Below are 230686 nucleotides of genomic sequence, written 5' to 3'. Positions count from 1 at the left end.
GAGTGAGCGATTTCCCTACGGCCTTTTTAGGGAGAGAACCGTCGAGAGAAGCTTGTGCTTGAGAATGGGGGCCAACGCGCTCAATCGAGGATGAGTTTGGAGCCTGATCGCTCTCAAGTTTCTTATCTTTCTCATGCAATTTACTGTTTTCAATTAGGTGTTCTTCGCTATTTGTTGCGTCGTCTTGTGGTTTCTCTACGTCCTTTTTGGTTACAATGTCACTTTTGTCTTTTAATGTGGCGGTATTTCTATAAGTGCTGGCTTCTTGGTTAGAAAGTTTCGATTGTTTGTCTAGGCTTTGAGATGCTTCATGTCTTAACGGAAGGCTCTCGTCTCTGCTCTGAGTGTCTTTTTTGCTCGCAACGGTAGATTCTTCTTCCTTGCTAGGTTTCTCCGTCATTGCACGCTCGAACTGTGACTGAAGCTCAGCCTCTCGCTCCAGGGGCTTTTTTTCTGGCGTTGATTTGTACAGCGTATTCGGTGTTTCTTCTGTTGGAGTAATGCGCATAATGAACCTTTAAATAATATCGACAGTGCGAAACTCTTCTTGTTCGAGTTCTTCTTGGTATTGTCTTTCTCGCGACTGTTCCGCGAGTTCTTGTTGTTGCAACTGAACGAATTTTTCTTTGGTTTTATGGGCTTGCCGTGCCTCTTTTTGTTTTTCTTTAAGTACCGAACGTTCGTACTCAAGCGCTTTTTTTGCTTCGGCAACGCGCTGTTTAAGCTCGGCTTCTCGCTCTCTCAACAACGCGATTTCTTGTCTCAATGTTTCCAACTCTTTGAGAACGAGTGTGTGTTGCTTTGCTTTGGCAAAACGTCGTTCTTCTTCTTCCTGACGCCAAACGTGATAGTCCGCTACGGAACGTTCGGCCTTTTGAACCTGTGCTGCCGAATTTGATACTCGGTATTCTTGGCGCTTAACGGCTTTATCCGCACGTTCCGCTCGAATTTGTTTGATCTCTAGTAACCGTTCGATCATTGGTTCGCCATCCCTTTTAGTTGAGCGATAGCACCATCAAGATCACTTGGCTCATGCGTTCCTTGACGTAAAAAGGCGCGTATATCATCACTTTGTGCAATCGCCATATCCGCTCGGCTATCCGCCCCATGCTGGTACTCGCCAATTTTGAGCAGTAGCTCAACTTCTTCGTACTTGGCTAACATTTCGCGAAGGTGAGCAGCAGACGCCTGATGATCAAGTTCAACGATTTGATTCATCACGCGGCTTGCTGAACGGAGTACATCAATGGCAGGATAATGGTTCATTGCAGCAAGCTTGCGCGAGAGAATGATGTGCCCATCTAAAATGGAGCGAGTTTCATCGGCGACAGGCTCTGTCATGTCGTCGCCTTCAACCAACACGGTGTACAGCGCTGTAATTGACCCTTTGTCAGATTGACCGGCTCGTTCCATCAGCTTTGGCAAAGCGGCAAAAACGGAAGGCGGATAGCCGCGTCGTGTTGGTGGCTCACCTGCGGCTAGGCCAATTTCTCTCTGTGCGCGGGCGAAACGCGTTACAGAATCCATCAGCAGTAACACGCGTTTACCTTGGTCACGAAAATATTCCGCAATAGAAGTGGCAACAAAAGCGGCTTTGGCACGTTCCATGGCCGGGCGATCGGATGTCGCGACCACTAAAACCGATTTGGCCATTCCTTCTTCGCCCAAGTCATGCTCAATAAACTCTCGTACTTCGCGTCCGCGTTCACCAATCAAGGCGAGAACGGTCACGTCGACGTCTGCGGATCGAATCAGTTTTGCCAGTAGGGTACTTTTACCACCGCCCGCCGCTGCAAAAATGCCCATGCGCTGACCTTCACCACAGGTCAGTAGTCCATCAATGGATCGAACCCCAAGAGAGATTGGCTTTTTAATCAGTTTACGTTGCATTGGTGGCGGTGCATCGCGATAAACCGGATACCAAGCACTTGGTTCCTGACTTTGCGTACCATCGAAAGGACGCCCAAGCCCGTCAAGCGTTGTACCTAATAGGTGATCGCCAACGCCGACCTCATGCATTTTTCCCATTGGGCTAACTTCTGTATTTGAGGAAATCCCAAACATATTTCCTAACGGTGTGAGCAGAGCGTGATGCTGTTGAAAGCCAACGACTTCCGCTAATAAAGACAGAGTTTGATCAGGATTACGCAACTCACACAGCTCACCAACACGAACGCCGGGGACAACGGCCTTGATGATGGTGCCGGTTACTTGCGTAACGCGCCCGCGAATTTGGATCAGACGAGTTTGCCTGATCGCAGATTGTTGGATATCAGTGATGTATGAGAAATCGTTCAAGGTAAAAATATGCGCAATGATTGATGTTGGGAGGATAGAAAGGATGAGGGGGTATTTATAGTGAATATCAGTCGGGAGTTTTTAGAAAACTGAAAACGCACTAAAAAAACACGTCTGATTTTGACAGCTTCGAGAAAGCGCACTTCCTATAATTCGCCTGTATTGTACGGAAGGAGTGCAAGTGAATGAGTATTATCAACAATCATATCGCAACAAACTCAAAGTTTGATGCGTCTATCCAAAACGGGTTGGAATCGTCTCGTACCGACGCTTCACGAAAAGGCAATTACCGCGGTGAAACGGTCCGTGTTCACAATGCCACACAATCACTTTTTGATGCGATGGAAGAGCTCACTTCACTCGGTTCCGAAAAAGCAGAAAAAGATTTGACCAAGCGTAAAGTAAAAGACAGTGGCGTTCGAGTTAATGAAGCGCACGAACTCGTTTCTGACTATCTGCGAAAAGTCCCTGATCTTGAAAAGAACCAAAAGATCAAAGATCTGGCTGCAAAAATGGCGGGAGGAAATATCTCGACCATCGCTCAATTGCAAGCTTATTTGAATGGATTTTCAGAGGAGAAAAGCCATCAATACCTTGCGTTAAAAGCCGTTAAAAAGTTTTTGAGTGCGAGCCCAGAAAGTAAACATCTACTAGCGCTGATTGACCAAGCGATTCTGAGAATCGAGCAAAACCCAGATTCTTGGGCTCAAATTGATACGGAAATTCGCGTCTCAAACTTTGCTGATGAGTACAGCCAAGAGCAAGAGTTTAGCTCATTACATCAGCTGCGCGGTTTCTATCGCGATACCGTTCATAGCTATCAAGGGCTCGGCGCTGCTTATCAAGACGTAGTGGCGCGCTTTGGTGAACAGGAGATATCGACCGCTGTTGAGTTTATGCTGCAAGGCATGAGTGCAGATCTTAGTGTTCAAGGCAGCAGTATCGACTCGGTTAAGTTGCAGTGGTTGATGTCCGATATGCAAAAACTCAAAACTCTAAATACGTTGCAAGATCGCGTGAGTCAGTTGTTCCAAATGTTTAAACCGGAAAGGACGAGTTATGGCTTATCAAGTTTCTAATTTGATGGCTGATGTGATTGCGTTGGTAGAGCAGCGATGGGTAAGCAGTGATGAGATTTGGAAAGTCGCCAACGCAATGGAATTGACGGCGGTACAACAAAAAATCGATTTTTTTCGAGAGTTCCACAAGTTAGTTCGCGCGATCCCTATTGATGTATTCGCCGATGAAGAACAACGACAGAATTTAATACAAGCGGTACAAAAGGCGCTAGACGAAGCCATTGATATAGAAGAAGAGGAAGCGTGGGAAGATGAGTTGGATTGATGCATCCGTCAATGAATTTTGCCGAGGAATGGGGCTCGATGCCGTCGATTTCTCATCAGCTGGACGGGTGCAGCTGGATTTTGAGCAAAGCGGTACACTACATATTGAGCGACACGGAGAACAGCTATTCTTGATGTTGTCTCAAGCGTTATCTTGGCATCAAACCAGTGACATCATTCAAAGCGCCCTCAGTTTGTGTCATGCCGATCAAGGCTGGCCTTTCGAAATTAAAACTGGTTTGTTAGATGAGCAAACTTTGGTTTTTTCCGCGAGGTTAAACGGAGAAGAGGTCACACTTCCGACTTTAGAACAAGCGTTTACGCTTTTGGTTCGTCTACATAACGATGTGGCAAGCTCATGACTCGAGTAAGCACTTTAAACGTAGGCATAGAAGCCTTCACGCATGTTACGCATAGTGAGGTTAAGGCCGATTTCCCTGAGCGGTTTCAATTACTTCCTGATGGGCAGGCGGTCGCTACGCATTTAGAGAAGCTCTATGACCTCAGGCCTTCAGACCAATACCTAATCGCGTTAACCAAGCCAAAATTGTTGCACTCAGAATTGTTGCGTCCAGAAAAGTACCGCCAACAGTTCGATGAAACGTTGGCTCAGTTGCAAGTTCTTGCACAGGATTCAGGCTCCGCTTCTTTTATCAAAGCATCCGAAACGCTACAAAGTACGCAACTTGATCAGCGTTACCTCACTATGGCGCTCAATCTCCTTATCCAGGTCTAACCAACATGTTGAGATCCAAAGACATTGAACTGTTGCTTGTTCACGCTGCACTACAAGTTCAATACCAAAAGCCAGAGCATGCCATCTCTATTCTCGATGCGGTTTTAGAGATAGACCCGCAACACAAAGAGGCGATGCAAACACTCGCAGTGGCGTGTTTACAAAGTGGTCGATATGCTCGTGCTGTTGAGGTATGTGAGCACTTATTAAAATCCGACCTTAAACCTGATTCGGCAGGACTCTGGTTTTGCTTAAGCCAAGCTCGTTGGAAACAAAATGACGTCGATGGGGCACGCCAAGCGCACCGACGCTATCTGCAATCTTTAAATAGTGAATCACATGAATAAGTTGATCGATATTTTAAACAAGGTAGGGCAACGTAAAGACATTATGCTTGCTGTGATGTTGCTCGCGATCGTCTTTATGATGATATTGCCACTGCCTACCGCGCTGGTGGATGTGCTGATTGGCACCAATATGAGTATTGCGGTGGTGCTGCTTATGTTAGCGATTTACATCACTACGCCGCTTGAGTTCTCTGCGTTTCCCGCGGTGCTACTGATCACGACATTGTTTCGTTTGTCTTTATCCATCACGACAACCCGTTTGATCTTGCTGCAAGGCGATGCTGGTCAAATCGTTTATACCTTCGGTAACTTCGTTGTGGGCGGTAACTTAGTGGTCGGTATCGTTGTGTTCCTGATCATTACCATTGTTCAGTTTATGGTGATCACCAAAGGCTCGGAGAGGGTTGCAGAAGTTAGTGCGCGATTCTCACTTGATGCGATGCCTGGTAAGCAGATGAGTATTGACGGTGACATGCGCGCTGGGGTGATTGACGTACACGAAGCACGGCACCGACGATCACTGATTGAAAAAGAAAGCCAAATGTATGGCTCGATGGATGGCGCGATGAAGTTCGTTAAAGGCGACTCCATTGCTGGTTTGGTCATCATTGTGGTCAACATCTTAGGTGGCGTCACGATCGGGGTAACGCAAAAAGGCATGAGTGCTTCTGAAGCGCTTGAGTTGTTTGCGATTTTGACCGTTGGCGATGGTTTGGTGTCGCAAATTCCGGCTCTGTTTATCGCGATTACGGCCGGTATTATCGTGACGCGTGTTTCTCATGAAGACTCTTCTGATCTTGGTTCGGACATTGGTGGGCAGGTCATTGCTCAGCCACGTGCGCTTCTTATTGGCGGTGTGCTTTTGGTGCTGTTCGCACTGATTCCTGGTTTTCCAAAAATTACTTTTCTGGTCTTGGCTACAGTGGTTGGTGGTGGTGGTTTCTTCCTTTTCTATCAACAGAAAAAACAGGCTGAATCAGATAGTACCGACTTATCAAGCTTTGTTTCGCAAGGGGCGGGTTCACCAGCAGCGAAGCCAAGCAAACCAACCCCATCTAGAAACAGTAAAGGCAAATTAGGTGAGCAAGAAGAGTTCGCCATGACGGTCCCGCTCTTAATTGATCTTGACGCGAGCCTTCAGGAAAGCTTGGAAGCGGTCGCATTGAATGAAGAGCTAGCAAGGGTGAGGCGCGCACTATATCTCGACCTCGGCGTGCCTTTCCCGGGTATCCACCTGCGTTTTAACGAGGGGATGCAAAATGGCGAATATTTAATTCAGTTACAAGAAGTTCCGGTTGCACGAGGACGAATTGTAAAAGACCAACTCTTGGTGACAGAAGGGAATGAGCAGATCGACTTATTAGGCGTGCCTTATGAGCAAGATGAAGATTTTCTACCCGGTATTTCTAGCATTTGGGTGGCACAAAGTTACGAGCAAAAACTCACCACTAGCCATGTCGGCTTTCTCACACCCGACAGGATTTTAACGTACCACTTGTCTCATGTTCTCAAGGAGTACGCACAAGACTTTATTGGTATTCAGGAGACGCGTTATCTGTTGGAGCAGATGGAAGGCAGTTATTCGGAGCTAGTCAAAGAGGCTCAACGCATTGTCCCGTTACAAAAAATGACGGAAATCTTGCAACGCTTGGTTTCTGAAGACATTTCCATCCGAAACCTTCGCGTGATCTTGGAAGCCATGGTTGAGTGGGGCCAAAAAGAGAAAGATGTTGTACAGCTGACGGAGTACATTCGTTCCAGCTTAAAACGTTACATTTGCTACAAATACGCGAGTGGACAAAACATGTTGCCCGCTTACTTATTGGATCAAAGTCTCGAAGACACAATACGAAGCGGTATTCGTCAAACCTCTGCAGGAAGTTACTTGGCGTTAGACCCGTCAGTAACGCAACAATTTGTGAGTGATGTGAAACAGACCATTGGTGATTTAAGCCGCATGCCGAATAAGCCTGTGTTAGTTGTGTCTATGGATGTACGCCGATATGTGCGAAAGCTTATTGAATCGGAATACTACGATCTGCCCGTTTTGTCATTTCAAGAATTAACTCAGCAAATCAATATTCAGCCACTTGGAAGGGTGGGGATGTAATGAAAACAAAACTAATGCTCTCGCTTGCGCAAGCGGGGATCGAAGTGACGCCATACTTTTGGCAAAAAAGTGAAATTCAACTTGGTTATCGAATTGAAGTTGAAGGTTTAGAGCTCGTTTTTCGTGTGGAGGACGGTGAAATCATCATCGTTCTTTTGAAACGTGTGCATCCAAACCTAGGGTTGAGTAACCCTTTTGCAGGCTTATTTCTCTTAGCTGAGCATGCTGTTCAACTTTATCCCTCCGATTGGGTCATTCGCGGAAACGTCGATGTGTTACGTGGCAGCAATATGAGCAGTCAGCGATTAGCCCAGTTCTATCTAAAAGCATGCGGTGCAAGCCATGATGAGCTAGACGACTGGTACTGTTTACGCCTAGCAGATTATAGACCTTTGAAAAAGTTGAAAAAGTTGAAAAAGTAAAAACTCACGACTGTTACTGACAGCACCGATGAGATGACCCGCTTTAAGATAGGAATCAAGATGAAGCAACCGTTTACCGATGCGATTGAGAACGCTGAGCTTGCCATTAGAAAAGCTGAAGACAGAACCGATATTTTTAACGAGCTATTGGAAGGCCTAGGTGTTGGTCCTGTTGCGGGTGATGTTTTACTTGGCGGCATAAAAGCGCCAGTAGATACCATGAAACGTGCAGAGCAAGAGCTAATAGACGAAGTCCAGCGCCGCCGGCAACAACAAAATCAGCTACAAGGTACGTCAGGTAAACGCAGAAAGCGTCCCACAGTGATGCGCGGCATGATGATTTAGAGGTTTGGAAATGACGAATATGAAAACGACTGGCTCTACGACAGGAGCAACAGACACAGCTGCGAGTAGTGCACCATTACCCACTTTCCAACAAAACTTGATAGAGGCATTTACCCCTGTACTGGGTGAAGCAGAGACTCAGCAACTTGCCTCTCTAATCTCTTCATTGCCAACTATCTCGGGACAAACGGAATCACAAAGCATCGCGCTTTATGTTGATACACTTGAAAACCTAAAAGCGAAAAATAACGCGTTTGCTGGTATATCATTGACCGACACCGCATCTGTTTGGATAAAGTCGCTACAAAGTGCTAACTCAGATGGCGAATTGACCGCAGCCGAGTTCAATGTTCAAACAAACCAAGCGTTATCAAGTCAGTTTCAGGCTTGGCTTAGCAAGTCACTGACAGAAAACGTAGATAGCTCGTTATCTACTGAGTTTGTTAGTCAATTTAATCTGGGGACTCAGAGTAACCAAGCGGAGCAGATCGCCAACCTCTCCGAGACAGGTCTGGCTAATGCCACCAAAGAAATTTCTCTTTTTGTTGCAGAACTTGCTAATCAAATGAGCTCCCGTGAAGTGAGAGATGCTTCTATTTCTTTTCTTCGCAATGCCTTTAGTAGCTTAGGTTCCGTTAATCTCGCGCAACTGAAGAGCTCGGATTTCCTGTTGACTAAAGAGAGTTTCGCTCTTCAAGTCTCAGCTCAATTAAAAAGTAGTTTTCAAGGCATCGGTATTACTTTAAGCGCCGATGACGCAAGTGCGCTAGTTAACAGAATTACCTGGACTCCTGGTATTTCTAAACAGCAGCTTAAAGAAGCGTTAGATGAAATGGCCGCTCAAGTGAAAGGCCAATATAGCGCAGCTTATGGGGATGCGGCTGGAACAAACAACCTAAAAGCAGCACTTAACACCGTCATTGGCGGAACCGAGCCTTTGACCCTTTCTAGTCTGTTCGCCAACTTCGCGGTGAGTTTAACAAATATAGAAATCGACGACTTTTATCAGGACAGCGCGATAGCCGATGTCCAAAAGACACAAATAACGCCAGCTCAAGTTACTTTGATCAAAGAAAACACCGAACGAGACATCCGATTACAGTTTGAAAAAATAGTAAAAGGTGAATCTACCGGGGCTTCATTTACTGAGCGATACGAGGCATTGCGCAAGAACTTAGGGGCATTGAAAGAGCGTCTACTCAATATCACCGACAAAGAGAAAGCGGATCGCGAGGTGAGAGCAGAGCACTCTCTAACGGCTCGTGATTTGTTGGCTGTCGTTGAATCTAGTATTGGTGATCGCTTTGATGAGCGCGTGCTGCTTGCACTAAATGAGCGTCGTGTTAACCGTTTAGAGAAACGTAATGACCAGAAAGAGGCATTAGAGGATCTCACAATACAGCTTAAAGTTTTTGGTGTTGTGCAATCAAAAATTCACTCTACGCAAAGTGTTGATGGGGTTTATAAACCGGGATATCCAGAAAGTAACTTCAAAGCGAGTGACTTTAACTACAGTAATCAAACGGATTTTGAAGCTTCACCTGAGTACAAGTATTTGACGGATAATAAGATAACAAACCATCGAGACTTTCTTCAAAAACAAGGTATTACTATCGGTGATGGTGCGTCGTACCAAGACGAAGAGAAGTCGAAAAAACTGTCTAATTTTTCTAGTTCTGTCAGTGCTAAATCCAAGTTGCTTAACGATGAAGTGCAAATCAAAACCACTGAGCTGAACGACACCAGTTCCCAATACAACTCGACCGTTGAAGCAATGAACAAATTTGTTCAGAAGTACCACAGTATTTTACAAGAAATCCTACGAGCCATTTAAGGATAACAACCATGACTAAACAAAACGCGACCGATCCATCTCAAATGCAAGCAGAAGAACTGCTGTCTTTTTTGGAAGAGGGAGGCACGCTAAAAATGTTGCACGATGTGTCTCAGGACACCATCGAACACATTTATGCCGTAGGTTACAACTTTTTCCAGTCGGGAAAGATTGAGCAAGCAGCGAAAGTATTTCAATTACTCAGCATGCTTGATCATTATCAGGCGCGATTTTTCATTGGCCTTGGCGCGGCTCGTCAGGAGTTGGGTGAGTATCTGCAGGCAATAGACGCCTACAGCTACGCAGCGCTAGTGGACGTAAATGATCCACGCCCACCTTTTCACTCTGCTGAATGTCACCTGAAACTGGAACAACTGACAGAAGCAGAGAGTGGGTTTTACAGCGCGAAGGAGATGTCTGCCGGAAAATCACAATATGCAGATTTGCATGAGCGTGCAGGCATCATGTTAGAAGCGGTGAGAAATAAAAAGGAGTAATTAGACTATGAGTTCTATTGCACTTGACCGCATCCAGACGCAGGTTTATAGCCCTGAATCTGGCCAAACCACGTTAGATAACGTGCAGAAAACGGCGTCTACAGCGACGCCTTCTGTGACGGTAGAAAACGTGAAGAGTAAAGATGCAGATGTACTGAACACTGGAAAAGTGAAAGTTCAGTTAGATGCACCTAACGCAGCTGTTAGCGACAAAGTGAATGATTTGACGCTAAAAGCCATGGCACAGCTGCAAAAGATCGTCGATACCATTGCAAAATCTCTCCATGCAGTTGCAGATCAAACAGGTTCGATTGCAGTCAAAATCATCGCAGGTTCTGCTGATGATTTTGAAGTAGAGCTTGCTGCTATCACGGATAAACTGAAAAGTGCTCAAAACGAGCTGAAAATTCAGGAAGTGAAGGTCGCAAAAGCTAAGCACGAAAAAGAGATGGTTGAAAACCAAGACAAAATCAAAGAATCGGAAGCCGCTGCAAAAGAAGCCCAAAAATCAGGCTTAGCAGCGAAGATCTTTGGTTGGATCAGTGCGGTGGTTTCTATTGTTGTTGGTGCCGTAATGGTGGCAACGGGTGTTGGTGCAGCAGCTGGTGCTCTTATGATCGCTGGTGGCGTCATGGGAGCAGTGAGCATGGCGCTGCAAGAGCCAGCCGTTCAAGATGCGCTAAAAGAAGCGGGCGTAAATGTCGATGTGCTAAACAAAGTCGTAATGGCATTAGAAATCGCAGTCGCGGTTATCGGAGCTGTTGTGACGTTTGGTGGTGCAGCAGCTGGCGGTATCGCGAAACTTGCAGCAAAAGGTGCTGGCAAGATAGCTCAAAAGGTCACAGAAATCGCTACGAAAACAGCTGCAAATATGGCGAAAGTGGCGGACATGGGCTCAAAAGCCGCGACAACGACCGCAAAAGCGATTCGTTACGGAGCAGAAACTGTCGATATTGCCGTCAACGTAGGTAAAGGCGCTACGGACAGTGTTCATGCCGCTAACAATGCTCACGTAACTGAGATTCAGGCAGATATCACGGACCTTCGCGCCAAAATGACCTTAAGCCAGGCCGTCATCGACAAGCTTAAAGAAGAAATTGGCAAGTTGATGGAAGATTTCCAAGAGCTGATGAGCGTCATCATGCAAATGATCCAAGCGAAAAGTGAAACCATGCAAACGGTGTTAAGCCGTCCTGCAACGGTATAAGGAGTTTATTATGCTAGATAAAGTAGGCGGAACGGGACGCGGCGAACTGTATGGTTTAGGCGACACTATCAAAACAACCAAAGCAGAAAAAACACCAGAAACAAAGCTTGAAGCGGGCGCTATTAAAAGCCAAAGTGAATCAGGTGTTTCTGGTGCAGCACGCTACCAGTTAGAGGCTCCTAAAGCACCAGCAGTGAGCAACCAAGCTCAAGTTGTTGCAAACTTAATGAACGCTCTTGCACCGACGGTCAGTTCGCTAATGAGCACAACAATGAAAGCGCTTAACGGTGAAGAGGTGATCAAGTCACCATCAGATGCGGTATCACAATCGTTGACGCTACTAACATTGTTGTATCAAGTATCAAAATTGAGCCGTGAGCAGCAAGTGCTACAGCGTGAAATTGCTGTAGAAGCAAACGTTGCGAGCTTAGAAAGCCAAGCGGCAGAACTAAACAACTCAGCAAGCGCGATGATCGCGATGGCAGTTGTTTCGGGTGTATTAGCGGGTGCTACCGCAATTATTGGTGCCCTTGGTTCTTTCAAAGCAGGGAAAGAAATCAAGAATGAAATGGCGAGCAATAATGTACTGAAAACGCAAAAAGCTGGCTTCGATCAAGCAGAAGAGTTATTGAATAACAATAGCTTGTCTAAAACTCAGCAAGATCAGGTTAAGCGTGCGCACTCACTAGCGAAAGACAATATCGCAGACACGACAGCGCAGCTGACAAGTGGTGGTCGTAAGTTCGATAAGCTGATGAGTTCAAACCAAGCGAAGAACGCCATTCTTCAAGCTTTGGGCCAGATGGCAAACTCTGCATCGAATGTAGAGCAAACTAAAGCGCAAGCGCGCAGCAAAGATGATGAAGTACAAGCGACTCGCGCACAAGCAGCCAAACAGAAAGCCGATGAAAACATTGGTTTCCAAGAAGGTTTATTGAAAGAGCTACGTGACTTGTTCCGTTCTATCTCAGATAGTCAGAACCAAGCGTGGCGAGCGTCAGTCCCAACGGTGTAACCGTCCATCTCACTAACTACAAAGCGTTGTTTATACAACGCTTTTTTTGTGCAATTCAAGTATAGATATTACTTATCAGTAGGTTACGTTGATAAAAAAGTACATATCTATAATTCAACCTTCAAAGATGAGAACTCAAACGTTATCAAATTGTTAACGGTTGCTATACTTAAACGGTCATCAACACAGGTAAAAAGGATGTTCAATGTTTAAGTTTAAGCAAATCGCACTTGCTGCTTCTTTAGCGGCACTCACAACTGGCTTTTCTGCGTCTGCGGAAGAAACGTTTGTCACGATTGGTACTGGTGGCGTAACAGGGGTTTATTATCCGACTGGTGGAGCAATTTGTCGCTTGGTTAACAAATCGCGAGAAGATCACGGTATCCGTTGTTCGGTAGAAAGTACTGGGGGATCGATTTATAACATCAACACTATTCGTGCTGGTGAATTGGATCTCGGTATCGCTCAATCAGACTGGCAGTATCATGCTTACAAAGGAACCAGTAAGTTTAAGGAAAGCGGGCCTTTTAAAGAACTACGCGCCGTATTCTCCGTTCATCCAGAACCGTTCACTGTCGTTGCACGTAAAGACGCGAACATCAAAACTTTTGATGATTTGAAAGGTAAGCGCGTCAACATTGGTAACCCTGGCTCAGGTCAACGAGGCACCATGGAAGTGTTAATGAGCCAGTATGGCTGGAGTAACGATGACTTTAAGCTTGTGTCTGAGTTAAAAGCAGCAGAGCAATCAAAAGCACTTTGTGATAACAAAATTGATGCGATGATTTATACCGTTGGTCACCCAAGTGGAGCGATTAAAGAAGCCACTACGTCGTGTGATAGTAATATCGTAACGGTAGCCGGACCTAATGTAGAAAAATTGGTTGCAGACAATAGCTTCTACCGTGTCGCAAATGTACCGGGTGGTATGTATCGTGGCACAGATAGTGATGTTCAAACCTTTGGTGTGGGTGCGACGTTTGTTTCCTCTACTGCTGTACCAGAAGATGTGGTTTATAACGTGGTTAAAGCGGTATTTGAAAACTTCGATGATTTCCGCCGTCTCCACCCAGCGTTTGCGAACTTGAAGAAAGAGGAAATGGTAAAAGACGGTTTATCTGCGCCTCTTCACCCAGGTGCGCTCAAATACTACAAAGAAGTAGGGCTGATTAAGTAAGCGTTACCTTCTCTTATTATTGATGTAAAACGCCATCTTTCTCGATCAATGCCACTCGTTTAACCGCGAGTGGCATATTTCTATTTCTCGTCATCCTGTACAGCGACGAAGGAGCGTGATACAGGATCTTCTATCCGAGCACTTTGTGATCAAAATTGTTTCATTAGTCGCTCAGCGTACTGCTATTAGATTCCTAGTCACGCTAAGGCTCTCTGGCATGACACAAAAACATCGTTAAGCGATCAGCATTAATCATTCGCGATGGCGTTTTTTTATAGGAGTGTTATCTACTTGTGCAAGCTTTATTAAGCATAAACATCAATGAAAAAGTAGATAGTGATGAGAACAGAAGAAAGAGCAACAAACCCTTTAACATGATTGGGATTAAGTTGACGAGATACACGAGCTGCAAGATAACCACCCACCAACGTACCGACCAAAACAACGCTACCTGTGCGCCAGTCAATGGAACCATTCGCAACAAATATCACGATAGCAATGAGTGAAACACACGTAGATACCAGCAATTTCAAACCGTTCATTAAATTAATGTCTTGGTGACCCGCTACTACCAGATAACTCAGAACAATAACCCCTAAACCTGCGTTGAAAAAACCACCGTAAGCAGAGACACCAACAAGTAATAGACCCAAAGCGATTGCTCCGAGTATTCCTGCGTGTTTGTGCTCTTTCGCGACAGTTTTGATAAGCATTGTTAAACGAGAACCAGTCAGGAAAAGCACGGTGGCAAACAAGAGCAGCCAAGGAATTGCTTCCAAAAATAGCGATTCTGGTGTGTTGAGCAGCAGATATGCTCCGACAGCGCCACCTACTAAACTGAATGAGACTGTGAACAACAGTTCTTGCTTGTTCTTCATGATCTCTTCTCTGAAGCCAACGGCTCCGCTAATGTACCCCGCACATGAAGCATAAGTGTTTGTTGCATTGGCCATAATAGGAGGCACACCAACCGCCAATAGGGCCGGAAAAGTAATAAAGCTTCCGCCTCCCGCAATGGAGTTAATGATCCCACCAACTACGCCGGCAACGAATAAAAGCGCTAGTTCTAAAAGCATAAACAATCCTTGTTATGTTCTTTTTCATTGTTAGAGCTTTAGATGGCCCATCCCACATGCTCTAGTGTTCTGATATGAAGTTTACTTTACCCGCTCTAAAACAAAATTGTTCAGTTCTGTGACGTTTTTGATGACATGAACGGTTTTACTTTGAGAATACCCTTCGAGACGAGACATAAAGTCATCATTCCAGAATGCAGGGCATTGCTGAAGAACTTTGTAGCTTTGTAATGTCCCTTTCAATACCGAACTGCCATCAGGCCAACCTTCGGGTTTAATGAATAGTCCTTTAAGGAGACGTTTCGTCACAAACCAATAGCTTACGGAGTATGGTAGATCAATATAAACGAGAGTATCGGCTGCATCTAAACGAGCATTAAAGGAGCTGATAGGCCCCAGACCATCTATAATCCAACGATCTGAGCTAAGTATATTGCTATGTGCTTCATCAAAAACGTTACGCTCAACGGGCTCACCGTTTGGTTTATAGACTATTGAATCTAATTGATGAAGAGGGAGACCGGTAGCAGACGCGATTGCTTTACTTACCGTCGATTTTCCACTGCCGGTTTTACCAAAAACTGCTATTTTTTGCATGTGACCGTCTCCAAGAGAGTATTCCCCATACGGTAGAAACAGAAAACCCACCGCTATGGGTGGGTTCGATAAATATTGAGCGCATCAAATATCCCACCATTCCTATGGAATGATGATAATTCGTTGGTTAAGTTGTGCTAAGTGTGTATTCATGCAACTACTCTTATATATAGGCGATGACTTGTCAATATTGTTTTGCTTAATAAGTGAACGATTTGATAGGAGAAAGAAAAGCCATCGCGATGGATGGCTTTATCTAGGTTGTAAGAGACAGTTATTACTGCTCAACGCTCACTGGTTGTGCTTTAAACTTTTGAATCAGCTTTACGATTAGTGGACTTGCCAGTACCAATACGGCCAAAACAGTAAAGGTAAGGGTAATAGGGCGCTCCCATAGGAAACTCAATTCGCCGTCTGAAATCATTAATGCGCGGCGTAAGTTCTCTTCCATTAATCCCCCAAGGATGAAACCAAGCAATAAAGGCGCAAGTGGGAAGTTAGCGAGTCGAAGTGCAATGGCAGCCATAGCGACAATCAGCATCACGAACACATCCATGGTATTGAATGAGACCAAATAAACTCCGGTGATTGAGAAGAACAAAATCATCGGCAGAAGTACCGTTCTAGGCACCGCCAAAAGCTTTGAGATGTACGGAATCAACGGTAAGTTCAGGATCACGAGTACGATGTTGCCGAAGTACATGGAAATGATCACCGACCAGAACACGTCTGGGTGCTCAACAAACAGGCGAGGACCAGGTTGAATACCATAAGCGATCAGCGCACCGAGCATTATTGCTGTTGTACCAGAACCCGGAATGCCAAGCGTTAGCAGCGGTACAAATGAACCACTAGAGGCTGCGTTGTTCGCTGATTCTGGCGCGACCAAACCACGGATACTGCCTTTACCGAACTCTTCCTTTTTCTCTTTAGGTGCGAGGTTGCGCTCCATACCATAGCTTAAAAAAGCAGCAATGGTTGCTCCTGCGCCAGGAAGAACGCCAGTGAAGAAACCTAATATTGAAGAGCGAATTGAAACAGGCGCAACGTCTTTGATTTCTTCCTTCGTCACTTTCATTGAACCAATGTTACTCAGCTTTTCCTGTTCTTCATCGCTGGTGTCTTTTGATGGTTTAAGAATGCCCATCAATGTTTCACCCAGTGCGAATGTCGCCATTGCAAGCAACAAGAAGCTAAAGCCATCCATTAAATCCGTCAAACCGAAGGTAAAGCGTTCAACGCCTACGCCTTTATCGATACCAACTGTAGATAGCATCAAACCAAGAATGGTCATCATCCACGCTTTGATTACCTGACCTTTCCCCGCAAAAGCCGCGACTGCTGATAACCCAAGCAGCATCAACGCAAAATAGTCTGACGATTGGAAGCTAAGTGAAACGCTAGCCAATGCTGGTGCTGCGACAAGCAACATAATGGCAGATAGCGTACCGCCAGTGAAAGAAGAATAAGCTGCCAAAGCTAATGCTTTACCTGCTTGGCCTTTTTGAGCCATCGGGTAGCCGTCGAATGCTGTCACCACGGTTGAAGAACAACCCGGCGCGTTAATTAAAATAGACGATGTAGAACCACCAAATACCGCACCGTAATAAACACCCGCCATCAAAATAAGGCCAGAAGAGGGCTCTAGGCCATAAGTAATTGGGATCATCAAAGCAATGGCTGAGATCGGCCCAAGCCCAGGTAACATGCCGATAAATGTACCGACGAAACAACCAACGATCACCATCATGATGTTCATTGGCATTACTGCAGTGGATAAACCTTGTAGAATTCCATCTAACATAATTCAGTCCTTTCTTTGACTACCAGATGGTGAAAATCAAACCCGGTTCGAGGTAGATGTCTAAACCTTGAGTGAGTAATAAATAGAACGCGATCACGAATGGAAACGACGCGCCGAACAGAACGGGTTTACGTCTTTCCCCCAGCAGATAAAAGCCAGCCAATAAAAAGAAGCCAGTAGCTATAACAAAACCTAGGTAAGTCAGGCCCACGCCGTAAAGCGCCATCAAAACCAAGAAAGCGATCAGTAACTTCCAATTAAAGGTCAGCACCGCGCCACTTTGTTTATCTGGTTGTCCTGTTGCCAGTAACAACAGAGAAAGGCCAGCACCAACGTAAGTCAGGATGGTTGGCAAAGTACGTGCGGTGAACGGTTCGTATTCATCACCAGGGAACAATGGAATTTGCGAGGTTTGATAACCGTAGCAAAGACAGAAGAGTAGAAAGATCATTGCGCCGACACGGTCACGACAGAGCAAATATTCTTTGGTGAAAAAGTTGGTTGAACGAGGCATATTCAACTCCTAACAAAAATAAAAAAGACCGCATATGGACGTTAATGAATAAACTAAACCATTAACAATTAAGCATTTCGCTGCTAGTCGAGCTGCTTTGGGTATATAAACAAAGGAGTGTGCATGCCGATTGTCGACAATATCCATATACGGTGAAACTTAGAGTGCAAATACAGTTGGGGAAATACCAACCCCACGTTATTGGGTGAGGTTGGAATCTAAGGAACCCAGTTCGACTGTTACTTTAGGAAGCCTAACTCGCGCATTAAGTCACCCATTTGCTGCTCTTGCTCTTCAAGGAACGCGAAGAACGCTTTGTCCGCCTTGTAGTTGTCTATCCAACCATTGCGGTCACGGACGACTTGCCATTCGTCAGTGTTGTACATTTTGGTAAATGCTGCATTCCATTCATCCAGCTTTTCTTGGCTAGTACCTGGTGCAGCAAAGAATCCACGCCAGTTAGCGAAGACCGTTTCGTTACCATATTCTGTTAGCGTAGGGATGTTTGGTGCGGCTTCTAGGCGTTTTGGTGCAGTTACCGCTAGCACTTTGACTTGACCAGATTTTGACATCTCCAGTACTTCACCTAGGCCCGTAGAGAGCAGTTGAGTTTCGCCTGAAAGAAGGGCTGCCATGGCTTTACCGCCCGCATCGTAAGCGATGTAACGCACTTTACGCGCATCAAATCCTTCGCCTTTAAATGCGGCGGCAACGACGAGGTGGTCCATAGAACCACGAGCAGAGCCACCCGCGATTTTCACTTTGCGAGGGTTAGATTCAAATGCTTTTACTACGTCTTCCCAAGAATTGTATGGCGAATCAACAGAGGCTACGATGGCACCGTAATCCGCAATGGTGGCTGCAACGGGAGTGAGATCTCTAAAGGATTGAGGGAAAATACCTGTTAGAGAGCGAACGACGATCGGCGTTGAATTCACCATCAGTGTATCTTCTTGACGATCTGCCGTTTCAATCAAGTGCGCAATGGCTTTACCGCCGCCGCCACCAGAAAGGTTTTGAAAAGATACCGTCTCAACGATGTCTGATTTGAGTAGCACATCACCTGTACCTCGTGCGGTCATGTCCCAGCCGCCACCGGCACCTCCAGGGATCAAGAAATGCATTTTTTCTACATCAGCAGCAAAAGCGTTAAATGAAAATGAAGCTGCGATGATAGATGCGGCGAGCGTTGGTTTGATTACCTTTAACATGTTCACGTTCCTTATGTTGGTGACTCTATTTTTTGATGAGTCTTATTTTTGTTTCAGCCTTTAACTCGAACTGGATGCTGATGTATCAAAGGTTAATCAAGTGTTAAATCGATGTCTTTAAAACGTCGATAAAGAGAATATTGAGCATAACGGGTATTTTGTTCATAAAGTTCACGCTGAAAAATTGGTTGCACATCACGCGTGCGTGCTAACAATTGCGTCATAATGGAATGACATCAAACGAATAAGGAACAGAGAATGAAAGGGACATGTTTGTGCGGTGCTATTGAAGTGATCGCAGATGCTAAGAATGAAGTGAGTCTATGCCACTGCTCGATGTGTCGAAAATGGTCGAGTGGAGCACTCCATGCTGTGCATTGTGGTTCTAACGTAACGTTTAAGGGGGCCGAGCCAAAGCGCTATCAATCGTCTGACTGGGCGGTGAGAGGTTTTTGTGGCGAATGCGGTACAAACCTTTTCTATCATTTGTTACCGACAGGCGAGTACATTCTCTCCGCTGGTTTGTTCGACAATCCAGATTTCAAACTCACATTAGAGATCTTTACCGATGAAAAGCCCGCGTATTATGACCTCAATCCCACCTCACAAAAGATGACATCGCAGCAAGTTTTTGAGCAATTTTCATCTAAAGAATAACTTTTTGTATCCTTAATTGTTCGACAGCTTAATTGTTTTTCTTTTATATCATGATGTTAAGAGGTGTTTAGTTGTCGACAATTTGCTTTTTCCTTCGCAATTACCCCTCAATTTAGCTCGTAATAGATGATTTTCATCGATTTAAATTACGACCTTAGTCTAAATTGTCGACAATTTACTTGATTGTCGACACTTTGATCGACTACTTTATATTCAGGTTAAGAAATTGTAGACATTTTGATGTCGGTAACGTGAGTATCTGAGTATGAACTCTGAGTTGAAAACTCGTTATAAAGTACTGGGTTCTGAGAAAGAACACACCAAGTCAGAAACACTGACAGAAACACTGATTGAAGTCATTGTGAATGGCGATGTTAAGCCTGGTCATAAAATCTCGGAGCCTGAACTGGCGAAGAAATATCAAGTCAGCCGGGGCCCTTTGCGTGAAGCATTAATGCGTTTAGAGGGGCTAGGGCTCATTGAACGTATTCCTCATGTCGGGGCTAGAGTGACCACTTTTTCTCCAGAAAAGCTGATAGAACTCTATGCGGTTCGCGAAGCGCTAGAAGGTATGGCGGCAAGGTTAGCAGCGCGACATATTACGCAAGAAGAGCTCTTGAGCTTGGAAATGCTATTGTCGACACATTCTAAGCACATCGATCAAGTGGAGGGAGCCTCTTACTTCCATCAGCATGGAGATTTTGATTTTCACTATCGCATCATCCAAGCAAGCCGAAACAGCAAGCTGATTTCTCTGCTGTGCGACGAGCTTTACCACTTGTTACGCATGTACCGCTATCAGTCACCGCGCGCGCAATCTCGTCCAAATGAAGCGCTGACTGAACACAAATTCATTCTGGAAGCCATTCGCAATCGCGATGAAGAGCTTGCAGAAATGCTGATGAGAAGACACATCTCAGGAAGTCGAAAGCTCATCCAATCGCAAATTATACATACAGAAAGTTTAGACAAAGACTAGAAGGAATTCGTCATGAGCTTAACACCGGGAGCGAAGTTCAGACTCGCCATTGAACAAAACAATCCGCTGCAAATTGTCGGCACCATTAACCCTTACTGCGCCATGATGGCGAAAAACTTGGGGCATCAAGCGATTTATTTGTCTGGCGGTGGTATTGCAAACGCGTCATACGGATTGCCGGATCTCGGTATTACAACATTGAACGACGTACTGGTCGATGTTGACCGCATCACTAACGCGTGTGATTTACCGCTATTGGTCGACATCGACACCGGTTTTGGAGGCGCATTTAATATTGCTCGCACGATCAAAGCAATGGAAAAGACGGGTGCTGCTGCGGTTCATATGGAAGATCAAGTCGCACAGAAACGTTGTGGGCACCGTCCGAACAAAGCAATTGTGAGCCAGCAAGAGATGGTTGATCGCGTAAAAGCCGCGGTTGACGCACGAAATGATGAAAGCTTTGTGATTATGGCTCGTACTGACGCGCTAGCTGTTGAAGGTATGGACAGTGCAATTGAGCGTGCGATTGCCTGTGTGGAAGCTGGCGCAGATATGATCTTCCCAGAAGCAATGACCAAGCTGGATCAGTACCTTCAGTTCTCAAACGCACTTGAGCAAGCAACTGGAAAGCACGTTCCTATTCTGGCGAACATTACCGAGTTCGGCGCAACGCCACTGTACGGCTGCGATGAGCTTGCAAAAGCGAAAGTCGATATGGTGCTTTACCCATTAAGTGCGTTCCGTGCCATGAACAAAGCCGCTGAAACGGTTTACAAGCATTTGCTAGAAGTGGGCAATCAGGAAGCTTTGGTTGATTCAATGCAAACACGCAAAGAGTTGTATCAGCACCTGAACTACCACGATTACGAAGACAAACTTGACCAGCTATTCTCTGAAGGAAAATAGCGGGAAAAGAAAAGATAATCGGAATTTATCTAATTCAATAACGTGAAATTCGTCTGGCTAAAAAACGCTCCAAAGAGGGCAAAGCCAGACAGAAAAGGAGTTCAAACAATGTCTCAAACTGCAGAAAAGAAAGCAGAGTTAGGTGGTGCAGGCCTACGCGGTCAAAGCGCTGGAAGCACAGCTTTATGTACTGTCGGAAAAACGGGGACCGGTCTGACTTATCGCGGTTACGATATTACTGACCTTGCCAATAATGCTCAATTTGAAGAAGTTGCACATCTTCTGTTACGCGGTCACTTACCAACTCAGAAAGAACTGGATGCGTACAAGACACATCTCTTAAACCTTCGCGGCTTACCAACTGAGCTTAAGCAAGCGTTAGAGCTTATTCCTGCTACTGCTCATCCAATGGATGTGATGCGCACTGGTTGTTCTGTGTTAGGAAACCTAGAGCAAGAAATGAGCTTCGATGAGCAATTATATTCGACGGAACGTATGCTAGCGCTTTTCCCAGCTATCATCTGTTACTGGTATCGTTTTAGTCACGATGGCGTTCGTATCGATACAGAAGATCAAACCGAAGACTGCATCGGCGGTTACTTCTTGCGATTGCTTACAGATAAAGAGCCATCAGCGCTACACAAGCAAGTGATGCACTGTTCCTTAATCCTTTACGCTGAGCATGAATTCAACGCATCAACTTTTGCAGCGCGTGTTTGTGCATCAACGTTGTCAGACATTCATTCTTGTATCACGGCAGCAATCGGTACGCTTCGCGGGCCACTTCATGGCGGCGCAAACGAAGCAGCGATGGAAATGATTGAAGATTGGCAAACGCCAGATGAGGCGGAAGCGAACATCATGAAAATGCTGGCCAACAAAGACAAGATCATGGGCTTTGGCCATGCCATCTATCGCGAAAGTGATCCTCGCAACGCGTTGATTAAGCGCTGGTCTAAAGAGCTGTCACAGCAAGTCGGTGATACACATCTATATGCTGTTTCTGAGCGTGTGGAATCAGTGATGAAGCGCGAAAAAGGTCTGTTCTGTAATGCGGACTTCTTCCATGCATCGGCTTACCACTTCATGGACATTCCAACCAAGCTGTTCACACCAATTTTTGTGATGAGTCGTTTAACGGGCTGGGCGGCACACGTTTATGAGCAACGTGCCAATAACCGCATCATTCGCCCAAGTGCTGATTACACGGGCCCAGATCATCAAGAATGGGTACCTATCGAGAATCGCTAGCGCGAAGGTCAATTAGGGCACATACGCTTTGATTGGCCACCTCCTTCCTTTGTACCTCTCTCTGACAGAGGAAGGAGTCCCTCTCATCACGATGTTTCTGGAGCAATGGAAAAACGTTGATGAAGGCAAGATGTACAGACTGAATGGAAGCAAACCATGAACACAAATATTAATACCCAATATCGTAAGCCGCTTCCGGGAACTCAACTGGATTACTTTGATGCACGCGAAGCCGTCAATGCCATTTCTCCTGGAGCCTATGAAAAACTCCCTTATACCTCCCGCGTGCTAGCTGAGCAACTGGTCCGTCGCTGTGAACCGAACACATTGACGGATAGCCTGAAACAGTTAATTGAACGTAAACGTGATCTTGATTTTCCTTGGTATCCAGCACGCGTTGTTTGTCATGACATTCTTGGTCAGACCGCTCTAGTCGATTTAGCGGGTCTGCGCGATGCTATTTCGGATCAGGGTGGCGACCCTGCAAAAGTGAACCCTGTGGTTGAGACTCAATTGATCGTTGACCACTCTTTAGCGGTTGAGCATGCGGGCTTTGAACCTGATGCTTTCGACAAAAACCGCGCGATTGAAGAACGCCGTAATGAAGACCGATTCCACTTTATCGAGTGGTGTAAAACCGCGTTTGAAAACGTCAGTGTGATTCCTGCGGGTAACGGCATCATGCACCAAATCAACTTGGAGAAAATGTCTCCTGTGGTGCAAGCGAAGCAGGGTATTGCCTACCCAGATACCTGTGTGGGTACGGACAGTCACACTCCGCATGTTGATGCATTGGGCGTTATCGCGATCGGTGTTGGTGGTCTGGAAGCTGAAACCGTAATGCTTGGCCGGCCATCAATGATGCGTCTACCTGATATTGTTGGTGTAAAACTAACGGGTAAACGTCAACCGGGTATTACCGCAACGGATATTGTCCTCGCGATTACTGAATTCCTACGCAACGAGCGTGTCGTCTCTTCATATCTTGAATTCTTTGGTGAAGGTGCACGCGATCTAACGATCGGAGACCGCGCAACTATTTCAAATATGACACCAGAATACGGCGCGACAGCTGGCATGTTTTATATTGATGAGCAGACCATCAATTACTTAAAACTGACTGGTCGTGATGAACAGCAAGTTAACTTAGTTGAGAAATACGCAAAACAAACCGGTCTTTGGGCTGACGATCTAGATACTGCCGTTTATGAGCGAGTACTTGAGTTCGATTTATCATCAGTAAGTCGTAACATGGCCGGCCCGTCAAACCCTCACCGCCGTTTACCAACATCGGAGTTGGCGCAGCGTGGAATTTCTGGTGCGTGGGAAGAGAAAGAAGGTGAGTTGCCAGATGGCGCAGTGATCATCGCTGCTATCACATCGTGTACTAATACCAGCAACCCAAGAAACGTCGTCGCTGCTGGCCTTGTCGCGAAGAAAGCCAATGAGCTCGGCCTTGTACGTAAACCTTGGGTGAAATCGTCTTTTGCTCCGGGTTCTAAGGTAGCGCGTCTTTACCTGGAAGAAGCGGGCTTATTACCAGAGTTAGAAAAGCTTGGCTTTGGTATCGTCGGTTACGCATGTACCACTTGTAACGGCATGAGTGGCGCGTTGGATCCAAAAATCCAGCAAGAGATCATTGATCGCGATTTATATGCGACAGCCGTGCTGTCTGGTAACCGCAACTTCGATGGCCGAATCCATCCTTACGCAAAACAAGCTTTCCTTGCATCACCACCATTGGTTGTCGCTTATGCGCTAGCGGGTACGATTCGTTTCGATATCGAACGCGATGCTTTGGGTACTGACCAAAACGGTAAACCAATTTACTTAAATGATTTGTGGCCTAGCGACGAAGAGATCGATGCTGTGGTCGGCAAACACGTTAAGCCAGAGCAGTTTAATCAGGTTTATATCCAGATGTTCAAACTGGATGACGCAGAGAAAAGCTCTAACCCGCTTTACGACTGGCGTCCGATGAGTACCTACATTCGCCGTCCACCTTACTGGGAGGGAGCGCTTGCAGGTGAAAGAACACTGTCTGGCATGCGCCCTTTAGCGGTTCTTGGTGACAACATCACCACCGACCACTTATCACCATCCAACGCGATCATGGCGAGCAGTGCGGCGGGTGAATACCTTGCCAAAATGGGCGTTCCGGAAGAGGACTTCAACTCTTATGCCACTCACCGTGGCGATCACTTAACGGCGCAACGTGCGACCTTTGCTAACCCGAAACTATTTAACGAAATGGTGAAAGAGAACGGTGAAGTGGTTCAGGGTTCTCTGGCGCGAATCGAACCAGAAGGTCAGGTTGTACGCATGTGGGAAGCGATAGAAACCTACATGAATCGTAAACAACCATTGATCGTGGTGGCTGGCGCGGATTACGGTCAGGGGTCATCCCGTGACTGGGCAGCAAAAGGTGTTCGATTGGCAGGCGTAGAAGCCATTGTTGCTGAAGGCTTTGAGCGTATTCACCGTACTAACTTGGTTGGCATGGGTGTACTACCACTGCAATTTAAGCCAGGCGTTAACCGCAATACGCTAGAGCTGGATGGTACTGAACTTTACGACGTAGTTGGCGAGATTAAACCGGGTGCGGATCTGGCCTTGGTTATCACGCGTAGCAACGGCGATAAAGTTGACGTTCCGGTTACCTGCCGCCTAGACACCGCTGACGAAGTTCACGTGTACAACGCAGGTGGTGTTTTGCAGCGTTTCGCGCAAGATTTCTTGGCGCAATAAGGAGTGGGTATGGAAAGCAAAACTCCGAATCAAATGAGCCAAATCAAAGTGTCGGCGACGTACATGCGTGGCGGTACAAGTAAAGGGGTCTTTTTTAACCTCGACGATTTGCCACAAGAAGCACAAGTGGCAGGCGAAGCTCGTGACAAACTCTTGTTGCGTGTTATCGGCAGCCCAGATCCGTACGCAAAGCAAATTGATGGCATGGGTGGTGCGACGTCAAGCACCAGTAAAACAGTAATTGTTTCTCGCAGTAGCCGAGCCGATCACGATGTTGACTACTTGTTTGGACAAGTGTCGATCGACAAACCATTCGTCGATTGGAGTGGTAACTGCGGCAACTTGTCTGCCGCTGTCGGTCCTTTCGCCATTCATGCTGGGCTGATTCCACAAGATCGCATTCCAGAAAATGGCATTGTGACGGTGCGTGTTTGGCAGGTGAACATCAGCAAAACTATCTTGGTGCATGTGCCGATTGTGAACGGATTCGTCCAAGAAACCGGCGAGTTTGAGCTCGATGGCGTGACGTTTCCGGCCGCCGAGATTCAAGTCGATTTCGTTGACCCTTCTGATGGCGAAGGCAGCATGTTCCCAACAGGCAACTTAGTTGATGATTTAGTGGTACCGGACTTAGGTACGTTTAACGCCACATTTATAAATGCGGGCATTCCAACCATTTTTATTGATGCTGAATCGATTGGATATCAGGGCACCGAGCTGCAAGACGATATCAACAACGATGATGCCGCATTGGCGATGTTCGAATCTATCCGTGCATATGGCGCGTTAAAAATGGGCCTGATTTCTGATTTAGAAGAAGCTCAAACACGCCAGCACACACCGAAAATTGCGTTTGTTTCTAAACCGAAAAGTTACCTGTCTTCAAGTGGCAAAGCGGTAAATGAGTCGGAAATTGATGTGTTGGTTCGTGCGTTGTCGATGGGCAAACTTCACCATGCAATGATGGGAACAGCAGCTGTTGCTATCGCTTCAGCGGCGTGTGTACCGGGTTCGTTGGTTAACTTGGCTGCTGGTGGCGGTGAAAAAGAGTCAGTGACTTTTGGCCACCCCTCAGGAACGTTAAAAGTTGGAGCACAAGCGAAGCAAACTGAGCAGCGCTGGGTGGTGCAAAAAGCCATCATGAGCCGAAGTGCGAGAATACTAATGGAGGGATTTGTGCGTGTACCCTCTGATGTCTTTGAGTGAAAAGAACGGTCTTTGAATAGAACGAGAGCAATGTCAGGACATACTGGAGGAAGCAATATGTCTTCATACGAAAAAGAATACTTATGGGCGAAAAACGAACCGGAGAGTTTTTGGCGCGCTCAAGCGGAGAATATCGATTGGTTCGAATCTCCTAAAACCATCTTGAAACTTGATGAGAATGGCATCGAACGTTGGTTTCCAGATGGAGTAATGAATACGTGCTGGTTAGCATTGGATTACCATTGCGAGCAAGGACGCGGTGATAATACGGCACTCATTTATGACTCGCCAGTAACCGGCAATAAAACCACGTATACCTATAGTAACCTGCGTGACCAAGTGGCAAAAATTGCCGGCATGCTGTCTGCGCAAGGCGTTGAAAAAGGCGACCGAGTCGTTATTTACATGCCGATGATTCCAGAAGCCGCAATGGCGATGCTAGCCTGTGCGCGTTTGGGGGCGATTCACTCCGTTGTATTCGGTGGTTTTGCACCTAATGAACTTGCTGTACGAATTGAAGATGCAGAGCCGAAAGTCATCATGACGGCGTCGTGTGGGATTGAGATCAACAAAGTTATTCCATATAAGCCAATGGTAGACAAGGCCATTATGGACAGCCGATGGAAGCCTGAAAAAGTATTTATATTCCAGCGTCCTGAGTGCGAAGCCGATCTAAACCAAGAAAGAGATCTGGATTGGCAGCAAGAGTACAACCAAGCGTTGCCACACGGTTGTGTTCCGGTGTTGGCAACCGATCCACTCTACATTCTTTATACTTCGGGTACGACAGGTAAGCCAAAAGGCGTTGTGCGTGACAACGGTGGCCATGCCGTCGCGATGAAGTACTCCATGAGCGCAATCTACAACATTCCTCAAGATGGCGTATTTTGGGCGGCATCTGATGTTGGCTGGGTAGTAGGGCACTCTTACATTGTTTACGCGCCACTGATTCACGGTTGCACAACAATCCTATTCGAAGGCAAGCCCGTCCGAACACCTGATCCTGGTGCGTTCTGGCGAGTTTGTGACGAATACAAAGTAGATGCGTTGTTCTCTGCCCCGACAGCGTTCCGTGCGATCAAGAAAGAAGACCCAGAAGGTGAGTTTTTAAAACAGCATGATCTCTCTAAATTGAAAACCATCTTTATGGCAGGAGAACGCCTTGACCCTCCAACACTGGAATGGGTTCAGAGCAAAGCAGACAAACCCGTTATTGACCACTGGTGGCAAACGGAAACGGGTTGGGCTATCGCGGGCAACCCAACAGGTGTTGAAATGATGCCCGTTAAAGCGGGTTCTTCGACGAAGCCAATTCCGGGCTATCAGGTCGAGATTCTGAATGAACTTGGAGAGTCGGTCGGGCCTAACCAACAAGGCTTTGTCGCATTAAAACGTCCGCTGCCACCGAGTTGTCTGCCAACGGTTTGGCGTAACCATGACCGTTTTGAAACCGGTTATCTCAGCCAATTCCCTGGCTACTATGTGTCAGGTGATGGGGGCTATCTGGATGAAGACGGTTACCTGTTCATTATGGGACGTATTGATGATGTGATTAATGTCGCGGGGCATCGTTTATCGACAGGCGAAATGGAAGAAATTGTCGGTGGCCACCCAGCGATTGCGGAATGTGCAGTCGTGGGTATCCACGATGAGTTAAAAGGGCAGTTACCACTTGGTTTTGTTGTGCTTAAAGATGGTGTCAAAGTGGACGAGCTTGATCTTGAAGGTGAGCTTGTTGGCAAGGTACGTAGTGAGATCGGTGCGGTTGCCTGCTTTAAGCATGCATTGGTTGTGGATCGCTTACCGAAAACACGTTCGGGTAAAATTCTGCGCCGAACCATACGTCAAATAGCCGATGGTGAAAAATACACCGTTCCGTCAACGATTGATGACCCAAGTAGTTTGAACGAAATTGAACGAGTGTTAAGACGCTAATTAAAACTCAATTCTAACTAACCCCTGATCCTCGAACTCTGTAGGTTGGTTCTGCCTCTGTACGCTTATTAAGTGCAGGGGCTTTTTTGTTTGTAGATCGCGTAAACGTCTCGTGCAGGCAATTTTGTGACTTGCCAATACGGCATTTTCCTCACAAACTACAGCCATTCAATTTTTAGTGACCCTTTGTATGACCACGTTTGTAATTAAATCTGCGTGTTTTAGCGACCTTGAGTCGCTCAACGACCTTATGTTTGAGCTGCATGATGAGCATCATCTTCAATCTCCTGAGCTGTTCAAAACTGCAGAGGAGATAGAGCAAGAAAAAAGTATTGCTCGATACATTGATGATCCTGAATGTCTTGTTTATGTAGCAAAACAAGGAGATGAAATTATTGGTTTTATCTCTGGTCATTTCTGTGAACTTGTTTCTACCGTCAGTCAGCCGGTTATGATGGGAAGTGTGGATGAGCTCTATGTGTTACCTGAGTTTCGGAAACAAGGCACAGCTCAGGCATTGATTAACAAAATTGAGTCAACGTTCTCTGATTACGGTGCAAAACAGATGTTTGTTGAAGTATGGCACTTTAACCAGGGTGCAATCTCTTTGTATGAAAAACAAGGGTTTGCACACCATATTCACTATCTAAGAAAGCCGTTGTGCTAATGACCATGCTTAATTTTAATATTGTGATACACATTCTAGCGAATTGAAATCATTCAGTTCGTCAATAGACTTTTCTCTATAAGTTGCTCGCAATGTTAGTAAATTAATATGCGCCCACATTGGTATTGGCGTTTTTGTCTGCTTGTTTATTAGTAGCACGAGGATCGTGCTTACAAAAACAAGAGGACAATATTTTGAAACTAACAAAATCGTTACTTGCGTTGGCTGTTTTGCCAATGTTCGCAAGTGCTGATGATTTGTCACAGACACAAAATCACACTATACAACCCCAGATCGTAGGCGGCATCACTGCTGATCCTAGTGAGTGGAGATTCTACACCCAAATTGTTAGCCGTTATGGTAACCGATCATATTGTGGTGCCAGCTATATTGGGAATGGCTACGTCCTGACTGCGGCCCACTGTGTCGAGGGTGATTCACCGAATCAGATTGCGGTTAAAATCGGTGGCGTCGTTTACAATGGCACTGACGGTGTTCGAGCTAACGTGAGTGAAATCCACATGCACCCGGCATATCGCCGAGCAACGCTTTCTCATGATCTCGCAGTCTTAAAGTTAGACTCTGTACCTCAAGGTGTTACTGCGGTTGAAATTGCCGATGGCAGTCTAACGCAATACGCCAGCATCGGAGATTGGCTTACAGTCGCAGGTTTAGGGAGAACCTCTGAAGGAGGAAGCTCTCCATCTCGATTGCAAGAGGTTGACGTTCCGCTCGTGTCGGACACGACTTGTCGTCAAGCTGGTGGTAATTACACAACCGTTGGAGAGGTGTCTTTCTGCGCGGGAATTCCTCAAGGTGGGATAGATTCCTGTCAGGGAGATAGCGGTGGCCCAATCGTTATTAATCGTGGTGGCGTAATTACTCAACTTGGTGTGGTCAGTTGGGGGATAGGTTGTGCTCGTCCGGGTATGTATGGTGTTTATAGCGATATCGCCGCCATGCGTAATTTTGTTAATGGTGTCATTAGCACGACTACACCTCCGAAAGAGAATGTTTCTGTTGGGTATACCACCGAACAGACATTGGCATCATTTAATGTTGGCGAGTTGCAGCAACATAGTTTTGTTATCAAAAATTCAGGTAACACGACGTTCACTGTAGAAAACGTTCGCGCGTTTGCTTCTGGCGTTGCTGATGCTGCCGTTATTGCAAATGATCAGTGTTCTCAGGCGACGTTAGCAATGAATGCAAGTTGTCGTGTCGATGTCGAATTTGGAGCAGCTCAGGCGGGAGAAGCAAGAGTTGCTTTGAACTTCAACATTGATAAGACCAGTACACAATATCAGGCGCTAGTGTCGGCTCAAGCGAAAACAGTGACAACGCCTCCAACAGATCACTGCGCAGCAGAATGGCGAGCGAGTACGGTGTATCTCAAAGGAGATAACGTTACTTGGAATGGCAAAGTGTGGCAGGCGCAGTGGTGGACTCAAGGCGATAACCCCGCAGATTCTGGACCTTGGGGTGTTTGGCAAGAAGTTCGCGACGCACATTGCAAGTCTAACTAACCATCAAGCATTCAAAAGCTGATTCGTTGGTGACTTGAGGTAGAATTCATTCTTGGTTTCAACGAACAGCGCATAGTTATCATAAGCAGGGTTTATTGTTTTCGAATAATAAGCCCTTTTTTATTGTTCCAACTTTGAGAACCCATAAAATGTGTATGACTTTATCCTGACGCTACCTTCATATAACTGGCAGAATTGCGATCAACATTTCATGTTTTGTCTGATTTTTGTCAGGTTTGCATTAAATTACTCTCCAATGAGCTTCAAGATCATGCTTTATTCGATCAACGTTGTTTGGCATAACTCGTTACTTAATTTTTATCGAAAAAGATAAGATTAACTGCCATTATTCATTGGTTATCATAATGTTTACTTAAGGTCATATTTTTGTGTTGAGACAGCTGTTATTACTCATCCTTTGTTTTATTTTGTTACCTGTTTCACCAATCTCTACGGCTAAAGCTGCCGCGAGCGAAGTAAAAGGGGCGCTCTGCGTTGTTCGTGCTGACGACAAGTTAGTGCTAGTTCATGAAATATTGACGGATAAGATTTCTCTACCTGGTGGGACAATTATTGATGGAGAATCCCCCAAAGTTGCTGCGCAACGAGAAACGTGGGAAGAAACGGGTTTAGTGGTCACGGTTGGGGAGGAACTTGGCAGAACAGACACCGCGGTTTATTACGATTGCATATCAGACTCTGAGATTATTGCTTTTTCGATGAACAATTCCTTAGGTGGGAATGAGTTACCTATTTGGTTTGCTCCTCACTACGGAGTAGAAATCGCATCTGCAATGTTACTTGGACCATCCGAGCTGCCATCATTTTTGTACCGCTATCCCGCTCAATGGCCACAAGCCATTCAGTTTTTTGAACAAGCTACTCAGCAGTCCGCATCTTATGTGACTCAGCTGATCGAATCCGCGCCTTCATTTCGTCAGATTGAATTGAGGTGGATGAAAGACTTACAAAGCTGGGTAGGAGCTTTATCAGAAACGAGTTTCGAGGTAGCGAATCAGATCTCAAATCTTGTTATAGAACTGACAGAACCTACGATACTGCTTTTTCTATTTCCGTTAGTAATGATGCGTTTTGGCAGTCGATTCGTATTCCGACTCTTTTTCGCTATTAGCGCGACGTCCCTGATGGTACTTGTAGCTCAACAGGGCTTTGCGCTTCCTCGCCCGCATGTCTATATACCAATGATGGAGTTAACACACAGCTTTGGATTTAGTTTTCCAAGTTTACCTATTGCCGTTTGGTTTTGTGTTTTAACCTTTTTATTTCAGAGAACGCATTATTTCGGTTTGAATGGTACGACCGCTGTCATGATGCTCGTCACGCTTACTATTATGTTATGTAAGTTTTTCCTTGGTAGCGCCTTTTTCTTAGATATGTTGTTTGGTGCGCTGTTAGGAAGCTTGGTGGCCTGGCATGTTCTGCGATTGGAAACAAATCAAGACGTGAATGTTGATCAAGTGCTGAGCTCAAAAGGTGTCTGGTTCATTATGACTGCGGTAACGGCGGTCATCTCTGTTATCTGGCCATTACCTGTGTTTGGCCGCTGGTTAGCTATTTTAATTACGGCATCAGCGTTGGTTATGACGTTTAGAGAGTCAAAAGTGCATTTGGATTCTCGTCAGATGATTTTTGTAACGCTTGCGTTGGTATTCGTTGAGCAACTTTATTTGTACTCAAGCTCTGTTGTCTCGTTTAGTGGTTTGTGGTCATTGGTATTGTCGACGTTGCATTATCCATTGTTGATGTTGCTGTTTATCTTGCTTGCAAGAAAGCTGATTCATGAAAAACAACAGAGAGAAACAGTGCTAGATTGATGGTTGTATGTTTTTTTCTCAGGCATACGAGTAAAAAGAAAGCCTTGCTTTACAGCAAGGCTTTTTTGTATGTTGAGTAGCTCAACAATGTGGCTTTGCGTATCTCTGACGCCATGGCTGAGTTAAAGGTAATAACGTTGATGCCATAGCGGCGGAGAGAATTAAGCGTTAAGGACGAATTTGTCAATCGCTTTAGCTACACCGTGTTCATCATTACTTGCCGTAATGTAATCAGCGATTTGTTTGGTCTCTTCCATCGCATTTGCCATCGCGATACCAAGGCCAGCGTACTTCAGCATGTGGTGGTCATTTTCAGCATCACCCATACAGATCACTTCTTCCGGTTGAATACCTAGATACTCAGCAATTGCAGCAACACCAATACCTTTGTTGCTCGCTGGGTTAAGAAATTCCAGGAAGAACGGAGCGCTTTGAACAACCGTAAACTCTTCACGCATTTCAGACGGAAGCGCAGCGATGACCTCCGTTAACTTACTTGGCTCGGCAACCATCATTGCTTTGATGATTGGATGATCATCTTCTAGCGATTCAAAATTAATCTCTGTCACATTTAAGCCATTAATGTTGGCTTCGATGTCAGTGTATGGGTTTTTCTCATTGGTGATCAAGCCATGTACTTGGCTGAATGCGTGCACATAAGCGCCTAATTCTTTCGCTTTACGAGCGACTAATTTTGCTGCCTTACCATCAATGATTTGCTGGTGGATGATTTCATTTGTTCCTACGTTCTTAACCATAGAGCCATTGTAGAAAAGGACAAAATCTTTATCGGAATGGATATTCAGTTCGTCGAGCTTGCCTTGCATTCCTTCTAATGGGCGACCAGAAGCGAGAACGACAGTAACGCCTGCTTCTCGAGCCTTTGCGATCGCTTGTTTGTTTTCTTCAGAGATTGCTTTATCACTATTGAGCAGTGTGCCATCCATATCTAATGCGATCAGTTTATACATCATTTCTTACCTTAAAGTTTTTGGGAACTGTAAGTGAATAAGGTTTGGTATAACGCTAACCAGAAACCTACGCTCACCGCGACTATGAAACTACAAAATGGTCTATTTTAACAATTAATTTTTGGTTTAAATTGACCTAGACACGTGTGTCCATTAAGGTCTTCGCCTCGAAGTATTATGAGTTGAGTGAGTTCTACGTTGTATAAGCTAAATGAGATGTTTGAAACCATCCAAGGGGAAGGGGTTTTCACTGGAGTACCTGCTGTTTTTGTTCGCCTCCAAGAGTGTCCGGTTGGTTGCTCATGGTGCGATACCAAACAAACTTGGTATGCAGATGAAAATGACCAACGTCAAATTGGTGATATTTTGGTGAAGACGGAAGATTCTCCGACATGGTGCGTCGCATCTGCCGAGAACATCGTAGAGCAATATCAACTGCAAGGCTTTAATGCTAAACATATCGTGATTACTGGTGGGGAGCCTTGTATTTATGATCTACGCCCTTTAACAGAGGCGTTTGAGGATATGGGTTGCCAATGCCAAATCGAAACCAGTGGCACATCAGAAGTCATCACGTCAGAAAATACATGGGTGACCGTGTCACCAAAAGTGGCGATGAAGGGTAAACTGCCAGTTCTCAATAGCGCGTTAGAGCGTGCGAATGAGATTAAGCACCCAGTTGGTACGCAAAAAGACATCGACCACCTTGATGAGCTATTGGCAAATGCGAATGTCGCGGTTGAGACTGTCATTGCATTGCAGCCTATTAGCCAAAAGCCTCGTGCAACGCAATTGTGTATTGAAACGTGCATTGCTCGCAATTGGCGCTTGTCTGTTCAAACTCATAAATACCTAAGTATTGCTTAAGAGCGGAGAGAGAAATGAAAAAAGCCGTTGTTGTTTTTAGTGGTGGTCAGGATTCCACGACTTGTCTGGTTCAAGCACTTAAAGAGTTTGATGAAGTTCATGCCATTACTTTTGATTATGGTCAGCGCCACAAGTTAGAGATAGAAGTGGCACAAAAGATCGCAAAGGATCTTGGTGTCAAAGCGCATAAAGTGATGGATGTTGGCCTTTTAAACGAACTTGCGATTAGCTCTCTCACGCGCGATGACATCCCTGTCTCACACGAATTGCAAGAAAACGGTCTACCAAACTCTTTTGTTCCTGGCCGTAACATTCTATTTTTAACGCTCGCAGGAATCTACGCCTACCAAATTGGGGCTGAAACCGTAATTACTGGCGTGTGTGAAACTGACTTTAGTGGTTATCCAGATTGTCGTGACGATTTTGTGAAAGCAATGAACACGGCTTTGGTGCAAGGGATGGACCGTAACCTGACGATCAAAACACCGTTAATGTGGCTAAATAAAGCAGAAACGTGGGCGTTAGCTGATCAATATGACGCGTTGCAACTGGTTCGTGAAAATACGTTGACCTGCTACAACGGGGTCATTGGTGATGGTTGCGGTGATTGCCCATCGTGCGATTTGCGCAAGGCTGGCTTAGATGATTACCTAAACAAGAAAGAGACCGTAATGCAGTCTCTTGTGAACAAGCAGGCTGCTGACGTTTAGTCGTGCCTTGCTTTACTGGCTAACATAGTCAGAACCTAGGCTAATTGGCTCATCGTATGCGTCTATAATGATGTTTTTTCCCTGCTTTTTAGCCTGGTATAAAGCTTGGTCTAGTATCGAATAAAGTTCATCAAAGTTGGTAAGCGGCATTGATGTTGATAGATAGGCCAAGCTAGCGGTTACACTCAGATCACTATTATTTACCGTGCGTACGCGCTTCTCTGAAATCGTTTTGTGTAGGCTTTGTACGCGGAAAGGAACGTCAATTTCATCGACGTTTTTCAATAGTAAGATAAACTCTTCTCCACCCAAACGGCCGATATACTCTCCCTTATTGAGCTTAGCTTTAAGCACTTGGCAAACTTGCTGTAACACCAAGTCGCCAGTCGGATGACCGTATTGATCATTTATCGTCTTAAAGTCATCAAGGTCGATTAATGCTAAAACATAGCGGAAGTCTTCGTCTGCTTTGGAGGTTTGACCTTTGATGGTCTCTATAATTGCCGCTCTATTCAACGCACATGTTAGACTATCTATTTTGGCTTTTTGTCGTGTTTGTCGCTGAAGTATCAATGCCAGAATGAGCAAGACCAACAAACAGGAAACCACAAAATTATAAGTGCGCTTTTGATCGGTAAGCTTCTCAAATTGATGCTGATTTAAGCTTTTTTCATTATTCAACCGAGCGACTTGAAGATCATATTCGTACTCTTTCTTTGTGAGGTCTAATGCCTCTAATGCTTTAATATTGCTAGCGTCTCGGTTGGCCAATTCAATGTTTGAATAGGCTTCGTGGTGCTCTAATGCCAGTTTATAATCACCTTGGGCTTGGTACGCTTTGGAAAGGAGTAATTGAGCTTGTGCCTGTAATAATGGCCTAGAGTTATTGATCGCTAGTGTTAACGCGACTTTGCCATGTGCAATCGATTTTTCAATAGAATGGTTTTTCAAATACGCGAACCCAGCAGCTAAATGCCCTTCCGTTTCGAGGTGCGTATTTTCATACGTTTCAGCAATGTCTAAAGCTTTTCTAATGTAATCTACTGCGGTATCCAGTTGCCCACTTTCGGCTAAAACCGCAGACAGCCCTAAGTAGCTTAACCCTTGACCATATGGGTATTGGAGCTGGTTGAGTATTGTTAATGCATTTTGATAATGATTGATGGCTTTATCGAATTCTTTGGATTTCTTATACATTGCCCCAAGGCTATGTTCGACCTGGGCGACTTTGAGTGGTGTCCCTTCATCTTGACGAGCGAGTAGGGCTTGGATGAGATATTGTTCTGATTGTTCAAACTGCCCAAGCTCTGCTAGCAAATTTCCGACGTCATTGTAAATGCCAGAAGGATCGCTTTGAGCAGACATGTTGGCCAGCAGCTTTCGATAAAGGCTCAGCGCTTTTTCATAGTCACCACGATAGTTATAGTTATTCGCTACCACACGTAACGCGAGATCAATAGGGAAGTTTTCTTGGTGTTGTTGACTTAGATGGCTTTCTAACGACGAGCAATAAAAGTTTGCTTTGTGATAACGACCTTGTTGATTCAACGTATAACAGAGCTGATAGTTCATCAAAGCTTTGCCTTCAGAATCTGAAGTCTGCTTCATTTTTTGTCGCAATGAAGAAAAGCTATTTACTGAGGCGTCATAAATACCATGCTTACGTTCATTTAAGGCAAGAATGTACTCTGACTCTAACTGAGCAAAGTTATTGTTGAGAACTTGGCTGCTTCCATAGTACGGCTGCTTTATGTTCGACATATATTCATAAATCAGCCCGCTGACGTAGAGTTTTTCGCTGTGCGATTTCGCGGTGTGGTATCGATCTTGAAGCATGCTTAATGCTGAGTCAGGATTACTTCTCAATGTGGTTTGATAAACGGCGTGCCACTGCGTGATATTTTGTTCTGGCTCAATATCTTGAGTGTCACTAGCATATACCGGGGCGAGTAAGAGTGACGCAAGCAAAGGATAGAGCGTGCGCATATTTAAACGTGCCTTATGTTCTTTTGTTGCTTTGGAATTGGAGAATCATAGCGCTATTAATTGATCAGCGTTGTGATTGAGTTGGGTGTACGAAGAAAAAGAATAGGAAAACTATGCACTTGGTCGATATATCAAAAAAAGAGCATCAAAAGAAAGACCCCAACATAAAGTTGAGGTCTAGAAGTCGTTATGCAATGTAAAGCTTAGCTAGATCTTGAGGCTCCATTTCTTTGCCTTCTAGCTGATCGTTCCAGTTAGTACCAACAAGAACACCATCTTCTGCAAGAGTTAAAAGCCAATCTTCAACAAAGATATCTAGTGGGATTTCTAGTACAGTGAAGTCAGCCCATTCTTCAACATTGTGCGCTTCTGCATCTTCTTTCGAAGACCAGAAAGGCATGACTTCACTGTTTTCGAATTCAGTTGAATCGCAAGATAGCCAACCTTCTTCATTGCGTAAACCCCAAACCAGTTGGTTTTCTTTTGTTTCTGCAACAAAAAGGTCAAGGTTTGCTTGGATATCTGATGTAAGTTTGCTCATTTCAAAACTCTCGTTGTTATGACGCCGCTAGGGTAACACTAAAGTGCCGATTCCTAAAGCATAATACGGTTATTGCAATGAGTAAAAATAAAGGAGCCGAAGCTCCTTTTCTTATGTCGTCGTAGATGTATTAATGCTTGTTTGAACAAACATTAATACAGACATTTTTACCTTTCGGGGAGGGTAGTGAATATTGTCCACTCTTTTTTAATCTCGCCTTTATAACCAACGACAGAAGCAGTTACTCGGCGGTTTAAAGCGTGGCTGACTTCATCGGTACCTTGTTGCGCTAGGTGAGTATCTCCAAAGCCAATAATACGAACTCTGCTCGGTTCGATGTTGTAGCTCAATAGCGCTTCACGGACATTGCGTGCTCGTCTCTCTGATAGATCTTGGTTGTACTGAGAGCCACCAACTTTACTCGCGTAGCCGTGCAGTTCGATCGATGTAGTAGGGTATTCTTTTAAAAAATCGGACAGTTCACGTACTTGTCTTCTGAACACGGGATTGATTTCATCAGAATCATTGGCAAAAAGTATTCTCACTTGCATGTTATCTGATGCTTTAATGTATTCGCCGCAACCGTCATTGTCGACTTCTGAGCCTTCCGGTGTTCCAGGGCACATATCTCGAGCGTTGATGACGCCATCGTTATCTTCATCTTGAAGGTCAGCGATTTGCTCTGCACTTGGTACAGGTCGATAGTCATACTCGTCTTCAGCAACAACCTGTTGAGTAACGGCGAGAAGGCTTAATACAAATAGAATGTTCATTGGTTTCATGATCAGTACTCCACCTTTTCATTCCATTCTGTAGGCACATCGACTCGCAAGGCATTTAACAATTGGCCGGTCGCATTCATTACACGGTATTTCGCGTATTGCTCTGAATATCGAGCATCCAAGTAGTTTTTTCTCGCTTCAAATAACTCGTTTTCAGTATTTAACAAATCCAAAAGGGTTCGTTTACCGATGCGATACTGTTTCTCGTAGGCGATAACAGTTTCAGATGCCGAATCTACGTGATCCGCCAGAAACTCTTTTTGCTGAAGCGTTAAATCTAGCGCGCTCCATGATAGACGAAGCCCTTCTTCAACGCTGCGGTATGCGCGTTCTCGTAAATCTTTGGCTTTGTTTAGTTGATAGGCAAAGTTTTCAGCATTGGCGACATCACTACCACCATTAAAGAGGTTGTAACGCATACGCAGCATCGCTGTCGTTTCATCACTGCTTCCTTCGATACCGCTTGCATCATCACGCCACGTTTGAGCCGCTTCTACAGATATCGTTGGATAGTAAGTTCCCTTAGATTGCTTATATTGGAACTTCGCTGAGTCTACATCTGCCATCGAAATTTTGATTACTGGATGCGATTCAAATGCCAAGTCAATTGCTTCATCTATGGTGTAGGGAATAAAGTTCTGGTCCGCTCGCGGAAAAATCAATCCTTGTGGGGACTGTCCGACAAGGCGTGTAAACGTGGTGTGGCTGTCATATAAGTTGTTCTGAGCTGCCACCAAGTTACCGTGAGCTTTTGCTAAACGGGCTTCTACTTGAGTTAGGTCAGCGGTAGACCCAAGTCCTGAGTTAACTCGCTTTTTAATGTCTTCGTAGATCTTCTTATGAACCTTCAAGTTGTTTTCTGAAAGTGTAAGAATTTCATAAGCTTTTACTGAATCTAAGTAAACCTTTGCCACTTCGAGTGCCGTGTCTTGAGCATCAGCGAGCAGTTGATAACGAACTGATTCTGCGTCAGCTGCTGTTCGATCCATATCATTAAGTGTCGCAGAACCGTCCCATATCAACTGGGTTAGTGTCACGGTGGCTTCTTTTCTTGTCAGATCCGTTGAATCTCGCCCTGCTTCTGCGGGGTTAATGCCTTCATAACCGATACCGGCGTCTAAATCTACGGATGGGAGGTAAGCACCGCTAGATGCTTCATTCACATACTGCTTGCTAACGAATTCATTGAACGCACTTTTGATGTCAGGATTGGTTTTTAATGTGTTTTCAACCGCTTGCTCTAGTGTTTGCCCAAAAGCATGACTAGCTGCGAACACACCAATGCAAAAGGCGTTGGCACGAGTCCACTTCACTGTGATTCTCCTAGATAATAATAAAATTTCTCGAGGTGAGAGGGCTTATAAGTGGGATACCTATAAGGGCGTCAATAATTTAGCGCACAATAACATTAATACACGATGAAGTAACCTGTTGATTCATTGTTCATTTGTTTCATTCTTGATAAATCAATTCATTTGGTGGGTCTAAATTTTGAATAAAGATCCCGATTTTAAAGTGAAATTGATGTTTAACAAGAGTTGAGTGGCTTTTATTAAAACAAGATAAATATGCGCCTAGATTCCTATTGATGTATGACACATAATTACTTAATTGAGCATCAAATTGCTGTTATTGCACTATATAATCAGGCAATATATAGCAAATTAGTATTGTTAGTCAAAAACTTGACAGTTATTTAGGGTTAAGATTTATATGGATCGTACAGCGTTAGTGTCACTCGGTAATCAAGTCGTCGTAATAGGTTTAGATGGGGAGCTGAGAGTCCTAACAGAAGGACAACAGCCCCTACCAGGTGAAGTGGTAGTGGCAACGACAGATGCTGCACCTCTAAATTTGAGCATTCAACTAACTGAAGAGCAAGGCTCAAAAGATATTTCTGATGATGTGGCACGAATTATTGGTGCTATTGAGCAAGGTCAAGACCCTTCTATAGTTGATGAAGAACTCGCGCCAGCTGCGGGTGAAAACAGTGGTTCAAGTTTGCAAAATAGTGCCACGATTGCACGGGATGGCACTGAAGTACTGGCCTCAACAAATTTTGAAACTATTGGCTTGGAATCCCTCGGCTTATCTGAAACACAAGCGTTGACCTTAAATGACTTTTTCGCAACAAATATAGAAACCAGTGGAGATGGCTCAAATAAACCGCTTACTAATTCTCCAGTGACATTAAGCGCTATCGAAGAAGATAGCGATCCCATCACGATAACTACCGAAGAATTACTATCGAATGTCGATATTGACGATGCTGATACTCTTATCGTTACAAACGTCACTATTGAGAGTGGGAATGGCACTTTAATTGATAACAACGATGGATCTTGGACTTATATCTCAGAAGCTGATGATGATACTGAGGTGTCATTCTCCTATGACATCATTGATGACGATGGGGGTGTTATTAATGGCACTGCTAATTTAGATATTAAGCCTGTTAATGACGCGCCAATAGCGACTAACGATGCGATTCAAACTGACGAAGATTCCCAGGTTGTAATTGATGTGCTCGCTAACGACAGTGACATTGAAGGTGACGATTTATCCATTACTTCTGCTTCTGTATCAGAAGAGCAAGGTATCGTTGAGATTGTCGATGGTAAGCTTGTTTTCACTCCGGCTGAAAACTTCAATGGTAATGCAACTATTAGCTACACTATCTCAGATGGTGAGCTAGAGGATGAAGCTCAAGTCTCGGTAATAGTAAACTCAGTTAACGATGCGCCTATTGCCCTTAATGACGCAACAATTACAAAGGAAGATACCTCAGTAACGATTGATGTGTTGCCAAACGACACTGACATCGATGGTGATACGTTAAGCATTGAATCGGCGTCTGTGCCGAGTGACCAAGGTCAAGTCGAGATTATTGACGGCAAGCTTGTATTTACGCCAACTGAGAACTTCAATGGCGACGCTGAGATCACTTACACCGTCACCGATGGTGCGCTGACTGACGAAGCGACGGTCAAAGTTACGGTGAATGCTGTGAACGATACGCCTGTGGTTGAGAGTAGCATTGCAGACCAAACCTTGGCGGAAGATTTCACGCCATACACGATCGATCTGAATACGGCCTTCAGCGATGTGGATAACGTTGATGGCGAGCTGAGCTTCAGCGTTTCTGGCAACAGCAACATTCAAGTGGCGATCGTCAATGGCATTGCTACGTTCACTCCAACCGCGGACTGGAACGGCTCAGAAATCCTAACGTTTACTGCCACTGATCCAAGCGGTGAAAGCGTTAGCCAAACGGTGAACTTCACGGTTGCGCCTGTGGCGGACATCGTGGCAGACAAAGCGACGGTTGTGGAAGACACGGCGACCATCATCAAGGTCTTAGATAACGACACGTTCGAAGGCGACGACAAAGTGGTGTCGCTGGATACCAATAACGGTCCAGCTAACGGCACGGTCTCGGTCAATCCTGATGGCAGCGTAACTTACACGCCAAACGACAACTACCACGGTACAGACAGCTTCACCTACATTGTCACGTCAGGCGGGGTATCGGAATCCACCACGGTGAGCGTTGATGTGACGCCAGTGAATGATGCACCAGTGGCAAAAGATGACACGGCGATTACTGACGAAGACACGCCAGTGACGATTGATGTCCTGCCAAACGACACCGATATTGATGGCGATAAGCTGAGTATTGAATCAGCCTCTGTACCTAAAGAGCAGGGTACGGTTGAAGTGGTGGATGGAAAACTCGTCTTCACACCGGCAGAAAACTTCAATGGTGACGCTGAAATCACCTACATCGTTACGGACGGTGAATTGACCGACGAAGCGAAGGTGACCGTTACAGTAAATCCATTAAACGATGCACCAACTATCAAAGTTGATGCCGTAGAAAGCATCACTGAAGATGCAGTGAACACGGATACGGTAGTCGCAACCTTAACGGTTCGTGATACTGATACGCCAGAAGACCAATTAACCGTTTCTTTAGAAAACAACTCAAACGGTTACTTTGTGTTAGTTGACGATGAAGTCAAGCTGACTCAAGCAGGCGTCGATGCGGTTAACAACGATGAACTTAACCTTAAAGACCTGACTATCAGCGCGTCAGTATCGGATGGTGTTAATCCAACGGCTAACGACAGTGATAGTTTGATTGTGAATCGTGTAAACGATGCGCCGACTGTTGATAATGTCATCTCAGATCAAGTGCTATCGGAAGACTTCGCGACCTACACGATTGATTTAAACAACGCATTTAAAGACAGTGACTCCACACTTAACTTCTCAGTGTCCGGTAACAGCAACGTGTTGGTTTCGATTGAAAACGGCATCGCGACCATTTCACCAACTGCAGACTGGAACGGTTCAGAAACCCTAACGTTTACTGCTACCGATCCAAGTGGTGAAAGCGTCAGTCAAACGGTGAACTTCACAGTAGCCCCTGTGGCGGACATCGTGGAAGACAACGCGACGGTTGTGGAAGACACGCCAACCATCATCAAGGTCTTAGGTAACGACACGTTCGAAGGCGACGACAAAGTGGTGTCGCTTGATACCAATAACGGCCCAGCCAACGGCACGGTCTCGGTCAACCCTGACGGCAGCGTGACCTACATACCAGATGATAACTACGTCGGCAAAGATACGTTCACTTATGTCGTGACATCAGGCGGTGTGTCTGAATCCACTACCGTTGAAGTCAATGTGACTCCGGTCAACGACGCGCCAGTGGCAAAAGATGACACGGCGATTACTGACGAAGACACATCAGTGACGATCGATGTCCTGCCAAACGATACTGATGTGGATGGCGATAAGTTGTCGATCCAATCTGCGTCTGTACCTGAAGCACAAGGTAAGGTTGAAATTGTTGACGGAAAACTCGTCTTCACACCGGCAGAAAACTTCAATGGCGACGCTGAAATTACCTACATCGTAACGGATGGTCAATTGACCGACGAAGCGAAAGTAACTGTAACAGTAAATCCAGTGAACGATGCGCCAACCATCAAGGTCGATGCCGTAGAAAGTATCACTGAAGACGCGGTGAGTACCGATACGGTAGTGGCAACGTTGGACGTCGCTGATACCGATACGCCAGAAGACCAATTAACCGTTTCTTTAGAAAACAACTCAAACGGTTACTTTGTGTTAGTTGGCGATGAAGTCAAGCTGACTCAAGCGGGTGTTGACGCGGTTAACAACGACGAACTCAACCTTAAAGATCTGACTATCAGCGCGTCAGTATCGGATGGTGTTAATCCAACGGCTAGCGACAGTGATAGTTTGGTTGTGAATCGTGTTAACGATGCACCGACTTTAGAAAATGCCATTGCAGACCAAGTGTTAGCGGAAGATTTCGATGCATACACGATCGACTTTAATGAAGTATTCAAAGATACTGATTCCTCGCTAAACTTCTCAGTGTCTGGCAACAGCAACGTGTTGGTTTCGATTGAAAATGGCATCGCGACCATTTCACCAACCGCAGACTGGAACGGCTCAGAAGCGTTGACGTTTACTGCCACCGATCCAAGTGGTGAAAGCGTCAGCCAAACGGTGAACTTCACGGTTGCACCTGTGGCGGATATTGAATCTGACCGCGCGACAGTCGTGGAAGATACGCCAACCATCATTAATGTCTTAGGTAATGACACGTTCGAAGGCGACGATAAAGTGGTGTCGCTAGATACCAATAACGGCCCAGCCAACGGCACTGTCTCGGTCAATCCGGATGGCAGCGTGACTTACACGCCAAACGACAACTACCACGGGGCAGACAGTTTCACCTACATTGTTACGTCTGGTGGGGTATCGGAGTCAACCACGGTGAACGTCGATGTCACGCCAGTGAATGACGCGCCAGTGGCGACCAATGACACGGCGATTACTGACGAAGACACACCAGTGACAATTGATGTCCTGCCAAACGACACCGATATTGATGGCGATACGCTGTCGATTGAATCGGCGTCCGTACCTGAAACACAAGGTAAGGTTGAAATTGTTGACGGCAAACTGGTGTTCACTCCGGCAGAAAACTTCAATGGTGATGCTGAGATCACTTACACCATCACCGACGGTGTGCTGACTGACCAAGCGAAGGTGACCGTTACCGTTAACCCAGTAAACGATGCGCCAACTATCAAAGTTGATGCCGTAGAAAGCATCACTGAAGACGCAGTGAGCACTGATACGGTAGTGGCAACCTTAACGGTTCGCGATACTGACACGCCGGAAGATGAGCTTACGGTGTTGCTAGAAAACAACTCAAACGGTTACTTCGTGTTGGTTGGCAATGAAGTCAAGCTAACTCAAGCGGGTGTTGACGCGGTTAACAACGATGAACTCGACCTTAAAGACCTGACTATCAGCGCGTCAGTGTCGGATGGTGTTAATCCAACGGCTAGCGACAGTGATAGCTTGGTTGTGAATCGTGTTAACGATGCGCCAACAGTTGATAATGTCATTACAGATCAAGTGTTATCGGAAGATTTCGATGCATACACGATCGACTTGAATGAAGTATTCAAAGATTCCGATTCCTCGCTAGAATTCTCAGTCTCTGGCAATAACAACATCCAAATTTCTATTGTGAATGGTGTTGCTACCATCACTCCGACTGCGGATTGGAATGGCAAAGAGACAATTACGTTCACAGCTAAAGACCCAAGCGGTGAAAGCGTAAGTCAAACGCTGAACTTTACGGTAGCACCAGTAGCTGACATTGAGGCTGATAGTGCGGATGTAGTCGAAGACACACCAATCATCATTAACGTCTTAGGTAACGACACGTTCGAAGGCACTGATAAAGTGGTGTCTTTGGACGCCGATAATGGTCCTAAAAATGGCACCGTCATTGTGAATAACAACGGCACGGTGACCTACACACCAGATGACAACTACGTCGGCAAAGATACGTTCACTTATGTCGTGATATCAGGCGGAGTATCCGAATTCACTACCGTTGAAGTCAATGTGACGCCGGTCAACGACGCGCCAGTGGCGAAAGATGACATCGCTACGACACAAGAAGACACCGCAGTTACTATTGATGTTCTGCCAAACGACACTGATGTGGATGACGATAAGCTGAGTATTGAATCAGCCTCTGTACCTAAAGAGCAGGGTACGGTTGAAGTGGTGGATGGAAAACTCGTTTTCACTCCTGCAGAAAACTTCAATGGCGACGCTGAAATTACCTACATCGTAACGGATGGTCAATTGACCGACGAAGCGAAAGTGGTAGTTAGCGTTAACCCAGTAAACGATGCGCCAACTGTCAAGGTTGATGCCGTAGAAAGCATCACTGAAGATGCAGTGAGCACTGATACGGTAGTCGCAACCTTAACGGTTCGTGATACTGATACGCCAGAAGACCAATTAACCGTTTCTTTAGAGAACAACTCAAACGGCTACTTCGTGTTGGTTGGCAATGAAGTCAAGCTAACTCAAGCGGGTGTTGACGCGGTTAACAACGATGAACTCAACCTTAAAGACCTGACTATCAGCGCGTCAGTGTCGGATGGTGTTAATCCAACGGCTAGCGACAGTGATAGCTTGGTTGTGAATCGTGTTAACGATGCGCCAACAGTTGATAATGCCATTACAGATCAAGTGTTATCGGAAGATTTCGCGACCTACACGATTGATTTAAACGACGCATTTAAAGACAGCGACTCCGTGCTTAGCTTCTCAGTAGCCGGTAACAGCAACGTGTTGGTTTCGATTGAAAATGGCATCGCGACCATCTCACCAACCGCAGACTGGAACGGCTCAGAAATCCTAACGTTTACTGCTACCGATCCAAACGGCGAGAGCGTCAGTCAAACGGTGAACTTCACGGTAGCGCCTGTGGCGGACATCGTGGCAGACAAAGCGACGGTTGTGGAAGACACGCCAACCATCATTAACGTCTTAGGTAACGACACGTTTGACGGCGACGATAAAGTGGTGTCGCTTGATACCAATAAAGGCCCAGCTAACGGCACGGTCTCGGTCAACCCTGACGGCAGCGTAACCTACACGCCAAACGACAACTACCACGGTACAGACAGCTTCACCTATATCGTCACCTCTGGTGGTGTCAGTGAATCCACCATTGTTAAAGTTGATGTCACGCCAGTAAACGACAAACCTGACAGTGAAGACTTTACGCATGTGGCCGATGATCAGCTTACGCACGTTGTGTTTGATACCGATACGAAACCTCTGAGTAGCGGTGACTCTCAAGATCATATCGCGGATGTTGAAGACGACTTAAAAGGCAACGATCTACATGTCCGAATTACTGAACTGCCAACCTCAGGTACGTTGTTCTTTAAAGATAGTGATGGTGAGTTGCACGAAATTAAAGAAGTAAGCGATACGCTTTATGACAAAGACAGCCTTTACTATGAAGCTGATAATGTTGGCTTCTTATTAGGTATCAAAGATCGTCCTAATACGCCTAATAGCTCGGAATCTACAACAGATTTCAATAACTGGGGATTAAGTGAGGATGGTGGTTCATCACATTCCCGTACTGAGCATTTAGCAAATGGAGCTTCTATCACCATTTCTTCTGATAGCGGTGAGCTTGCGCAGTACAACCGCCAGGTGTCACACATCGGCAATGGTATCGCTGACAATGATGGGCAGGGTATTGAGAAAGGTGAAACGATTACGATCGATTTGTCTAATAATCCTGTGGGCAGCGTAAACCTTGGTCTAGATGGACTAGGTGGATTGTTTGATTACGGTGATGACAACGCAGCACTTATTACGGTTACATACTTAGATTCAAATAATGTCCAACAGACTCAAACGTTCGAGTTTTTGAAGCCTGAAGGCAACTTCATGCTATTCCAAGAAACAAGCGTTGGTTATGGGAAAGATCTAGCTCTTCCTGAAGGTTCGGTCATTACTCAGTTAGATTTTTCTACGAAAAATGAAGGTAACTGGGAGTTACGTTATGTAGAAGGTGTTCCTGCCGAAGACAGCTTTGGATATGTGGCCGTCGACTCTGAAAATGGCGTTAGCGATCCATCTACAGTCAATATCGTTAACGAAATGTTAGATGGTAATGTTGCGGAAAACGGGCCAAGTCTGTCTGTGGTCGGTGATAGTGTGACCGAGGGTGACAATATCACGTTCTCGGTTGTTCTAGATGAAGTCACCAGCACTGCTGTTAAGTACCAAGTTGATATGCTTGCTCAAGGTTCTTCAGTTGATAAGAATGACGTAAATCTATCAAATGCAACCTACACAAATGGTGTTGTTTTCTTAGGTGGTTACTTGATTATTCCAGCAGGTATAAGTAGCTTCGAAATATCGATTCCGACTATTGATGACTTGGTTGTGGAAAGCAGCGAAACGATCGTTCTTGAGCTCGGCGGTGAAACGGGGACGGCAACAGTTCTTGATAATGATAGTACAGAACTTAGCGTAGTAGATGTCGGCGATGTCATTGAAGGAACCGACGCAATATTTACCGTTTTACTCTCTAACCCTGTTCAAGAGGCCGTTGTCGTCAATCTGAAGTCAACAACAAATGATAGCTATACTGCGGAAGATGTTGACCTAGGCACTATGGTAGTGACCTATGTGGATACTCATGGTCAAACTCAAACATTAGATATAGCGCCTAATGGAGACGTTACTATACCTCCAGGTGTCGCTGAAATTAAAGTCGCAGTCCCGACCAAACTAGATAATGTCCATGAAGGTGATGAGAGCTTTGGTCTGACGGTTACGGAAATCGGTAGTGTCACCAGTAATGGTATTGCAACTGGTAACGCAAATATTGTGGATTCTGATCCTGCACCTTTAGTTAGTATTAGTGCCGATCAAAACAGCGTAAATGAAGGTGAAACGGCAGGCTTTACGCTGACACTTGATAAAGTTGCAGATGAGAGCGTTACGGTTCATGTCGAATATAGTGGCGTGGCCCAAGATGGAAAAGATTTTGTTGGCGTTCTTAGTGTTGAAGTTCCTGCGGGTCAATCTTCAGCTGCTCTTGACTTACTGACGCTCACCGATGGTATTTATGAGGGCGCAGAATCTTTCACAGTAACCATTAAAGAGGTGGATGGCGCTGATGCGAGCATTGCTTCAAATAACAGCGCAAGTGTTGTGATCGTTGATGCCCAAAGTGCACCGAAAGTGACTATTAGCTCAGATCAATCCTCAGTTGATGAAGGTAGTGATGCAAAATTTATCGTCAACATTGACCAAAAAGCAGATGAAGATGTACTGGTAACATTCACAATCGGCGGGAATGTTGATGACAAAGATTATATTGCTCCAAGTACGTACACAGTCGCGATTCCAGCGGGTAAAACGTCGGCGCCGATTGATATAAAAACTCTCGATGATGGTATTTACGAAGATCTTGAAAACCTAACTGTGACTCTAATTGGTACGGTTGGTGCAGATTCGACGCTTGCAAGTGACTCGAATGAAGCAACAGTCTCTATTATAGATGCTCAGCACGCTCCAGAGTTTATTTCTGGCGGCGATAGTGCTGGTGACAAACCAAATGATGATGTTTACGACTTCGGGTCAGTTAACGAAAACACGGTGAGTGGGTCCGTTATTGGTACGGTCGTTGCTGAAGATCACGATAATGACGTGCTTGTATACCGCTTTGCAGATGGCTCGACCACTAATGGTATTTTTGAGATCGACCCGACAAGCGGAGAGATTTCATTGAACGAGACAATCGATGATGTTGACTTGGGCGATTATACGCTTCAGGTTGAGGTTATCGATGGAACTGGCGGGATTGATACTGCCGAGGTCAATGTTTCTCTGGTAAATGTGAATGATGCACCTGAATCTTCGCCTTCCGCGGTTGAGATGAGTGAAGATACCCAAGTGATGCTTGATTGGTCATCATTCGGTATTAGCGATGTGGACTCTAACGTATCAGAGCTCTCTGTCCAAATCACAATGCTTCCTAGCGATGGGTCATTAGAGTATAAAGATTCTCAGGGCGATTGGCAGTCTGTCCAAATCGATCAAGTGCTTGATAAATCGCTCTTTGATGAAAACAGTGTTCGTTTTGTACCTGAATTAAATGAGTCTGGCAGTGCCAGTTTCGGCGGAAATCAAGTCGGAGACCAGGAGTCTAGTTACGCTCAAATTGGCTTTAAACCAACAGATGGACAGAGTACCGGTCAAGAGTCAACACTGACAATAGACGTAAACCCTATCGCTGATAAACCGAACTTAATCGCAGTGACGCACGAGAACTCATTACTCCAACAAGAGTTTAACGTTACAACATGGAGCAATGTTCAAGTTGGTTCTAGTAATGGCATGGGGGTCAGCGGAGAGACTCTAATTGCAGCGATCAACGCTCTTGATGCAGCAGATGGTACTCAATTGAGTTGGGCAAATGTAGAAGATTTAGGTACTAATGCGACCTTAGCAAATGAGGCCGTTCTCGTTACATCTCTTGTTTATCTGGAAGCTGGTTCGAGTTACGACTTTGTTGGCCAAGCAGATGATAGCCTTGCTATCAAGTTGGGTGGTACGTTACTTGATCAAGCTCGTTGGGGTAGCGACAGTGGTGATATTAAAGGTGCTAGCTTTACACCTTCGGTATCTGGCTTTTATCCAATTGAAATTTATCACCATAACCAAAGTGGTCCGGGTAACTTTAATGTGGATGTATCCATTAATGGACAAGCACCTGTCAATCTGAGCAACAGCAGTCTTTACGTAGTTAGTGATGAAAGTGCACTAGAAGCAACTGATATCAGAACGTCTGAACTACAAGAAGTTAATGGTGTTGCGTTTTACGAAACATATCAGCTGAACGAAGGGTTACAAGATACAGCGATACCGCTCTCTGAAATTAAAACAAGCTTAAATGATAAAGATGGCTCTGAATCACTTAAAGTCACGCTAACTGGCTTACCTGTAGGTGCGATCCTTTCAGATGGAAACAGTTCTATTACTGTAGCAACCATTGATGAAGAACTGGACGTGACAAGTTGGGCATTAGATACACTTACTGTGACTCCACCAGCTGGCTCCCATGATGACTTCACAATCAATTTGACGGCAACGAGTACAGAACGCGCGAATGGTGATTCAGCAGAGTCTAACTTAGCGATCAATGTTGTAGTACATGAGAACTTACCGACGGAAACGGAAAGTGATATTGGGAAGACCAACGAAGATAATTCGCTACAGGGTAACGTATTGCGTAATGACTCTGATGACGACAACCTTCTGATGGTTGCTCACATTACTATTAATGGCACTGACTATGCGGTAGGTGAAAACGTATCTTTGACTAGTGGCACTTTATTAGTAAACCAAGATGGTAGTTACGTATTTGAACCTACCGAGCACTGGTCAGGTGATGTTCCATTAATTAATTACACCACAAATACTGGCGCAACAAATACGCTTGATATCAACGTTGTCGCAGTTGCAGATGCCCCTGCGATCACGATTAATGTTGGAGAGTTAGTAAAGAGAGATGCTGTTGATCCTAATCACAACTTAGCCACTTCTGCGATAGATAAAACGCCTACAGAGAATGAACTCGTCGCTGCTGATCTTGGTTTGGATGATGTCGTACAAAAAAATCACTCATACGCCGGAGTGATGCTAGGAGACAACAACGACAGAAGTGATACCGATAGCTTATTCGTTGGGACTGATTACAATGACACCTTCTACGGTGGCGGCGGTGATGACGTATTTATTGGCGGTGGTAATAACGACTCTTTCTATGGTGATGATGCGTCCACTATTACAGATTATGATGGCCAAGATACGGTTTACTTAACTGGAAACTTCAGTGACTACAAAATGACCTTCAAAGACGATCATGGAGGTCAAGTCCCATATTGGATTTTGCTAGATAATCGTTCTATCGATTCGGTAAACGACCACACAGGTAGTGATGATCGTGGTGATCACTTATATGAAATTGAACGAATTGTTTTTGCAGACAAAGTCGTTGAATTGAAGCCCGACGGCACCTATGAAGTGCTTCAAGAGCGTTGGATTCCCGTTGATATTAACGTTGATTTGGTTGATGTCGATGGAAGTGAAAGTTTGGCGCAAACTGTTTTTGTGGAAGGTTTGCCGGATGGTGTAGAGCTGTATATCGATGGACATGCCGTTAATCAGGACGCAAACGGTAATTACCTTGTCACTCTGGATACTAACGGTAAGGTCTCTTTAGATATCAGAGTGCCGTTTGATTATGAAGGTAGTCTAGAGTTCCCACTAAGCGTTACCGCGACGTCGGTTGAAGAAGCAAATAATGATGCTGCTTCAACAACAGAGTCTGTTGAGCTTACAGCTCGTGACTATGTTCTAGAGTCGGGTTCACATGGGAACGATCAGATAACGGGCAGTGACGATCACGATATTATTGTTGGCGATGTCCAAGGGTTGGAGATTATTGCGGGTCAGGACTACAACATCGCCTTTGTTTTGGATACTTCAGGGAGCATGGGTAACTGGGTAGAAACTGCGAAGCAAGAAGTGCTAGATGTGTTTGATGAACTGTTAAGCGCTGCAAATCAGGGTGAGAAGCCTGGAACAGTGAATATTCACCTCAGTGAGTTTGCTTCAAGTGCGTCAGCAGTTATTTCCGTTGACTTGAGTTCTCCAACAGCAAGAGATGAGTTTGTAAAAGAACTGAATAGTGCTATAGGTGATGAGGGTGACGGCGGCACAAACTATGAGGCGGGTTTACAGTCAGCTGTTGAATGGTTTAGCAGTCAACCTAACCCTAATGGCCAAAATATCACGTACTTTGTTACTGATGGTCAACCAAATAGAGCAACGCATCTCTATCATTTAGCGCCGAATGAATTCTCGAAAGTGATTTTGGATGTCGATGATTCTGGCAAGCTTGTTACCCTGCAAGATATAGTTAGTAACAGTAGTTATTCATACGGACAGACGGTTACCTACAAAGGTGACGTCGTTATAGATAGTTACGGTCAGGTATATTCACCGCTAACAGGCAGAACCCTTGGTGATATCGACAGATATAATGGTTCTATCCGTTACTACGATGAAGGTGGTAGCTCAACACAAGCTCAACATATGTATCAAGTGTTAGCAGCATTGTCTTCAGTAGAGTCGATAGGTCTTGGTAGTGGTGTTGATGAACAAACACTTAAGCAGTATGACACTGATGGTGTGGTAGAGTCAGATATCGATGTTACTAAACTTGCTGAAACGATATTGGGTCAAGATGTGCCCCTAAAACAAGGCTCAGACACTATTCAGGGTGGAGAAGGTGACGATATCTTGCTGGGTGATTTAATTGAATTTGGCGGTAATGAGCAAGGTTTGAGTGCGATTCAATCACATGTGGCACAGCAAACGGGTCAAGATGTTTCTACCATTGATGGTGAAGACATCCATGAATACGTTAAAAATAACTTAGAAGAATTCAACCAATCTCACCAAGGTGATAAGTCGGATAACTTATCTGGTGGTGGTGGCAACGATTTACTGTTTGGTCAGGGTGGTAACGACATACTCGTTGGTGGTGAAGGTGATGATATTCAGATTGGTGGTTTGGGTAATGATATCTTAACGGGAGATGAGGGCTCTGACATCTTTAAGTGGAGTGAAGTGACCAACGAGGTTGATACGGTTACTGATTTCAACAAAGATGAGGATACTTTAGACTTCTCCGATCTGTTTGATGACTTATCAAAAGATGAAGTTGGTGAGCTTCTTACTGATCTTCAGTCCGGTGATCATACTGGTGATGTCGGAGAGTATCACGTAGAAGTGGCACCAGATGGCGGCTCGGAAGCGAACTTGAGTATTACGAAAGGCGGCTCGACATTGGACATCCATTTTGATGGTGCAAGTGTCGATGATGTGACTCAAAGTCTGATTGCAAGTTTAGAAGCGCAATACAAAGACATGTAGCATATCTAGCCACAGGTGAAATTGAAAATCAAAAAAGGTCTAGCATTTTGCTAGACCTTTTACTTTTAAACTCAGTTCATTGCGATGTTAGCTCTTAGGAAGTGTCGTGAAAACGGTCCACTCTTTCTTCACTTCACCTTTGTGGCCAATCACCGTTGCGGTGACTCGACGGTTCAACGCATGACTCACTTGGTCGGTGCCTTGTGTTGCAAGTACCGTGTCTCCATAGCCGACAATGGTGACTCTATCTCCACTAATACCATTCATCATGAGTTCTTTTCTAACGTTCTCAGCGCGGCGTTTAGACAAGTCAAGATTGTGTTCTGCAGTACCAGTACGACTGGCATAGCCCTGAATCTCTATCGATGTATTTGGATACTCCTTCAAGAAGTCGGATAGTTCTCGAATTTGCTCCGTAAAGATAGGATTGATCACATCGGAATCATTCGCGAACAGAACTCGAATTTGCATTTCTTGCGAGGAGTCGACATACGAACCGCAGCCATCGTTATCAATCTCGGCACCTAAAGGAGTCCCCGGACATAAATCGCGCTCATTAATTACTCCATCAGAATCATCATCAAGATGATCTGCCCACTGATCGGCAATTGGCGTATCAATATAATCATATTCATCGCCTTTATCGGATGAACTGCATGCCGAAATCATCAATGAGAGTGCAATAAGAGTTATGTATTTCATAATTAATACTCCACTTCTTCTAGCCATTCTTTAGGCATTTCAACCCTTAATGCACTCAACAGTTGACCTGTTGCGTTCATCACTCGATATTTGGCGTACTGCTCTGCGTATTTAGAATCTAAGTAGTCTTTACGTGCCTCAAAGAGTTCGTTTTCAGTATTCAATAGATCAAGCAGCGTTCGCTTACCAATGCGATATTGTTTTTCATACGCAATAACGGTTTCAGATGCCGAGTCTACATGATCTGACAGGAACTCTTTTTGCTGTAGGGTCAAATCCAGTGCGCTCCATGAAAGCCTTAAGCCTTCTTCAACATTGCGATAAGCACCTTCACGTAAGTCTTTCGCTTTATTTAACTGATAGGCGAAGTTTTCTGAGTTTGCAGCGTCACTGCCGCCATTAAATAGGTTGTAGCGTAGACGTAGCATGGCAAGTGTCTCATCACTGCGGCCTTTTAAGCCATCAGCGTCGTCACGCCATGTTTGTGAAGCTTCAATGGAAATGGTTGGGTAATTAACACCTTTAGATTGTTTGTATTGAAACTTAGCAGAGTCTACGTCTGCGAGCGCGACTTGAATGACAGGGTGTAGTTCAAATGCCAAACCTACCGCTTCATCAATGGTGTATGGAATGAAATTCTGATCCGCTCTTGGAAAGATCAACCCTTGCGGGGTTTGACCCACTAAACGAGTGAACATAGTGTGAGAGTCGTACAAATTATTTTGAGCAGCTGCCAAATTACCGTGCGCTTTTGCCAAACGTGCTTCTACCTGTGTTAAGTCAGCGGTAGAGCCGATACCTGAATTGACTCGTTTTTTAATGTCTTCGTAAATATCTTTGTGAACCGCCAAGTTATTTTCAGAAAGCTTGAGTATTTCGTAAGCTTTTACTGCGTCTAAATACACTTTGGTGACTTCAAGTGCTTTATCTGATGCATCGGCCAAAAGTTGAAATCTAACTGACTCTGCATCGGCAGCGGTACGATCGATATCATTTAAGGTTGCACTGCCATCCCATATGAGCTGAGTTAGTGTTACCGAAGCTTCCTTTCGAGTGTAATCTGTATCCCCACGTCCCACCTCGTCAGAAGGGTCTAATCCCTCGTAACCAATGCCCGCATCTAAATCAATAGAAGGTAAGTAGGCGCCCGAAGAGGCTTCATTTACGTATTTTCGACTGGTGAACTCGTTAAATGCGCTCTTAATGTCAGGATTGTTTTTTAACGTCAATGCCACGGCTTGCTCTAAAGTTTGACCGAAAACGGGTAAAGACACTATTAAACTACAGCAGCAAGCAATATTTAGTCGGTTCCATTTCACGGTATTTCTCCTAAAAATTCGTGTTGCTTTTTGCTATTTCATCTCATAACTGAGACGAAACATCATAAATAACAGTGCTTGAGTAAGGGATTTATCAACCTACTGTTAAAACTAGGCTTTTGTTTAAAAATTCCAGAATTTCGCCTTTTTAAACCTTAGCACATATGGCAAATGTTGCTCAGCAACACAGCATGTTTAGGCCAGAGAAAAGCTTGAATTCTTAATATCATAGCGTTTCGCAGCTAGCGTAACTCTGTACTTTATGAATAACTCCGCCCCTTGAGTTATCAAGCATCCCACGAGCTGCGCATACAACGAAAAAATGATGATTTTGACTAAACTATAGACGTAAATGTAGGGGTGACAAACTTTTGACTTGGTTTGAAGTGGGGCGAGGTAGATATGGATCGAGTAACTTTGAGCTCATTGATGGGCAACATCGTGGTTATCGGGCTGGATGGGGAAATTAGGACCCTAGAAGAGGGACAACTACCTCAACCAGGAGAGTTAATAATTGATGAGGTATCAGATACTTCTGAGCTTGTGATCGAGCAGGTGACACCACAAGGAAGTTCGATAAACGTAACTGATGATATCACAGCGTTAATTGAAGCAATTGCTAGTGGGGAAGACCCGACTGAGCTGGGTGAAGAGTTTGATCCTGCTGCAGGTGAAGGAAACGGGTCTAGCCCACAAAATACGGGGGCTATAGATCGCACAGGTGCTGAATTACTCGCCAGTACCAATTTTGAGACAGTGGGAACTGACGGAACAGGATTTTCAAGTACTCAGGTAGAGACGCTACTCGATATTTTCCAAATACAACCACCAGAACCAACAGCAATATCAGTTCCTGCAACAGTAATTGTTCAAGAGATTTCTAGCCCAACTGTCAATGAGGGCGATCTGGTTTCCTTCGACGTCACACTTAACCAACCAACAGAAGACAATATCAATATCACTTTTTCTCTGTTCGATCAGACTGCGACTGGTGGATCTACTAACGAGAGCGGAAGTGACTACGTCAACGAGAGTGTTCTCATAACATTTTCCGATGGCACAACAGAAGAAATCTCAGTCGATGACAACGGTATTTTTACTGTGTCGGTCCCGTTAGGTGAAAATGGTTTTACGGTTTCTCTCGATTCTATAAATGACTCTATATTCGAAGGTCCAGAAACATTTACGCTTTCTGGCAACACAGAAGAACAAAGTACACCTGCAACTGGGATTGCAACCATTGTTGATGATGGTAGTGGGCCTGGTTTAAGTCCTGATGATGATCGTCCAACGGTAACGATGAGCGATGCAGGGACGATTAATGAAGGTGAGTTAGCCAGCTTTAAAGTGTCTTTATCGAATCCATCAGCTACAGATGTTGAGGTCGAACTAAGTCTCAACCTAGGTGATACAGAAGCCGGCGACTTAGGCACCTTGGAATACAACACGGGAAGTGGTTGGGGCACGGTGCCAAACGATGGTGTGGTGACGGTGCCTGCCGGGCAGACTGAGTTTGATGTACGCATTGCTTCTATTGATGACGCCGTTTATGAAGGTCCTGAAGATTTCAGCGTGACGGTAACTGGCATCGGGGCGGTGCAAGGCAGTGATACGGGTACGGCAACGATTGTGGATGACAGCAGTGGCCCAGGTCCCGATCCAGACGATGACCGTCCGAGTGTGGCTATTACGGATGCTGGCACTATTAATGAAGGTGAAACAGCTAACTTCAAAGTTACGTTATCGAATGCGTCTGAAGCGGAAACGCAAGTAGAGTTGGGTTTTAATCTCGGCGACACCGAAGCTGGTGACTTAGGTATCTTAGAATACAACACGGGAAGTGGTTGGGTCGCAGTGCCAAACGATGGCGTGGTGACGGTGCCAGCCGAGCAAACCGAGTTTGATGTGCGCATTGCTTCCATTGATGACGCCGTTTACGAAGGCCCTGAAGACTTCAGTGTGACAGTAACTGGCATTGGGGCGGTGCAAGGTAGCGATACGGGTACGGCAACGATAGTGGATGACGGTAGTGGCCCGGGGCCTGATCCGGATGATGACCGTCCAACGGTTTCTATTAGCGATGCTGGCATTATTAATGAAGGTGATACGGCGAACTTCAAAGTGACGCTGTCGAATGCCTCCGAGTCCACTGTTCAAGTCGAGCTAGGCCTCAACTTGGGTGACACTGAAGCCGGTGACTTAGGTACCTTAGAATACAACACGGGAAGTGGTTGGGTTGCAGTGCCAAATGATGGCGTGGTGACCGTGCCAGCCGGGCAAACCGAATTTGATGTGCGTATCGCTTCCATTGATGATGCGGTGTACGAAGGGCCTGAAGATTTCAGTGTGACAGTGACTGGCATTGGGGCGGTACAAGGCAGCGATACGGGTACAGCAACGATTGTGGATGATGGCAGTGGCCCTGGACCTGATCCTGATGATGACCGTCCAAGTGTGACTATTACCGATGCTGGCATTATTAATGAAGGTGATACGGCGAACTTCAAAGTGACGCTGTCGAATGCCTCCGAGTCCACTGTTCAAGTCGAGCTAGGCCTCAACTTGAGTGATACCGAAGTCGGAGACTTAGGTACCTTAGAATACAACACGGGCTCTGGTTGGGTTGCGGTGTCAAACGATGGTGTGGTGACGGTGCCTGCCGGGCAGACTGAGTTTGATGTGCGTATCGCTTCCATTGATGATGCGGTGTACGAAGGTCCGGAAGATTTCAGTGTTACGGTAACGGGCATTGACGCAGTACAAGGCAGTGATACGGGCACGGCGACGATTGTGGATGACGGCAGTGGCCCGGGCCCCGATCCAGACGATGACCGCCCGAGTGTGACTATTACCGACGCTGGCACCATTAATGAAGGTGATACGGCGAACTTCAAAGTCACATTATCGAACGCGTCTGAAGCGGAAACGCAAGTGGAGTTGGGTCTTAATCTCGGTGATACCGAAGCCGGCGACTTAAGCACCTTGGAATACAACACGGGCTCAGGTTGGGTTGCGGTGCCAAACGATGGCGTGGTGACGGTGCCTGCCGGACAGACCGAATTTGATGTGCGAATTGCTTCTATTGATGACGCCGTTTATGAAGGCCCAGAGGATTTCAGCGTTACGGTAACGGGCATTGGCGCAGTACAAGGCAGTGATACGGGCACGGCAACGATTGTGGATGACGGCACTGGCCCAGGACCCGATCCAGATGATGACCGTCCAAATGTCTACATCGTTGAAGATAGCGTGGGTGTTAACGAAGGTACCGATGCTGTGTATACCGTTAGATTATCGGCGGCGGCCGATATCGATGTGACCGTCAGGTTGAACACCTCAACCGACGGCAGCAACACGGCGGAAGCGGACGATATAGGTAGCTTTGTGGTGACCCTTGCTGATGGTGTGACAGTGGTGAATGCCAACAGTGACGGTACGTATACCATTCCCGCCGGTGAGAACGCGCTGAAAGTCACTGTGCCAACCACAGATGATGGCGTCTACGAAGGGGATGAAACCTTCACTGTGGCGGTACAAGGTGACACGGGCGTCCTAGGCAGTGACAGTGCGCTGGGCATTATTTACGACGGTGGTAACGGCCCTGGTCCCGATCCAGACGATGACCGTCCAAGTGTCTATATTGTCGAAGATAGCGTGGGCGTGAATGAAGGTACTGAGGCTGTGTATACCGTCCGGTTGTCGGAGGCTGCCGATATTGACGTGACGGTAAGGTTGAGCACATCAACAGGAGGAACTAATACGGCAGAGCCTGGCGACATTGGTGCTATTAAGCTGACATTATCTGATGGAGTAACTGTCGTGACCGCCAACAGTGATGGCACGTATACTATCCCAGCAGGTGAAACCGATCTCAAACTGTTTGTCCCAACCACGGACGACGATGTGTATGAAGGAGATGAAACCTTCACGGTTGCAGTGCAAGGTGCAACTGGAGTACTTGGTACTGACACTGCGTTGGGCATTATTTACGACGGCGGTAACGGCCCTGGTCCTGACCCGGATGATGATCGCCCGACCGTATCTATCTCAGATGCGGGTATCGTAGATGAGGGTGATATCGCGACGTTTACCGTGTCATTGAGTAATGCCTCAGAAGCAGCGGTCGAGGTTCAATTAACGCTGAATCTGGATGAAACAGAAGTAGGTGACCTTGGCACTCTAGAGTACAACACCGGTTCAGGTTGGGTAAGTGTACCTGTAAGTGGCATTGTGACGGTGCCGGCAGGTATGACGGAATTTGATCTACGCATCGAATCAATTGATGACGGTGTGTACGAAGGCCCTGAAGATTTCAGCGTTACAGTAACTGGCTTGGGAGCAGTGCAAGGCAGCGATACTGGTCTGGCGACCATCGTGGATAACTCACCACCTACAGCCCGTGATTTCATCATTTCGCTCGATGTTCAAAATGGTATTTTCCCGGTTCAGGATGTTGAGTTTGATGGATTAACGACGTCTGGGGAACAGCGTGTTGAAGATCTCGAAGATGACGCAGTTACTGCAAATGATGATGATATTTTAATTCAGGTCGTTAGCCTTCCTGAACATGGTGAACTGTATTATGTGGATGGAAATGGACAGGAAGTCATTATAGACGAAACCACACAGTTCCCTGAAAACACAGAGGTTAAGTATCGTCTGACTGAAGATTTCTTTGAGGAGCAGAGCTTTGACTCAGCCGACCTTCTTGAAGAACAAGGGAAAGATATCTTGGTTGGTTCTTACACTCCTCCTAACTCGAACTTAACGTTCACTGGAGGTCAGATCACCACCATTGGCAACAGCATCATCTTTGATTCCGACGCTCAGATTTCAGTCGATTTTGCGAATCAACAGGTCGGGTTGGTTGTCGTTTCGCCAAATGAAACGGGTCAGGGTGATGAAATCAGTACTGGTGAATATATTACGTTAGAATTGGATGAGGATTTATCAGCAAACGAAGCGAAACTGAACTTAGCCAGCCTGAATGACCGCTTCAACAGTGGTGGTGCATGGTTAACGGCATACATCTTCCTAAATGGTGCACTTGTTGATGTTCAGCAGTTTTACTCAACGGATATTACTTATACCAGCAACCACGAAGGTTCTATTACCGTTGCGTTAGCAAATGGCAGCTTTGATGAAATTCGACTTACTCCAGAAACCGATAGCGCGAGTGATAAAGCGGGCTTTACCTTGGTAGGGACTGAAATCACCAGTTTTACTGACGTGAACGATGACTTTACCTACCAAGCTATTGACACTGATGGTGCGGTAAGTAACGAAGCTACGGTAGCGGTTGATTTCGAGAACGTCACGGTAGAGGCTGTTACGGCACTTGGTTATCAAACCATGGCCTTAAATTCGGATCTGAATCTGGTTATGGGGACAGATGGCGATGATATTCTGGTTGGTACTGAAGGCAATGACCTGATCATCGGTGGTTTAGGTAATGATATCTTGACTGGCGGTGAAGGTGATGACGTATTCAAATGGACAGAAATGCAATCCGCAACGGATACCGTGACAGATTTCAGTGACGGGGATCAGCTTGATTTTACCGATGTATTTGATGATATGAGTGGTACGGATATCTCCGCCTTGCTTGATGATCTTGGTTCGGGTGACTATCGCGGCAGTGTGGATGACATTTCCGTTGAAGTGACTGAAAGTGGAGGTAACTCGACGTTGACCATCAACAAAGATGGACAACAGCTAGAGGTTAACTTTGATGGTGCCTCTGCAGCCGATATTGCCAATAGTCTGATTTCTAATCTCGAGCAATTACGAGAATAGATGGCCCAAAAAAACGGAGCGTTTTTTCGCTCCGTTTTTTTATTTAATAATACGGTAAACTAACACTGTGATTACAGAACTTTACATGCAAAACCTTTCAGGTAGAAACCTTCCGGGTATGCTGTATCGGTTGGGTGGTCAGCAGCTTGTTCAAAGCGCTCCACAAACTTTACTTGGCGGTTAGCATCTACGGCTGCGTCAGCAATGATTTTCTGGAACAAAACTTGATCCATTAAGCCAGAGCACGAATAGGTCAGTAGCGTACCGCCAGGTTTTAGGATTTGCATTGCTAGCATGTTGATGTCTTTGTAACCACGACATGCGCCGTTTAGTTGGGCTTTACTGTCTGCAAACTTAGGTGGATCCATGATAACCACATCGAACTGAGTTCCTTGGTCACGATACTCGCGAAGCAGTTTAAACACGTCTGCGTTTAGGAACACGGCGCGCTTCTTCGAGATATCAAATTCATTCAGTTCTGCGTTGAACTTCGCAGTGTCTAGAGCAGCTTGTGATACGTCAGCGTTTATCACACGCCTTGCATCACCTTTCAGAGCGTAAAGTCCGAAGCCACCTGTGTAAGAGAAGCAGTTCAGAACTTCCTTGCCTTTCACATATTTCATCGCTTGCTGGCGACTATCACGTTGATCTAGGTAGAAACCTGTTTTATGACCGCCAACGATATCTACACTAATCTTTACGCCATTTTCTTCGATGACTACCGATTTAGGTGGCTCTTCGCCGTGCAGTACCCCCGTGGTTTCTTTCAAACCCTCTTTCTTACGTACCGCGACGTCAGAACGCTCGTAAACGCTACAGTCTGGGAAGCACTCAACTAGAGCATCAACAATGGCCTGTTTATTGTGTTCTGCGCCAGCACTGAGAAGTTGACACACAAAGAAGTTTTGGTAACGGTCAATCGTAACGCCTGGCATACCATCAGACTCTGCCGCGATAAGGCGGTAACCCGTAAGGCCATCACGTTCGATAATGTCTTCACGAAGAAGTTGTGCGTCTTTTAATCGTTTTACGAAAAACGCGGTGTCGATTTCTTCTTTATCAAAACTCCAAATACGAGCACGAATTTGTGAAGCTGGCGAATATGCCGCTTTAGCTAGCCATTTACCGTCGTGAGTGAATACATCAACCGTTTCGCCAAGAGCGGGTTCGCCCTCAACTTTGTTGATGCCTCGAGAGAAGATCCAAGGGTGCTTGCGCTTGACCGATTTCTCACGACCTTTTACCAAATAGATAGCAGCTGTCATTTCATTAGCTCTTGTTGAATTTTGAAAGGGGCGTATTGTCCGGGATGTGAATGGTAAAAGCAATATCCCTCGGCAATCCAGTAAATTGTAGTGACTTTTAAATACAAAAAAGGGTCACTAAAGTAACCCTTTTATTTGAACTGGTCGTAACAGATTACGTTGCTACGCTTTAAGTCCAGTAAGGAGCGACTCCATGGTGTCGCTTTGCTTACGCAGTTGATCCACGTTTTGTGAAGTCGTGCTGATCATATTGCACACGTTATCTGCTTGAACTCGAATCTCTTCAACGCTTGAGGCGATATTGTCCGCGACTACACCTTGTTCTTCAGCCGCTGTTGCAATTTGAATGCTACTGTCGGAGATAGTTTGATTTTTATCTGCCAAAGAGCCGATTTCGTGATTCACTTCCGTCATGAGGTTTTGTCCCTCATTTGCATTGTTGACAGTTACTTCCATCAGTTTAGTAAGTGATTGACTGTTACGCTGTAATGATTCGATCATCGTTTGGATTTCAACCGTCGCTTGCTGAGTGCGTCCCGCAAGAGCGCGAACCTCATCCGCAACGACCGCAAATCCACGACCTTGCTCACCAGCACGTGCTGCTTCAATGGCTGCGTTCAATGCAAGTAGGTTAGTTTGCTCGGAAATCCCATTAATGGTTGTCACGACTTCATCAATTTGTGCGGCATTGGCATCTAACTCCGCTACTGCTTGAGACGCAGATTGAATCTCATTAGAGAGGTTCGAAATCGAGTGAAGCGTATTCTCTACTTTTACTTGTCCAGACTGAGCCACGCTGCGCGCATCATCGGTTTGCGCGCTTGAATCGTGAGCTAATGTCGCGACTTCTCGAATCGTTGATGCCATCTGTTCCGTTGCACTCGCAAGAGAGTTGAGGTGCTCTTGTTGCGTCGCAGAAATATCTGAACTGTGATGAATTGATTGATTCAGGTCTGAGCTAATTTGTTGCATTAACGCCACAGACTCTTGAATCGACAGCACCATTTGTTGCTCTCGTTCTGCAACTTTGTCTATCGTAATAGCAATTTCACTAAACTCGTCGCGAACTGGGAAGAAGTTCATTCTCGCGGTTAGGTCACCATCCGCTAGGGTGTTTAATGCTTTATTCATCGTGAACATTGCGCCGCCGATAAACGTCATAATGTAGTAAACGCCAAGCGCGAGAATAAACAAGCTCACACAGATGATGCTCACTTGAGTCGTTGATAGGGCAGTCCATAAAGAAAGTTCATGGTTTGCAACCAAGCTGTACGCACCATTTAGAACAGACACGGATTGCGGACCAGAACCAAGAGAAACGGTTTCTGAACTAGCTATGAGGTTTGCTACTTGCGATTGAGAAAGGTTGCCTGCCTCTATCAGACCTTTCATAAGCATGAGCTCTTCTTGGTACATACTTGAGATCAACGTATTAGCCGCGCTATTAAGGACGAGAGTGAGAATGACTAAAGCAAGAAGAGGGAGAACGAAGAGCAAATAGAACTTTTCTTGAATCTTTAAGTGAATGAGATACTTATCAATCCAGCGGAATGGAATTTCTTTCATAATTATAATAACCGTGCAAAAACCCACTATCCTTAGTGGGGTGAATAGACGAAAAGAATATATCACTCAGTAAAAAGAAGCGGTACAAAGATGAACGTAAAGTGTGAGAGATTTATAGTAAAAGGTCACGTTCAAGGCGTCGGCTTTCGTTACCATACTTCCCATCAAGGATTGAAACTGGGTTTGACGGGTTACGCGAAGAACCTAAACGATGGTGATGTTGAAGTTATGGCGTGTGGAACAGATGCACAAATAGCTGCGTTTTCCGAGTGGTTGAAAGAAGGCCCGCGAACGGCAACAGTAGAGAGTGTGATACAGGAGTCTGCGTCATATAAGCCGTTGCGCGGTTTTAAGATTTTGTAAATTCTACAAGCATTTAGCTGGCTTTGGTAGGCCGGCTAATTTAGTCGCTTGTTTGGCTGGCCCCTTTTTAAACAGCTTGAATAGATACTTACTGTTACCTTTTTCTGGGCCGTGCGCTTTTTCCATTGCTTTGACAAGCATACGCACAGCAGGGGAAGTATTAAACTCTTCATAAAAATCTCGCACAAAGTGCACAACTTCCAAATGAGCATCCGTAAGCTCGATGTCTTCTTCTTTTGCTAAAAGCTCAATCATACCTTCTTCCCATTGAGTATGATCCAGTAAGTAGCCTTGAGCATCAGTTTCAATTTCTTTGCCGTTGTAAACGAACATAACGTTTTATCCGTTAAGTGAACATGGATGTTTATAGATTAGCGACAGGTGAGGATGTTCTCAACAAAAGAATCTCGAAGTAGTGCCGAGCGAAGCAAAAGCGTACAAAATGGTGAGTGCTTTTTGACTGAGCCAGGTGCTTTGATATAAATGCTCTTTTAATCAAATAAATAGGAAACTATTCAGTTTGTTAGAAATTTTTCGGGGTGAGTACTCGGGATTTTGCATAGATATACACAAACGTCTCAATTTATGATTGGTTTGTCAGTTAAATTGGCCGTTTTAGATAGGTCAATCACAACGAGCGTAAACAAGGTTAAAATCAAGAGAATAAATTTTAAAGAATCGTTATGTTTTTGAGGGTTTAATAATGACTGGGAGCTATTAAACTGGATATGGAATGGTCGGATTTTTTAGTTTCAATTGGATGGGCGTTGTTGCAAGCCTGCTTTACGATATTCTCTTTTCTCTGTTTGATGGGAGCTGTACAACATAAACCTTTAAAAAAGAAATATGCTTGGCTGCGTTACTTTTGCGGACCACTCCTTTTTGTGAGTTGGGGAGCCATGCTACTGACGCCAGCAATATCAGCATATAGGCTATTTAGTGTCGCTGAGGAATCACTCGTCTGGTTACCTGCGCTCAAGATGTTCAGTTACTGGTGGGTTGCGTTTGGAGTATTTTGCATTTTGTTATCAGTTGATGAGCGACTACGAGCTTAAGATCAGTTTTCCTTAAATAAAACAACTAAATACAAAATTGCCAGTTGGGCTTACTAACTGGATATAAATGGCAGAGCAATACGGCTTTATCGAAGAATTTGTTTGAATTAGGTGTCTAACAAGTGCAATTTTATATGCGAGTGAATAGCTTACGACGTTGTGTTTGCTCTTATAGACCGATATTCTCTTGGTTGATAAGCAACCTACATTCTGGTTGTAAACAATAATGATGACAAGGAGTTAGTCATGTCGAAACAACGTTACATTGAAATAAATGACAACGTAAAATCCATTTGGTCTATTGAGCGTATTTGGAAGCTCGCAGAATCCCTACCTGTAGAAGAAATTGCTATTGATGATATCAAAGGCCCTAATGAAGTGACCTGGTTTAGTGATGATGGACCACAGCCAACCTGTCGTGAGATCGCGAAGCATTGCCAACGCATCAACAATGCCGATTTGTCGTATCCCGTAATTTTAACCAATGATTACCGCGTTTTTGATGGTATGCACCGAATTGCTAAGCAGATCATGTTGGGTGAAGATACGATTAAAGTGAGACGTTTTAGAGAAAACCCTGAGGCTGATGAAGTTATCGAGTTAGCAGTCGAACAGGCGTAATGCACTTAACCACTGACAAAGAAAAAGCCCGAAGGAAAATACCTTCGGGCTTTTTAAATTCATCTTGTGTTGAACGATTAATCGTCGTTCATAATACCTAGAATGCTTAGTAGGCTGATGAAGATGTTGTAAATTGATACATACAAAGTCACTGTCGCAGAGATGTAGTTTGTTTCACCGCCACGAATAATGCTTTGTGTTGTCATCAGGATCGCCATCGTAGAGAAAATGATAAACAAGCTGCTCAACGCCAAGTGTAAAATGGTTGATTGAATAAAGAAGCTTGCAATCATACCCACAACAAGCACAACAAACAGCGATAACATCAAGCCGCCCATCATAGATAGGTCACGTTTTGTTGTTAGTGCATAAGCTGATGCCGCCATGAAAGATAGCGCCGTGCCACCTAGAGCGGTTAATACGATATCGCCCATCCCAGCACCGATGTACATGTTTAAGATTGGACCAATCGTGTAGCCTAAGAAACCAGTGAATAAGAACGTAAACACAAGGCCAAGGCTGTTGTTACGGTTTTTCTCTGTTAAGAATAACAGGCCGTAGAAACCAACCAACATTAGGATGATTCCTGGATGTGGCAGGTTAAATGCCATTGCTACGCCAGCAACGACTGCCGACCATAAAAGCGTCATTGAAAGTAGTGCGTAAGTATTACGCAACACTTTGTTTGTTTGTAGAGCACTTTCTTGTGTTGAAGTGCGGGTAAACATTGGACTGTTCATAATCTTCCTCGATAAGAGACTTTCTTTTAAATACATTTATGGGATTGAAAGTTCAAAAAATCAAGCCCTAACCATGCGTAACTTAGATAAAATAATAATAGAAATAAGATGTTATGTATTTGACAACTTGTAACACAATATTACTGCAGAGCAAAGTCATAGCAATTGTCACACAGAATTTTGAATTTAGTAACAAAAAGCACTGACTTCATTGAAATCAGTGCTTTTATTATGCCAGTTGCAAAAGATCTTAGTGATGTAAGATTTGCGCTAGGAAATTTTGAGTTCGATCTGATTGAGGGTTTTCAAAGAAATCAACAGGGTTGTTCTCTTCGATGATCTCTCCTGCGTCCATAAATATCACGCGATCGGCAACCTCTTTCGCAAACCCCATTTCATGTGTCACACAGAGCATGGTCATGCCTTCCTCGGCGAGTTCGACCATTACATCCAACACTTCGCGAACCATCTCCGGATCAAGCGCTGATGTTGGTTCATCAAAAAGCATGACTTTAGGGTTCATACACAAAGAGCGAGCAATCGCCACGCGTTGTTGCTGACCACCAGACAACTGGCCAGGATATTTCTCTGCTTGGTCCGGAATTTTAACGCGTTCCAGATATTTCATCGCGACCGCTTCTGCCTCATCTTTAGGCATCTTCTTCACCCAAATAGGCGCGAGCGTACAGTTTTCCAGTACAGTTAAATGAGGGAAGAGATTAAAGTGCTGAAAGCACATGCCCACTTCACGGCGCACAGCTTCAATATTTTTCAAATCTTCAGTTAATTCTGTACCGGAAACATAAATACTGCCAGCTTGGTGCTCTTCGAGGCGGTTAATACAGCGAATCATCGTTGATTTTCCTGACCCTGATGGGCCACAGATTACGATTTTTTCCCCGCGCTTAACATCGAGGTTAATATTTTTTAGTACGTGAAACTCACCATACCATTTATTCATGTCCTTCAATTGGATCATATAGTCTTGTTGTTGCGTCATAATACGTCCTTGAGCTTGATGAGTTATCGTTTGTGACCGGTATGAAGTTTGTTTTCAAGCCATATCGAATAACGCGACATGCCAAAACAAAATACCCAAAACACTAACGCGACAAATACATAACTTTCAGTAGCAAAGCCTAGCCAGTCAGGGTCGGTGTTTGCTGCTTGTCCTATACCTAGTACGTCAAACATACCAATGATAAGAACCAAACTGGTGTCTTTAAACAATCCGATAAACGTGTTCACGATAGAAGGGATCGTAATCTTCAGCGCTTGCGGCAAGATAATAAGCCCTGTTTTTTTCCAGTAACTTAACCCAAGTGCGTCGGCAGCCTCATATTGGCCTTTTGGAATCGCTTGTAAGCCACCCCGTACCACTTCTGCCATATAAGCCGAGGCAAACATCACTACACCAATAAGAGCGCGAATAAGTTTGTCTGTCTCTGATCCTTCGGACATAAACAAAGGCAGCATAACGGACGCCATGAACAGAACGGTAATCAGTGGCACACCACGCCAAACTTCAATATAGACGGTACAAATACTGCGAATGATGGGCATCTCTGAACGTCTACCGAGCGCGAGTACCACACCAATCGGCAATGAAACGACAATACCGACTAGCGCAATGATGAGCGTAACGAGTAATCCGCCCCATTTGTGTGTATCGACCACTTCTAGCCCAAATATCCCACCATATAACAGCCCAGCGATAATGAATGGGTAGATGTTTACGAAGAAAAGCCAAATCCAAATCCGTTTCGGTGTCTTTTCATACGCTAGCAACACAGTAAATATAGCCAATGTGATATAGAAAAGGCGAGGGCGCCACAGTTCAGACTCAGGATAGAAACCGTACATGAACTGCTCCCAGCGCACGCTGATAAATACCCAGCAAGCACCTTCTCGGTTGCAGTCGTCGCGCGTCGAACCAATCCAGTCTGCGTTGATAAACGCCCAATCAACGATATGCCAAACTGCACTAAAGACAAGATAAGCAAGAATTACGGTAACAATGGAATTGACAGGTCCATTAAATAGGTTTTTCCGCATCCAACCAACAAAGCCGACGGTATTGGCTGGTGGCGGGAGATCCGGTTGAAATTGATGAGTACTCATATTATCTCTCCACCAGCGCGACTTTACGGTTATACAAGTTCATTAATGCAGACGTAATCAAACTTAAGGTTAAGTACACGCCCATCGTCATCGCAATGATCTCAATCGCTTGCCCAGTTTGGTTCAGGGTAGTACCAGCAAAGACAGAGACAAGATCTGGATAACCAATCGCCATCGCTAACGATGAGTTTTTGGTGAGGTTGAGATATTGACTGGTTAAAGGTGGAATAATAATTCGTAACGCTTGCGGAATGACAACAAGCTTTAAAGTTTTCGCGCGTGGTAAGCCCAGCGACATCGCCGCTTCCGTTTGACCATGGCTAACCGCATTAATACCAGAACGTACAATTTCGGCAATGAAGGAGGCGGTATAAACGCTCAATGCCAAAAGTAGTGCGGCAAGTTCAGGAATAATGCTAATACCACCTTGGAAGTTAAACCCTTTCAGTTCAGGATAATTTAGTGAAATTGGCATACCAGCAAGGAAGTAGACAATCAGCGGAAGGCCAACGACTAAGCCTAAAGCTATTCTTCCCATTGGCGTTTGTTGCCCAGTTAGGCGTTGCTTGTTATTCGCCCATACATTAATCAGCAAGCTGGCGATTACCCCGAAGATTAATGCAGCAATAACAAAGCCACTGCCTGGCTCCATTTCTGGTGCTGGAAAATATAAACCACGAACATTCAAGAAGATGGCTTCGCCAAGGCTCAAGCTTTGACGAGGTGAGGGTAATGCTTGAAGAACAGCGAAATACCAGAAAAATATTTGTAGAAGAAGTGGGATATTTCGGAACGTTTCGATATAAACAGCAGCCAAGCGACTCACTAACCAGTTAGAAGAAAGGCGAGCGACCCCCATGGTAAAACCAATCACGGTAGCCAAAATAATACCTAATACGGAGACCAGCGCCGTATTTAGAAGGCCAATAATAAACGTTCTGCCGTAAGAGTACGTTTCATCGTATTCAATTAGCGTCAGCCCGATACCAAACCCGGCTTCTTGATTTAAAAAACCGAAACCCGTAGCGATCCCACGAGCATCTAAGTTGTTCAGTGCGTTATTTATAATCGTGTAAAAGAAAAATACCAGTGCAGCTATGGCAATGATCTGGAAAATAGCAGAACGAAAGGCGGGATTATAAATCAAGCTCTTGCTTCCGCTCGGTTTGGACATCGTACTTGGCGATGCATCTTTTGTCGGTTTCATACAGCGATAACCTCAAACCTTAGTTATAGATATCTGCCTGTATAAATAGTCACGTCCTTGCTGGTCGAAGCATGTTTTCACCAGAGCTAAACGGCGATATTCGAGTTGAAATAGCCTATCTAAGCGAATACTTCTTGCCATTCAATGAGCGGTCCTTACTCATACAGATGGATAAAATCAAGAAAAAGGGCGGCATGAACCGCCCTGATTAACTCGTTCTATCGGATTGGTGGCGCGTACATAAAGCCGCCTGCATTCCATAGCGCATTAACGCCACGAGAAATTTCTAACGGCGAACCAGTACCGACTGTGCGTTCGAAGCTTTCACCATAGTTACCGACTTGCTTGATAACTTGGTAGCCCCAATCATCACGAATACCCAAACCTTTGCCTTTCGGACCGTCAACACCAAGAATACGTTTGATGTTTGGATCTTTCGATTTCAGCATTTCATCCGCATTTTTCGAACTAATACCATACTCTTCGGCGTTAATCATTGCTGATAATGTCCACTTCGCAATGTTGAACCATTGGTCATCACCTTGACGAACGACGGGACCTAGTGGTTCTTTGGAAATGATTTCCGGAAGAACGGCTGCAGAAGAGGGATCTTTCAGGTTCAGACGCAATGCATAAAGACCAGATTGGTCAGTAGTTAACACATCACAACGTCCTGCATCGAAACCTTTTGACGTTTGGGCTGCCGTATCGAATACGACCGGCTTGTATGACATACCGCTGTTACGGAAGTAGTCAGCAAGGTTCAGCTCAGTTGTTGTACCGGACTGTACGCAAACTGATGCACCATCAAGCTCTTTTGCGCTTGAGATGCCAAGATCTTTCTTCACCATGAAGCCTTGGCCATCGTAGTAGTTTACCCCTACGAAGTTGAGGCCAAGTGCAGTATCACGATGCAGTGTCCAGGTGGTGTTACGAGAAAGCACATCAATCTCACCTGATTGAAGCGCAGTGAAACGTTCTTTCGCGGTTAGGGGTACATATTTAACTTTCGTTTTATCCCCAAGAACGGCTGCAGCCAGTGCTTGGCAATATTCTACGTCGATACCTTCCCATTCACCTTTTGAGTTAGGGTTAGAGAAACCAGGTAGACCGGTACTTACGCCACAAGTAAGAAAACCTTGTTTTGTGACTTTGTCCAGAGTAGTGTCTGCTGCTTGAGCTGATGTTGCCATCATCGCAGTAGAGGCCGCTACGACGGAAGCAAGAACTGTGAGTTTATTTGCCATTTGTATCCTTCCTGTATGATCCATGTTTAATCAGGAGTGACCTGAAATAACGTGTCCAATTCGTTAGAGTTATCGTCCTACGTGATTGATTTTCGAAGAAACGGTATTCGATAGATCAACCAGTTATAAGCGTAGGAAAGGATCTGTTAATTCTCAAATATATAATTTAAATGAAGTTTTGAGAGAACTTACAAAGCGCCTTGAGATTTAGAATGACGAAATGTTAATTGTTTGTAAATAGTGCAAATCATGGACAATTTGGTGCATCAGAACAATCAATAGAAGAGTGAACAATACAAGAGAATAAAAAGTTGTTATTAAAACTGTCATTAGCTGAGCTTGGTGAAGTTCAGTAAAAATTCGAACAAAAATTATTTGTGATACCGAAACAGGGTGATGAGCTTGCCCCATTTTTGGTAGCATGGTCTGCAACAGCTAATTAGAGTAATCATGGATTGAAATGCGATATTTTCCTCTGTTCTTAGATTTAATCAATAAACCCGTTCTTGTCGTGGGCGGCGGTGAAGTGGCAAGCAGAAAGGTGGAAGCTTTGCTAAAAGCAGGGGCGGATGTCACTATCGTTTCTCCAACGTTGGTCGATTTTCTGTCTAAGCTTGCTGCAGAGCATCAAGTGCGCTGGGTGCAACGTTTCTATTCAAGTGACATTGTCACTAAAAGCTTTGTTCAAGTGTGGGCCACGACAGATAATCCAGAGCTAAATCACCAAGTGTATAAAGATGCGAAAGAATTAGGCATCCTAGTGAACGTTGTGGATGATAAGCCTTATTGTGACTTCATTACGCCCTCTATGATCAATCGTGGCCGCATACAAATTGCTATTTCTAGTGGCGGTGCCTCACCAGTTTTAATTCGAAACATCCGTGAAAAGCTTGAATCGATACTGCCACAAAACATGGGGTTGATGGCGGACTTTGCTAACTCAAAGCGTAATTCGATTAAAGAAGCACTACCTAGCGTCGATTTACGTCGTAAGTTTTGGGAGCAATTCTTCTCGAATCCTGAGGTTGAAAACGCGCGGGATAATAGAGAGTTAGAAACGATTTACCAAGCGACCATGGCAACACCTTTGGATGAAAAAGGAAGTTGTACTTGGATACAGGTAGGGAAAGACGTTGAGATGTTGCCAATTAAGGCTGTGCGCTACATGCAACAAGCCGAGCTAGCACTTTACTCAACTCGATGCGAAGCGAACGTGTTAGAGCTAATACGAAGAGATGCAGAGCGAGAAGCTTTCTCCAGCGCAGCTGAACTCTCTGATATGTTGACCAAGGCTAAATCTGAAAAGCTTCGAGTTTGCGTGTTTATCCCTAAAGGGACGAGCGAGTTCTTATTGCTGCAAGGGCAGGACTTAGTGATATAACCACGTTAAAAAGTGGGCACTTGGCTTCTCGATTAAAAGGCCAACAAAAACGCCAGCGAACTATGCGCTGGCGTTTTTAAACTAAGTTACTTCTCAGACTGATTAATCACGGAAGTTGTTAAACTGGAATGGTATGCCCATCTCTGCTTCACGAATCGCTGCCATTGTCGCTTGCAGGTCATCACGTTTCTTACCAGTAACACGTACCTTGTCGCCTTGAATAGAGGCTTGTACTTTTAACTTTGCGTCTTTGATAAGTTTCACTACTTTTTTGGCTGTTGGTGTATCGATACCTTGGCGGAAAAGCAGAGTTTGGTGCCAGTTCTTACCAGTTACATCTGGGTCCTGTGCATCCATTGCGTTTGCATCAATATTACGCTTTGCCAAATGGCCACGTAAAATATCGCGCATTTGCTTAAGTTGGAAGTCACCTTCCGCAGACATTTTTACGTTTTCTTCTACTAGCTCAAAGCTCGCATTAACGTTGCGGAAATCGAAACGAGTAGACAATTCACGGTTAGCATTATCAACGGCGTTACGTAGTTCAACCGTATCGATTTCAGAAACAATATCAAACGATGGCATGAAGATTCCTTGATTATTTTGTTATAGGGACTTTCGGGATTTAACGGCGTTTGCCAGCATATCTAGCATTGTAGCAGTATCTTCCCAGCCTAGGCATGGGTCTGTAATAGATTGACCATACGTTAGGTTGTTGATGTCAGTCATTGGCTGATTGCCTTCAAGAATAAAGCTTTCAGCCATGATACCCGCAATACGAGTACTGCCTGACTTAATTTGATTACAAATGTCTTGAGCAACGTCGATTTGTTTTCTGTGCTGCTTCTGACAGTTTGCGTGGCTGAAATCCACAACCAAACGTTGTGGCAAGCCAAACTCGGCTAGAGCATCACACGCTTGTTTTACTGACGCTTCATCAAAGTTAGGGCCTTTCTCTCCGCCGCGTAAAATAATATGACCATATGGGTTACCACTTGTACGGTAAACCGTCATGCGGCCATTCTTATCTGGAGAGTAGAAGTAATGCGAGGCTTTCGATGCGCGAATTGCATCAATTGCAATTTTTACGTTGCCATTTGTGCCATTTTTGAAACCAACTGGGCAAGACAGCGCCGATGCCATTTCACGGTGAATTTGCGATTCTGTTGTACGAGCACCGATCGCGCCCCACGTGATCAAATCCGCTATGTATTGACCCGTAATCATATCAAGAAACTCAGTAGCAGTCGCAAGACCAAGCTTGTTGATATCCAGTAGTAGTTTACGTGCTTTATGGAGACCAGCTTCAAGCGCGTAAGAGCCATCTAGGTTAGGGTCGGTAATTAAACCTTTCCAACCAACTACTGTACGAGGCTTTTCAAAGTAAGTACGCATCACGATAAACAGTTCGTCTTTGTACTTGTCTTGGATTTCACTCAGGCGAGTGGCGTAATCAATGGCAGCTTCAGTGTCGTGAACAGAACACGGACCTACAATCGCAAGAAGGCGATCGTCTTCACCCGATAAAATGTTTTCAATCTGACGACGAGATTGAGCGATACGGTCTGCAACGTCATCCGTAATAGGATGTACACTACCTAGCTCTGCTGGGGTAGGCATTGGACCCAAAGGTTGGGTTCTCAATTCATCTGTTTTTATAGGCATGTTATAGCTTTATTCTCTATTGCGAAGGGGTAAAGATAACGGAATTACAGGCAGGAATAAACCGTTTCACGGGAATCTTCGCCAGGAAATACCGAATTGTATACAAAGGTGTAGGTATTCATTTAAATGACTTATGTATAAATGACAAAACTTGATCATTAAATCAATATATATACATTTGAATTTATAACCATTTCATCTATCTCACCGTTAGGCAATCAAGATAACTGCGGCAAACCTCATGTTTATCTGTGTGACAATGTCACTAAATTAGTGGCTAAATAACTCGTGAGATCGAGCTTTTGTTAACATTTCTTTGACATCTATTTCTTTCGTTGATTAACTGGTCTGACTAGATTGGTAAGGAGACCAAAATGTTATCAGCTGTACGTCGTGCAAATTTGTACCTAAATCTATTTGGCTTTTCTAAAGTGCCTCTGATTTGGCTTTGTCATCCTAAGATCATTGCGATAGATAGCGAGCACGTTGAGGTTCGAATCCCTTTGCGAAGAAGAACAAAGAACCATTTGAATAGCATGTATTTCGGCGCTTTAGCGGTTGGGGCGGATGTAGCTGGTGGTTTTCTTGCTATGAGCAAGGCGCAAGAAAAAGGAGAAGCGATCTCTTTAGCATTTAAAGGCGTCAAAGCCGAGTTTTTAAAACGTCCGGAAGCGGATGTACACTTTGTGTGTAACGATGGTCATGTCATTGATGAGATGCTCGATCATACGTTGGCAACGGGTGAACGAGTGAATCGCGATGTAAAAATCGTCGCGTTGTGTCCTAGCTTACATGGTGACGAACCTATGGCTGAATTCTCGTTGACTCTTTCGATAAAAAAAGCAGCTCAACAAAGAAAAGAGGCTGCTTAGTGGTTTGCTGTTTTTAAAGAATATCGCTTTAATTGAGTTCAATCTGCTCAATCGAGACGATTTTGGAGCGGTTTAAGACCACTTTCCAACGATAATAAACAGGCTCATCGGTGTGGTTGTCCTCTTTGACAATCACATTGAGCAAATGACGTTTCTCTACCGACTCTTTGGTCACTTGCCCTTCATTTAAACGGTAAACTCGGTTTGAGCTTTTATCCATCAAGCGGATGATAGGGCGCAAACTGATGTTCAGTGTTTCTCTTGTTTGCTCATAACCACTCAAGAATAGAGAGGTCGCCATTTCGGTTTTCTCGTGATAATGAAGTATCTGCTCTTCGCGCTGCACGACGCGCTTCTTACGTATTCTTTGAATCTTATCTGGCAAGCTACTTAACGTACGATAATCGAGCCACTCTAATTTTCTGCCGACCACTTTTTTCGTTGTTGGATCAACATACTTCTTACGCCACTTTGGCTTGCCTTTACGGATCCATCGCCACATCGCGTCGCGCAAATCATCTTTAAAGATTTCTCGTAGAGCATAAATAAATGACATCGCGATAATGAAGGACGCGGAAATTTCCCCAAGATAATCGCGAGCGAGAATCACGGTTGAGGTCACGACAACCATCACCAAGCCAGTAGCAATACCTTTGATAGCACGCTTGATGTTGTTACCCATTGATATGGTTTCTTCACGAAGCACGATAGGGTGTTCAATCAAGCGTCTTAGCAAGCGCATTTTGTTAGATAGGCGAGTCACGTCTTCAACGACTCTTGGAGAGTTGTACTTGTTGAGTTTTCGATGGGCTTGCTCTTTTTCACAGAGCGTGATCAAGCGTTTCTTAATCGTGCCATAATCGCCTTCACGGGGGAGATGAGCCACTAAAGACAAAAACTTTTGTTCGGTATACCAAGACAGGTAGTTATCGATGTTAACATAGTACCGTTTTAAGTTCTCTTCATAAGGAATAGAACGTCGCAAGCGCTTTAAAATCTCAAGCGTGAGCTCGATAACTTCGTCAACTTCATCTTCCGTTACGGAGTTGTTCTGATGCTTGTTTAAACTTGCTACCGCTTTGTCTAGCGCGATAACGTATTGGTACGCGAACAAACTCAAACTTACTCGGTATTGTTGATTCGACAGGCGTCCTCGTTTGGCAAGTCGACTGTGTACTAGCGGTAGAAGGATTTCAGTACTGTAATAAGAGCGTTGCTGTGTGATTGAAGTGTAATAAAATTCGGATTCACTGATGATATCGGCGTTTAAACCAAGCTCACCAGGTATAAAAAAGTAAATATCTAGGTCGACACTTTTGCTCTTTGCGAGTGCATGACTGATTTTTAATGTTATTGAGTCTTGTTTATCGACGGTGACCAAAGAAAGCTCCTGACTTTGTTAAAGCATTCTTAACTTATGCGTACTGTTGAGCAGGTAAGCATAAAAGTGCTAAAAGAGTGACTGGGGCATATAGCTGAACGACAACAGCATAACAGAGCACTATGCTTTTCTCTCTGATTTTCTTGTTAGTTTAGGTATAATTCCACGTAAATTTAAAAAGAGACAAAATCAATGATTAAAATTGGTCAAATTAACAGCTTAGAAGTCATTAAAAAGGCTGATTTTGGCGTATTTCTGGATGGTGATGATTACGGTTCTGTTCTACTGCCTAATAAGTATGTACCAGAAGGTACTGAAATTGGTGATCATGTAGACGTATTTTTGTACTTCGATTCAGAAAGCCAGCTTGCTGCGACCATTGAAAGACCTATTGCCCAAGTGGGTGAATGGGGCTTAATGAAGATTGAGGGCGTCAACGCGACAGGTGCTTTTGTAAATTGGGGCATCAAAGAGAAGGATTTACTTATTCCTTTTAGTGAGCAACGCACTCGCTTCTCTGCGGGACAAACTATTCTTGTCTATGTATATACTGACAAAGCGTCGGGCCGCATTGTTGGTACGACTAAGTTCAACAAATGGTTAGACAAAACTCCGGCGAATTATGAAGTTAACGAACAAGTTGATTTGATCATCGCAGAGCGCAGTCAACTTGGCTACAAAGCGATTGTTAACGGTAAGCATTGGGGCATGATTTTCCCATCAGATGTGTTTGGTAAGCTTTACATCGGTAAGAAACTGAAAGGCTTTATTAAGCAAATTCGTGAAGATGGTAAAATCGATCTCGCGTTACAAAAAGTCGGCGTGGCAAAAATGGACGATCTTTCTAGCAAGATTCTTGATCTGTTAGAGAAGAAAGGCGGCTTTTTACCTTTGAACGATAAGTCTTCTCCTGAAGCGATTTTTGATGCTTTCCGTACAAGTAAAGGTACTTACAAAAAGACCATTGGTGGATTGTACAAGCAGGGCAAGATTGTTATCGAGAAAGACGGTATTCGTCTGGCGTAGCCCAAACTCACGTATAGCGGATCGGCAGCCAAAAAAACGGCCCAAACTTTTCCTTTTTTGGGCCTAGGGGAAACGGCTCCGCAGAGCCTGCGCTAAACTTTTTCCAACAATAATCTTGTTGGTGAACATAGAGAGAAATGCCATATCAAAGCATTACTTTGATACAACTAGTTTAGTACAGCGTATCCGGATCGCTAGCGAGCCCAGTTGCTTTCATACTTACGAATTAAAAAGCCATCGCAAATACGATGGCTTTTCATTTATTTATGATTCGTTACTTCTTTAAAATAAGTTCTTATCTCGTACTAATTCGCGAGGAAGACCATTCTTTATTCTGTTGCTTACCCACTTTCCAAGGCCAATGACTGCGCCTTGATAGGTGACAAGTACTTCGCCTTTACCTGTTTTCATTCCCTCAGGAATCGTTTGTGGGCGAACATCACGTCCCATGTACCATTCGCGCGCTTCTTCAATACTGAGTTCAATGGCGTTTGCCTCAGAGCCTGTCGCTAATGCCGTTGCCACCTGATGCTGCCAACGGTAGCCATTTTTATGGGCTTCCGCGATCTTGATACCCATACGGGAGAAGCGTAATTCGCCGATCATTGGCTCTAAAGAATTAGGGAACAACCAGACATCTTTATCGCGAAGCCATACAGAACTGTCATTCGGAAGTTCAATACCTAACGCACTTTGCAGCTGTTGGGCAATTTCAACCGATTCTTTTTTCGATGCTTTGGTAAACGGGAACTTGCCCATGCGCTTTTTGACCTTTGGTGGTTCAACAGCAGCCAGTTTACGAATTCTTGCAACAAAGAACCCTTCGCAGTCGTAGACCTGTGGAAAGATATGCAAAAAACCTTCTTCAGTTAGAGCTGCATTTGCGTTTTCAAACAAGGTCTCAAGGCTTTCAAACTCAACGGCATCACCAAAGGTTTCTTTCAAGTGATGACAAACTTGTTGGTTTTCTTCGGTACTGAGTGTGCACGTTGAGTAAACCATCACACCACCGGGCTTTAGTGCATGGAAGGCGCTTTCAATAAGATCTTTCTGTGTGTCAGCGATGTCGAGCACGGAAGCTTGCGTCCAGTTTTTCATTGCATCTTCGTCTTTGCGAACGGTGCCTTCGCCGGAGCAGGGCGCGTCGAGCAGAACCGCATCAAATTGTTCTGGTAGCCAACCGCCAAAAACGCGCCCATCGAAGTTACTTAGTGCGGCGTTACGTACACCACAACGTTCCACGTTGGCATGCAGCACTTTTACACGACTTGCGGCGTATTCATTAGCCACGAGAACGCCTTCATTGTTCATTAAAGCCGCGATTTGAGTGGTCTTTGATCCTGGTGCAGCTGCTGTATCTAACACGGCATCGTAAGATTCGTCATTCATAAACAGCGCAGATACTGGCATCATTGAACTGGCTTCTTGAATGTAGAATAAGCCTGACATGTGCTCTGCAGTGTTGCCTAATGGTACAACTGACTCGTCCGCTTCAATCCAAAACCCCGTGTCACACCAAGGCACAGGAGAAAGCTTCCAGCCTTTTGCGTCTGCACGTTCTAGAAACGCTTCAACACTGATCTTCAACGTATTAACACGAATACTTTTGCGCAGTGGCTTTTGGCACGATGCGATAAAGTCTTCCATGTTGAGGTGAGCAGGAAGGATAGTTTGGATTTTTTCCAGAAACGCGTCTGGGATGTAAACATTAGGATGCAATGTGGGATCTCGTTTGCAGAATTTGTGGCAAATAATATACGAAAGCGAAGCAGAAACGAATAGTGACAAGGGCCGAGCAATAAAAAAGAGCAGCGATTGCTGCTCTTTTAAGGTAATCAAACTTCAATTGTATGTGAATTGAGCTTTATTCTACGGCTTAGGAATCGCAGTACGCCATTGAGTCCAGCCTTCTTCAGCTTGTGGATATAAAAAGAAAGATTGCCCACTTTTTGCCGCTGGTGGAATAGTCGATTGCTCTGGCGTTGAAAACGCAATTCCTCCGCGAACTAAACTATCAAATGTGCCCGCTTTGATGTTCGCACCAGTAATTCCGATGGAGACATCTACTCCTGAAACATTCCAAAACACACTGTTTTGACGAACGAGGTAAGCATATTCAGGCTGTATCTTGATGGTCGTGACGACGCGATCTGCAAACTCTCCTAGGCTCACGTCGGTTACTTGGCCGACTTCCATCTGGCGGTAAAGAATAGGCGTTCCGACTTGTACTGAGCCTCGTTGTTCACTTTGTAAAGTAAACATTATGCCCTTAACACGTTCTGAACCGTTTTCCAACTGAAAATCAAATTTAGCTTTACCTTTACCTGGCTCAACACTGATGGATTTCGACACCAATGCGCCAAGGTTTTTCACGCCCCCTAAGCCAATCTCTGGCTCAGTTAGCCAAAAATGTGAGCCTTCAACTGCAATGTTTTCTACGTATTCAGGTAGGATTCTTGCGGTAATTTCAACCATATTGCGACGAAAATTTGGTACAACCAGTGTGACTTCACCAACTTTGACGCCTTGATACTCTATCGGCATTCCTTTGGCAATTTCTTGTGAGCCGTCTGTTTCTAACGCAATAACGCGTCCAAATTTGCGTGCGGTTTTTTGATCTGTATATAACTTCCAGTTGTCTCCAATTTTGTTTTCAACGCCAGGAACAGAGTCAAAAGCGATGCCACCTTCGATTAACGATTTTAAAGGGTGAGCTTTCACACTCACACCGGCTAGCGATGCATCTATCTCGATCCCTGAACGGTTCCAAAAGACGGTTTGCGGTGTTACGAGGTAAGCAAAGCGGTTTTCGATGGTTGCTTTAATTAACACACCGCCATCAACCAATTGGAAATCGGAGACGTTACCAACAGGAAGATTACGATAGAGCAGAGGGCTGCCTTTGGAAATCGGCGGCAATTCAGAAGCAAACAGTGTGAGTGCTCTAGAGCCACTTTGGTTGTACTGTGCTAATTCTGCCAATGATTCGTTTTGGAACAGTTGATACTCTTTTTGAATATCTTGCTTGCCTTCGCTTACAAAGCTAATGGACCCAGTTAACAACTGTTTTGCCGGAGGAACGGTAACGCTGAGGCCCGATTCCGTTAATTCTGCAGAGGCACTTCCGGTTACATAAAAACGGTTGTTTGATTTGATCAGGTGTTTGTATTCATGATCAATCAATACATCCATAAATACTTCATGTTGCGATTTTTTACCTTCTTCAACTAAGCCTACGTTGATAATTGAACCGACAACGATGCCTTTGTAAAGCACGTTGGCACCGCTATCTAGGCCAAACGAGTTGTCAGACACTAAACGAATAGCGATGGACTTTTCTTGCTGTTGGTTAAAAACGTTTTTACGAATGGCAGTAAAGCGGCGAGAGCGATCACCAGCACCTGGCACAATGGTTAAGAAGTTTCCTCTCACGAGATTGGCAATGTTTTCAACACCAGAGAGGGACACTTTTGCTTCTTCTAAGACGAATCGGGTACCTGTCGTCAGCATGTCACTGAAAGCTGGTTGAATTGCCGCTGACGCTAATATCACTTCTCGCCCTTCGGATAGGCTTAAGTCTGTAACTTGGCCAATCTCGATTCCGCGATACATAATGGGTGCGCCTTCGCCACTGATTTTACTGTCATCAGGGAGGACGATTTTAACAGCGATACCTCGACCTGCGGTTTTCAAATCTTTATACAGACGGAATTCAGTGTTCTCTTCTACAGGCTCACCGTCATCCGGAGAGTCGACGGCGATCGCGCCTCCGAGTAGAGCACTCATACTTTCTAGCCTTACATCGACGCCTTCAAAACCGATGCTGGCACCGATTCCACTTACGTTCCAGAACCGACTGCGGTTGTTAATGATATGTCGGTATTGATCCTGAATATTGGCTTGAATCGTGATAGATTTTGCGTCTTCATCCAGCTGGTAGCTGTAGACTTCACCGATTGGAATTTTCTTATAAACAATTTGAGATCCAATCGACACACCACCTAAATCGCGGCTTTTGAGTTTAATGTTCAAACCTTGTGAAACGCGCAAATCTGTTGGTGCAGAGTCTAACGCATGGAACGTTGTTTCAAACTCTTGACCATCTCCAGGTTGAATCGAAATGTAATTACCCGACACGAGCGCATCGAGCCCAGAAACTCCTGTTAGGCTTGCTGTTGGTTTTACCAGCCAAAAGCGAGTTTTATCGTTCAGCAATTTTGCCGCTTCAGGGTAGATATCGGCATCAACATAAATACTGCCGAGATCTTCAGTGAGGTTAATGTCTCTCACCATACCGACTTCTAGCCCTTGGTAACGGATAGTGGTTCGCCCGGCAACCAAGCCAGCAGCGTCAGAAAAATAGATTTGCACCCGTTGTCCTGCATCGTGTATCGACTTCACCACAAGCCAGCCAGCTAAGACCATGGTCAAAATTGGCAAAAGCCAAAGAGGAGATATGCCTTTGCTCCGCTTTACATCTGGTACGTATGACGTTTGAGAACTGTTCTGATCACTCATTCATTGACTCTTTTTCTGATTGTGTTGGGCCTGTTTGGTCCCAGATTAGCCTTGGATCAATACTTTCCGCTGCAAGCATGGTCAATACCACGACAACACCAAAGGCCACGGCGCCATATCCTGGTGTGAAATCAAGTATCTGACCACGATCGACTAAGGTCATCATGATAGAAATAACAAACAAGTCCATCACAGACCATTTACCGATCCATTTAACAACAAAGTAAACCATCATTCGTTGTCTCTTAAACACCGAACGTTTGAATTGAATGCAAAGCATGATGTAGGCAAGGCCAAGTATTTTTACAACTGGCACAACAATACTGGCCACAAAAATGATCACTGCGATGCCATACATACCGCTTTTTACCAACCCAGCTACGCCTGAGAAAATAGTATCTTCCAAACGTTTGCCATTGGTCAGCAAGATGGAAATAGGAATCAAGTTGGCTGGGAAAATCGCTATCGTTGCCGCAATGAGGTAAGCCCACGTCTTCTGAATGGAGTTGGGCTTGCGATGATATAACTCGTGGTGACAACGCCGACAATGGTCACCTTCAGGTTGAGACAGGTGGCACTCATGGCAATGCACGTCTTTGTGTTCAAAGGAATAAAGGCTTTCTGGTTTCCAGGCTTCCCAGTAACGACGCACACTGATTCGAGAAACTAACAAAACGGTAAATATCTGCAAAAGAACCAGACCAATTAACCCTGGGCCTACAAAAATGTCGGAATAATCTTGGAGTTTGAAGCAGGAAATGGCGATGCTAACTAAGAACACATCCAGCATTACCCAATGTTTCAAATGTTGAATTAGCCACAGTGAAATACGAAGCCCTCGAAACCACCGTTGATGCAGCGAGATATGTGCCGTAACCACTGAAACACAAACCGTCAGAGGCGCTAGAGAGCTACAAAATAGAATAAGCAGTGAAAGAAGAACAAAGCCTTCTTCCATCAATGTGATCATCCCCGAAGGTAGGGTTGCCGGAATCATCACACCAAAAAGTCGGATACTAATAAAGTTAAAAAAGTGTGATGGAATAAATAGCAGGATACAGGTTATCGCGACGGCTAAATTACCTGAGAGGCTAGGGCTACCGCCTCGATACAACTGTGTGCCACAACGAGGACAGTGTGCATTTTTTCCATTGGGTAAGTCGACGATATCGACAGGCAATTCGCAACCTTGGCACAAGCGCACATTATTTGGCTGCATGGCGTGCTTAGACAGAGAGGTCATAACGACCTCTCTAACTTGAACGATTTAAGCGTGGGACTGTATGCCCCCATATAAGGTTTGATATAAGCCTTCTTGCTCAACTAACTCACCATGAGTACCTGTTTGCGTTACTTTTCCATCTTCAAGCACGTAGATCAAATCGGCTTGTTTTACGGCTGATAGACGGTGCGCAACGATTAATGTTGTTCTACCACGTAAGAATTCAGTCAATGCTTTGTGCAATGCCGCTTCAGTAGCGGTATCAAGCGCAGACGTGGCTTCATCTAAAATAACAAATTGAGGATCACTCAGCACCATTCTTGCGATGGCAAGGCGTTGTCGTTGACCACCTGACAAACGAATGCCGTTACGGCCGACTTGAGTATCCAAACCGTGATTCAGTTGAGAAATAACATCTTGCAGCTGAGCTACTTCAAGAGCTCGCCAAAGTGACATTTCGTCAAAATTCCCACCGAGTGTTAGATTATGCCTCAAGGTGTCGTTAAATAGTATAGGTTGCTGTAATACCACGGCAATTTTGTCACGAATTACTTCAAAACCAATATCTTCTGTTAATTCATCATTAAAGCGAATGCTACCGGAGTTTTGACGATAAACCCCAATAAGTAGTTGTATTAAGGTTGACTTACCGCCTCCGCTCGCACCAACTAACGCCACTTTCTTTCCTGCCGGTATATGTAAAGAAAGGTTATCTAGGACTTTGTTTTCATTATTATAAGAGAAGTCTACGTTTTCTACTTTAACATCGACTTCTCTGTCTTCTTTGAAAGGATTTACCTTAGGTACCGGTCTTTGTTCTTCTTCTAATACTAATAAGTCGTTGATGCGTTTTAACGCAGCTTTCGCGCTGTACCAAGAAAACTGAATGCCGAGCAGCTCTTGAACAGGAGACAACATAAACCATAGGTAACCAAAAACAGCAAAGATTTGACCAATAGTGAGGTCACTAAACATAACCATCAGCATGGCGACGGCTCTGAATAACTCAAAACCGATTAAGAAGAGTAGGAAAGAGACGCGACCTGCCGCCTCTGATTGCCACGCATACTTGTCTGCATCCACACGAACTTGGTTCGCACTGTCTTTGAGTTGCTGGAGAAATTCTCGCTCTTTATTGGCTGCGCGCAGCTGGTAAATGCCATCTAATGTTTCAACTAAACGATTTTGGAAAATTTCAAAAGAATGATTTTCCTTCCGTTTCAGATGTTTAACCATACTTCCTAGTTTACGTGAGAAGTAAATGACAATAGGGTTAACTAGCAAAATAAATAGACCAAGTCGCCAGTCGAGCCAAAGCAGAACGATGGCAGTACCAATGACCGTTAAAAAACTGATAACGAATTTTGCTAACGTAGAACCAATAAATTTATCGATGGTCTCAATGTCAGTGATAAGGTGAGCGTTGATGCCTCCGCTGCCTTTGGTTTCGTATTGGCGGATGCTGATACGACCAAGCTTGTCGATCATTTTACTGCGCATCTCAAACGTGATCGTTTTAGAAACAAGTGTAAATTGTCGGCTTTGAAGGATATTTAACCCCTGACTTGCAGCTCGCATCAGGACGACCAAGAAAAGGGTGAAAAATATATAACCCGTCGGAGTGTGCCACGCTTCAGGGAGAATGGCATTCATAGCAGCTAAGCCTTTTGCTGGTTGGTCCAATAAAACCTCATCAACCATCAACGGCATGAGAAGGGGGATTGGAACACTAATCAAGGTTGCAAGCACCGCTATCAAGTTCGCTATGATCAGCTTGGACTTGTGCTTTTTTACTTGTGTTATCAACCAAGAACGGCTAATAGTGTCATTTTTCAGAAGCATTGTAATTGAGAATAAGTCCTATTATAAAGTAGGGCTGCATTTTAGCGCCATACAGTGAGAATGGAAGCTTTTATAGTAAGTAGGAAGTTAATATGAACATAGAACAATACCATAGACTAACCAAACAAGCCGTTGCTCTAATTGAGTCTGAGCCAGACTTTATTGCTAACCTAGCAAACTTGAGCTCACTGCTTTTCATGGAATTGGACGATCTTAACTGGGCTGGCTTTTACCTAGCAAAAGGTGAAGAGCTCGTTCTTGGTCCGTTCCAAGGAAAACCAGCTTGTGTCCGCATTCCTATGGGTCGCGGTGTCTGTGGTACTGCTGCAAAAACTAACACCATACAAAGAGTATACGACGTTCATGAATTTGAGGGACATATAGCGTGCGATGCAGCGAGCAATTCAGAAATTGTGATTCCATTTTCTATTAATGGAAAGGTGGTTGGTGTCCTTGATATTGACAGCCCAAGTATTGGTCGATTCAATGAAACAGACGAAGAAGGTCTCACTCATTTCATGGCTGAAGTAGAAAAGCTGCTTAATTCACACGCGAACGACGCATAAATTAGCCTTCGAGTGTGGTTTTTCCTTGGCATGTCACTATAATACGAGAATATTTTTTCTTAATGCTCGCGGAAATCCGCTCAAATCAGGACCCCTCATGACTGAAAAGTTAAAAAACAGCAAAGAAGTTATTGCATATATTGCTGAATGTTTCCCTAAGTGCTTTACTTTAGAAGGTGAAGCAAAACCTCTGAAAATTGGTATTTTTCAAGATCTTGCGGAACGTCTAAGTGAAGACGAAAAAGTAAGCAAAACACAGCTTCGTGCAGCGTTAAGACAGTACACTTCATCATGGCGTTACCTACATGGTGTAAAACCAGGTGCAGTACGCGTAGACCTAGACGGCAACCCTTGTGGTGAGCTAGAAGAAGAGCACGTTGAACACGCGAAAGCGACACTTGCAGAAAGCAAGGCAAAAGTTCAAGCTCGTCGTAAAGAACAAGCACAAAAAGCTCGTGAAGAGGGTAAGGCGAAAGCGAAACCAGCGGCTAAAAAGCCTCAACAGCCTCGTCGTACTAACAAACCAAAAGTACAAAAACCAACTAAGCCTGTAGAAACGCGCGCTCTAAATGCTGATGAAATCACAGTAGGTAACGCAGTTAACGTGAACATGGGCAAAGGAAACATGGCAGCGACCATTGTTGAAATCAATAAGGATGATGTACGTGTTCAACTTGCTAACGGCCTACAAATGGTTGTGAAAGCGGAGCACTTGCGCGCATAAAGGAGATACTCCTACGCATGAATTGCCGTTCAAAAGTGACACTGATTGCTGCTAGCTTATGGCTAGCAGCATCAGCTCAGGCTCTCGAAGCCAAACTACATAAAGATGACTTGCCGGTTCTCGCTCCTGAAGTTCAGCACGAAACAGCTAGCAAACGAGTCACCTCTCGATTTACCCGCTCTCATTATAAGCATTTCAGCCTCAATGATGATTTCTCCAAAGCGATCTTTGAACGCTATGTAGAATTGCTTGATTATAATAGAAATATTTTTACTCAAGCGGACATCGACTCTTTTAAAGACTGGTCAATTGAGCTTGATGATCAGCTAAAGGCTGGTAACAACCAAATTGCTTTTGATGTTTATAACCTCTCAATGCAAAAGCGTTTCGAGCGCTTTGCTTATGCGTTAACGCTACTCGACGAAGAGATCAAGTTTGATACTGATGACGAGATAGAGTTAGACCGTTCTGAAGCTGCATGGCCAAAAGACGAAGCGGAGCTCAACGAGTTATGGCGTAAGCGCGTGAAATATGACGCGTTAAATCTGAAACTGACTGGCAAAGAATGGCCAGAGATTAAAGAGGTTTTAGAGAAGCGTTATAACAACGCGATGAAGCGGATCACACAGACTAATAACGAAGATGCATTCCAGTTATATATGAATGCCTTCGCCCGACAAGTCGACCCTCATACTAGCTACCTTTCTCCACGTAATGCTGAGCAATTCCAATCGGAAATGAACCTTTCTCTGGAAGGCATTGGTGCCGTTCTGCAAATGACTGACGATTACACAGTAATTCGTTCACTTGTTGTTGGTGGCCCTGCGTCGAAGAGCAAGCAGCTTGGCGAAGGGGATCGAATCATCGGTGTTGGACAAGACGGTGAAGAGATTGTCGACGTGATCGGTTGGCGTCTGGATGATGTAGTTCAATTAATCAAAGGCCCAAAAGGCACAAAGGTTAATCTACAGATCTTGCCAGAAGGTAACGATGCGAAGAGTTACATTGTCACAATTGTTCGTGACAAAGTTCGCCTAGAAGATCGCGCAGTGAAGTCGGAGATCATCGAAAAAGATGGTAAGAAGATTGGTATTTTAGAAGTGCCAAGTTTCTACGTCGGTTTGTCGAAAGATACCGATAAACTGCTTGCTGAGTTAAAAACCAAAAACGTTGACGGCGTAATCGTTGATCTACGTAACAACGGTGGTGGTGCATTAACGGAAGCGACAGCATTAACAGGGTTATTCATTAAAGAAGGTCCTGTTGTTCAAGTTCGTGACAGCTATGGTCGTATTAAGGTGAACGCCGATACTGACGGAAAAGTGAGCTACGATGGTCCACTGACGGTGTTGATTAACCGCTACAGTGCTTCAGCGTCTGAAATTTTTGCAGCAGCAATGCAAGATTATAATCGTGCAATTATTTTAGGTGAAAATTCTTTCGGTAAAGGTACGGTTCAACAGCATCGTTCACTGAATCATATCTACGATCTTTTCGATAAAGAGCTAGGCTACGTTCAGTACACGATTCAGAAGTTCTACCGTATTGACGGTGGAAGTACGCAAAATCGTGGTGTTGCACCCGATATTTCGTACCCAACACCAATTGAAGCTTCTGAAACGGGTGAAAGTGTAGAAGACAATGCACTACCTTGGGATCAGATTGATAAAGCAAAATATCAAACCTTCCCAAGCAACGAAGCACTAGTTGAAAAACTCACCGCTCTTCATAACAAGCGTATTTCTGATGAGATGGAATTCCGTTTCATCAATGAAGACATAGAGAAGTATCGTAAAGAAAAAGACGATAATATGTTGTCTTTGAACGAGAAAGTTCGTAAGGCTGAATCGGATAAAGCGGAAGCACTTCGTTTGCAACGCATCAATGAGCGTCAAGCTGCTTTAGGTAAGGAAGCATTCAAAACATTGGATGATATACCTAAAGATTATGAAGCGCCTGATGTTTATTTAGATGAGTCTGTCGCGATTATGGTTGATCTGCTCAAGCAGAAAAATCAGTCATAATAACTGGCAATTCAAAGTAAAAAGAGTGAGTCTTTCAGGCTCACTCTTTTTTTATGTCTTTTCATCTTTGTTTGTATTGAGTATCAAGTAAGATATTCGCTTATTTTTTCCCAATAATTTACGTGATCTACATCTAAAATTTCGCGAAAGTGAGGACTACTGCCTAAGCTAAAAGAAAACGATAAGGATGCCGATATGAAATGGTTCTTTATTTTACTTAGCTTTTGCTGCTTTAGTGTGTTTAGCGGAGAAAACACCAGAGAAGATGAATTAAGTCACTTTGACACGCCGTTTCTCATCGGAGACTGGTATTTAATGAACCAAAACCCCGAAGAGTCGGCTGAAAATTTTCGTGCGATAAAACTGTCACTGGGTTCCGACTACAGCTTTTCTATTGATATTCAAAAGAAAGATTATTCTGTCGATCATTGGGAAGGATTGTATAACGCCAATGAAGACACCATCGTTCTTGGCTTAAACACAGATGAGCCTCAAATTTATGCCTATCGCAATAATCACAATACGCTTGATCTTAATGGTGTGACTTTTACTAAAGGGTTGTCTAACTCGCTAGCGGGCATATGGTCTAGCTCTTATGTATCCGGAGATGGCCTTGTGGCAAACAACATCAACCATATGGATCTGATACTTCAACCTGACTTCGTGTTTATGTTTCGGGTATCCAACGAAGAAGGGGATGAGTCAATCAAGCAAGGTGTTTTCTACACAGAAGATGAATATTTAGTCTTGCTCTATGAAAATGGCGAGCACGGGACCACCTATAAGCTCAACAAAAATGAATTAACGATTGAAGATTCAAATGGCGATATGTACGCGGTACTTAATCGGGTAACGCCTTGATAGCTTATCTTGTTACGACAAATTAAGCGAGCATACGGTAAATTGTCAATGTTGTTTAAATGTTAATCAAAAAACGGAGCTAGAGCACTAAAAGCTCCGTTTTTTGATGGAAAGACTTGTATTCTGATACCACAACCCCTACAAATAGCTTATATAGTGATACCAGAACTGCATTTTTGATCATGCAGTCTGGTATTTTTGTTGTTCGACATACAAGGATTTATGCTCATGTCCCAAGCTCCCCAGGCCAAATATCGTAAAGATTATCAAGAGCCATCTCACGCGATTACCGATATCGATCTTACGTTTGATCTTTATGACAATGACACCATCGTTACGGCGATATCAAAGGTTGCTCAAAAAGGCGATACAACAACGCTAGAACTCGATGGCGAGGGGCTTGAGCTGCGCGCTGTAAAAGTAAACGGTGAGGATTGGGCTCATCACGAAGTGAAAGAATCATCGCTTGTACTGACCGATCTTCCATCCGAGTTTGAACTTGAAATCGTCACCAAAATTGATCCTGAAGCGAATACAGCACTCGAAGGTTTGTACAAATCAGGCGGCGCATTTTGTACTCAGTGTGAGGCCGAGGGCTTCCGTCGTATTACTTATTACTTAGATCGTCCTGATGTTCTGGCAAAATACACGACAAAAGTGATCGCAGATAAAGCCGCTTATCCATATTTGCTGAGCAATGGTAACCGAATTGCAGAAGGCGATGCAGAGAACGGTCGTCATTGGGTTCAATGGCAGGACCCGCATCCAAAGCCAGCTTACTTGTTTGCTCTTGTCGCAGGGGACTTTGACGTACTGCGTGACAAATACACAACGATGTCAGGTCGCAGTGTTGATTTAGAAATCTTTGTTGATAAAGGTAACTTAGATCGTGCAGGCCATGCGATGACATCGCTGATCAACTCGATGAAGTGGGATGAAGAACGCTTTGGCCTTGAATACGATCTGGATATTTACATGATCGTTGCCGTTGACTTCTTCAATATGGGCGCAATGGAAAACAAAGGCCTAAACATCTTTAACTCAAAGTATGTTTTGGCGAATGACCAAACGGCGACGGATCGTGACTACTTAGGTATCGAAGCTGTAATCGGTCATGAGTACTTCCACAACTGGACTGGCAACCGTGTCACTTGTCGTGACTGGTTCCAACTAAGTCTAAAAGAAGGCTTAACCGTATTCCGTGACCAAGAATTCTCTTCTGATTTAGGCTCTCGCGCAGATAATCGCATCGATAACGTACGTATCATCCGTGGCCCTCAGTTTGCAGAAGATGCAAGTCCAATGTCTCACCCGATTCGTCCTGACAAAGTCATTGAGATGAACAACTTCTACACGCTAACAGTGTATGAAAAGGGCAGCGAAGTTATTCGTATGTACCATACGCTACTTGGCGAAGAGGGCTTCCAAAAAGGGATGAAACTTTACTTTGAACGTCACGATGGTACTGCTGCGACATGCGAAGACTTTGTTTCTGCAATGGAAGATGCCACTGGTGTCGATTTAAAACAATTCCGTCTATGGTACAGCCAGTCTGGTACACCGACGCTGCGCGTAAATAGCGAATACAATGCCAATGCAAAAACTTACGCACTAACGGTAGAGCAATTTACGGAGCCAACGCAAGACCAGGCTGAGAAGCAAGCGCTGCACATTCCGTTTGATATCGAGCTGTACGATTCGAAAGGTCGAGTTATCCCGTTGCTGATTAACGGTGAATCTGTTCACAACGTGCTAGATATTAAACAAGATAAGCAAACGTTCGTATTCGAGAATGTCGAAGAACAACCAGTGCCATCTTTGTTGCGTGAATTTTCGGCACCAGTAAAACTAGAATACGACTACAGTGATGATGAATTAGTCTTCTTGATGAAACACGCGACGAATGACTTTGCTCGTTGGGATGCAAGCCAAATGCTATTGGCTAAGTACATTCGTCAGAACGTGAAAAACGTTCAAGCCGGACAAGAAGTATCGCTTTCTGAAGGCGTGATAGATGCGTTCCGTGGTGTGCTATTGGATGAGACGCTTGAGCCAGCTTTCATTGCTCAAGTTTTCTCTTTGCCTTCAATTAATGAGATTACTGGCTGGTACCAGCAAATTGACATCGATGCCGTAGACAAAGTTCTAAACAGCATTACAGTGTCACTTTCCCAAGAGTTAGAAGATGAGCTAAGTGCAACTTATCATACACTGAAGCAAACAGAGTACACGATCGATCATGCTGCGATTGGCAAGCGTGCATTACGTAACCGTTGTCTGCAATACCTAGCACATACGGAAAAAGGTAATGATTTAGTGAAAGCACAATACGTATCTGCAAATAACATGACAGATACGATTGCAGCGATGAGTGCGGCAAATAGTGCTCAGCTTGAGTGTCGTGAAGCTCTTATGGCAGACTATAGCGATAAATGGAAGCACGATGGTTTGGTTATGGACAAGTGGTTTGCACTTCAAGGTAGCAATCCTGCAGAGGATGCACTTGAAAAAGTAAAAGCAACCATGAACCACGAAGCATTTAGTTTGAAGAACCCGAACCGTACGCGCAGTTTGATTGGTTCGTTCTTAAGTGCCAACCCTGTACGTTTTCATGATAAATCCGGTGCAGGTTACCAATTTGCAGGAGAAATCCTTCGCCAACTTAATGATTCGAACCCACAAGTCGCATCTAGAATGATTGATCCTTTGCTTAAGTTCCGTAAATACGATGAAGGCCGCCAAGCTTTGATCAAAGCAGAACTTGAAAAGCTCAAAGCAATGGATAATCTTGCTAAAGACTTATTCGAAAAAGTGACTAAAGCACTAGACGAATAGTAAACAACACAATAGGGTGGTCATTAAGGCCACCTTATTGTTTATGTCACTTAGTTTTTACTTCATGAACTATTACTACTTCAACCTCAACATTTCATATCAAACGTTTTTATCCCATTATTCTGGCGCGGCAAGTGTTGTTCAAGTCGTCACACATAACGGTTTACGTTTGCAGTTACCCGCAGCACGATTTAGACCATTTCTTAGTCAATTAGGCATTAAAGGCCAGTTTAGACTAACAACTGACCAAAATAATAAGTTTCTTAAGTTAGAAACTCTGTGATGTATTGTATTTGCAGAGAGTTAAATAGGAATCTTAGTCACAGAATCGGACATTTCACCTCTTACCACCACGATTAGTTGTTAAACATTTGTAATTATGCTTTTACAATGGGCACATGCATTACCTATGCTTAGTTTCTAAGGTAACAACCTAGCTACTAAGTCCCCCTACAAAACAACAATTCTAATGTGGAGTGTGAATATGACCGCGCGTGAAAATGTAGTGCCGGTTCTGCTTGAAAAAGTTTACCAACTGATTCAAGACAAACTCGAGCTTTCTCACCAAACGCTTGTAACTAAACTTGCTCAACACTTATTCAGTAACATTGCTGATGATGACCTGATTCAGCGAAACGAATCCGATCTTTATGGTGCTGTCGTCAGCCTTTGGCACCATATCAATGAAAAAAAACCAGAAGAGATTTCGGTACGAGTATTTAACCCGACCGTAAGTCGTCAAGGCTGGCAATCCACACACACAATCGTAGAAATTGTTGTTCCAGATAGTCCATTCTTAGTGGACTCAGTCAAAATGGCTTTAGCGCGTTTGGACCTTGTTTGCCACCTAATGTTAAACAACCCAACACAAATACAGCGTGATAAAAAAGGCCAAGTTACCGACGTAAACGGTGAGGGTGGTGTTCTTCAATCACTGTTCCATATCGAGGTAGACCGCCTTACTAGTAAAGAAGAGATGCAAGCGCTTAAAGAAGAGCTGTTAAAAATTCTATCTGACACTCGTTTAGTCGTTGATGACTGGAAGCAAATGGTTGATAAGCTTAAGCTTGTGACTGATGAACTTGAGCAAAATAAAGATCGTGTTTCTATCCAAACGGATCGTATGGACGAAACGATCGCATTTCTTCGTTGGCTAGAAGATCATAATTTTACCTTTATGGGTTACAAAGATTATGACTTAGAAGAAGTCAATGGTGATACCGAGCTTGTTCCTGCTAAAGAGAAAGGACTTGGTCTATTTGCTGATGACAAGCGTGTACGTAGCGTCAAGCTATCTGAGCTTTCAGACTCTGCGCGGTTAGAAGCGAAAAAGCCATACGCTCTGATTATCACAAAAGGTAACAAAGCATCTCGTATTCACCGTCCAGCTTATACTGATTACATCGGTATTAAGAAGTTTGATGAAAACGGTAAAGTAATAGGTGAGCATCGCTTTACTGGTTTATATACCTCTGCCGTGTATAACCAAGCGGTACAAAGCATCCCTCTGATCCGTGAAAAAGTGGACCGTATCCTTGAAGCGAGCGGATACCGTCACGGATCGTATTCATACAAAGCATTGCACAATATCTTAGAAAACTACCCACGCGATGAACTACTCCAAGCTAATGAAGAAGAGCTGCTTGAGGTGGGAATGGGTGTTGTACAAATGCAAGATCGTGACTTACTGCGTTTGTTTGTTCGTAAAGACCCATTTGGTCGTTTCTTCAGTTGCATGGTTTATGTCACTAAAGATCGTTACAACACAGAATTGCGTCGTCAAACTCAACGCATTCTTAAGCAGTACTTTGGTTGCGAGCAAGAGGTTGAATTTACAACGTTCTTCTCAGAAAGCCCACTAGCGAGAACACATTACATTGTTCGTGTAGACAATAACAACATTGACGTAGACGTGAAAAAGATCGAGCAAAACCTAATGGAAGTTTCTACCTCTTGGGATGACAGACTAAAAGAATCCATCATTGCTAACTTTGGTGAAAGCAAAGGCCTTCCTCTTTCAAAAGAATACATGAGTGCGTTCCCTCGCTCATATAAAGAGGACATGATGCCAGGTTCTGCGGTTGCAGATATTGAACGCTTAGAAGCGTTAAGTGATGATAATAAACTTGGCATGTTGTTCTACCGACCTCAAGAAGAGGGGGCGGATTCAAAAGCTGTTCGCTTGAAATTATACCATCGCGATGAGCCAATCCATCTTTCTGACGTAATGCCAATGCTTGAAAACCTTGGCTTGCGAGTGATCGGTGAATCACCGTATGAGATCGAGAAAAACAACGGACAGACATTCTGGATCCTTGATTTCTCTATGCTGCATAAGAGCGAGAAAACAGTTGATCTTCGTGAGGCTCGTGATCGTTTCCAACAAGCATTTGCCGCAATTTGGGCGGGCAACCTTGAAAGTGATGGTTTTAACCGATTGGTACTCGGTGCGTCGCTATCTGGGCGTGAAATTTCCATTCTTCGTGCTTATGCTCGATACATGCGCCAAGTCGGTTTCCCATTCAGTCAACAATACATCGAAGACACGCTAAGCCACTACCCAGACTTAGCAACAGGTCTAGTCAAGCTGTTCACCAAGCGATTCGATCCGAAACACAAAGGCAGTGAAAAAGGCCAAAACGATCTGATTAAAAAGCTAACAGAGCAGTTGGATCGTGTAGAGAGCTTGGATGACGATCGTATTATTCGTCGTTACATCGACATGATCATGGCGACACTTCGTACTAACTACTATCAGCTAGACGAAAGTAAGCAACCTAAGCCTTGGTTATCTTTGAAAATGAAACCGAGCGATATTCCAGAGATTCCGCAGCCTGTACCCGCGTTCGAGATCTTTGTGTACGCACCAGATATTGAGGGTGTTCACCTTCGTGGCGGAAAAGTGGCTCGTGGTGGTTTACGTTGGTCAGACCGTCAAGAAGATTTCCGTACAGAGATTCTTGGTCTCGTAAAAGCTCAGCAAGTTAAGAACACCGTTATCGTACCTGTGGGTGCAAAAGGCGGCTTTGTTTGTAAACGCCAGCCATCTCTCACAACCCGTGATGAGATCTTTGCTGAAGGCCAACGTTGTTACAAACGATTTATTCGTGCGCTACTTGATGTATCAGATAACATCATTGAAGGTGAAGTCGTGCCACCACAAAACGTTGTGCGCCATGACGAAGATGACCCATACCTAGTAGTGGCTGCAGATAAAGGCACAGCAACATTCTCAGATCTAGCGAACTCTGTTTCTGCAGAGTACAACTTCTGGTTAGGTGACGCATTTGCTTCAGGTGGTTCAAATGGTTACGACCACAAAGCGATGGGTATCACTGCAAAAGGTGGTTGGGAATCTGTTAAGCGTCACTTCCGTGAAATGGGCATCAACTGCCAGACCACTGACTTTACCGCAATCGGTGTAGGTGATATGGCAGGTGACGTGTTCGGTAACGGTATGCTGTTATCGAAGCACATTCGATTGCAAGCTGCCTTTAACCACATGCACATCTTTATTGATCCAAATCCAGATTCAACCACCAGCTGGGAAGAACGTAACCGCTTGTTTAATCTGCCAAGATCAAGCTGGGAAGATTACAATAAAGACTTGATCTCTCAAGGTGGTGGTATCTTCTCTCGTCGATCAAAATCGATTCAGTTGACGCCAGAAATTCAGAAAATGTTAGGTACTAAGAAAGCATCTTTAGCGCCTAACGATCTGATTAAGATGATCTTGAAAATGAAAGTCGATCTGCTTTGGAATGGTGGTATCGGCACTTACGTTAAAGCCTCGACAGAAACTCATACGGATGTTGGTGACCGTGCTAACGACATGCTACGCATTGACGGCCGTGACTTAAGAGCAAAAGTGGTTGGCGAAGGCGGTAACTTGGGTATGACTCAGCTTGGTCGTATTGAATACGCACTGACTGGCGGCCGAGTGAACACAGACTTCGTTGATAACGTGGGTGGCGTTGACTGTTCGGATAATGAAGTCAACATCAAGATCTTCCTCAATGGACTGGTTTCAAATGGCGATCTTACGGTTAAGCAACGTAACCAAATTCTAGAGTCTATGGAAGACGAAGTGGGTGAAATTGTCTTAGATGATGCTTACCGTCAGTCGGAGTCGATCTCCGTGACTGAACAGCAAGGTGTTGGCATTGTTAAGGAACAAATTCGATTCATCCATACCATGGAAAAAGCAGGGTACTTGGATCGTGCTCTCGAATACATCCCTGATGATGAAACGCTAATCGAGCGTGAAAAACAGGGACTAGGTCTGACTCGCCCTGAGCTATCAGTGTTAGTTGCCTACGGTAAAATGGTACTTAAACAGCAACTTGTTACGGATGAAATCGCGAATGATGAATTCCATGCGAAACAGCTTGTTGAATATTTCCCAAGTGCGTTACGACGTAACTATAAAGATCAAATGGTTAATCACCCACTGCGAGCTGAAATTATCGCTACAGCATTGGCTAACCAGATGGTTAATGAAATGGGCTGTAACTTCGTCACTCGTTTGCAAGAAGAAACCGGTGCAAGTGTTGTCGATATTGCTAACGCATACAGTGCGGCTCGTGAAATTTTCGATCTAGAAGCAATTCTTAAGCAGACTCGTGAACTCGATAATATCGCCACTGCTCAAGCTCAGTACGAAATCATGTTTTATGTTCGTCGAGCACTACGTCGAATTGCACGTTGGTTGCTTCGCAACCGCAGTGGTAAATGCACAGTTGGTGAGCTGATTGCTATCTACAAGCAAGATGTCAATGTTATCACTAAAACCTTAGACACTATGCTGGTTGAGTCTGAAGTAGAAGAACACAATGAACTTGCTCAAGGGTGGATTGAGAAAGGGGTAGAAGAGAAACTTGCACATCAAGTCGCTCGTTTATCCAGCTTACAATCTGCACTGGATATCTCATCAGTGGCGAGTGAAACAGGTAAAACGGTTGAGCAAGCATCGAAGCTCTACTTTAACTTAGGTGACCGTTTGTCGTTACACTGGTTCTTGAAGCAAATTAACAGCCAAGCCGTTGATAATAACTGGCAGGCACTGGCAAGAGCTGCATTCCGAGAAGATCTGGACTGGCAACAACGTCAACTTACGGCTCAGGTATTAAATTGCGGCTGTGCAACGGAAGAGCTAGACGTGATGAAAGCGTTAGAAGATTGGATGGAAACTAACGAGCAATCACTGCACCGTTGGGAAAGCATCTTGAATGAGTTCAAAGTTGGCTCTGTCCACGAATTTGCTAAGTTTTCTGTAGCACTTCGAGAATTAGTACTCTTGAATCTCAACTGTTCGTCGAAAGAGTAGATGAGCTAGTCAAATTGTAAGTAAAAGCCTCGTTATTTAGCGAGGCTTTTTTGTTGCTCATCGTTTCTACTATAGTGCAGGTGAGTTACAGCGTAACAGCATTGGGAAGTTAAAATAGGCTGAAATCGATTGCTTTAGGGTGGTTAGTTATAAATTTTATTGTTGAAATCTTACTCTAATTGTTTGTTTTATATTTGAAAATATTAGAAAGATATAGGTTTTTACTTAATACATTCATTTTCATTGAATTACGATGAAAAACAGTAAATAATATTGTCCCGTTTATACGGGGCTTTTTTCTTTCGGAGGCACAATGCTTTACCGTCTAGCCAGAACTGGCTTTTTCCAACTCGATGCCGAGAAGGCACACGATCTTGCAATCAAGAACTTCCAACGCTTTAACGGCACACCACTTGATCTCTTTTACCGCCAACAATTACCAACTCGTCCAGTTGAGTGTATGGGACTAACATTCCGTAACCCAGTAGGTCTTGCGGCTGGCTTAGATAAAAACGGTGAATGCATTGAAGCATTTGATGCCATGGGCTTTGGCTTTGTCGAAGTTGGCACAGTAACACCTCGTCCGCAACCAGGGAATGATAAACCACGCTTATTTCGCTTAGTCGAAGCTGAAGGGATCATCAATCGCATGGGCTTTAACAACCTAGGCGTTGATAATTTGGTCGAGAATGTAAAGCAAGCAAAATTCAACTGTGTTCTCGGAATTAATATTGGTAAAAACAAAGACACACCAATTGAGAAAGGGGCAGAGGACTACCTGATTTGTATGGAGAAAGTGTATGAGTACGCAGGCTACATTGCGGTTAATATCTCATCACCGAACACTCCGGGTCTTCGTTCACTTCAATATGGTGAAGCGCTTGATGAACTACTTTCTGAATTAAAAGCGAAACAAGCGGAACTTTCAGAGAAATACAACAAATACGTCCCGCTAGCATTAAAAATTGCGCCTGATTTGAGTGACGAAGAAATCTGCCAAATCTGCGATTCTTTATTGAAAAACAATATAGATGGTGTGATCGCGACTAACACAACTCTGGATCGCACGATCGTAGAAGGAATGAAACACGCCAATGAGGCAGGTGGTTTAAGTGGTCGCCCTGTGCAATCACGCTCTACGGAAGTCGTACGTAAGCTTCATGAAGAGCTAGGAGACAAACTTCCAATTATCGGTGTTGGTGGTGTGGATTCCTATGTTGCAGCCAAAGAAAAGCTGATGGCAGGCGCTAAACTTGTTCAAGTCTACACCGGCTTTATTTACCACGGCCCAGGCCTAGTACGTGATATTGTTAAGAATCTTTAACATACACATCAAAAACCACTGAAAAATCAGTAGCTATTACATAAAAAAGAGGACTTTGTTTCCTCTTTTTTTTTATCCGTTCGTTTGTAAAATTTAAAAATCACGAGTAGGTAATTAAGCGTCTTACCTCTTTACCACTGATTTAACTAGTCAAGAGAGAACGGAATAATGCTTAAACCCAGCGACAAATGGAATTGGTATTTTGACGAGCAAAAAGCTTGCTTAATGCTGGATCTGGGGGAGGAAATGATTTTCCAAACCAATTTATCCCGAAAATTGTTGGTTAACTGTGCCTTCTCAAACAATGAATTTACCGTTGATGACGCCAGTGCATTCCAAACGTTTAATGAACGTATTCGATGCCTCGACATCAGCGAATACCGCCAAGCTGAGTTAACACTGTATTGTGTTGCAGCAAAGCGCTTTCATAAACCTGTACAGCCTAAAAGCTGGTTCTTTGACGCACAGTCCTCAGGTTACGAGCCTGAAGAAGGGGACATGGTCTTTCTAACAAACCAATATTCTGATGGCATGTTCATCGTGTTAGAACCAGGCGAGACGTCGAGCTTATGTGCTTATGTTAACCAAGAAGCGTTTGTGCTTGATGGCAATAAGGCGCTTCAGTTTGGGCAGCCGATTAAAGTAATGCATGACCGCATGGCTTGTGCAAATCACCTCTTTGCAATAACCCCTATGGCAATGGTGGGATAAACCTGTTTAATTTTTTCTTTATTTCGTTCCTTTGTTTGCATTAGTCGACCTCGTTAGGTCGATTTTTTTTGTCCTTTCCTTTGATACTAGAGCCCCATCAGCCATGAAACTGTATGTTTTCTATGCATGCAAACATGAAGCTGGTCACTTCTATTTTACTTATTTCAATCTGATGACTCCTTTAACTAGGCAACCTAGCGCTTAAAATAACCCCATTTATTCCCCTATAAGGCAAAAATGTAAGTAACTTACATCAACCATTTCGTTCTGGTATATACCAAAATTAACGTAAATAAGTATTCACTTCTTGCAAAGGGAACAAAATTTCGTTCGTGAATAAAAAACACTCAAATTGAAGATGTTGAAAGTTTCAGATCATTTTGTTGGTGATGATTTGAACTAACAGGTGGGGAAATTCCTTTAAAAACGAGGCATTGATCGTAAAGTCAGGTATAATTGAAGCCATTTTTTATCAGCGAAAGAACACTATGAATCAATATCTCGCGGTAACTTCAAATGGCATGGAAAATTTGCTTGTTGAAGAACTGACTAAACTAGGCATTGAAAATGCGAAACCAGTACAGGCAGGCGTAAAATTTAAAGCGACAAACGAACAGGTTTATCGCTGTTGTTTGTGGAGCCGTTTAGCGTCTCGATTTGTACGTGTTTTATCTGAGTTCACGTGTAACAACGACATGGACTTGTATTTATCTACATCTGCTATTAACTGGGTTAACCAATTTCATAGCTCTAAACGTTTTGTTGTGGACTTTAACGGCACAAACCGTGAGATCAGAAATAGCCAATACGGTGCGATGAAAGTCAAAGATGGCATCGTAGATTGCTTTGAAAATAAAGGTTTGCCGCGTCCCAACATCAGTAAAGAACGCCCAGATGTTCGTATTCACGTTCGTTTGCATAAAGATAAAGCGTTGCTTGGGATCGATATGGTAGGCAGTGGTTTGCATCAGCGTGGCTACCGACCAGAATCGGGTCGTGCCCCGTTACGTGAAACGCTTGCTTCTGCGATTATCATGCGTTGTGGCTGGGATGGGCATCAACCATTACTCGATCCAATGTGCGGTTCTGGTACTTTGCTTATTGAAGCTGCGATGATGGCTGCCAACATGGCTCCTGGCGTTAAGCGAAAGCAATGGGGTTTCGAAGTGTTGGAAGACTTTGAACCAGAGACTTGGGCAGAGATTAAATCAGAGGCTAATGTTCAAGCTAGACGAGGTGTCAAGAAAGTTGACGCTAAGTTTTTTGGCTTCGATAACGACCCTAAAGTATTAAAAGTTGCTCAAGAAAACGCGCGCAGAGCAGGCGTTGAAGAATTGATTGAGTTCGCACAAGGTGATGCTGCAACCATTACTCGTCCTGCAGGATTCGAACACGGTGTTATCGTTTCAAACCCACCTTACGGTGAACGTCTAGGAACTGAGCCGGGGCTAATTGCGCTCTACACCGCATTTGGTGGACAGCTAAAATCTGAGTTTGGTGGATGTAAAGCCTCTATCTTCTCGAGTTCAGACGAGCTGCTGAGCTGTCTTCGTATGCGTGCTGATAAACAATTTAAATTGAATAATGGTGCGTTACCTTGTCACCAAAAGAACTACAGTATTGCAGAGCGCAGTGCTGATGAGGTGAAGGGTGCTGATACTAATGTTCAAATCGCACCAGACTTTTCAAATCGTTTAAAGAAAAACATTGGCAAGATTGGCAAGTGGGCTCGTAAAGAGAAGCTTGATTGCTACCGAATCTATGACGCTGATCTTCCTGAATACAATGTGGCGATAGACGTATACGGCGATCAAATCGTAATTCAAGAGTATGCTGCGCCAAAAAACATTCCAGAAGAAAAAGCAAAACGTCGCCTAACGGATATCATTCGTGCAACGATTCAGGTGACAGGTGTAGAGGCGAACAAAGTAGTACTTAAAGTTCGTGAAAAGCAGAAGGGTCGCAGCCAATACCAAAAATTAGGTCAGGTATCAGAGACGCTTGAAGTAAACGAGTACGGTGTGAAGCTGATCGTAAACCTTCATGACTATCTAGACACTGGCTTGTTCTTGGATCATAAGATCACTCGTCGTCGCTTAGGTGAAATGGCGCAAGGTAAAGATTTCTTAAACTTGTTTGCATATACTGGGAGTGCGACGGTTCACGCAGCGGTTGGTGGCGCTCGTTCCACAACGACTATTGATATGTCAAATACCTACTTGAACTGGGCGAAAGACAATATGCAGCTTAACGGCTGTGTAGGACGTCAGCATCGCTATGAACAAGCAGACTGTTTGCAATGGCTAGAAAACGCGAAAGGTGAGTACGACTTGATCTTTATTGATCCACCTACGTTCTCTAACTCTAAGCGTATGGAAACATCATTCGACGTACAACGTGACCACATTAAACTGATGAAGAATCTTAAACGTTTACTAAGAAGTGAAGGCACTATCGTATTCTCGAATAACAAGCGCTACTTCAAGATGGATGAAGAGTCGCTGGCCGAACTTGGTTTGAAGGCTCAGAATATTTCTTCTCAAACGTTACCATTAGATTTTGCGCGTAATAAACAGATTCATAACTGTTGGCTAGTAACGCACGCGTAGTATAAACAAAAGGATTAATACGTGCTGATATTGTATAGCACGGAGGGATGCCATCTTTGTGAGATGGCATTTGCTCTAGTAGACCAAATTGGTTTGGCCGAGCAAACAGATATCATTGATATTGCGTTCGATGATGCACTGTTTTCTCGTTACGGCGTCACAATACCCGTATTAAAGTATCAAGATTCTGAGTTGAACTGGCCGTTTGACTTAGAACAACTCACACATTGGTTGGATAATAATGGCATTACTTACCATTCATAACGCACAACTTGCATTTGGTGACCACCCATTGCTGGACAAAGCGGAGTTCGCTCTTCAAGAAAACGAACGCGTTTGTTTAGTGGGTCGCAACGGAGCAGGTAAGTCCACGTTAATGAAAGTGCTTGCCGGCGACATTTTGTTGGACGACGGCAAGATTCAAATCACTCAAGACGTCGTTGTTTCTCGACTTGAACAAGATCCACCGCGTAATCAAGAGGGTACGGTTTACGAATACGTATCTGGCGGTTTGGCTGAAATCGGCGAACAACTGAAGATCTATCACGATCTTCTCGATCTTGTTGCTCAAGACCCGAGTGAGAAAAACATCAACCGTTTAGCCAAGGTTCAAGAGCAACTTGACCATTCTAATGCTTGGCGTTTTGATGACCGTGTTAAGAACGTACTTGGTGCTTTAAAACTAAGTCCAGAAACTAAACTGACCGATTTATCCGGTGGTTGGCAACGTAAAGCCGCTTTAGCTCGCGCGCTGGTTTGTGACCCTGATGTATTACTTCTTGATGAGCCAACAAACCATCTTGATGTAACAACTATCGAATGGTTAGAGAACTTCTTAAAAGACTTCAAAGGCTCGATCATCTTTATTTCTCACGACCGTGCGTTCATCAAATCAATGGCAACACGCATTGTTGATTTAGATCGCGGGCAATTAGCTTCTTTCCCAGGTGATTACGACAACTACCTAGAAGAAAAAGAAGAGATGCTCCGCGTTGAAGAAATGCAGAATGCTGAATTCGACAAAAAGCTTGCTCAAGAGGAAGTTTGGATTCGGCAGGGCATTAAAGCACGCCGAACTCGAAATGAAGGTCGTGTACGCGCATTGAAGAAACTTCGTGAAGAGCGTCGCGATCGCCGGGATGTCCAAGGCAAAGTTAACCTTAATATCGATGATGCTTCACGTTCAGGGAAAATTGTATTTGAAGCAGAAAACATATCTTTTGCTTACGAAGGCAAGACAATCGTCGACAACTTCAGCTTTAACATTATGCGCGGTGACCGTATTGCACTTATCGGACCAAATGGCTGCGGTAAGAGTACGGTACTTAAATTGCTATTGGGGCAATTGGAAGCGCAGTCTGGTCGTTTACACTGCGGAACAAAATTAGAAGTCGCGTACTTTGATCAGTACCGAGAGATTTTGGATCCAGAAAAGACAGTGATCGATAACTTAGCGGATGGGAAACAAGAAGTAATGGTTGGGGGACGTCAGCGTCATGCGCTGAGTTATCTTCAAGACTTCTTATTTGCACCTAAGCGCGCAAGAACCCCGGTTAAGGCGCTCTCTGGTGGTGAGAAAAACCGATTACTGCTAGCTCGTATCTTGTTGAAACCAAACAACTTACTTATTCTTGATGAACCAACCAACGATTTGGATATCGAAACGTTGGAACTTTTAGAAGAAATGCTTGCCAACTATCAGGGCACATTGCTTTTAGTTAGCCACGACCGAGAGTTTGTTGATAATACCGTTACCACAAGCTGGATCTTCGAAGGGAACGGAGTGATTGAAGAGTTTGTTGGTGGTTATCACGATGCAAGACAACAGCGTGAACAGGTATTGGCGGTTCGTCAAGCGGTTGAAAAGCCAGCGAAAAGAGAAAAAATGGTTGAGGAAACTCCCAAAACAACTCAACCTAAGAACAACTCGAAGAAGTTATCGTATAAGCTGCAAAGAGAATTAGAAGCTCTACCAGCTAAACTAGAACAATTAGAGTCGGATATCGAGGGCCTTCAGGAGCAAGTGAACGATCCAGAGTTCTTTGCTAAACCTGTAGAGCAAACTCAGCCGGTATTGGAACAGCTTGCTGCGCTAGAGCAGGAGTTGGAAAACGCATTCGAGAGATGGGAAGAACTCGAAGCAATGCAACAGGATAGTTAAGAATTCAATGAATTGTAGTAATAAATTCAAATTGACCGCCATTGCGATGATGGTTGGTACCACAATGAACGCACAAGCGGCATTGTATCAAGTGGTTGAGGTTTCACCTCAGGATCATGGTTCAAACGGTGACTACCAAACGGCTTACGGCGTTGCAATTCAGCAAGGTGATGCGGGTACAGATCCTTCAACAGGTTCCTCTTTCGCTTTGGGCTGTTTTGATGCGGCAGCAAACTGTACACCAGACCAATTTAAGCTTGCGATGGAAACTCGCACAACACCTATTTCAGCAACACAAGCTGTGGATGGAAATAGCTATCGTGAGGAAATTCCATTTGGATTGGACGCGGGCTTTTATTACATCCAAGAACTCAAAGATTTTGAACGTTACTGTTATAACCAGCTTCGCTATTCTACTTGTGACTCTTGGGCTTCTGTAAACTGGACCCCATGGAACAAAGAGCGTAGTAAAGACTTTACTTCTAATGCGTTAGCATTTGTAGAAGGCGATTCTGCTGCTTATAAAAATGAATATAACAATGTTATCAATCAGCTTACCGAAGATGGTGCAGCTGTCGGTAATCAAAGTAAAGTCAACAGTGAAAACAAGTCGACACTGGAAACAAGAAATACAGTCGTAGCACCTATTGAACCAAATTTTGTTACAGGTGATAACGACGCAAGCGTTGTGCAAAGCCACGCTTGGAAAACCGATGGCACTTTTACCGTTGGTAGTGTATCTCGAACAGCAAGCAATACCAATGGCGCTCACCACACATCGAAAGCAGCTATTTGGGATCAAAGTGGAACCGTCAGCGAGTTGGCTTGGCCAAGTGGCACATCTAAAGATGGAGAAAGACTGGCTCAAGGAAGCATGCGTGACCTTGTCACAGATGGAACAACGGTTTACGGCGTGGGTTACAACACATACAGTGATGATAACTATCTGAATGCTACTGTTTTTGTCGGAACCCTAGAGGCAGAAGGTAGCGTTGAAAACGCAACTTGGAAAAACAAAGTTGTTGTAGGAGCGAGACAGAGTGAGGGCGATGATACGGTTCATACAAACTCACGATTAACCGATGTTAACTCAAATTTTGTTGCTATTGGTGAAGCAAAACGTTCGGGCGGATATCTAATGCCAACGGGCTCTGCTCCAAATCGTCTCTTTATCGTAAATGATGTTCGTAAGGATTCTATTAACGCTTTTTACCCAACTACAGGTATTTTCTTTAGCGGTGCAGGCGGTAAGATGGGCGGTATCAACTCTTACAATGAAATCGTTGGGCAACTTGATGCGGAAACGACGCGTGAAGACGATGGCAAGCCACGTCGTAAGCGCGGTTTTATCTACCCATACAGTGTAGGTGGTGAGACTAGTGAACGTGCTTCAACACTATTTAATGGAAAAGCTTGGTTCCTAGATAGTTTGACTAATGGCGGTGACTACTCTGAACAAAACAACCAGTTCCGTATCATTGACGCAACCGATATCAACGATGCAGGTGTGATTTCTGGTACCGCGATGAAATGTGCTGGCGGTTACAGTACAACAGCAAACAATGCGACATGTAGTTCTGATGAGCAAATCGTAGCTGTAAAATTGGTGCCTATTGCAGGTGCGACTGAGAAGGACATTGTGTCTCGAAGCGTTGACTCAACGACAACAGAGCGTCAAGGTGCAGGCCTTGGTTGGTTAGCTTTGACCATGCTTGGATTGTTTGGGTTCCGTAGAAAATAGTCAAAAATCGTCAGTAATTTTTAAATCAAGCAGAGGCTCACACATTTGAGCCTCTGCTTTTTTTATGCCTTGAGAAATCACTCAACTTGATCGATTCTTATAAGTGGAGTCATAAAAACTCCATCAAAGTTTCACAATAACAGCTGTACGTTAGTAAATGGACCTGTATGAGGAATTAACTATGAAGAGACAAAAGCGTGATCGCCTAGAACGAGCTCAATCTCAAGGCTATAAAGCTGGGTTGAATGGAAGGTCTCAAGAGGCTTGCCCATATCAACAAGTTGATGCTCGGTCGTATTGGTTAGGTGGTTGGCGTGATGCCAGAGATGAAAGACAATCTGGTCTCTACAAATAAACTCTCCACATACAAAAAGAAGGATTCGAAAGGGCTCTACGGAGCCTTTTCTACATTTATAGACTAGGCAAACAAAAAGGCCCCTAAATAGGAGCCTTTATAAATCGATTAAATTCGTGATTAGAAGTTTGAAGTGTCTTGGAACAAACCAACTTTCAAATCTTTCGCAACGTAGATTTCTTTGCCATCTACGCATACACGACCGTCAGCCAAACCCATTACTAGTTTACGATTTACGACGCGTTTCATATGGATTTCGTAGGTTACTTTTTTCGCCGTCGGTAGGATTTGGCCTGTAAACTTCACTTCACCAACACCTAGAGCGCGACCTTTACCTTTACCGCCAACCCAGCCAAGGAAGAAGCCAACAAGTTGCCACATCGCGTCAAGGCCAAGGCAGCCAGGCATTACTGGATCACCAGGGAAGTGGCAATCAAAGAACCACAAATCTGGAGTAATATCCAATTCCGCCAAGATCAAACCTTTACCAAAATCGCCCTCTGTCTCAGACATTTTAGTAATACGATCCATCATTAGCATGTTTGGCGCAGGAAGCTGAGGGTAACCAGGCCCAAACAGTTCCCCTTGGCTAGAAGCAAGTAGATCGTCACGGTTATAAGAATCACGTTTGTTTTGCATTATCAATTACTCCAATTTTTGATAGCTGCATCTTAGTGAACACGTGTACGCTAAACAACTCCGATCAGTACTAGACAAACCAGTTTTTGATGCGCTGCACAATTCCTTCTGGATGCTCATGTCTTTCAAAGTTTTCAATACGTTCCGCTATTTTGCCAATAATGCTCTCGTCTTCGCCTCTAAAAGGTTTATTCATAACAATCGGAATAGCTTCATCTACCGTAGAGACGGACCAAATATGGAACTCACCATTTTTAATGCTTTCTATTACATCTTTATGTAATGCAAGGTGTTTAAGGTTTGATTTCGGCATGACAACGCCTTGATTTCCCGTAAAACCCTGATGTTTACAAACCTGATAAAAACCTTCAACTTTCTCGTTCAAGCCACCGACTGCTTGCACTCGACCAAACTGATCGACGGCTCCTGTAACCGCAACTTGTTGATTAATTGGAGATTCAGATAACGCACTCACCAAGCAACAAAGTTCTGCGAGAGATGCGCTGTCACCGTCAACTTCACTATAAGACTGTTCAAATACAATTGAGGCAGAGTAAGGCAGTGGTTCATCCAGTTTTAGAGCAGAGCTTAAGAAAGCTTGCATAATCATCATGCCTTTCGCATGTAGATTGCCTCCAAGCTCAGCTTTGCGCTCAACATCGGAAACATCGCCATCACCAAAGTGAATTACACACGATATTCTGGCAGGCTCACCATAGCTGACAGGGTGTCCAGCCATATCGATGACGGTTAGGCCATTGATTTGGCCAACTTGCTCCCCAGTTGTCTCAATGATGACTTGTCCATCTAAAATATCGTACACGGCACGCTGAGGAAGATAGGATTCGCGGTAATACTTGTCGTCAATCGCTTTATCTAATGACTCGTAATCTAATGTTTGGCCATCACTGAACTGGCTGGCAAGTGTTAGAAGTTGAGAATGCCACATTACACCTAACGGCAAATAATGTTGATCTTCAGTAAATCTCATACCAGCTAGCAATAGTCTTCTAAAGCCACATTCCGTTAAATGAGGCAGCTGATATTGAGAACATATCCAGTTCACCAAACCAAAGTAATCTGTCAAATTCTGCTCTGACAAATGAATATCTTCTTCAACTTCGGTATACATGGCAAAGCCTGAACAAAAGTCCTCGTCGATATATTCTAGCTCTGCTAACTGACTTCTTTCCCCAGTTACAATCAGTTTTACATCATAAGCTTTAGATGGCGGTACTGAAGTAGGTAAGCGAGTAGGGCTTAGGTTCAGTGGCTCGATAAGGTTTTGTTGAATTGCAGACTTTATATTCGGCCAAAGTCCCGGGTTAGCCAGAATGAGATTAGCAGGTACAATCAAATAACCGTCGTCAGCTTGTGAAATCAAGCCAGGTTGGAAGGCAATATCACCACTTACATCAACACTGTAACGGTCAAATAAACGTTTGGCATCAAGTGATTCCGACAAAACAATCGCAGCGTTAGAATGACTCTGAAGAGCTTTACTGATGAACTCTCTATAGACAGAATTATCGACGCAGTTAATGAGTAGCACGCGTGTCAATCCCGACATTTTGGAAAAGCGAGATATCGTTGCCGACATCCTCGGTTGAAGATCAGTAAAAGACTTCTTTGGTAACGAAGGTGCAGACTTTAAAAGTGCTTCGTACTGCTCAAGTGAAGGTGTTACGTCTTGCCAATTAAGTTGGTTCATTAAAATTCATCGTAATTCAATCTTGCCGACATTATAACGAAATGGACTATAACACCCTAGCACCAATTTGGTTCGCTCACGGCATTCAACACTCAATGAACAATACTTAGACAAATGAGTGATCAACATCGATACTTCTAAGAGTTTTATTTGCCCAAGTAAATTATCTGGGTTACGCTGTCACTAGGTTATGTTTATGGGTCGGAATAAATGAAATATCAGCAGCTTGAGAATCTAGAGTGTGGGTGGAAATGGAAGTATCTCATCAAGAAATGGAAAGATGGTGAAGCGATTACCCGACATATTGATACAAGTGAAGCAGATGCCGCGGTTGCAGAGCTAAAATGCCTTGAACATGAGCCTACACTTGTCTTGGCTTGGATAGAAAACCACATGTCAGAAGAGTTAGACAATAAACTCAAGCAGGCTATCCGAGCGAAACGGAAACGCCACTTTAATGCAGAGCAAGTCCATACAAAGAAAAAATCCATTGATTTAGATTACCGAGTTTGGGAAAAGCTTTCTAGTAGAGCAAACGAGCTCGGTTGTACATTATCTGACGCAATTGAATATCTACTTTCTGAAGCATCGAGAAGTGAGAAAGCGAGTCAAAAAGTTACCTCAATCAAAGAGGATTTGAGTAAATTGCTATCTAGCTAGGATAGGGAGTGCCAAATGTTATATGTAATCTTAATTGCTGCCATCGTGATCTTTTGGTTGATCGCAGTTGATAGACCAGTGCTAAAAGTAAAGTTTGATAACGGCCATATCAGTAACGTAAAAGGGCATCTACCACCTTCTTTCAAACATAACTTACAAGATATTAGTGAACATAATCCGTTTAGTGGTGAAATGAAGGTATATAGCCAACGAACCGGCATGCGCTTGAGCTTCTCCAAGGACGTTCCCAAAAAAATCCAACAGCGGATTCGCAACGTTTTTCCGCATCAAGGTTTCAAAGCGAGCAAAGGCAAGAAGCGAGCTTAATTACATATCAGTTACTTAATCGTGTTAAATGGGACGCAATATAGCGTCCCATTTTCGTATCTATAGAAAAATTATTTATCATTGATTAATCAATAAGATAAACGGGCTTAAATTATGCGATACGTTGTAACTTTAATGTTCTTACTCTTCGTAAGCACTCCAGCTTTGTCTGACGACTCGGAAACGAACCCATTGGCTAAAAAGATTAAAACTAAGATTCAAAGGAAAGCGGACAATAAATTTGATGGCTACCAAGGTTATTGCGATGTCATGATAGAGATGGAACACAAAGGTAAAAAAGCAGTAATAAAAAGAGTAACCAGTAGTGGTGACAAAAAAGTTTGTCGGTATGTGAAATCCAACTTGAGGAAAGGAAAACGCTATCGTTATAAATATCCAGAAAAGTATATTCGGCTTCATATAACCACAGGTTCGTGATTTCAATGTTGATTAGAAGCATCGGGCAGCAAGAGCGCAAAGCTTTCAGACTCGATGAACTAGATGAAAATGAAGTGGCTCTCGTGTAATTGGCTGGGAATGCAGGCTAGGTGAGATAAACCAATCAACTCGAAATGATAATCTGCAGATAAAATCAGTATGGGAAGGAATTGCAAAAAAGTATAACGGACTTGGATTATCAAGCATTTCAATGGTTTGTGCCGGATTGGCTTTAGTGATTGCAAGTCCACAGGAACCACTATTACAGTGCGCATTATATCTGCTTATGTTGAATTCGATTGCATATGCAAGTCTTATAAAATGTCTCTCTTTTGAGGGACTATTCAATGAAGTATCACGAAATGACTAAAAACTATATTTTTCGTGAATTTGAATGTGGTTTATCCGTCGAACAAGCTGCTGAACTTTGTTTAAAAACTGTGAGAACAGTCAAAGAATGGGATAAGGGGAAAACCATTCCACCGGAGTGTAAACGGTTAATGAGAATGACAAAAGGAAGGGAACTGAGCCCATCTGATCAATGGGAGCATTTTAAAATGCATTACGACAGACTGGAACTACCTACAGGACAACTGGTTACTGCCCAACAAGTTCTGACGGGTATTGCATTATTAGAAATCGGGGCTTTGACTGACTTAGAAGCAGCTGGAAAGGTATTGAAATTTGCACGAGCATTAAAAAACATGATGTAAAGAGTGGCCCCTAAAGGGGCCACTCTTTAGAATTTGATATACTGCTTTATGAACTAGAAGGCAGTTTTTCTGAAATTCTCAAACAAAACCACTGAACAAGGAACATATATAAAAAATAATACCAACAGCTATTCAAGACATACATAAATAAATCAAAATCAGAAAAATCGTTGCTTACTCCTTGTATTGTTGCGCTGAATAAAATTAATGTAAGTATTGCAACATCAAGTTTGATAAAAACCCAAAGTATTGGGGACTTGTATTCTTTGTAGGTGAATACAAATGTTAAGTGGGCTACAGAAAAAAACGTTATCAACGCTATAAAAAAATTATCCATAATATCTCTTTGATTTGGTGATTATTTGAAGTTTGTTGTGAAATTACATTTGACAATCGGTTCATAATAACACCTCAAACAAAATCGATATGCTACGATACACTCATTTTTTATGAGTGAGGAACAGAAAGTGCCTGAATTACTGATACTTATATCTTTAGCGTGTATTGTGTATCTATTCACAAAAAAGGGTAAGAAGCCTAAACGTAGGCTTAACGAGTGGGAGCAACGTGCAACGGTTAGAAGACCGAACAGCATACATTCTTTTGAACCAAAAGCTGTAGACAATAGCCCCAAGATAGTCGAAGTACCTTTGCCGAACACTGGCAATAAGACTAATTCTGTACCTCACAAGAAAAGTACATACTTGGCCACCAAGACAGAGCGCAGATTCTATAAAGTGTTGCAGGAGCTTATACCTGATGAATACGTGATTCATAGTCAAGTTTCATTGATGGCATTGGTTCAACCGACCAATTTCAAAGATAACTCTCGAACTTGGGCTAAAAGAATGGACTACGTGATAACGGATAGAGACACAAAAGTATTGGCAGTTATCGAGCTAGACGACTCATCTCATAGGCAGAAGAAGAGACAAGAACGAGATATATACGTAAATAATGCACTTAACGAACACCACCCGTTGCTTCGGTTTGAAGCTAGAAGCTCTTATGACAAAACACATATCGCAACCGTATTAGAGCGCAACACGATAATAAAGTGTAAAGAACTAGACAGTGTATTGCAGTGCAGCTAAAGCAGAGCCGAACATCAATTGTTCGGCTTTCGTTTTAAGTCAAAGTATCGTGATTCTTATCGTTACTTTTCTACCGTATTGACCTTTTCTTACCTGAACCGCTTTACTTGAAACTCAATCACCTAGTGACACTGAAACGCTTACAAAGACCGTCAATATATTCGACGTATAGCTCGTTTGAAAAGCAATAAACTTGATAGCTATCAAGAGGTAGGTCACGCCAACGTATGTAACAATGCAAGAAAATGGTGCGATGCATCTATTATTCAGTTTTCTAAATACTCAATATTGAATAAATCAATGTTGAGTTATAAAGTTTGATGACATGACGCGGCTCGGATAAAAGTATAAGAATTATGTATCAAGAAATTTTTGAAAGAATGCAAACTATCACTCAATCAGGTTGGCTAAGTGTTACTGAAGGGTTGATATCTGAAAACTACTATGTTACTGACAATGGCAAATATGTTGCTGTAGGGCTCGATGGTTATTTAGGGCTTATAAAAAACAATACGCTCATCTATGAATATGATGATATAAACCTCGTTAAAAATATAAAATTAAAAGTTGAAGAGACTGACTCAGACGTAAAACTGAGTGTGATCACTGGAGGTGGAGAGCCAAAGGTGATCCATGCAAAAAATAGAGAGATAGTCAACAATCATGTTAACTACCTATTCGAAATACAAGATGTCCCGCTACTCATCTCTTTTATTTGTCCTGAAAATAAAGAATATGCCTTATTAGATATGAAAATATCTGGAGACAATGTATCTGAACTTAGAGATCTCATCATATCTATAGGTGATACGTTTAGTAATATAAAAGGAAGTGAGGAAGACATTACTAAGGAATTAAGTAAAGAGCTAGTAACGCTAAAGAACCAAAAAGAAGAGTTAGAAGAAGAATCTAAACGATTAATAGAAACTAACCAAAGGCTCCATGACACAAAAAATGTCGAAGAAAATCAACTAAAACAGACAAAACATTATGTAGAGTCAGTAAAAGTCGAGCTATCAGACTTAAATGATGAATTGGCGAAGAATCTTAATGAGGTATCCAAGCAATCCAAAGAAATAAGGGATAACGAAAAAAAGATTAATTTATTTATAAGTGAAATATCAGATAAGGAAATTATAATTCAGGATTTAGATGATAAGATTAAAAAATTCAAAGAAGAAGAGTCTATGTTTAGTGAAGACTTTTCTTCATATAAATCAGAGGTCATAAAACAAAATAAAACCTATACCAAACTCTTGTTAGTGTTTATAGCTTTAACAACAGTCATTAGTTTTGTCATCTATCAAAGCGCCTTGTCAACTGTTGATAATTACCAATTTAACTTTGACTTATGGACACATTTAGTTAGTCGTCTTCCTATTATATTTATAAATTTGTTTTTGTTAGGAGCTTTGACATCTGTAATATACTTCCTAATAAATATAATCACTGAAAACTCAAACAATATAGCTAAAACCAAACAAGTTTCTTATTTGGTGAAGGAGTGTGTTGATGCTCAGAAAAATGGTTTAGATGAGCTGGATTCAGATGCTGTATTAAAACAAAGAGTTGAGAGCAAAATGGCTCTTATCAAAAGTCTCATAACTCATAACAAAGATTGTGTTACTCAAAAAATTGACAAATCTGGTATGCAAGAAATTATAGTTGATCTTTTAAAAAAGGAATCTAGTACTAAAAATAACTAGTCGTTCCAGAATTATTAATCAATGCATTACAAATAATACATGAGTGTTTTGTAACCAAATACAAGCCGAACAGCAATTGTTCGGCTTTTAATTTTAATCAAAGTATCGTGGTTCTTATCGTTACTTTAAGTTCTTTATCTACCGTATTGGTCTTTTCTGACCGGAATAACGCACCAAGTAACGGAACATCCATCAAGACAGGTACACCGCTTACCGAGTCGCGCTGCTCTTGGGAAATCAACCCACCTAAAGAGATCGTTTGGCGGTCTTTTACCTTGACTACAGTTTGCAGTGTTCGCGTATTGGTGATGATGTCGGATGCGATAGAGGAATCCGTCACCGAGTCGGACTTTTGCATAATCTGCAACACAACGTGATCACCAATTACATGCGGTACAACCTCAAGTGACACGCCCACATCTTTACGTTCTATTTGCTGGACTCGATTACCGCCGTCTGTTACCTCAGACGAAGTTAGGAACGGCACGTTCTGACCAACCGTGATGTAACCGCGCTCCCTGTCCATAATGAACATGTTTGGTCGCGATAAGAGCTTGGTATTCTGGTTCTTAGACACGGCTTTAATCAGCGCATTAAAATCACCGCCCTCATAAAATAGCAGGTTATCAACGGCTTTCTTGATTGCGGTCGGTTGCGAAACAAAGCCAGCCTCACTCAGTGCTAAGTCCATATTTACGCCGACTTCCTGAGAATCACCGAGCTCAGTTTCGGTAATCACCGCCTCGATAAAGACTTGCTTTTGTGGTCTATCAATCCCTTTGATGAGCACATCAATGTGCTTCAATTGATTCTCAGAGCCAGTCACGATAATGCTGTTTGTGGTCGGTAGCACTTCAACCTTGTAGTTCTTAATTGCTTTGTTGTTCAGTGTTTTATTCTGAGTTGCAGCAAGCATCGAGGAAATCAAATCAACGACCTTGGTATTTCGAACATTCTCAAAGAAGTACAGCTTCACTTGAGAGGGTTCGAACGTCTCCACTTTGTTAGCGTCAGCAATGATGGTAAAAACGCCGTGGTCATGCGTAAGCTCGTAACCATGCGCACGAAGTACCGAAAGGAAAAAGGCAGGATAGTCCTCATCTTTCAAATCCGGTGCGGTAAAGCTGACCTCACCAGTTACGCCATGACCAAGCACAACCGTGTTTCCAGTATGAACCGAGAACCACGATGCAAAGTCTCCAATCGGTGTGTTCTTTGCCTCAAAAGGCGCAGAGCTTGCGGCAAAAGAAGGCGAGCTGAGCAGGGCACACGTAAGCAGTAAAGTGGTAATGCTTGATGTGGAAAAGTTGGAACAAGCCGTTGTTTGTTTCTCAACTTTACCACAGCGCATGATAAGTAATGAGCGCGCAAACAGTGAGCCTCCGGCGCAATAAAATTCTTCTTGTATTTCTGAAAGAAAAGCTGTGAGTTTTGCGATTATCCATGACATAAAGCGCACCTTTTTCCCTAGCACATGACTTTGAATGATTGACCGTTGCCACTCACCGTAATGGAGCAAGAGCCGTTAGATTGAGCCGTAAAGCCTTTTGCGTATAGTTGCGACGACGACAGACGCACATCGTCCTTAACCAGCACAAAAGACGGGGCTACGTTTGGGGGATTCATTGAAGATTCGATTCGATAGCCATCGAGCAAGTCACTCAATGACTCGCGAAGCACCGCGGCTTGAGCCGTTTCGGGTTCCGTCGACATGTTCGGCGTGCCAACTAAGGTGAACACCGCAAACGAGACGGCGACACCTGCCGCAAACACACTGAATCGAGAGTATTTGCGGAGATAGATTTTCGTAATGCGCATGATATTTCTCAACGTATACGGGACAGTGTAACGTCCGTGGGTATAGTAGGGCGGCAATACTGAATAAACGCCGTCCTCATAGTTGTTTCTAAACATCTGCTTAGTGTCGTAAGAGCTGTATAAGTCCGTGCCCCAAAGCATCCATTTGTCGACGGTGAGCGAGTTTGCGTTGTCACCATACTTCACAATGCCAACGTGCAGTTTAGGCATTTTCAACTTGAGTTGACCGAGTGTCATAACGGATACCGCTGTCGAGATGATAGGGACTTGAAGACGGTCTAAACGACGACAAAACACGGTGTGTTCAGCCAGCGCGAGACGCGCTTGTTTATCAACAATCGAAATGTCTTGAACGATGAAAATCACATCCCATCCAAGCTTTCGAATATGCAAAAGGTGATCAATTAACTTTTGTCGATTCTTGTCGTTCCATGTGCGCGAGTTAAACCACGTTCCGCACTCATCGAGCACAATCAAACCGTCTTTTTTGGTGTCATAGCTCTTGTTTGCCGAGCCAATCACCATCAAATCCTCTACCTGAGGCTTGTCCGGTAAGCGATAAAGGCGAGTGTTGCGCTTATCGCGTCCAAGCATTTCTTTCAAGTTGATATCGAGGTTTGTCGCCACAGGCACACCGCGCATAAATGCCTCGCGAATCTTACCGACCGCCGTTAGTGTTTTGCCTGAGCCGAGCTTACCCGTGACAAAGTAGACCGATGCCATTACGCCGCCCTCACAATCGCGTAGAACTTCCACTCCCACACCCAACGCAGCAGACGCGCAGAGTAAATCGCACTCACACAAGGCACGGCGTTATTAGGGATGAACATACCCGCTGCTTGTGACCACATTGGAGGAGCAACATAAGACAGACCCGTTGCAAGGGTGTAAATCGCCAAGGTGAGGGTGACGGTCAAACCGATTAGCAGCGTTAAAATGACCAAGTTAATCGTGACGTTTCGTGCTTTCGCAATGAAGAACCAACCAAATAACGTGGTCGCTATCTGAGAGATAAAGGCAACCAGAGCAGGGAGGCGCAACGCCGTCCCAATGGTACTGACAATTGGTAATAGCTGAATCATTAGTAATATCTCCCCGAACCTGGCTTGTTACTTGGTACAGGCGTGACCTCAGTCAGCAGGATTTCAACAAGCGTCTTAATCGTGTAGATGTAAATCAGAATTGAGATGATCATTTTGAGTTTCTGCGAAAACTCACAAGAGATAGAAGCGCGACCACCGCCAAGCGTGGGCAAGGATAGATTCATGCAGGGCGTTGGCTTAGGTAACACACTCAAAAACGAATCTGATATAGCATTAATATGCCCCTCAGATTCCGCCGTCAGATTCTTCTCAATTAAGTCGTTTGCCGCATCGGTCACAGTCTTTTCGTAGGAATTCATCGCACCGGACACGGCTTTATCCGCTTGAGTCAGCACATCACCGACATAATCCGAACCTAAACCATGAGGGTTTTCACAATAGTTGTTTTCCTCGGTGGGCTCACAAGGCTTGAGTTCGTCGAGCTTATCCGATAGCTCTGCAAATCCATCAGCGTTAGTGGTTTGCAAATCATCGAGCCCCTTAACCACCTCACCAACAGAGTTGGTGTTTCGGTTGACCGCCGTTGTGATGTCACCGTTAGCTTGCTGAATCAGCGCCTTAGTGTTTTCGTAAATCTTGTTGTCGTTGATTTGCTGCTTCTGAATCGCTTGGGTGTTAGTCACCATCGACGCATTGAGCGCAATGATTTGGTTTTGAATATCAGCGCTCGATTGATTGAGGTCGACGTTGAGTGCGTTAAGTGCCTTGTTCACATCCGAGTTAAGCCCTTTAATCGCGTTGACTACGCCCTTATCGGTCGATTCATCTGTGTCAGGGTCTTCAACATCTGGCACGCCCCCCGTATCTGGAGGATTAACCGTATTGGTGGAGTCGTCAGGAAGTACGCTTGGGTCTTCGATATCGCCCGTCGGGTCGTCAGGGTCGTGAATTGGATCATCGGGAATAATAGGGGTGTCAGGACCATCTTTACCCCAAAACAGCGTACCACCCTCACACTGATTACCAGTGAATTGAAACTTACCGTGACACCGAGTGTTTTGAGTGAACTCGCCAGAGTCGACATCGGTACAAAGCGTAGTGTCATTTGGAATGCGCTCTAGTTCACAACGGGTTGCGCCAAAATCGCCATAACATGCGCCCGTGACTTGCTCACCATATACATAAGCCGACCAGTGAAGTGATTGTTTATCATCAATAGATTGCTTGAACTGGCAAGCGTCCATACAGGTGCCATCGGGATTCTTCCCATAGTCACATTTAGGCTCGCAGGCTATCGTTGAGCTATTAAATCGCTCGCCAGATGGACATCTCGCTTTCTCATATATAACGTAGGTCTCGTAGTAGCCTTTATTGTTATAACAATTTGAAGCATATCGGTTGTAACCTAAATCAGTATCGTAAAGCACAACAGAACAATCACGCACACCACCGTAAAGGTTTTCACCGTAATTCTCATACAAGCACGCATGGACAGAAGAGGGGTTATTCCAAGCTCTTTTCTCATAGCATCCCATCATTCCCGAGCTTGCATACATTTCTAAAGCACTAGAGTGACAGGCTAAAAATAAGAGAGAGAAAAAAATAAGGTAACGAAAAGTGAGACTAAAATTCATCGCAACAAACCAATAAAAAAGGGAGCATGAGCCCCCTTATCCGTTGATTAGTGAGTATTGATGCCACTCACAAAGCCGTGGGGGTGGGTGTATAGAGCAACCGTTAGAATTAGGTTGCTTTGTTTGCACCTTTCTTGAATAGCTTGATACCGATGAAGCCAACCGTCATTGGCACGGCGATGCCCCATGTCGAGGTGAGCATTTCAGTGACGTAACTTGCCAGTGTGCTAAAGGCTTGTGTTGCCACTTCTGGCAGTGCTGCATTCGCAGAAGATGCCGCCATGAGAAGTGCACCACCAAATGCCGCACGTTTTGCTGTTACTACTGCGCTAGCCTTAGCCATTGCTGCGCGTACTTTGCTTTGCTTTTCCATAGTCTTATTTCCTATGTTATGGTTTATGAAGAAGTTGAAACCTCAGCCGCTTTCTTGAATCCGAGAATGTGGAAGCCAATCGAGAAGCCAAGGATAAAGGCTGTCGCGAAACAGCCGAGCATGAACTCTGATGACAGCATTTATCTTTGTCCTCCGACCATCCAACCGAGCGCAACTAGCAAGAAACAAATGCCTAAGAACACCATTAACTGAAAGTTATCGAGTCGAGCCATTAGCTCTGCAAATTGCGTCTCGGTCATGATTTAGCCCTTACTTTTCATTAAGTTGAGGTAGGGCGTAGAGGTGGAAACCGTCGATAGAGACATGTTTACCCTCATCGTTACCAAAGCTGAATTTCTTGTGTTCCACATCAAACATCATGCGATTACCCACACAACGCTTGAGCAGTTCGCCAGCCTTGCCGTTTTCCCAAAGCTCAGGAGACACGCGCACTTCAATAGTGTCTGTTGGGTTGGTCGTGATAAGACGGAGCTTGCCGTTTTGCTTTTGTTCGCCGTTACGGTCTGTTTTGGTTTCTTGCACGATGTCCGAAGCATCTAGAATTAAACCTTCCATTCTCATAGTGTTTTGCCCTTATTTTTACGTTGTTGGTTAGTTGAAAATTGAAATGACAGTTATTGACACAAGTCCAAGGGAAATTAATGCATCATGTCGGGCGGGGCTGCGCCCACCCAACACGACGCATTAATTTCCTGAGGGTCGGTTAGCAACAGCGCTTCCATTTCGTCATAGAGCGCTAGGTGTTTTTCGTATTGCTCGTAAAGGTCGTCATACATACGCTCGTATTCTTTTTCACGTTCTAGCGCGTCGAAGTAATCGACCACATTAGACATAATCCCTTGTTGAGCACGGATGAATTGCTCTTTGTTCTCGGTCTTCCAAGTACGGAAGCGAGTCGCGATAAAAATCTTATGGAACATCAAGCCATTCAAACGCGCTTGAGCCATATCGCCGTAACGAGTCGATGAGTATTCACCGCCCGAAGCAATCAGTTTTTCGATAGAGGTTGAAACGGAATATTCCGCTTTTACTGGTTGGTCTTTGCGCTTAACGAACACGCCGCCCATTGCGTAACAAAACGCTTTCCAGTCGCCCTCATCAGCAGAGCGGCGAACCTTTTCTAATAGAAAGTGTTCGTCTTGAGATAAATCTGTAAACAAAGCATCGTCCTCTTTGAATTCATCACGAAGACGACGAAGCTCACGCCATACCGTGACAGATGGACCACCAATAAATTGAAATTGACGAATTTGATTCACACGTGCCCAAGTTACGACACGTTCTGCCGCATCTGAGCCAGACAAAGACGAGCCTTTGTCAGAATCAATGTGCTGGCCGTCGATGTTTTTGCTCAGGTACTTAGCGACATAACCAACGGCTGAACCTTGCGACCAGTCGATAACTTCCGCTTTGAAACGGGCTTTCTTTGCGCCTTTTTCGTCAGGAGAGTCAGCCATAGCAAGACGACGAAACTCAGACGTCACAAATTTGCGTGCGGATTTCTCCATGAACAGCAACAAGTGGTGATGCGGTGTGCCATCTTGGTGAGGCTCAACAATACGCATCCCGTAAACCTTGATTTTGCTTTTATCAATCGACTTACGAAGATTTGCCCAAACGCCCATTAGATAAGCGTGAGCCGCTTTCGCATCAGGCTTGCCAGCCTCAAGCCATTTCGGGTTGATGTCGCCTTTAGAAACAGAGTGAAAACGAGACGGAGCTGTTACCGTGAAGAACACCGCATCGTGATTCGATTCTTGAGCGATTTCCTCAAAGCCACGCAGACGAACGAACATTTCAGCGCGGCGAATCTCAGCGTTAGAAACCGACTTAGCGGATAGCTCACTGAGTGTGAAGTAGTTAGACGGGTCAGCCTCATCGTAAGCAATCGTGTTTTCTAGCGCGATACGGTTAGACGTATTGCGATCACGTTGACGGCTTAGAGAGAAATCCGAGCAATAAACTTGCTTACGGCGTTGAACAAGCGCTAAATCACGCGCAACACATTCAACCTCGTAAGCACATTTACGGCGCAGTTGACGAACAAGCCAATGCTCATCAAGCGCGCGGTTCACCAAAGCGAAAAGCTCACAGTTGTTTTCTGCGTATTGAATTTGCTCAGGTGAGAATGCCAAGCCTAATGAATCAAGAAGCTGACACGCTTTATCAAAACGCGCTTGTGATTCTTCAAGCGGAATCGCACTTAACACGCGAGAAAAGTCACGTGATTTACGCTTGGCTAGATTGGTAATTTGCTCATCCGACATCGCGTAGCTGTAGCCGTGCTCAGTCAAACGGTCGTGAGCCTCGTTAACTGCGCGAACGGCTTCCAACGCGTTACGTGTTTTAAGGATGTCGGTGTAAGCGCGTGTCATGTGTCGAGCGAAGTCACCGTTACGGTGTAATGATTTCGGCAAGTCCAAACAAGGGTTAGAAGTAGGGCGCTCAATAAAATCTGACAGGTCGTGTGAGTAGATTGACGCACTCATTGCCGATTTCACAGCCGACGGAATGAAATCCTCAGGCGTTGTAAATCTGTGGTCGACGTACTCAAAACGATGGTCGAATAAGTTGTCAGGAATGTGCTCACATGAAGCCCAAGAATGGACAGGAACAAAATCAATCCATTCTTGTTTACCTGATGCCAAATCAATAACAAGTTCACGCATTATTGAGCCTCAAGCTCTGAGTAGAATTTACGCTTCTCATCTTTGCCAGAGCAATGTGAAACAACCAGATACTCGTAAACGGTGACGCGACCGTCAGAGGCATAGTCGCGAGCCAACTCACCACAAAACTCATGGTCTAGATAAAAAGCAAAAGTTTCGTAGTCGTCGTATGGGATTTCAAACGAGTCGTAGATAAGGGAACCAAAGAAATAAATACCCGTGGCAATAACCGAGACAAGAAACAAACTCCAAGCGCGATTCAGATATATTTCTAGTTTTTTTGTGTTGGAGACTTCTGACATAACAACCACCTTGACTAGTTGAGAGAGCGACCGCCAAAGCCAAGCGCGAAAGCGTCAAGGGCAAACGCCCAGAGCTAAGGCGGTCTGATACTGATTGAATAACCAAATTTGGTTAGTAGCGTAATCACCAAAATTGGTTAGCGCAAGACACCAAAAATGGTGATTGATAAGCTAAACTGACGGAAACGGAGGAAGCGGTATGTATCAGAACAAACTATTAGATGCCTACAAAAAGGCTCAAAGTTACGTACAAGACAAACAAATTGCAGCGGATATGAATGTGCCGCCGCAGAGAATCAGTGATTTCCGCAAAGGAAAGCGTTATATGACTGATACACAAGCAATTTTTCTTGCAGAGCAATCAGGTTTAGACCCTGAGATTGCATTGTTGGGTTGTCACGCTGATCGCAATGATAATCCGCAGATAAAAGCAGTATGGGAAGGAATTGCAAAAAAGTTTAATGGGCTTGGATTATCAGGTATTTCAATGGCTTGTGCCGGATTGGCTTTAGTGATTGCAAGTCCACAGGAATCACTATTACAGTGCGCATTATATGTGTTATGTTAAATGAGATGTGCTCGTACGCCAAATGTTGCCAATGAGCACTCCTATTCCCCTGTGGATTTGAAATTTAAGGTCTCCATCATAACCATTAAACATAATGGCTATTTACCATAAAATACTTAATATAGATCTTAATAATCTATCGATTGTTAAGATCTATATTAATGCTTTTTCTACTTACAGAAATGGCTGTATAGCTTCAAAGATATCTTGTCTTCGAACTGGTTTGGAAATGAATCCATCCATACCTGCGTCAAGGCATTTATCTCTATCACTTTCTAGCGCATGAGCGGTTAATGCGATGATTGGAGTCTTGAAGCCTTTATCTCGGAGAAGCCTTGTTGCAGTAATCCCATCCATCACTGGCATCGAGACATCCATAAGAATCAGGTCGATTAAATCCTCATTTTCCTCTAAGAACGTTAATGCTTCTGCTCCATGACTTGCGATATGAACATTATGACCAAGCTTATTTAAAATAAGCTTTATTACAAACTGATTCGACTCGGTATCTTCGACTACGAGAAGATCCATCGCTTTTATTGGTTGGTTGTTTTCTATTTTAACTGGACGATTTTGATTGCACCGAGTTAAAACGGGAATCTTAATAGTAAATGTTGAGCCGACATGCTCGTCACTTTTAACGATAATCTTGCCGCGCATCATTTCAACTAAATGCTTGGTTATTGCTAGCCCTAGTCCTGTACCACCAAAGCGTCTCGTGATGGAACGATCACCTTGATGAAATGCCGTAAATAGATGTTCTTGCTTGGCTTTAGATATACCAATTCCGGTGTCTGATATTGAAATTACAAGCTCGGAGTCTTGCTCAGATACTGAAACTTTTACTTCTCCTTCATCAGTAAACTTTATTGCATTCCCAATAAGATTAAACAGGATTTGAGATAATCGCGTAGAGTCAATCCAAAACTGTTTGTCGGTAGTTACCATGCAATTGAGTTTAAATTGAAGGCTCTTCTTCTTAGCTATTTGTTTTTGTTGAGAAATAACAAAAGTGACAGTGTCTCTTAAATTAACCCACTGCTCATTGAGTTGAAAGCGACCTGATTCAATTTTTGAGAGGTCAAGGATGTCGCTGATAATCGCGAGAAGCAACTCCGCTGAGCATTCCATTTGGCTCAGGGCATCGATTTGCTCTTCTGATAAGGTGGATTGTTTCAGAATATCGAGCATTCCAAGGACGGAATTTAGAGGGGTTCTAATTTCATGACTCATCATCGCTAAGAATTCTGACTTTGAGCGATTTGCAAGCTCTGCTTCTTCTCTTGCTTTAGCAAGCTGAGTTGTTCGCACTTCAACAATACGTTGTAACTTCTCTTTGGTTTCAATATCGATGACAGCCCTCTCAATTAAAGGCCGAAAGCGTCTTAAGGTTTCCTTATTTTCTATGCTAAAGTGCCCTTTCTTAGCACCAATAAGTAAGATGACCGTTTGTGTTACTTCTGAACGTATGCCCGTTAGGACTACCGAGTTTACATGGCTTTTTATAAAGCTGTTCAGGTTAATAAACTCCGCAAGCCTATCTGGTTCGAACAGCAGAATACATTCGCCATTCAGCGCCCTCTCAGATGCGTTACCGTGTAACCAAGATATGTTATCAAATACACTATTTGTCGATATCAACGTTTTGAAGGGGTACCTCTCATCATCACGAGTTAGAACGATAAAATCATCAAAGTTGATGTACTTCTTAAGGACATTATTTAATCCCGTAAATATCTCGTGCCGGTTTTTTGCTTCACTCATCGCGGATATCGCTGAAAGAATAGCTTTATTCTCATCGGCGAGCAGTCGCTCTCTTTGCCTAGCCTGTTTTAGTTCGACTAACGCTTCTTGCAGCGCTTCCTGTTGGTATATGTCTAAGTATTTATCTTTCATAAGGTTTATGGAATATCGCTGATGAAATCATCAGGTTTCCATGTCCATTCTCACCACCAATAAATCTACCTTGCTCACCAAAAGTAAAAGGGCAAATAAAAGGTAACTGTTCTAGTTCTTGGTTAATTTGTTCACAAACGCTATTCATGTCTTGCATTAAGTGCAACATAGGACCTGCGCAAAAGATGTTTATCACCCCAATTTTTCGAGATTCTTCTAATTTTTGATTAAAGGCTGCATTTACAACTTTAGCAGCGCGTGCAACGAGGTGTTCTCTGCTTCCTTTCATTAAAGTGAGTTCATCACCCTCTTCTATTCGTGTAAATAGCTCAATTCCTCCATCTCGCGTCTCACGAATTGGATGGGACAATTTGTAATATGGACGCTCATAGAGGTGGCCAGCGACACGCCCTAGTGGATAAGCGCTCGAGTTTGTAAATAGCAGGTTGTTTTTGCCTAGTTGGTTATCTTGATGGTTTGTCCACTTTCTATAAACATTGAGGGCTGGTTCGTCATCAATTTCTAGTAAGCACCTATCGTTAGTTTTGGTTGCAACCCCTTTGATATTGGTTGGAGTGTGCCCAGCACTAAAAGCAATATCAACAGGCTGTGAGGAGTAAAATAATGTCAGACTTAAACCTGCAGTTTGAGATCCTTGGGCGGTAATAACAGACCATTTTCCCGCGATATGATTATCAGCGGCTGAACCACCAATAATTGGGATCAGCGTACCAAACCTTTCATCTATAGATGCAATGATTGATTCCTCTTGCCCTGGAGTTGCATGAAGCAGTATTAAGTTTGGCACTTCTCCTACGCGGTTAGCGTTCTCAAGAGCCATATCTAAGGCTCTAGTTACACTGTCACCTGAATCATAGTTAGAAATACCAGTGCCATAAGCATGAGGGCCTGAGTCATAAATTGCGAGCGCCGCAACCACTGGGCCCGTATGAAACCCCTGGTCTGTCATTACTGCTTGGCATGAACTGGCGCCATGAAAAGGCACACCGGGAAAATGCTCAAGAAACGCTTCTCGAATTAACTCGAAGTCGTACTCTTCCGTGTAGTAGCACATCACGTAAGACAAGTTCTGTTGTGTCAGTTCGGACCTAAGCGTTTCTATCGCTGAGTCTTCATCTTTAATATGAGTAAAAACTGATTGGCAATGCATACGATTTTATAATTGGGTATCACTCTGCTGTTATACCATTCCAACCAATTTTCTCTAGGTAAGAAGGTGAAAATTTCATTAAGAAGTTGCGATTATCTCGTGACAGATCGTATTTATAATTGAACTACAACAATGTTTTCGCCTTTTTTAAAGGTGATTTTTTTTGATTCAGGCATTGTGTCCCATTCTATTTTCTTATGCTCTCGATCGAGATTGATAAATTCGCCAGATTGATTTGGATCAATTTTTAGAGTGCTACTTTTTATCGTTTCGAGCGAAATTCCCGTTGAGTCACGATTAATTGTGATTATTTCACCTTCAATTGTTACATCGCATCGTTCTTTTTGTGAACAGTCAATGCTAGTAACGCTCTCGTGTGTAAAGGTACGCCAGAAAAATGCGGCTATTAACACACTGAGCATGATTAAGATTTGTGCAAGTCGCGCCTTTGTTAACTTTTGTGCAGGCATAATTACTAATATCCTTGTTACAAACTTCAAACTTTTTAAATAAAAAATGATTTCCAGGGGGCCAGTAAGGTTACTACCCTGTCATTGAATTGTTAATTCAAGTATAGTGTCACGCTGAAAATGCCACTTTTTATTAAAGTCAGCAATGGAAATAAGGTGATGATAACACTTGAATTCTAGAGTTTACTTGGGTGGTGTTACGACGCAAGTCGTGTTGGAAGTAAAAGTGTAGTTAATTAGAAATTGGAAGCATGCAAATGAGCCAAGTAAAGCAGCTTGAACAAAACTACAACTATACAGTCGTTCGCCAATTTACCCTTGTGACCATTTTATGGGGCATAGTTGGTATGGCTGTTGGTGTTTTGATTGCCGCTCAATTAGTTTGGCCACAGCTAAACTTTGATACGCCGTGGTTGACGTACAGTCGCTTACGTCCACTGCATACTAATGCGGTAATTTTTGCGTTTGGTACCAGTGCTCTGTTCGCAACGTCTTATTATGTTGTACAGCGCACATGTCAAACACGTCTTTTTGGTGGCCCACTCGTTGCCTTCACCTTTTGGGGTTGGCAAGCAATCATCCTGGCAGCAGCCATTACTTTGCCTCTCGGTTTAACATCGGGTAAAGAGTATGCTGAGCTAGAATGGCCTATTGATATCGCAATTGCGCTAGTATGGGTATCATATGCGGTGGTGTTCTTCGGCACACTGGTGAAACGAAACACGTCACACATATATGTGGCAAACTGGTTCTTCGGTGCCTTTATTATCACAGTAGCAGTACTTCACATCGTGAACAGCATGGCTATTCCTGTGTCACTCGGTAAATCTTACTCGATTTACTCGGGCGCAGTGGATGCGATGGTTCAGTGGTGGTATGGACACAATGCGGTAGGTTTCCTACTGACCGCTGGTTTCCTAGGTATGATGTACTACTTCGTTCCTAAACAAGCTGAACGTCCTGTTTATTCTTACCGTCTATCTATCGTTCACTTCTGGGCACTTATTTCTCTATATATTTGGGCAGGCCCTCACCACCTTCATTATACAGCGCTACCAGACTGGACTCAGTCTCTAGGTATGGTTATGTCGCTGGTTCTATTTGCTCCTTCTTGGGGTGGTATGATCAACGGTATTATGACGTTATCTGGTGCATGGCATAAGCTTCGTTATGACCCTATCCTACGTTTCCTAATCGTTTCACTGTCGTTCTACGGTATGTCTACCTTTGAAGGCCCGATGATGTCGATTAAGACGGTTAACGCACTTTCTCACTACACAGACTGGACCATTGGTCACGTTCACTCTGGTGCGTTAGGTTGGGTTGCGATGGTTTCTATCGGCTCTGTATATCACTTGGTACCCCGCCTATTTGGCCAAGAGCGTATGTACTCTGTTGGTCTAGTTAATGTGCATTTCTGGCTAGCAACAATCGGTACCGTTCTTTACATCGTTGCGATGTGGATCTCTGGTGTAATGCAAGGTCTTATGTGGCGCGCGGTTAACTCTGACGGTACGCTAACTTACAGCTTTGTTGAGTCTGTAGAAGCGTCTTATCCGTTCTACTTTGTACGTTTCCTAGGCGGATTTATCTTCCTATCTGGTATGTTCCTAATGGCATACAACACGTACAAAACGGTAAGTGCACCTAAAGAAAGCCTAAAAGCTATCCCACATCCGGCATAAGGAGATTTAAGAATGAGTAATAATTCTAATAATCGCCATGAAATCTTAGAACGTAATGTCGGTTTGTTGGCTATTTTTATCGTGTTTGCTATCAGTTGGGGTGCTCTTGTAGAGATCACTCCTCTGATTTTCCAAAAGCAAACGACTGAACCTGTAGAAAATCTGCGCGCTTACACTCCTTTGGAGATGGAAGGCCGTGATATCTACATCCGTGAAGGTTGTAACGTTTGTCACAGCCAGATGGTTCGTCCTTTCCGCTCAGAGACTGAACGTTACGGTCACTACTCTGTTGCTGGTGAGAGTGTTTGGGAACACCCATTCCTTTGGGGCTCTAAGCGTACAGGCCCGGATTTAGCTCGTGTTGGTGGTCGTTATTCTGACGAATGGCACCGTGTTCACCTGTTAGATCCTCGTGAGCTTGTACCTGAGTCAAACATGCCAGGTTTCCCGTGGCTAGCTGAAAACGTTTTAGACGGTAAGCTAACTCAGAAGAAACTTGAGCTATTTCGTGATCAGTTCGGCGTTCCATACACTGATGAAGAGATCGCGAATTCGGCTAAAGAAGTAGAAGGTAAAACAGAGATGGATGCAATCATCGCTTACCTTCAGTCTCTTGGTCATGCAATGAAGTAAGGGGATCATATGGATTTCGGTACAATTCATAGTATTTATACCGTTGTACTCTTCGCTAGTTTTATTGGCATCGTATGGTGGGCATTTAGTAAAAAGCGTAAAGCACGCTTTGAAGAAGATGCCAACTTGGTGTTTGCTGACGAAGAACAAACGACCCCAAATAACCAAGGAGTGAAGAAGTAATGACTACATTCTGGAGTCTCTGGATTATCGTGATTACTGTCGGTACGCTGGTAGGCTGTGCGATTCTCCTAACTTGGTGCGCTAAAGATAAAATGGGCGTCGAGGAAGGGGAAGACATGGGCCACGAGTACGATGGTATTCGCGAGCTAAACAACCCTCTACCAAAGTGGTGGACTTATCTGTTTGTAAGTACATTTGTGTTTGCAGCAGTTTACCTTGCCCTATTCCCAGGTCTAGGTAGCTTCAAGGGCTTTTTAAACTGGCAGAGTTCTGCTCAAACAGTACGTTCACTGGAAGAGTCAAAAGAAGCCATCGCTAAAGCACAAGAGAACAAGCAACTAAACCAATACGCAAAAGAACTGGATGACGCAGATGCATACTTCGGCGAAGCATTCCGTAAACTCGCGCACAATGACAGTGGTCTACGCCCAATTCCTGAAATTGCGCAAGATCCTGAAGCATTAAAAGTTGGCCAACGTTTGTTTTTGCAAAACTGTTCTCAATGTCACGGCTCTGATGCTCGTGGTCAGAAAGGTTTCCCTAACCTAACTGATGATGCATGGCTATACGGCGGTGAACCAGCTGCAATCGTAACAACCATCATGCATGGCCGTATTGGTCAAATGCCAGCATGGAAAGATGCACTTGGTGAGCAAGGTGTGCAAGAAGTTGTAAGCTACACACTTAGCCTATCTGGTCGTAAAGTGAATGCTCGTGAAGCAGCGGCAGGTAAAGCACGTTTCGTCGTGTGTGCAGCTTGTCACGGTACTGATGGTAAGGGTAACCCTGCAGTCGGTGCACCTGATCTTACAGACCAAGATTGGCTATTTGGCGACTCTCGTGCAGCTGTAACCGAAACCGTAATGAACGGCCGCTCAGGTGTAATGCCCGCGTGGAAAGACATTTTGGGTGAAGATAAAGTTCAGCTCGTTGCCTCTTATGTCTGGAGCTTAAGTAACTCAGAGAGTAAGTAACTGAGATATTAAGTAACATAGCAATAACAGCCCCTTTCATAGGGGCTGTCTTTCCTTTAAATTTAACGCCTTACATTTTTTCATTTAGCTGTTGAGAACTTTTTTATGGTAAAGCCTTGGTATAAACAATTTTGGCCGTGGTTCCTAATCATCCTTCCTCTTACTGTCGTAGTTTGGACTGTGATTACTGTGGTCGTTTTCTCGAACAACTCTGTTTCTTTAGTCGCCGAGGATTACTATAAAAAAGGCAAAGGCATTAACATCGACATTAGTAAAATGAATGTCGCTCGTGACCTAGGTCTTAACGCTGAGATTTCCTCTAAAAATAACAATGTTGTGATTGTTTTCGCTAAAGGGAAGCTATCTCATTACCCTGCTCTAACGGCAACTTTCACTCATCGTACTCTTCCTGATCGTGACTTTACAAAGCTCGTAACGGCGGATGCATCTGGTAATTACCGCCTAACGGCAGAAGAATCTATTCAAGGTCCTTGGTTTATCGAACTACAACCACATGACCAACAATGGATGATCCAAGGTAAAGTTGAATTTCCTGCCTCGTCAACACCGTTAATGAAGTAAGCATATGTGTGAATCCTGTTATCACTGTGGTGAAGATGTACCAGCCAACACGGATTTTAAAGTTGATATACTCGGTGAATCCCGCAAGATGTGTTGTCCTGGCTGCGAGACGGTTGCTCAAACCATCGTAGACAGCGGCTTAGTATCCTACTATCAATATAGAACTGCGCCTGCGGAAAAAGCAGATTTAGTACCAGAGCAACTCCAAGCTTTAATTCATTATGATAATGAAGATGTACAATCAGAATTTGTGCGAAATCGTGAAAATGTCTCTGAAGTAACTCTTTCTTTAGAAGGCGTTTCATGTGCAGCTTGTGCGTGGTTAATCGAAAAGCAAGTCTCTAATACGGCTGGGTTAGTGTCTATCCGCGTGAATACAACCACTAACCGCGCATTACTAGCCTGGGACAAAACTCAGGTGCGATTAAGTGAGCTCCTATCTGTCATTCATAAATTGGGTTATAAAGCCGCACCATTTGAAGCTGATAAGCAAGAAGCCTCTTATCATCGAATGATGAAGCAATACTTATACAGATTAGGTATTGCTGGTTTAGCTACCATGCAAGTTATGATGCTAGCCGTCGCATTGTACCTAGAAGTTTTTGGTGACCTAGAACCGGAGTTTAAAAATTACTTTCGTTGGGTAAGTTTGATCTTTGCTACGCCAGTCCTACTCTACTCTGCTCTTCCGTTTTACTTAAATGCGTGGCGAAGCATCAAAGGCCGAACCCTCGGTATGGATGTGCCTGTCTCGATTGCACTTATTTTTGCCTATGTAGCCAGCTTAATAGCAACCGTTACAGAACAGGGCGAAGTCTTCTTCGAATCGATTTCAATGTTCACTTTCTTCCTATTGGTTGGACGATTTTTAGAGATGCGAGCGCGTCGCAAAGCTGCAGCGGCGAGTGGTAACCTATTAAAGTTGATCCCAGCGATCGCCACGACGCTGGGTGGCGAGCAAATACCAGTGAAAACTCTAAAAGTTGGTGATCGTATTCGCGTCCTTCCTGGTGAGCATATCCCAGCTGACGGCAAAGTTATTTCGGGTCGTATTCATATTGATGAATCCATGCTAACGGGTGAATCCGTACATGTAGTGAAACGAGAAGGCGATGCGGTTTATGCAGGAACACTAAACGGTGATGAGTCATTTGAGCTAGAGGTCATGAGTTGCAAAGCCGACTCAATGATTTCCAATATAGTGCGCTTACAAGATGAAGCTCAACACTCCAAACCTAAAATCGCAGAAATTGCAGACGTTGTTGCTCGTTACTTTGTTGGAGCAATTCTTATTATTTCTGCTGGTACTTGGTTTTACTGGCATCAAACAAAACCAGATGATGCGTTTTGGATCATGCTATCCGTATTGGTAGCCACCTGTCCATGTGCCCTATCTCTTGCGACTCCAACTGCTCTAACTTGTGCTACCTCTCGTATGGGAAACTTTGGCATTTTGCTTCGTAAAGGTCATGTGTTCGAGACGCTATGTAAGATCAACCACTTAGTTGTAGATAAAACAGGTACTCTGACGAAAGGCGATATTGAGATCTGTGATACAAAAGTGTTGAGTGATCTTCCAAAAGAAGATTGTCTCTCTCTAGCCGCAGCATTAGAAGCTCATGCAAACCATCCTATCGCTCGCTCTTTTGCAAGTTACGCCAATGACGACTTTGTTGTGTATGAAGTGCAAAACGTGATTGGTTCAGGGATTGAGGGGATCTGGAATGGCAAAATCGTTAAGATAGGCAGTGCGTTTTTTGTTCAAGGCAAGGAAAGCGATGAAAGCCATGCGGTCTATCTTTCAGTTGATGGCGAGCATGTCGCTAGCTTTTACTACCGCGACCCTATCCGAAAAGAAAGCAAAGCCTTTGTTCAACGTTTTGCTGACGCTGGAATTAAGACAACGCTGCTAACAGGTGACTCTCTCTCAAACGCTCGACCTGTAGCGAATGAAATTGGTATCGATCATGTCGTTGCGTCAGCAAAACCAGAAGACAAACTCGCGTATCTTAAGAGTCTTGATGAAGACAGTATCACTATGATGGTTGGCGATGGCATCAATGACGCACCTACTCTCGCCAGAGCTCATCTTTCAGTTGCAATGGGCGGTGGTACAGATGTCGCTAAAGCTTCTGCTGATATGACGTTACTTGGGGATAATCTCGAAAAGCTACTAGAGGCACGTTTGCTTGCACTGCGTACAAGAAAGATTATTCGAGAAAACTTGGCTTGGTCTTTGGGTTACAACCTGTTAATTTTGCCTTTAGCTGTCGCTGGTTTAGTGGCTCCCTACATTGCAGTAGTTGGCATGTCTGCAAGCTCAATTATCGTTGTATCTAACTCTTTGCGCCTGCTCAAAGAGAAATAAGTAGAGAAAGCAAACATGGAAAGTCTTTATATATTGATTCCCATCGCTATCGTTCTCGTTTGTGTTGCTGTTGCCGTTTTTCTTTGGGCAGTAAGAAGTGATCAGTTTGAAGATCTAGAACGACAAGGACATAACATTCTTCTTGATGAAGAAGACAAATCTAATAGTGATAAAAAATAGCAACCTTTATGACTCCTGACTTTATTGGTGCTTTGATGATCGGCCTCGTCGGGGCCGGTCATTGCATGGGAATGTGTGGTGGTATCGCGTCTCTGCTTACCATGGGCTCTTCTACAAGTAAAAGCTCCCCCCTTATTCCACTCTTCTACAACCTAGGGCGATTGAGCAGCTATGCCGTAATCGGTGCATTAGTAGGCGGAGCAATATCAGGTTTATCTGAGCTAAGTGGATTAACGCATTCTCTTGCTTGGTTAAGGCTGATTGCCGCACTGTTCATGATTCTGGTTGCGCTTTATATTGCTAGATGGTGGCAAGGTTTACTGTTAATAGAAAAGTTAGGACAGCACATTTGGCGCTTTATCTCACCTGCTGGTAAGCGTTTGTTGCCATTAAAGCACCCTCTTCATGCTTTACCATTTGGCTTCATTTGGGGCTGGTTACCATGCGGCTTGGTTTATTCTGCGCTAACTTGGTCGGCGGTTTCAGGCAGCGCAATAAACGGTGGTCTTATTATGCTCGCGTTTGGCCTCGGAACACTTCCGGCAATGCTGATTATTGGATATGGTGCCAACCATTTTCAGAAATTACAAAAATCGTTAATATTTAGAAATATTTCAGCATTAATCCTTATTGGGTATGGTTCGTACACTGCTGTAGGAGCCATGGAGTTGCTCGGTTTCATATAACGTTAAACTCTATTGAGGTGACATTTTTGCTACCCTTTAGGATTAAGCGATGCTAAAATATTGATGTATATCAAATAGTGAAAGGTTGTTATGATTTCTGAAAAACCTGCAACAAAGCGTATCCAATCAGGCGGTTGCGCCATTCATTGCCAAGATTGTAGCATTAGTCAGCTGTGTATCCCGTTCACTCTGAATGAGGCAGAACTTGATCAGCTTGACCAAATCATCGAACGTAAGAAGCCTATCCAAAAAGGACAAGAGCTTTTTAAGGCTGGTGACGAGCTAAAATCTCTGTACGCTATCCGCTCTGGTACCATCAAGAGCTATACGATCACAGAGCAAGGTGATGAGCAAATCACAGCGTTTCACTTGGCCGGAGACCTAGTTGGTTTCGATGCCATTACAGGTGACTCCCACCCTAGCTTTGCTCAAGCGCTTGAAACGTCGATGGTATGTGAAATCCCATACGAAATTTTAGACGACCTATCAGGTAAAATGCCTAAGCTTCGCCAGCAAATTATGCGTTTGATGAGTAACGAAATTAAAGGTGATCAGGAAATGATTTTGCTTCTTTCTAAAAAGAATGCAGAAGAACGTCTAGCGGCTTTCCTATACAACCTATCAACTCGTTTTTCTCAACGTGGCTTCAGCCCTAGAGAGTTTCGTTTAACGATGACTCGTGGTGATATTGGTAACTATCTTGGTCTTACAGTGGAAACAATCAGTCGCTTGTTGGGTCGTTTCCAGAAATCCGAGATCCTAAGTGTAAAAGGTAAATATATCACTATCTTAGACCACGATGCATTGATGGAACTTGCTGGTGTAACTAAAGAATAATACACCCCAATTATTGATGTAGCTCGAAAATGAGCTACATCATGTTTCTCATAAATTCCTTTCGAAAGTCCTCAAAAAGTTACCCAAACTAAGCTACAGTAAAAATGTACGGTGAGTACTCCAAAATACTGATTTAATTTATATTCAGTATCTGGTTTTGCAATAGAAGTGGGCTTAGTTATGAGTATATACAGTAAGATCCTTGTTGTAGCTGACATCAATAATGATGAGCAGCCCGCACTTGCAAGAGCTGTTCAATTAGCTCAAAAAAGTGTATCTAGAAGCCGAATCACTTTCTTTTTATCCATTTACGATTTCTCTTATGACATGACGTCAATGCTATCAGTGGATGAAAGAGATGCTATGCGTCGAGGTGTTATCCATCAACGTGAGCAGTGGATGCGTAAAATTGCTCAACCTTATCTAAACGATGGCTTCGACTTTGATGTATGTGTCGTCTGGCACAACCGTCCTTACGAAGCAATTATCGCTGAGGTCTATGCAGGCAGCCATGACCTAGTCATTAAAGGCACACGTAAGCACGACGTGTTAGAATCTGTGATTTTCACTCCGACCGATTGGCACTTGTTACGTAAATGCCCTATCCCAGTACTTCTGATTAAAAATGCAGATTGGCCAGAACAAGCAAGCATTCTTGCCTCGGTGCACGTAGGCTCTGAAAATCCAACTCATATTGATCTCAACGATGCCATGGTCGAGCGACTAAAAGAAGTCACCACCCGACTGGATGCCAAACCATACCTTGTTAATGCGTATCCCGTTACACCGGCGAACATTACCATTGAACTTCCTGAGTTTGATCCAACGACTTATACCGATGCCGTTCGAGGTCATCACTTAACTGCGATGAAAGCATTACGCCAAAAACACAGCCTTGATGAAGAGCAAACGATTGTTGAGCAAGGCTTACCTGAAGATGTCATTCCAGCAGCAGCAGAGCGCTTGAATGCTGCAATGGTTATTTTAGGCACCACAGGGCGAACCGGGCTTTCTGCTGTCTTTATTGGTAATACAGCTGAGCACGTGATCGATAAAATAAATTGCGATGTATTGGCTCTAAAACCAAAAGGCTACATTAGTCCTCTTGATCCAAACACAGCAACCTAATCTCTCTTTATGAGCGCTTTCAAACAGACGCTAATAAATCCCCCTAATAAAGGGGGATTTTTGTTTGGGGACAGTTAAAGCGTTGAATACAAAAAAGGAGGTCTAATTGACCTCCTTTTTTACGCGTTAGATGTTCGTAACATCGATGAACATTGATTCATCAATATTCGTCGAAGAAACGACAGCCTCATTAAATTCATACTCTTCGCGGTTACCTTCACGGTCTAGCGGTAAGTTAACAAAGTCGAACAATTCGCGGTCTGCTAGTTGGCTTGGGCTTACGTTTTGAATTGATTTAAAAATCGCTTCCACACGCCCTGGCGTCTTCTTATCCCATTCAATCAACATTGCTTTTATAGATTGACGCTGAAGGTTCTCTTGAGAACCACAAAGGTTACACGGAATAATTGGGAAATCCTTGTGTTCAGCGTATTTGATCAGATCTTTTTCACGACAGTAAGTCAATGGACGAATGACCACGTTACGACCATCATCAGAGCGCAGCTTTGGTGGCATCGCTTTAAGGCGAGAGCCGTGGAACATATTCAAGAACATTGTTTCGACGATGTCATCCATGTGATGACCTAGCGCAAGCTTAGTTGCACCAATCTTCTCTGCAAATGAATACAACGTACCACGTCGTAGGCGTGAACACAGACCACAAGTGGTTTTGCCTTCTGGCACCTTCTCTTTTACGACTGAATACGTGTCCTTATCTACGATGTAGTAAGGGATATTCAGTGTTTCGAAATACTCAGGCAGAATATGCTCAGGGAAGCCCGGTTGTTTTTGGTCTAAGTTTACCGCAACCACTTCAAATTTGATTGGCGCAGCTTTCTGAAGATTCAACAGGATATCAAGCATCGCGAATGAATCTTTACCACCGCTAATACATGCCATCACAACATCGCCTTCTTCGATCATGTTGTAATCAGTAATGGCATTTCCAACATGTCTTCTCAGGCGTTTCTGAAGCTTGTTGAATTCTAGGGTTTCTTTTCTTGTATCTATTTGGTTCATTGCGGGCTCTCACATCGCCGATAAATCGACTAGGACTTCCTAACATGGGTTTCTTTGGGGCGTGGATTATACGAGCTTTTTACGCAGGATTAAATGCTTGTCTTATTGAGTCTTTAAGAAAAGAGTGTGAAAGATACTTTAGTTACGGTCACAAATGAAAAAAGAGCCGCAATTGCAGCCCTTTCTAAACTCTCAGTGTTCACTTCTTTGCGTTAGGCAGATAAGGTAGCACTCGCATCGTCGGTTCTGGTAGTGTCATTGTGCCACCTTGCCCTATTTCACTTAGTGCGACTTGTATCTTGCCATTGACAATTGGCTTTTCGGTTCCGTTTGAGAAAATCACTTTATCATTCAGTTGATTTGCAAACTCCATCGTCACACCTTGAACTTCAGGTGTAAACCAACCCGCAAACATACCGCCTAAATCTTCCAGCATCGTCTGCATTTGAGGTAGAAGAGGCTTAAGTTGCTCGTAAGAAACGTTACCCTGTAATGGTTCTTTGGCCATCACGACAAGTGAGTAATCGCAGCGAGTATCTTTTGGAGTATCGACAAAAACCAACGGATTCGCTGACTTTAAGTTTTTATCGACTGGCAGAGGCAACTCTTGTGAAGCAGGGATAACAAACTCTTCATAGTGCTCTTCTTTTTCCATCCAAGCTTTTTCTATTGTACAAATTTGCTTAGTTTTCGCATCCACAAAGAAGACACCAACTTTCACGTCGTCATGCCCTTCTTTATTGTTGTTTTTGAGTTGGGTGTATAACTTCGAGTACGTGAACATGTACTCTTGAGCTTGGGTTATTGGCGATACAAGAATTAGCGCCGCACTTCCCAATAGACTTAGGCTTAACTTTTTCATTTTATCCGTTATTTTATTGTGTCCAGTAGGCGTTATTATGACGAATCATAGCGCGAAGATCGTGTACATAAGCAATGCCACGTTCAGAATATGCTAGCAATCCATGAGTTAACTCTGACGCCGTTGCGACCGATAACAGGTCTTTGTTCTTTTCGGCTAGAGAAGCTCTGATTTCACGTAGTTCAGCATACGCTGGGTTTCGATTAACATTCATAAAGTAGCCATGAACCGACTGCTGTACAGAATCGAATTTTTCAACTTCATGAGCTTTGCCTGCGCCACGTTGCGCAGGAACAATTCCACAACCCTTTTTATAACACCATTGGCCGAACAAGTTGTTAGCTTGAGTGGCAAAACGAGAAGTGCCCCACGCAGATTCATTTGCTGCTTGAGTTAGAACCAGCGCTTCTGGTAAGACATTCACTCGCACAAGCATTTCACCCAACCACGCGTGATCGACTTTGTTGTCGCTCAAAGGCAAAGAATACAGAGCCGCTAGTCGCTGAGCGTACTCTTCTTGCTCTTGAGTGATTTGTCCCACCTTTAAAGAAGTAAGAAACGCTCGTTCATGGCGAATTCGTTGATTCTCAAGTGCTATTTTAGGCCTTAAAAAATCAAAAAACGCCGCTTTTTTCTCTTTGGTGTCTTTTATTGCGTTGAAGTCAGGGATATCACCAATGTGTGGCAAATGAGACAAATCGACATGCTTAATTGTCCCGGACAGCACATCAGGATTCTCAACATATTTAAACTGTTGCTCGTAGTGTAAATACGGTCCAATAGAAATGAAAGTGGCGGCTATACAGGTAGCCGCCACTCGTAAACTTATTGATTTTAAAGAATTAGGCATCAAACACCTGTGAGTTACCATCGTGATCATTGTCGTTTTTCTGTGTTGCAACGATCTTGAGCTTAATTCCAAACATTTCGCGGTAGAGTATGCCTTTCAAATGAAAGAAGAATGGCAACACAAAAATCAAGCCAATACCGTAGAACATCGCAGCGATAATAAACATCAACATCACGCCTAAGTAAAGCCCTGCGACGACAAAAATCTTCTTGTTAATAGCGCGAAGTGATAACAATAGCGCCTGCATTGGTGGCACTCTTTTTTCACAAATCAACAAGATAGAGTGACTAAACGCTAAAGAAAGATACAGGGACAGTAGAGGGAAGATCATACCAACTACGCCTTGCAGCATTAGGCTCATCAGCGTTGCTAGGATCACGGGAATAGTAAACTGCAGCCCTTTACCTACATGGCGCAATTTAGTCTTTAAGCCCGCGATATGGCTCATGGCCATCAAGCTGATCCCTGCATAAATTGGGGCGCTGATCACCTCATAACTAAAGTTCGCGACATAAATAGAAGACACAATATCGTTAGTGAATGATTCTGGATTCTCAAATGCATCAAGAATAACGGTCAGATCACCCAACTGGAGTTGTAATGCGATATAGAAAATACCTAACTGGACAAAAAGCAATACAATAATAGCAGGAGAAAAGGATAAAAAGTGCTGGATGGTTGCTCGCCAAGCTTCATTGAAAACAGCCCCAGCTTTAAGCTCGTAGTTGCCAGACAAAGCTCGCTCTACACTCCCCCCAAGATTGAAATCTTTCTCAAAATCGTCGTTCATAGTTTATCCAAGATTAACTTGTAAAATTTTCACTGGAATTCCAGTCAATTAATGTGACCGTTATTATAAAGAAATCTTTCCACATCTAACATCACAACTCACGTACTATCCTTGCAATCTCAACTGTATGGTTGATAATTAACCACTCACAAGGTTATGAAATTGAAAACAATTATTGTACAGAGCTTAGTGCTATCAAACTGTGTTTAAATGCCAATTAATCTTATAAAAACAGTATGGTAAGGAATGATGACTTTTGCCTGCAAAATTTTTTCTGTTTCAAGATAAGAAAATGCTTTAATTTCACAATTTTGGTGATTATGATGCGCGCCTCAAAAGTGAATGGCTAGTGTCACATCAGCTGGGATTATCCCAGCTTGAACGTGGGGGAAATACAGACGTTGAACGCAAAACCGCAAGCAGGAAAGCCAGTTATTCGTTTATCTGGTATTAGTAAAAGTTTCGATGGTAAGGAAATCATCGGTAATTTAAATCTGGATGTTAATCATGGTGAGTTTCTGACGATTCTTGGGCCTTCTGGTTGTGGTAAAACGACAGTTTTACGAATGATCGCTGGTTTTGAAGCGGCGGATAACGGTCAAATCATTTTGGATGACCAAGATGTAACACAGGTTCCTGCTGAGCAGAGACACGTCAACACGGTATTTCAAAGTTACGCACTGTTTCCACACATGACCGTTTTTGACAATGTCGCTTTTGGTCTTCGTATGCAGAAAACGCCTGCAGCAGAGATTGAACCAAGAGTAATGGAAGCATTACGCATGGTTCGTCTAGAAAAAATGGCACAGCGTAAACCGCACCAACTTTCTGGTGGCCAGCAACAGCGTATCGCAATTGCTCGTGCAGTTGTTAATAAACCAAAAGTACTTCTGCTCGATGAATCGCTGTCGGCGCTGGACTACAAATTGCGTAAACAAATGCAGATCGAGTTGAAGCAGCTTCAGCGTCAACTTGGTATTACCTTTATCTTTGTAACACACGACCAGGAAGAAGCCCTATCGATGTCAGACCGCATCATCGTGATGCGTGATGGCGTTATCGAACAAGATGGCTCTCCACGTGAGATTTACGAAGAGCCTAAGAACCTGTTTGTTGCTCGCTTTATTGGTGAGATCAACGTATTCAATGCAACCATGCTAGAGCGCATCGATGACAAACGCATCCGCGCAGAAATTGAAGGTGTTGAATCCGTCGTTTACTACGATAAGGAAGCACAGAAAGGCGACAAACTACAAGTACTACTTCGCCCTGAAGACTTACGTATCGAAGAAATCAAAGAGTCTGAAGAAAAAGGCATTGTAGGTCACGTCACTGAGCGTACTTATAAAGGTATGACGTTAGATTCTGTTATCCAATTGGATTCAGGTATGCGTGTAATGGTAAGCGAGTTCTTTAACGAAGATGATCCTGATGTGGACCACTCACTTGGCCAGAAAGTCGCTATCACTTGGGTTGAGAGCTGGGAGGTAGTACTCAATGATAAGCAAGAAGATTAATCTTCAGAACGCGATCATTGCCTTAATCGTAGGCTGGCTAACACTGTTTGTGTTGGTACCAAACGTGATGATTATTGGTACCAGTTTCTTAACGCGTGATGAAGCAAACTTAATCGAAATGACATTCACTTTCGACAACTACTTGCGTCTGCTGGACCCACTGTATGCGAAAGTGCTGATGCACTCGTTCTACATGGCAATTGTGGCAACGTTGTTGTGTTTAGTCATTGGATACCCGTTTGCTTATATCGTAGCGAAAATGCCTGAAAAATGGCGTCCGTTTATGCTGTTTTTGGTGATCGTACCATTTTGGACGAACTCTTTGATTCGAACTTACGGACTGAAGATTGTTCTCGGTACACAGGGCATTTTGAACAAGTCGCTGATGGCAATGGAAATCATCGACAAGCCGTTGCGTATTATGTATACCGAAACGGCTGTAATGATTGGTCTTGTATACATCCTACTTCCTTTCATGATTCTGCCGCTTTACTCGGCAATCGAGAAGTTGGACAACACTTACATTGAGGCAGCAAAAGACCTCGGTGCGAACAAGCTCCAAACCATTACTAAAGTAATTCTACCTCTGACAATGCCTGGCATTATCGGTGGCTGTTTGTTGGTTCTACTGCCTGCGCTGGGTATGTTCTACATCTCAGATCTTCTAGGCGGTGCGAAGAACCTACTGATTGGTAACGTAATTAAGAGCCAAGTATTGAACGCTCGTGATTGGCCATTTGGTGCTGCGACCAGTATCGCCCTCACCTTCGCAATGGCGGTCATGCTTTACGCTTACTACCGAGCAGGCAAATTATTGAATAAGAAAGTGGAGCTAGACTAATGGGACGCACAGTTAGGTTTAGCTTTATGGCGTTGGTTTATGCATTTTTGTATCTGCCAATCGTTGTACTAATCGTAAACTCATTTAACGCCAATAAATTTGGTATGAAATGGGGTGGTTTCACCACGAAATGGTATGAAACCCTAGTCAACAACGACAGCCTAATGCAGGCTGCATGGCACTCATTGAACGTGGCGGTATTTTCTGCAACAGCGGCTACTATTATTGGGAGCTTAACAGCTGTTGCCCTATTCCGTTACTCGTTCAAAGGCAAAGGTGCTGTAAACGGCATGCTGTTTGTCGTAATGATGTCTCCAGATATTGTCATGGCGATTTCATTACTTGCTCTGTTCCTAGTATTAGGCGCACAGCTGGGCTTCTTTACTCTATTGATTGCCCACATCACCTTCTGTTTGCCATTTGTGGTGGTAACCGTATACAGCCGCTTAAATGGCTTCGATGTGAAGATGTTGGAAGCAGCAAAAGATCTTGGCGCAAGTGAATGGGTTATCTTAAAGCAGATCATCCTTCCTCTTGCAAAACCAGCAGTTGCGGCAGGCTGGCTGCTTAGCTTTACCCTGTCTCTGGACGACGTAATTATCAGTTCGTTCGTAACAGGTCCAACGTATGAAATCCTACCATTGAAAATTTACTCGATGGTTAAGGTGGGTATTTCACCGGAAGTGAATGCTCTTGCAACGGTCATGTTGGTAGTTTCTTTAATTCTTGTCGTAATTTCTCAGTTGCTCGCAAGAGAAAAAGTAAAGTAAAATCCACATCCGTTAACATCACGAAACAGAATGGTTACATGCCATTCTGTTTTTCTATCTACCGTCCAAAATGATTTGGACAACGTTTGGTTTGGAGCTAACGTCAATGAAAAAATGGGCTACTCTATTAGCTGGTAGTGCATGTGCGCTTTCTCTGTTCTCAGGTTCAGCAGCAGCGGACGATAAAGAATTGGTATTTATGAACTGGGGGCCTTACATCAACAGTAATATCCTAGAGCAATTTACCAAAGAAACTGGTATCAAAGTGATCTACTCGACTTACGAGTCGAATGAAACTTTGTACGCAAAGCTAAAAACTCATAACCAAGGTTATGACCTAGTGGTACCTTCAACGTACTTCGTAGCAAAAATGCGCGATGAAGGTATGCTACAAAAGATCGATAAGACTAAGCTGAAAAACTTCGGCAACCTAGATAAGAACTATCTAGACAAGCCTTACGATCCAAATAACGACTACTCTATTCCACACGTTGTTGCGATTACAGGTCTAGCGGTTAACGCAGATATGTACGATCCAAACGACTTCCAAAGCTGGGCAGATCTATGGAAGCCTGAGCTTGAAGGTCAAGTAATGCTGATGGACGACACTCGTGAAGTCTTCCATATCGCTCTGCGTAAACTTGGCTATTCAGGCAACTCAAAAGACCCTAAACAAATAGATGAAGCGTACGCTGAGCTACAAAAGTTGATGCCAAACGTTCTAGTTTTCAACTCTGACAACCCAGGCGCACCTTACATGTCTGGTGAAGTGGGCGTTGGTATGCTTTGGAACGGCAGCGCTGCAGCTGCTCAAAATGAAGGCCTAAACCTTAAACTCGTATTTCCTAAAGAAGGCGGTATCGGTTGGGTTGACAACTTCGCTATCTCTTCCGGTGCGAAGAACGTAGAAGCAGCTCACAAGATGATCGACTTCCTACTACGTCCAGAAATCGCAGAGCAAATCTCACGTGATACTGGTTACTTAACAGCGGTAGAGGAATCGAACGCTAAGTTTAAAGATGTTGCACCGCTATTTCCTTCTCAAGAAGATCTTGATCGAGTGGAATGGCAAGATGCGGTTGGTGATCTAACCGTTAAGTACGAAGATTACTTCCTAAAGCTGAAAGCGGGACAGTAATCGAGCTTGTGTAACAAGTCATCGACTAAAAGAAAATAGGCAGCAATACGCTGCCTATTTTTGTAATTGACTGATATAATTATGCGTTGCTAGGTTTATCTGGCTCGATGTCTAGTTTTATCTTCTCACAAAGCGGAGACACAGCCCTCGAGCTAAATAAACAGATTTGTGCTTACTGCGATTTGGATCAACTTGATAACTCCAGCTAGTATTGACTTGTCCAATCGCGAAACAAAACGGAAAACAAATGAAAAGTAAATTCTACGCAAGCGCTCTATGTGCAGCGACGCTCATCGCTACCCCTGCAATGGCTGCTGATCAAGAACTGTATTTCTACAACTGGTCGGAATACATTCCAAACGAAGTTCTTGAAGACTTTACAAAAGAAACTGGAATCAAAGTTATTTACTCTACATATGAATCTAACGAGAGTATGTACGCAAAACTTAAAACCCAAGGTTCTGGTTACGACTTGGTAGTACCGTCTACCTATTTCGTCTCAAAAATGCGTAAAGAAAGCATGCTGCAACAGATCGACAAAGAGAAATTGTCTCATTTTGCCGATCTTGATACTAACTTCCTTAACAAACCGTTCGATCCGAACAACAACTACTCTATCCCTTACATTTGGGGTGCGACAGGTATTGGTATCAATGCTGACATGCTAGACAAATCATCTGTTACTAAGTGGGATGATTTTTGGGATAGCAAGTGGGAAGGTCAACTAATGTTGATGGATGATTCTCGCGAAGTATTCCACATTGCATTGACTAAGCTTGGTTACTCACCAAACACGACTAACCCAGAAGAAATCAAAGCCGCTTACGAAGAACTGAAAAAGCTAATGCCAAACGTATTAGTATTTAACTCAGACTTTCCTGCAAACCCTTACCTAGCGGGTGAAGTTTCACTTGGTATGCTTTGGAATGGTTCTGCTTACATGGCTCGTCAAGAAGGCGCGAACATCGACATCATCTGGCCAGAAAAAGGAACGATCTTCTGGATGGACAGCCTGGCAATTCCAGCTGGCGCGAAGAACGTTGATGCGGCTCATAAGATGATTGACTTCTTACTGCGCCCAGAAAACGCAGCTAAGATCGCACTAGAGATTGGTTACCCTACTCCAGTGAAAACGGCACACGAACTGCTACCGAAAGAATTTGCTAACGATCCAAGCATCTTCCCACCACAAGAAGTGATGGACAGCGGTACTTGGCAAGATGAAGTTGGCGAAGCGAGCGTAATGTACGATGAGTACTTCCAAAAGCTAAAAGTGAACAACTAATTCGTTAGTTTTAAAGATATGAAAAAGCGGCTCATGAGCCGCTTTTTTTGTTCTTAATGACAAGACAAAAGCTCTCCTCTGTGAGAATTATTACGCTCTTTCTTTTCCTTCTAGAGCCAGTATCTCGTCAACTAATTTTGGAACCTCGACGCTTGCTTTTCCGTAGCGTTTTTCCTCAAATTCACTTTCTACCGCACTAGGCTCGAGGTTAATTTCGATGGTGTGCGCGCCATGCATTTTTGCATCATGAACAAAACCTGCTGCGGGATATACGACGCCAGAAGTCCCGATAGAAATAAATAAATCTGCTTCTTCTAATGCTGCGTAGATATCCCCCATTCGTAGTGGCATTTCACCAAACCAAACAATATGTGGTCGCATTTGTGACGGGATCTGACAGCAGTGACAAAGCTCACCAGTCTTAATGTCCTCACTATGTTCTATAACTTGGTTTGATTCACTGCACCTCGCTTTTAAAAGCTCACCGTGCATATGAATGACGTTATGGCTGCCGCCTCTTTCGTGAAGGTTGTCTATATTTTGAGTGATGACCGTCACTTTACCTTCTAACTCGGTTTCTAGGCGGCCCAGTGCCTTATGCGCGGCATTCGGCTGTATCGCATTGTCTTGAAGTTTCTTGCGGCGTTGGTTGTAAAAGTCTTGAACAAGGTCCGGATCGCGAGCAAACCCTTCAGGTGTTGCTACATCTTCAATACGGTGATTCTCCCAAAGGCCATCTTGCGCACGAAATGTTTGAATACCAGATTCGGCCGAGATACCTGCACCAGTAAGTACTACAATATTTCTATAAGGGAAATTCATAACTCATCCTTGCTGTTTTTTCATTAGCTTAACACTGAAAGAATAGCAACAGTAGTAATATGGATTAGACCATGGTCGTAATGGTCACTATTAGAATTACAATTTAAGAGGAACAGCAATGAGACAAGTATCTCTAGCGCTTATATTACTTACGACTTTAGCAGGTTGCCAACTAACCAATGTTGAAGGCGAAGTGGACGACGTAAAAGTAAGAGTCAGCACCAATGACGATAACCATCGTGGTAATGGAGATTTCTGTCCCCCTGGCCAAGCAAAAAAAGGCAATTGCTAAAAGAGCGGCTTTACGCCGCTCCCACATTGGCCTCAATCCTCGTTGGTAGAAGATATTTTATGAATGGCTAGGTCAGCGCCATTGAATTCGTCTTCTTCCGAAAGCCTTAGTCCCATACTGGCATTGATCGCGCCGTAGACTGCAAGCGCCCCAATCACTGCGATAGAAATGCCCAAAAGCGTTCCTAGAAGCTGAACGATAATGCTCACGCCACCTAGCCCACCCAACGCGCTTTGACCAAAGATCCCCGCAGCAATACCACCCCAAGCGCCACATAAACCGTGTAAAGGCCAGACACCCAACACATCATCAATCTTGGTTTTGTTTTGTAGGTAGGTAAAAAGATAAACAAATAGCACGCCAGCAATCGCACCTGTCACTAAAGCACCGATAGGATGCATTAAGTCTGAGCCCGCACATACAGCAACCAAGCCAGCTAGTGGGCCGTTATGAGTAAAGCCGGGGTCATTCTTACCAGCCAACAATGACGCGACAATGCCTCCGACCATTGCCATCAATGAGTTCATAGCCACCAAGCCACTTATGCCTGACACGGTTTGAGCTGACATGACGTTGAAGCCAAACCACCCCACACATAAGATCCAAGCTCCCAAAGCCAAAAACGGAATATTCGAAGGTGCAAAGTTGGTATGCTTTCCTGCTCGAACTCTGCCTTTTCTCATGCCCAAAAACACAACGGCAACCAACGCTATCCAGCCGCCAACACCATGTACAACGACTGAACCTGCAAAGTCGTGAAAGCCATAACCAAAGGTATTTTCAAACCAAGCTTGAACACCAAAGTTTCCGTTCCAGATCATTCCCTCAAATAACGGGTATACGATGCCGACAGTGAAAAATGTTGCGATTAGAATCGGATAAAAACGAGCTCGCTCTGCGATACCACCAGAAACAATAGCAGGAATCGCTGCAGCGAAGGTCAGCAAGAAAAAGAACTTCACCAACTCGTAACCATTGCCTTGAGATAACGTCTCTGCATCAGCAAAGAAGGTGCCGCCATAAGCGACCCAGTATCCAATGAAAAAATACGCAATGGCGGAAATACCGAAATCGGCCAAGATTTTAACTAAAGCATTAACTTGGTTCTTTTGGCGCACGGTTCCTACTTCAAGAAAAGCAAAACCAGCATGCATCAAAAAAACCATGATTGCGCCAAGTAGTAAGAAAAGTGTGTCGGAACTTTGCGTGAGAGTTTGTACAGCGCCGTGTACCTGATTGGCAGTTACACTCATTATGATTGTCTCCGTTGATCTGTAGCGCACTTATCCTGTGCATCAAAGTTAGGCTCATCACCAATTTGGTGAACTTAATTTATAGAGCGTCTAACAGAGCAATTCTCATTCCATAATTTACATTTCTAACATTTAATTTTTTAATCTTTTGTTTTATATAAACTTTAATAAAATTAGGCATTCTTGAAATAGTGCTTAACACGCTAATAAATGCACCAATATGGTTTTAGTGCACCAACATAATGCGCACCATATAGCTCAACAAGCAGCAAACTCCCCACCATAAACATAAAAGCCACCTCATGAGAGGTGGCTTATATACTGAATTGCTAACTAAAGGAGTTTATCGAGTGATCTTCCCTGCTTTTACATCTTCTAGCCAACGCCCCTCGACGAGATAAGGAGGAAGCCAACCGGTTTCAATAGATAAACGGTTGCCTTTGTCGTACCACATACAGGCCATACCAAGAAGAGGGAAGTTAATAAAAGTTCGGATGCCTATCCTATCTGGTCCTAATTCTCTAAGATGATATTTCTCTTGAAACTGTAGGTTTTTAACGAGCACTTCCTCAAAATCATAACCAATGTCAGTAGTGAGCGCTGCGAAGGTTTCTAGGATCCCCATCGCAATTTCCAACGCCCAGTTATCCCCTTGAGCTACCGCTGCGTCCATTGCTGCAACCAGCTTATCAGGATAATCCGGTGTGCGGTTGTGGAACGACTGAATTACGTCTACTAGCATATAAGACAGCTCACCCGCTTTGGTAGAGCTCTGCCTCATCAAAGAAATTGGAAAGTTCGCCAATATGTCCATACTTGGCCTGTCACGCACAATTGTCGATATAAAATACATATCAATCCATCTATTAGGATTTATGCACCCCGTTTCCAAAATACCTTCCCCGTCCCACTTTACTTCAGGATAGTCGTGGATCTTGATAGATAATTCATCATTGGGATGCGTAGCAAGCATATGATAACCAGCACTCATCAGCGAAGTTTCGTAAAGACGTAATGTACAAATTTGCTCGTCTTCATGAGAGGCTTGAAACCATGTGTACCAGCGAACCTGCTCAATGGCGAAATCACCAAGACTGACTAGGTTTTCACGCCTGATTTTAAGGCCTTCTTTTCTGTTATCTAAGACCCGGTTTATAAATTTTTTCCGATTCACAATGGCTTGTGTGTCAAGTTCAGGATTTGCTTTTCGCTCTAAAAATTTGACCGATTCTTTACTTTGCATTTTGACTTAATCCTTTTGAATCAATTTTAAACTCTGCCACTTCTAGTTTTACATCTGAGGCCTTACCACTTTCAGGGATATTCGCTTGAGTATGTATATATCGAATAGTTCTGCCGGATAAAGCGGCGTATTGAATTTCGTCGGCAGCTAATTTTTCAGTCGTTCCTTCCTTTTTTTCAGACATTAGGTTGGTGATTTCGGCAGTGTATTCCGTTGTCCCTTGCTGATATGCCATATTTCCAATTTTTCTACTACCCAAAGGACTGCTCCCCCCTTTGGCCTCAACAATGATAATTTCACCTGGTGGTGGCTCTTCCACCTCGTAAACCATATCAAAGTCGCCCGGCTTCGAAATTGAGGTTCCAATATCTTTGGGATGAAGCAGCTTAGCATTAGGACGTTTACTCCGGACAAAGTCATCCGCGGCCAACTCACCTATTTTTGCAGACTGTTGGTTAATATTACCAATTTGAGCGTTATATCCCTCTTCGCCAGATCGAGCGTCCATTGCCTCTTGACGCTCTTTCAAGCATTCATCAATTTTTGCTTTGTTTCTTTCTGTTAGCTCATAATCACTCGTATTGAGTTCAGAGTTTTCTTTATACTCTGATTTATTCAGCACAAGATCTTCAGTAAAGATCGTGCAACCTTCTTCCCCGCCAACTTTCTCTGAGTCAAAAACATGCGCATTTACAAATTCCTCAATCCCAACAACATATTGAACTTCGTGCCTGCTGCCATCTGAATGATTGATATGACGATAAAAAGTAATTTCATTTTTCTCGCAATCAATATGGTCTAAATCGTATTCATATCGAATATGATTTTTACCTTTGGGTTTTCGGATTTTGACTTGCGAGCGAACGCCATCTTCTCCGACAGATGACTCTTTTGCTGCCTCTAAAATCTGATCGCAAACCTCTTGAGGGACGTTGTTTTGCGCCTGATACTCAGCCAGCATTTGCTGCAAGCGTTTTAGCCCTTCTTCACATAGGAAACCTGTTGGGTCAATCCACTGGATAGGGTTGATTGCATATTGGTAATGGTTAATGCCACCAGCAATTGATATCGGATCTTGTTGGATAAAGCGTCCTAGCTTAGGATCGTAATACCGAGCGAGGTTGTAATGTAAGTTGGTTTCTTGATCGAAATACTGCCCTTGAAAACGCAATGGATTTACTACTTTTTCAATATGTACATGAGCAAAGCCGTGAGCATCGTAACTTGCACTCCATACAACATTCCCCTCGCAATCGATCAGTCGCTCTGGTTTACCAACTTGATCGCACTGGTACCAATAAATAACGTCATTTTCTAGCAGTGCCACTGGCGTGTAGGTTTCTGGTTGATATAGGTACCAACGGAAAGCACCTGAAGAGCGTTCACCAATTAAACGTTCACCTTCCCACAGGAACTCCGTAACGCCTTGTTGTGTAATTTTCTTCGTTCTGCGCCCTAATGCATCATATTCATATTGACTGATGCCATCGTCGGTGTGAACTTCAATGAGCTGATTTAACGCATCAAATACGCGAGTCTGAACGTGTCCTTGCCCCTCACGTTTTGTCTGATTTCCTTGCGCGTCATATTTGAACCGGACATCATCGTGCACTTCAATACGATCAGCGAATACCTCTGAAGATGGCAAAGTAGGATTGCCAAAACTATCGTATTCAAACTTAGTCACTTCTCCGGAAGCATTGACTCGTTTCAGTTGCCCTAAGGTATCGTACTGATAGTGCGTTGCTCCTGCCGTATTATCAATGATTGATGAAATGCGGTTTTGTGCGTTGTAAACGTACTTTTTCTCTCTATCTGGCCAATGTTGTTCAACCAAACGACCAACACCATCATAAATGATGCGCTCATTAAAATGTGCCGTTTTAATTTGGGAAACTCGTCCTATTTCATCGTAATGAAATTTGATTTGAGGTAAATCTAGGTTTCCAAACCGAATCGCTGAAAAACGCCCATATCGATCATAAGAGAAGTTCAGCTCCGTATTATCTGGCAGTACCTGAGATACGCGTTGGCCAACTCTGTTAAACTCCTGCGCTATCTCAAACTGACCTTGAATGCGCTTTGTTAAATGCCCGAATGAAGAGTATTGGTATTGCAATGTTTGATGGCGATTGGATGCGAAAGTAAGTCGACCACCAAGCGTATAGTTGAAGTGGTTCTCTACAATACTGCTACCATTTCCTGCTTTGACGTGCTTGAGATAACCCGCAGAGTCATAGCGGTACAGCACCGTCCTATCGGCGACTTGCTTACGATGGATCCGCCCCATATCGTCATAATCAAATTGGCTGTGTAGATTATCAAACCCAATAGTTCCTGACAGCTGGCCTTCATCGTCATACAGAAATTCGAATTCTAAGCCGTCACTCCGGACTAATTTAGTCAGGTTACGTTGTTGATCGTATTCATAAGAAATATGGCTTCCATCGGGGAAGATGACAGCTTCTTGTTGCGCGAGTGCTCCCCACTGATACGAAGTAATGCCTGCTGGCGTTCGAATCTGAGCAACACGGCTGTGCTCATCGTAAGAATATTCTTCGCTATAACCGACTTTGTCTTCGTCGTTAAAATAACGAACTGATGTACGCCTGCCAAATTGATCATAAGCGAGTTGAGCAATACACCCGTCGGGATAAGCGACGCCATTCACTAGATCTTCTTCGTTGTAGCTGTAACGAAGTAATGTACCGTCTATTTCATTCGCGATAAGTCTTTGTTGTTCATCCCACCACCACTGACTTTTCTTACCATCTTCAGACTCTTTTTTGACGACTTGACCGTGTTTATCGTAATCATATTCCGTGACACAGCCGAACTGATCGGTATCCCAAACTCTTTGACCGAGGCTATTGTAGTAAGCCTTCTCGATATCCCCGTCAGGTGAAACCGTTTTAACTAACTTACCTAAGCCGTCATAACCATATTGAACTTCTTTGCCAGAGGAATGAAACTTAGAAACTAATTGACCATGCTGATTATATTGATAATTGACCGTTGACTGATCAGGATAGATAGCTTGTGCTTTTCGTCCTAATTCATCATATTGCCATCGCCAAGTTTTACCTGTGGGGCTTATTTTCTCGAGCAAGTTACCCTGCTCGTCATGCAAGAAAGACCATTGATGATCTAACGAGTCAGAATAAGAAGAATGATTTCCCTGATAATGGAAGCGATAGTCATAAATTCCTGCGTCCCCAACGTTCCTGATGCATTTCGCGTTAGCACCTTTGCCATCCCATTCAAAATAATGAGTAAAGCCAGTTGGTCGTACACGCTTAACAATTAAATGGCCGCGGTATTGGTACTGTTCCTTCAAGCCCAAATGATTGGTTGCACTGACCAAATCATCGTGCTCATCATAGGTATAAGTTGTCAGAACTTTTTGGGACTTTGCATTAAGCAGCTCTACAAGGCGTCCTTGCTTATCATATTGACATTCAAGAACCGGACGCTTGTTATATGCAATCTCGATCAATCGATGGTTTCGAGAATACTGCAGTTGAAACGTTGAAAACGTGCCATTTCTAACTTGTTTAACAAGCCAACGATCATCTTTCTGTTCAAATCGATATTGATGCCCATTAGCGAGCGTCACGATCCGAGTTGCTGAATTTAGGAAATAACAGCTCGCACCAGCGTATATCTGGTAACTTGTCGCTCCAATATCTACTGGCTCAAATTCTGTGATATCTGCCTTATCGTCAACAAACTTCCAAGCGATAACATTGTCTTTCTCGTCGGTCTTCTCGTGCAATTCAAACTGAAATGCATGTCGCCAACCAAAGCCCATTCCATGATTTACATCCGACTGCGATGAGCGGTAAGTACGCTGCCAAGTAGTACCTTGTTGTAGCTCGATATCATAGAGTTCGAGAATTTCTTCACCCGTCACAAGTGATACAGGATCACCGGCTTTCTCATGTTTTTCGCTACTTTGTTGTTGAGGCTTAGCAGATGCGGCACTTCTTCCACTCTTTTTATTCGACTTCCCCTTTCCCTTCGATGGTTTTGCATTGACGGTATTTTGAGTCGGTGGAGGCGTAACCGCAGAGGAGAGTGCGTAGTTTTCTCCGGTCGGTACAATTCGAGCAACATGCAAGTCACCGTTCACCAAAGCATTGGCAAACGTTGAATTATAGTGTTGGGAAGTAAGCTCACCGTCAGGTATGTTTGGCTTGAATTGACCAATCAAATAGAACAAGTCTTCGACAGAGCGAAGGTCAAGCTCACCAAAGCTCTCAAGAAACTCTATTGCCTCTTGTTTGGTCACGAATGTTTTAGGTTCGCCGCTAGTAAGTAACTGACCAGAGAAGTGATAACTTTCGCCAAAGCGATTCGTGATAGGAATGACGAATTGAGGGATCATAGCCGTAACGTGTTTGTCCTTTTCTTACCTTGCCGCATCATTTAATGCTCGTTTCGCTCTTTTTATTTGTGAGAGCAAGATGCCTTAATCAAACATCCTCCGATAGAGATTCCTCTGTATGCGTAGACTGAATGTATTGATGGCAATTTTCACGTATGCAACTCTTTGAATTTCTGAGCGCAGCGTACTTTAACGGGACGATGAATCCTGAGTAAATGAACAATAGCGTGAGTGAGACTAATGTCTCATCGCGACGCGATTTTTTTACATGTTTCTTACTTAACTATGATTTTCTGCCCAGTTACGTAAATTCACTCAATAAGTTGCATCAAGTATCACCTGTGGGACTCAGCGCTTCATATTTGAGACATGACAGCAACAAAAAAACCGCCTATTACGGCGGTTTTGCTTAAAGAATACTGATTAAAGGTTTGGACCTGTCGATGGTCTGTGTGGTTGGTTATTGCGCAGTTGCTGCATCCCTTGAAACATTCGCATAAACCACACCAAGATGGCTAATGCAGCAAACACCATCCCTACCCAAGGAATAAAGTAAGCGATGGTTTCAAGCAAAGTACTATGCAACCAATAATCACTCACGCCAACGAGTACACCATTAGAAGTCGCGACGGTGACGATCAACACAACAAAAAACGTCAGGTAGAGAAAGAAGGTACGAATTAAACCGTAGTAATGAGAAATCACTACGTCGCTGTCTTCTCCCTTATCTAATCGGTAACCAGCATAGATAATTGCGATAACGCCTGAGATCAGAAACGTAAACGGAGTCAGACAGCTCAGGATGTACGCAACCCAAATCCCGTTATGAGGTTTGTTCATTCGCTTTCGCTCCTTTTGCTTCCGTTTGTGCCGTATCTGTTTCGCCCATCGCTTCTTTGGATTTCACTTCTTCATACCAAAGATCGTGATGCTCTTTCGCCCATGTTTCATCAACTTCACCTGTCACCATGCCTTCTAGCGCACCTTCCATACCGAATAGACCAATATAGATGTGGAAGATAAAGCCACAGATTAGAATCAGTGCCGAAATCGCGTGAACTAAGTTAGAAAGCTCCATGTCACGGCGAGTTTGGCCAAAGATAGGAAAATCTAGAACTAAGCCACTCACTGCCGCGATAGCACCAAAGAAGATCAATAACCAATAGATTGCCTTCTCGCCACCGTTTGAGAAACCAGCTGACGGGTGTGTGCCTTTGTGTTTACCAACCATACCGCCCATTTTCATGAACCAACGAACATCAGTCATGTTTGGAATCGACTTGCGCCACCATTTAAAGAGCACGAGCATCAGCAAAATGAAGAACAATGGTCCCATGTAATTGTGGTACTGCTTCGCCAACATGACGATAAAGCCCCAGAACTCAGTAGGAACGTACGGTTTTAAGAAGTGCTTACCGTAAACCAGCATCAAACCACTGAATGCCAAGGTTAAGAATGTAAACGCCATACTCCAGTGAAGCGCGCGGTCTAAACGAGACCAACGTTTCATCTTTCTGCCAGTACGCGGCTTGCTAAGCATTAAAGGACCAACGAGTACGTAAGCCATGATTACCATTGCAATACTGCCGAAAATCGCGACAGCACCAGCTGGAGACATCCATTTCTCTTTTAGAATGTACCAAGTCTCACCAGGTTTACTGATCAATACGCCATGTTCTGGCGATTGAGACGTGGTGTAGCCTTCTTGCCCCTCTCTGACCTCGCGCCAATAGTCTGCCCCGGCGAGTTGCGTGATCTCCTGTTGAATAACTTTAGAAGATTGTTCCTCTGCTGAAGCAGGCATTGCGAAAGTCAGCAGCAATGCCGTCATCATTGACAGCATTGCTAGAGACGCACGTTTAAGCGTGTTTAACATGTGCCTCTCCTTACTTAGCTTTTCGTCGCATCGTAAGAAAGATCGTTTCCGTCTGTCCAACCTGCGTTTTTCGCGCCGCGTTCTACCACACGTTGACGGAAAATGTCAGAGACTTTCTCTGCGTCACCCGCAAGCAGCGCTTTGGTTGAACAAAGCGATGCACACATTGGTAACTTGCCTTCTGCGATACGGTTCGCACCGTATTTTTGGCGCTCTTCCTCAGAGCCAGGCTCTGTTTCAGGGCCGCCCGCACAGAAAGTACATTTATCCATTTTGCCACGTTCACCAAACGCTTCTTGTTTAGGGAACTGAGGTGCGCCAAACGGACAAGCAAACAAACAGTAACCACAACCGATACACAGATCTTTATTGTGAAGAACGATCCCGTCTTCGGTATGTTCAAAACAGTCTGCTGGACAAACTGCCATACAAGGCGCATCGGTACAGTGCATACAAGCAACAGAGATGGAGTTTTCACCAGCTTCACCGTCGTTCAGTGTTACCACGCGGCGACGTTGAATGCCCCATTCAAGAGCATCGTCGTTTTCGTTCTTACATGCAGTAACACAGCCGTTACACTCGATACAGCGTTTGGTGTCACATAGAAATTTCATTCGTGCCATTGTCAGACTCCTTACGCTTTACGAATGTTACATAGGGTTACTTTGGTTTCCTGCATCAAGGTAACCGGGTCGTAACCGTAAGTGGTTGCCGTGTTGGCCGATTCGCCAACAACGTAAGGCTGTGTACCTTCTGGGTATTTAGGACGTAGGTCTTCACCTTCGAACTTACCGCCAAAGTGGAACGGAATGAACGCCAAGCCAGGTTTCACACGGCGTGTTACCATCGCTTTCACCTTGATTCGTCCCTTCTCTGCACCTTCAACCCAAACATCATCACCATCTCTGAAACCAAGGTCGTTCGCGTCTTTCGGGTTCACTTCGACAAACATTTCTTGTTGAAGCTCGGCAAGCCATGGATTTGAACGCGTCTCTTCACCGCCACCTTCGTATTCAACCAGACGACCAGAAGTCAGAACGATTGGGTACTCGCCAGATTTGTCTTGCTCTTGAATGGATTTATACAACGTAGGAACACGGAAGATCGCATCTTTGTCGTCCCAAGTTGGGTAGTCCGTTACAAGGTCACGACGTGGTGTGTACAGTGGTTCACGATGCAGTGGTACGCGGTCTGGGAACGTCCAAACAATCGCACGCGCTTTCGCGTTACCAAACGGAATACAACCGTGCTTGATCGCGACACGCTGAATACCGCCAGAAAGGTCAGTCTTCCAGTTTTTACCCTCTGCTGCCGCTTTCTCTTCAGCAGTTAGATCGTCCCACCAACCAAGTTGTTTCAATAACTTGTCAGTGAACTCTGGGTAACCATCTTTGATTTCACAGCCTTTCGAGTAGCTGTCTTCTGCAAGAAGGCTCTTGCCTTCGAATTCCACACCAAAGCGCGTACGGAAGTTACCGCCGCCTTCTGCAACCGTCTTAGACGTATCGTACAGAATGTGTGTGCCTGGGTGTTTCATTTCCGGTGTACCCCAACATGGCCAAGGTAGACCGTAGGTTTCACCGTTTACAGGGCCACCTTCCGCTTCCAATGTGGTTTTGTGGAACGTATGCCAGTTTTGTTGGTGCGCTTTCAAACGCTCTGGGCTTTGGCCTGTGTAACCAATCGTCCACATGCCTTTGTTGAATTCACGCGTTAGGTCTTCAATCACCGGCTGGTTGTTTTCAACACGGATATTTTTGAACAGAAGATCTGAATAGCCCAGTTTCTTCGAAAGCAGGTACATGATTTCATGGTCAGGTTTTGATTCGAACAAAGGTTCAATCACCTGATCACGCCATTGTAGAGAGCGGTTAGAAGCGGTAACACTGCCGTATGTTTCAAACTGTGTTGTTGCAGGAAGCAAGTAAACGCCGTCGGTACGGTCGTTCATTACCGCAGCAACAGTTGGGTATGGGTCCACAATCACCATCATGTCCAACTTCTGCATCGCTTTTTTCATCTCAACACCACGTGTTTGAGAATTCACTGCGTGACCCCAGTAGAACATTGCACGGATGTTTTCGCGTTGACGAATGTTGTCTTTGTTTTCCAGTACGCCATCCACCCAACGAGATACAGGAATACCTGCACTGTGCATTGGTTTTTGACCACCGTAAGCGTTGTCATCGAAACGACCTTTAATCCATTCGTAATCGATTTCCCACACTTTTGACCAATGACGCCAAGCACCTTCAGAAAGGCCGTAGTAGCCCGGTAGCGTGTCAGAAAGTACGCCAAGGTCGGTTGCGCCTTGTACGTTATCGTGACCACGGAAGATGTTTGCGCCGCCGCCTGATTTACCAATGTTACCAAGCGCTAGCTCAAGCACACAGTAAGCACGTGTGTTGTTGTTACCAGTAGTATGCTGAGTACCACCCATACACCAAACAATACAGCCTGGGCGATTTTCAGAAAGCAGTTTTGCGGTTTGGTAAACGTCTTCTTCGCTTACGCCTGTTACACGCTCAACTTCTGCTGGCGTCCACTTCGCCACTTCAGCACGGATTTCATCCATACCGAATACACGTTGACGGATGAATTCTTTATCTTCCCATTGGTTTTCGAAGATGTGCCACAACACACCCCAAATGAATGCAACGTCAGAACCAGGACGAAGTGATACATAGTGATCCGATTTTGCTGCCGTACGTGTACGACGAGGATCCGCTACGACGATCTTACAGTTGTTCTTCTCTTTTGCGATCAGAATGTGCTGCATCGCTACTGGGTGTGCTTCAGCTGGGTTTGAACCAATGAACAGCATCGACTTACAGTTGTGCATGTCATTGAAAGAGTTGGTCATCGCACCGTAACCCCAAGTGTTCGCTACACCCGCCACGGTTGTTGAGTGACAAATACGCGCTTGGTGGTCAACGTTGTTAGTGCCCCAAAGTGATGCCATTTTGCGGAACAAGTACGCTTGTTCGTTGCTGTGCTTTGCGCTTCCCAAGAAGTAAACCGAATCAGGGCCAGACTCTTTGCGGATGTCCATCACCTTGTTACCGATTTCTTCGATCGCTTGATCCCAAGAAAGCTTTTTCCACTTACCGTTTTCAAGCTTCATTGGGTATTTAAGGCGGCGCTCACCGTGACCATGTTCACGCAGTGCGGCGCCTTTTGCACAGTGACCACCGGCGTTAAATGGGTGGTCGAATGCAGGCTCTTGACCCGTCCAAACACCATTTTGAACTTCTGCGTAAATACCACAACCCACTGAACAGTGAGAACAGATAGTACGTTTTACTTCTGTTTTCGCTTCTGGATCGACTGATTTTGCTTGCGCTTTTTTCATCATTCCCGGTGCGAATAGACTAGCACCAACCACTGCGCCACCAGCGGCAAGCGAAGTGTTTTTCATGAATGCACGACGAGATACGCCAAGCTGGTTCGTTTCTTTGCTCACACTGTCGGAGCGTTTGACAAGTTTCATCCGTTATCTCCTAAAGTGTATCGTAGTAATCGCGAATGTGTTGAGTTTCACGATACCCTTTCTTCTTCACGTCTTTTTCAGAAGGCTCAACCGTTTCTGAAGCAACGGCCACTTTCGTGGTTCCCGCAACAACAGCACCAGCAACGGCAGCGGTTGTGAAGCCTTTTAGGAGATCCCTACGGCTTGTGTTTATTTCTTTATTATCTTTCATCATTGCTTCCTTACCTTACGGTAGATCTTTGGAGACTCATGCCTCTCTATCGATATGACCAAGTACTGCTCGATTACTCGTAATCAGTGACGTTTTTCACATCAATTTTTAATTTGCTCTTACTGCTTTTGGTGTTCACGCTAAAACGCACTTGCTCTAATGTTAAAAACGCATCGCAAAGCTGCGCAGCTGGCTTGTAGAAGTTCACGCTTTCGGCGTTCTCTAGTTGGCGCGTAAAAGATTGGAACCAAGGGGCGATGTGTTTGTTAAACACCGCTTGTTGAAGTTCTTCCTCTTCACCCGTCAGCATTGCCATCACTTCGCATAGTGCAGAAATATGGTCTTCAGGCTCTTTCACGTTCTCTTCTCGTTCGATGCCTAAAAGTTCCAAATCGCGACGAATTTCCGCTAACGGTTTTTCCATCATCGAGCCCGTACGATGCCAAGACCCGAATGGCACAACTTCACCACGTCCAATGCCAATAAACAGATCTTGATATTCTTCTTCTAACGCTTCTCGCTGCGCTTCGTTCGCGGCTTGTTGCAGTGCGAGCCAAGCTTTTTGCATCGCGCTCTCAGACGGTTCAATTTCTAGCGATTTCAAGAACGCCAGCATTTCATCACTTGGCGCACTACGAAAAAGGGCGGATAGAACGAGATAAATGTCTGTTCTCAGTGTTTGTTCTTGTTGTGTATCCACTGCGAGCTCCTAGTATTTCAATTGATTCATTGGATCAGCAGCCATCGATTCAAACATGTCGATCACACGACAGTCCTCACACATGGCAATGCGATTAATGGCTGCTTCATCAGAGAAATGAGAATGACCACGAAGTTTGTTTTGCAACATGTCGATCATCGATTGCGGAGCAAAAGGCTTGTGACAACGAATGCACTCGGCTGCCTTTTCTTCATGAATTACAACAGCTTTCTGGCGTTCTTCTTTCACCCAGTTCATACGAGGAGTAAGCGTCAGCACTTTCTCTGGACACGCTTTCTCGCACAGCCCACATTGAATGCAGTCTTGCTCGACGAATTTAAGCGACGGAGATTGGCCGTCCGTATGCAATGCACGTGTTGGACACACCGCCACACAGCTCATGCACAACGTACAATCTTTGCTTTCACAAGAAACCGTGCCGTAAGGTGCATTCGCTGGCAGTTCAACAATGTTCTCAACTGGAATACGCGATGCTGACAACGCATCCAACGCCGTAAATAGACGCTGACGTTTGTTACCTTGCAAATCACCTAATGCCAAATCAAAAGACTCGGTACAAAGTGTCGGAGCACCTTCACGTAGTGATTCTAGATACAGAATGTCGATGGTTTCTTTGGCGATACCAAGCTGGTCGAGCAACTCTTGAGCAATACCTACTTCGCTATTAAGTACACGAATAATGGTTTGAGGCATAAAACGCGAAGCCGCAAACAGCACCTGAGTGGCACCGTTCACAAGCGCGGCGAACCAAGTATCAATACCAACCGAAGGCAGTTCTTCCACCACAATTGGAATCAGGTTATCTGGCAGTGCTTTTAGTGCCATCACGTTGTAGCTCTCGTGGCGAGAACTACAAATCAATACGATAGGGTCTAAACCACCCGCTTGCTCATAGTTGGCGAGCGTACGTTCAATAAACTTTTGGGTATCTTCGGGGTTTGGCAATGCGTAATGAATAGCTTCCGTCGGACACGCTGTAGCACAAGTCCCAACGCCTTGACATAGGTATGGGTTGATCTCGATGCGATGGCCCGTTTTGTCGCTGCCTTCACTCGATAGTGCCCCTGCCGGGCAAGCATCCACACAACGTTCGCAACCTTTTACGCCACGAGAGCTGTGTGCACATAGATCGGTATCTAAACGGAAGAATTTCGGTTTATCGAACGTCCCCATCAAGGTTGGAATTTCTTCCAACGCTTCAGCCAGTTTCGGATAGCCACGACCGACTGGGTAGTAGCCTGGTACTGGTACTTCTTCCGACATGCAACTGTTTAGGCAAAGATCGAGTACGATATCGAAACAATCGCTATTGATCGCGACCTTGGCAAGGTTGTTGGTCGAACCATGATTTTCAATGAGAACTTCAAACGTACCTAAGAACCCTGAAACCTGAACCGAATTGGCGTAGTAAAGCTCGGGATTTGTGCCCTTTTCGCCATCGGTAGAAAGCAGCGTTAGGCTGTTCATTTGCGACAATTGCGCTGCCGCACTTTCGATGATTGCCGTTGGACCCACAATCAAAGTGTTACCACCGCTTTCATAGCTTACGGTTGGTGGAATAAGATTGGTCAACTCTACGGTATTTTCGAAAGCGTACAGCCTCGCTTTACCGTTATTGGAAGTTGCTTGTTCTAATAATTGCTTCAGCATTGCTCAATTCCATTTATGAACATGGATAGTCTTTTCCATCTCTTAGTGTAGTTAGCGCCGGAGATTCTGCTGATTAACTTATCAATGAGCATTCTTGTTCCGCCGTCTATAGGCGATGAATACTACGCAGTGGGCCCGGACTAACTTCAACCAGATTGGTATTGAGCAACAAATAGCAAATGTCATGCCAATAAAATATCAATTAAAATTCAACAGCTTAGATATTTTACCGACAAATAGTAGGGATAAAAAAACCGGTTGAGACATTTTGTCCCAGCCGGTTCATTGAGTATTTAGTCAAAATGTACCTATTCTTTGTGTGGTATATTTTGTCTCACCTCGTTAGGAGGTGATTCCTCAGAAAAAGTATCACTTTCACCAGGTACTGTGTTTATATACAGTTCGTTTTCATCTTGGGTAATTCCGGCACTTTTTTCGGCGTTTGGTTCTGCGTCTTCAACCACCTCATATGCGATATCGTCAGCGTTAAGTTCAGATCCTTGCGTCGTTTCAGCGTCTGGTTCTTCTTCCACTTTTTCTTTAACCCAATCACGCAGCGTCTCTGCGACGTCTTTAGAAAGTGACTTTAAGTTACTGTAATCATCATCGTAATCGTCTAGGCCATCACGCACGTTAAATTCTTCGGACAAGAACATTTTGCGCAGCGCGGCTTTCTTAACGCTTTCTGAAGCTTCAGAAACCAGCAGTTGCGCCACAGACATTTCTTCGGGCTTTTCTGTCTCTACATTCGCGGTAATGTCTGGAGCCTGACTAACCTCATTGACGTTCAAAGCGTCTGAGCTTTCGTCAGCGTTTGAAAGCGCTGTGACACTATCTTCGGATTGCTCCGTCTCTGCTATCGGCGTTATGTCTTCATCATATTGGGAAGATTCTTCTAATTTACGTTTCGACCAACGGCTTAAAAAACTAGTTGCCATTTGCTCTGCCCGCTCCTTTGCGTTTCTTACGTCTTACTTCTAACAACTCACCGTGGCGACCAATAAAGGCTTCCATCCAAGCCTGAACGGCTAACGGCATATCGTTGGATAGTACAAGGTTGTCGCCATCCATATATTGCGCCGCGACAGATTGTGAAGCCGTTAGTAACTGTATCGCTGGTTTTTCACCAGACTCGACGTTATCCATCACTAAAAAAAGTTTAGGTTGCTGAGAGCTTAAGTTAAAGCGGTAGTCTGTACGTTCGTCTTTGTGCAATTGCAACAGACAAATATCGGGAGTCTCTTCCGTCGGATTTAGCGCAAACCCCGTCAACTGCCATTGGGTTGTTACCCAAATCCCTGTACTGATCTCATGCTCAACAAGCTCTACGCCAATTGGCCATGCGTCTTCGGTCTTCTCGTAATTGTTCTCGAAATCTTTCTTATCCGACATAACTCACCCAGTTTTTCTATTTTGGTCTGAAAGCAATCAGGACACTTTGACCTTACTTTCGACCATTTTATTGACTTATAAGCAATAAACGAGCCACACTGATAAAGCTTAGCCTATTCATGTCCTCTGGCTATAAGTACCAAACTAGCCGAAACTCAAATGTACTGATGTGTCATTACTGCGAACTCGCAGTTTTAATGCATTGTTGACATAAAACCTCGCAATTTTTGTGGGAACCGCTATTTTGGAACGAGATTTGCTTTGCTAACCACTTAGCAAGCTAAATGCGTAGCAACCTAACGCTCTTAATCACTAGGACACGACTGTGCTGAAACCAAATATTATTAAAACCAGTGAAAATCCCCTGCAAACCATTGAAGTCGATGTGTACGACGAGTACGGCGAAAAGCTCACAAAGCAAATCGCTTGCGAGCGTCCTCTTACGGTCATGCTGAACTGGAAAGAAGTGGTCACGCTCATGACGCTAGGTTCGCGTCCAGAAGCGCTAGTACTGGGTTATTTAAAAAACCAAAGCTTCCTGTCCGATCCAGCCGCAATTGAATCCGTCATTATTGACTGGGAAACGCATTCCGCAGCGGTGATTACTAAAGAAAATACCGAACATTTAGAAGGCGCTCTGAAAAAGAAAACCGTCACATCTGGCTGTGGTCAAGGCACCATGTATGGCAACGTGATGAAACAACTTGAGAATTACCAAGTGCCTCAAGTTCCGCTTAAACAATCAGAAATCTATTCCGCATTGGAAGCGTTGACTCATTACAACGACACCTACAAAAAAGCAGGTGCGGTGCATGGCTGTGCGGTTTGCAAAGGCAATGAGGTATTATCATTTGTGGAAGATGTCGGCCGCCACAATGCAGTGGATACGCTTGCAGGTGAGATGTGGCTCAAAGAAGAAACAGGTGAAGATAAAATTTTCTACACAACTGGTCGCCTTACTTCAGAGATGGTGATTAAAGTGGCCCAAATGGGCATTCCTGTTCTGCTTTCTCGCTCTGGCGTTACTCAAATGGGGTTAGATCTTGCGAAACAATTTGGCATTACGACGATTGCGCGAGCAAAAGGTTTACGCTTCCAAGTATTTACCGGAGCCGACAAGATTGAGTTTGATGTGAAAGGCGAAAGTGCATCTCGTTAACGAGAAAATAATACAAAACCGTCGATTCGTGTAAACTTATAACAATTGGGATAAGTAAATCATCACGTTATGAAGGCTTAATTAAACGATATAAGTCAGAAATAGCAACATGTGTTGTAGCAATACAACGCTTGCTTTAATTGATGCTAACTACAGCTCATTCACAAAGGATGTGAACTATGGACAATGACCAACTGTGGAATTTTTTGCTCACGCCCAGTGGCATCATGCTCTCAATGATCATTACATTTGGTGTCGTCGGCATATATGCGTATATAACCGGTCAGTTTAAGGATTAAGACCAATATAAAAAGCCTCGCTAAATAGCGAGGCTTTTGCTTTTTAAACACTTCGCGAGTAATTACGCGTCAACGCCACGAGATTTTAGGAACTCAGAGTACGTGCCTTTGAAGTCCGTGATCTTGCCATCGCGAATTTCGATAATACGCGTTGCTAGCGAGTCTACGAATACACGGTCGTGAGATACGAAGAACAACGTGCCTTTGTATTGCTCAAGCGCGGTGTTCAAAGATTCAATCGATTCCATGTCCATGTGGTTGGTTGGTTCGTCCATTAGCAGCATGTTTGGCTTGTGCATCATCAGCTTACCAAGCAACATACGACCTTGCTCACCACCAGATAGTACTTTTACTGACTTCTTAATGTCGTCTTGACCAAACAGCATACGACCAAGGAAACCACGAACGACTTGCTCGTCATCACCTTCTTGACGCCATTGACCCATCCAATCCGTTAGGTTCATGTCTTCTGCAAAGTCATGCGCGTGGTCTTGCGCGTAGTAACCGATGTTTGAGTTTTCAGACCATTTGTACTCACCCGCACGCGGTTCAAGCACACCAGCAAGCGTGTTTAGAAGTGTTGTTTTACCCACACCGTTCTCACCGATGATCGCAACGCGCTCACCCACTTCAAAAATTGCATTGAAGTCTGAGAACAAGTCCTCTTCGAAACCTTGGCTTAGGTTTTCAACAATCAGAGCGTTACGGAACAGCTCTTTCGACTGTTCGAAACGAATGAATGGGTTTTGACGGCTAGACGCTTTAACTTCATCCAGTTTGATCTTGTCGATTTGCTTCGCACGAGATGTCGCTTGTTTTGCTTTCGATGCGTTTGCTGAGAAACGTGCAACGAACGTTTGTAGCTCTGCAATTTGTGCTTTCTTCTTCGCATTGTCGTTTAATAGACGTTCACGAGCTTGAGAAGCTGCTGTCATGTACTCATCGTAGTTACCTGGGTAAATGCGCAGTTCACCGTAATCCAAGTCAGCCATGTGCGTACATACTGAGTTTAGGAAGTGGCGGTCGTGCGAGATGATGATCATCGTGCAGTTACGCGCGTTTAGCGTGTCTTCCAACCAACGGATCGTATCCATGTCCAAGTTGTTGGTAGGTTCGTCAAGCAGCATAACGTCTGGGTCTGCGAATAGAACTTGCGCTAGAAGCACACGAAGCTTCCAGCCCGGCGCCACTTCACTCATTAGGCCGAAGTGCTGCTCCATTGGAATACCCACCGCAAGAAGAAGCTCGCCCGCTTTGGCTTCTGCCATGTAGCCGTCCATTTCCGCAAACTGAACTTCTAGGTCAGCCACTTTCATGCCGTCTTCTTCACTCATTTCAGCAAGTGAGTAGATACGGTCACGCTCTTTCTTCACTTCCCATAGCTCTTTATGACCCATGATAACGGTATCGATTACCGTAAATTCTTCGTAAGCGAACTGGTCCTGGTTTAGTTTTGCAACGCGCTCGTTTGGATCGTAACTCACGTTACCGCTGGTTTGCTCAAGCTCGCCGCTGAGGATCTTCATAAAGGTTGATTTACCACAACCGTTAGCTCCAATTAAGCCGTAGCGATTACCTTCGCCGAACTTAACTGAAATGTTTTCGAATAGCGGCTTAGCGCCGAATTGTTGAGTAATATTCGCTGTGGAGATCAAAACCTTTACCTTAGCAATTGGGGTGTATTTAGAAAAACCGGGCAACGGTACTTGTTCATGCTACATACTGCAAGTGTTGTTTTTATTAATTCATCGCTAGTGAAACCATCGCAGTGCTTCTTCAAAGCAAAAAGCTCAAGCACAAATGCGTCATTGAATACAAAAAAGAGCCAGTATTATAACTGGCTCTTTCTTCCGTAATGCTTACAACAAGTGACTAAGCGATATTCGTCACCTCTAGGATCAGCTCGGCTTTTTTAGGTAAATAAATACTGAATTTACTGCCCTTTCCCCATTCCGACTCGGCTTTTAGCTCACCACCCGTTTGGCTGAGGATACTTTGAGAGACCGACAGTCCCAATCCAGTACCCTCTCGCTTCGTCGTGTAAAATGGTGAGAAGATTCGATTCAAGTTTTCTGGCTTAATACCGCAACCCTCGTCAATAACATGAATCGCGGCTCCTTTCACTTCGCCCTCGTCAATCCAGTCTTCACTGACTACGGTTAACGTGCCTTTGCCGTTCATTGCGTGAATGGCATTCATTTGCAAATTAACTAAGATTTGTAGCAAGTGGTGACGGTTTATCTCAACGGACGTTTGCGCTTGTAGATCAGTCACAAACTCGACGTCGCGTTTCTTGGTGCCCGTTTTAACCAAGGTGATGCTTTCATCAATGATAGGATTGACATGTTGCCAAGTGATTTCATCTTGAACACCACCTTGGCGACTGTATTGCAATAAACTACGCGTGATATTGCGAATACGGTCGATTTGCGCGTGAATCGCATCAATCTCTTCTTGTACTCGACTTGCATCGTCACCCAACTCAAAGTGGATCAACTCCACGTTGCCAAGGATCACGGCGGTTGGGTTATTGATTTCGTGAGCAATCCCCGCGGTGAGTTCTCCCAGTGCTGCCAGTTTTTCATGAACAACGAGTTTGTCGCGGGTTTGGTTAAGCAATTGAATATGCAGCTCTAGATCTTGGGTTTTTTCTCTAAGGCTTGCCGTACGCTCTTGAACTTTGCATTCAAGTTGCGCTGCGGAGTTCTTCAGTTCAATTTTGCGCTCTTCTAGCGCGTCTAACATATCATCAAACTGTCTGGCTAACTGCGCAAGTTCATGATCGGCATCCAATCCCAACGGACCAATCCGTTTTTCTTTTCCTTGTTGGACCTGCTTCACCACTTTATGGATGCGTTCGATCGGTCGAAACAGATCATAAGAACCGCGATATACCATCACGCCGGAAACCAGCAATAACATAACCGTAATCAAGCTAATTTCTGCAATGTTGGTCATGTAGGCTTTAACGAATGGCCACATTAGGTAACCGGTATAAAGCATACCAATGACGTTGTCGTATTGGTCTTTGATCGGTTGATACGCCGTAATATACCAAGCGTCATACACATAGGCTCGGTCAACCCACTGCTCACCTTTTGAAAGTACTTGGTTATACACTTCTGCGCTCACGCGAGTGCCTATGGCGCGCCCTAACCTATGCTCGCTGTCTAGAGGAACGTTGGTGCTCACACGCAAATCATCAAGAAATACGGTCAATGTGCCAACCGGACGAAGGCGATCATTATCGCTGAGATAGATTAAGTCGCGAATTTGATCTACCAATACAGTGCTGTTATTGAGAAGCAAACCACCATCAAGAAAGCCGATCAAATCATTCGTTTGGCTATGCACAGGAATCACGGTTCGACTGACTAGCCCACGTGCTTCCATGCCCCCATCGGCAAGAATAGGCACTTCCGCTCGTTTAGCGAGTTCAGGATCGAGGCGTTCGAGTTCTTCTTTATTGAGTACATCAAAAAACGATTCTCGCTTAGTGAGATCCATAAAGCGGAATTTGTTTTCCATCGAGTTGACGCGTTGGAAAGAGAGAAAATCTAAAGCATATCTTTTCTTCTGCTCAGTGACCCACTTTTGCAGCTCATCTTGCGGTATCCCTTGATTGATGCGAATACGAAAATCGTACGAGTCAGCAAACGCACGTACGTAATTCGATTGCTTTTGCTGTAACAACGTTACGCTGTTATTTGCAACTCCCAAACGTTCAGAAACATCCAGCAGTGCATTTTGCCACGTATAATGAATGGACCAATAAATGGTAATCCCGATCAGGGCTATCAAAGTGAGGAAGATAGGTGCGGAGGTTAAAAATAATAAGCGATAACGCACCATGGTTTTAAAACGGTGCGTCCATTTCGACAATCCTTTGTGCTGCGGGCCGTTAGTCGGCATATTCCTCATCCTCAGAATCCCATTCTTTATACTTACGTTCTAAGGTCTTACGCGCAACGCCTAAGTCACGAGCAGCGGCTGATTTGTTGCCTTCGTGCAAATTAACGACCTGTTTTATATGCGCTTTTTCGACTTCTTTCAGTGTCCAGTTGTTTGGATACCCCTCACCAGTGAACTCTCTACCTTCTTTAAACGTCGGTAGTTCAGCAGAATGAGAAACGGTAATCGACACATTAGGCAATGAGTGTCCACCATTTAGCTCCCGCCAATAATGCGCAGGCGGTTTGCCAAGCAAAATGCATCGCTCAATCAAGTTTTTCAGTTCACGAATATTGCCTGGCCAATCGTACTCGCTCATCGCTTCCATATCTTCGTGCGCCCATTTTGGAGCAGGCATACCAAGCTCCCGCGTCAGCATATTGCTAAAAAATGGCACGAGCTCAAACAAATCGGTTTTGCGCTCACGCAGCGGACACACTTCAATTTTCAGAACGTTTAAACGGTAATACAGGTCACTGCGGAAGTTGCCTTGGTTGACCTCTTCTTGCAGGTTTCGGTTGGTGGCGGCAACAATACGGACATCAATGCTGATTTCTTTTTCTGAACCAACAGGACGGATAGTACGCTGCTCCAAAACGCGTAACAGCGACGCTTGCATTGCAAGTGGCATTTCCCCGATTTCATCGAGGAACAAGGTGCCGCCATTTGCTACGCGGAACAAACCTTCACGAGATTTTTTAGCACCGGTAAACGCGCCCGATGTATGACCAAATAACTCACTTTCAAGTAGCTCTGGCGCAATTGCTCCACAGTTGATAGGCACAAATGGGCCCGTTCGCCCACTCGCCTGGTGAATACCTCGCGCAACCAGCTCTTTACCCGTACCCGACTCACCTTCCACCAAAACAGAAGCTCGCGATGGTGCAAACTGGTTAATCAGCTGCTTAAGCTGACGCGTTTTCTCTGAACCACCGATGATCTCGGAGGTATTGTGACGTTGGTAATCGCGCTTCATGGCGTACTGCATGCGCTCGTTTAGACGTCGGTCCATGCAGCGACTGACCGCTTTTAGCATTTGTTCTAGGTTGAAGGGCTTTAGGATAAAGTCAGAAGCACCAAGTTGAAGTGCGCGAATAGCAATCTCTAAATCCGCATAGCCCGTCATGAAGATCACATCGGCACGTTTGTCGTCATCTTCAAACGCTTCTTCCCACTCAATCCCAGAGCGCCCCGGCAGATTAATATCCAGTAAAATCAGATCATAATGTCGAGAATTACGCAGTTGCTCTGCTTCTTCGATGCTGCCAGCAGTGTCGACATGTGAGAAAAGCTTCCCCAATGCCTTTTTCAAAATGGCTTGCATGCCCAATTCATCATCAACGACCAGTACGGAAAAGGCGTTATATTGTTGGTTTGTACTAATATGGGATTGAGTAGACATATTTACCCCAGATGGCTTCGGATGGGACAGAGTGTACCAAGTTTAAACAGAGATACCCTACAAAAAGTGCGACATTTTGTACCAACGCAAACTTTTGTGCAAATAACCCCATGATTTAGTGCATAAATCGAGCACTTTTCGCTTGTAAAAGGTTGGCATCTTGTTTGCTATAAGGTGGCTACAGGGCGTATTCAAGTGATCTCAGGATGTTGGTGTTTGTTATTCCAACACCCTAAGACAACTTGCACTTTGAACTAATCGCTCTCGCCCAAGAGGCCTCTCCCAATACATCGGGAGAAAAGCCAAAGAATCATTGGAAAGGAACATATAAAAATGAAAAAAATTGCGCTAACTCTGGCTGCGACGTCAATCACGCTTGTAAGTTACTCTGCGTTTTCCGCTCAAGATGGCGAGCACGTTCGCCTAGCAACCACTACCAGTACTTACCATTCAGGGTTACTTGATTACCTGCTTCCACAATTTGAGAAAGACACGGGCTACAAAGTCGATGTTATCGCTGCGGGTACTGGCAAGGCCTTAAAAATGGGCGAAAACGGTGACGTAGATTTGGTGATGACACACGCACCAAAAGCCGAAGGCACATTCGTTGAGAAAGGCTACGGCGTTCTACCTCGTAAACTGATGTATAACGACTTTGTAATTGTTGGCCCGAAAGCTGACCCAGCAAAAATCAAAAATGACGAAGGCGTGTTAGATGTATTCAAAGAGATCGCAAACAAAAACGCAACGTTCATCTCTCGCGGCGATGATTCTGGTACGCACAAAAAAGAAATGGGCTTCTGGGCTCAAACTAAAATCGAACCAAACTTTGGCGGTTACCGCAGCGTAGGTCAAGGTATGGGCCCAACTCTGAACATGGCGTCTGAAATGCAAGGCTACACCATGACAGACCGCGGCACATGGTTGGCTTATCAAAACAAATTGGATCTAGAAATTCTGTTCCAAGGCGATGAAAAACTGTTTAACCCGTACCAAGTTATTCTTGTTAATCCTGAGCGTTACCCAACAATCAACTACCAAGGCGCGAAAGCATTCAGTGATTGGTTGGTGAACCCTCGCGGACAGGAACTTATCAATGGTTTCCGCCTAAACGGTAAACAACTGTTTGTTGCGAATGCTGAGAGCAAATAACGCAATATGAATCTTGCTGATACAACACTGGAAGCGCTTCGCTTACTGGTGAATTTTGATGCAGACCTATGGGAGATCGTTGCGGTCTCCTTTAGTGTTTCTATCACGGCAATATCTTTAGTGGTATTGCCGGCTATTTTGATGTCCTTTGTACTGGCGTATACCGACTTTCGCGGTAAATGGTTTTTGTTGTCGATCGTGAATACGCTGCAAGCGGTCCCTACCGTCGTGATTGGCCTGTTGCTGTACATGTTGCTGTCGCGCGCTGGCCCTTGGGGAGACTGGCAAATGCTGTTCACTCAGAAGGCGATGATTTTCGGCCAAATGGTGATCTGTTTCCCTGTTTTGGTATCGATGATGCATGGTGCATTGCAATCTAGCGACCGTCGCGCTGTGGAAACTGCCATCACGCTAGGCGTCTCCATTCCGCGCGTGGCCGCTACGATGATTTGGGAAACCCGCTTTCCTCTACTCGCAGCTATCATTGCAGGGTTCTCACGTATCGTAACCGAGGTGGGCTGCTCAATGATGGTAGGCGGAAACATTATGGGCGTAACGCGCAATATTCCGACCGCTATCGCAATGGAAAGCAGCAAAGGTGCTTTTGCGCAAGGAGTTGCATTAGGAATTGTATTACTATCTTTAGCGTTGGCACTAAACTTCTTCTTATCAAGCATGAGAGGCAAAGGCTACCTCAGAACATAGAACATGAAGCAAACAAACGACTCACCATTAACCCCATGTAGAGGCGCATTATGACTATAAAAATCACCGCCGAGCAGTTATCCATGCGCTTTAAAGAGCGTGTGCTTTTCCACATCCCTGAGTTAGCCATCGGCCCAAATGATGCCATTTATCTCAAGGGTGACAATGGTGTGGGCAAAACTACCCTACTCAAAATCCTTGCCGGCTTGCTCAAACCCTCTACTGGCGACGTGGTTGCGCCAAAAGATACGTGGCTGAAAAGACTGACGCGTCGCAATGGTCGTGTCGATGTGATTTATCTCCATCAATCTCCTTACCTTTTTGACGGCACTGTATATGAGAACGTAGTTTATGGAGTGAAATATCAACAAGACACACCAAAAGATAAGCGAGCTCAAGTTATTCACGCGCTGCGCATGGTAGGTTTAGAAACCTTAGCGGACGAACATATTTCCGTGTTGTCCGGCGGTGAAAAACAGCGCGTTGCCATGGCAAGGGCTTGGATCTTAAAACCGTCGATTTTATTGATGGATGAGCCAAGTGCGTCTTTAGACCAAGAATCCATTGAACGATTGGTGGTGATGGCGAAAGATCTTTTGGATCGTGGTTCCAGTATTGTGGTGACAAGCCATCAAACCAACGCACTGACCGACTTATGTAAAAAACAGTGGTGGATTAAAGACAAGACTTTGATAGAGTCTCCTCTGTTGTATGTCATACCAAAAGAAACATCCCAAGAGAATGCATATGCTTCAACCAACACAAACTAGTTGGGTCATTTTGGCTGGTGGCCAAGCCAGCCGTATGGGTGGAAAAGATAAAGGTCTGATTGAATTAAATCAGAAGCCACTCATCGAACACGTTATTGAACGTTTATCTCCACAAACACCACGCATTTTAATTAATGCCAACCGAAACCAAGATGCGTACAGCAAATTTGGTTTCGTATTTAGTGATCAATTCAAAGATTTCCCTGGACCTATGGGCGGTATTCACGCGGGTTTGATGCATGCTGAAACTGACTGGGTTGGATTTGTACCTTGCGATAGCCCACAAATTAACACCGACCTTGTCGAGCGTTTCTGCCAAGCCGCCAAAGAAGACAGTGATATTTTGGTCGCTCATGATGGTGACCATCAGCAACCTGTTTTTACGCTCTACCACAAGCGCGTACTGCCAAAACTCACCGCATTTTTAGAACGTGGCGACCGAAAAATCATTCTGCTCTACAAAGAGTGCAACACCAGTTACGTTGACTTTAGCGACTCACCAAACTGTTTCGTCAACTTGAACACTCCGGAAGAACTGGCGCAATTTGGACAATTAGAATCATGAAACACACGCTAAATATTCCTATTCTTGGTTTTGCAGCTTATTCAGGCACAGGCAAAACCACGCTACTTGAAGCGCTATTGCCAAAGCTGACTGAAGCAGGTTTACGCATTGGCATGCTAAAACATGCGCACCACAACTTCGATGTCGATAAGCCGGGTAAAGACAGCTACCGTTTACGCAAAGCTGGCGCGTCTCAAATGCTGATTGCTTCTCGCAACCGTTTTGCGTTAATGACAGAAACGCCAGAAGCCGAAGCAGAGTTTGAATACCTATTAACACGTTTTGATGAAGACAACCTCGATGTAGTTTTGGTCGAAGGCTGTAAAAACATCGCGTTTCCTAAAATTGAATTGCACCGTGAAGAAGTGGGTAAGCCTTGGCTTTACCCTCACGATGAAAACATCATTGCTATCGCTTCCGACAGTGCGGAGTTGGACTCTGAACTGCCACAAATGAACATCAATGATTTGAATGCCATCGCTCAATTTGTTCTCCAATACGTTCAAGATGCAAAAGCACCAAAATCTAAAGAGAAAGACGCCGCATGTTGCGACACACTTTCTCCTGCTTTCCTTTCTGTGGTTCAAGGCCAAGAAAAAATCCTTTCTTTGGTGAACACGGTTTCGGAAATAGAAGCATGCAAGATTGAAAACGCCTATGGCCGCGTTCTCGCGGAACATATCATTTCACCAGTAAGTGTGCCGCAATACACCAACTCCGCGATGGACGGTTATGCCATCCGCAGTGATGATATTGAGCGCGATAGCTACCAAGTGGTTGCTGAAGTGATGGCGGGCCATGCTTACGATCAGCCTCTGGAAGTTGGTCAAGCGGTGAAGATCATGACCGGCGCACCAACACCACTTAACGGCGACACAGTGGTCATGCGTGAGCAAGCCTCTCAAGAAGGTGACAAGGTCACTTTTAATGGTGCGAATATCAAAGCAGGCCAAAACGTTCGTCAAGCAGGTGAAGATCTCGCTATCGGCAGTGACGTCTTTACCGCAGGCACTCGCCTAGCCTCTCCAGAAATGGGCATGATCGCTTCTCTCGGTTTTGGTGAAGCGAATGTGTTCCGCAAATTGAAAGTTGCCGTGTTCTCCACCGGTGACGAAGTACAAGCGCCGGGAACAGAGCAAAAAGCGAATTCTATCTACGATTCCAACCGTTTTACCATCATGGGCATGCTTGAAAAGCTCGGCTGCGAGATCTTGGATTTCGGTATTCTGGAAGACAACGAACAGTTAATGATTGAAGCGTTGGAAAACGCATCGGCGCAAGCGGACGTGGTTATGACTTCTGGTGGCGTATCCGTTGGTGGTGCGGATTACATCAAACTTGCCTTGGATAAACTTGGTCAAATCGATTTTTGGCGAATCAACATGCGTCCGGGACGTCCACTCGCGTTTGGTCAAATCAACAACAAGCCGTTCTTTGGTCTGCCGGGCAACCCTGTTGCCGTGATGGTCTCTTTCATTAATTTTGTTGAGCCTGCACTGCGTAAGATGCAAGGCGAACAAGGCTGGAAGCCTCTGAAAGTGAATGCCATCGCAACTGAGAATCTTCGCTCTCGACAAGGTCGTACCGAGTTTAGTCGAGGAATCTATGAACTGGATGACACTGGCCGTTTAACCGTTCGTACAACAGGCAAGCAAGGCTCTGGTATTTTGCGCTCAATGAGTGAAGCAAACTGTTTAATCGAAATCTCCCCAGCTATTGATACAGTAAAAGCGGGAGAAAGCGTGACAATTATCCCACTTCAAGGCAGAATCTAGCCCAAACTAGAAATTCAAAGGTCAGCGAGTCTGGCCTTTTTGTTTAATACAGAAACCTTTTCAGAGAGACAGCTATGGCTCGCACCATTCTTTACACTTACAAAGACCAAGACAAAGAACTGACGTTCTCATACCAGCAGCACCGCAACATTCAAGAAGCGGTTGCAGAAGCAGAAGGTATCGATATCACTGAGTTCCTAAAGATGGAGCAACAAATTGAAGCAGTGTCTGACACTAAAGCGGTGCGAAACTACCGCGATAACTACTTCAGAAAATTAGGCTTTAGTAAAATCACCCTAGCTCAAAAAGAAAACCTAGGCGTAGGCAAAAAGAACAAATAAGCTTAGCTGTAAACAGAAAACTCGCGATTCGTCGCGAGTTTTTTTATGCATGCTATTTTTGTTCGTGCTCTATACCCAGCATATAGAAGTTACTTGGGTATATGAGTTACTTCGATATATAAGTAAAAAGCCCCGTTTTACCTTGATGGTCTAAACGGGGCTTTAGATTTCTTCTTACTTTATATCGAGTAAGGTTTCAGTCACTACTTGATGTTTAGGAACGCAGCACCGCGTACACCGCCTGAATCACCGTGTTTTGCTTTGATGATCTTAGGACACTTAGCCACAGACAATAAGTGTTTAGGGATGCGTTTTGGCATCTCTTCATAAATCAATTCGAAGTTTGAAAGACCACCACCCAGCACAACAACATGTGGGTCAGTCGCTGTAAAGATGTTTGCAAAACAGATAGCCAGCAACTCCATAAAACGCTCAACGTGCTCGACGGCTTTCGCTTCACCTTCTGCGTGCGCTTTAATGATGTCGATCGCTTTCTTCTCTTCACCGTAGTAATGGGCATACAGAAGCTCGAAGCCTCGACCAGAAAGGTAACTGTCTAAACACCCCTTCTTGTCACAACCACACCCCAACAGAGGTGCGTTTTCGCCTAAGTGGAACCAAGCATCGATAGGTAAACGAGTATGGCCCACCTCACCTGCTACGTGGTTACGGCCAGAGAAAACTTTACCATCGTAGATAAAACCGCCACCAAAGCCAGTACCTAGGATCAAACCAAGTACGGAAGGCTCATCTTGAAGCTCTTCGTCCCATGCTTCTGATAGCGCAAAACAGTTTGCATCGTTTTCAATTTTTACGCTGCGACCGATTTTAGCTTCCAGATCAGCACGAAGTGGTTTGCCTTTTGCCGCAGGAACGTTAACTGTTAGTACAGTTGCATCATCGGCGTCTTCCATACCTGGTAGGCCAAGACCAATCGTACCTTCGCAGCCAAACTCTGCATCGTATTTGTTAACCAATTCCGCAATGGTATCAACCAGCAGCTCGTAGTTGTCTGTTGGTGTAGGTACACGTTCCGTCGCTACACGCTCAAGCTTCTCGTTAAATGCACCAAATTCAATTTTAGTGCCACCGACATCAAAGCCGTAATACATGTATTTCTCTCCTAAAAAATGCTTAAACGACTCCAAAAATGGCTGGAGTCAAAAGTATAAACTAGTGGCATTATCCATATCTGTACGCCTGCAAACCGTGACCGAATGCAGATTTATACCCTCACCGCAGCCAGTTGAACAACATGCCATCAACAAAAGTTCATTCCTTAGAGTCAGCTCTCGGTTTTCACCCACTCTTTGAAACGTTTTAAATGCGGTCGGTTGGGATCGTTTTTGACTCGGGTCTTGGTCAACATGTAGGTTTCTCTAAAGGCTTCAAACCACAATTGAAGGCATTCCGATGCTTTGTTCTCACCGGCTTGTTTCAAAACTAAAGTCGCAACTTCGGCGGTCGAAAGATGCTGCTCGTTCTCAGAACGGCGCATGATGTATTCTGATAAACACTCCGGCTCGATAGATAAAACTGGTAGAGACTGTAAAAACTCAGAGCGACGGAAAATTTTTCGTGCCTCACGCCAGCTACCATCAATAAAGATCAGCAACCATTTTTTGTTCTGAGCCTCTTCGTTTACTAATCGCGCAGGCTCCAGATCTTCAATTAAACGAGATGGGTCATCCACATAGTCTGCAGGAAATACAATCACTGGTTGGTAGTTGTCATCCTGTAGTAGCTCCAGCATCTCCTCAGACGGTTCTGTTCGGTTCCATTGATAAACGTAAGTCTCTTGAATCGTATCAGCAATTAGACGACCGGTATTACTTGGCTTAAATACTTCGTTTTCAGAAACAATCAACATACATGCAATATTAGCCTTGATGTTTGGCTGAAGATCGCACAAACAGTGTTGCTCAGAAACCTGGCAATATTGGCAACGAACCACTTTACATCCACGCGCGTTGAAGGGCTTGGTTGAGATAGATTGTCGGTACTGATATAAACGGTGGAAAGCGTGAATTCTCATGGTAAGTAATGCCAAGTAAAAAGTAGAGCGCGATTCTACTGACATTATGGTTTCGCCTCAAGATAAGCCCTTCAACGCACCTTACTGTTTGTTGAAATGGTTTCGCCTCAAGATAAGCCCTTCAACGCACCTTACTGTTTGTTGAAATAATTTCACCCTTACCTCGGTCATAGATAAAGTAATAAATAAGGAAATGACAGTGACAGTGACAGTGACAGAAACGACGTTTCAAGATCCCTCGTGGATAAGATTAGGCTTTTTTCTCGGCGTATTATTACTTTGTGCCCTTTGGGAAAACAAACTGCCGAGAAAAACACTTACCGCTTCACGTGGGTTTCGCTGGGTCAATAACTTATCACTGGTTGCTGTGAATAGCTTGATTGTTGCGTTAGTCATGCCTATCGCCGCCTTTCAAGCTGCAATTATCGCTCAGGAGCAACAATGGGGACTATTTAATTTGCTCTCCCTGCCCGCTTGGTTAAACGTGCTTCTAGCGGTTATTCTGCTTGATTTCGTCATTTACGTTCAGCATGTGGTCTTTCACTATGTAAAGCCACTGTGGAAGCTTCATCGAATGCACCATGCCGATCTCGACATTGATGTCACTACTGGCGCACGTTTTCATCCCATCGAAATCATCATCTCGATGGGTGTCAAAATTGCCACTGTATTTATCTTAGGCGTTTCTCCTATCGCTATCGTGGTATTCGAAATAGTGCTCAATGCCAGTGCGATGTTTAATCACAGTAATGCAAAACTGGCTTTATCAGCGGATCAGAAACTGCGAAACGTCATAGTGACGCCAGACATGCATCGCGTTCATCATTCCGTGATAGCAAAAGAAACCAACTCGAATTTCGGTTTCTTCCTTTCTGTTTGGGATCGACTTTTTGGGACATATCGAGCTCAACCTGAGCTTGGCCATGATGATGTCGTAATTGGTATACCGGAAATTAGGAATGAAGCAGAACAACGATTAGACAAGCTGTTAACGCAACCTTTTCGCTATAACCGAAGAAGACGCAACAGTTGAAGAAAAGTTTTTGTGGATGAAGTGCGTAAACAAAGCGAATAGACTAAACCTAAATTACGATGCTAGCTAATGGATTCACTCTCCGTTAGTTGACGTTTTTTGTTTAACTGAGTAATACCAACAAATAAACCAACCACACCAAGCACCGTGCACACCAAAGCATTAGTATTCATTGCTTGTTGTGCTTCTATTGAGCTGTATAGAAAAGCCAGACTGAAGAAAGTGGTACCAAAGCTTAAACCTGTCAGTACGCTGAAACCAGCGAAACTGGCCAAGTCTTTAAAATCGTTCATAACGAATCCCTGTTTACTATCCTTAATTGAGTGATGAAAAGTGAAAGTTAACGAAATATCTGGCGTGATTGTCGATGTTTACGCGCGTTCCATAACCAGATAGATACGCCGAATGAAAAACCTAAGAAGAGTGTTTTCATTTGAAGTGCGGCATTGTTGTCCAATATCTCTAATGTATAGTGAGCGTGCGAGCTAAAAATAACATTGGTCGTCAGAATCAATAGCATAAGCACTAATCCGGAACGACGGTGCTTCACCAATAGATATACCGCTAGTAAGTCTAACAGCCCCAATGAGCTCCAATAAATATTCAACCAGCGTGGCGCAAAATCATAAGGCAAAAAACCGTTAGCAATGTTGTCATAAAGATGAACCACACCGCCAACTGTCATAAAAAGGCATAAGAGAAACACGACGAATTTATCCATTATCGTTTCCTTATCTGAATGAATGCGCAAAGCATATAGAAGTCAGTTAAACATTTGTAATCTCATAGCCATTTTTGAGATCGATAGTGCCTTTAAACAGTACGTGAGGCGTGCGAAAGAAATTTATTCGCTCCTGATAGAAGCATAGTGTTAGCTTTGGCATTTCGCTCAAATCCGCTAGTTTTCCCTCGAGATTAGGTGAGAAAGGTTGTCGGGCTCGCGATGATAAAGATATGTCACACTCAACACTCCTTCGCGATCTCAGACACAAAAACAAATTTTTTCGACGGCGGAAAGATACAATCTTCCGAACATCTAAAGCCTCGTAGCCAGAATCCGTCGTCGAGATCCCGTAGATACAAACCACGTGGATAAGCTTTGTCATTCGAAAGCGGGGAAGACACCACAGTAAGGTACTCTCCCTTCGCCAAGTCAATTTCTTGTAAACGGAGGTATGGCGCAACAACTAAAGGGCAAGGTGATAGATTTTGTGTCGACGCCGCTTCAATCATTTCTCCAAGGGTCGCGCCAAAATAAAGTCCGAAGTCAGACGGTGTTTTTATCGTTAAACAGAACGATTGAATCTCATCTGCGCACTCGACTTTGTCATCATCGAATAGTTGTTGGGCGAAGGGATTCACTTGAACACCCATTTGACTCAGGCGCTTTAACAAATTCGTCTTTGTTAAACCTCCAACTCGCAACTTCACTTACACCACTCCTTGGTCTATCAGTTTTCGAACTTTTTCCAGTGCGTTCTGAAAAACGGTATGCGCTTGTGAGGAAATATCGCTCCCTATATCGTGCCAAAAGAACGCAAAATCATGTCCGCCATCGTCTTGCGTATGAAACGTCCATGAATCCGCTAGATCAGCACACTCGCACAAAACAAAGTGCCATACTTGATTTTGAAAGCCACTGTCCCAGGAGCATAAATACCGAGCGGAGATAACGTGCGTAATTCCAGATTCTTCAGCGAGCTCCCGCTTTGCAGCCGTGATGTAACTTTCATCAAACGTCTCAACAGTGCCCTTGACGAGCTGAATACCCGCCAACGGATGTTTAAAAAGTAAGAACTCTTGATTTTGCTTACGCAGAACGACGGGACAAACTTTATCGATCACAAAACCACTCCTCGTTGTTTAAGCAGAAAGCTTTGGCTTGTTCTGGATATAAAGGAATCGCATGAAGTTGCATTATCCATTCCTTTGAGTTCGGACAACATTCTAGCCATCTTGTTTCACCGAGATAGCATTAACACCACGTAGTGATAACTCAGCCCTTAAGAAATGAGCAAGATGCGATATAACTCACTTTTGCGATTTGAATAGCAATGAGAGGATGAGTAGAAGCAACAAAAAAGCAGAACCGAAGTTCTGCTTTTAGAAGATGAAAACATGTCACTTATGCGGACTGATGTAGCTCGTATTTATGCAACATCGCTTGTTGATGCCCTGCAATTTCTGCCACTTGTTCAGAGCTCTCTACCATGGATTCAAGTTGTAACTTTGTACGCTCTCCAAGCTCGGAAATATTATTGATGGATTGAGACACGTCCGCCGTCGCACGTTCTTGTTCTTCTGTAGCAACTGAGATTTGCTCAACACGTTCTTGAATGTGTTTAACCGCAAGGTTGATATCCGAGAATGTTGATTTCACTTCATTGCTGGACTGCAGCGCATGGGCCATTTCTTCTCTTGAATCACTTACCGCTTGGCGCGAACGCTCTGCTGCGGTAATAAGCTCACTCATCATTGCTCGGATGTTCGTTGTTTGTTGAGAAGTATCACTTGCTAGTTTGCGGACTTCATCCGCGACAACTGCAAACCCACGCCCTTGTTCACCAGCTCGAGCGGCTTCGATTGCTGCGTTGAGAGCAAGCAAGTTTGTGTTGTCAGCAATACCACTGATCATATCGACCATTTCACGAATCTGCTTAACACGCTGGTTTAGCTCTAACATAGATTGCTCATTCATGTCCAAAGAGCTTTCAAGTGATTCCAAACGTTCACGGTTTTGTTCCACAACTTGAACGCCTTTTTCAGTGTGCTTGGTAGCAAGCATCGAGTCCTGTGACGAGGCATTTGTCACTGTTGCTATTTCACGAATGGAGGCTTCAAGTTGCGTAATGGTCGTGATCATGCTCGCCAACGCTTCATTTTGTGTCGTCAACCCATCGCTCGTTTGTTCAGCTGCACTGTGGCTTACTTCGGCCGTCTGATAAAGCGTCTCACAGTTACGTGTAACTGTTTGGATAGAGTTGTTTGTTGAATCAATCACTTGGTTTAGTTTTCGTGCCACTTCTTTTAGTTCATAAGGACCAACCTCTTGTGCATTGTCACGGAAGTCATGCTCGGTAAGTGCTGAAAGACGCGTTAGTACATTTCTTAACCCTCGGTTTGTCCATGACTTCAGACTGAACCAAGTGATCAGAATAATGAAAGAAATCACACACGCAGCAAAAACGATCATAACACTCACTGACTCAATGGTCTCATTGACCACCCGCTCTTTTTCATCGATCAACTGACCAGCGGTTTGGGAGATTTGATCAAGTAACTGCATGGTTTCATCCGCAAGAATCGAAGCCTGTTTAAACTCTGAACGTTGCAGTTCCCCTTGTTCTAGTTTGGCGAGGATCAAACGCAGCACGCCCTTTTCACTAAAGCCTTGCTTCACCATCTCGTACGGTGCCGTTAGGCTTGCGTATTCGCTTACTTCTGGATGTAAAGACTGGAAATCTTCATAGGCGAGATTAATACCTGCAATACGGTTACGCATTTCTCGGTATTCTTTTTCGGCTTTGCTCAGCTCAGAATGCATCATCATTACTAAGAACGTGCTTTCCATTGAGCTCGCTGAGGCAATAAATCGGTTGGCGGCATCACTCGATTCAGGATTTTCGGCACTAAGAAACGAGCTGATTCGATTCATTTCCGGGCCGATAGAGCTGAGTCCATAGCGGAACCCACCAACTCCTGCATCAATATCCATTTGAATTTTTATCACTGAAGATTGCTTCAGTAAAATGGACTGCGTGATGTTATGTAAACGCGCTAAATTTGTATCTAACTCCTCAGAGAGTTGCTCAGCAACACCAGAAGCTTCTCCAACCAAACTTTTACTTTGAGTCGCAAGTGAATCGATTTGCTCTTTTATTAGAGGCAACTCTTTTGGCTCAGCAATTTGCATACCATGGTTGAGTAGCTTAACCATCTCCAATACATTCCTGGTTAACTTTGCGTTCGCCATCGCGATTGGTAACGCTTTTTGCGACAAGTCTTCAAATTGCTCTCCTACCTGTTCCATTCCTTTGAAACTTGAGACAGAAAGGGCTATAACAAGAGCTATGATAGTTAAAAATGTTGCACTAACAGCCTGAATCAGTGAAAGTGATGTGCGTGAGCGTTTTCGCTTTGCCATAATCAATTTTTATTCTTTCTTAAGGTTGAATCGGTTTTGCAGTGATTCCGTCACATTTGTGAGACAAAACCGTGATTTGCAGCCCATACTATGGATTGGTTATGACACTAATATTTCAGTTGTGAGTCGTAGAGATGACAGGTGGTGATTTGCGTCGAGTATATTTTCCTTTGATAATCAGTGTGCTACTAAGCGCCTGCTCTTCTGGGCCTGAACCTAGCGAGCAAGTGCAAGTGACAACACCTACAAATCAGTTATTGGACAATAACCCTGACTTGTTCCAGTTTTATACAGAATGGCATGGCACACCTTATCGCTTAGGCGGCACACAAAAATCTGGTATTGATTGCTCGGCATTTGTGCAAAAAGCCTTTGTTGAGGCTTATCAGCTATCGTTACCCAGGACAACGAGACAACAATCGAAACAAGGTGTGGAATTACATTGGACGGACGCCAAACAAGGAGATTTGGTGTTTTTTAAGACAAGACGGACGACCTATCATGTAGGGATTTACTTGGGTAACAAGCAGTTCATGCATGCGTCAACGTCTAAAGGTGTGATCATTTCAAGAATCGACAACCCATACTGGGCATCTAAGTTTTGGCAAGTAAGAAGAGTTACAATGTAACTCTTCTTGCTTTTAGAATTGGAGATGACTGGTATCAAACAATATCAATCGTAAGTAGCAACGGCAGTATCGAATAGGTTTTTAACCAAAGCGATGTATTCATCAAGGAACGTGATCTGTTCATTAGTCGCTTTTTTATGCCATACACCAGCCAATATCTCGCCAAGATCTTCAACAACCGCATCCGCCTCTTTTAGTAATTTGAAGCGTACGCTTGAGTGAAGCTCTGGGTTTTGCTCAAAGATCGCCATGATGTTTGAAGCCACCATATCGGTGACGACATCTTCGATGCTTTCGGATCCAGTGTCGCCAATTTCAGTCGTGAAAATATCTAGATTTAGCGACAAGTGCTCGATAAGAGCGAGATATCCATCGGTTTCTAAAACCACTGTTTTTCTCCGTTTATTGCAAGCCTTCGAAGCTGAAAGCGGAATAGTTTCAATAGTAAGACATGCCGAGAAAATTTCATTAACTTATTTCATATTAACAAACATTCACGAACCAACTGGATGTTTTTCAAACAATTGCGCTTTGCCTCACTGCGTTCGGATACAGGGTTTCTTCAAACCTTTTTGTATTTCAGTCATTTTCATGCAAACAAGTTTGGTTACGACCGTTTTCTTTTGCACGATACAACGCAGCATCGGCACTCTTTAACCATTGAGTGTGAGTTTCAAAATAAGGTTTATACTCGCAAACACCAATACTTATCGTGTAATTAATCAAAAAATCTTCCACTTTCACGATCTCTTGCTCAATTCTTTTACGTAAACGCTCCGCGAAATAGCAAGCTTGTTCTTGATTCGTATGAGGAAGCAATACCGTAAACTCTTCTCCACCAAAACGACCGCACACATCACTGCTTCTTGCTGTCTTTCTTAATAACGAAGAAGTACGACGAATGACTTCATCTCCCGTCGGGTGACCATAGGTATCATTCACTTTTTTAAAGTGGTCGATATCAAATATTACTAATGAGCATGGTCCGTCGATAACTTTTAGGTGAGCAAACTCTTCTTTCAGCGATTGCTCCCAATAAGCACGATTAAATAAACCTGTTAAACCATCTTTGCGACTGATTTCAGACAAATGTTGATTTGTTTCTTTCAAATGAATGCGATTTCTTGCCGTTTCAGAGACATCATTCACTTGAATAGCAATGTGGCTGACCTCTCCTGAGAGCCCGATTAACGGGGTGATTACGATGTCTTGATACATGAAATCACTGCTGTTTGAAACCGGAGAAAAATTGTTGAATTTAAAAAGGTACGGTCGGTTTTCCCAGCTAGAGAAGGAACGAGTTTCCAGATCGGCGGCGGTTTTTATCTTGGTTTCTAGCCAAGTTTTTGGCAATTCTTCAAAATGATCAAATAAACATTGGCCAAGGATTTCTTGTGACAGAACGCCACTGTATGACTGCATAAAACTGTTCCACACACAGACCTTATACTCTTGATCCAACACGATAAGCCCTGAATCCATCGTATCGAGAATTTGTGTGACCCAATGAAAGTCTGCTATGTCCAGCGTAATATCGGACATTAGATTAGCTCCATGATTTCATAAATAATTTCTACGGATGGTTTATCAATTAAAAACAGTACCTCACACTCAAAATCGAGCGCTTCTGCCATGTAGGTGTATTCGATAGTAAACAGCTCACCTAATTCACCCTGCTCTTCACAGTAAGGCGTTAACGTATCCACAATGCCTGGCTGACGAAGTGAGAATTGCTTGTCGAGCTGATCCCCTAACGATGTGAGAAATGAAGAAACCAGTAAGTTCGAGATATTCAAAATGATTTCATTATGAGGTGTAAACTCAAGCAGATAGCCTAACTTCTCACCAATTTGATTGATGTCTCTACCACGTAAACACACCAGAGCTTCACCATGAATACCGCCACCAACAAACCTCTGCGCAACCGCGACGGAGCCATCACGCCCAACAACGTCGACAAGCGTCATATGAAGTTCGCCATAGGATAACGGACCAACATGTGGAACAGGAAGTTGGATGAACTCGTGTAAGTGGTCTGCCATAATCGCAGCCCCTTTACCAAGGGCAATGTTTGCAATCTCGCGGAATTTGGCTAATGAGGAGAACTCCTCGCAAATCTGGATTTTAGGATCAATCGAATAGCTAGGCTTGAACGCATAGTGCAGCCCCAATTGTTCATAGAGCGGTATCACCTGCTCTTCTGTCAGAGGCTTAGCGATAAAAGCTTGAGCACCGAGCTCTATGCAGCGCTGTTTTGCCTCTTGTTGAACATCTCCAGAAATAATGACGATTTTAGTCTGGTAGTGACTAACAGGTAATGACTCGAGGACTTCAAAACCGTCCATGATCGGCATCGTTAAATCGAGAAACAAAATATCGATATTTTGCTCCGCAAGAATATTTAGCGCCTCATACCCATCTTGAGCTTCGATCAGGTGCAATGATGTATCTTGTACGATGGAGCGCGCAATGAGCTTTCTTGCAACCGCTGAGTCATCACATATCAGTATTTTCATGTCACCAATGGAACTAACGTCAAAAAAATAATAATACCTGTTGTATACGTTCATCTCCATATGCTATGCCGATAAATCAGAGGCTTATAAGCGATTTGATTCACATTTATACAAATTGACTACACTGAGAGGAAGGTTTCTTTACGAAGTATGCTCAACGTAGCGCCAACACCTTGCTTTTTATCCTAAACTGTTGGTGGTCAAATAGATTCGCGAGGTTTTGTATGTGGCAAGCAATATCGCAACAGCTTTCTGATACTTTATTATTCGAGTACCAGATCACGGAAAAAGTAAGACTGTCTGGTGGGGATATCAGTGAAAGCTACATGATCAATGACGGCGAACAGCGCTATTTCGTGAAAATTAACGATCGCGAGTTTTTGTCTAAGTTTGAAGTTGAGGCAGAAAGTCTGCATCTTTTGCGCGAGACATCTACCCTATTTGTTCCAGAGGTTGTATTGGTTGGTAAAACCAAAAACGCCTCATTCCTAATTCTTAACTACCTTCCAACAAAGCCATTAGAAGATGGCCCAAACAGCTTTAAATTAGGACAGCAATTAGCTCACCTTCATCAATGGGGCGAGCAAAAGGAATTTGGTTTTGATACGGATAACTATCTCGGATCCACTCTACAACCCAATAAGTGGCACAAGAAGTGGTGTGTCTTCTTTGCTGAACAACGCATAGGATGGCAATTACAACTTCTTAAAGAAAAAGGCGTCACTTTAGTTGATATCGACGACTTTATAGATGTCGTAAAACAACTGCTAGCAAACCATGCTCCAGAGCCTTCCTTGCTGCATGGCGATTTATGGAATGGGAATGCGGCTCTCACGGCATGTGGCCCTATCTGTTACGACCCCGCCTGCTACTGGGGTGACAGGGAGTGTGATATTGCGATGACTGAGCTTTTTGGTGGATTTCAACCGGAATTTTATCAAGGTTATGAATCTGTTATGCCACTTTCTGCTGGTTATCAAGAGCGTAAAGATATCTATAACCTTTACCATGTTCTCAACCATTGCAATTTATTTGGCGGCCATTACTTGGAGCAGGCTCAACAAGTTATTAATAAAATTATTTCTTATTAATTTGGAAGCCACTACATATTTCAAGATGTAAAACCTCGAGGCACATCACTACAGAAAATGCCCCTAAGCTCAAGGTTGAGTTTGGGGTCAAGTTTTATACTTATTTCGACTCAATTAGCAACAACTCCACCTAATATCAAAGGAGACTTAACTTTGGATTGTGCCTATTTTCCTTGTAGGCAAAGTAAGTGAAGGGCTGTACTTCCTTAAAGAATAGAGTGTTTAAAAGCCCTGCGATATTAGGAGTTGTTGTATGAAAAATTATACCGAAAGGCATGTCAAATGCCCCCATTGTGGACATTCAATCGGCATTACACTAGATGCAAGTAATGGTGACCAAGAGTTTTATGATGATTGCCCAGCTTGTTGCCATGCCATTCACTTAAATATGCGAGTAGATGAGCTGCAAGATAAAGTCGAACTGTTTATCGATGACAATTACGAATAACAACTCGAGCATGTAAGCGTTGGAAACACAAAGTCACTTGAATTAAAAAGGAGCGCTTGGCTCCTTTTTATCATTCTAAAGCTGTTTTGCTGCGAGAACTCGCTCAACAGTATCAACTATGGCTTGAGTCTGAGGGTCAAACTCAATATTAACGCGGTCCCCTACTTGTCTTACTCCAAAGAGTGTTCGTTGCAAGGTTTCTGGAATTAGGTGTACTGAAAAACGACACGCTTCAACCTCACCAATCGTCAAAGAACAACCATCCAAGCCGATATAACCTTTCGCTAATACATATTTCATTGATTCTTGCGGCAGTTGGAACCAAATCGTGCGGTTATTAGGCGTATCGATGATCTCGACAATATCAGCCATCAAACTAATATGGCCAGACATGCTGTGTCCGCCAATTTCATCACCAAACTTGGCAGCTCGCTCAATGTTTACGCTGTCACCTTCAACTAGCTCGCCTAAGTTGGTGAGAGCCAATGTCGCTTGCATTAAATCAAAGCTGATAAGGTTGCCATTTATATTGGTCACGGTCAGGCAGCAGCCATTGTGAGCGGCAGATGCCCCTATTTCTAATCCTTTACAAAGCTCATCGCTTAACTCGACAACATGCGTTTGAAAGCGTTCTTTTTTATCAATTTTAACGACCTTAGCCGTACCCTGAACTATTCCTGTAAACATTCTTTTTACCTATTGATTTCATACAAGCTGCAATCGATGACAGAGCCTGAAGCACAGCACTGTGTATCGAGATAAAACCTGTAGATTATAGAGCAACGACCTATTGAAAAATGGAGCCTTGTTCTCATACATGCTTCTTACATTAACATGATTTATTACAGCTCTCAGTATTAGCGTATCCTGAGCTTAGCGAGCATTAAGTTAGTGTTATCCACTATTCGCAACCTAACTATGGAATATAAACATACAATTGTTTATCATTTGCGCGGAGTTTCTCCGAGGCATTTTTTCACCTTATCGTGACTAAAATCAACCATCAGATCAGTTCACCACATCTTTTGTCCTCGAGCGCTCTCATTCTTTCAACTTATTGTTCCGCTCTGGAGTATTTTTCGTGCATCGCTATAAAGAAGAAGCATCAAGTCTCATCAAATTGGCGACCCCGGTATTGATCGCATCTGTTGCTCAAACTGGTATGGGGTTTGTTGATACCGTTATGGCCGGAGGCGTTAGTGCCACCGACATGGCTGCGGTTTCTGTCGCTTCAAGTATTTGGCTTCCATCCATTTTATTTGGTGTGGGTTTGTTAATGGCGTTAGTCCCTGTTGTCGCACAGTTAAATGGCTCTGGTCGTCGAGTAAAAATCCCGTTTGAAATTCAACAAGGCGTCGTTTTGGCATTGTTGATCAGTGTGCCGATTATTGCAGTGCTGCTTCAAACCCAATTTATTCTCGGATTTATGGATGTTGAAACGCTGATGGCAGAAAAAACAGTGGGATACATTCATGCTGTTATCTTAGCAGTGCCTGCTTTCTTGCTTTTTCAAACGCTTAGAAGCTTTACGGATGGTATGTCATTGACGAAACCAGCAATGGTCATTGGCTTTATCGGTTTACTGCTCAACATTCCTCTAAACTGGATTTTCGTGTATGGCAAGTTTGGTGCACCTGAATTAGGCGGTGTTGGCTGTGGTGTTGCAACCACGATTGTTTACTGGGTCATGTTTGCCCTACTATTGCTTTATGTAATGACATCAGATCGACTTAAAAGCATCAACTTATTTGGTGAATGGCATCGACCACAATGGAAAGCGCAAGTTCGTCTGTTCAAGCTCGGCTTTCCTGTTGCAGCAGCGCTGTTCTTTGAAGTGACACTATTTGCTGTCGTTGCATTATTGGTATCACCATTAGGACCAATCATCGTTGCTGCGCATCAGGTTGCGATTAACTTCTCGTCGCTAGTATTTATGCTTCCAATGAGTATCGGTGCGGCAGTGAGTATTCGTGTTGGACACCGACTTGGCGAAGAAAACGTTGATGGCGCTCGCGTTGCTTCACGAGTGGGCATCATGGTTGGTCTAGGTTTATCTGTTCTTACAGCGATATTAACCGTATTGTCTCGTGAATGGATTGCCGAACTTTACACTAGCAACCCAGAAGTCATCACTCTAGCGATGCAACTGCTCGTATTTGCTGCTGTTTATCAATGTACGGACGCAGTTCAGGTAATCGCGGCAGGTGCACTGCGTGGCTATAAAGATATGCGAGCCATCTTCAATCGTACTTTTATCGCCTACTGGATTCTTGGTTTACCAATGGGTTACGTCCTTGGCCGCACAGACTGGATCGTCGAGCCAATGGGAGCGCAAGGTTTCTGGCTAGGCTTTATCATCGGCCTTTCTTCTGCCGCACTTATGTTAGGGGTAAGAATGCGCTGGATGCACCGCCAAGAACCAGAGGTGCAATTGAACTTTTCAGTTCAGTGATAATAAGAAAAAGCCAGCACACGCTGGCTTTTTTGATCGAATAATAATGCTGTTGAGTATACTTATAGCAAGCTTGTGAGTCAGTAGAGTCTGCTCTCTGGGTGACGAATACGAAGTTATGAAAAGGATATTTGTGCGGTCTATTTTATTGTTCTTAGTCTTGTTTCTTAACGGTTGCGATAGCTGGTTCAACCCAGAAAACGCCATGTTTGACAAGTATCACCAACGTGTCGCCAATGTGTTGGACGCTCCTACTCTTCCAATCGAATCGCAATCTACGGTGACCATACCTGCAAAACGTGACTTATTCGAGCCATTGCCAAGGCTATCGATTGGTTTACTAGAAAGCTACCAATTACGCCAGTGTGGATTATTCAATCTACTTGCCGAGAAAAACTCGCAACTTGGTAAGGTGCAGGATGCATTTCATGATTTTGATTATCAAACTGCCCTTTTAAGAGTCATGAATCGATGTCTATCCGAATTTCAGCTCAGCGATGAAGAACGTACTACATTAACAAAGCTTTATTCGACTAAGTGGCAGCATTTAGGTACTCATCTTGACAACTTGCTACTCGCGAGTGATGCAATGCAAAAGCAGCTAACGGCGTCGGATTGGCTACCTCAAGAAACACCAAATGATGTTGCACGTATTAACGACGTCTATCGCCTTTTCAGTGAAATGTACGGCTTACCTCATCGCGCCATTTCACGTCTGCCCGATATTGAGATTGTGCAGTATCAAGAAGAGCTAGAGAAATCTCGTTTAATCGGACGACTTTACTATTCGATGATAAACGCTTCTCACTGGCTCAAAGCTACGACTCAGTTACTTGAACAACATCAGAATAATGTGTTGTGCGGGCCAAACCGAGACGTGACCCAGTTCCGCTACCTAAGAAATGTCTTCCAATCTATTTACGTTGAAGAAGTGCAACCTTACTTAGCCTATTTAGACAGTACCTATCAGCAACTTCAAGACGGTGCCATCTTGATAGAAAAGCGTATGCAACTTCATGGTCATCAATATGGTATAAAAGAGGCACACAAAACCTTTAGACAAGAAACCCTAAACCACGTTCAGTTTTGGCAGGGTCTCTTCAAGCGGTGCGGCGTAACCGTTGGCAACGAGTAAGTGCAGAGCGTTCTATTCCTTCAGCCTCTCACGCAAGAATCGGGCAAAACGTGGCTTACCGGTATGAGTAAAACCGTTGTACCTGAACGTGACGGTTGAACCTATTTTCGGAGGCTGACGACGCACTTCATCGGTAAACCCACTACCAATGTAAAACTCTGTACCATCTGGTAAGCGAACTAACATCGCCCCCATCATACCCAATAAACGCCCCGTGCCTGGCTTATAGCCCACGACTAGCGCTTCATCATCCGCGTATCGTTTCAGTTTAAGTAAATCACTACCACGTCCAGCTTGATAACGGCTTGATACCTTACGTAGCATCACCCCTTCACCATCGGATATTGAAATCTTATCCAATTGCGCAAACAGGTGAGCTTCATTTTGGATCGCTCGGTGTTCGACATATTTGATATGAGGTTGGTCTACTTCGAGCACTAAGTCTTTGATGTTGTAATAACGCTTCCGGTAATCACCAGCAGAATACGGCATATCAAAGATCATAAAATCAATGTTTCGCCAAGCTGACTCCACAGGCGTTTTATCCAAAACCGTTTGTTGTACGAGATGAAAATTGCCTCGTCCCGCCCATAGCTCACCATCTAACGGATAGTCAGGTAGTGAATCGATAAACCAATCTGGAGCGTAGATTCGGTTACCATTTCTCGTCACAAGATGTTGTCCGGTCCAATAGGCGCGAATGCCGTCGAGTTTTTCGCTATACCAATATTCAGATACATCGATACCATCTTGATAGCTTTGCGCAAGAGAAACTGGAGGCGTGAGAGAAGTATCAGCTTGAAGCTGTGAAGACGCTGTCATAACAGCCAGCGCGATTAATGTCATTTTTAATGGCATAAGAAGACCTTGTACAAAAAAGCGCCTTTATTGAACCGTAACTCCTCTCGATGACCTATTTGTTACTAGTCATTCTTCGACTCAGAACAATCAACTTAAGTAATGATTTGCAAGGATAATCATAAACTTTAGACAGATTTTGCATTTAATATTTACACATTGTTCACAATAAGATGGGTGAATCTCAAATCAAGTCACAACCTAATCTCGGTGAGACTCTTGCTTTAGCGCTCGATATTAATTCGACATCTCTCCTGAACAAGCCGTTTGTCTATGCGTTTTTGATTCTCAAATTGAGAACCTATTCCTTCTCAATTTGAATGACACCACCAAAAAATCATAACCATCTGATTTTATACGCATTTAAATCTGGCACGTTACCTGCTCTATATCCAAGTAGAGAAAACAAACGGAGATAGAGTCATGGAATTACGCAAACTAGAAATTAATCAAGACAAATTAGCCATTGAGTTTTTTGGTGACTTAGACGCAAGTGGCTGTCGACAAGCACAACATCACATTGATGAAGTAATTCACGACAATCATCACAAAGAAGTCGAAATTAACCTACAGCACGTCCAATTTCTTGATTCTTCAGGGATTGGTGCCATTGTTTACTTATATAAGCGTCTAGTTGAACGTGAAAGAAGCATGAGTATTGAAAACGTATCAGGCCAACCTTTAGAAATCATGAGCTTGCTTCGTATTAACCATGCTATTCCCGTTAACTCAAAAGGACACTAAAAATACCGGTTTAAACGGAGGTTGGCATGGTAAATCTTATACGACGATATGTAGTAAGCGGTCTTGTTGTCGGCATGTTTGGTTGTTCGTCGTTTGACTACCCAGACCACGGAAAAGGTGGCTTGGCGGAAAACTATCAAGATATCTCAATTGAAAATTATCAGTTTTCCCCAGTCATGCCCGATGAGCCGTTAGGTCCAGAGCATGGGTTGAGGTTTGATTGGCAACTCACCAAGCTACACCTAGACGCGTTGATTCAAGAAGGCGCACGCTGGTGCTTTCCTGCAGCAGTAGTGCAAGCGCTTGAGAAGCAAAACAGAATCGCACGTGAGCTAGAAGGCGGACTTCTACTCGATGCTGCTAACGATCTGGTGATTCAACGTCGACGTTTAAACCAACTTGAACAGCAACTCGACTATGTATTAAGCCAAACCACTTGTACGCCACCCGATGATATTGAAGCATTGCGTAGCGATTTGAACGTCGTCGCTGAAATTTATGCACTCCTCAATATTGATAACCAATTTGCTGTCGATTCAGCAGAAATTAATCCAAAGTACATGGGACATTTGGCAGAAGCTGCCTACATTTTACGTGACCACCCTAACCTAACTCTTGTGGTGACTGGGCATGCCGATGTCACTGGCTCACCAGATTACAACCAGAAACTCGCTCAAGCGCGTGCAGAACAAGTGAAGCGTTACCTGACTGTATTTGGCATCATTTCAGAACGCGTAACCACCAAATCTGTGGGAGATAGCCTGCCGCTTTACGAGGGTGAAACACCTGCCGTGCGTTTAACCAATCGCCGCGTAAGCATCGAGGTTATTAGCCCTAATTCAGATAGCGATACCTCAGTAAATCGCAATCTATCTGTAGGAGGTGCGCTATGAACACGATGAAACCATTTATCACCTTAGTTCTTTTGTACTTGGTCGCTTGGGTACCTACTTCGTCAGCTGATGAAAACAATACTGTTAAGGTCGGCGATTTAATTCAGATTAACCTACCTGGAGAAGCTTCTTTAAATAAAGGGTTTCAAGTCGATCGCCGTGGGCGTATTAACTTACCGGAAGTCGGCCCTGTATTTGTTGCTGGATATAATGAGCAACAGCTCCAAGACGTGATTATCGAAACGCTAAAAACAGTGTATCGTGACGTAAACAACGCTCGAGTCTTTATCAAACAACAACAGTTATTAGTGTCGGTCCAAGGCTACGTGGTCAAACCCGGGGAATATACCTTACCTTCAGGTTCCAACATTCAAATGTTTGTATACGAAGCTGGCGGCCTTCGCGCTGGTGCTCAGCTCGATAAAATGATCGTTAAACGCGGCGACAAAAACATCGAGTTTGACTACAAACGTTTCCTTGATACTGGTGATAATAGCCAACTCCCGAAATTAGAATCGCTGGACGTACTGTTTGTTCCAGCATCTCCACTCGTTGGGAATATTGAGCAAGAATTTGATGCAGCAAAACTCGCGAACTCAGGCGATAGCGCAGACTCCGCTCGTGCCATCAAAGTCTTTGGTGAAGTGAATGCTCCCGGCTCATTCTCTTACAAACCGAACACCACGCTCGTTGATGTCGTGATGAGAGCTGGCGGCGTAACACGATATGCCAGTGTTGAGCAAATTCGCGTGATCACAAATAACAACCCAACCATGTTTAATCTGAAAAAGTATCTAGATACGGGTGATCAAAGCTTACTACCAGAAATCCTACCGGGTGCCACCATCTTTGTTCCAAAACAGGAAGAAGAAATCAAAGCGGGTGCAAATGTGGTTTATGTCATGGGTGAAGTTGCCCACCCTGGCGCGTATGAAGGAAAGCAAGACGCTAGCTTCATGGATATTCTCGCCAATGCAGGCGGGCCTACTCGCTATGCAGAATCTCGCCAAATTCGTGTCATAAAAGCCGATGGTAAGGTCATCAAATTCGACCTAACCGCGCATACCGAGGGGCTGTCTTCGGTTAGACCGCCGAATGTCGGACCTGGAGACGCGATTTTCGTCCCTGAGAAAACCGATTTCAACGAGAAGTCATGGCTAAAAGTGGCGCCAAGTCGAGCGGTCGCTGTGATGGGAGAAGTCGTGCGCCCGGGACGTATTGAATGGTCAGACGAAATGGATTTAATTGATCTGCTTGCGCATGTTGGCGGCCCAACACGTAGAGCTGACACCACCAAAATTGAAGTCGCCAATAATGGTCAAATGACACAGTTCGATTTAGATCAATACATTTTAGATGGCTCACCAACATCGAATCTGCCCCGAGTTTCAGCTGGTACGGTAGTAAGAGTCCATGCATTACCTGACGATCCATCAGACAACAAATCGCAATGGGTAAGCCAGAGCTCTGATGCCTCGATATATGTTTTCGGTCAAATCAATGCCCCTGGCCGCTATCGCTTTACTGAAGAGATGCACTTTCTGGATATTTTATCTGCCGCCGATGGACCAACAATGGATGCCGATATTCACAATATTCGTGTGACGCACCGAGGCCTAGGCTATGCCAAAGTGAGTAAATTGAATTTGTCGATGTACTTTGAAACGGGCGATGAGTCTATTCTGCCCCACGTTCGTCCCGGCGATACCATTTACATTCCGGAAAAAAACAAAAACTGGTTGGATCGCTCCAAAGAATCCACCGTGCGTGTATTAGGTGAAGTAAGAGACCCTGGGCGCTATGTATTTAATGACAACATGACAGTACTTGACCTGCTGGCCGAAGCAGGAGGCCCGACTAACAATGCGTATCTTGAAAAAATCAGTGTGGTCAACATGTCTTGTTGCCAGGGCCAAGCTCGAACATTTGATTTGGTAAACTTTAGCAAAACCGCCAACATTTATGATTTACCAGTCATCCGTGCAGGCGACACTATTTACATTCCACATAAAGACGAAAGCTTTGCTGAAAAAGCGAGAGCCGGATTAAGAGATATTTTACAAATCACCACAACCATCGTGTTAATAGGAGCGTTGTAATGACTATTCCTGCCACTCACGCTGAGATTGAGCAAATTTATCTTCAGAGTGAACAGAAAGGCCACAAAACGATTTGTGTTGTGGGTTGTAAGTCTGAAGACGGCGTCACTTCCGTGGCTTCATCTCTAGCAGAGCGTCTGGTTTTAGCTGGGCACAATACTTTGTATGTGGATCTTAACCTGTTCAAGCCCGCTTATCGCACCATTCACGAGTTTGATGATGCCGAAAAAGTTGGCCACCTGATCACAAGAGAAAATACGCATCAAACCTTAGTCGGTCTCCCTGCTCCATCTCTCGCCAGCACTCAATTGGCGTACCGAGACCCGACAATGCTGAAGCACAATATTGCAGAGTGGTTAACGCAATACGAGCGCGTCGTGATAGACACATCTCCACTTCTGAGTGTCAACCGAAGTAATATTGCCCCTCAAGTGATTGCGGGCGTATGTGATGCCACCTTATTAGTCGCACATTATGGCTCTACGACGGCAACCCAACTCGAACAAGCCAAAAAACTACTTGATGCTAGCGATGCGAATTTGATTGGTTCCGTGCTGAATATGAAGCATACACCTAGCCTGAAAGATGAGTTGATCCGACAAGTTTCCAAGCTACGCTTTTTACCCAAAAAGTGGAAAGAAAAGATATCTCAACAAATTAAGAAAAGTGAACTGTTTATGTTATAGGGAGCGCCAATATGACTGCAAATAACACACCGACTATCGAACAGGAACTGGTGGATGAACACATTCTCCAGCAAATGATCAAAGATACGTGCGCCGAAATCATCCCTACGCTGATTGAACACTATATTGAAGAGTCACGAGAGCGCATGGAGAAAATAGAGCAAGCATTAAGCGCGAAAGACCTCCAAACATTAGAGTTCGAAGTTCATACACTCGGCAGCTCTGCCCTTGCTTTAGGTAACCGAACGCTTTCCAGACAAGCAAGAATGATTGAGAAATATTGTGTGGAAGGGAAAACACTAGAAGCATTGGCTCTCTGTGAGTCTCTTTCCCAGCTGGCAATTGAATCGTTTGACGCGCTAGAAAAGCGAAAAGATCAAGGGTTCGAGTAACCGTTTCAATAATAAATTATCTTATGAATCATCGCACTTATTAAAGTGCGATGCCGATATCATCTAATAAGACATTTACAATTTAACTTAATCAATTAAAAAGTATGGATTTTTCGCAAATTTCCCACCTTGTGCTAATACTTAGATAACGCTTTTCTCAAATTGAGAATATTCAGTACTAGAGAGCACTAAGTCATATAACTCGCTCATCACGCCAAATACAAATAATAGTGCTGACAAAAATCATAAAAGTGAAACGAACTACGTTGGGATAGGACTATGAGACCAAGGGTGTTACTGGTAGAAGACTCTACTTCACTAGCCATACTTTATAAGCAGTATGTCAAAGACGAACCTTATGACATTTTTCATGTCGAAACAGGTCGCGAAGCAATTCAATTTATTGAAAGAAGCAAACCTCAGCTCATCATTCTCGATTTGAAACTGCCCGATATGTCTGGTGAAGACGTGTTGGATTGGATCAACCAGAATGACATTCCTACCTCCGTTATTATTGCTACAGCGCATGGCAGCGTAGACTTAGCCGTTAACCTAATTCAAAAAGGCGCGGAAGATTTCTTAGAAAAACCTATTAACGCTGATCGCCTAAAAACTTCTGTTGCATTGCACCTCAAACGCGCCAAACTGGAAGATTTAGTAGAAAACATTCAGTCCAAGTTTGATCGCCATAACTATCACGGATTTATCGGTTCAAGTCTTCCAATGCAGGCGGTATATAAAACCATTGATGCCGTTGCTCCAACATCTGCCAGTGTCTTTATTGTGGGTGAAAGCGGCACAGGTAAAGAAGTTTGTGCTGAAGCCGTGCACCGTCAGAGCGATCGTAAAGACAAGCCTTTTATTGCTATTAACTGCGGGGCCATCCCCCGAGATTTAATGGAAAGTGAGATTTTTGGCCACGTTAAAGGCGCATTTACCGGAGCCACAACAGACCGAAAAGGTGCTGCGACGCTGGCTCACGGTGGAACGCTTTTTCTCGATGAACTGTGTGAAATGGAACTTGAGATGCAAAAGAAGTTGCTCCGTTTTCTTCAAACAGGAACCTACACACCGCTTGGTGGAACTCGAGAGATGAAGGTGGATGTCCGAATCATTTGTGCCACCAACCGAGATCCATTAACAGAAGTGGAAGAAGGTCGTTTTCGTGAAGATTTGTATTACCGCGTACACGTAATACCTATCGATATGCCCCCCCTACGTGAGCGAGGAAGTGACATCGTCACGTTAGCCAAGCACTTTTTGACCACTTATGCTAAACAGGACAAAAAGAAATTCTCAACAATCGACAGCGAAGCTCAACATATCATCAAGCACTACGAATGGCCGGGTAATGTAAGGCAATTGCAAAACATCATACGTAACATTGTGGTGCTTAATAATGACGAAAAAGTCACGCTGAATCACCTACCCGCTCAACTGACTAGAAAGTCTAAAACAGCGAGAACATCCACTCCCGCACATGTAACTCAAGAGCCAGCAAACCCTACAACAATAACATCCCAACCTGTGTATGTTGAGGAACAGTTGGCCCCCGCTAGAGAACCGTCAATACCGACACCGGAACCTAACATACAATCCTCAGCGGCTGCCTCGCCGTACTTTAACTCTGATGGAACCATTCGCCCTATGTGGCAAGTGGAACGCGAGGCGATTCAAAACGCAATCGCATACTGTGATGGCAACGTTCTCAATGCCGCCGTAATGCTGGAGCTAAGCCCATCTACGGTTTACCGAAAAAAACAAGCGTGGGAAGCGGATGAAATTAATCTCGAACAATCTTGAGAAACCTGACGTTGGTGAAATTTGGATTTTTCTTGATAGCCGCCTGTTTGGCGGTATCGAAAGTCACGTCATAGAGCTTGCTCGTGGATTAATGACATTTGGGCACAAAGCACGTGTTGTCTTAACGACTGAGTACTCGCCACCAGCACAGATTGTAGAGAAAGCAGAAGAATCCACCATCCCTGTGAGTTACTTGAACCATTTGTCTGGTGAGCCACATAAGGCATTAAAGATCAAACACCTAACAAGCGCGGTCGCCAATCACCAACCATCGGTCATTCACTCCCACGGTTACAAAGCGTCAATCTTAGCGCGCTGTGCCAAGCTACTCACGCGCACATTTCCTCGCTTGATTTCAACTTATCATGCAGGAGAATCATCCTCGGGCAAAATGTGGCTCTATGATTGGCTTGATAGAAGTTCAGGCTACCTCTCTAACCACTGCTTTTCCGTCAGCCCAAGCATTCAGCGCAAAGTCATTTTCCCTTCGGAACTGCTGAATAACTTTGTTTCGATTCCCGATCGTAATCTCAACTATCAAGAAATCGCTTTCGTCGGCCGATTGAGCCAAGAAAAAGGTGCCGACCAATTTATCGAAGTAGCTAAGCTCTGCCCAACACTGCATTTTAGTGTTTTCGGTGATGGACCAGAAAGAGAATCACTCGCCCAAATTGCCCCTTCAAATGTGACATTTTTCGGTCATCAAACTGAAATGGAGACCGTTTGGAAAAACATTGGCGTGCTGGTAATTTCTTCTCGCTATGAAGGCCTGCCTATGGCGGCGCTTGAAGCAATGGCTAGAGGAATAGTCGTGATGAGCCTACGCGTGGGTCGCTTGCCCGATATTATCCAAACTGGCGAAAATGGCTTTATTGTCGATGACGTCCCATCTCTCGCTCAATGCCTTAAACATTGGATGTCTCTTGATGAAGTGCAGCAATCTCACATTCGTCAAAACGCTCGGCAGACCATTATTGATGATTTCTCGGCGCAAAACGTTATTCCTGTATTGCTACGAAAATATCAAATTGAAACGGAGCAATAAGCCATATTGGTTCTCAATATGAGAATATTGCTTACCCCCTTAAGGCCAAGCACAAATATCTAATAATATTCAAACACATAAACTAATGGCATATTTTGGCATCTCTGTTGCAACTCAGCAGTTAACACAAGTTAATGATGAGACAGAGGTGACTTATGACTACTCCAAAACGCATTCTATATGTTCATTATGGTGATAACTGGATTCGCGGCAGTGAAGTGGTACTTCTGGATCTCATCTCAGGGATTGACCGTGATAAGTTTGAGCCATTCGTGTGGTCAAACTGCCAGCCACTAATCGATAAGTGTCAATCGCTCGGAATTGAAGCGGAACATTCTGTTTTCAATCTCGTTGGTGGCTGGAGTGCGCCTCGCTGGGATATTAGCGGATGGAATAGCCTTATCAAACAAGGCTCAGCACTGATCGAAAAACACAATATCGACTTGGTACACGTTAATAGCGGTGGCCCTTGTCAATGGATGTGTTTGGCTGCACGCATGAATCACATCCCACTTGTCACCCAACTTCATTGTCACTATACATTGCGAGATCGCTTCTCTCTTGGGCTACACCTCTCCCCAAAATTGATTTGCGTTAGTAAAGATGTCGGTCGTGAAATTATTCAGGACGGTTACCCAGAAGACCAGCTTTATGTTGTGCACAACGGTGTATCGCTTCAAGACTCTGATACGCCCATTGATATCAAGGCTCACCTCGGAATACCTCCACAAGCGTTTACCTTTCTCTCGGTAGGTTCGTTGATTAAAAGAAAAGGATTCGACCGCCTTATTCGCGCTATGCGCATGCACAATTACCATCACGATAATCCTCATCTTGTTATCGTTGGCGATGGCGAGGAAAGAGAAACATTGCAACAACTTGCTTCGGATCTCGGTATCCAAGACAGAGTCCACTTTGTCGGGGAAAAAAGCAATGCTGGTGCATGGATGTCTGGGAATGCAGACGCTTTTATTAGCGGCGCCTATGAAGAGGCGTTTGGTCTCGTGCTCGGGGAAGCGGCTTTAGCTCAGCTGCCTATCGTGGCTCCTAAAACAGGAGGCATCCCTGAGTTGTTCGAGCATAATCACTCTGCGCTACTGTACCAGAATCGCGGAATGGCAGGCTTATTAAACGCTATCCAACAAGTCATGCAAGATGTAGCTCTAAGAAACAAGCTAGCTGAAAACGCCTATCTTCATGCTAGCCAAAACCTCACGACTGCAGCATCTATAAGCGCCATTGAACGTATTTATGAAGGTGAGCTTGAGAACAACAGTATTACACCAATGCCAATGACTCACTGCATGAAGCCTCTTTCACGCTGGTTGAGTATCAATTGAGGAGCCCAGTCATGAAACGTGTATTAATGTTCGACGCCATCCCAATGCAAGGTGGTTCTAAGATTGCGAATGCAGAGCTCCTCAAACAGTGCGATAAACTGAACGTAATTGGTTATCTGCTGACCACGAATCCAGAACATTGGGAGTCACTGCTTAGTGATACGCCTCGTGTGCAGATTATCAAAATCAAACCATCACCACTGAGCTCCACTCATGGCATCACTTACTGGTTAATGAACGCGTATTACTTTATCCAACTGATTTTTTCGTGCATGAAACTACCAAAGATAGATAGCTTTTTAGGTCTATCTTGCCCGAGTAATGATATGCCTTTGTACTTACTGAGATTAATCAGCAAAAAGCCTGTGGTACAAATGGTTCATGGTCCAATTGGTCGTTCAAGATCTTCCGGCTACTGCTTGGTAAAAGCATCCGCAATTTATTACTTGGCAAACACCCGAGAATCGATGCTAGAGGCCTTACAGGTCTACCTCAAAACAGAGAAGCCAGCTACTGAACGCTATTGGTGTGGTTTGAATGCGTCTACGTTTGTTAACGGACTATCGAGAGACCGCTGGCCAAAACAAGCAAATCCGATTTCAAACCGCGTCTTCTGGGCGGCCAGCTTACTAAAATGGAAGAACATCGATCTTTTTCTTGATGCTTTAACACTTGATAAGACAAAAGAGATCAAATCTACCGTGTGTTACATCAAACCAAATGTGGCAGGTGTGGAATATTCAACACCAGACTTCACCACAAAAGGTGTTGAATGGCATGAATGCCCAGATAACCTCGATGACCTACGCTCTCAGTGTGGTGTGTTTGTTTCCACCAGTGTTAACGAACCTTTTGGATTATCCATTTTAGAAGCTCTCGCAGCAGGCATGTGCATCGTCATCCCACATGATGATAGCTACTGGGATCGCGTATTGACGCATGGCCGCAATTGCATCAAGTACACACCAAACAATGTGGCGTCGTTACATAACGCAATTCGCCTTTTGAATGAGTCTCCATGGATGAAAGTGACAATGGGTATCGAAGCACTCAACGTTTCTCAACTTTATACGGCCGAACGTTGTTATCTGCCAATCGCTCAGCACCTTGCAGCAGAATCCGCACCGAATGGCGATTGTAAACTCAAAACACCGCGATACATCAAAGGATATGACCATGTCTAAAGCAATGACCAATATGTCGCTGTTCGCTATCGCGTTAGTGATAAACAAAAGCATCAGCTTAATCATGCTGCCTGTATTGCCCCACTTTCTCTCACCAGAACAAATGGGCAAGCTTGAACTGCTTACCACCTTTGGCGTTGTCACAACCTTATTCGTCAGTTTCGCTTTACATGAAGCGCTGTATCGATTCGTCGGGGTTGAAAAGGATCAAAATACGCGCACAAGCCTTCTAAACCAGCTGTACTCACTTGCTTTATTCATCGCTGGCATCGTGGCTTTATGCCTACTCGCTATCATTATGCTCGCGCCTATTCCTGCACCTTTTACGCGAGTCGAGTTTGCTATTGTTATGTTTGCTATCGTTCTAGAAGGCAGTATCGCAATCGGCACAGCTTGGTTGAGAACACAGGACGACAAAGCAAGAACCCTACTTAACGTCATGGTGACTACCACTGTTTTTCAGGTCATTTTCATCATCACGGCACTGTCTATTCACCCACATGTCATTTCTGTTTTATGGGGTGGCTTGTTGGCTGCTATTACTCAGTTTGTCTGGCTGCACATCATTAACCGCTACAGCATGACTCTTCCAAATCTGACAGTGGCGAAACAATACCTAAATTACTGTCTGCCAATGATGATGGCTGGATTGGTTTCGTTTTGTCTCAATGGCGCTGAACGATGGTTCATCGGCGCGAACGCCTCACTTGCGACATTAGGGATTTACGCGATAGCCGTAAAATTTGCGGTTGGCATGTGTATTTTAGTTCAGCCATTTGGCATGTGGTGGATGCCACGTCGATTTAATTACCTAGAAGCGCGTAGGAGTACAGAAGCTGTGCGCATCACTCATCTAGGTATGATTTACATTACCGGTTTAAGTGTTGCAGTCGGCACATTAGCAATGGTGATGATCACTTACCTGTTACCAGAAACCTATCATGAGGCGGTACTGTTCAGCTTGTTCTTACTGCCTATCGCCATGCTAAAAGAGTGGAGCGAACTCATTAATATTTCCATTTTGTACAAGCGTCGTACTCGCTGGTTACTGGGTATTAATGTCGTCTCAGCATGCGTTGCAATTGCTTTGCTGTTTGGCCTGTCGTCCCTGGGTATCTATGGAGTTTTCATTGCGCTTTATTACGCTCAACTGTGTAAGCTTGGCCTTACTTATGTGGTAGGCCAACAATGCATGCCGTTGCCTTTTCACCTAAGTCTGATGGTTTTATTGCAGATTATCTCCGGTGTGGCACTGTTCCTGCTTCACTCTTCACAATCAATAGGCATCGCCATCGCAATTTGCATTTTGACATGCACTTTGCTGGCAGGGATAGCCACTCGCTATATGAGTAAAGAGACGCTAAATGCGCTCACTCGATACATGGTGAAATGGCGTGGACAGGTGAAGAGATACTCGTTATGACTGAAACCAAGGTGAGAAGAAAGCAGTCCATCGCAGCGCTGACGATTACCGTCTGTATCGGCCTGCTTTGGATTGTTATGCCTCACCCTATTTTGATCGTCGCACTATGTTTCGCCCCACTGGCTTTACTGTTCGTTCTCAACCAAACGTTTTGGCTTGTCACGCTGTTCGTTATTTTTTCATTCTTCCGCATTCATGAAGCGTTTCCCGTTATCTATAACTTTAAGATCCCATTGCTACTATCATTGGGGGCACTGGCCGCACTTGCTTTCCACCTTTTGATAAGTCGCCAGCTTACGGCTTTTTGGCACCCTTCATTAAAATGGTTGTGCATATTTTGGGGGCTGGTGATCATCGGCATCGTCTTCGCCTCCAGTCGTGACATTGCCATTACAGTTTTCAAAAATACCTATTGGAAAATCATCATTATGACATTGGCGATCACCTGGCTTATTACCAAGCCTGCTCAGTTAGCACAAATGTCGAAAGCGATAATTTTCGCCGGATTGTTGATTGGTTTAGTCGCATTACAAAACGCAGCGAATGGCATTGATTTAGTGGAAGGGACGCGCGTATCGATTGGACGCTCCATAGGCTCAGTACTCGGCGATCCGAACGACTTGGCGCTGGTATTAATGTTTCCCCTCGCCTTTACCGTTAGTCAGTTAATGGAGAAACGTTCACCTAAGCATCTCCGGCTCTTCGCACTTGTTACCTGTTTGGTGTTGTTTTTTGCGATTATTGAGACACAAAGCCGCGGGGGCTTGTTAGGCTCTCTATCGGTATTTGCGTACTTTGCCTTTAAGCACATCAAAAGCAAAACGTTAGTCTTAGTACTAGGCGCCGTCGCAGCCATCGTACTCTACGCATTTGCTGGTATCTCAGGGCGAGAATCGGGTGGCGCAGCTGAGGATGGTATAGATGCCTCTGCGATGGGGCGACTTTACGCGTGGGAAGCCGCATTTAAAATGGCTCTCCACCATCCGTTAACTGGGGTTGGGCTTGATAATTTCTACTTTAATTACTATTTCTATAGCCCTCACTGGGATGGTATCAATCACGCCGTACACAGTACTTGGTTTGGCGTATTAGCAGAAACGGGGTTTGTTGGACTCGCCGTGTTCATTACGTTGATTGTGTCATTGATTCGCACCTCTTTGCATTCTATTTCACTACTGACGCCAACATCAGATTACACCCTCTCTGTTGGAGCAAACGCAGTCTTAAGTGGGCTTATCGGGACCATTGTATCAGGCACCTTCCTCACTCAAGGTTTCACTTGGCCAATTTACATTCTGGCAGCATTAACGGTTGTCGTTAGCCGAATCGTTCAAAGTGATTGTCAAAATGAGAAACCCTAATTTCAAATACCAACAGAAAGTCCAATTACCTGTTTTATAAGAAGTAAATCCTTGGCACGTATTGTGATTACTCTCTAGATTAGTAATCAAATAACGAAGACTCAAGGAGAGCCACATGACAGATATCGTAGTATTTGGAGAAGATTTTGGCGGGCTACCCTCCTCCACTCAACACATTGTCAAACGACTAGCAACGAGCCACCGCATCCTTTGGGTTAACTCAATTGGTCTGCGTCAACCTAGGCTGACTGCTAAAGACATGCAACGTGCGTTAAACAAGCTCGCTCGTGTGTTTAATAACGCTGGATCGCATAAGCCAACGTTAGAGTCTGAAATAAACCCAAATATTCACACCATTAACCTACTCACTATTCCTGCTCCAAGTTCTGCGCTGGCAAGAAAAGTAGCGGCTAAGATGATGAAATACCAGCTCAATAAACAGTTACACGCTCTTGGTTTTGATAAGCCTATATTTTGGACATCGCTCCCGACGGCCGCAGATGTTTGTGCGGAAATGAATTCACGTGGGCTAATTTACTATTGTGGCGATGACTTTAGCGCTTTAGCTGGTGTTGACCACGACACGGTTGCCAAGCATGAACGTACACTGGTTAACGCGGCTGATGTGATTTTTACAGCAAGTGACAAACTCGCCACTCAATTTCCATCTGGTAAAACCGTCACTTTGCCTCACGGTGTCGACTTTAGTCTGTTTTCTGAGCCAGCACCTAAGGCTGAAGATTTTCCTAATGATGGTCGCAAAGTGCTGGGCTTTTATGGCAGTTTGTCTGAATGGTTAGACTACGACTTAATTGCCCAAGTCGCAGACCAAGCGCCTGACTGGGATCTCGTGTTCATCGGCCCTAACGAGTTCAGTGATAATCCGCTTCCACAAAGAAGCAACATATACTACCTGGGCCCGAGAGCGCATCACACTCTGCCACGTTACTCCCAACACTGGGATGCCAGTTGGTTGCCCTTTGTTGATAACGCTCAAATCAAGGCATGTAATCCGCTTAAACTTCTTGAGTACTTGGCAACAGGAACCCCTGTTATCAGCACACCGTTTCCTGCATTAATGCCCTACAAACATATGCTTCATGTGGTTCAAGATGTCGAAGACGTGCGTGCCAGTCTCGATCACCTCCTACCGCCACCGACAGATTCAAAGTCATTTGTTCAACAGCAAAGCTGGGAAGCAAGAGCCAACCAAGTTGATAAATTAGTGAGGGCGCTATGAACGATTTAAGAGAAAACCTCAGCGTACTGTTACATGGTGCTTGGAGACGTCGCTACATGATCGTTATTCCTATGCTTGTATTGCCTGTGCTGGGTTTCATCGTAAGTAAACTGGTTCCGACGACTTATGTCGCTCATACGAGTATGCTTATCCAAGAGACAGCGAAAATGAACCCATTCCTTCAAGACCTTGCCGTCTCAACCATGCTGAAAGATCGATTGAGCGCACTCAGTACCTTGCTAAAAAGCCGACATGTTTTGTACTCAGTTGCCAAAGAACAAGCGCTGATTAGTGACGAAATGAGTGCCAAAGAGCAAGAGTTCATCATTAAAGATCTCGCGTCGCGTTTGTCTGTTCAGCAGCTCGGTAAGGACTTCATTCAAATCCAACTACGAAGTGGTAAACCGAATGGCATGGAGTCGATGTTACTCTCCGTCAGCGAACATTTTGTCGAACAGCTTTTAGCTCCTGAACGATCTTCAATTAAAGATTCAAGTCACTTTTTAACCATCCATATTAATAAACGCAGAGAAGAGCTGGATAAAGCAGAGCAAGCGTTCGCGGAATACAAGAATACTTACTCTCACGCGACGCCTGAAATGCAAGCACAAAGCCTGACTCGTCTGGCAAGCCTTAAACAAACCTTGGCAGAAAAAGAAGCGGAGCTTGCTGGTGTTACCCGAAGCCTAGGTAGTTTGGACCAACAACTTTCTAAAACCAACCCGGTTATCGGTAAGCTTGAAGAACAAATCATCGACATTCGTAGTGAGCTCACTTTGCTTCGCGCCAAGTACACTGAGGCGCATAGCATGGTTCAAGGCAAGCTACGAGAGTTAAACCGCTTGGAGCAAGAGCGCTCAGTACTATTGAACTCTAAACAACCGGAATTAAACAGCGCCCAACTTTGGGATATCGCAAGCAATACCACCGTAAACAGTCTTGGAGAAGCTCAGCCTCTTCTGGTCTCTCAGCTTCACCAACTGCAAATTATGCGCGGACGCTTTGAAGCCCTCACAGAAGAAACCAATAGCATACGAACAATGATTCAAGAGTTAGAAAGTAATGCGCATCGATTTGGTAGCACAGCAACAGAAATCAACCGCCTAGCTCGTGATGTCGCGGTAAAAAGAGAAATGTATGATGACCTTGTGGAGCGTTATGAAATGGCTCAATTAACTGGTTCACTTGGCGTATTTGAAGAGAATAAACGCGTGAAAATCATTGATGAACCTTTCACACCAACCATTCCGTCTAACTTACCTAGTTTTGTGTTTGTTATTTTAGGGTTTATCGGTGGCGCGGGTTTGGGCATTGGATTAGCGACGATACTTGAGTTAGCCGATAACTCTATCCGCTCTAAAAGAGCATTAGAAAAGCATCTTGGCGTTCCTGTGATCACCACTCTACCTAAAGTGGTATACGGAAGCTAACAGCCGTTAACACTCCATGACAAGCACTCGTTCAGCGAGTGCTTTTCTTTTTGTGCTTATTCTAACTCCGCATAAGGTTTCCACTAATATGAATCTCAAATTGAGAATAAACATCGAACTTCATATGTGTCGCCATTAACTTAATGTTTTTAAACACTTAATTTATTGGCACGCAGTCTGCAATTCCTGAATAAACAAAGAACTCAACGAGGGTTTGAGAATGGAATTCAGACAAAAGCAAAATAGCACTCAACGCAATAAAAAAGTGATATTACACGTCGTGCAGCACTTAGCTCCTGGCGGTTTGGAAACGCTCGTATTAGAGATGCTTCGTTTTGCGCAACCGAATCATTCCGTGTTTGTCGTAAGTTTAGAGGGAAGCAAAGCGCAAGCACTGCAATGCTGGTCAAAACTCTCGGCCTACCAAGGCCAACTGCACTTTCTCAATAAGAAACCTGGATTCAGCGGGACAACCATCAGTACGCTGACTTCCATGCTCAAAGGACTTAAGCCTGATGTGGTCCACACTCACCATATCGGTCCACTATTATATGGTGGGATTGCGGCACGCTTAGCGCAGGTGCCAGTAATTATCCATACTGAGCACGACGCCTGGCATCTGAATAACAGAAAGTCAGCTCGACTGCAGTCCCTACTGCTAAAAATGATTCGTCCACATGTGGTTGCCGATGCGAACTTTGTCGCCGAACAAATCCAGACAAAACTGAATTACCGCAAAGTCTGCACCATACATAATGGAATCGATTGCCAGAAATTTCAAAGCGGTAATCAAGCAACCAAGAGAAACTTGTTTGGGCTTCCAGCCAACAAAACCGTGATTGGAGTAGCTGGACGTTTAGAAGCTGTTAAAGGCCATAAAGTGCTTATCGAAGCCTTCTCTCATCTTACGCCAAACACACACCTAGCCATTGCTGGAGATGGTTCTCAGCGAGCTCAATTGGAAGCACAAGTTAGAACGTTAAAACTTGAGGATCGCGTTACCTTTTTAGGCTTGGTCGACGATATGCCCAGCTTTTACCAAAGCCTCGATTTATTTTGTTTACCGTCGCTTCAAGAGGGTTTCCCCCTCTCAACACTAGAAGCTCAAGCGTGTGACATTCCTTGTGTCGCAACCGATGTTGGTGGCGTGAAAGAGACGCTCTGCCCGATTAACAGCACATTGGTTGAAGCCAACCGAGTGTTCTCTTTGGCGGAAGCTTTGTCGCAGCAATTGAAATCAACCCATGGTTCTCCTCGAACTTTTATTCTCAAACATTTTGATATCAGAGACATGGTGAGTCGCTACTCACGTTTGGCCAAGGAGGCTAGCTATGAATGATTTACTTTGGATTACAGGTTTTGGTTTATCCGCATTTTTGATTGTCTATCATCATGTTGGTTATCCATTGCTACTTAAATGGCTTCCTTTAAAACAGCAAAAAACCACAGCACCATTTGTAGAGCGAGCTTACAAAGCCTCTCAAACAGACAGTCAGTTACCATCTATTACTGTCATCGTGCCCGCCTACAATGAAGAACAGTGGATAGCAGAAAAGATCCGCAACCTTGCGAGCTTAGATTACCCAAGAGATAAATTGAAAGTGGTGATCGCATGTGATGGCTGCACAGATAACACAGCCGAGATTGCTCAAGCGACGATTCAAGAAGCAATCTGCTCAGATACACTGTTCATCATTAATGACCACCAAGTCAATCGCGGTAAAGTTGCCCTACTCAACGAAGAAATGCGTCATGTTAACTCGGACATTACCGCACTGAGTGATACATCGGCATTGATTTCTTGCGATTCTCTGTTGCTAGCTAGTCAGCATTATCAAAATGAGAAGGTTGGAGTGGTTAACGCGACATATCAAATAATGAGTACCGATAACCAAGGTGAAGCAGCGTACTGGCAATACCAGTCTCGAGTGAAGCACCAAGAATCCTTGCTAGGTTCAACGATTGGCTCTCACGGTGCGTTTTATACATTCAGAACCCACCTATTTGAACCACTTGAAGTCAGCACCATCAATGACGATTTTATTCTCCCTATGAGAATCGTTTTGCGAGGCTATAACGCTATCTACGAACCTAACATGCTGGCTCTTGAACTCGAACAAAGCTCAGACGACGCAGACTTCAAGCGACGCCTAAGAATTTCAGCGGGTAACATGCAGCAGCTCATGCAATTAAAGAAATTACTGCTACCTCGCTATCGTGGCACTGCCTTTGCATTTCTATCGGGAAAGGTTCTGCGCTTAGCAACACCCTATTTGATGATTGTTTGCTTGGTTTGTTCACTACTACTGGCACACAACCCGCTGTTTCAAATAATGCTGCTCGCTCAAGCCTGTGTTTATGGTATCGCACTTGTCACTTACTTGGTGCCTGCACTTAACACAGTCAAGCCTTTTAAACTGATTAGCTACATCGTCATTGGTCATCTCGCCAATTTCATCGGCGGTATGAAGTATTTGCTAGGAATGGAAAATGGACGTTGGAAACGCGTCAACCAATAAGGAAAGCATCATGAAAAACTCACGCTACGATTCAAATGTATGCCACGCGAAAAGAACGTTTGATGTACTGGTTGCAATGTTTATTTTGCTCGTCACTGCACCACTATTCCCATTTATCGCGCTAGCTATAAAAATCACATCAAAAGGCCCAGTGATCTATCGTCAACTGCGTGTTGGGCGCTGTACACCAGAAAAAATGGATCTTTTTCAAATCATGAAGTTTCGCACCATGTATATTGATGCGGAGCAACGCTCCGGTGCAGTTTGGGCAACCGAAAATGATCCTCGAATCACACCAGTAGGACGTTTTTTACGTAAGACGCGTTTAGATGAGTTACCACAGCTGTTTAATGTGTTGAGAGGTGAAATGTCTATGATCGGGCCACGTCCAGAGCGCCCTGCTTTCTACCAAAAGTTGGAAGATGAAATCCCTTATTTTGTAGAACGCACATATGGCGTATTACCAGGAATTACAGGCCTAGCGCAAGTTAACCAAGGCTACGATGCTTGTATTGAAGATGTACGACGTAAAGTTGGGTTTGATCACAGTTACGCACTAAGCTTAGGTTCGTTCTACTCTTGGATTTCAATGGACCTTTCAATCATGAGCAAAACATTCGTTGTGATGATTGACGGACGAGGTCAGTAACCCCCTGGTTCTGGTAACGGTCACTCTTGCCACTGGCGTCGCATCTTTTCGATGGTCGCTGGTGGTACATCATGAATGCTTTGATACGCTCCGCGACACACCTTAACTTCCACCTCAATGCGCTTCTTCACGCAGTAGTCCAAGTAACGCTTCATCTCCCAGTGCCGAACAAACGTATTACTCACAATCACGACTTTCCCTTTGTTCAACCACTCTCGAGTTTGCTGAAAACACCATTCGTGCGCTTGGGGTAATTCAGTTGGGTTAAAGTGATAATCACCTTCATCATTTTCAAAATACATGTCAGCTTCAAAATGCTTAGCACCAAGCTCTATCGCCAGTTGCTTTGCTAAGGTTGTTTTACCTGAACCTGGAAGTCCACGAATAAGAATGAGTTTCGCCAGTGACATAATGCTGTTAAATGAGGTGGGAATAAGCCCAAACTGTAACGGAATTATTGAAAAAGAAAAGTAGAAATAAAAAATGCCGAACGCATTAGGCTCGGCATTTAAATTCAATAGTGGATAGTGTTTATTTGTAAGCTGACAGTTCGGTTCTTAACCCTTTAACCAAGCTTACACACATCAACAACAGAACAAAGGTAAACGGTAATCCCGTTGCAACCACACCGGACTGCAATGCTTGCAAGGCTTCTTTGCCACCAACCCAAAGCATAACGGCTGCAATTGCACCTTCAATACAAGCCCAGAAAATACGCTGTGGAATTGGTGCATCAATCTTACCACCCGCAGTGATACTATCGATAACCAGTGAGCCAGAGTCTGATGATGTAATAAAGAACACCAGAATCAGCACGATAGAAAGCATTGAAATCACTGAGCTATACGGAAGCGCATCGTAAACATGGAACAGAGTCAGTGAAATATCAGTTAGACCATTTGCACCTAGCTCACCAACTTTATTCACCACTTGGTCAAGCGCGATACCACCGAATACAGACATCCAAATCAAGGTAACGACAGTAGGAATAACGATCACTGCGAACAGGAATTCTCGAACCGTACGACCTTTAGACACACGCGCGATAAACATACCAACAAACGGTGACCAAGATACCCACCAAGCCCAGTAGAATACCGTCCAGCCGTGCATCCAAGTTTCATCTTCACGACCGTGAGGGTTGCTCAACGGGATAATATTTTCAATGTAAGCCATTGTTGTGTCGCGTAGCGAACCCCACGCCGTATCAAACGTGATAAAGGTAATGAAAATAAGCAGGGCAAACGCAACCACCATATTGACGTTACTCAGTAGCTTAACACCACCATCAATACCACGAATTACTGATAGCACCGCGATAAAGGTAACAAAGGTGATCACAATCATTTGTGTACCAATGCCGCCTTCTAGACCAAAGACATGGTTAATACCACTGGTCGCCTGCTGAGCACCGAGACCCAGCGACGTTGCAAGACCAAACAGCGTGGATAAAACGGCAAGAATGTCGATAACATGTCCTAACCAACCCCATGCTCGGTCACCAAAAATTGGATAAAACGCCGCGCGCAATGAAAGCGGTAAACCCTTGTTAAAAGCAAAAAACGCAAGTGCTAGTGCAACGAGTGCGTAAATACTCCAACCATGCACACCCCAGTGGAACATGGTGGCACCCATCGCGAGAGATTTCGCTTCTTCTGTGTATGGCACTGCGTTCAGTGGCATTCCCCACCAATCAGTGAAGTACGCGGTCGGCTCCGCCACACTCCAGAACAGAAGGCCAATACCCATACCAGCAGCAAAGAGCATCGACAACCAAGAAACGGTTGAGTGATCCGGCGTTGCTTCTTTGCCACCTAAGCGGATTTTACCCAGCGGAGAAAAAAGAAGAGCAACAGCGAATAATAAGAAGAAGTTTGTCGACCACATAAAGAACGCATCAAACTGTTCGATAATTCCGTTTTTCAGACCGTTTAATACATCACGAGCAGTGGTTGGCTCAACAAGAAGAAGTGAAATTAGACAGAAAACAACGAGACCCGCACTGATGCCAAAAACGGGGTTATGTATGTCGAATCCCCACTTTTGAACGTTGTCCTGTCCAACCTGATAGTCTGTTGTGTCGATACTATATTTTTTAAATGCATTATCCATAAATACAAATTTAACGTGAATTTGAAACGCCCCTCAGGTGAGAAGAACTCCAATACCGCCCTCCATTAATTTGAACTCTAAAGTTTTAAAGCGGGGCGAAGTTTAGCAGTAATCACATATTTTTGCAAAAAATCGCCATTTATTGCATTTTTGGCTCAATTAGAGGCAGATGAGAACAAAGTAATATCAACACAAAAATTATGAGGTCTAACGATTGATTTTATCGTAATTTGATCGTTCGAAAAGCACTGGAAATACTTGCGCTCTGTGGCTTTATCATTGATGGGCGCGTAAATTGAGATAAGTAACACTGACTTGGTTTCAAAGATAGCGATGAAACCAAGTCAGTAAAGTTTTCATAGAGACTGATTATTATAGGAAATGGAAGGTAATATTCCCCGTCACACTGCTCACGGTGTCACTATCGCTGTCAATATCCACGCCAAACGCTTGATAGCTTGCCCCAATAGAAACATTATCGAGCAAGAAGTATTCGGCACCGACACCATACATGTAGGAGACACCATCATCTTTATCTAGATTTCTCAGTCCGCCGTCATAATCAACATTGAATGCATTGATGCCACCTTTGGCATAGACATGAAGCGGCCCAAAGTCGATGCTTGGTTTCGCTGCTAAATAGAATGAATCAAAATCAGCACTACCCCTGCTGCCACTCAGTGATAAATCCACCTTGCCGTGATTAAAGTAACCTGCTTCAATGCCAATGAATGGCAAAATACCAGTACCTACATGAATACCGTAGGTTGTATCGTTTTCGCTATCAATATCAGATTGACCAATTTGACCGCCAGCGTAAATCCATGAGTCAGCCATTGCTGATGTTGAGCACAACGTTAGAGCTAATAACGAGAGTGTTTTTTTCATACTATCCCTTCCTGAGCGATTCCTAAGCGAAACATTACGCAAATATGCGCATTTAATCGCCACTATATATTGGAAAGCATGAGCATTTTAAGATCCAAAAGTGAATAATTTATGTTCAACTTTTGTTTTGTGACTTCCAGACAAAAAAACACCGACATAAAGTCGGTGTTTTTCATATGGATGTTAGAAAGCTAGACGCTTATAGGAAATGCAGTGTTGCGTTAACAGAGAACGTGCCGATATCGTCTTTACCCGCCGTGTAGTTCATGTAGCTAGCACCAACAGACATCGGACCAAAAATGAAGTACTCAGCACCTACACCGTACATTAGATCCAAATCGTCATCGTCTTTACCGCCTTTCACTTCTTTGTCCCACTGGTGGAAACCACCTTTTGCATACACATGCAGTGGACCAAAGTCGATGCTTGGCTTAAGTGCTGCGTAGTAAGACGTTAGCTTAGTGTCTTGACCATTTACGTTAAATTCACCGTGTTGCGTTACACCAGCTTCAATACCAATGATAGGTAGAATGCCTGTACCAACGTGAACAGAGTATGATGTATCCGTCTCACCTTTGTAGTCAGACTGACCTACTGTTGCACCACCGTAAATCCAAGAATCTGCCATTGCCGCAGAAGATGCGCCAAGTAGCGCCACTGCTAATAGAGTTTTTTTCATCATCTACCTTTACTCTTTATTATTCCCACGTCTGCATAACTCAGTCGTTGGTACTACAAATAAAGGGAGGCGAACCATTGCCTCCCAGAACTAAAAATTTACGCTTATTGAGTTACTAGCAATTAGTGTACCAGTAACCTCATACGCGATAATTACAAATCTGACGCTATTTTACTGGTTGATTAGCAAGCATCAATCGCGTTTTTGACTCGTTTATCAGAAACAGGATAAGGAGTGCCTAATTGTTGAGCAAAGTAACTCACGCGAAGCTCTTCAATCATCCAACGCACTTCTTTTACGTTTTCAGGAATGGCCACGCCTTTCGGGATCTTGTTCAGCAACTCCTTATAGTCTTGAGTCACAGATTCAATCTTCAGCATATGTAAACGATCTTTGTTTGGATCGATTGGCAACTTCTCCATACGACGCTCTATCGCACGCATGTAGCGAAGAATATCCGGCAAGCGTTTCCAGCCACATTCCGTCGCAAAACCTTTGAAGATCAAGCCTTCAATTTGTGCTTTGATATCCGACAGAGCAAACGCCATTGTGAAGTCGATTTTGCCTTTTAGCTTCTTATTGATGCTGAACGCCGTTGTCAGAATAGTCTCAACCTGTTTCGCGATCTCTACGACGGTATCACCCAGTTCAGCACGAACGTGTTCTTTCAACGCTTCGAACTTCTCTGGCTCCCAAACTAAGCCACCCTGCTCTTCAATAAGCTTATCGACACCACAGGCGATACAGTCATCAATCAGATCAAGCACTTTGCCGTAAGGGTTAAAATACAAACCCAACTTCGATTTGTTCGGTAAGTTAGCGTGCAAATATTTAATTGGAGACGGCACATTCAACAAAATCAAACGACGCTGACCAGCACGCATTGCCGTTATCTGCTCGTACTCCGTTTCGTAGAGTTTGATTTCAACGCTGTCTTTGCTATCAACAAGTGCTGGATACGCTTTTACATCGTAGCCACCACGTTTTTGTTGATACACTTTCGGCAATTCACCGAAGCTCCACGTATGCAGACCTTGCTGTTCAATATCGTCATCTGCCACTTTGGAAAGCGTTTCTTGAACTTTGTCTTTCAAGCTCTCTTTCAATTCGTGAAGGTCTTTATGTTCCTTCAGTTTGCGATTTCGATGATCAACCGCTCGGAACGTGACTTTCAAGTGCTCAGGCACCTGTTCCAAGTTCCAGTCTTCACGCAATACTTCTACACCCGTCATACGGCGCAGTTCTTTTTCTAGCGAGTCTAGCAGCGGTGCTTCCATTGGTGTTACACGTGCTAAGAATGCATCGGCATAGTTCGGCGCAGGCACAAAGTTCTTACGAATCGTCTTCGGCAGCGATTTAATCAAACTAACAATAAGCTCATGACGCAGACCAGGGATCTGCCAGTCAAAGCCCGCTGGCTCAACTTGGTTTAAAATCGGCAACGGCAAATGCACTGTGACACCGTCACTATCATCGCCCGGTTCAAATTGGTAACTCAACTTGAGCTTCAAACCATTTTGATGCCAGAAGTTCGGGTAATCCAAATCGGTCACATGGCTAGCATCACCCTTGAACAGCATCTCTTTTTCAAAGTTCAGCAGTTCAGGATCTTCTTTCGATGCTTTTTTCCACCACGTATCGAAATGTTTACCAGACACCACTTCGGTACCAACACGTTGGTCATAGAAATCAAACAGCTCATCATCATCCACCAAGATGTCACGACGACGAGATTTGTGTTCAAGCTCTTCCACTTCTTGCAGAAGCTTACGGTTTTGTTTAAAGAACGCGTGTTTGGTTTCCCACTCACCTTCAACCAATGCACTACGAATAAAGATTTCGCGGCTAACGGTCGGATCGATACTGCCGTAGTTCACCAAACGTTTCGGTACGATTGGCACGCCGTAAAGCATGACTTTTTCGTGCGCCATCACCGCCGCGCGTTTCTTCGACCAATGCGGTTCGCTGTAACTGCGCTTGATAAGGTGTTTGGCTAATGGCTCAATCCACTCCGGCTGAATCTTGGCAATGATACGGCCCCAAAGTTTCGAGGTTTCCACCAACTCGGCTGACATTATCCACTTAGGTTGTTTCTTAAATAGACCTGATGCAGGGAAGATATGGAAACGAGCATTGCGCGCGCCTTGATATTCATTCTTTTCTTGGTCTTTCATACCGATGTGCGACAGCAAACCAACCAAGATCGCACTGTGTACACCATGGTAAGAAGCAGGCTCATCGTTAAGTTTGAATTCCATTTCACGCATCGACTGATGAATTTGGAAGTAAACGTCTTGCCACTCGCGAACGCGCAAGTAGTTCAAATAATCTTGCTTACACTGCTTGCGGAACTGGTTGCTAGACAACGCTTTTTGCTGCTTTTGGATATATTCCCACAAATTCACAAACGTCAGGAAGTCCGACTCTTCATGGAAGAAACGACGGTGCTTATCATCTGATGATTGTTGTTTGTCTGAAGGACGTTCGCGTGGATCTTGAATCGACAAGGCCGCTGCAATGATCATCACTTCTTTAAGCGCACCATATTTTGGCGCTTCCAAAACCATACGCGCCAAGCGTGGGTCGATTGGCAAACGAGCTAATTGGCGACCGATGGAAGTCAGGCGTTTTTTCGGGTCTTTTACCTCAGAATTAATCGCGCCAAGCTCTTCCAGCAAACGAACACCATCTTGGATGTTACGTTTGTCCGGCGCTTCCACAAATGGGAAGGCTTGAATGTCGCCCAAGCCAAGTGCGGTCATCTGTAAGATAACCGATGCTAGGTTGGTACGCAGGATCTCGGGATCGGTAAACTCTGGGCGCGACTCAAAATCTTCCTCTGAGTACAGACGGATACAGATACCCTCTTCCACACGACCACAACGACCTTTACGTTGGTTCGCACTCGCCTGAGAAACTGGCTCGATTGGAAGACGCTGAACCTTAGTTCGGTAACTGTAGCGGCTAATGCGCGCCGTGCCCGGGTCGATAACATACTTGATGCCCGGAACGGTTAGCGAGGTTTCTGCCACGTTGGTTGCCAGTACAATTCGGCGACCAGTATGAGGTTGGAAAATCTTGTTCTGCTCGCCCGCCGACAAACGCGCATAAAGCGGCACAATTTCGGTGCTCTTCAGATTGCGTTTAGACAGTGCATCTGCGGTATCACGAATTTCACGCTCACCGTTCATGAAGATCAGGATGTCACCTAAACCTTCATCGCACAATTCGTCTACCGCTTCGAAGATGCCTTCAAGTTGGTCACGATCATTGTCGTCATCACCGCTTAGTGGGCGGTAACGGGTTTCTACTGGGTAAGTACGACCTGACACTTCAATAATTGGTGCATTGTTGAAGTGTTTTGAAAAACGCTCTGGGTCGATGGTTGCCGACGTGATAATTACTTTCAAATCAGGACGGCGTGGTAGCAACTCTTTCAAGTAACCCAAGATGAAATCGATGTTAAGGCTGCGCTCGTGCGCTTCATCGATAATAATGGTGTCGTATTGATTCAAGAAACGGTCATGCTGAATTTCAGCCAACAAGATACCGTCCGTCATCAATTTGATTTGGGTATTTTCAGAGATCTGATCGTTGAATCGAACCTTGTAACCAACAAACTCACCAAGCTTGGTTTCCATCTCTTCGGCAATACGGTTAGCAACCGAACGCGCCGCAAGACGACGAGGCTGAGTATGACCAATCAGACCGAACTTACCGCGACCAAGCTCAGCGCAGATTTTTGGCAGCTGAGTGGTTTTACCAGAACCGGTTTCACCCGCGACGATAACCACTTGGTTTTCTTCAATAGCTTTAGCGATGTCGTCACGCTTTTGGCTGACGGGCAGAATTTCTGGGTATTCAATCATTGGTTTGTAGTTGCTGCGTTGTTCCGCAACCATCATCGATTTAGCAATGTCGAGTGCAATTTCATCAAACACAGCATTACGTGCTGCATCTTTCTTAATTTTGCTCGCACCAGAAATGCGTTTACTTAAACGGAAGCGGTCACGCATCATGCACTGGCTTAACGCTTTGCGTAGAGACGCCGCGCTATTCATTTGAGCCTGAGGTGCTTTATCTTGTTTCGCTGTCGCCTTTTGCACACCATTTGACGGTGTCGCTTGCTCTTCAGCGGGATTCTTTTTTGGGGGCTGTGACGAGGTCAAAGCGTTTCCTATTCTTTTCATTACAAAAACTGCGCGGATTGTATCACACAAGATCTGCAACAAGATAACCGAAACCACATTCAAATTTTTCGAACATGTTCAGCGAATCCCTATACTTTTTAACCAACGTGCCTCGCTTATAATGGCTCCCATAGTCAAAAGCACTTATTTAAGGAATAACCATTATGTCTCGTGTACTAGCTCTAAAATCAAGCATCCTTGGCGATTACTCTCAATCAAACAAACTGGTTGAAGACTTCATCAAAAATGTAGACCAAGACAAGCTAACTGTTCGTGATTTGGCTGCAAACCCATTACCAGTTTTGGACTTCGCCGTTGCCACTGCACTTCGCGCAACGGAAGATCTTTCACAAGAACAACAAGCGGTTGTCGAACTGTCGGATACCCTTATTGAAGAAGTAAAAGCCGCAGACACTTTGGTTATTGCCGCACCAATGTATAACTTTACGATTCCGACTCAGCTTAAAAACTGGATTGATTTGATTGCTCGCGCTGGCGTGACATTCAAATACACAGAAAACGGCGTTCAAGGCCTGATCGAAGGTAAGAAAGCGATTGTCATCACGACTCGCGGTGGTATCCATAAAGATTCACCAACAGACAACGTCACACCATACCTGCGTACCGTGCTAGGTTTCGTTGGTATCACTGATGTGGAATTTGTTTATGCGGAAGCGCTAAACATGGGTGAAGATTTCGCTGCGAAAGGCATTTCTGAAGCGCAGAGCCAACTTGCAGCGATAGCGTAAATTGGCCTAAGCTAGATAGTAGAATGTAAATAACAAGGGATTGGTTCGCGCCAATCCCTGTCGATCAAAATACCCTAATCGTGTTTAGAAGTTATCTTATTTCTCCCAGAGCGATTCACTTTCTCTAAGTTGTGTAGCGCTTCGTGATAGAGCTTTTCCAAAGACTGCTCGGCTTCGTTTATCATATTCTCAATCATCGCATCAAACGCGACATCACTCGGAATTTCGAGATCGTCTCCAACGTCAACCTCAAGAGAATTGACGTACAACACTAACCATTCATCACCCTCTAAATGCCCTTCCCCGTGGACGACAAAAAAGCGCTTGGCAAATTCATCGTTGGTACAGTTTATCGCCTCAATTTGAATATTGAATGAGGAGTCGATACTCATGGTGCTCATGCCATCCGATTCATCAGATGCATCACAAACAGCCTTAACTTTGGCACGATACACAAAGGTTCGCGTTGAAAGCAGCATTGTATTATTCATCATTACTCATAATGGGTGATAAAGAAGTCAGTTGCAAATCCGACCTATATGCATCTTACGATGCTCTAAAACTCGAACTGGAAGTAAATGGTATTGTAGTTGCTTCCGCCTTTAATGCGCCCAAACTGGGACGCACTTTCGAAAATTGCTGATCGGTGATGCAATGAATAACCCACCCACATATTTCCCCAGTTTTTTTGGTTGAATAAGTCACCTATATTTACATCAAACGAGAAGTCTAAGTAGTTCAGTAGCTTACTTGGTGTATAACCCTTGTCTTCCATTTCGGTTCCTTCGATATAGGTAATGTTGTCGACGTATGACATACCTTCCGCAACACCAAATCGCCAAGTCGTTGGCCAATTAACGGTATAATAAGCCTTAATCGCCATCACGTATTCTGTGCTCGCGGACTGAACACTGGACGACCAGTGATGAACCAAACCTGGCGTTAAATAAATATCAAGAGGAAAGCCAAACAACTCGTCCATTAGCGGGTGCCCATAAAACAATGAAGTAAGTTGATTGTTGTATGGGTCTTTTTCTCTCTCAAAGCTAAATATTTCACCAATATTTGAAGGCGTCGCCCAACCATGCGCGATACGTAGATATGGTTTATTACTCAGTGTTGATTTCGGAGCTTTGCCTTTATCGTTGAAAAAACCAAAACCGACAAACACTTCTCCCTGATATCGGTCTTCTACAAGCAGGCTGTTGTAGGCATTATCATCTAAGCGAGTGACACTCGTCTCCCCCAATAAATACAAGTTGGAAGTCACATGATAACGCGCTTTGATGCCGAGGTTGGCATCAAGTCCTGCTCCAATTCTTTCCCCAGTAACATCTTTAAACGCATAATATTCACTGTTGAAGTCAGCGTCTTTGTATCGAATCGTGATAGATGGCTCTAACTCCCAATCACCAAACGCATAATTAGCGGTAAGGCGATAATTAGAGTGAAACTGGAGTTCATCGTCCGTCATTAATTCTACTTCTGCGCGCCAGTTGTCGTTAATGCTATAACGAACTTGACCACCAAAGTCGACTCTGTCCCCTTCATTGGCATTTTGTAGCGACATGGGGATATCAACAAATCTCAATCGCATGATCGCACTCGCGCGCCAGTCAGAATCGCTCTCGTTATACAGAAAAACGCCGCCTTCAATGCCATTGATATACAAATGCTCGTTTTCAAAGAACATCATTGGTACAAATGTACTCACCGTCGAGTCATTATCGGCGGTATAAAACGGGATCGATGCGGTGCGATACATCGCTGCAATTCCCCACGTTTGTTCTTCTACACCATACGCAGAAGAAGCCATCGCAGCTAAAGGCAAAGTGAGTGTTGTTAGAATTAATCTCTTCATGAGTTCGAAAAATGTTGGTTGAGAAGCAGGCAAACATCAATGATTTGCCATTTAAAGCTTATGTTCTTCTGATGATAGCCGTTACAATGACAAATGTTGTCATCCTCGTGACAGTTTGAGTCCCAAGATTATATTAATATTGCACGCCTAGATGAGCTTGTTTGTGAATATTTTTACTATCGTAACAAGCTCTTAAAACTCTAGCTTAGTTCTAAATCAAACATAATGAAGTAAAAAGTGAAAGCATCAGAACTTATCTCTACCTTGAATCATTTACCCGCAGACACGGACCCAGACATTGTGATGGGAGAAGCATGGCTGCCTGAAAGGTTGATAGGGACTCAACTTGATGGTGACATGTTATTTTTGCACTTTGATAATGCTCCAGAAGATGGTCAGGGAGACGAAGAGGGACGCGGCTTCGTCGAGCACGAAATAGATCTAATCAGAACGCGACTTCAGCAGATTTTGGATGAAGACAGTGATAACGCGTCAAAAGCCGATGCTATGCTAGGTTTATTCCTTATGGGACATGAACTTAGCAGTTCACAAGTTATCGAAATATTAGAAGAAGAAGCTGACACATAAGGAGCCGTTTTGCCAGCATTGATGAATACGACTGAAACATCTTCACTTCCTCTTATCGTTGCAGGTCCGATTTTGCGCAAAGTGACCGCAACTGAAATCAATATTTGGCTAGTCACCACCCAACGCTTGGAGGGTATGGTGCAAATTACGGATGAAAACGCCTCCGTCCTTCATCAAGCCCCCTTAAGTGAGCAAAAAGAACAGCTTCAAATCGGTCTCAATGCGTGGTGCTGTTTGTTGCAATTAAAGGGCGAGTTTCCGACCCATCAAACGTTACGCTATCAAATACAAACGCAACACGGCTCAGTAACGGAACTGCTTCCTCATCTGACTTATGAACGAGATAACTGTCCAAATTTGGGCGTTGAGTTCCTAATCAGCGAAAAAGCAGATTATGTTCTGCATGGCTCGTGCCGGAATCCCCACCACTTCAGTAAAGATACATTGGTCGCTGCGGATCATAAAATCGCATCTCAAACCATCGAAGAAAGACCAGATATGCTCATCATGAGTGGTGACCAAATCTACGCAGACCATGTTGCAGGCCCTGCTCTGGACGCCATCGAACAAGTCATTGCCCTACTCGGTTTACCGGGCGAAGAATTCGAGCAAGCGCCGATAAAAAATACCAATGCCCTCTACCAGCACTCAGCTTGTTATTATGGTCGGGACAAATTGTTGCCTCATTATGTGAATGATGGCAGTTTACTGAGTACGTTTTTCCCGCACAGAGGGACGCCAATATTCAGCGCCAAAGAGTGTGAAAACCATCTAATAAGCTTTGCCGAATGCTTTGCAATGTACTTATTGGTTTGGTCTCCGACCTTATGGAAGCTCATTCGGACAGATCGCTTATTAGAAAATGAGTTTACTGTCGGCGGAGCAACTCTCGAACCTAAATGGCAGCAGCAATGGCGCGAAGAAAAAGCTCAAATAGATAAATTCGTCTCAGGTCTAGATAAGGTTCAACGCTTACTTGCTCACATTCCAACCTACATGATCTTTGATGATCACGATGTCACCGACGATTGGAACCTTACCATAGGCTGGGAACAAGCCGCGTACAGCAACGCCTTTGCGAAACGTATTATCGGGAACAGCCTGATTGCCTACTGGCTCTGCCAAGGGTGGGGAAACGCGCCAGAAAAATTCAATGATGAGTTTATGAGTATCGCTCAACGCTTTTTCAACGAGCGTTCCTCACAAACTCAAGATTCATTTATTCAATATTTGTATCGCTTTGAGAATTGGCATTACACCATTCCGACGACGCCAAAAGTTGTCGTGCTAGATACACGAACCAGACGCTGGCGTTCTGAGTCTAAAATGAACAAGCCCTCTGGGTTAATGGACTGGGAAGCAATGATTGAGTTCCACCAAGAACTTGTTCATCAAGACAAAGTTATCATTGTTTCTGCCGCGCCAATGTTCGGGGTGAAATTTATCGAAGCACTGCAGCGAGTAGTGACAATGCTTGGTAAACCGTTGATGGTCGACGCTGAAAACTGGATGGCGCACCCCGGGAGTGCGAATACGCTTATTAGTATTTTTACACATACTAAGACGCCGACCAATTTCGTTATTCTCTCTGGCGACGTGCACTACTCTTTTGCATACGACATTAAACTTCGCTACCGAAAAAATAGTCCGAATATCTATCAAATCACCTGTAGCGGGATTAAAAATCAGTTCCCAACCCAATTGCTCAATATTTGTGATGGTCTAGATAGACTGCTATATAGCCCTCGTTCGCCTTTAAACTGGTTTACAAAACGTAAGCGGCTAAAGATCTACAAACGCGCACCAAGTACGCACAATTTTTATCGCTTAGTTAACCATAGCGCCATTGGTGAGCTACGTCTTGATGACGAAGGAAAGCCGAGCCAAATTAGCATTCTAACGAGCGATGGTGAAGAGGTACATTTTCCACCAACTCGTGCCGAAGGCTAAATCTCGCTCCCAAAATGACTTGCCCTTTCTTGACGCCAAGTCATTCTGACTGAACTTAAAAGTGCGAGGGATTTGGGTAGATGAGAAAAGCTCTTGACTGTCAACGGCGTGCTAATTTTGATACTACACCTTGAGATCTACCGTATTTATGACCATGTTAACCAAATAAACAATAGCTCGGTGTTCAATATGTTTAACTCTCTTACCTCATTATTTAAACAGCTCATTGAAGGCTCTGATTTAAGCCAAACCAACACACTCTCTCCGAATATGGCTATCGCGTGCTTGCTGTGTGAAGTATCTGGCGCAGACCATAACGTCGATGATAAAGAGCAAGAAACAAAGCGTTCATTATTGATGAAGCTTCTGTCATTAAATGAAGAAGAATCAAATGCTTTGTTAGATCAAGCGCAACAGAAAATAAAAGACTCCGCGTCTCTGTACGATTTTACTTCTCAACTGAGAGAATTGACTCAAGAAACACGCTACAACTTAATCAAAAGCATGTGGGAAGTGGCGTATGCCGATGGCGAAATTGATCCACTAGAAGATGCAGTGATCCGCAAAACAGCAGAACTACTCTACGTTGATCACAGTGAGTTCATTCGAGCAAAGTTGCAATCTCAGTAAGGAAACAAGGTAAACATGTAAGTCGCGCAAGCTATTTCAAGTCTACCGTGAAATGATGGCGAAGATTGAGTTCTATAGCCACAAAAAAACGCGCATTACGCGCGTTTTTCGATAAGCCAACGACATTGTTATTAAAATACTGGTCAAGATATGAATGTGTTTGACGAACTCAACACTAAACAGATTCCATGACAAAACGACAATGGTTGAATGACGATTTGATTACAAGTTTGCCTATCTATAGCGGACCATTAAAGCATAGTCAGAGCGAGCTTAGCTAAATTGTACGCATCCACATAACCAGAATGTTGGCGCCCTTCCCAATCAATGCCTTTTGCTTCTTGAGCGGCTCGGTGACCAATACGCTTATCCTTAAGACGATTTTGAATGCGATAAAGCGTCGCTAAGTTGATGAACTCCGTAAATGGCGCTTCAATACCTTTTTGCTTACACTCTTCAAGCAGGATGAGGTCATCTCGGCCCCATGATGCATAAATCTTGTTTCGACCACCAAAGTTCTTAACCATGGATTTAAGCACTTCTTCTAATGGGCGTCCTTGTTTTTCAATTTTACGCGGCGTAATACCTGTTAGCTCGGCACAAAACAGCGAAACTTCATCATGTTCAGGTTTTACGTAGTATTGAGCTCGCTTTACTATCTCGCCTCTAGACAAATCTATTTCAGCCAACCCAACTTCGATAATTTCACCCGTGCTGCCGACACCATTTTCGTTCCAGCAACACATTTCTAAATCGAAGCATACAATACGGTTATGGTTCATAGTTTGTCTTGATTCCTAACATAAAATTTTAAAGCGTGGGATTCTACCGTAACACGGTGTAAAACTCGAATTTGCACGCCCATTTAATCGCCAATCGACACATTATTACGACCGTTTTTTTTACTCAAATAAAGTTGATTATCCATTTTGTGATACAAGCTTTCAGGATCTTCATCTTTATGGACAGCCGCGCCGATACTTAACGTGCAAATGATTGAAGCATCGCCATAGTCAAAAGCCGTACTTGCCACGATGCTCCGCAACTTTTCCAGATAAGCTTCCAGTGCTTCTTTATCAATGACTTTAGAAATAATACAGAACTCATCACCACCAGCACGATAAAATCGGTCTCCAGGCTTTAGATTCGCACTGACTAGCTTAGTCACATGCTGCAATGCTTCATCTCCCCCTAAATGACCGTGCTTGTCATTGATAACTTTGAAGTGGTCGATATCAAAACCAACCAATGCGAAGCTAACACCTTTGTTTATCTGACTAAGCAAATGATCGTTAAACGCTCGGCGATTAAGTAACTGAGTTAGAGGGTCACGCTCAGCCATCCTTTTTAATTCGACGGTTTTAAGCTCTAACATGACCGCCAAGCGCTCTTTTTCTCGTGACTGCAAATTCACAATCCAACTAATCAAAAAGGCGATTACCAACCCGGCTAATGTCGTACCCGCTAAAATAGAACGCTCCCAAGCAGAGACGGCATCAGAAAGTTTAAAATCAATCCGCCACTCACGATTAGGCAGTTGAATGGTACGGCTTATAACCGTTCCTCGAATGTTATCCCAGTTTGAACTTTGGAAGAGAACGGGATCATCTGCTGCGTCAAAGCCTAAGTCTTCTACGCGCACCGACATATCTAGCTCGGTCGCGGTTTTCGTAATCAAATCCTCAAAGTAAACCGTACTTCGAATCACCCCTGTCACTACACCTAATAAATGTTTGTTCTCGAAGTCAAACACTGGATGGAACACTAGCAGCCCAGTTTTAGGAATGGACTTGTCATACCCATCTTGCAGTAAGCGAACTTTATCCGAGACATTCGCTCGCCCATTTGTGGATATATCATCCAAGATGAGATCGAAGCGTTTACGTGAAAAATAGAAACCTAATAGAGAAAGATTTTCTGGTGTTCTTGGATAAATATCCGATGCGATAAAAATTGGCTCTTTGTGTTCAAAAATGTACCCGTAGGTTTTGGGGCCATCTTTAGGAACGGTAAACGGTTGGAAATCAGGAAATGTTTGACGAGTCTTTAAAATATGCTCATCAAGGTCTTCGAATTCGACCTTTTGCATCCATTGAAGTCCAATTAGACTTCGCGAGCTATTGATTACTTGTTCCGCATACATTGGGAACGAAGACCAATAGGTGCGTTCAATCGAATGAAAAAAGTTTGCACCTGCACCAATGAACTTTAAATCATTTTCGACGTTCGCTTTCAGTGATTCTGCTTGTCGGTCAGCTAAAGTATCAAACGTCGTCTGCGTATACCGTTGCTGCATCGTATAAGCAGCACCGACCACACCAGCAGTGACACACAACGTCGCTGCAAAAGCTAGAATAGAGTCTGAATGTCGTTTGATAACGCTCTTGTGAGCGGTGCTTTGTGTCATATCGTAATTTTGATACTTCCGTAAGTTAAACTTCGGGATCTATTGAAATACTGCGTTAGCAACGCACAAACATCAAGCAACAACCTATGCTGGGTAGTCCGATCGTCGATTTTTCACGCTGTTCGTACGGTATAGTCACGAATTATTACAGCCTTAAGCCTTGAATATGCTACCATCCGTCATCATTTTAATGTCTAAACTTGGTGCAAGATCGCAAAGACGATCGTTTTAGTGAACACATATGAGCCAATACTGAGCACCAATAATCAATAGAAAGAGAAAAAACGTCATGAACATTGATTTGAACCTAATTCCTCAAACGTTCGATATGCTTCACGCTGGCCTAACCGCATCGAGCGTTTTGCTTCTTTTAGTCGCGGTCTCTCGCAAATCAAAAGTGGTTGAGAAAGTCGTAGAAAAACCGGTCGAGAAAATCGTCGAAGTTGAGAAGCCAGTTGAGAAGATCGTCGAAGTAGAAAAAGTCGTTGAAGTTGAGAAAGTCGTAGAAAAAGTCGTTGAAGTTGAATCGAAACTCGCAACAGCTTCTACTGATTCTGCAATGCAGCTACTTTCTATCATGCAACAAGAAGCTCGTCTGATCGACTTCCTACAAGAAGACCTAACTTCGTTCTCTGATGAAGAAGTAGGCGCAGCAGCTCGCGTAATTCATACTGGTGGGCAGAAAGTATTGAACGATTACGTGACACTTGCGCACGTTCGCAACGAAGACGAAGAAACTCGTATTACGGTTGAAGAAGGCTTCAACCCACAAGAAATCCGCCTTACTGGCAACGTGACAGGTAGCGCGCCATTCCAAGGCACGTTAGTGCACAAAGGCTGGAAGGCAACATCGATGAACCTTCCTAAGCTGGCTGAAAACTACGATGCATCTGTGATTGCTCCAGCCGAGGTTGAGCTGTAATGGAACACATGAACCAAGAAAACCATTCTCAAGAAGCGTCTGTTGAAACTCAACAGACGCCTAAATTCAGTGTTGGTATCGACTTAGGTACAACACACTGTGTCATGTCTTTTGTTGATACGCACGACGAAGACGCTCGCGTAGAAGTAATGCCTATCCCGCAGCTAACTGCGCCGGGTACGGTAGAGACTCGTAGCCAATTAGGCTCTTTCCTATACCAACCACACGAACACGAAATGAACCCGCAATCACGCGTTCTTCCGTGGTCGAGTGAGCCAAAAGCTCTGGTTGGTGCTATCGCGCGTAACCTAGGTTCAAAAACACCGATTCGCCTTGTTGCAAGTGCGAAATCTTGGCTTTGCCATGCAGGTGTGAATCGTCGTGATTCCTTCCTGCCAGCAGGTAGCCCTGAAGAAGTGGAAAAAGTATCCCCTCTTCGCGCGACAGAGCTTTACCTAGAGCACCTAAAAGATGCTTGGAATCACGCGAACCCAAATCACAACCTTGCCGATCAAGACGTTACCATTACGGTTCCGGCTTCTTTCGATCCTGCGGCTCGTGATCTAACTGCAGAAGCTGCACGCAACGTTGGTTTTGTGCACCTAACGCTTCTAGAAGAGCCACAAGCTGCACTTTACAACTGGATTGATAACAGCAACGACAAATGGCGCGACGAAGTTGAAGTTGGCGACATCGTACTTGTGGTCGATATCGGTGGTGGTACAACTGACCTTTCTTTGGTTGAAGTAACTGAAGACGACGGCAACCTAACTCTGAACCGTATCGCGGTAGGTGAACACATCCTACTTGGCGGTGACAACATGGACCTTGCACTTGCGTACCGCTTGAAGATGAAGCTCGCGCAAGAAGGCAAAGAGCTACAGCCATGGCAAGTTCAGGCGATGACGCACGCATGTCGTGATGCTAAAGAAGCGCTATTGAACGACAGCGAGCTTCAGTCAGTGCCAATCGTTGTACCAAGCCGCGGTTCTAAACTGCTAGGGGCAACGCTGAAAACTGAACTGACTCAAGAAGAAGTACAACAGACATTAGTTGACGGTTTCTTCCCTCAAGTTGCGATTACCGACCACCCTGTTCAACGTAACCGTGGTGCACTAACACAAATGGGTCTGCCTTACGCACAAGATGCGGGTATTACTCGCCACATTGCAGCATTCTTGTCTAAGCAAGCACACGCGCAAAGCGGTGGTGAATCAGCGCAAGCTCAAGATTTCAACCCATTTGCAAACATGCCAGGTATGCCTGGCGCGGATGCAGCGCAATCGGCTAACTTCATCAAGCCAACCGCAATCCTATTCAACGGTGGTGTTCTGAAATCGAAACTTCTAGCAACTCGTCTAGAAGACACGATCAACGAATGGCTACTAGAAGCAGATGCTGAAATGGCGAAACGCCTAACAGGTGTGGATCTAGACCTTGCAGTTGCTAGCGGTGCGGCTTACTACGGCTCTGTGCGTCGTGGTCAAGGTGTTCGTATCCGTGGCGGTATTGCTTCAGCGTACTACGTGGGTATCGAAAGTGCGATGCCTGCGATTCCGGGCATGGCGCCTCCAATGGAAGCACTGTGTGTAGCACCATTTGGTATGGAAGAAGGCTCAAGCGTTGACGTACCAAGCCAAGAGTTTGGTTTGATCATCGGTCAGCCAGTTAACTTCCAATTCTTCGGCTCAACCGTTCGTCGTGATGACCTAGCAGGTACTCACTTAGACTACTGGGCACCAGAAGAGCTTGAAGAGCTACCAGAAATCCAAGTAACGCTGCCAGTATCTGAAGGTCGTCGTGAAGGTGAAGTGGTTCCAGTAACTCTTGCTTCTCGCGTCACAGAGCTTGGCACGCTTTACTTAGAAGCCATCGCCGCAGATAATGGGCAAAAATGGCATGTTGAGTTCGATGTGCGCGAAGACGCGAAAAGTGACTCAAACGAAGAACAATAATTAGAAGTCAAACGGCATCCAATCGGGTGCCGTTTTTAAATACACGAAGGTTTGGTTTTGTATGGCATCTCCTCGTTTTCTTGTTGGTATTGACCTTGGCACCACAAACACTGTGGTGGCCTACTGTGAAATAACCGACAACCTTGAACAATCCAAAGTATCCCTATTTGACATTGACCAACTGATTGGTCCGGGCGAAGTCGTTCGTAAACCACTTCTGCCCTCTTTCCGCTATCATCCAGCGGTAGGTCAAATCTCCCCTTCTGACCTCACTCTTCCTTGGGACAACGAACCTGTTGCCGGCGACATTAACAATGTAATCGTTGGTGAATGGGCTCGCGAATTAGGCGCGAAAGTAGAAGGCCGTCAGGTATCCAGCGCGAAAAGCTGGCTCTCACATCAAGCGGTTGATCGTAACTCAGACATTCTTCCTTGGGCTGGTGCGCAAGACGTGGATAAAGTCTCGCCAGTTATTGCCAGCGCAAGCTACCTTAACCACATTCGTCAAGCATGGAACTACCGACATCCTAGTAACAAGCTAGAAGACCAAGATGTGGTTGTGACCGTTCCAGCGTCGTTCGATGAAACCGCTCGTAAGCTCACGCTTGAAGCCGCAGAGTTGGCAGGTTTAAAGAAAATCGTCCTGCTCGAAGAGCCACAAGCCGTATGTTACGACTGGTACGCACGCCACCAGCAAACCGCAGCCGATGAACTCAAAGAGTTACCGCTGATTCTGGTGTGCGATGTGGGCGGTGGTACCACCGACTTAAGCTTGATTGAAGCAAGTTTCTCTTCTCAAGATGAGCTAGCCCTTGATCGTATTGGCGTTGGCGAACACTTGATGCTGGGTGGTGATAACCTCGACTTAGCATTAGCACACCTTGCAGAAAGCCGCTTCAATCAAAGTAAGAAGCTCACTGCAGCAAGCCTAACAAAGCTAATTCAGCAAACACGTAAAGCGAAAGAGAACTTGCTTTCAGCGAGCGCACCTGACGAAGTGAAGATCACCATGTTAGGTAGCGGCTCTAAGCTACTTGGAGGCACAAAGAGTATTGCTCTAAGCAAACAAGAAGTGCACCAAATCGCATTAGATGGCTTCTTCCCGCTTTCTGATTTCAGTGAAGTACCAGACAAACGCCGCAGCGCGGTTGTCGAGTTTGGCCTTCCATACGTTGCTGACCCAGCGGTGAGCAAGCACGTTGCCGAGTTCTTAACTCAGCACCAGCAAGTCGCTCGTGCCGCTCTTGGCATTGAAGACGATAAACAAAACGCGATTCCAGTTGGCGTGTTGTTGAACGGAGGCGTGTTTAACAGTGATCTGGTGACTGAACGTGTCACCGCCCTACTTTCTGACTGGCGCGGCGCACCAGTTACGGTATTAGATAACCCACATCCAGATTGGTCTGTTGCACTGGGTGCTGTTGCGTTTGGTAAAGCACGTCGTGGTGCGCAGCTTAAAATTGGTGGCGGTGCAGCGCGTTCTTACTTCTTGCATCTTCAAGAAAAGAACAAAATGGGCAAAGCGCTCTGTTTGCTTGCAAAAGGAACAGAAGAAGGCCATGAGATCCGTTTAAGCGGTCGTCGTTTCTCGCTCACTCTTGGAGAGCCAGTCCGCTTTAATCTGCTGACTTCTACCCACGACACCTTAACCAATAACACCGCCATTCAAAATGGCGTGATGGTTGATGTTGACCCAGACTTGTTTGCTCCGCTACCGCCTTACATCACGACACTTGAAGGTGAAGGTGCCGAACTGCAAGCTAACCAGAAAGAACGTGTCGAAGTGCAACTGGCGTGTCAGTTGACCGAAGTCGGCACGCTTAAGATGGAATGTGTCAGCGCAGAAGACGACAACAAACGTTGGGAGCTGGAATTCGAAGTCCGTAACAAGCAAACCGATGACAGCGAGCAAGTTAAGCTTCACCCTAAACTGAACGAATGTAAGGAGCTAATCGCTCGTCTATACAGCGGTAACAAAAAAAGCGCAGAAGGCAAAGAGATCAAAACCTTAGCCAAAGATCTTGAGAAGAAACTGGGTAAACGCGATGAGTGGGACTTCACCACACTCCGTCAACTTTTCGATACTTTTGCGCAGGGTCGTAAGCGTCGTCGTCGCTCTGAACAACATGAGAAAAACTGGCTTCGTTTAGCTGGCTTTGTACTGCGTCCGGGCTTTGGCGATCCAACAGACTCTTGGCGCATTGAGCAAGTTTGGGGACTGTATCAACAAAATATTCAGTTCAAAAACCATCAAGGCTGGACAGACTGGTGGGTATTCTGGCGACGTATCGCGGGCGGTCTAAGCCAAGAACAACAAGAAACCATTTTGGCAGACATCGCGAAATACCTACACCCTGGCGCGATGAAAAACCCACAGTCAGCTAAAGCGGCACAAGACATGGGTTATGAATCCATGGTTCGATTGGCGGCGTCGCTTGAACACCTAGAAGTCGAAGACAAAGTTCTATTGGCAACGTGGTTCTTGAGCAAAGCCATCAACCAAAACCAGTTTGAACAAGCGCACTGGTGGGCGATGGGACGTTTGGCTTCTCGCACACCACTTTATGGCAGCCAGCACAACGTCATTCCTCGTGAACAAGCAGAACAGTGGTTGCCTAAGCTGTTAGAGCAGAACTGGCAGAAAGAGCCAATGATCGCGTTCGCAGCCGTAATGATTTGTCGTAAGACGGGTGACCGCCTGTTTGATATTTCTGACGATTACCGAGAGCAAGTTCTAACGAAGCTGAAACAAAGTAAAGTGCCCGAATCTTGGGTATCACTAGTTAAAGAAGTGAAAGAGCTTTCAGAAAGCGAATCAAAACGCGTCTTCGGTGATGCTTTACCAAGCGGTTTAACGCTAGTTCATCATTAAATCCACTCTACACAAGAACACGAGTTAGACGTACAAAGCCCTTCCGACGAAGGGCTTTGTTGTATCGCATTCTTTTGGTTTTGGTCGTGTACAACGCGCTAATTCATTTCTGTCGTAATTACTACATCACGCGTTTCGTTATCCATATCACTAATACCGACCACCGACACTTCTCTGTCCGATAGAGTCTCAATTAAGCTGTCTTCTAATCCGCCATCAGCCAGCCAAGTATAAAATTTATCCGCGATACGCTCCGAACCTTCCCCGACAAACGTTAATGTGACCTTCTTCATTTGAGACACTCCATCAATTTACGATTCAGCCACTTAAGCGTAGTATGTTTCGCAAATATCGACATAAACTAGGACTAACTTCTTTTATGAGTATCGAAAAATTTGACGCGATTTATCAACGTGCTGCTGAGCGAAAAGGCGGAGAAGATCAGCTTGAAGCGCTATTGTCTCACCCATTAAGTAAAGAGGAATTAGCAGCGATTCCCGATGACCGTTGGCTCGCCGCTTTTTCGATGAAGGTGTTCCAAAGCGGGATTTC

At 44.3% G+C, this 230686-nt stretch carries 192 protein-coding genes and 1 pseudogene (2 of these 193 only partly in view); 108 read left to right on the top strand and 85 right to left on the bottom strand.

The features are described from left to right. The 3 genes in view from MTR11_RS08660 to vscN are tightly spaced (at most 9 nt apart) and all read right to left on the bottom strand, a layout consistent with a single transcriptional unit that may run on beyond the window. Window positions 1-508, bottom strand: partial view of a type III secretion system needle length determinant gene (locus MTR11_RS08660; protein ID WP_243327312.1) — the start only. 641 nt of this gene lie to the left of the window's left edge; the window shows 508 of its 1149 coding nt (coding positions 1-508); the start codon lies at window positions 506-508; its stop codon lies beyond the left edge, outside the window. Window positions 509-517: 9 nt separating this feature from the next. Then, on the bottom strand, window positions 518-979 hold the full coding sequence (locus MTR11_RS08655; RefSeq protein WP_048626446.1) for a type III secretion protein: 462 nt from the start codon (window positions 977-979) through the stop codon (window positions 518-520). After that, a complete protein-coding gene (vscN, locus tag MTR11_RS08650) occupies window positions 976-2298 on the bottom strand; it encodes a SctN family type III secretion system ATPase VscN (protein ID WP_243327311.1) in 1323 nt (440 codons plus the stop codon). Before vscN ends, MTR11_RS08655 begins: the two co-directional genes overlap by 4 nt. A 185-nt stretch (window positions 2299-2483) precedes the next feature. Between vscN and sctW the strand changes: the two genes are divergently transcribed. From sctW to MTR11_RS08585, 13 genes are all read left to right on the top strand, one after another. Continuing rightward, complete coding sequence (sctW, locus tag MTR11_RS08645; protein ID WP_243327310.1) at window positions 2484-3377, top strand: type III secretion system gatekeeper subunit SctW; 894 nt, start codon at window positions 2484-2486, stop codon at window positions 3375-3377. After that, on the top strand, window positions 3358-3642 hold the full coding sequence (locus MTR11_RS08640; protein ID WP_012841775.1) for a TyeA family type III secretion system gatekeeper subunit: 285 nt from the start codon (window positions 3358-3360) through the stop codon (window positions 3640-3642). The genes sctW and MTR11_RS08640 overlap by 20 nt, the downstream gene beginning before the upstream one ends. Further along, window positions 3629-4003: a type III secretion chaperone SycN gene (sycN, locus tag MTR11_RS08635; RefSeq protein ID WP_046874927.1), complete on the top strand. Its 375-nt coding sequence runs from the start codon at window positions 3629-3631 to the stop codon at window positions 4001-4003. The genes MTR11_RS08640 and sycN overlap by 14 nt, the downstream gene beginning before the upstream one ends. Beyond that, complete coding sequence (gene vscX / locus MTR11_RS08630; protein WP_005377246.1) at window positions 4000-4377, top strand: type III secretion system protein VscX; 378 nt, start codon at window positions 4000-4002, stop codon at window positions 4375-4377. The genes sycN and vscX overlap by 4 nt, the downstream gene beginning before the upstream one ends. 5 nt (window positions 4378-4382) lie before the next feature. After that, a complete protein-coding gene (gene vscY / locus MTR11_RS08625) occupies window positions 4383-4724 on the top strand; it encodes a type III secretion system chaperone VscY (protein ID WP_005395110.1) in 342 nt (113 codons plus the stop codon). After that, complete coding sequence (gene vcrD, locus MTR11_RS08620; protein ID WP_101911963.1) at window positions 4708-6834, top strand: SctV family type III secretion system export apparatus subunit VcrD; 2127 nt, start codon at window positions 4708-4710, stop codon at window positions 6832-6834. The genes vscY and vcrD overlap by 17 nt, the downstream gene beginning before the upstream one ends. After that, complete coding sequence (locus tag MTR11_RS08615; RefSeq protein ID WP_243327309.1) at window positions 6834-7256, top strand: LcrR family type III secretion system chaperone; 423 nt, start codon at window positions 6834-6836, stop codon at window positions 7254-7256. Before vcrD ends, MTR11_RS08615 begins: the two co-directional genes overlap by 1 nt. Before the next feature lie 60 nt (window positions 7257-7316). Then, entirely contained in the window at window positions 7317-7601 is a 285-nt protein-coding gene (locus MTR11_RS08610) for an LcrG family type III secretion system chaperone (RefSeq protein WP_005395092.1), read from the top strand. A 10-nt stretch (window positions 7602-7611) separates the two neighbouring features. Next, window positions 7612-9435 carry a virulence-associated V antigen gene (locus MTR11_RS08605; protein ID WP_319941532.1) on the top strand — a complete coding sequence of 608 codons (1824 nt, stop codon included), beginning with the start codon at window positions 7612-7614 and terminating at the stop codon, window positions 9433-9435. A gap of 11 nt (window positions 9436-9446) precedes the next feature. Next, window positions 9447-9932, top strand: a complete 486-nt coding sequence (gene vcrH / locus MTR11_RS08600) for a SycD/LcrH family type III secretion system chaperone VcrH (protein WP_005395089.1) — start codon at window positions 9447-9449, stop codon at window positions 9930-9932. Between the two features lie 7 nt (window positions 9933-9939). Beyond that, window positions 9940-11139 carry a type III secretion system translocon subunit VopB gene (vopB, locus tag MTR11_RS08595; protein ID WP_006741541.1) on the top strand — a complete coding sequence of 400 codons (1200 nt, stop codon included), beginning with the start codon at window positions 9940-9942 and terminating at the stop codon, window positions 11137-11139. 10 nt (window positions 11140-11149) lie between these two features. Then, window positions 11150-12154 (top strand): type III secretion system translocon subunit VopD, encoded by a 1005-nt coding sequence (gene vopD, locus MTR11_RS08590; RefSeq protein WP_046874933.1) that lies wholly within the window; start codon window positions 11150-11152, stop codon window positions 12152-12154. 205 nt (window positions 12155-12359) lie between these two features. Continuing rightward, entirely contained in the window at window positions 12360-13331 is a 972-nt protein-coding gene (locus MTR11_RS08585) for a TAXI family TRAP transporter solute-binding subunit (protein ID WP_006741544.1), read from the top strand. 305 nt (window positions 13332-13636) lie between these two features. Here the strand turns inward: MTR11_RS08585 and MTR11_RS08580 are convergent, their stop codons facing one another. The 5 genes from MTR11_RS08580 to MTR11_RS08560 form a co-directional block, all read right to left on the bottom strand. Continuing rightward, window positions 13637-14407 carry a sulfite exporter TauE/SafE family protein gene (locus MTR11_RS08580; protein WP_161444731.1) on the bottom strand — a complete coding sequence of 257 codons (771 nt, stop codon included), beginning with the start codon at window positions 14405-14407 and terminating at the stop codon, window positions 13637-13639. A gap of 81 nt (window positions 14408-14488) precedes the next feature. After that, window positions 14489-15004 (bottom strand): adenylate kinase, encoded by a 516-nt coding sequence (locus tag MTR11_RS08575; protein WP_243327307.1) that lies wholly within the window; start codon window positions 15002-15004, stop codon window positions 14489-14491. Window positions 15005-15281: 277 nt separating this feature from the next. Next, a complete protein-coding gene (locus MTR11_RS08570) occupies window positions 15282-16808 on the bottom strand; it encodes a tripartite tricarboxylate transporter permease (protein WP_048626439.1) in 1527 nt (508 codons plus the stop codon). Window positions 16809-16827: 19 nt separating this feature from the next. Continuing rightward, window positions 16828-17322, bottom strand: a complete 495-nt coding sequence (locus MTR11_RS08565) for a tripartite tricarboxylate transporter TctB family protein (RefSeq protein ID WP_168187800.1) — start codon at window positions 17320-17322, stop codon at window positions 16828-16830. A 239-nt stretch (window positions 17323-17561) separates the two neighbouring features. After that, on the bottom strand, window positions 17562-18533 hold the full coding sequence (locus MTR11_RS08560) for a tripartite tricarboxylate transporter substrate binding protein (RefSeq protein WP_005395072.1): 972 nt from the start codon (window positions 18531-18533) through the stop codon (window positions 17562-17564). Between the two features lie 258 nt (window positions 18534-18791). On the opposite strand from MTR11_RS08560, the gene MTR11_RS08555 reads away from it, so the two are divergent. From MTR11_RS08555 to MTR11_RS08510, 10 genes are all read left to right on the top strand, one after another. Further along, window positions 18792-19190, top strand: a complete 399-nt coding sequence (locus MTR11_RS08555) for a GFA family protein (RefSeq protein ID WP_182035096.1) — start codon at window positions 18792-18794, stop codon at window positions 19188-19190. A 265-nt stretch (window positions 19191-19455) separates the two neighbouring features. Next, complete coding sequence (locus MTR11_RS08550; protein WP_005395069.1) at window positions 19456-20169, top strand: GntR family transcriptional regulator; 714 nt, start codon at window positions 19456-19458, stop codon at window positions 20167-20169. A 12-nt stretch (window positions 20170-20181) separates the two neighbouring features. After that, entirely contained in the window at window positions 20182-21078 is an 897-nt protein-coding gene (gene prpB / locus MTR11_RS08545) for a methylisocitrate lyase (protein ID WP_243327306.1), read from the top strand. A gap of 108 nt (window positions 21079-21186) precedes the next feature. Continuing rightward, entirely contained in the window at window positions 21187-22329 is a 1143-nt protein-coding gene (gene prpC / locus MTR11_RS08540; protein ID WP_243327305.1) for a 2-methylcitrate synthase, read from the top strand. 156 nt (window positions 22330-22485) lie between these two features. After that, entirely contained in the window at window positions 22486-25077 is a 2592-nt protein-coding gene (gene acnD / locus MTR11_RS08535; RefSeq protein WP_243327304.1) for a Fe/S-dependent 2-methylisocitrate dehydratase AcnD, read from the top strand. 9 nt (window positions 25078-25086) lie between these two features. After that, window positions 25087-26283: a 2-methylaconitate cis-trans isomerase PrpF gene (prpF, locus tag MTR11_RS08530; protein WP_243327303.1), complete on the top strand. Its 1197-nt coding sequence runs from the start codon at window positions 25087-25089 to the stop codon at window positions 26281-26283. Window positions 26284-26340: 57 nt separating this feature from the next. After that, window positions 26341-28218, top strand: a complete 1878-nt coding sequence (locus MTR11_RS08525) for a propionyl-CoA synthetase (protein WP_243327302.1) — start codon at window positions 26341-26343, stop codon at window positions 28216-28218. A gap of 190 nt (window positions 28219-28408) precedes the next feature. Then, window positions 28409-28885 carry a GNAT family N-acetyltransferase gene (locus MTR11_RS08520; protein WP_243327301.1) on the top strand — a complete coding sequence of 159 codons (477 nt, stop codon included), beginning with the start codon at window positions 28409-28411 and terminating at the stop codon, window positions 28883-28885. Between the two features lie 194 nt (window positions 28886-29079). Beyond that, window positions 29080-30411 (top strand): trypsin-like serine protease, encoded by a 1332-nt coding sequence (locus MTR11_RS08515; RefSeq protein WP_243327300.1) that lies wholly within the window; start codon window positions 29080-29082, stop codon window positions 30409-30411. A 389-nt stretch (window positions 30412-30800) separates the two neighbouring features. Next, complete coding sequence (locus MTR11_RS08510) at window positions 30801-32246, top strand: bifunctional NUDIX hydrolase/phosphatase PAP2 family protein (protein WP_085343811.1); 1446 nt, start codon at window positions 30801-30803, stop codon at window positions 32244-32246. A gap of 161 nt (window positions 32247-32407) precedes the next feature. On the opposite strand, the gene MTR11_RS08505 is transcribed toward MTR11_RS08510, so the two are convergent. Next, window positions 32408-33217, bottom strand: a complete 810-nt coding sequence (locus tag MTR11_RS08505; RefSeq protein ID WP_243327361.1) for a Cof-type HAD-IIB family hydrolase — start codon at window positions 33215-33217, stop codon at window positions 32408-32410. Window positions 33218-33433: 216 nt separating this feature from the next. Here MTR11_RS08505 and queE point away from each other — a divergent pair, with 216 nt between their 5' ends. Beyond that, window positions 33434-34084: a 7-carboxy-7-deazaguanine synthase QueE gene (gene queE / locus MTR11_RS08500; protein WP_031780442.1), complete on the top strand. Its 651-nt coding sequence runs from the start codon at window positions 33434-33436 to the stop codon at window positions 34082-34084. 14 nt (window positions 34085-34098) lie between these two features. Then, the gene (gene queC, locus MTR11_RS08495; protein ID WP_243327299.1) at window positions 34099-34794 is read left to right on the top strand and encodes a 7-cyano-7-deazaguanine synthase QueC; all 696 of its coding nucleotides are present in this window, start codon (window positions 34099-34101) and stop codon (window positions 34792-34794) included. Between the two features lie 12 nt (window positions 34795-34806). Here the strand turns inward: queC and MTR11_RS08490 are convergent, their stop codons facing one another. The 4 genes from MTR11_RS08490 to MTR11_RS08475 all read right to left on the bottom strand — a co-directional run bounded on the left by MTR11_RS08490 (window position 34807) and on the right by MTR11_RS08475 (window position 39416). Further along, window positions 34807-36780: a diguanylate cyclase gene (locus MTR11_RS08490; protein WP_243327298.1), complete on the bottom strand. Its 1974-nt coding sequence runs from the start codon at window positions 36778-36780 to the stop codon at window positions 34807-34809. Window positions 36781-36967: 187 nt separating this feature from the next. Next, on the bottom strand, window positions 36968-37321 hold the full coding sequence (locus MTR11_RS08485; RefSeq protein WP_005395049.1) for a DUF2750 domain-containing protein: 354 nt from the start codon (window positions 37319-37321) through the stop codon (window positions 36968-36970). A 167-nt stretch (window positions 37322-37488) separates the two neighbouring features. After that, on the bottom strand, window positions 37489-38103 hold the full coding sequence (locus MTR11_RS08480) for an OmpA family protein (protein WP_243327297.1): 615 nt from the start codon (window positions 38101-38103) through the stop codon (window positions 37489-37491). 2 nt (window positions 38104-38105) lie between these two features. Next, window positions 38106-39416 (bottom strand): TolC family outer membrane protein, encoded by a 1311-nt coding sequence (locus MTR11_RS08475; protein WP_243327296.1) that lies wholly within the window; start codon window positions 39414-39416, stop codon window positions 38106-38108. Window positions 39417-39816: 400 nt separating this feature from the next. Between MTR11_RS08475 and MTR11_RS08470 the strand changes: the two genes are divergently transcribed. Then, window positions 39817-52998 carry a tandem-95 repeat protein gene (locus MTR11_RS08470; RefSeq protein ID WP_243327295.1) on the top strand — a complete coding sequence of 4394 codons (13182 nt, stop codon included), beginning with the start codon at window positions 39817-39819 and terminating at the stop codon, window positions 52996-52998. A gap of 87 nt (window positions 52999-53085) precedes the next feature. On the opposite strand, the gene MTR11_RS08465 is transcribed toward MTR11_RS08470, so the two are convergent. Both MTR11_RS08465 and MTR11_RS08460 read right to left on the bottom strand, forming a co-directional pair. Then, window positions 53086-53700: an OmpA family protein gene (locus MTR11_RS08465; protein ID WP_006741557.1), complete on the bottom strand. Its 615-nt coding sequence runs from the start codon at window positions 53698-53700 to the stop codon at window positions 53086-53088. A gap of 2 nt (window positions 53701-53702) precedes the next feature. Then, window positions 53703-55019 (bottom strand): TolC family outer membrane protein, encoded by a 1317-nt coding sequence (locus MTR11_RS08460; protein WP_048626423.1) that lies wholly within the window; start codon window positions 55017-55019, stop codon window positions 53703-53705. Between the two features lie 402 nt (window positions 55020-55421). On the opposite strand from MTR11_RS08460, the gene MTR11_RS08455 reads away from it, so the two are divergent. Continuing rightward, window positions 55422-60815 carry a Calx-beta domain-containing protein gene (locus tag MTR11_RS08455; RefSeq protein ID WP_243327294.1) on the top strand — a complete coding sequence of 1798 codons (5394 nt, stop codon included), beginning with the start codon at window positions 55422-55424 and terminating at the stop codon, window positions 60813-60815. A gap of 71 nt (window positions 60816-60886) precedes the next feature. On the opposite strand, the gene MTR11_RS08450 is transcribed toward MTR11_RS08455, so the two are convergent. Together MTR11_RS08450 and MTR11_RS08445 are read right to left on the bottom strand one after the other, a co-directional pair. Beyond that, window positions 60887-62080, bottom strand: coding sequence for a class I SAM-dependent methyltransferase (locus MTR11_RS08450; protein ID WP_243327293.1), 1194 nt, complete (start codon window positions 62078-62080; stop codon window positions 60887-60889). A gap of 162 nt (window positions 62081-62242) precedes the next feature. Beyond that, on the bottom strand, window positions 62243-63646 hold the full coding sequence (locus MTR11_RS08445) for a methyl-accepting chemotaxis protein (RefSeq protein WP_145473985.1): 1404 nt from the start codon (window positions 63644-63646) through the stop codon (window positions 62243-62245). Between the two features lie 90 nt (window positions 63647-63736). On the opposite strand from MTR11_RS08445, the gene yccX reads away from it, so the two are divergent. Next, a complete protein-coding gene (yccX, locus tag MTR11_RS08440) occupies window positions 63737-64009 on the top strand; it encodes an acylphosphatase (protein ID WP_005396574.1) in 273 nt (90 codons plus the stop codon). Between the two features lie 3 nt (window positions 64010-64012). Here the strand turns inward: yccX and MTR11_RS08435 are convergent, their stop codons facing one another. Beyond that, window positions 64013-64342, bottom strand: a complete 330-nt coding sequence (locus MTR11_RS08435; protein WP_005377396.1) for a TusE/DsrC/DsvC family sulfur relay protein — start codon at window positions 64340-64342, stop codon at window positions 64013-64015. Window positions 64343-65310: 968 nt separating this feature from the next. Between MTR11_RS08435 and MTR11_RS08430 the strand changes: the two genes are divergently transcribed. Then, window positions 65311-65685: a chromosome partitioning protein ParB gene (locus MTR11_RS08430; RefSeq protein ID WP_085343819.1), complete on the top strand. Its 375-nt coding sequence runs from the start codon at window positions 65311-65313 to the stop codon at window positions 65683-65685. Window positions 65686-65762: 77 nt separating this feature from the next. Here MTR11_RS08430 and MTR11_RS08425 read toward each other — a convergent pair whose 3' ends face one another. The 4 genes from MTR11_RS08425 to MTR11_RS08410 form a co-directional block, all read right to left on the bottom strand. Next, window positions 65763-66425, bottom strand: a complete 663-nt coding sequence (locus MTR11_RS08425) for a Bax inhibitor-1/YccA family protein (protein WP_005396571.1) — start codon at window positions 66423-66425, stop codon at window positions 65763-65765. 250 nt (window positions 66426-66675) lie between these two features. After that, window positions 66676-67425: an amino acid ABC transporter ATP-binding protein gene (locus MTR11_RS08420; protein ID WP_005377400.1), complete on the bottom strand. Its 750-nt coding sequence runs from the start codon at window positions 67423-67425 to the stop codon at window positions 66676-66678. Between the two features lie 23 nt (window positions 67426-67448). Continuing rightward, window positions 67449-68546, bottom strand: coding sequence for an amino acid ABC transporter permease (locus tag MTR11_RS08415; RefSeq protein WP_243327292.1), 1098 nt, complete (start codon window positions 68544-68546; stop codon window positions 67449-67451). A gap of 1 nt (window position 68547) precedes the next feature. Continuing rightward, complete coding sequence (locus MTR11_RS08410) at window positions 68548-69753, bottom strand: amino acid ABC transporter permease (protein ID WP_006743259.1); 1206 nt, start codon at window positions 69751-69753, stop codon at window positions 68548-68550. Window positions 69754-69824: 71 nt separating this feature from the next. Between MTR11_RS08410 and MTR11_RS08405 the strand changes: the two genes are divergently transcribed. Further along, complete coding sequence (locus MTR11_RS08405) at window positions 69825-69965, top strand: hypothetical protein (protein ID WP_005396568.1); 141 nt, start codon at window positions 69825-69827, stop codon at window positions 69963-69965. Between the two features lie 6 nt (window positions 69966-69971). Here the strand turns inward: MTR11_RS08405 and MTR11_RS08400 are convergent, their stop codons facing one another. Next, a complete protein-coding gene (locus MTR11_RS08400; RefSeq protein WP_005396567.1) occupies window positions 69972-71000 on the bottom strand; it encodes an amino acid ABC transporter substrate-binding protein in 1029 nt (342 codons plus the stop codon). A gap of 460 nt (window positions 71001-71460) precedes the next feature. Between MTR11_RS08400 and MTR11_RS08395 the strand changes: the two genes are divergently transcribed. Beyond that, window positions 71461-72381: a bifunctional precorrin-2 dehydrogenase/sirohydrochlorin ferrochelatase gene (locus MTR11_RS08395; RefSeq protein ID WP_006743261.1), complete on the top strand. Its 921-nt coding sequence runs from the start codon at window positions 71461-71463 to the stop codon at window positions 72379-72381. Between the two features lie 102 nt (window positions 72382-72483). On the opposite strand, the gene MTR11_RS08390 is transcribed toward MTR11_RS08395, so the two are convergent. Both MTR11_RS08390 and MTR11_RS08385 read right to left on the bottom strand, forming a co-directional pair. Further along, complete coding sequence (locus MTR11_RS08390) at window positions 72484-72966, bottom strand: YajQ family cyclic di-GMP-binding protein (RefSeq protein ID WP_005377415.1); 483 nt, start codon at window positions 72964-72966, stop codon at window positions 72484-72486. Window positions 72967-72987: 21 nt separating this feature from the next. Next, on the bottom strand, window positions 72988-74046 hold the full coding sequence (locus tag MTR11_RS08385; protein WP_006743262.1) for a 3-deoxy-7-phosphoheptulonate synthase: 1059 nt from the start codon (window positions 74044-74046) through the stop codon (window positions 72988-72990). 374 nt (window positions 74047-74420) lie between these two features. On the opposite strand from MTR11_RS08385, the gene MTR11_RS08380 reads away from it, so the two are divergent. Further along, a complete protein-coding gene (locus tag MTR11_RS08380; RefSeq protein WP_005396564.1) occupies window positions 74421-74918 on the top strand; it encodes a DUF4442 domain-containing protein in 498 nt (165 codons plus the stop codon). Between the two features lie 28 nt (window positions 74919-74946). Here the strand turns inward: MTR11_RS08380 and MTR11_RS08375 are convergent, their stop codons facing one another. After that, window positions 74947-76299, bottom strand: a complete 1353-nt coding sequence (locus tag MTR11_RS08375; protein ID WP_006743263.1) for a hypothetical protein — start codon at window positions 76297-76299, stop codon at window positions 74947-74949. 192 nt (window positions 76300-76491) lie between these two features. Between MTR11_RS08375 and MTR11_RS08370 the strand changes: the two genes are divergently transcribed. Beyond that, window positions 76492-77325, top strand: coding sequence for a S1 RNA-binding domain-containing protein (locus MTR11_RS08370; RefSeq protein WP_005396561.1), 834 nt, complete (start codon window positions 76492-76494; stop codon window positions 77323-77325). A 282-nt stretch (window positions 77326-77607) separates the two neighbouring features. On the opposite strand, the gene rsmF is transcribed toward MTR11_RS08370, so the two are convergent. The 4 genes from rsmF to MTR11_RS08350 all read right to left on the bottom strand — a co-directional run bounded on the left by rsmF (window position 77608) and on the right by MTR11_RS08350 (window position 84907). Then, window positions 77608-79044: a 16S rRNA (cytosine(1407)-C(5))-methyltransferase RsmF gene (gene rsmF, locus MTR11_RS08365; protein WP_046876211.1), complete on the bottom strand. Its 1437-nt coding sequence runs from the start codon at window positions 79042-79044 to the stop codon at window positions 77608-77610. Between the two features lie 150 nt (window positions 79045-79194). Beyond that, window positions 79195-81843, bottom strand: coding sequence for a PqiB family protein (locus tag MTR11_RS08360; RefSeq protein WP_243327291.1), 2649 nt, complete (start codon window positions 81841-81843; stop codon window positions 79195-79197). Then, on the bottom strand, window positions 81836-83086 hold the full coding sequence (locus tag MTR11_RS08355) for a paraquat-inducible protein A (protein ID WP_170891446.1): 1251 nt from the start codon (window positions 83084-83086) through the stop codon (window positions 81836-81838). The genes MTR11_RS08360 and MTR11_RS08355 overlap by 8 nt, the downstream gene beginning before the upstream one ends. Before the next feature lie 24 nt (window positions 83087-83110). Continuing rightward, on the bottom strand, window positions 83111-84907 hold the full coding sequence (locus MTR11_RS08350; RefSeq protein WP_053807440.1) for an ABC transporter ATP-binding protein: 1797 nt from the start codon (window positions 84905-84907) through the stop codon (window positions 83111-83113). A gap of 92 nt (window positions 84908-84999) precedes the next feature. On the opposite strand from MTR11_RS08350, the gene MTR11_RS08345 reads away from it, so the two are divergent. The 14 genes from MTR11_RS08345 to rmf all read left to right on the top strand — a co-directional run bounded on the left by MTR11_RS08345 (window position 85000) and on the right by rmf (window position 106144). Continuing rightward, window positions 85000-85473, top strand: coding sequence for a GAF domain-containing protein (locus MTR11_RS08345; protein ID WP_046876215.1), 474 nt, complete (start codon window positions 85000-85002; stop codon window positions 85471-85473). A gap of 97 nt (window positions 85474-85570) precedes the next feature. Further along, window positions 85571-86197, top strand: a complete 627-nt coding sequence (gene proQ, locus MTR11_RS08340) for an RNA chaperone ProQ (protein ID WP_005396555.1) — start codon at window positions 85571-85573, stop codon at window positions 86195-86197. Window positions 86198-86214: 17 nt separating this feature from the next. After that, window positions 86215-88221 (top strand): carboxy terminal-processing peptidase, encoded by a 2007-nt coding sequence (gene prc, locus MTR11_RS08335; RefSeq protein WP_005396554.1) that lies wholly within the window; start codon window positions 86215-86217, stop codon window positions 88219-88221. Between the two features lie 195 nt (window positions 88222-88416). Continuing rightward, the gene (locus tag MTR11_RS08330) at window positions 88417-89082 is read left to right on the top strand and encodes a hypothetical protein (RefSeq protein WP_243327290.1); all 666 of its coding nucleotides are present in this window, start codon (window positions 88417-88419) and stop codon (window positions 89080-89082) included. Between the two features lie 228 nt (window positions 89083-89310). Next, the gene (gene pepN, locus MTR11_RS08325; protein WP_243327289.1) at window positions 89311-91917 is read left to right on the top strand and encodes an aminopeptidase N; all 2607 of its coding nucleotides are present in this window, start codon (window positions 89311-89313) and stop codon (window positions 91915-91917) included. Between the two features lie 64 nt (window positions 91918-91981). Beyond that, window positions 91982-92200 carry a DUF2835 domain-containing protein gene (locus tag MTR11_RS08320; RefSeq protein WP_046876238.1) on the top strand — a complete coding sequence of 73 codons (219 nt, stop codon included), beginning with the start codon at window positions 91982-91984 and terminating at the stop codon, window positions 92198-92200. A gap of 201 nt (window positions 92201-92401) precedes the next feature. Further along, window positions 92402-97243, top strand: coding sequence for an NAD-glutamate dehydrogenase (locus tag MTR11_RS08315; protein WP_243327288.1), 4842 nt, complete (start codon window positions 92402-92404; stop codon window positions 97241-97243). Window positions 97244-97556: 313 nt separating this feature from the next. Beyond that, window positions 97557-98567: a quinone-dependent dihydroorotate dehydrogenase gene (pyrD, locus tag MTR11_RS08310; protein WP_006743218.1), complete on the top strand. Its 1011-nt coding sequence runs from the start codon at window positions 97557-97559 to the stop codon at window positions 98565-98567. A gap of 168 nt (window positions 98568-98735) precedes the next feature. Further along, the gene (locus MTR11_RS08305) at window positions 98736-99278 is read left to right on the top strand and encodes a cell division protein ZapC (protein WP_005396505.1); all 543 of its coding nucleotides are present in this window, start codon (window positions 98736-98738) and stop codon (window positions 99276-99278) included. A gap of 488 nt (window positions 99279-99766) precedes the next feature. Beyond that, entirely contained in the window at window positions 99767-101887 is a 2121-nt protein-coding gene (gene rlmKL / locus MTR11_RS08300; protein WP_243327287.1) for a bifunctional 23S rRNA (guanine(2069)-N(7))-methyltransferase RlmK/23S rRNA (guanine(2445)-N(2))-methyltransferase RlmL, read from the top strand. 21 nt (window positions 101888-101908) lie between these two features. Further along, entirely contained in the window at window positions 101909-102151 is a 243-nt protein-coding gene (locus MTR11_RS08295; protein WP_074190119.1) for a glutaredoxin family protein, read from the top strand. Beyond that, window positions 102129-104048, top strand: a complete 1920-nt coding sequence (locus MTR11_RS08290) for an ABC transporter ATP-binding protein (protein ID WP_243327286.1) — start codon at window positions 102129-102131, stop codon at window positions 104046-104048. Before MTR11_RS08295 ends, MTR11_RS08290 begins: the two co-directional genes overlap by 23 nt. A gap of 7 nt (window positions 104049-104055) precedes the next feature. Next, window positions 104056-105789, top strand: coding sequence for a DUF3466 family protein (locus tag MTR11_RS08285; RefSeq protein WP_243327285.1), 1734 nt, complete (start codon window positions 104056-104058; stop codon window positions 105787-105789). Window positions 105790-105970: 181 nt separating this feature from the next. Then, window positions 105971-106144 carry a ribosome modulation factor gene (rmf, locus tag MTR11_RS08280; protein ID WP_005377453.1) on the top strand — a complete coding sequence of 58 codons (174 nt, stop codon included), beginning with the start codon at window positions 105971-105973 and terminating at the stop codon, window positions 106142-106144. 120 nt (window positions 106145-106264) lie between these two features. Here the strand turns inward: rmf and fabA are convergent, their stop codons facing one another. Together fabA and MTR11_RS08270 are read right to left on the bottom strand one after the other, a co-directional pair. Beyond that, a complete protein-coding gene (gene fabA, locus MTR11_RS08275) occupies window positions 106265-106783 on the bottom strand; it encodes a bifunctional 3-hydroxydecanoyl-ACP dehydratase/trans-2-decenoyl-ACP isomerase (RefSeq protein ID WP_005396499.1) in 519 nt (172 codons plus the stop codon). 70 nt (window positions 106784-106853) lie between these two features. Beyond that, a complete protein-coding gene (locus MTR11_RS08270; protein ID WP_243327284.1) occupies window positions 106854-108494 on the bottom strand; it encodes a S16 family serine protease in 1641 nt (546 codons plus the stop codon). Between the two features lie 210 nt (window positions 108495-108704). On the opposite strand from MTR11_RS08270, the gene matP reads away from it, so the two are divergent. The 7 genes and pseudogenes from matP (at window position 108705) to MTR11_RS08235 (ending at window position 113432) form a co-directional block, all read left to right on the top strand. Beyond that, window positions 108705-109154: a macrodomain Ter protein MatP gene (gene matP / locus MTR11_RS08265; protein ID WP_243327283.1), complete on the top strand. Its 450-nt coding sequence runs from the start codon at window positions 108705-108707 to the stop codon at window positions 109152-109154. Window positions 109155-109169: 15 nt separating this feature from the next. Beyond that, window positions 109170-109481, top strand: a complete 312-nt coding sequence (locus tag MTR11_RS08260; protein ID WP_005396496.1) for a DUF3634 family protein — start codon at window positions 109170-109172, stop codon at window positions 109479-109481. A gap of 114 nt (window positions 109482-109595) precedes the next feature. Beyond that, the gene (locus MTR11_RS08255) at window positions 109596-109919 is read left to right on the top strand and encodes a hypothetical protein (RefSeq protein WP_243327282.1); all 324 of its coding nucleotides are present in this window, start codon (window positions 109596-109598) and stop codon (window positions 109917-109919) included. Window positions 109920-110049: 130 nt separating this feature from the next. Next, window positions 110050-110289: pseudogene (locus MTR11_RS08250) on the top strand (DUF3693 domain-containing protein); the annotation flags it as partial. Continuing rightward, complete coding sequence (locus tag MTR11_RS08245) at window positions 110267-110632, top strand: regulator (protein ID WP_243327281.1); 366 nt, start codon at window positions 110267-110269, stop codon at window positions 110630-110632. The pseudogene MTR11_RS08250 and the gene MTR11_RS08245, both read left to right, overlap by 23 nt. 449 nt (window positions 110633-111081) lie before the next feature. After that, window positions 111082-111726 (top strand): DUF2726 domain-containing protein, encoded by a 645-nt coding sequence (locus MTR11_RS08240; RefSeq protein ID WP_243327280.1) that lies wholly within the window; start codon window positions 111082-111084, stop codon window positions 111724-111726. Window positions 111727-112082: 356 nt separating this feature from the next. Then, entirely contained in the window at window positions 112083-113432 is a 1350-nt protein-coding gene (locus MTR11_RS08235; RefSeq protein WP_243327279.1) for a hypothetical protein, read from the top strand. 97 nt (window positions 113433-113529) lie between these two features. On the opposite strand, the gene MTR11_RS08230 is transcribed toward MTR11_RS08235, so the two are convergent. The 8 genes from MTR11_RS08230 to MTR11_RS08195 form a co-directional block, all read right to left on the bottom strand. After that, window positions 113530-114882, bottom strand: a complete 1353-nt coding sequence (locus MTR11_RS08230) for a secretin N-terminal domain-containing protein (RefSeq protein WP_243327278.1) — start codon at window positions 114880-114882, stop codon at window positions 113530-113532. Between the two features lie 17 nt (window positions 114883-114899). Beyond that, entirely contained in the window at window positions 114900-115973 is a 1074-nt protein-coding gene (locus MTR11_RS08225) for a zonular occludens toxin domain-containing protein (protein WP_243327360.1), read from the bottom strand. Then, window positions 115973-116332, bottom strand: a complete 360-nt coding sequence (locus tag MTR11_RS08220; protein WP_024701224.1) for a DUF5455 family protein — start codon at window positions 116330-116332, stop codon at window positions 115973-115975. Before MTR11_RS08220 ends, MTR11_RS08225 begins: the two co-directional genes overlap by 1 nt. Next, entirely contained in the window at window positions 116332-117927 is a 1596-nt protein-coding gene (locus tag MTR11_RS08215; RefSeq protein ID WP_243327277.1) for a hypothetical protein, read from the bottom strand. Before MTR11_RS08215 ends, MTR11_RS08220 begins: the two co-directional genes overlap by 1 nt. Before the next feature lie 109 nt (window positions 117928-118036). Beyond that, window positions 118037-118300 (bottom strand): major coat protein, encoded by a 264-nt coding sequence (locus tag MTR11_RS08210; protein ID WP_243327276.1) that lies wholly within the window; start codon window positions 118298-118300, stop codon window positions 118037-118039. Window positions 118301-118570: 270 nt separating this feature from the next. Then, window positions 118571-118876, bottom strand: a complete 306-nt coding sequence (locus MTR11_RS08205; RefSeq protein ID WP_012841822.1) for a hypothetical protein — start codon at window positions 118874-118876, stop codon at window positions 118571-118573. 83 nt (window positions 118877-118959) lie between these two features. Continuing rightward, a complete protein-coding gene (locus MTR11_RS08200) occupies window positions 118960-120990 on the bottom strand; it encodes a replication endonuclease (protein WP_243327275.1) in 2031 nt (676 codons plus the stop codon). After that, entirely contained in the window at window positions 120990-121292 is a 303-nt protein-coding gene (locus tag MTR11_RS08195; RefSeq protein ID WP_025623637.1) for a hypothetical protein, read from the bottom strand. Before MTR11_RS08195 ends, MTR11_RS08200 begins: the two co-directional genes overlap by 1 nt. 199 nt (window positions 121293-121491) lie before the next feature. On the opposite strand from MTR11_RS08195, the gene MTR11_RS08190 reads away from it, so the two are divergent. Next, on the top strand, window positions 121492-121860 hold the full coding sequence (locus MTR11_RS08190; RefSeq protein WP_025505234.1) for a DUF3693 domain-containing protein: 369 nt from the start codon (window positions 121492-121494) through the stop codon (window positions 121858-121860). Between the two features lie 174 nt (window positions 121861-122034). Here MTR11_RS08190 and MTR11_RS08185 read toward each other — a convergent pair whose 3' ends face one another. From MTR11_RS08185 to MTR11_RS08175, 3 genes are all read right to left on the bottom strand, one after another. Next, window positions 122035-123756 (bottom strand): ATP-binding protein, encoded by a 1722-nt coding sequence (locus MTR11_RS08185; protein ID WP_048626397.1) that lies wholly within the window; start codon window positions 123754-123756, stop codon window positions 122035-122037. Next, window positions 123746-124927, bottom strand: a complete 1182-nt coding sequence (locus tag MTR11_RS08180; RefSeq protein ID WP_243327274.1) for an FIST signal transduction protein — start codon at window positions 124925-124927, stop codon at window positions 123746-123748. The genes MTR11_RS08185 and MTR11_RS08180 overlap by 11 nt, the downstream gene beginning before the upstream one ends. A 113-nt stretch (window positions 124928-125040) precedes the next feature. Beyond that, a complete protein-coding gene (locus tag MTR11_RS08175; RefSeq protein ID WP_203347223.1) occupies window positions 125041-125397 on the bottom strand; it encodes a hypothetical protein in 357 nt (118 codons plus the stop codon). A gap of 257 nt (window positions 125398-125654) precedes the next feature. Here MTR11_RS08175 and ccoN point away from each other — a divergent pair, with 257 nt between their 5' ends. The 10 genes from ccoN (at window position 125655) to uspE (ending at window position 134653) form a co-directional block, all read left to right on the top strand. Next, complete coding sequence (gene ccoN / locus MTR11_RS08170) at window positions 125655-127082, top strand: cytochrome-c oxidase, cbb3-type subunit I (protein ID WP_005396488.1); 1428 nt, start codon at window positions 125655-125657, stop codon at window positions 127080-127082. A 12-nt stretch (window positions 127083-127094) separates the two neighbouring features. Next, on the top strand, window positions 127095-127715 hold the full coding sequence (ccoO, locus tag MTR11_RS08165) for a cytochrome-c oxidase, cbb3-type subunit II (RefSeq protein ID WP_005377475.1): 621 nt from the start codon (window positions 127095-127097) through the stop codon (window positions 127713-127715). A 9-nt stretch (window positions 127716-127724) separates the two neighbouring features. After that, window positions 127725-127898: a cbb3-type cytochrome oxidase subunit 3 gene (locus tag MTR11_RS08160; RefSeq protein ID WP_005396487.1), complete on the top strand. Its 174-nt coding sequence runs from the start codon at window positions 127725-127727 to the stop codon at window positions 127896-127898. After that, window positions 127898-128872, top strand: a complete 975-nt coding sequence (gene ccoP, locus MTR11_RS08155; RefSeq protein ID WP_005396485.1) for a cytochrome-c oxidase, cbb3-type subunit III — start codon at window positions 127898-127900, stop codon at window positions 128870-128872. Before MTR11_RS08160 ends, ccoP begins: the two co-directional genes overlap by 1 nt. Before the next feature lie 105 nt (window positions 128873-128977). Continuing rightward, window positions 128978-129454: a FixH family protein gene (locus MTR11_RS08150; protein WP_243327273.1), complete on the top strand. Its 477-nt coding sequence runs from the start codon at window positions 128978-128980 to the stop codon at window positions 129452-129454. A 4-nt stretch (window positions 129455-129458) separates the two neighbouring features. Further along, the gene (locus MTR11_RS08145) at window positions 129459-131822 is read left to right on the top strand and encodes a heavy metal translocating P-type ATPase (RefSeq protein ID WP_243327272.1); all 2364 of its coding nucleotides are present in this window, start codon (window positions 129459-129461) and stop codon (window positions 131820-131822) included. 15 nt (window positions 131823-131837) lie between these two features. Next, window positions 131838-132002: a cbb3-type cytochrome oxidase assembly protein CcoS gene (gene ccoS / locus MTR11_RS08140; protein WP_012841826.1), complete on the top strand. Its 165-nt coding sequence runs from the start codon at window positions 131838-131840 to the stop codon at window positions 132000-132002. Between the two features lie 8 nt (window positions 132003-132010). Then, window positions 132011-132688: a sulfite exporter TauE/SafE family protein gene (locus MTR11_RS08135; RefSeq protein ID WP_006742590.1), complete on the top strand. Its 678-nt coding sequence runs from the start codon at window positions 132011-132013 to the stop codon at window positions 132686-132688. A gap of 90 nt (window positions 132689-132778) precedes the next feature. After that, window positions 132779-133525 (top strand): FNR family transcription factor, encoded by a 747-nt coding sequence (locus MTR11_RS08130; RefSeq protein WP_005377497.1) that lies wholly within the window; start codon window positions 132779-132781, stop codon window positions 133523-133525. Window positions 133526-133705: 180 nt separating this feature from the next. Next, entirely contained in the window at window positions 133706-134653 is a 948-nt protein-coding gene (gene uspE, locus MTR11_RS08125) for a universal stress protein UspE (protein WP_243327271.1), read from the top strand. A 126-nt stretch (window positions 134654-134779) separates the two neighbouring features. Here uspE and ttcA read toward each other — a convergent pair whose 3' ends face one another. From ttcA to MTR11_RS08105, 4 genes are all read right to left on the bottom strand, one after another. Then, window positions 134780-135673: a tRNA 2-thiocytidine(32) synthetase TtcA gene (ttcA, locus tag MTR11_RS08120; RefSeq protein WP_005377502.1), complete on the bottom strand. Its 894-nt coding sequence runs from the start codon at window positions 135671-135673 to the stop codon at window positions 134780-134782. Between the two features lie 199 nt (window positions 135674-135872). Next, window positions 135873-136535 (bottom strand): DUF2987 domain-containing protein, encoded by a 663-nt coding sequence (locus tag MTR11_RS08115; RefSeq protein WP_074190133.1) that lies wholly within the window; start codon window positions 136533-136535, stop codon window positions 135873-135875. Between the two features lie 13 nt (window positions 136536-136548). Then, a complete protein-coding gene (locus tag MTR11_RS08110) occupies window positions 136549-137385 on the bottom strand; it encodes a glucosaminidase domain-containing protein (protein WP_031780554.1) in 837 nt (278 codons plus the stop codon). Next, complete coding sequence (locus MTR11_RS08105; protein ID WP_005396476.1) at window positions 137378-138175, bottom strand: hypothetical protein; 798 nt, start codon at window positions 138173-138175, stop codon at window positions 137378-137380. Before MTR11_RS08105 ends, MTR11_RS08110 begins: the two co-directional genes overlap by 8 nt. A gap of 401 nt (window positions 138176-138576) precedes the next feature. Between MTR11_RS08105 and potA the strand changes: the two genes are divergently transcribed. The 5 genes from potA (at window position 138577) to MTR11_RS08080 (ending at window position 143726) form a co-directional block, all read left to right on the top strand. Beyond that, complete coding sequence (gene potA, locus MTR11_RS08100) at window positions 138577-139692, top strand: spermidine/putrescine ABC transporter ATP-binding protein PotA (protein WP_005396475.1); 1116 nt, start codon at window positions 138577-138579, stop codon at window positions 139690-139692. Then, window positions 139673-140533, top strand: a complete 861-nt coding sequence (gene potB / locus MTR11_RS08095; RefSeq protein ID WP_012841831.1) for a spermidine/putrescine ABC transporter permease PotB — start codon at window positions 139673-139675, stop codon at window positions 140531-140533. Before potA ends, potB begins: the two co-directional genes overlap by 20 nt. After that, the gene (potC, locus tag MTR11_RS08090; RefSeq protein ID WP_005396472.1) at window positions 140533-141303 is read left to right on the top strand and encodes a spermidine/putrescine ABC transporter permease PotC; all 771 of its coding nucleotides are present in this window, start codon (window positions 140533-140535) and stop codon (window positions 141301-141303) included. The genes potB and potC overlap by 1 nt, the downstream gene beginning before the upstream one ends. Window positions 141304-141409: 106 nt before the next feature. After that, window positions 141410-142441 carry an extracellular solute-binding protein gene (locus MTR11_RS08085; RefSeq protein ID WP_012841832.1) on the top strand — a complete coding sequence of 344 codons (1032 nt, stop codon included), beginning with the start codon at window positions 141410-141412 and terminating at the stop codon, window positions 142439-142441. A gap of 247 nt (window positions 142442-142688) precedes the next feature. Beyond that, window positions 142689-143726 carry an extracellular solute-binding protein gene (locus MTR11_RS08080; protein WP_005396470.1) on the top strand — a complete coding sequence of 346 codons (1038 nt, stop codon included), beginning with the start codon at window positions 142689-142691 and terminating at the stop codon, window positions 143724-143726. Between the two features lie 90 nt (window positions 143727-143816). On the opposite strand, the gene cobB is transcribed toward MTR11_RS08080, so the two are convergent. Then, a complete protein-coding gene (gene cobB / locus MTR11_RS08075) occupies window positions 143817-144548 on the bottom strand; it encodes a Sir2 family NAD+-dependent deacetylase (protein WP_005396469.1) in 732 nt (243 codons plus the stop codon). 118 nt (window positions 144549-144666) lie between these two features. Between cobB and MTR11_RS08070 the strand changes: the two genes are divergently transcribed. Then, a complete protein-coding gene (locus MTR11_RS08070) occupies window positions 144667-144840 on the top strand; it encodes a hypothetical protein (RefSeq protein WP_012841833.1) in 174 nt (57 codons plus the stop codon). Window positions 144841-144872: 32 nt separating this feature from the next. Here MTR11_RS08070 and MTR11_RS08065 read toward each other — a convergent pair whose 3' ends face one another. From MTR11_RS08065 to MTR11_RS08010, 12 genes are all read right to left on the bottom strand, one after another. Then, entirely contained in the window at window positions 144873-146093 is a 1221-nt protein-coding gene (locus tag MTR11_RS08065; RefSeq protein ID WP_182036600.1) for an ammonium transporter, read from the bottom strand. Between the two features lie 343 nt (window positions 146094-146436). Next, on the bottom strand, window positions 146437-147336 hold the full coding sequence (locus tag MTR11_RS08060; protein ID WP_243327270.1) for an immunity 49 family protein: 900 nt from the start codon (window positions 147334-147336) through the stop codon (window positions 146437-146439). Next, complete coding sequence (locus MTR11_RS08055; RefSeq protein ID WP_243327269.1) at window positions 147326-151723, bottom strand: RHS repeat-associated core domain-containing protein; 4398 nt, start codon at window positions 151721-151723, stop codon at window positions 147326-147328. The genes MTR11_RS08060 and MTR11_RS08055 overlap by 11 nt, the downstream gene beginning before the upstream one ends. 423 nt (window positions 151724-152146) lie before the next feature. Further along, window positions 152147-152563 (bottom strand): membrane protein, encoded by a 417-nt coding sequence (locus MTR11_RS08050; RefSeq protein ID WP_012841836.1) that lies wholly within the window; start codon window positions 152561-152563, stop codon window positions 152147-152149. Continuing rightward, a complete protein-coding gene (locus MTR11_RS08045; protein ID WP_047008778.1) occupies window positions 152547-153599 on the bottom strand; it encodes a formate dehydrogenase subunit gamma in 1053 nt (350 codons plus the stop codon). Before MTR11_RS08045 ends, MTR11_RS08050 begins: the two co-directional genes overlap by 17 nt. Before the next feature lie 14 nt (window positions 153600-153613). Then, on the bottom strand, window positions 153614-154222 hold the full coding sequence (gene fdh3B, locus MTR11_RS08040; RefSeq protein ID WP_005377536.1) for a formate dehydrogenase FDH3 subunit beta: 609 nt from the start codon (window positions 154220-154222) through the stop codon (window positions 153614-153616). Between the two features lie 11 nt (window positions 154223-154233). Then, entirely contained in the window at window positions 154234-157089 is a 2856-nt protein-coding gene (locus MTR11_RS08035) for a formate dehydrogenase subunit alpha (RefSeq protein WP_053807412.1), read from the bottom strand. Between the two features lie 10 nt (window positions 157090-157099). Further along, on the bottom strand, window positions 157100-157300 hold the full coding sequence (locus tag MTR11_RS08030; protein ID WP_005396171.1) for a twin-arginine translocation signal domain-containing protein: 201 nt from the start codon (window positions 157298-157300) through the stop codon (window positions 157100-157102). Window positions 157301-157373: 73 nt separating this feature from the next. Further along, window positions 157374-158000, bottom strand: a complete 627-nt coding sequence (locus MTR11_RS08025; RefSeq protein ID WP_006742580.1) for a molecular chaperone — start codon at window positions 157998-158000, stop codon at window positions 157374-157376. A 9-nt stretch (window positions 158001-158009) separates the two neighbouring features. Further along, window positions 158010-159671: a 4Fe-4S dicluster domain-containing protein gene (locus MTR11_RS08020; protein ID WP_243327268.1), complete on the bottom strand. Its 1662-nt coding sequence runs from the start codon at window positions 159669-159671 to the stop codon at window positions 158010-158012. A 308-nt stretch (window positions 159672-159979) separates the two neighbouring features. Then, window positions 159980-160609, bottom strand: coding sequence for a DUF3306 domain-containing protein (locus MTR11_RS08015; RefSeq protein WP_213964308.1), 630 nt, complete (start codon window positions 160607-160609; stop codon window positions 159980-159982). Further along, window positions 160599-161063 (bottom strand): DUF3305 domain-containing protein, encoded by a 465-nt coding sequence (locus MTR11_RS08010; protein ID WP_193259301.1) that lies wholly within the window; start codon window positions 161061-161063, stop codon window positions 160599-160601. Before MTR11_RS08010 ends, MTR11_RS08015 begins: the two co-directional genes overlap by 11 nt. A 325-nt stretch (window positions 161064-161388) precedes the next feature. On the opposite strand from MTR11_RS08010, the gene MTR11_RS08005 reads away from it, so the two are divergent. After that, entirely contained in the window at window positions 161389-162222 is an 834-nt protein-coding gene (locus tag MTR11_RS08005) for a formate dehydrogenase accessory sulfurtransferase FdhD (protein ID WP_005396179.1), read from the top strand. Window positions 162223-162583: 361 nt separating this feature from the next. Here the strand turns inward: MTR11_RS08005 and MTR11_RS08000 are convergent, their stop codons facing one another. The 3 genes from MTR11_RS08000 to MTR11_RS07990 form a co-directional block, all read right to left on the bottom strand. Next, the gene (locus MTR11_RS08000; protein WP_012841837.1) at window positions 162584-164176 is read right to left on the bottom strand and encodes an ABC-F family ATPase; all 1593 of its coding nucleotides are present in this window, start codon (window positions 164174-164176) and stop codon (window positions 162584-162586) included. A gap of 217 nt (window positions 164177-164393) precedes the next feature. After that, on the bottom strand, window positions 164394-166433 hold the full coding sequence (locus MTR11_RS07995) for a cache domain-containing protein (protein WP_167426580.1): 2040 nt from the start codon (window positions 166431-166433) through the stop codon (window positions 164394-164396). Further along, window positions 166423-167874 carry a sigma-54-dependent transcriptional regulator gene (locus tag MTR11_RS07990; RefSeq protein WP_005396186.1) on the bottom strand — a complete coding sequence of 484 codons (1452 nt, stop codon included), beginning with the start codon at window positions 167872-167874 and terminating at the stop codon, window positions 166423-166425. Before MTR11_RS07990 ends, MTR11_RS07995 begins: the two co-directional genes overlap by 11 nt. 333 nt (window positions 167875-168207) lie before the next feature. On the opposite strand from MTR11_RS07990, the gene MTR11_RS07985 reads away from it, so the two are divergent. The 6 genes from MTR11_RS07985 to MTR11_RS07960 all read left to right on the top strand — a co-directional run bounded on the left by MTR11_RS07985 (window position 168208) and on the right by MTR11_RS07960 (window position 173182). Further along, on the top strand, window positions 168208-169026 hold the full coding sequence (locus tag MTR11_RS07985; protein WP_005396187.1) for a substrate-binding domain-containing protein: 819 nt from the start codon (window positions 168208-168210) through the stop codon (window positions 169024-169026). Window positions 169027-169032: 6 nt separating this feature from the next. Then, on the top strand, window positions 169033-169731 hold the full coding sequence (locus tag MTR11_RS07980; RefSeq protein ID WP_005396188.1) for an ABC transporter permease: 699 nt from the start codon (window positions 169033-169035) through the stop codon (window positions 169729-169731). 50 nt (window positions 169732-169781) lie between these two features. After that, entirely contained in the window at window positions 169782-170501 is a 720-nt protein-coding gene (locus MTR11_RS07975) for an energy-coupling factor ABC transporter ATP-binding protein (RefSeq protein ID WP_005396189.1), read from the top strand. Further along, window positions 170479-171066 carry a molybdenum cofactor guanylyltransferase MobA gene (gene mobA / locus MTR11_RS07970; protein ID WP_025534433.1) on the top strand — a complete coding sequence of 196 codons (588 nt, stop codon included), beginning with the start codon at window positions 170479-170481 and terminating at the stop codon, window positions 171064-171066. Before MTR11_RS07975 ends, mobA begins: the two co-directional genes overlap by 23 nt. Continuing rightward, complete coding sequence (locus tag MTR11_RS07965) at window positions 171063-172841, top strand: bifunctional molybdopterin-guanine dinucleotide biosynthesis adaptor protein MobB/molybdopterin molybdotransferase MoeA (RefSeq protein WP_243327267.1); 1779 nt, start codon at window positions 171063-171065, stop codon at window positions 172839-172841. Before mobA ends, MTR11_RS07965 begins: the two co-directional genes overlap by 4 nt. A 74-nt stretch (window positions 172842-172915) precedes the next feature. Further along, the gene (locus MTR11_RS07960; RefSeq protein WP_005377584.1) at window positions 172916-173182 is read left to right on the top strand and encodes a DUF2960 domain-containing protein; all 267 of its coding nucleotides are present in this window, start codon (window positions 172916-172918) and stop codon (window positions 173180-173182) included. 203 nt (window positions 173183-173385) lie between these two features. Here MTR11_RS07960 and nagK read toward each other — a convergent pair whose 3' ends face one another. After that, window positions 173386-174294, bottom strand: coding sequence for an N-acetylglucosamine kinase (gene nagK, locus MTR11_RS07955; RefSeq protein ID WP_006742573.1), 909 nt, complete (start codon window positions 174292-174294; stop codon window positions 173386-173388). Between the two features lie 173 nt (window positions 174295-174467). Then, complete coding sequence (locus MTR11_RS07950) at window positions 174468-175217, bottom strand: tRNA-uridine aminocarboxypropyltransferase (RefSeq protein WP_199803930.1); 750 nt, start codon at window positions 175215-175217, stop codon at window positions 174468-174470. Window positions 175218-175428: 211 nt separating this feature from the next. Between MTR11_RS07950 and MTR11_RS07945 the strand changes: the two genes are divergently transcribed. Next, window positions 175429-176250, top strand: a complete 822-nt coding sequence (locus tag MTR11_RS07945) for a sterol desaturase family protein (RefSeq protein WP_012841839.1) — start codon at window positions 175429-175431, stop codon at window positions 176248-176250. A 62-nt stretch (window positions 176251-176312) separates the two neighbouring features. On the opposite strand, the gene MTR11_RS07940 is transcribed toward MTR11_RS07945, so the two are convergent. From MTR11_RS07940 to MTR11_RS07920, 5 genes are all read right to left on the bottom strand, one after another. Further along, window positions 176313-176543, bottom strand: a complete 231-nt coding sequence (locus MTR11_RS07940) for a hypothetical protein (RefSeq protein WP_005396201.1) — start codon at window positions 176541-176543, stop codon at window positions 176313-176315. Window positions 176544-176590: 47 nt separating this feature from the next. After that, complete coding sequence (locus MTR11_RS07935; protein ID WP_005396203.1) at window positions 176591-176971, bottom strand: hypothetical protein; 381 nt, start codon at window positions 176969-176971, stop codon at window positions 176591-176593. Window positions 176972-177213: 242 nt separating this feature from the next. After that, a complete protein-coding gene (locus MTR11_RS07930) occupies window positions 177214-177681 on the bottom strand; it encodes a hypothetical protein (RefSeq protein WP_243327266.1) in 468 nt (155 codons plus the stop codon). After that, window positions 177682-178095 carry an NUDIX hydrolase gene (locus tag MTR11_RS07925; RefSeq protein WP_243327265.1) on the bottom strand — a complete coding sequence of 138 codons (414 nt, stop codon included), beginning with the start codon at window positions 178093-178095 and terminating at the stop codon, window positions 177682-177684. Between the two features lie 280 nt (window positions 178096-178375). After that, window positions 178376-180394, bottom strand: coding sequence for a methyl-accepting chemotaxis protein (locus MTR11_RS07920; protein WP_243327264.1), 2019 nt, complete (start codon window positions 180392-180394; stop codon window positions 178376-178378). A 134-nt stretch (window positions 180395-180528) separates the two neighbouring features. Here MTR11_RS07920 and MTR11_RS07915 point away from each other — a divergent pair, with 134 nt between their 5' ends. Then, window positions 180529-181023 (top strand): NlpC/P60 family protein, encoded by a 495-nt coding sequence (locus MTR11_RS07915; RefSeq protein ID WP_065646735.1) that lies wholly within the window; start codon window positions 180529-180531, stop codon window positions 181021-181023. 44 nt (window positions 181024-181067) lie between these two features. Here MTR11_RS07915 and MTR11_RS07910 read toward each other — a convergent pair whose 3' ends face one another. The 3 genes from MTR11_RS07910 to MTR11_RS07900 all read right to left on the bottom strand — a co-directional run bounded on the left by MTR11_RS07910 (window position 181068) and on the right by MTR11_RS07900 (window position 183539). Beyond that, window positions 181068-181412, bottom strand: coding sequence for a DUF3802 family protein (locus MTR11_RS07910; protein ID WP_005396212.1), 345 nt, complete (start codon window positions 181410-181412; stop codon window positions 181068-181070). Between the two features lie 190 nt (window positions 181413-181602). Then, on the bottom strand, window positions 181603-182565 hold the full coding sequence (locus MTR11_RS07905) for a GGDEF domain-containing protein (protein WP_005396213.1): 963 nt from the start codon (window positions 182563-182565) through the stop codon (window positions 181603-181605). Further along, a complete protein-coding gene (locus MTR11_RS07900; RefSeq protein ID WP_243327263.1) occupies window positions 182565-183539 on the bottom strand; it encodes a response regulator in 975 nt (324 codons plus the stop codon). Before MTR11_RS07900 ends, MTR11_RS07905 begins: the two co-directional genes overlap by 1 nt. 224 nt (window positions 183540-183763) lie before the next feature. Between MTR11_RS07900 and MTR11_RS07895 the strand changes: the two genes are divergently transcribed. Both MTR11_RS07895 and MTR11_RS07890 read left to right on the top strand, forming a co-directional pair. Then, window positions 183764-184630 carry a fructosamine kinase family protein gene (locus tag MTR11_RS07895; protein WP_005396217.1) on the top strand — a complete coding sequence of 289 codons (867 nt, stop codon included), beginning with the start codon at window positions 183764-183766 and terminating at the stop codon, window positions 184628-184630. A 253-nt stretch (window positions 184631-184883) separates the two neighbouring features. After that, the gene (locus tag MTR11_RS07890) at window positions 184884-185078 is read left to right on the top strand and encodes a CPXCG motif-containing cysteine-rich protein (RefSeq protein ID WP_005396219.1); all 195 of its coding nucleotides are present in this window, start codon (window positions 184884-184886) and stop codon (window positions 185076-185078) included. 75 nt (window positions 185079-185153) lie between these two features. On the opposite strand, the gene MTR11_RS07885 is transcribed toward MTR11_RS07890, so the two are convergent. After that, entirely contained in the window at window positions 185154-185765 is a 612-nt protein-coding gene (locus MTR11_RS07885; protein WP_243327262.1) for a riboflavin synthase subunit alpha, read from the bottom strand. Window positions 185766-186159: 394 nt separating this feature from the next. Here MTR11_RS07885 and MTR11_RS07880 point away from each other — a divergent pair, with 394 nt between their 5' ends. Both MTR11_RS07880 and MTR11_RS07875 read left to right on the top strand, forming a co-directional pair. After that, window positions 186160-187530, top strand: a complete 1371-nt coding sequence (locus MTR11_RS07880) for an MATE family efflux transporter (RefSeq protein ID WP_124008853.1) — start codon at window positions 186160-186162, stop codon at window positions 187528-187530. 133 nt (window positions 187531-187663) lie between these two features. Then, on the top strand, window positions 187664-188665 hold the full coding sequence (locus MTR11_RS07875) for a DUF3080 domain-containing protein (protein WP_243327261.1): 1002 nt from the start codon (window positions 187664-187666) through the stop codon (window positions 188663-188665). Window positions 188666-188677: 12 nt separating this feature from the next. Here MTR11_RS07875 and MTR11_RS07870 read toward each other — a convergent pair whose 3' ends face one another. Then, complete coding sequence (locus tag MTR11_RS07870; protein ID WP_046875255.1) at window positions 188678-189523, bottom strand: DNA ligase; 846 nt, start codon at window positions 189521-189523, stop codon at window positions 188678-188680. Between the two features lie 423 nt (window positions 189524-189946). Here MTR11_RS07870 and MTR11_RS07865 point away from each other — a divergent pair, with 423 nt between their 5' ends. The 16 genes from MTR11_RS07865 to MTR11_RS07790 all read left to right on the top strand — a co-directional run bounded on the left by MTR11_RS07865 (window position 189947) and on the right by MTR11_RS07790 (window position 208331). Then, window positions 189947-190267: an STAS domain-containing protein gene (locus tag MTR11_RS07865; RefSeq protein WP_005394270.1), complete on the top strand. Its 321-nt coding sequence runs from the start codon at window positions 189947-189949 to the stop codon at window positions 190265-190267. 26 nt (window positions 190268-190293) lie between these two features. Beyond that, window positions 190294-191160 carry an OmpA family protein gene (locus MTR11_RS07860; protein ID WP_243327260.1) on the top strand — a complete coding sequence of 289 codons (867 nt, stop codon included), beginning with the start codon at window positions 190294-190296 and terminating at the stop codon, window positions 191158-191160. Further along, window positions 191157-193259: an SLBB domain-containing protein gene (locus tag MTR11_RS07855; RefSeq protein WP_243327259.1), complete on the top strand. Its 2103-nt coding sequence runs from the start codon at window positions 191157-191159 to the stop codon at window positions 193257-193259. Before MTR11_RS07860 ends, MTR11_RS07855 begins: the two co-directional genes overlap by 4 nt. Further along, a complete protein-coding gene (locus MTR11_RS07850) occupies window positions 193259-193945 on the top strand; it encodes an AAA family ATPase (RefSeq protein ID WP_225461665.1) in 687 nt (228 codons plus the stop codon). Before MTR11_RS07855 ends, MTR11_RS07850 begins: the two co-directional genes overlap by 1 nt. Window positions 193946-193956: 11 nt before the next feature. Continuing rightward, window positions 193957-194337: an Hpt domain-containing protein gene (locus MTR11_RS07845; protein ID WP_012841848.1), complete on the top strand. Its 381-nt coding sequence runs from the start codon at window positions 193957-193959 to the stop codon at window positions 194335-194337. Between the two features lie 279 nt (window positions 194338-194616). Continuing rightward, window positions 194617-196140, top strand: a complete 1524-nt coding sequence (locus MTR11_RS07840) for a sigma-54-dependent transcriptional regulator (protein WP_150918671.1) — start codon at window positions 194617-194619, stop codon at window positions 196138-196140. Further along, window positions 196115-197185: a glycosyltransferase family 4 protein gene (locus MTR11_RS07835; RefSeq protein WP_243327258.1), complete on the top strand. Its 1071-nt coding sequence runs from the start codon at window positions 196115-196117 to the stop codon at window positions 197183-197185. The genes MTR11_RS07840 and MTR11_RS07835 overlap by 26 nt, the downstream gene beginning before the upstream one ends. A 155-nt stretch (window positions 197186-197340) precedes the next feature. After that, entirely contained in the window at window positions 197341-198525 is a 1185-nt protein-coding gene (locus MTR11_RS07830; protein ID WP_053807392.1) for a glycosyltransferase, read from the top strand. Between the two features lie 11 nt (window positions 198526-198536). Continuing rightward, a complete protein-coding gene (locus MTR11_RS07825) occupies window positions 198537-199709 on the top strand; it encodes a glycosyltransferase family 4 protein (RefSeq protein WP_053807391.1) in 1173 nt (390 codons plus the stop codon). After that, on the top strand, window positions 199702-201132 hold the full coding sequence (locus MTR11_RS07820) for a lipopolysaccharide biosynthesis protein (RefSeq protein ID WP_176320503.1): 1431 nt from the start codon (window positions 199702-199704) through the stop codon (window positions 201130-201132). The genes MTR11_RS07825 and MTR11_RS07820 overlap by 8 nt, the downstream gene beginning before the upstream one ends. Beyond that, window positions 201129-202493 (top strand): O-antigen ligase family protein, encoded by a 1365-nt coding sequence (locus MTR11_RS07815; RefSeq protein WP_006742945.1) that lies wholly within the window; start codon window positions 201129-201131, stop codon window positions 202491-202493. Before MTR11_RS07820 ends, MTR11_RS07815 begins: the two co-directional genes overlap by 4 nt. Before the next feature lie 115 nt (window positions 202494-202608). Continuing rightward, complete coding sequence (locus MTR11_RS07810; RefSeq protein WP_182036580.1) at window positions 202609-203733, top strand: glycosyltransferase; 1125 nt, start codon at window positions 202609-202611, stop codon at window positions 203731-203733. Beyond that, on the top strand, window positions 203730-205163 hold the full coding sequence (locus MTR11_RS07805; protein WP_243327257.1) for a GumC family protein: 1434 nt from the start codon (window positions 203730-203732) through the stop codon (window positions 205161-205163). The genes MTR11_RS07810 and MTR11_RS07805 overlap by 4 nt, the downstream gene beginning before the upstream one ends. A gap of 220 nt (window positions 205164-205383) precedes the next feature. Beyond that, the gene (locus MTR11_RS07800; RefSeq protein ID WP_048626362.1) at window positions 205384-206502 is read left to right on the top strand and encodes a glycosyltransferase; all 1119 of its coding nucleotides are present in this window, start codon (window positions 205384-205386) and stop codon (window positions 206500-206502) included. Further along, a complete protein-coding gene (locus tag MTR11_RS07795; protein ID WP_005394229.1) occupies window positions 206495-207682 on the top strand; it encodes a glycosyltransferase family 2 protein in 1188 nt (395 codons plus the stop codon). Before MTR11_RS07800 ends, MTR11_RS07795 begins: the two co-directional genes overlap by 8 nt. Window positions 207683-207692: 10 nt before the next feature. Beyond that, window positions 207693-208331, top strand: coding sequence for a sugar transferase (locus tag MTR11_RS07790; RefSeq protein WP_005394228.1), 639 nt, complete (start codon window positions 207693-207695; stop codon window positions 208329-208331). A 20-nt stretch (window positions 208332-208351) separates the two neighbouring features. Here the strand turns inward: MTR11_RS07790 and MTR11_RS07785 are convergent, their stop codons facing one another. From MTR11_RS07785 to hrpA, 5 genes are all read right to left on the bottom strand, one after another. Beyond that, the gene (locus MTR11_RS07785) at window positions 208352-208741 is read right to left on the bottom strand and encodes an ATP-binding protein (RefSeq protein ID WP_046875242.1); all 390 of its coding nucleotides are present in this window, start codon (window positions 208739-208741) and stop codon (window positions 208352-208354) included. Between the two features lie 121 nt (window positions 208742-208862). After that, a complete protein-coding gene (locus tag MTR11_RS07780; RefSeq protein ID WP_005394224.1) occupies window positions 208863-210443 on the bottom strand; it encodes a BCCT family transporter in 1581 nt (526 codons plus the stop codon). Between the two features lie 372 nt (window positions 210444-210815). Then, a complete protein-coding gene (locus MTR11_RS07775; protein WP_005394222.1) occupies window positions 210816-211331 on the bottom strand; it encodes an outer membrane beta-barrel protein in 516 nt (171 codons plus the stop codon). Window positions 211332-211530: 199 nt separating this feature from the next. Then, window positions 211531-212010, bottom strand: coding sequence for an outer membrane beta-barrel protein (locus MTR11_RS07770; RefSeq protein WP_005394221.1), 480 nt, complete (start codon window positions 212008-212010; stop codon window positions 211531-211533). 182 nt (window positions 212011-212192) lie between these two features. Beyond that, complete coding sequence (hrpA, locus tag MTR11_RS07765) at window positions 212193-216179, bottom strand: ATP-dependent RNA helicase HrpA (protein WP_243327256.1); 3987 nt, start codon at window positions 216177-216179, stop codon at window positions 212193-212195. A gap of 185 nt (window positions 216180-216364) precedes the next feature. Here hrpA and MTR11_RS07760 point away from each other — a divergent pair, with 185 nt between their 5' ends. After that, a complete protein-coding gene (locus MTR11_RS07760; RefSeq protein ID WP_046875241.1) occupies window positions 216365-216949 on the top strand; it encodes an FMN-dependent NADH-azoreductase in 585 nt (194 codons plus the stop codon). A 74-nt stretch (window positions 216950-217023) separates the two neighbouring features. Here MTR11_RS07760 and MTR11_RS07755 read toward each other — a convergent pair whose 3' ends face one another. Together MTR11_RS07755 and MTR11_RS07750 are read right to left on the bottom strand one after the other, a co-directional pair. Further along, on the bottom strand, window positions 217024-217443 hold the full coding sequence (locus MTR11_RS07755; protein ID WP_226977493.1) for a hypothetical protein: 420 nt from the start codon (window positions 217441-217443) through the stop codon (window positions 217024-217026). Window positions 217444-217505: 62 nt separating this feature from the next. Continuing rightward, complete coding sequence (locus MTR11_RS07750) at window positions 217506-218810, bottom strand: MipA/OmpV family protein (protein ID WP_243327255.1); 1305 nt, start codon at window positions 218808-218810, stop codon at window positions 217506-217508. A 237-nt stretch (window positions 218811-219047) separates the two neighbouring features. On the opposite strand from MTR11_RS07750, the gene MTR11_RS07745 reads away from it, so the two are divergent. From MTR11_RS07745 to MTR11_RS07735, 3 genes are all read left to right on the top strand, one after another. Beyond that, the gene (locus MTR11_RS07745; protein WP_005377676.1) at window positions 219048-219398 is read left to right on the top strand and encodes a hypothetical protein; all 351 of its coding nucleotides are present in this window, start codon (window positions 219048-219050) and stop codon (window positions 219396-219398) included. Window positions 219399-219407: 9 nt separating this feature from the next. Then, on the top strand, window positions 219408-221348 hold the full coding sequence (locus MTR11_RS07740) for an alkaline phosphatase D family protein (RefSeq protein WP_243327254.1): 1941 nt from the start codon (window positions 219408-219410) through the stop codon (window positions 221346-221348). 189 nt (window positions 221349-221537) lie between these two features. Beyond that, complete coding sequence (locus tag MTR11_RS07735) at window positions 221538-221978, top strand: TerB family tellurite resistance protein (protein WP_046875238.1); 441 nt, start codon at window positions 221538-221540, stop codon at window positions 221976-221978. Window positions 221979-222229: 251 nt separating this feature from the next. Here the strand turns inward: MTR11_RS07735 and MTR11_RS07730 are convergent, their stop codons facing one another. Together MTR11_RS07730 and MTR11_RS07725 are read right to left on the bottom strand one after the other, a co-directional pair. Beyond that, window positions 222230-222760 (bottom strand): 3'-5' exonuclease, encoded by a 531-nt coding sequence (locus tag MTR11_RS07730; RefSeq protein ID WP_005394213.1) that lies wholly within the window; start codon window positions 222758-222760, stop codon window positions 222230-222232. An 83-nt stretch (window positions 222761-222843) separates the two neighbouring features. After that, complete coding sequence (locus tag MTR11_RS07725; RefSeq protein WP_053807381.1) at window positions 222844-224385, bottom strand: sensor domain-containing diguanylate cyclase; 1542 nt, start codon at window positions 224383-224385, stop codon at window positions 222844-222846. Window positions 224386-224674: 289 nt separating this feature from the next. Between MTR11_RS07725 and MTR11_RS07720 the strand changes: the two genes are divergently transcribed. From MTR11_RS07720 to MTR11_RS07710, 3 genes are all read left to right on the top strand, one after another. Then, window positions 224675-225307 (top strand): DUF2760 domain-containing protein, encoded by a 633-nt coding sequence (locus MTR11_RS07720; protein WP_005394205.1) that lies wholly within the window; start codon window positions 224675-224677, stop codon window positions 225305-225307. Beyond that, window positions 225307-227262, top strand: a complete 1956-nt coding sequence (locus MTR11_RS07715; protein WP_243327253.1) for an Hsp70 family protein — start codon at window positions 225307-225309, stop codon at window positions 227260-227262. Before MTR11_RS07720 ends, MTR11_RS07715 begins: the two co-directional genes overlap by 1 nt. Window positions 227263-227323: 61 nt before the next feature. Then, window positions 227324-230134, top strand: a complete 2811-nt coding sequence (locus tag MTR11_RS07710; protein ID WP_243327252.1) for an Hsp70 family protein — start codon at window positions 227324-227326, stop codon at window positions 230132-230134. 98 nt (window positions 230135-230232) lie between these two features. On the opposite strand, the gene MTR11_RS07705 is transcribed toward MTR11_RS07710, so the two are convergent. Next, the gene (locus MTR11_RS07705; protein WP_005394200.1) at window positions 230233-230427 is read right to left on the bottom strand and encodes a hypothetical protein; all 195 of its coding nucleotides are present in this window, start codon (window positions 230425-230427) and stop codon (window positions 230233-230235) included. A gap of 86 nt (window positions 230428-230513) precedes the next feature. Between MTR11_RS07705 and MTR11_RS07700 the strand changes: the two genes are divergently transcribed. Further along, window positions 230514-230686, top strand: the 5' portion of a protein-coding gene (locus MTR11_RS07700) for a DNA-3-methyladenine glycosylase I (protein ID WP_012841859.1). It continues 514 nt past the right edge of the window; the window shows 173 of its 687 coding nt (coding positions 1-173); the start codon lies at window positions 230514-230516; its stop codon lies beyond the right edge, outside the window.

Origin of the sequence: Vibrio sp. CCB-PB317 (genome assembly GCF_022808245.1) — a bacterium.
In the GTDB taxonomy this organism is placed as follows: domain Bacteria; phylum Pseudomonadota; class Gammaproteobacteria; order Enterobacterales; family Vibrionaceae; genus Vibrio; species Vibrio diabolicus.
The sequence above is the reverse complement of the archived record's forward strand: the minus strand, read 5'-3'. Positions and strand labels throughout refer to the sequence as shown.

Bases quoted from the DNA above. Each gene is read 5' to 3' on its own strand.
- MTR11_RS08215 (WP_243327277.1), bottom strand. From the start codon at position 117,927: ATGAATTTTAGTCTCACTTTTCGTTACCTTATTTTTTTCTCTCTCTTA.
- MTR11_RS08425 (WP_005396571.1), bottom strand. From the start codon at position 66,425: ATGAACAGTCCAATGTTTACCCGCACTTCAACACAAGAAAGTGCTCTA.
- MTR11_RS08200 (WP_243327275.1), bottom strand. From the start codon at position 120,990: ATGCGTGAACTTGTTATTGATTTGGCATCAGGTAAACAAGAATGGATT.
- ttcA (WP_005377502.1), bottom strand. From the start codon at position 135,673: ATGAACCAAATAGATACAAGAAAAGAAACCCTAGAATTCAACAAGCTT.
- MTR11_RS07895 (WP_005396217.1), top strand. From the start codon at position 183,764: ATGTGGCAAGCAATATCGCAACAGCTTTCTGATACTTTATTATTCGAG.
- MTR11_RS08145 (WP_243327272.1), top strand. From the start codon at position 129,459: ATGTGTGAATCCTGTTATCACTGTGGTGAAGATGTACCAGCCAACACG.
- MTR11_RS08330 (WP_243327290.1), top strand. From the start codon at position 88,417: ATGAAATGGTTCTTTATTTTACTTAGCTTTTGCTGCTTTAGTGTGTTT.
- MTR11_RS08605 (WP_319941532.1), top strand. From the start codon at position 7,612: ATGACGAATATGAAAACGACTGGCTCTACGACAGGAGCAACAGACACA.
- MTR11_RS07810 (WP_182036580.1), top strand. From the start codon at position 202,609: ATGACAGATATCGTAGTATTTGGAGAAGATTTTGGCGGGCTACCCTCC.
- MTR11_RS08130 (WP_005377497.1), top strand. From the start codon at position 132,779: ATGATTTCTGAAAAACCTGCAACAAAGCGTATCCAATCAGGCGGTTGC.
- MTR11_RS08505 (WP_243327361.1), bottom strand. From the start codon at position 33,217: ATGTATAAACTGATCGCATTAGATATGGATGGCACACTGCTCAATAGT.
- mobA (WP_025534433.1), top strand. From the start codon at position 170,479: ATGCTTCAACCAACACAAACTAGTTGGGTCATTTTGGCTGGTGGCCAA.
- MTR11_RS08370 (WP_005396561.1), top strand. From the start codon at position 76,492: ATGATTAAAATTGGTCAAATTAACAGCTTAGAAGTCATTAAAAAGGCT.
- MTR11_RS07820 (WP_176320503.1), top strand. From the start codon at position 199,702: ATGTCTAAAGCAATGACCAATATGTCGCTGTTCGCTATCGCGTTAGTG.
- vopB (WP_006741541.1), top strand. From the start codon at position 9,940: ATGAGTTCTATTGCACTTGACCGCATCCAGACGCAGGTTTATAGCCCT.
- MTR11_RS07785 (WP_046875242.1), bottom strand. From the start codon at position 208,741: ATGTCACTGGCGAAACTCATTCTTATTCGTGGACTTCCAGGTTCAGGT.
- MTR11_RS07885 (WP_243327262.1), bottom strand. From the start codon at position 185,765: ATGTTTACAGGAATAGTTCAGGGTACGGCTAAGGTCGTTAAAATTGAT.
- MTR11_RS07855 (WP_243327259.1), top strand. From the start codon at position 191,157: ATGAACACGATGAAACCATTTATCACCTTAGTTCTTTTGTACTTGGTC.
- MTR11_RS08450 (WP_243327293.1), bottom strand. From the start codon at position 62,080: ATGACAGCTGCTATCTATTTGGTAAAAGGTCGTGAGAAATCGGTCAAG.
- yccX (WP_005396574.1), top strand. From the start codon at position 63,737: ATGAACGTAAAGTGTGAGAGATTTATAGTAAAAGGTCACGTTCAAGGC.
- MTR11_RS07905 (WP_005396213.1), bottom strand. From the start codon at position 182,565: ATGTCCGATATTACGCTGGACATAGCAGACTTTCATTGGGTCACACAA.
- MTR11_RS08455 (WP_243327294.1), top strand. From the start codon at position 55,422: ATGGATCGAGTAACTTTGAGCTCATTGATGGGCAACATCGTGGTTATC.
- MTR11_RS07890 (WP_005396219.1), top strand. From the start codon at position 184,884: ATGAAAAATTATACCGAAAGGCATGTCAAATGCCCCCATTGTGGACAT.
- MTR11_RS07780 (WP_005394224.1), bottom strand. From the start codon at position 210,443: ATGGATAATGCATTTAAAAAATATAGTATCGACACAACAGACTATCAG.
- MTR11_RS08135 (WP_006742590.1), top strand. From the start codon at position 132,011: ATGACTCCTGACTTTATTGGTGCTTTGATGATCGGCCTCGTCGGGGCC.
- MTR11_RS08555 (WP_182035096.1), top strand. From the start codon at position 18,792: ATGAAAGGGACATGTTTGTGCGGTGCTATTGAAGTGATCGCAGATGCT.
- MTR11_RS07980 (WP_005396188.1), top strand. From the start codon at position 169,033: ATGAATCTTGCTGATACAACACTGGAAGCGCTTCGCTTACTGGTGAAT.
- rmf (WP_005377453.1), top strand. From the start codon at position 105,971: ATGAAGAGACAAAAGCGTGATCGCCTAGAACGAGCTCAATCTCAAGGC.
- fabA (WP_005396499.1), bottom strand. From the start codon at position 106,783: ATGCAAAACAAACGTGATTCTTATAACCGTGACGATCTACTTGCTTCT.
- MTR11_RS08525 (WP_243327302.1), top strand. From the start codon at position 26,341: ATGTCTTCATACGAAAAAGAATACTTATGGGCGAAAAACGAACCGGAG.
- MTR11_RS07915 (WP_065646735.1), top strand. From the start codon at position 180,529: ATGACAGGTGGTGATTTGCGTCGAGTATATTTTCCTTTGATAATCAGT.
- MTR11_RS08065 (WP_182036600.1), bottom strand. From the start codon at position 146,093: ATGAGTGTAACTGCCAATCAGGTACACGGCGCTGTACAAACTCTCACG.
- MTR11_RS07830 (WP_053807392.1), top strand. From the start codon at position 197,341: ATGACTACTCCAAAACGCATTCTATATGTTCATTATGGTGATAACTGG.
- MTR11_RS07725 (WP_053807381.1), bottom strand. From the start codon at position 224,385: ATGACACAAAGCACCGCTCACAAGAGCGTTATCAAACGACATTCAGAC.
- MTR11_RS07735 (WP_046875238.1), top strand. From the start codon at position 221,538: ATGTTTAACTCTCTTACCTCATTATTTAAACAGCTCATTGAAGGCTCT.
- MTR11_RS08235 (WP_243327279.1), top strand. From the start codon at position 112,083: ATGTATCAAGAAATTTTTGAAAGAATGCAAACTATCACTCAATCAGGT.
- MTR11_RS07840 (WP_150918671.1), top strand. From the start codon at position 194,617: ATGAGACCAAGGGTGTTACTGGTAGAAGACTCTACTTCACTAGCCATA.
- MTR11_RS07950 (WP_199803930.1), bottom strand. From the start codon at position 175,217: ATGAGAATTCACGCTTTCCACCGTTTATATCAGTACCGACAATCTATC.
- MTR11_RS08190 (WP_025505234.1), top strand. From the start codon at position 121,492: ATGTATCAGAACAAACTATTAGATGCCTACAAAAAGGCTCAAAGTTAC.
- MTR11_RS08085 (WP_012841832.1), top strand. From the start codon at position 141,410: ATGAAAAAATGGGCTACTCTATTAGCTGGTAGTGCATGTGCGCTTTCT.
- MTR11_RS07705 (WP_005394200.1), bottom strand. From the start codon at position 230,427: ATGAAGAAGGTCACATTAACGTTTGTCGGGGAAGGTTCGGAGCGTATC.
- MTR11_RS08070 (WP_012841833.1), top strand. From the start codon at position 144,667: ATGAGACAAGTATCTCTAGCGCTTATATTACTTACGACTTTAGCAGGT.
- cobB (WP_005396469.1), bottom strand. From the start codon at position 144,548: ATGAATTTCCCTTATAGAAATATTGTAGTACTTACTGGTGCAGGTATC.
- MTR11_RS08465 (WP_006741557.1), bottom strand. From the start codon at position 53,700: ATGAAATACATAACTCTTATTGCACTCTCATTGATGATTTCGGCATGC.
- MTR11_RS08245 (WP_243327281.1), top strand. From the start codon at position 110,267: ATGAAGTATCACGAAATGACTAAAAACTATATTTTTCGTGAATTTGAA.
- MTR11_RS08030 (WP_005396171.1), bottom strand. From the start codon at position 157,300: ATGAAAGATAATAAAGAAATAAACACAAGCCGTAGGGATCTCCTAAAA.
- sctW (WP_243327310.1), top strand. From the start codon at position 2,484: ATGAGTATTATCAACAATCATATCGCAACAAACTCAAAGTTTGATGCG.
- MTR11_RS08230 (WP_243327278.1), bottom strand. From the start codon at position 114,882: ATGTCATGGATAATCGCAAAACTCACAGCTTTTCTTTCAGAAATACAA.
- MTR11_RS08640 (WP_012841775.1), top strand. From the start codon at position 3,358: ATGGCTTATCAAGTTTCTAATTTGATGGCTGATGTGATTGCGTTGGTA.
- matP (WP_243327283.1), top strand. From the start codon at position 108,705: ATGAAATATCAGCAGCTTGAGAATCTAGAGTGTGGGTGGAAATGGAAG.
- potB (WP_012841831.1), top strand. From the start codon at position 139,673: ATGATAAGCAAGAAGATTAATCTTCAGAACGCGATCATTGCCTTAATC.
- ccoS (WP_012841826.1), top strand. From the start codon at position 131,838: ATGGAAAGTCTTTATATATTGATTCCCATCGCTATCGTTCTCGTTTGT.
- MTR11_RS08080 (WP_005396470.1), top strand. From the start codon at position 142,689: ATGAAAAGTAAATTCTACGCAAGCGCTCTATGTGCAGCGACGCTCATC.
- MTR11_RS07730 (WP_005394213.1), bottom strand. From the start codon at position 222,760: ATGAACCATAACCGTATTGTATGCTTCGATTTAGAAATGTGTTGCTGG.
- MTR11_RS07920 (WP_243327264.1), bottom strand. From the start codon at position 180,394: ATGGCAAAGCGAAAACGCTCACGCACATCACTTTCACTGATTCAGGCT.
- MTR11_RS07960 (WP_005377584.1), top strand. From the start codon at position 172,916: ATGGCTCGCACCATTCTTTACACTTACAAAGACCAAGACAAAGAACTG.
- MTR11_RS07805 (WP_243327257.1), top strand. From the start codon at position 203,730: ATGAACGATTTAAGAGAAAACCTCAGCGTACTGTTACATGGTGCTTGG.
- MTR11_RS08115 (WP_074190133.1), bottom strand. From the start codon at position 136,535: ATGAAAAAGTTAAGCCTAAGTCTATTGGGAAGTGCGGCGCTAATTCTT.
- MTR11_RS08560 (WP_005395072.1), bottom strand. From the start codon at position 18,533: ATGTTAAAGGTAATCAAACCAACGCTCGCCGCATCTATCATCGCAGCT.
- MTR11_RS07795 (WP_005394229.1), top strand. From the start codon at position 206,495: ATGAATGATTTACTTTGGATTACAGGTTTTGGTTTATCCGCATTTTTG.
- MTR11_RS07770 (WP_005394221.1), bottom strand. From the start codon at position 212,010: ATGAAAAAAACTCTATTAGCAGTGGCGCTACTTGGCGCATCTTCTGCG.
- MTR11_RS08150 (WP_243327273.1), top strand. From the start codon at position 128,978: ATGGTAAAGCCTTGGTATAAACAATTTTGGCCGTGGTTCCTAATCATC.
- MTR11_RS07755 (WP_226977493.1), bottom strand. From the start codon at position 217,443: ATGATGAATAATACAATGCTGCTTTCAACGCGAACCTTTGTGTATCGT.
- pyrD (WP_006743218.1), top strand. From the start codon at position 97,557: ATGCTTTACCGTCTAGCCAGAACTGGCTTTTTCCAACTCGATGCCGAG.
- vopD (WP_046874933.1), top strand. From the start codon at position 11,150: ATGCTAGATAAAGTAGGCGGAACGGGACGCGGCGAACTGTATGGTTTA.
- MTR11_RS08480 (WP_243327297.1), bottom strand. From the start codon at position 38,103: ATGAAACCAATGAACATTCTATTTGTATTAAGCCTTCTCGCCGTTACT.
- vscX (WP_005377246.1), top strand. From the start codon at position 4,000: ATGACTCGAGTAAGCACTTTAAACGTAGGCATAGAAGCCTTCACGCAT.
- MTR11_RS08210 (WP_243327276.1), bottom strand. From the start codon at position 118,300: ATGGAAAAGCAAAGCAAAGTACGCGCAGCAATGGCTAAGGCTAGCGCA.
- MTR11_RS07965 (WP_243327267.1), top strand. From the start codon at position 171,063: ATGAAACACACGCTAAATATTCCTATTCTTGGTTTTGCAGCTTATTCA.
- MTR11_RS08610 (WP_005395092.1), top strand. From the start codon at position 7,317: ATGAAGCAACCGTTTACCGATGCGATTGAGAACGCTGAGCTTGCCATT.
- MTR11_RS08345 (WP_046876215.1), top strand. From the start codon at position 85,000: ATGAACATAGAACAATACCATAGACTAACCAAACAAGCCGTTGCTCTA.
- MTR11_RS07870 (WP_046875255.1), bottom strand. From the start codon at position 189,523: ATGCCATTAAAAATGACATTAATCGCGCTGGCTGTTATGACAGCGTCT.
- MTR11_RS08430 (WP_085343819.1), top strand. From the start codon at position 65,311: ATGTCGAAACAACGTTACATTGAAATAAATGACAACGTAAAATCCATT.
- MTR11_RS07860 (WP_243327260.1), top strand. From the start codon at position 190,294: ATGGTAAATCTTATACGACGATATGTAGTAAGCGGTCTTGTTGTCGGC.
- MTR11_RS08185 (WP_048626397.1), bottom strand. From the start codon at position 123,756: ATGAAAGATAAATACTTAGACATATACCAACAGGAAGCGCTGCAAGAA.
- MTR11_RS08380 (WP_005396564.1), top strand. From the start codon at position 74,421: ATGTTATCAGCTGTACGTCGTGCAAATTTGTACCTAAATCTATTTGGC.
- MTR11_RS07710 (WP_243327252.1), top strand. From the start codon at position 227,324: ATGGCATCTCCTCGTTTTCTTGTTGGTATTGACCTTGGCACCACAAAC.
- MTR11_RS08395 (WP_006743261.1), top strand. From the start codon at position 71,461: ATGCGATATTTTCCTCTGTTCTTAGATTTAATCAATAAACCCGTTCTT.
- MTR11_RS07750 (WP_243327255.1), bottom strand. From the start codon at position 218,810: ATGAAGAGATTAATTCTAACAACACTCACTTTGCCTTTAGCTGCGATG.
- MTR11_RS07760 (WP_046875241.1), top strand. From the start codon at position 216,365: ATGTCTCGTGTACTAGCTCTAAAATCAAGCATCCTTGGCGATTACTCT.
- queE (WP_031780442.1), top strand. From the start codon at position 33,434: ATGTTTGAAACCATCCAAGGGGAAGGGGTTTTCACTGGAGTACCTGCT.
- MTR11_RS08490 (WP_243327298.1), bottom strand. From the start codon at position 36,780: ATGCGCACGCTCTATCCTTTGCTTGCGTCACTCTTACTCGCCCCGGTA.
- MTR11_RS08240 (WP_243327280.1), top strand. From the start codon at position 111,082: ATGAGTGAGGAACAGAAAGTGCCTGAATTACTGATACTTATATCTTTA.
- MTR11_RS08420 (WP_005377400.1), bottom strand. From the start codon at position 67,425: ATGACGCAACAACAAGACTATATGATCCAATTGAAGGACATGAATAAA.
- MTR11_RS08050 (WP_012841836.1), bottom strand. From the start codon at position 152,563: ATGAACAAACCTCATAACGGGATTTGGGTTGCGTACATCCTGAGCTGT.
- MTR11_RS08180 (WP_243327274.1), bottom strand. From the start codon at position 124,927: ATGCATTGCCAATCAGTTTTTACTCATATTAAAGATGAAGACTCAGCG.
- MTR11_RS07835 (WP_243327258.1), top strand. From the start codon at position 196,115: ATGAAATTAATCTCGAACAATCTTGAGAAACCTGACGTTGGTGAAATT.
- MTR11_RS08220 (WP_024701224.1), bottom strand. From the start codon at position 116,332: ATGATTCAGCTATTACCAATTGTCAGTACCATTGGGACGGCGTTGCGC.
- MTR11_RS08655 (WP_048626446.1), bottom strand. From the start codon at position 979: ATGATCGAACGGTTACTAGAGATCAAACAAATTCGAGCGGAACGTGCG.
- MTR11_RS07715 (WP_243327253.1), top strand. From the start codon at position 225,307: ATGGAACACATGAACCAAGAAAACCATTCTCAAGAAGCGTCTGTTGAA.
- prpB (WP_243327306.1), top strand. From the start codon at position 20,182: ATGAGCTTAACACCGGGAGCGAAGTTCAGACTCGCCATTGAACAAAAC.
- MTR11_RS08550 (WP_005395069.1), top strand. From the start codon at position 19,456: ATGAACTCTGAGTTGAAAACTCGTTATAAAGTACTGGGTTCTGAGAAA.
- proQ (WP_005396555.1), top strand. From the start codon at position 85,571: ATGACTGAAAAGTTAAAAAACAGCAAAGAAGTTATTGCATATATTGCT.
- vcrH (WP_005395089.1), top strand. From the start codon at position 9,447: ATGACTAAACAAAACGCGACCGATCCATCTCAAATGCAAGCAGAAGAA.
- MTR11_RS07995 (WP_167426580.1), bottom strand. From the start codon at position 166,433: ATGCCGACTAACGGCCCGCAGCACAAAGGATTGTCGAAATGGACGCAC.
- MTR11_RS07940 (WP_005396201.1), bottom strand. From the start codon at position 176,543: ATGAACGATTTTAAAGACTTGGCCAGTTTCGCTGGTTTCAGCGTACTG.
- vscY (WP_005395110.1), top strand. From the start codon at position 4,383: ATGTTGAGATCCAAAGACATTGAACTGTTGCTTGTTCACGCTGCACTA.
- nagK (WP_006742573.1), bottom strand. From the start codon at position 174,294: ATGTATTACGGCTTTGATGTCGGTGGCACTAAAATTGAATTTGGTGCA.
- MTR11_RS08020 (WP_243327268.1), bottom strand. From the start codon at position 159,671: ATGCTGAAGCAATTATTAGAACAAGCAACTTCCAATAACGGTAAAGCG.
- MTR11_RS08260 (WP_005396496.1), top strand. From the start codon at position 109,170: ATGTTATATGTAATCTTAATTGCTGCCATCGTGATCTTTTGGTTGATC.
- rlmKL (WP_243327287.1), top strand. From the start codon at position 99,767: ATGAATCAATATCTCGCGGTAACTTCAAATGGCATGGAAAATTTGCTT.
- MTR11_RS08175 (WP_203347223.1), bottom strand. From the start codon at position 125,397: ATGCCTGCACAAAAGTTAACAAAGGCGCGACTTGCACAAATCTTAATC.
- ccoP (WP_005396485.1), top strand. From the start codon at position 127,898: ATGACTACATTCTGGAGTCTCTGGATTATCGTGATTACTGTCGGTACG.
- MTR11_RS08305 (WP_005396505.1), top strand. From the start codon at position 98,736: ATGCTTAAACCCAGCGACAAATGGAATTGGTATTTTGACGAGCAAAAA.
- queC (WP_243327299.1), top strand. From the start codon at position 34,099: ATGAAAAAAGCCGTTGTTGTTTTTAGTGGTGGTCAGGATTCCACGACT.
- MTR11_RS08470 (WP_243327295.1), top strand. From the start codon at position 39,817: ATGGATCGTACAGCGTTAGTGTCACTCGGTAATCAAGTCGTCGTAATA.
- ccoN (WP_005396488.1), top strand. From the start codon at position 125,655: ATGAGCCAAGTAAAGCAGCTTGAACAAAACTACAACTATACAGTCGTT.
- MTR11_RS08355 (WP_170891446.1), bottom strand. From the start codon at position 83,086: ATGACCTCTCTGTCTAAGCACGCCATGCAGCCAAATAATGTGCGCTTG.
- MTR11_RS07800 (WP_048626362.1), top strand. From the start codon at position 205,384: ATGGAATTCAGACAAAAGCAAAATAGCACTCAACGCAATAAAAAAGTG.
- MTR11_RS07865 (WP_005394270.1), top strand. From the start codon at position 189,947: ATGGAATTACGCAAACTAGAAATTAATCAAGACAAATTAGCCATTGAG.
- ccoO (WP_005377475.1), top strand. From the start codon at position 127,095: ATGAGTAATAATTCTAATAATCGCCATGAAATCTTAGAACGTAATGTC.
- MTR11_RS08615 (WP_243327309.1), top strand. From the start codon at position 6,834: ATGAAAACAAAACTAATGCTCTCGCTTGCGCAAGCGGGGATCGAAGTG.
- acnD (WP_243327304.1), top strand. From the start codon at position 22,486: ATGAACACAAATATTAATACCCAATATCGTAAGCCGCTTCCGGGAACT.
- MTR11_RS08320 (WP_046876238.1), top strand. From the start codon at position 91,982: ATGAACTATTACTACTTCAACCTCAACATTTCATATCAAACGTTTTTA.
- MTR11_RS08110 (WP_031780554.1), bottom strand. From the start codon at position 137,385: ATGCCTAATTCTTTAAAATCAATAAGTTTACGAGTGGCGGCTACCTGT.
- MTR11_RS08010 (WP_193259301.1), bottom strand. From the start codon at position 161,063: ATGTCGGATAAGAAAGATTTCGAGAACAATTACGAGAAGACCGAAGAC.
- MTR11_RS08410 (WP_006743259.1), bottom strand. From the start codon at position 69,753: ATGAAACCGACAAAAGATGCATCGCCAAGTACGATGTCCAAACCGAGC.
- MTR11_RS07990 (WP_005396186.1), bottom strand. From the start codon at position 167,874: ATGTCTACTCAATCCCATATTAGTACAAACCAACAATATAACGCCTTT.
- MTR11_RS08435 (WP_005377396.1), bottom strand. From the start codon at position 64,342: ATGTTCGTTTACAACGGCAAAGAAATTGAAACTGATGCTCAAGGCTAC.
- MTR11_RS07935 (WP_005396203.1), bottom strand. From the start codon at position 176,971: ATGGATAAATTCGTCGTGTTTCTCTTATGCCTTTTTATGACAGTTGGC.
- MTR11_RS08015 (WP_213964308.1), bottom strand. From the start codon at position 160,609: ATGGCAACTAGTTTTTTAAGCCGTTGGTCGAAACGTAAATTAGAAGAA.
- MTR11_RS08105 (WP_005396476.1), bottom strand. From the start codon at position 138,175: ATGAACGACGATTTTGAGAAAGATTTCAATCTTGGGGGGAGTGTAGAG.
- MTR11_RS08390 (WP_005377415.1), bottom strand. From the start codon at position 72,966: ATGCCATCGTTTGATATTGTTTCTGAAATCGATACGGTTGAACTACGT.
- MTR11_RS08360 (WP_243327291.1), bottom strand. From the start codon at position 81,843: ATGAGTGATCAGAACAGTTCTCAAACGTCATACGTACCAGATGTAAAG.
- MTR11_RS08285 (WP_243327285.1), top strand. From the start codon at position 104,056: ATGAATTGTAGTAATAAATTCAAATTGACCGCCATTGCGATGATGGTT.
- MTR11_RS08350 (WP_053807440.1), bottom strand. From the start codon at position 84,907: ATGCTTCTGAAAAATGACACTATTAGCCGTTCTTGGTTGATAACACAA.
- sycN (WP_046874927.1), top strand. From the start codon at position 3,629: ATGAGTTGGATTGATGCATCCGTCAATGAATTTTGCCGAGGAATGGGG.
- fdh3B (WP_005377536.1), bottom strand. From the start codon at position 154,222: ATGGCACGAATGAAATTTCTATGTGACACCAAACGCTGTATCGAGTGT.
- MTR11_RS07790 (WP_005394228.1), top strand. From the start codon at position 207,693: ATGAAAAACTCACGCTACGATTCAAATGTATGCCACGCGAAAAGAACG.
- MTR11_RS08405 (WP_005396568.1), top strand. From the start codon at position 69,825: ATGTTTTCACCAGAGCTAAACGGCGATATTCGAGTTGAAATAGCCTAT.
- pepN (WP_243327289.1), top strand. From the start codon at position 89,311: ATGTCCCAAGCTCCCCAGGCCAAATATCGTAAAGATTATCAAGAGCCA.
- MTR11_RS07900 (WP_243327263.1), bottom strand. From the start codon at position 183,539: ATGAAAATACTGATATGTGATGACTCAGCGGTTGCAAGAAAGCTCATT.
- MTR11_RS08520 (WP_243327301.1), top strand. From the start codon at position 28,409: ATGACCACGTTTGTAATTAAATCTGCGTGTTTTAGCGACCTTGAGTCG.
- MTR11_RS07775 (WP_005394222.1), bottom strand. From the start codon at position 211,331: ATGAAAAAAACACTCTCGTTATTAGCTCTAACGTTGTGCTCAACATCA.
- MTR11_RS08045 (WP_047008778.1), bottom strand. From the start codon at position 153,599: ATGTTAAACACGCTTAAACGTGCGTCTCTAGCAATGCTGTCAATGATG.
- MTR11_RS08580 (WP_161444731.1), bottom strand. From the start codon at position 14,407: ATGCTTTTAGAACTAGCGCTTTTATTCGTTGCCGGCGTAGTTGGTGGG.
- MTR11_RS08225 (WP_243327360.1), bottom strand. From the start codon at position 115,973: ATGGCATCGGTCTACTTTGTCACGGGTAAGCTCGGCTCAGGCAAAACA.
- prpF (WP_243327303.1), top strand. From the start codon at position 25,087: ATGGAAAGCAAAACTCCGAATCAAATGAGCCAAATCAAAGTGTCGGCG.
- MTR11_RS08565 (WP_168187800.1), bottom strand. From the start codon at position 17,322: ATGCCTCGTTCAACCAACTTTTTCACCAAAGAATATTTGCTCTGTCGT.
- MTR11_RS08570 (WP_048626439.1), bottom strand. From the start codon at position 16,808: ATGTTAGATGGAATTCTACAAGGTTTATCCACTGCAGTAATGCCAATG.
- MTR11_RS08575 (WP_243327307.1), bottom strand. From the start codon at position 15,004: ATGCAAAAAATAGCAGTTTTTGGTAAAACCGGCAGTGGAAAATCGACG.
- MTR11_RS08270 (WP_243327284.1), bottom strand. From the start codon at position 108,494: ATGAACCAACTTAATTGGCAAGACGTAACACCTTCACTTGAGCAGTAC.
- MTR11_RS08315 (WP_243327288.1), top strand. From the start codon at position 92,402: ATGACCGCGCGTGAAAATGTAGTGCCGGTTCTGCTTGAAAAAGTTTAC.
- MTR11_RS08485 (WP_005395049.1), bottom strand. From the start codon at position 37,321: ATGAGCAAACTTACATCAGATATCCAAGCAAACCTTGACCTTTTTGTT.
- uspE (WP_243327271.1), top strand. From the start codon at position 133,706: ATGAGTATATACAGTAAGATCCTTGTTGTAGCTGACATCAATAATGAT.
- MTR11_RS07850 (WP_225461665.1), top strand. From the start codon at position 193,259: ATGACTATTCCTGCCACTCACGCTGAGATTGAGCAAATTTATCTTCAG.
- MTR11_RS07845 (WP_012841848.1), top strand. From the start codon at position 193,957: ATGACTGCAAATAACACACCGACTATCGAACAGGAACTGGTGGATGAA.
- potC (WP_005396472.1), top strand. From the start codon at position 140,533: ATGGGACGCACAGTTAGGTTTAGCTTTATGGCGTTGGTTTATGCATTT.
- MTR11_RS07720 (WP_005394205.1), top strand. From the start codon at position 224,675: ATGAACATTGATTTGAACCTAATTCCTCAAACGTTCGATATGCTTCAC.
- MTR11_RS07825 (WP_053807391.1), top strand. From the start codon at position 198,537: ATGAAACGTGTATTAATGTTCGACGCCATCCCAATGCAAGGTGGTTCT.
- MTR11_RS08035 (WP_053807412.1), bottom strand. From the start codon at position 157,089: ATGAAACTTGTCAAACGCTCCGACAGTGTGAGCAAAGAAACGAACCAG.
- MTR11_RS07815 (WP_006742945.1), top strand. From the start codon at position 201,129: ATGACTGAAACCAAGGTGAGAAGAAAGCAGTCCATCGCAGCGCTGACG.
- MTR11_RS08400 (WP_005396567.1), bottom strand. From the start codon at position 71,000: ATGGCAAATAAACTCACAGTTCTTGCTTCCGTCGTAGCGGCCTCTACT.
- MTR11_RS08255 (WP_243327282.1), top strand. From the start codon at position 109,596: ATGCGATACGTTGTAACTTTAATGTTCTTACTCTTCGTAAGCACTCCA.
- MTR11_RS08290 (WP_243327286.1), top strand. From the start codon at position 102,129: ATGGCATTACTTACCATTCATAACGCACAACTTGCATTTGGTGACCAC.
- MTR11_RS08385 (WP_006743262.1), bottom strand. From the start codon at position 74,046: ATGCCTATAAAAACAGATGAATTGAGAACCCAACCTTTGGGTCCAATG.
- MTR11_RS08585 (WP_006741544.1), top strand. From the start codon at position 12,360: ATGTTTAAGTTTAAGCAAATCGCACTTGCTGCTTCTTTAGCGGCACTC.
- MTR11_RS08445 (WP_145473985.1), bottom strand. From the start codon at position 63,646: ATGAAAGAAATTCCATTCCGCTGGATTGATAAGTATCTCATTCACTTA.
- MTR11_RS08060 (WP_243327270.1), bottom strand. From the start codon at position 147,336: ATGCAAAGTAAAGAATCGGTCAAATTTTTAGAGCGAAAAGCAAATCCT.
- MTR11_RS07975 (WP_005396189.1), top strand. From the start codon at position 169,782: ATGACTATAAAAATCACCGCCGAGCAGTTATCCATGCGCTTTAAAGAG.
- prc (WP_005396554.1), top strand. From the start codon at position 86,215: ATGAATTGCCGTTCAAAAGTGACACTGATTGCTGCTAGCTTATGGCTA.
- MTR11_RS08205 (WP_012841822.1), bottom strand. From the start codon at position 118,876: ATGGAAGGTTTAATTCTAGATGCTTCGGACATCGTGCAAGAAACCAAA.
- prpC (WP_243327305.1), top strand. From the start codon at position 21,187: ATGTCTCAAACTGCAGAAAAGAAAGCAGAGTTAGGTGGTGCAGGCCTA.
- MTR11_RS08415 (WP_243327292.1), bottom strand. From the start codon at position 68,546: ATGAGTACTCATCAATTTCAACCGGATCTCCCGCCACCAGCCAATACC.
- MTR11_RS07985 (WP_005396187.1), top strand. From the start codon at position 168,208: ATGAAAAAAATTGCGCTAACTCTGGCTGCGACGTCAATCACGCTTGTA.
- MTR11_RS08160 (WP_005396487.1), top strand. From the start codon at position 127,725: ATGGATTTCGGTACAATTCATAGTATTTATACCGTTGTACTCTTCGCT.
- MTR11_RS08055 (WP_243327269.1), bottom strand. From the start codon at position 151,723: ATGATCCCTCAATTCGTCATTCCTATCACGAATCGCTTTGGCGAAAGT.
- MTR11_RS08195 (WP_025623637.1), bottom strand. From the start codon at position 121,292: ATGTCAGAAGTCTCCAACACAAAAAAACTAGAAATATATCTGAATCGC.